Annotated in this window: 200 protein-coding genes, 4 pseudogenes and 3 riboswitches (1 of these 207 running past the window's edge); of the genes and pseudogenes, 126 read left to right on the plus strand and 78 right to left on the minus strand. The window is 71.5% G+C overall.

Translation table 11 applies throughout. The features are described 5' to 3' along the window. Positions 1–94 precede the first annotated feature (94 nt). Entirely contained in the window at positions 95–541 is a 447-nt protein-coding gene (locus ACMTAK_RS28935; protein ID WP_044573757.1) for an SCO4402 family protein, read from the plus strand. 51 nt (positions 542–592) lie between these two features. Then, the gene (gene purU / locus ACMTAK_RS28940) at positions 593–1,462 is read left to right on the plus strand and encodes a formyltetrahydrofolate deformylase (RefSeq protein ID WP_413808889.1); all 870 of its coding nucleotides are present in this window, start codon (positions 593–595) and stop codon (positions 1,460–1,462) included. A gap of 79 nt (positions 1,463–1,541) precedes the next feature. On the opposite strand, the gene ACMTAK_RS28945 is transcribed toward purU, so the two are convergent. Both ACMTAK_RS28945 and ACMTAK_RS28950 read right to left on the minus strand, forming a co-directional pair. Continuing rightward, entirely contained in the window at positions 1,542–3,266 is a 1,725-nt protein-coding gene (locus tag ACMTAK_RS28945; RefSeq protein ID WP_413808890.1) for a zf-HC2 domain-containing protein, read from the minus strand. Further along, entirely contained in the window at positions 3,263–3,841 is a 579-nt protein-coding gene (locus ACMTAK_RS28950; RefSeq protein ID WP_413808891.1) for a sigma-70 family RNA polymerase sigma factor, read from the minus strand. The genes ACMTAK_RS28945 and ACMTAK_RS28950 overlap by 4 nt, the downstream gene beginning before the upstream one ends. Positions 3,842–4,152: 311 nt before the next feature. Here ACMTAK_RS28950 and ACMTAK_RS28955 point away from each other — a divergent pair, with 311 nt between their 5' ends. Beyond that, positions 4,153–4,530, plus strand: a complete 378-nt coding sequence (locus ACMTAK_RS28955; protein ID WP_020870562.1) for an STAS domain-containing protein — start codon at positions 4,153–4,155, stop codon at positions 4,528–4,530. A gap of 86 nt (positions 4,531–4,616) precedes the next feature. Here ACMTAK_RS28955 and ACMTAK_RS28960 read toward each other — a convergent pair whose 3' ends face one another. The 3 genes from ACMTAK_RS28960 to ACMTAK_RS28970 form a co-directional block, all read right to left on the minus strand. After that, positions 4,617–6,065 (minus strand): sensor histidine kinase, encoded by a 1,449-nt coding sequence (locus ACMTAK_RS28960; protein WP_413808892.1) that lies wholly within the window; start codon positions 6,063–6,065, stop codon positions 4,617–4,619. Beyond that, positions 6,062–6,730: a response regulator gene (locus ACMTAK_RS28965; protein ID WP_413808893.1), complete on the minus strand. Its 669-nt coding sequence runs from the start codon at positions 6,728–6,730 to the stop codon at positions 6,062–6,064. Before ACMTAK_RS28965 ends, ACMTAK_RS28960 begins: the two co-directional genes overlap by 4 nt. Before the next feature lie 458 nt (positions 6,731–7,188). Continuing rightward, positions 7,189–8,619 carry a helix-turn-helix domain-containing protein gene (locus tag ACMTAK_RS28970; RefSeq protein WP_413813024.1) on the minus strand — a complete coding sequence of 477 codons (1,431 nt, stop codon included), beginning with the start codon at positions 8,617–8,619 and terminating at the stop codon, positions 7,189–7,191. A gap of 109 nt (positions 8,620–8,728) precedes the next feature. Here ACMTAK_RS28970 and ACMTAK_RS28975 point away from each other — a divergent pair, with 109 nt between their 5' ends. The 6 genes from ACMTAK_RS28975 (at position 8,729) to ACMTAK_RS29000 (ending at position 19,134) form a co-directional block, all read left to right on the plus strand. Then, entirely contained in the window at positions 8,729–10,087 is a 1,359-nt protein-coding gene (locus tag ACMTAK_RS28975; protein ID WP_413808894.1) for an alpha/beta fold hydrolase, read from the plus strand. A gap of 219 nt (positions 10,088–10,306) precedes the next feature. Continuing rightward, entirely contained in the window at positions 10,307–11,674 is a 1,368-nt protein-coding gene (locus ACMTAK_RS28980; protein ID WP_413808895.1) for a M64 family metallopeptidase, read from the plus strand. Positions 11,675–11,908: 234 nt separating this feature from the next. Further along, the gene (locus tag ACMTAK_RS28985) at positions 11,909–13,609 is read left to right on the plus strand and encodes a serine/threonine-protein kinase (RefSeq protein WP_413808896.1); all 1,701 of its coding nucleotides are present in this window, start codon (positions 11,909–11,911) and stop codon (positions 13,607–13,609) included. A 77-nt stretch (positions 13,610–13,686) separates the two neighbouring features. Continuing rightward, positions 13,687–15,528, plus strand: a complete 1,842-nt coding sequence (locus ACMTAK_RS28990; RefSeq protein WP_413808897.1) for a serine/threonine-protein kinase — start codon at positions 13,687–13,689, stop codon at positions 15,526–15,528. Between the two features lie 89 nt (positions 15,529–15,617). Next, entirely contained in the window at positions 15,618–17,228 is a 1,611-nt protein-coding gene (locus ACMTAK_RS28995) for a succinic semialdehyde dehydrogenase (protein ID WP_413808898.1), read from the plus strand. Positions 17,229–17,253: 25 nt separating this feature from the next. Next, a complete protein-coding gene (locus ACMTAK_RS29000) occupies positions 17,254–19,134 on the plus strand; it encodes a GMC oxidoreductase (protein ID WP_413808899.1) in 1,881 nt (626 codons plus the stop codon). Positions 19,135–19,271: 137 nt separating this feature from the next. Here ACMTAK_RS29000 and ACMTAK_RS29005 read toward each other — a convergent pair whose 3' ends face one another. Together ACMTAK_RS29005 and ACMTAK_RS29010 are read right to left on the minus strand one after the other, a co-directional pair. After that, complete coding sequence (locus ACMTAK_RS29005) at positions 19,272–20,282, minus strand: LAETG motif-containing sortase-dependent surface protein (RefSeq protein ID WP_413808900.1); 1,011 nt, start codon at positions 20,280–20,282, stop codon at positions 19,272–19,274. 728 nt (positions 20,283–21,010) lie between these two features. After that, complete coding sequence (locus tag ACMTAK_RS29010) at positions 21,011–21,280, minus strand: chorismate mutase (protein WP_413808901.1); 270 nt, start codon at positions 21,278–21,280, stop codon at positions 21,011–21,013. A 305-nt stretch (positions 21,281–21,585) separates the two neighbouring features. Here ACMTAK_RS29010 and guaA point away from each other — a divergent pair, with 305 nt between their 5' ends. From guaA to ACMTAK_RS29030, 4 genes are all read left to right on the plus strand, one after another. Continuing rightward, positions 21,586–23,172, plus strand: coding sequence for a glutamine-hydrolyzing GMP synthase (gene guaA / locus ACMTAK_RS29015; RefSeq protein WP_413808902.1), 1,587 nt, complete (start codon positions 21,586–21,588; stop codon positions 23,170–23,172). A gap of 101 nt (positions 23,173–23,273) precedes the next feature. Beyond that, a complete protein-coding gene (locus ACMTAK_RS29020) occupies positions 23,274–24,071 on the plus strand; it encodes a class II aldolase/adducin family protein (protein ID WP_413808903.1) in 798 nt (265 codons plus the stop codon). A gap of 105 nt (positions 24,072–24,176) precedes the next feature. Then, entirely contained in the window at positions 24,177–25,472 is a 1,296-nt protein-coding gene (locus ACMTAK_RS29025; RefSeq protein ID WP_413808904.1) for a hypothetical protein, read from the plus strand. Between the two features lie 140 nt (positions 25,473–25,612). Beyond that, positions 25,613–26,143 (plus strand): DoxX family protein, encoded by a 531-nt coding sequence (locus tag ACMTAK_RS29030; protein ID WP_413813025.1) that lies wholly within the window; start codon positions 25,613–25,615, stop codon positions 26,141–26,143. Between the two features lie 98 nt (positions 26,144–26,241). On the opposite strand, the gene ACMTAK_RS29035 is transcribed toward ACMTAK_RS29030, so the two are convergent. Continuing rightward, entirely contained in the window at positions 26,242–28,116 is a 1,875-nt protein-coding gene (locus ACMTAK_RS29035) for a serine/threonine-protein kinase (RefSeq protein ID WP_413808905.1), read from the minus strand. Between the two features lie 124 nt (positions 28,117–28,240). On the opposite strand from ACMTAK_RS29035, the gene ACMTAK_RS29040 reads away from it, so the two are divergent. The 4 genes from ACMTAK_RS29040 (at position 28,241) to ACMTAK_RS29055 (ending at position 32,123) form a co-directional block, all read left to right on the plus strand. Further along, positions 28,241–29,551, plus strand: a complete 1,311-nt coding sequence (locus ACMTAK_RS29040; RefSeq protein ID WP_413808906.1) for a PspC domain-containing protein — start codon at positions 28,241–28,243, stop codon at positions 29,549–29,551. 248 nt (positions 29,552–29,799) lie between these two features. Continuing rightward, positions 29,800–30,027, plus strand: a complete 228-nt coding sequence (locus ACMTAK_RS29045; protein ID WP_413808907.1) for a hypothetical protein — start codon at positions 29,800–29,802, stop codon at positions 30,025–30,027. 90 nt (positions 30,028–30,117) lie between these two features. Continuing rightward, complete coding sequence (locus ACMTAK_RS29050; protein ID WP_413808908.1) at positions 30,118–31,392, plus strand: PspC domain-containing protein; 1,275 nt, start codon at positions 30,118–30,120, stop codon at positions 31,390–31,392. Further along, positions 31,389–32,123: a LuxR C-terminal-related transcriptional regulator gene (locus ACMTAK_RS29055; protein ID WP_413808909.1), complete on the plus strand. Its 735-nt coding sequence runs from the start codon at positions 31,389–31,391 to the stop codon at positions 32,121–32,123. The genes ACMTAK_RS29050 and ACMTAK_RS29055 overlap by 4 nt, the downstream gene beginning before the upstream one ends. Positions 32,124–32,195: 72 nt before the next feature. Here the strand turns inward: ACMTAK_RS29055 and ACMTAK_RS29060 are convergent, their stop codons facing one another. Then, positions 32,196–33,047, minus strand: a complete 852-nt coding sequence (locus tag ACMTAK_RS29060) for a helix-turn-helix transcriptional regulator (RefSeq protein ID WP_413808910.1) — start codon at positions 33,045–33,047, stop codon at positions 32,196–32,198. Between the two features lie 87 nt (positions 33,048–33,134). Here ACMTAK_RS29060 and ACMTAK_RS29065 point away from each other — a divergent pair, with 87 nt between their 5' ends. Together ACMTAK_RS29065 and ACMTAK_RS29070 are read left to right on the plus strand one after the other, a co-directional pair. After that, positions 33,135–33,947, plus strand: coding sequence for an SDR family NAD(P)-dependent oxidoreductase (locus tag ACMTAK_RS29065; protein WP_413808911.1), 813 nt, complete (start codon positions 33,135–33,137; stop codon positions 33,945–33,947). 114 nt (positions 33,948–34,061) lie between these two features. Continuing rightward, a complete protein-coding gene (locus tag ACMTAK_RS29070; protein ID WP_413808912.1) occupies positions 34,062–34,640 on the plus strand; it encodes a Uma2 family endonuclease in 579 nt (192 codons plus the stop codon). 70 nt (positions 34,641–34,710) lie between these two features. Here the strand turns inward: ACMTAK_RS29070 and ACMTAK_RS29075 are convergent, their stop codons facing one another. The 3 genes from ACMTAK_RS29075 to ACMTAK_RS29085 form a co-directional block, all read right to left on the minus strand. After that, a complete protein-coding gene (locus ACMTAK_RS29075) occupies positions 34,711–35,673 on the minus strand; it encodes an SDR family NAD(P)-dependent oxidoreductase (protein WP_413808913.1) in 963 nt (320 codons plus the stop codon). A gap of 170 nt (positions 35,674–35,843) precedes the next feature. Next, positions 35,844–36,830, minus strand: a complete 987-nt coding sequence (locus ACMTAK_RS29080; protein WP_413808914.1) for a homoserine dehydrogenase — start codon at positions 36,828–36,830, stop codon at positions 35,844–35,846. A gap of 103 nt (positions 36,831–36,933) precedes the next feature. Further along, entirely contained in the window at positions 36,934–37,956 is a 1,023-nt protein-coding gene (locus ACMTAK_RS29085; RefSeq protein WP_413808915.1) for a C40 family peptidase, read from the minus strand. A 347-nt stretch (positions 37,957–38,303) separates the two neighbouring features. Between ACMTAK_RS29085 and ACMTAK_RS29090 the strand changes: the two genes are divergently transcribed. Together ACMTAK_RS29090 and ACMTAK_RS29095 are read left to right on the plus strand one after the other, a co-directional pair. Beyond that, on the plus strand, positions 38,304–38,657 hold the full coding sequence (locus tag ACMTAK_RS29090; protein WP_413808916.1) for a hypothetical protein: 354 nt from the start codon (positions 38,304–38,306) through the stop codon (positions 38,655–38,657). A gap of 111 nt (positions 38,658–38,768) precedes the next feature. Beyond that, positions 38,769–39,536, plus strand: a complete 768-nt coding sequence (locus tag ACMTAK_RS29095; protein ID WP_413808917.1) for a L,D-transpeptidase — start codon at positions 38,769–38,771, stop codon at positions 39,534–39,536. A 103-nt stretch (positions 39,537–39,639) separates the two neighbouring features. Here ACMTAK_RS29095 and ACMTAK_RS29100 read toward each other — a convergent pair whose 3' ends face one another. Beyond that, the gene (locus tag ACMTAK_RS29100) at positions 39,640–40,803 is read right to left on the minus strand and encodes a C40 family peptidase (RefSeq protein ID WP_413808918.1); all 1,164 of its coding nucleotides are present in this window, start codon (positions 40,801–40,803) and stop codon (positions 39,640–39,642) included. An 8-nt stretch (positions 40,804–40,811) separates the two neighbouring features. Beyond that, positions 40,812–40,998: riboswitch (cyclic di-AMP (ydaO/yuaA leader) on the minus strand. Positions 40,999–41,155: 157 nt separating this feature from the next. On the opposite strand from ACMTAK_RS29100, the gene pcrA reads away from it, so the two are divergent. Then, positions 41,156–43,657, plus strand: coding sequence for a DNA helicase PcrA (gene pcrA / locus ACMTAK_RS29105; protein WP_413808919.1), 2,502 nt, complete (start codon positions 41,156–41,158; stop codon positions 43,655–43,657). Between the two features lie 64 nt (positions 43,658–43,721). Here the strand turns inward: pcrA and ACMTAK_RS29110 are convergent, their stop codons facing one another. Together ACMTAK_RS29110 and ACMTAK_RS29115 are read right to left on the minus strand one after the other, a co-directional pair. Beyond that, complete coding sequence (locus ACMTAK_RS29110) at positions 43,722–45,476, minus strand: M23 family metallopeptidase (RefSeq protein ID WP_413808920.1); 1,755 nt, start codon at positions 45,474–45,476, stop codon at positions 43,722–43,724. A gap of 33 nt (positions 45,477–45,509) precedes the next feature. Beyond that, positions 45,510–46,424, minus strand: a complete 915-nt coding sequence (locus ACMTAK_RS29115) for a lipase family alpha/beta hydrolase (protein ID WP_413808921.1) — start codon at positions 46,422–46,424, stop codon at positions 45,510–45,512. A 304-nt stretch (positions 46,425–46,728) separates the two neighbouring features. On the opposite strand from ACMTAK_RS29115, the gene ACMTAK_RS29120 reads away from it, so the two are divergent. After that, the gene (locus ACMTAK_RS29120) at positions 46,729–47,139 is read left to right on the plus strand and encodes a cobalamin B12-binding domain-containing protein (RefSeq protein WP_413808922.1); all 411 of its coding nucleotides are present in this window, start codon (positions 46,729–46,731) and stop codon (positions 47,137–47,139) included. Positions 47,140–47,409: 270 nt separating this feature from the next. Here the strand turns inward: ACMTAK_RS29120 and ACMTAK_RS29125 are convergent, their stop codons facing one another. After that, complete coding sequence (locus ACMTAK_RS29125; protein ID WP_413808923.1) at positions 47,410–49,206, minus strand: DUF5691 domain-containing protein; 1,797 nt, start codon at positions 49,204–49,206, stop codon at positions 47,410–47,412. Continuing rightward, entirely contained in the window at positions 49,203–50,669 is a 1,467-nt protein-coding gene (locus ACMTAK_RS29130; protein ID WP_413808924.1) for an SWIM zinc finger family protein, read from the minus strand. Before ACMTAK_RS29130 ends, ACMTAK_RS29125 begins: the two co-directional genes overlap by 4 nt. 137 nt (positions 50,670–50,806) lie before the next feature. Between ACMTAK_RS29130 and ACMTAK_RS29135 the strand changes: the two genes are divergently transcribed. From ACMTAK_RS29135 to ACMTAK_RS29170, 8 genes are all read left to right on the plus strand, one after another. Continuing rightward, positions 50,807–51,952 (plus strand): ATP-binding protein, encoded by a 1,146-nt coding sequence (locus ACMTAK_RS29135; RefSeq protein ID WP_413808925.1) that lies wholly within the window; start codon positions 50,807–50,809, stop codon positions 51,950–51,952. Continuing rightward, positions 51,949–54,573, plus strand: coding sequence for a DUF5682 family protein (locus ACMTAK_RS29140; protein WP_413808926.1), 2,625 nt, complete (start codon positions 51,949–51,951; stop codon positions 54,571–54,573). The genes ACMTAK_RS29135 and ACMTAK_RS29140 overlap by 4 nt, the downstream gene beginning before the upstream one ends. Beyond that, positions 54,570–55,874 carry a VWA domain-containing protein gene (locus ACMTAK_RS29145; RefSeq protein ID WP_413808927.1) on the plus strand — a complete coding sequence of 435 codons (1,305 nt, stop codon included), beginning with the start codon at positions 54,570–54,572 and terminating at the stop codon, positions 55,872–55,874. The genes ACMTAK_RS29140 and ACMTAK_RS29145 overlap by 4 nt, the downstream gene beginning before the upstream one ends. A gap of 168 nt (positions 55,875–56,042) precedes the next feature. Continuing rightward, a complete protein-coding gene (locus tag ACMTAK_RS29150) occupies positions 56,043–56,918 on the plus strand; it encodes a hypothetical protein (protein WP_413808928.1) in 876 nt (291 codons plus the stop codon). 99 nt (positions 56,919–57,017) lie between these two features. Further along, positions 57,018–58,550, plus strand: a complete 1,533-nt coding sequence (locus ACMTAK_RS29155; protein ID WP_413808929.1) for a hypothetical protein — start codon at positions 57,018–57,020, stop codon at positions 58,548–58,550. Positions 58,551–58,897: 347 nt separating this feature from the next. Beyond that, complete coding sequence (gene sucC / locus ACMTAK_RS29160) at positions 58,898–60,070, plus strand: ADP-forming succinate--CoA ligase subunit beta (RefSeq protein ID WP_413808930.1); 1,173 nt, start codon at positions 58,898–58,900, stop codon at positions 60,068–60,070. Between the two features lie 21 nt (positions 60,071–60,091). Continuing rightward, complete coding sequence (gene sucD, locus ACMTAK_RS29165; RefSeq protein WP_210950376.1) at positions 60,092–60,976, plus strand: succinate--CoA ligase subunit alpha; 885 nt, start codon at positions 60,092–60,094, stop codon at positions 60,974–60,976. A gap of 207 nt (positions 60,977–61,183) precedes the next feature. Beyond that, positions 61,184–63,055 carry a cell division protein PerM gene (locus ACMTAK_RS29170; protein ID WP_413808931.1) on the plus strand — a complete coding sequence of 624 codons (1,872 nt, stop codon included), beginning with the start codon at positions 61,184–61,186 and terminating at the stop codon, positions 63,053–63,055. Positions 63,056–63,116: 61 nt separating this feature from the next. On the opposite strand, the gene ACMTAK_RS29175 is transcribed toward ACMTAK_RS29170, so the two are convergent. Then, positions 63,117–63,980: a hypothetical protein gene (locus tag ACMTAK_RS29175; RefSeq protein WP_413808932.1), complete on the minus strand. Its 864-nt coding sequence runs from the start codon at positions 63,978–63,980 to the stop codon at positions 63,117–63,119. Between the two features lie 401 nt (positions 63,981–64,381). On the opposite strand from ACMTAK_RS29175, the gene purN reads away from it, so the two are divergent. From purN to ACMTAK_RS29255, 16 genes are all read left to right on the plus strand, one after another. Continuing rightward, positions 64,382–65,038 carry a phosphoribosylglycinamide formyltransferase gene (purN, locus tag ACMTAK_RS29180; RefSeq protein WP_413808933.1) on the plus strand — a complete coding sequence of 219 codons (657 nt, stop codon included), beginning with the start codon at positions 64,382–64,384 and terminating at the stop codon, positions 65,036–65,038. After that, a complete protein-coding gene (purH, locus tag ACMTAK_RS29185; protein ID WP_413808934.1) occupies positions 65,035–66,600 on the plus strand; it encodes a bifunctional phosphoribosylaminoimidazolecarboxamide formyltransferase/IMP cyclohydrolase in 1,566 nt (521 codons plus the stop codon). The genes purN and purH overlap by 4 nt, the downstream gene beginning before the upstream one ends. 177 nt (positions 66,601–66,777) lie before the next feature. Continuing rightward, positions 66,778–67,665, plus strand: coding sequence for a bifunctional methylenetetrahydrofolate dehydrogenase/methenyltetrahydrofolate cyclohydrolase (locus ACMTAK_RS29190; RefSeq protein WP_413808935.1), 888 nt, complete (start codon positions 66,778–66,780; stop codon positions 67,663–67,665). Next, positions 67,655–68,125, plus strand: a complete 471-nt coding sequence (locus ACMTAK_RS29195) for a DUF3017 domain-containing protein (protein WP_413808936.1) — start codon at positions 67,655–67,657, stop codon at positions 68,123–68,125. Before ACMTAK_RS29190 ends, ACMTAK_RS29195 begins: the two co-directional genes overlap by 11 nt. A 396-nt stretch (positions 68,126–68,521) precedes the next feature. Then, a complete protein-coding gene (locus ACMTAK_RS29200) occupies positions 68,522–68,992 on the plus strand; it encodes a helix-turn-helix domain-containing protein (RefSeq protein WP_413808937.1) in 471 nt (156 codons plus the stop codon). Positions 68,993–69,122: 130 nt separating this feature from the next. Then, on the plus strand, positions 69,123–69,344 hold the full coding sequence (locus ACMTAK_RS29205; protein ID WP_413808938.1) for a DUF2690 domain-containing protein: 222 nt from the start codon (positions 69,123–69,125) through the stop codon (positions 69,342–69,344). Positions 69,345–69,612: 268 nt separating this feature from the next. Then, complete coding sequence (locus ACMTAK_RS29210; protein WP_413808939.1) at positions 69,613–70,602, plus strand: malate dehydrogenase; 990 nt, start codon at positions 69,613–69,615, stop codon at positions 70,600–70,602. A 408-nt stretch (positions 70,603–71,010) separates the two neighbouring features. Further along, a complete protein-coding gene (locus tag ACMTAK_RS29215; RefSeq protein ID WP_413808940.1) occupies positions 71,011–72,705 on the plus strand; it encodes a hypothetical protein in 1,695 nt (564 codons plus the stop codon). Next, positions 72,692–73,153, plus strand: coding sequence for a hypothetical protein (locus ACMTAK_RS29220; RefSeq protein ID WP_413808941.1), 462 nt, complete (start codon positions 72,692–72,694; stop codon positions 73,151–73,153). Before ACMTAK_RS29215 ends, ACMTAK_RS29220 begins: the two co-directional genes overlap by 14 nt. A gap of 1 nt (position 73,154) precedes the next feature. Then, the gene (locus ACMTAK_RS29225; RefSeq protein ID WP_413808942.1) at positions 73,155–73,949 is read left to right on the plus strand and encodes a hypothetical protein; all 795 of its coding nucleotides are present in this window, start codon (positions 73,155–73,157) and stop codon (positions 73,947–73,949) included. Positions 73,950–74,082: 133 nt separating this feature from the next. Next, the gene (locus ACMTAK_RS29230) at positions 74,083–74,901 is read left to right on the plus strand and encodes a serine/arginine repetitive matrix protein 2 (RefSeq protein ID WP_413808943.1); all 819 of its coding nucleotides are present in this window, start codon (positions 74,083–74,085) and stop codon (positions 74,899–74,901) included. Between the two features lie 264 nt (positions 74,902–75,165). After that, on the plus strand, positions 75,166–76,668 hold the full coding sequence (locus ACMTAK_RS29235; RefSeq protein WP_413808944.1) for an aldehyde dehydrogenase family protein: 1,503 nt from the start codon (positions 75,166–75,168) through the stop codon (positions 76,666–76,668). A gap of 207 nt (positions 76,669–76,875) precedes the next feature. Beyond that, complete coding sequence (locus ACMTAK_RS29240; protein WP_413808945.1) at positions 76,876–78,462, plus strand: GMC family oxidoreductase; 1,587 nt, start codon at positions 76,876–76,878, stop codon at positions 78,460–78,462. Positions 78,463–78,473: 11 nt separating this feature from the next. Then, a complete protein-coding gene (locus tag ACMTAK_RS29245) occupies positions 78,474–79,562 on the plus strand; it encodes a quaternary amine ABC transporter ATP-binding protein (RefSeq protein WP_413813026.1) in 1,089 nt (362 codons plus the stop codon). Between the two features lie 46 nt (positions 79,563–79,608). Next, a complete protein-coding gene (locus tag ACMTAK_RS29250; RefSeq protein ID WP_413808946.1) occupies positions 79,609–81,630 on the plus strand; it encodes an ABC transporter permease in 2,022 nt (673 codons plus the stop codon). A 1-nt stretch (position 81,631) separates the two neighbouring features. Beyond that, positions 81,632–82,609 carry an ABC transporter substrate-binding protein gene (locus ACMTAK_RS29255; RefSeq protein ID WP_413808947.1) on the plus strand — a complete coding sequence of 326 codons (978 nt, stop codon included), beginning with the start codon at positions 81,632–81,634 and terminating at the stop codon, positions 82,607–82,609. Positions 82,610–82,645: 36 nt separating this feature from the next. Here ACMTAK_RS29255 and ACMTAK_RS29260 read toward each other — a convergent pair whose 3' ends face one another. Together ACMTAK_RS29260 and ACMTAK_RS29265 are read right to left on the minus strand one after the other, a co-directional pair. Further along, positions 82,646–83,233 carry a Uma2 family endonuclease gene (locus tag ACMTAK_RS29260; RefSeq protein ID WP_413808948.1) on the minus strand — a complete coding sequence of 196 codons (588 nt, stop codon included), beginning with the start codon at positions 83,231–83,233 and terminating at the stop codon, positions 82,646–82,648. Positions 83,234–83,369: 136 nt separating this feature from the next. Then, positions 83,370–83,849 (minus strand): carboxymuconolactone decarboxylase family protein, encoded by a 480-nt coding sequence (locus ACMTAK_RS29265; protein WP_413808949.1) that lies wholly within the window; start codon positions 83,847–83,849, stop codon positions 83,370–83,372. A 46-nt stretch (positions 83,850–83,895) separates the two neighbouring features. Between ACMTAK_RS29265 and pdxR the strand changes: the two genes are divergently transcribed. From pdxR to ACMTAK_RS29280, 3 genes are all read left to right on the plus strand, one after another. Continuing rightward, entirely contained in the window at positions 83,896–85,455 is a 1,560-nt protein-coding gene (pdxR, locus tag ACMTAK_RS29270; protein WP_413808950.1) for a MocR-like pyridoxine biosynthesis transcription factor PdxR, read from the plus strand. A 127-nt stretch (positions 85,456–85,582) separates the two neighbouring features. Beyond that, positions 85,583–85,933, plus strand: a complete 351-nt coding sequence (locus tag ACMTAK_RS29275; RefSeq protein ID WP_413808951.1) for a hypothetical protein — start codon at positions 85,583–85,585, stop codon at positions 85,931–85,933. A gap of 15 nt (positions 85,934–85,948) precedes the next feature. Next, the gene (locus ACMTAK_RS29280) at positions 85,949–87,136 is read left to right on the plus strand and encodes a glutathionylspermidine synthase family protein (RefSeq protein WP_413808952.1); all 1,188 of its coding nucleotides are present in this window, start codon (positions 85,949–85,951) and stop codon (positions 87,134–87,136) included. Positions 87,137–87,147: 11 nt separating this feature from the next. Here ACMTAK_RS29280 and rocD read toward each other — a convergent pair whose 3' ends face one another. Further along, on the minus strand, positions 87,148–88,368 hold the full coding sequence (gene rocD / locus ACMTAK_RS29285) for an ornithine--oxo-acid transaminase (protein WP_413808953.1): 1,221 nt from the start codon (positions 88,366–88,368) through the stop codon (positions 87,148–87,150). A 32-nt stretch (positions 88,369–88,400) separates the two neighbouring features. Next, a riboswitch (ZMP/ZTP riboswitch) is annotated at positions 88,401–88,498 on the plus strand. Between the two features lie 39 nt (positions 88,499–88,537). Between rocD and ACMTAK_RS29290 the strand changes: the two genes are divergently transcribed. Continuing rightward, positions 88,538–89,809, plus strand: a complete 1,272-nt coding sequence (locus tag ACMTAK_RS29290; RefSeq protein ID WP_413808954.1) for a serine hydroxymethyltransferase — start codon at positions 88,538–88,540, stop codon at positions 89,807–89,809. 326 nt (positions 89,810–90,135) lie between these two features. On the opposite strand, the pseudogene ACMTAK_RS29295 reads toward ACMTAK_RS29290, so the two are convergent. Then, a pseudogene (locus ACMTAK_RS29295) lies at positions 90,136–90,702 on the minus strand (RNA polymerase sigma factor); the annotation flags it as partial. A 76-nt stretch (positions 90,703–90,778) separates the two neighbouring features. Between ACMTAK_RS29295 and trpS the strand changes: the two are divergent. Together trpS and ACMTAK_RS29305 are read left to right on the plus strand one after the other, a co-directional pair. Continuing rightward, on the plus strand, positions 90,779–91,792 hold the full coding sequence (trpS, locus tag ACMTAK_RS29300) for a tryptophan--tRNA ligase (protein ID WP_413808955.1): 1,014 nt from the start codon (positions 90,779–90,781) through the stop codon (positions 91,790–91,792). 235 nt (positions 91,793–92,027) lie between these two features. Continuing rightward, positions 92,028–92,627 carry a 2'-5' RNA ligase family protein gene (locus ACMTAK_RS29305; protein WP_413808956.1) on the plus strand — a complete coding sequence of 200 codons (600 nt, stop codon included), beginning with the start codon at positions 92,028–92,030 and terminating at the stop codon, positions 92,625–92,627. A 128-nt stretch (positions 92,628–92,755) separates the two neighbouring features. On the opposite strand, the pseudogene ACMTAK_RS29310 reads toward ACMTAK_RS29305, so the two are convergent. After that, a pseudogene (locus tag ACMTAK_RS29310) lies at positions 92,756–93,496 on the minus strand (SDR family NAD(P)-dependent oxidoreductase); the annotation flags it as partial. 170 nt (positions 93,497–93,666) lie between these two features. On the opposite strand from ACMTAK_RS29310, the gene ACMTAK_RS29315 reads away from it, so the two are divergent. Beyond that, positions 93,667–94,755 (plus strand): YihY/virulence factor BrkB family protein, encoded by a 1,089-nt coding sequence (locus ACMTAK_RS29315; protein ID WP_413808957.1) that lies wholly within the window; start codon positions 93,667–93,669, stop codon positions 94,753–94,755. Positions 94,756–94,856: 101 nt separating this feature from the next. Here the strand turns inward: ACMTAK_RS29315 and ACMTAK_RS29320 are convergent, their stop codons facing one another. Continuing rightward, positions 94,857–96,293 carry a D-alanyl-D-alanine carboxypeptidase family protein gene (locus ACMTAK_RS29320; RefSeq protein WP_461773823.1) on the minus strand — a complete coding sequence of 479 codons (1,437 nt, stop codon included), beginning with the start codon at positions 96,291–96,293 and terminating at the stop codon, positions 94,857–94,859. Positions 96,294–96,303: 10 nt separating this feature from the next. On the opposite strand from ACMTAK_RS29320, the gene ACMTAK_RS29325 reads away from it, so the two are divergent. Both ACMTAK_RS29325 and ACMTAK_RS29330 read left to right on the plus strand, forming a co-directional pair. Then, the gene (locus tag ACMTAK_RS29325) at positions 96,304–96,555 is read left to right on the plus strand and encodes an SCO4848 family membrane protein (RefSeq protein WP_069870392.1); all 252 of its coding nucleotides are present in this window, start codon (positions 96,304–96,306) and stop codon (positions 96,553–96,555) included. Positions 96,556–96,632: 77 nt separating this feature from the next. Then, entirely contained in the window at positions 96,633–98,009 is a 1,377-nt protein-coding gene (locus ACMTAK_RS29330; protein WP_413808959.1) for a metallophosphoesterase, read from the plus strand. A gap of 12 nt (positions 98,010–98,021) precedes the next feature. Here the strand turns inward: ACMTAK_RS29330 and ACMTAK_RS29335 are convergent, their stop codons facing one another. The 6 genes from ACMTAK_RS29335 to ACMTAK_RS29360 form a co-directional block, all read right to left on the minus strand. Then, positions 98,022–99,293 carry a VanZ family protein gene (locus ACMTAK_RS29335; RefSeq protein WP_413808960.1) on the minus strand — a complete coding sequence of 424 codons (1,272 nt, stop codon included), beginning with the start codon at positions 99,291–99,293 and terminating at the stop codon, positions 98,022–98,024. Positions 99,294–99,465: 172 nt separating this feature from the next. After that, on the minus strand, positions 99,466–100,239 hold the full coding sequence (locus ACMTAK_RS29340; protein ID WP_262699088.1) for a succinate dehydrogenase iron-sulfur subunit: 774 nt from the start codon (positions 100,237–100,239) through the stop codon (positions 99,466–99,468). Continuing rightward, positions 100,239–101,993, minus strand: coding sequence for a succinate dehydrogenase flavoprotein subunit (gene sdhA, locus ACMTAK_RS29345; RefSeq protein WP_413808961.1), 1,755 nt, complete (start codon positions 101,991–101,993; stop codon positions 100,239–100,241). The genes ACMTAK_RS29340 and sdhA overlap by 1 nt, the downstream gene beginning before the upstream one ends. Positions 101,994–102,017: 24 nt before the next feature. After that, the gene (locus ACMTAK_RS29350) at positions 102,018–102,488 is read right to left on the minus strand and encodes a succinate dehydrogenase hydrophobic membrane anchor subunit (RefSeq protein ID WP_037953443.1); all 471 of its coding nucleotides are present in this window, start codon (positions 102,486–102,488) and stop codon (positions 102,018–102,020) included. Between the two features lie 5 nt (positions 102,489–102,493). Continuing rightward, entirely contained in the window at positions 102,494–102,874 is a 381-nt protein-coding gene (sdhC, locus tag ACMTAK_RS29355; RefSeq protein ID WP_037953444.1) for a succinate dehydrogenase, cytochrome b556 subunit, read from the minus strand. 155 nt (positions 102,875–103,029) lie between these two features. Continuing rightward, positions 103,030–103,602: a 2-oxo-4-hydroxy-4-carboxy-5-ureidoimidazoline decarboxylase gene (locus ACMTAK_RS29360; RefSeq protein WP_413808962.1), complete on the minus strand. Its 573-nt coding sequence runs from the start codon at positions 103,600–103,602 to the stop codon at positions 103,030–103,032. 269 nt (positions 103,603–103,871) lie between these two features. Between ACMTAK_RS29360 and ACMTAK_RS29365 the strand changes: the two genes are divergently transcribed. The 4 genes from ACMTAK_RS29365 (at position 103,872) to ACMTAK_RS29380 (ending at position 108,833) form a co-directional block, all read left to right on the plus strand. Beyond that, positions 103,872–105,533, plus strand: a complete 1,662-nt coding sequence (locus ACMTAK_RS29365) for a beta-N-acetylhexosaminidase (protein ID WP_413808963.1) — start codon at positions 103,872–103,874, stop codon at positions 105,531–105,533. 330 nt (positions 105,534–105,863) lie between these two features. Continuing rightward, positions 105,864–106,901 carry a DUF4328 domain-containing protein gene (locus ACMTAK_RS29370; RefSeq protein WP_413808964.1) on the plus strand — a complete coding sequence of 346 codons (1,038 nt, stop codon included), beginning with the start codon at positions 105,864–105,866 and terminating at the stop codon, positions 106,899–106,901. A gap of 61 nt (positions 106,902–106,962) precedes the next feature. Next, positions 106,963–107,643: an RNA polymerase sigma factor gene (locus ACMTAK_RS29375; protein ID WP_413813027.1), complete on the plus strand. Its 681-nt coding sequence runs from the start codon at positions 106,963–106,965 to the stop codon at positions 107,641–107,643. Then, positions 107,643–108,833: a hypothetical protein gene (locus tag ACMTAK_RS29380; protein WP_413808965.1), complete on the plus strand. Its 1,191-nt coding sequence runs from the start codon at positions 107,643–107,645 to the stop codon at positions 108,831–108,833. Before ACMTAK_RS29375 ends, ACMTAK_RS29380 begins: the two co-directional genes overlap by 1 nt. Positions 108,834–109,072: 239 nt before the next feature. On the opposite strand, the gene ACMTAK_RS29385 is transcribed toward ACMTAK_RS29380, so the two are convergent. Further along, positions 109,073–109,969, minus strand: coding sequence for a L,D-transpeptidase family protein (locus ACMTAK_RS29385; RefSeq protein ID WP_413808966.1), 897 nt, complete (start codon positions 109,967–109,969; stop codon positions 109,073–109,075). A gap of 130 nt (positions 109,970–110,099) precedes the next feature. Between ACMTAK_RS29385 and ACMTAK_RS29390 the strand changes: the two genes are divergently transcribed. Together ACMTAK_RS29390 and ACMTAK_RS29395 are read left to right on the plus strand one after the other, a co-directional pair. Next, a complete protein-coding gene (locus ACMTAK_RS29390) occupies positions 110,100–111,689 on the plus strand; it encodes an acyl-CoA mutase large subunit family protein (RefSeq protein WP_413808967.1) in 1,590 nt (529 codons plus the stop codon). Between the two features lie 57 nt (positions 111,690–111,746). Next, positions 111,747–111,962 (plus strand): hypothetical protein, encoded by a 216-nt coding sequence (locus ACMTAK_RS29395; protein ID WP_037953453.1) that lies wholly within the window; start codon positions 111,747–111,749, stop codon positions 111,960–111,962. A gap of 710 nt (positions 111,963–112,672) precedes the next feature. Here ACMTAK_RS29395 and ACMTAK_RS29400 read toward each other — a convergent pair. Both ACMTAK_RS29400 and ACMTAK_RS29405 read right to left on the minus strand, forming a co-directional pair. Continuing rightward, positions 112,673–113,386, minus strand: coding sequence for a B3/B4 domain-containing protein (locus ACMTAK_RS29400; protein WP_413808968.1), 714 nt, complete (start codon positions 113,384–113,386; stop codon positions 112,673–112,675). Between the two features lie 55 nt (positions 113,387–113,441). Further along, positions 113,442–113,588: an SCO1431 family membrane protein gene (locus ACMTAK_RS29405; protein ID WP_413808969.1), complete on the minus strand. Its 147-nt coding sequence runs from the start codon at positions 113,586–113,588 to the stop codon at positions 113,442–113,444. Between the two features lie 167 nt (positions 113,589–113,755). On the opposite strand from ACMTAK_RS29405, the gene ACMTAK_RS29410 reads away from it, so the two are divergent. The 3 genes from ACMTAK_RS29410 (at position 113,756) to ACMTAK_RS29420 (ending at position 117,583) form a co-directional block, all read left to right on the plus strand. Further along, positions 113,756–115,180, plus strand: coding sequence for an amidase (locus ACMTAK_RS29410; protein ID WP_413808970.1), 1,425 nt, complete (start codon positions 113,756–113,758; stop codon positions 115,178–115,180). Positions 115,181–115,322: 142 nt separating this feature from the next. Continuing rightward, positions 115,323–115,631, plus strand: coding sequence for a hypothetical protein (locus ACMTAK_RS29415; RefSeq protein WP_413808971.1), 309 nt, complete (start codon positions 115,323–115,325; stop codon positions 115,629–115,631). Continuing rightward, entirely contained in the window at positions 115,625–117,583 is a 1,959-nt protein-coding gene (locus tag ACMTAK_RS29420) for a bifunctional polysaccharide deacetylase/glycosyltransferase family 2 protein (protein WP_413813028.1), read from the plus strand. The genes ACMTAK_RS29415 and ACMTAK_RS29420 overlap by 7 nt, the downstream gene beginning before the upstream one ends. Positions 117,584–117,778: 195 nt before the next feature. Here ACMTAK_RS29420 and ACMTAK_RS29425 read toward each other — a convergent pair. From ACMTAK_RS29425 to ACMTAK_RS29435, 3 genes and pseudogenes are all read right to left on the minus strand, one after another. Continuing rightward, positions 117,779–117,907: pseudogene (locus ACMTAK_RS29425) on the minus strand (transposase); the annotation flags it as partial. A gap of 121 nt (positions 117,908–118,028) precedes the next feature. Continuing rightward, on the minus strand, positions 118,029–118,454 hold the full coding sequence (locus ACMTAK_RS29430; protein ID WP_413808972.1) for a DUF4267 domain-containing protein: 426 nt from the start codon (positions 118,452–118,454) through the stop codon (positions 118,029–118,031). 352 nt (positions 118,455–118,806) lie between these two features. Further along, positions 118,807–119,253, minus strand: a complete 447-nt coding sequence (locus tag ACMTAK_RS29435; protein ID WP_413808973.1) for an anthrone oxygenase family protein — start codon at positions 119,251–119,253, stop codon at positions 118,807–118,809. Between the two features lie 91 nt (positions 119,254–119,344). Here ACMTAK_RS29435 and ACMTAK_RS29440 point away from each other — a divergent pair, with 91 nt between their 5' ends. From ACMTAK_RS29440 to ACMTAK_RS29450, 3 genes and pseudogenes are all read left to right on the plus strand, one after another. Next, positions 119,345–119,923 (plus strand): TetR/AcrR family transcriptional regulator, encoded by a 579-nt coding sequence (locus ACMTAK_RS29440; protein ID WP_413808974.1) that lies wholly within the window; start codon positions 119,345–119,347, stop codon positions 119,921–119,923. A gap of 248 nt (positions 119,924–120,171) precedes the next feature. Then, entirely contained in the window at positions 120,172–120,999 is an 828-nt protein-coding gene (locus ACMTAK_RS29445; RefSeq protein WP_413808975.1) for a DUF1963 domain-containing protein, read from the plus strand. Between the two features lie 89 nt (positions 121,000–121,088). Continuing rightward, positions 121,089–121,223, plus strand: a pseudogene (locus ACMTAK_RS29450) (TetR/AcrR family transcriptional regulator); the annotation flags it as partial. Positions 121,224–121,248: 25 nt separating this feature from the next. Here ACMTAK_RS29450 and ACMTAK_RS29455 read toward each other — a convergent pair. After that, entirely contained in the window at positions 121,249–121,965 is a 717-nt protein-coding gene (locus ACMTAK_RS29455; RefSeq protein ID WP_413808976.1) for an SDR family oxidoreductase, read from the minus strand. 186 nt (positions 121,966–122,151) lie between these two features. On the opposite strand from ACMTAK_RS29455, the gene ACMTAK_RS29460 reads away from it, so the two are divergent. From ACMTAK_RS29460 to ACMTAK_RS29470, 3 genes are all read left to right on the plus strand, one after another. Next, positions 122,152–123,189, plus strand: a complete 1,038-nt coding sequence (locus ACMTAK_RS29460; RefSeq protein ID WP_413808977.1) for an Lrp/AsnC family transcriptional regulator — start codon at positions 122,152–122,154, stop codon at positions 123,187–123,189. 118 nt (positions 123,190–123,307) lie between these two features. Next, positions 123,308–123,550, plus strand: a complete 243-nt coding sequence (locus ACMTAK_RS29465) for a type II toxin-antitoxin system VapB family antitoxin (protein WP_413808978.1) — start codon at positions 123,308–123,310, stop codon at positions 123,548–123,550. A gap of 2 nt (positions 123,551–123,552) precedes the next feature. After that, positions 123,553–123,969 (plus strand): PIN domain-containing protein, encoded by a 417-nt coding sequence (locus ACMTAK_RS29470; RefSeq protein WP_413808979.1) that lies wholly within the window; start codon positions 123,553–123,555, stop codon positions 123,967–123,969. Positions 123,970–123,992: 23 nt separating this feature from the next. Here the strand turns inward: ACMTAK_RS29470 and ACMTAK_RS29475 are convergent, their stop codons facing one another. Beyond that, entirely contained in the window at positions 123,993–124,604 is a 612-nt protein-coding gene (locus ACMTAK_RS29475; protein WP_413808980.1) for a TetR/AcrR family transcriptional regulator, read from the minus strand. Positions 124,605–124,700: 96 nt separating this feature from the next. Between ACMTAK_RS29475 and ACMTAK_RS29480 the strand changes: the two genes are divergently transcribed. Continuing rightward, positions 124,701–125,450 carry an SDR family NAD(P)-dependent oxidoreductase gene (locus tag ACMTAK_RS29480; protein ID WP_413808981.1) on the plus strand — a complete coding sequence of 250 codons (750 nt, stop codon included), beginning with the start codon at positions 124,701–124,703 and terminating at the stop codon, positions 125,448–125,450. Between the two features lie 30 nt (positions 125,451–125,480). Here the strand turns inward: ACMTAK_RS29480 and ACMTAK_RS29485 are convergent, their stop codons facing one another. After that, positions 125,481–126,212 (minus strand): FadR/GntR family transcriptional regulator, encoded by a 732-nt coding sequence (locus ACMTAK_RS29485; RefSeq protein WP_413808982.1) that lies wholly within the window; start codon positions 126,210–126,212, stop codon positions 125,481–125,483. A gap of 133 nt (positions 126,213–126,345) precedes the next feature. Between ACMTAK_RS29485 and ACMTAK_RS29490 the strand changes: the two genes are divergently transcribed. From ACMTAK_RS29490 to ACMTAK_RS29505, 4 genes are read left to right on the plus strand one after another with little or no spacing between them, the layout of a single operon-like run. Continuing rightward, positions 126,346–126,858 carry a gluconokinase gene (locus ACMTAK_RS29490; RefSeq protein ID WP_413808983.1) on the plus strand — a complete coding sequence of 171 codons (513 nt, stop codon included), beginning with the start codon at positions 126,346–126,348 and terminating at the stop codon, positions 126,856–126,858. A gap of 20 nt (positions 126,859–126,878) precedes the next feature. Beyond that, entirely contained in the window at positions 126,879–128,276 is a 1,398-nt protein-coding gene (locus ACMTAK_RS29495; protein WP_413808984.1) for a GntT/GntP/DsdX family permease, read from the plus strand. Positions 128,277–128,325: 49 nt separating this feature from the next. Then, positions 128,326–129,123 (plus strand): SDR family oxidoreductase, encoded by a 798-nt coding sequence (locus ACMTAK_RS29500; RefSeq protein WP_413808985.1) that lies wholly within the window; start codon positions 128,326–128,328, stop codon positions 129,121–129,123. A gap of 55 nt (positions 129,124–129,178) precedes the next feature. Beyond that, positions 129,179–130,210, plus strand: coding sequence for an L-idonate 5-dehydrogenase (locus ACMTAK_RS29505; protein WP_413808986.1), 1,032 nt, complete (start codon positions 129,179–129,181; stop codon positions 130,208–130,210). 168 nt (positions 130,211–130,378) lie between these two features. Here ACMTAK_RS29505 and ACMTAK_RS29510 read toward each other — a convergent pair whose 3' ends face one another. Continuing rightward, positions 130,379–131,248 (minus strand): MIP/aquaporin family protein, encoded by an 870-nt coding sequence (locus ACMTAK_RS29510; RefSeq protein ID WP_413808987.1) that lies wholly within the window; start codon positions 131,246–131,248, stop codon positions 130,379–130,381. A 204-nt stretch (positions 131,249–131,452) separates the two neighbouring features. Between ACMTAK_RS29510 and ACMTAK_RS29515 the strand changes: the two genes are divergently transcribed. Together ACMTAK_RS29515 and ACMTAK_RS29520 are read left to right on the plus strand one after the other, a co-directional pair. Next, positions 131,453–132,460, plus strand: coding sequence for a hypothetical protein (locus ACMTAK_RS29515; protein ID WP_413808988.1), 1,008 nt, complete (start codon positions 131,453–131,455; stop codon positions 132,458–132,460). 185 nt (positions 132,461–132,645) lie between these two features. Further along, positions 132,646–134,085: a CoA transferase gene (locus ACMTAK_RS29520; RefSeq protein WP_413808989.1), complete on the plus strand. Its 1,440-nt coding sequence runs from the start codon at positions 132,646–132,648 to the stop codon at positions 134,083–134,085. Between the two features lie 567 nt (positions 134,086–134,652). Here ACMTAK_RS29520 and ACMTAK_RS29525 read toward each other — a convergent pair. Genes ACMTAK_RS29525 through ACMTAK_RS29535 form a run of 3 tightly spaced genes read right to left on the minus strand, consistent with a single transcriptional unit; the run spans position 134,653 to position 138,262 of the window. Then, positions 134,653–135,879, minus strand: coding sequence for an acyltransferase family protein (locus ACMTAK_RS29525; protein WP_413808990.1), 1,227 nt, complete (start codon positions 135,877–135,879; stop codon positions 134,653–134,655). Beyond that, complete coding sequence (locus ACMTAK_RS29530) at positions 135,876–137,285, minus strand: polysialyltransferase family glycosyltransferase (protein ID WP_413808991.1); 1,410 nt, start codon at positions 137,283–137,285, stop codon at positions 135,876–135,878. Before ACMTAK_RS29530 ends, ACMTAK_RS29525 begins: the two co-directional genes overlap by 4 nt. Beyond that, the gene (locus ACMTAK_RS29535) at positions 137,285–138,262 is read right to left on the minus strand and encodes a glycosyltransferase family 2 protein (protein ID WP_138915224.1); all 978 of its coding nucleotides are present in this window, start codon (positions 138,260–138,262) and stop codon (positions 137,285–137,287) included. The genes ACMTAK_RS29530 and ACMTAK_RS29535 overlap by 1 nt, the downstream gene beginning before the upstream one ends. A 223-nt stretch (positions 138,263–138,485) precedes the next feature. On the opposite strand from ACMTAK_RS29535, the gene ACMTAK_RS29540 reads away from it, so the two are divergent. The 5 genes from ACMTAK_RS29540 (at position 138,486) to ACMTAK_RS29560 (ending at position 144,841) form a co-directional block, all read left to right on the plus strand. Beyond that, positions 138,486–139,811, plus strand: a complete 1,326-nt coding sequence (locus ACMTAK_RS29540) for a DUF6716 putative glycosyltransferase (RefSeq protein ID WP_413813029.1) — start codon at positions 138,486–138,488, stop codon at positions 139,809–139,811. A gap of 74 nt (positions 139,812–139,885) precedes the next feature. Beyond that, positions 139,886–141,085, plus strand: coding sequence for a cytidylyltransferase domain-containing protein (locus tag ACMTAK_RS29545; protein WP_413808992.1), 1,200 nt, complete (start codon positions 139,886–139,888; stop codon positions 141,083–141,085). Further along, positions 141,086–142,018 carry an N-acetylneuraminate synthase family protein gene (locus tag ACMTAK_RS29550; RefSeq protein ID WP_262699056.1) on the plus strand — a complete coding sequence of 311 codons (933 nt, stop codon included), beginning with the start codon at positions 141,086–141,088 and terminating at the stop codon, positions 142,016–142,018. Between the two features lie 116 nt (positions 142,019–142,134). Further along, positions 142,135–143,379 (plus strand): hypothetical protein, encoded by a 1,245-nt coding sequence (locus ACMTAK_RS29555; protein ID WP_413808993.1) that lies wholly within the window; start codon positions 142,135–142,137, stop codon positions 143,377–143,379. Positions 143,380–143,629: 250 nt separating this feature from the next. Further along, complete coding sequence (locus tag ACMTAK_RS29560) at positions 143,630–144,841, plus strand: amidohydrolase (protein ID WP_413813030.1); 1,212 nt, start codon at positions 143,630–143,632, stop codon at positions 144,839–144,841. A 164-nt stretch (positions 144,842–145,005) separates the two neighbouring features. Here ACMTAK_RS29560 and ACMTAK_RS29565 read toward each other — a convergent pair whose 3' ends face one another. The 7 genes from ACMTAK_RS29565 to ACMTAK_RS29595 all read right to left on the minus strand — a co-directional run bounded on the left by ACMTAK_RS29565 (position 145,006) and on the right by ACMTAK_RS29595 (position 148,436). Further along, the gene (locus ACMTAK_RS29565) at positions 145,006–145,494 is read right to left on the minus strand and encodes a hypothetical protein (protein ID WP_413808994.1); all 489 of its coding nucleotides are present in this window, start codon (positions 145,492–145,494) and stop codon (positions 145,006–145,008) included. A 79-nt stretch (positions 145,495–145,573) separates the two neighbouring features. Beyond that, positions 145,574–145,705 carry a hypothetical protein gene (locus ACMTAK_RS29570; RefSeq protein ID WP_413808995.1) on the minus strand — a complete coding sequence of 44 codons (132 nt, stop codon included), beginning with the start codon at positions 145,703–145,705 and terminating at the stop codon, positions 145,574–145,576. A 409-nt stretch (positions 145,706–146,114) separates the two neighbouring features. Further along, entirely contained in the window at positions 146,115–146,324 is a 210-nt protein-coding gene (locus tag ACMTAK_RS29575; RefSeq protein WP_413808996.1) for a hypothetical protein, read from the minus strand. A gap of 2 nt (positions 146,325–146,326) precedes the next feature. Next, on the minus strand, positions 146,327–146,704 hold the full coding sequence (locus ACMTAK_RS29580; RefSeq protein WP_413808997.1) for a DUF6415 family natural product biosynthesis protein: 378 nt from the start codon (positions 146,702–146,704) through the stop codon (positions 146,327–146,329). 123 nt (positions 146,705–146,827) lie between these two features. Next, on the minus strand, positions 146,828–147,679 hold the full coding sequence (locus ACMTAK_RS29585) for a helix-turn-helix domain-containing protein (protein WP_413808998.1): 852 nt from the start codon (positions 147,677–147,679) through the stop codon (positions 146,828–146,830). 15 nt (positions 147,680–147,694) lie between these two features. Further along, positions 147,695–148,192, minus strand: a complete 498-nt coding sequence (locus ACMTAK_RS29590) for a DUF6879 family protein (protein ID WP_413808999.1) — start codon at positions 148,190–148,192, stop codon at positions 147,695–147,697. Next, entirely contained in the window at positions 148,176–148,436 is a 261-nt protein-coding gene (locus ACMTAK_RS29595; protein WP_413809000.1) for a hypothetical protein, read from the minus strand. Before ACMTAK_RS29595 ends, ACMTAK_RS29590 begins: the two co-directional genes overlap by 17 nt. A 136-nt stretch (positions 148,437–148,572) precedes the next feature. Here ACMTAK_RS29595 and ACMTAK_RS29600 point away from each other — a divergent pair, with 136 nt between their 5' ends. From ACMTAK_RS29600 to ACMTAK_RS29650, 11 genes are all read left to right on the plus strand, one after another. Continuing rightward, the gene (locus tag ACMTAK_RS29600) at positions 148,573–149,178 is read left to right on the plus strand and encodes a DUF5753 domain-containing protein (protein WP_413809001.1); all 606 of its coding nucleotides are present in this window, start codon (positions 148,573–148,575) and stop codon (positions 149,176–149,178) included. A gap of 110 nt (positions 149,179–149,288) precedes the next feature. Then, the gene (locus ACMTAK_RS29605; protein WP_413809002.1) at positions 149,289–150,485 is read left to right on the plus strand and encodes a helix-turn-helix domain-containing protein; all 1,197 of its coding nucleotides are present in this window, start codon (positions 149,289–149,291) and stop codon (positions 150,483–150,485) included. Between the two features lie 102 nt (positions 150,486–150,587). Next, positions 150,588–151,181, plus strand: coding sequence for a hypothetical protein (locus ACMTAK_RS29610; protein WP_413809003.1), 594 nt, complete (start codon positions 150,588–150,590; stop codon positions 151,179–151,181). Further along, entirely contained in the window at positions 151,178–151,369 is a 192-nt protein-coding gene (locus ACMTAK_RS29615; protein WP_413809004.1) for a hypothetical protein, read from the plus strand. The genes ACMTAK_RS29610 and ACMTAK_RS29615 overlap by 4 nt, the downstream gene beginning before the upstream one ends. Before the next feature lie 227 nt (positions 151,370–151,596). After that, positions 151,597–152,688, plus strand: coding sequence for a methyltransferase domain-containing protein (locus ACMTAK_RS29620; RefSeq protein ID WP_413809005.1), 1,092 nt, complete (start codon positions 151,597–151,599; stop codon positions 152,686–152,688). Positions 152,689–153,023: 335 nt separating this feature from the next. Beyond that, entirely contained in the window at positions 153,024–154,058 is a 1,035-nt protein-coding gene (locus tag ACMTAK_RS29625) for a BMP family lipoprotein (protein WP_413809006.1), read from the plus strand. A 63-nt stretch (positions 154,059–154,121) separates the two neighbouring features. Further along, the gene (locus ACMTAK_RS29630) at positions 154,122–155,852 is read left to right on the plus strand and encodes an ABC transporter ATP-binding protein (RefSeq protein WP_413809007.1); all 1,731 of its coding nucleotides are present in this window, start codon (positions 154,122–154,124) and stop codon (positions 155,850–155,852) included. After that, positions 155,849–156,976, plus strand: a complete 1,128-nt coding sequence (locus tag ACMTAK_RS29635; protein ID WP_413799731.1) for an ABC transporter permease — start codon at positions 155,849–155,851, stop codon at positions 156,974–156,976. Before ACMTAK_RS29630 ends, ACMTAK_RS29635 begins: the two co-directional genes overlap by 4 nt. Continuing rightward, positions 156,973–158,268: an ABC transporter permease gene (locus ACMTAK_RS29640; protein ID WP_413809008.1), complete on the plus strand. Its 1,296-nt coding sequence runs from the start codon at positions 156,973–156,975 to the stop codon at positions 158,266–158,268. Before ACMTAK_RS29635 ends, ACMTAK_RS29640 begins: the two co-directional genes overlap by 4 nt. Next, the gene (locus tag ACMTAK_RS29645) at positions 158,265–158,687 is read left to right on the plus strand and encodes a cytidine deaminase (RefSeq protein ID WP_413809009.1); all 423 of its coding nucleotides are present in this window, start codon (positions 158,265–158,267) and stop codon (positions 158,685–158,687) included. Before ACMTAK_RS29640 ends, ACMTAK_RS29645 begins: the two co-directional genes overlap by 4 nt. Positions 158,688–158,765: 78 nt before the next feature. Then, positions 158,766–160,043 carry a thymidine phosphorylase gene (locus ACMTAK_RS29650; RefSeq protein ID WP_413809010.1) on the plus strand — a complete coding sequence of 426 codons (1,278 nt, stop codon included), beginning with the start codon at positions 158,766–158,768 and terminating at the stop codon, positions 160,041–160,043. Between the two features lie 187 nt (positions 160,044–160,230). Here ACMTAK_RS29650 and ACMTAK_RS29655 read toward each other — a convergent pair whose 3' ends face one another. Beyond that, entirely contained in the window at positions 160,231–161,184 is a 954-nt protein-coding gene (locus ACMTAK_RS29655) for a LysR family transcriptional regulator (RefSeq protein WP_413809011.1), read from the minus strand. 92 nt (positions 161,185–161,276) lie between these two features. Between ACMTAK_RS29655 and ACMTAK_RS29660 the strand changes: the two genes are divergently transcribed. Then, on the plus strand, positions 161,277–162,614 hold the full coding sequence (locus ACMTAK_RS29660) for an MFS transporter (RefSeq protein ID WP_413809012.1): 1,338 nt from the start codon (positions 161,277–161,279) through the stop codon (positions 162,612–162,614). Positions 162,615–163,503: 889 nt separating this feature from the next. Here the strand turns inward: ACMTAK_RS29660 and ACMTAK_RS29665 are convergent. Beyond that, the gene (locus tag ACMTAK_RS29665; protein WP_413809013.1) at positions 163,504–164,268 is read right to left on the minus strand and encodes an alpha/beta hydrolase; all 765 of its coding nucleotides are present in this window, start codon (positions 164,266–164,268) and stop codon (positions 163,504–163,506) included. A gap of 103 nt (positions 164,269–164,371) precedes the next feature. On the opposite strand from ACMTAK_RS29665, the gene ACMTAK_RS29670 reads away from it, so the two are divergent. Further along, complete coding sequence (locus ACMTAK_RS29670; protein ID WP_413809014.1) at positions 164,372–165,538, plus strand: adenosine deaminase; 1,167 nt, start codon at positions 164,372–164,374, stop codon at positions 165,536–165,538. A gap of 124 nt (positions 165,539–165,662) precedes the next feature. Next, a complete protein-coding gene (locus ACMTAK_RS29675) occupies positions 165,663–165,914 on the plus strand; it encodes an ATP-binding protein (RefSeq protein WP_413809015.1) in 252 nt (83 codons plus the stop codon). A 305-nt stretch (positions 165,915–166,219) separates the two neighbouring features. Here the strand turns inward: ACMTAK_RS29675 and ACMTAK_RS29680 are convergent, their stop codons facing one another. From ACMTAK_RS29680 to afsQ1, 4 genes are all read right to left on the minus strand, one after another. Beyond that, positions 166,220–166,801, minus strand: a complete 582-nt coding sequence (locus ACMTAK_RS29680; RefSeq protein WP_413809016.1) for a VanZ family protein — start codon at positions 166,799–166,801, stop codon at positions 166,220–166,222. Positions 166,802–166,927: 126 nt separating this feature from the next. Next, positions 166,928–167,542: a hypothetical protein gene (locus ACMTAK_RS29685; protein WP_413809017.1), complete on the minus strand. Its 615-nt coding sequence runs from the start codon at positions 167,540–167,542 to the stop codon at positions 166,928–166,930. Beyond that, complete coding sequence (locus ACMTAK_RS29690; RefSeq protein WP_413813031.1) at positions 167,539–169,122, minus strand: ATP-binding protein; 1,584 nt, start codon at positions 169,120–169,122, stop codon at positions 167,539–167,541. Before ACMTAK_RS29690 ends, ACMTAK_RS29685 begins: the two co-directional genes overlap by 4 nt. Positions 169,123–169,246: 124 nt before the next feature. Beyond that, complete coding sequence (gene afsQ1 / locus ACMTAK_RS29695; protein ID WP_413809018.1) at positions 169,247–169,924, minus strand: two-component system response regulator AfsQ1; 678 nt, start codon at positions 169,922–169,924, stop codon at positions 169,247–169,249. Between the two features lie 200 nt (positions 169,925–170,124). Between afsQ1 and ACMTAK_RS29700 the strand changes: the two genes are divergently transcribed. Continuing rightward, positions 170,125–170,907, plus strand: coding sequence for a SigE family RNA polymerase sigma factor (locus ACMTAK_RS29700; RefSeq protein ID WP_413809019.1), 783 nt, complete (start codon positions 170,125–170,127; stop codon positions 170,905–170,907). A gap of 180 nt (positions 170,908–171,087) precedes the next feature. On the opposite strand, the gene ACMTAK_RS29705 is transcribed toward ACMTAK_RS29700, so the two are convergent. Beyond that, a complete protein-coding gene (locus tag ACMTAK_RS29705; protein WP_413809020.1) occupies positions 171,088–171,723 on the minus strand; it encodes a nucleoside/nucleotide kinase family protein in 636 nt (211 codons plus the stop codon). Positions 171,724–171,766: 43 nt separating this feature from the next. On the opposite strand from ACMTAK_RS29705, the gene ACMTAK_RS29710 reads away from it, so the two are divergent. After that, complete coding sequence (locus tag ACMTAK_RS29710) at positions 171,767–171,943, plus strand: hypothetical protein (RefSeq protein ID WP_413809021.1); 177 nt, start codon at positions 171,767–171,769, stop codon at positions 171,941–171,943. 114 nt (positions 171,944–172,057) lie between these two features. Here ACMTAK_RS29710 and ACMTAK_RS29715 read toward each other — a convergent pair whose 3' ends face one another. The 3 genes from ACMTAK_RS29715 to deoC are packed head-to-tail and all read right to left on the minus strand — an operon-like array spanning position 172,058 to position 175,355. Next, positions 172,058–172,921: an aldehyde dehydrogenase family protein gene (locus tag ACMTAK_RS29715; RefSeq protein WP_413809022.1), complete on the minus strand. Its 864-nt coding sequence runs from the start codon at positions 172,919–172,921 to the stop codon at positions 172,058–172,060. Further along, entirely contained in the window at positions 172,914–174,347 is a 1,434-nt protein-coding gene (locus ACMTAK_RS29720) for an aldehyde dehydrogenase family protein (protein ID WP_413809023.1), read from the minus strand. Before ACMTAK_RS29720 ends, ACMTAK_RS29715 begins: the two co-directional genes overlap by 8 nt. 6 nt (positions 174,348–174,353) lie before the next feature. Next, positions 174,354–175,355 carry a deoxyribose-phosphate aldolase gene (deoC, locus tag ACMTAK_RS29725; RefSeq protein ID WP_413813032.1) on the minus strand — a complete coding sequence of 334 codons (1,002 nt, stop codon included), beginning with the start codon at positions 175,353–175,355 and terminating at the stop codon, positions 174,354–174,356. Between the two features lie 136 nt (positions 175,356–175,491). Between deoC and ACMTAK_RS29730 the strand changes: the two genes are divergently transcribed. Then, positions 175,492–176,166 carry a PH domain-containing protein gene (locus tag ACMTAK_RS29730; protein WP_413809024.1) on the plus strand — a complete coding sequence of 225 codons (675 nt, stop codon included), beginning with the start codon at positions 175,492–175,494 and terminating at the stop codon, positions 176,164–176,166. Between the two features lie 36 nt (positions 176,167–176,202). Here the strand turns inward: ACMTAK_RS29730 and ACMTAK_RS29735 are convergent, their stop codons facing one another. From ACMTAK_RS29735 to ACMTAK_RS29745, 3 genes are all read right to left on the minus strand, one after another. Next, a complete protein-coding gene (locus ACMTAK_RS29735; protein ID WP_413809025.1) occupies positions 176,203–177,975 on the minus strand; it encodes a phospho-sugar mutase in 1,773 nt (590 codons plus the stop codon). Between the two features lie 385 nt (positions 177,976–178,360). After that, a complete protein-coding gene (locus ACMTAK_RS29740) occupies positions 178,361–179,188 on the minus strand; it encodes a purine-nucleoside phosphorylase (protein WP_373920666.1) in 828 nt (275 codons plus the stop codon). Between the two features lie 238 nt (positions 179,189–179,426). Further along, positions 179,427–179,864 carry a gamma-glutamylcyclotransferase gene (locus tag ACMTAK_RS29745; RefSeq protein ID WP_020870716.1) on the minus strand — a complete coding sequence of 146 codons (438 nt, stop codon included), beginning with the start codon at positions 179,862–179,864 and terminating at the stop codon, positions 179,427–179,429. Between the two features lie 136 nt (positions 179,865–180,000). On the opposite strand from ACMTAK_RS29745, the gene ACMTAK_RS29750 reads away from it, so the two are divergent. Next, on the plus strand, positions 180,001–181,449 hold the full coding sequence (locus ACMTAK_RS29750) for an NAD(P)H-quinone dehydrogenase (RefSeq protein WP_413809026.1): 1,449 nt from the start codon (positions 180,001–180,003) through the stop codon (positions 181,447–181,449). 137 nt (positions 181,450–181,586) lie between these two features. Beyond that, complete coding sequence (locus ACMTAK_RS29755) at positions 181,587–182,573, plus strand: DeoR/GlpR family DNA-binding transcription regulator (protein WP_413813033.1); 987 nt, start codon at positions 181,587–181,589, stop codon at positions 182,571–182,573. Positions 182,574–182,824: 251 nt separating this feature from the next. Here ACMTAK_RS29755 and ACMTAK_RS29760 read toward each other — a convergent pair whose 3' ends face one another. Beyond that, complete coding sequence (locus tag ACMTAK_RS29760) at positions 182,825–183,418, minus strand: TetR/AcrR family transcriptional regulator (protein WP_121824371.1); 594 nt, start codon at positions 183,416–183,418, stop codon at positions 182,825–182,827. A gap of 147 nt (positions 183,419–183,565) precedes the next feature. Between ACMTAK_RS29760 and ACMTAK_RS29765 the strand changes: the two genes are divergently transcribed. Further along, positions 183,566–184,744 (plus strand): alpha/beta hydrolase, encoded by a 1,179-nt coding sequence (locus ACMTAK_RS29765; RefSeq protein WP_413809027.1) that lies wholly within the window; start codon positions 183,566–183,568, stop codon positions 184,742–184,744. A gap of 99 nt (positions 184,745–184,843) precedes the next feature. Here ACMTAK_RS29765 and ACMTAK_RS29770 read toward each other — a convergent pair whose 3' ends face one another. Continuing rightward, complete coding sequence (locus ACMTAK_RS29770) at positions 184,844–186,592, minus strand: acetyl/propionyl/methylcrotonyl-CoA carboxylase subunit alpha (protein ID WP_413809028.1); 1,749 nt, start codon at positions 186,590–186,592, stop codon at positions 184,844–184,846. Positions 186,593–186,936: 344 nt separating this feature from the next. Here ACMTAK_RS29770 and ACMTAK_RS29775 point away from each other — a divergent pair, with 344 nt between their 5' ends. Continuing rightward, positions 186,937–187,389 carry a hypothetical protein gene (locus tag ACMTAK_RS29775; RefSeq protein WP_413809029.1) on the plus strand — a complete coding sequence of 151 codons (453 nt, stop codon included), beginning with the start codon at positions 186,937–186,939 and terminating at the stop codon, positions 187,387–187,389. A 62-nt stretch (positions 187,390–187,451) separates the two neighbouring features. On the opposite strand, the gene ACMTAK_RS29780 is transcribed toward ACMTAK_RS29775, so the two are convergent. From ACMTAK_RS29780 to ACMTAK_RS29795, 4 genes are all read right to left on the minus strand, one after another. Continuing rightward, positions 187,452–188,057, minus strand: coding sequence for a Maf family protein (locus ACMTAK_RS29780; protein ID WP_413809030.1), 606 nt, complete (start codon positions 188,055–188,057; stop codon positions 187,452–187,454). A 181-nt stretch (positions 188,058–188,238) separates the two neighbouring features. Continuing rightward, complete coding sequence (mmpB, locus tag ACMTAK_RS29785) at positions 188,239–188,370, minus strand: morphogenic membrane protein MmpB (protein ID WP_020870724.1); 132 nt, start codon at positions 188,368–188,370, stop codon at positions 188,239–188,241. Positions 188,371–188,464: 94 nt separating this feature from the next. Then, entirely contained in the window at positions 188,465–188,671 is a 207-nt protein-coding gene (locus ACMTAK_RS29790; RefSeq protein ID WP_413809031.1) for an acyl-CoA carboxylase epsilon subunit, read from the minus strand. Between the two features lie 31 nt (positions 188,672–188,702). Further along, positions 188,703–190,301 carry an acyl-CoA carboxylase subunit beta gene (locus ACMTAK_RS29795; protein ID WP_121824369.1) on the minus strand — a complete coding sequence of 533 codons (1,599 nt, stop codon included), beginning with the start codon at positions 190,299–190,301 and terminating at the stop codon, positions 188,703–188,705. A 238-nt stretch (positions 190,302–190,539) separates the two neighbouring features. Here ACMTAK_RS29795 and ACMTAK_RS29800 point away from each other — a divergent pair, with 238 nt between their 5' ends. From ACMTAK_RS29800 to hutH, 7 genes are all read left to right on the plus strand, one after another. After that, positions 190,540–191,427 (plus strand): biotin--[acetyl-CoA-carboxylase] ligase, encoded by an 888-nt coding sequence (locus ACMTAK_RS29800; protein ID WP_413809032.1) that lies wholly within the window; start codon positions 190,540–190,542, stop codon positions 191,425–191,427. Positions 191,428–191,573: 146 nt separating this feature from the next. Further along, on the plus strand, positions 191,574–192,752 hold the full coding sequence (locus ACMTAK_RS29805) for an adenylate/guanylate cyclase domain-containing protein (RefSeq protein ID WP_413809033.1): 1,179 nt from the start codon (positions 191,574–191,576) through the stop codon (positions 192,750–192,752). 246 nt (positions 192,753–192,998) lie between these two features. After that, positions 192,999–194,555, plus strand: coding sequence for a cytochrome P450 family protein (locus ACMTAK_RS29810; protein WP_413809034.1), 1,557 nt, complete (start codon positions 192,999–193,001; stop codon positions 194,553–194,555). Between the two features lie 248 nt (positions 194,556–194,803). Continuing rightward, on the plus strand, positions 194,804–195,757 hold the full coding sequence (locus tag ACMTAK_RS29815) for an IS481 family transposase (protein WP_413809035.1): 954 nt from the start codon (positions 194,804–194,806) through the stop codon (positions 195,755–195,757). A 94-nt stretch (positions 195,758–195,851) separates the two neighbouring features. Beyond that, complete coding sequence (locus ACMTAK_RS29820) at positions 195,852–196,646, plus strand: enoyl-CoA hydratase/isomerase family protein (protein WP_413809036.1); 795 nt, start codon at positions 195,852–195,854, stop codon at positions 196,644–196,646. A gap of 322 nt (positions 196,647–196,968) precedes the next feature. Beyond that, entirely contained in the window at positions 196,969–198,075 is a 1,107-nt protein-coding gene (locus ACMTAK_RS29825) for a GGDEF domain-containing protein (RefSeq protein ID WP_413813034.1), read from the plus strand. Positions 198,076–198,648: 573 nt separating this feature from the next. After that, complete coding sequence (gene hutH, locus ACMTAK_RS29830) at positions 198,649–200,193, plus strand: histidine ammonia-lyase (protein WP_262699012.1); 1,545 nt, start codon at positions 198,649–198,651, stop codon at positions 200,191–200,193. A gap of 53 nt (positions 200,194–200,246) precedes the next feature. On the opposite strand, the gene ACMTAK_RS29835 is transcribed toward hutH, so the two are convergent. Further along, positions 200,247–200,552, minus strand: coding sequence for a hypothetical protein (locus tag ACMTAK_RS29835; protein ID WP_413809037.1), 306 nt, complete (start codon positions 200,550–200,552; stop codon positions 200,247–200,249). Between the two features lie 99 nt (positions 200,553–200,651). On the opposite strand from ACMTAK_RS29835, the gene ACMTAK_RS29840 reads away from it, so the two are divergent. The 3 genes from ACMTAK_RS29840 (at position 200,652) to ACMTAK_RS29850 (ending at position 203,535) form a co-directional block, all read left to right on the plus strand. Further along, positions 200,652–200,978 carry a hypothetical protein gene (locus ACMTAK_RS29840; RefSeq protein WP_413809038.1) on the plus strand — a complete coding sequence of 109 codons (327 nt, stop codon included), beginning with the start codon at positions 200,652–200,654 and terminating at the stop codon, positions 200,976–200,978. Between the two features lie 199 nt (positions 200,979–201,177). After that, positions 201,178–202,455, plus strand: a complete 1,278-nt coding sequence (locus tag ACMTAK_RS29845; RefSeq protein ID WP_413809039.1) for a L,D-transpeptidase — start codon at positions 201,178–201,180, stop codon at positions 202,453–202,455. 261 nt (positions 202,456–202,716) lie between these two features. Beyond that, complete coding sequence (locus ACMTAK_RS29850; RefSeq protein ID WP_413809040.1) at positions 202,717–203,535, plus strand: VOC family protein; 819 nt, start codon at positions 202,717–202,719, stop codon at positions 203,533–203,535. Between the two features lie 306 nt (positions 203,536–203,841). Here ACMTAK_RS29850 and ACMTAK_RS29855 read toward each other — a convergent pair whose 3' ends face one another. Then, a complete protein-coding gene (locus tag ACMTAK_RS29855; protein WP_413809041.1) occupies positions 203,842–205,305 on the minus strand; it encodes a DUF2079 domain-containing protein in 1,464 nt (487 codons plus the stop codon). An 83-nt stretch (positions 205,306–205,388) separates the two neighbouring features. On the opposite strand from ACMTAK_RS29855, the gene ACMTAK_RS29860 reads away from it, so the two are divergent. The 4 genes from ACMTAK_RS29860 (at position 205,389) to ACMTAK_RS29875 (ending at position 208,337) form a co-directional block, all read left to right on the plus strand. Continuing rightward, the gene (locus ACMTAK_RS29860) at positions 205,389–206,072 is read left to right on the plus strand and encodes an HNH endonuclease family protein (RefSeq protein ID WP_413809042.1); all 684 of its coding nucleotides are present in this window, start codon (positions 205,389–205,391) and stop codon (positions 206,070–206,072) included. 144 nt (positions 206,073–206,216) lie between these two features. Continuing rightward, positions 206,217–206,834, plus strand: coding sequence for a SurA N-terminal domain-containing protein (locus tag ACMTAK_RS29865; protein WP_413809043.1), 618 nt, complete (start codon positions 206,217–206,219; stop codon positions 206,832–206,834). A gap of 14 nt (positions 206,835–206,848) precedes the next feature. Then, complete coding sequence (locus ACMTAK_RS29870; RefSeq protein ID WP_413809044.1) at positions 206,849–207,850, plus strand: nucleoside triphosphate pyrophosphohydrolase; 1,002 nt, start codon at positions 206,849–206,851, stop codon at positions 207,848–207,850. Positions 207,851–207,917: 67 nt separating this feature from the next. Continuing rightward, complete coding sequence (locus tag ACMTAK_RS29875) at positions 207,918–208,337, plus strand: DUF6479 family protein (RefSeq protein ID WP_413809045.1); 420 nt, start codon at positions 207,918–207,920, stop codon at positions 208,335–208,337. A 130-nt stretch (positions 208,338–208,467) separates the two neighbouring features. Here ACMTAK_RS29875 and ACMTAK_RS29880 read toward each other — a convergent pair whose 3' ends face one another. The 7 genes from ACMTAK_RS29880 to ACMTAK_RS29910 all read right to left on the minus strand — a co-directional run bounded on the left by ACMTAK_RS29880 (position 208,468) and on the right by ACMTAK_RS29910 (position 215,229). Further along, positions 208,468–209,841: a tryptophanase gene (locus tag ACMTAK_RS29880; protein WP_413809046.1), complete on the minus strand. Its 1,374-nt coding sequence runs from the start codon at positions 209,839–209,841 to the stop codon at positions 208,468–208,470. 70 nt (positions 209,842–209,911) lie between these two features. Next, on the minus strand, positions 209,912–211,054 hold the full coding sequence (locus ACMTAK_RS29885) for a tryptophan dimethylallyltransferase family protein (protein ID WP_413809047.1): 1,143 nt from the start codon (positions 211,052–211,054) through the stop codon (positions 209,912–209,914). A 345-nt stretch (positions 211,055–211,399) separates the two neighbouring features. Further along, positions 211,400–212,746, minus strand: coding sequence for a cytochrome P450 (locus ACMTAK_RS29890; RefSeq protein ID WP_413809048.1), 1,347 nt, complete (start codon positions 212,744–212,746; stop codon positions 211,400–211,402). Positions 212,747–212,755: 9 nt separating this feature from the next. Continuing rightward, the gene (locus ACMTAK_RS29895) at positions 212,756–213,346 is read right to left on the minus strand and encodes a GTP-binding protein (protein ID WP_020870744.1); all 591 of its coding nucleotides are present in this window, start codon (positions 213,344–213,346) and stop codon (positions 212,756–212,758) included. Next, the gene (locus ACMTAK_RS29900) at positions 213,321–213,692 is read right to left on the minus strand and encodes a DUF742 domain-containing protein (protein WP_044574205.1); all 372 of its coding nucleotides are present in this window, start codon (positions 213,690–213,692) and stop codon (positions 213,321–213,323) included. The genes ACMTAK_RS29895 and ACMTAK_RS29900 overlap by 26 nt, the downstream gene beginning before the upstream one ends. Then, positions 213,689–214,090 (minus strand): roadblock/LC7 domain-containing protein, encoded by a 402-nt coding sequence (locus ACMTAK_RS29905; RefSeq protein WP_037954446.1) that lies wholly within the window; start codon positions 214,088–214,090, stop codon positions 213,689–213,691. The genes ACMTAK_RS29900 and ACMTAK_RS29905 overlap by 4 nt, the downstream gene beginning before the upstream one ends. Next, on the minus strand, positions 214,087–215,229 hold the full coding sequence (locus ACMTAK_RS29910; protein ID WP_413809049.1) for a sensor histidine kinase: 1,143 nt from the start codon (positions 215,227–215,229) through the stop codon (positions 214,087–214,089). Before ACMTAK_RS29910 ends, ACMTAK_RS29905 begins: the two co-directional genes overlap by 4 nt. A 652-nt stretch (positions 215,230–215,881) precedes the next feature. On the opposite strand from ACMTAK_RS29910, the gene ACMTAK_RS29915 reads away from it, so the two are divergent. The 8 genes from ACMTAK_RS29915 to ACMTAK_RS29950 form a co-directional block, all read left to right on the plus strand. Further along, complete coding sequence (locus ACMTAK_RS29915) at positions 215,882–217,159, plus strand: cytochrome P450 family protein (RefSeq protein WP_413809050.1); 1,278 nt, start codon at positions 215,882–215,884, stop codon at positions 217,157–217,159. A gap of 185 nt (positions 217,160–217,344) precedes the next feature. Then, on the plus strand, positions 217,345–218,361 hold the full coding sequence (locus tag ACMTAK_RS29920) for a transglycosylase family protein (protein WP_413809051.1): 1,017 nt from the start codon (positions 217,345–217,347) through the stop codon (positions 218,359–218,361). Positions 218,362–218,616: 255 nt separating this feature from the next. After that, a riboswitch (cyclic di-AMP (ydaO/yuaA leader) is annotated at positions 218,617–218,784 on the plus strand. Between the two features lie 6 nt (positions 218,785–218,790). Beyond that, on the plus strand, positions 218,791–219,480 hold the full coding sequence (locus ACMTAK_RS29925; protein ID WP_413809052.1) for a transglycosylase family protein: 690 nt from the start codon (positions 218,791–218,793) through the stop codon (positions 219,478–219,480). 245 nt (positions 219,481–219,725) lie between these two features. Further along, on the plus strand, positions 219,726–221,006 hold the full coding sequence (gene eno / locus ACMTAK_RS29930) for a phosphopyruvate hydratase (RefSeq protein ID WP_256653267.1): 1,281 nt from the start codon (positions 219,726–219,728) through the stop codon (positions 221,004–221,006). Positions 221,007–221,110: 104 nt separating this feature from the next. Next, positions 221,111–221,593 (plus strand): FtsB family cell division protein, encoded by a 483-nt coding sequence (locus tag ACMTAK_RS29935; RefSeq protein ID WP_413809053.1) that lies wholly within the window; start codon positions 221,111–221,113, stop codon positions 221,591–221,593. A gap of 69 nt (positions 221,594–221,662) precedes the next feature. Beyond that, on the plus strand, positions 221,663–222,211 hold the full coding sequence (locus ACMTAK_RS29940) for a DUF501 domain-containing protein (RefSeq protein ID WP_413809054.1): 549 nt from the start codon (positions 221,663–221,665) through the stop codon (positions 222,209–222,211). Next, the gene (locus tag ACMTAK_RS29945; RefSeq protein ID WP_413809055.1) at positions 222,208–223,167 is read left to right on the plus strand and encodes a Ppx/GppA phosphatase family protein; all 960 of its coding nucleotides are present in this window, start codon (positions 222,208–222,210) and stop codon (positions 223,165–223,167) included. Before ACMTAK_RS29940 ends, ACMTAK_RS29945 begins: the two co-directional genes overlap by 4 nt. A 394-nt stretch (positions 223,168–223,561) precedes the next feature. Beyond that, a protein-coding gene (locus ACMTAK_RS29950; RefSeq protein ID WP_413809056.1) for an NAD(P)/FAD-dependent oxidoreductase crosses the window boundary here: on the plus strand, positions 223,562–224,385 show its 5' portion. 556 nt of this gene lie beyond the right edge of the window; the window shows 824 of its 1,380 coding nt (coding positions 1–824); the start codon lies at positions 223,562–223,564; its stop codon lies beyond the right edge, outside the window.

The raw sequence follows: 224,385 nt of genomic DNA on the forward strand, positions 1-224,385 counted from the left end.
GGGGGCTGATCCGTCTCTATGTGTGAAGAACGTACGATCGGTGACTGTGCAAGGTTCGGAGAAGTCTTCCCGTCGCGCCCGCCGCTCGACCACCATGGGGGTCATGCCTGTCAACGACATGCCCTGGTGGCGCTGGCGCACCAATGTGCGCTCGGCGCTGCATATGCTTTCGGATCCCGTCTTCCAGCAGGAGTGCTGGCTGGCCGGCCAGCCTGGGTACGGCGATGTGACGGACGCCGTCTACCGGCTGGTCGAGGACACCTGGCTGGACAACTGGTCCGCCGAGAAGTACGTCGGCACGATCTTCCGTGACTCGCAGGAGGCGGCGCTGGTCGATGTCGCCGTGCTGCGGGTGCTGAGGATCATGCACCAGGCGGGCGCGGACGCCCCCGTCTCGGCGTACCTCGAGCACCATGGCTGGCCGGAGGCCGTACGGGCGGCCCGCGAGGCCCATGTGCGGCTGGCGACCAACGACGGCGAGGATCCGGACATCCCGCCGCGCACCCTCGAAGTGCTGGCGATCATGACGCAGGCGGTCTGAACGACGTCGCGGGTGTGGGGCGCTGTCGCGGGTGTGGGACGCTATGGAGTCATGAGCGAGTCGCATCCGGTCCCCGACCAGTACATCCTCACGCTGTCCTGCCCGGACAAGCAGGGCATCGTGCACGCCGTGTCGAGCTATCTGTTCATGACCGGCTGCAACATCGAGGACAGCCAGCAGTTCGGGGACCGTGACACCGGGCTCTTCTTCATGCGGGTGGCCTTCCGCGCCGTCTCGCCGGTGAAGGTGAAGGATCTGCGGGCCAGCTTCGCGGCGGTCGGCGAGTCCTTCCAGATGGACTGGGAGATCCATCGCGCCGACGAGAAGATGCGCATCCTGCTCATGGTCAGCAAGTTCGGGCACTGCCTGAACGACCTTCTCTTCCGGTCGCGGATCGGCGCGCTGCCGGTCGAGATCGCCGCAGTGGTCTCCAACCACACGGACTTCCAGGCGCTGGTCGGCTCCTACGGGATCCCGTTCCACCACATCCCCGTGACGAAGGACACCAAGCGGGAGGCCGAGGCCCGGCTGCTGGACCTGGTCCGCGCGGAGCATGTGGAACTGGTGGTGCTGGCCCGCTATATGCAGGTCCTCTCCGACGACCTGTGCAAGGAGCTGTCGGGCAAGATCATCAACATCCACCACAGCTTCCTGCCGAGCTTCAAGGGCGCCAAGCCGTACCACCAGGCGCATGCGCGCGGGGTCAAGCTGATCGGGGCCACCGCCCACTATGTGACCGCCGATCTGGACGAGGGCCCGATCATCGAGCAGGAGGTCGAGCGCGTCGGCCATGGGCTCACCCCGGACCAGCTGGTGGCGGTCGGCCGCGATGTGGAGTGCCAGGCGCTGGCCCGCGCGGTGAAGTGGCACAGCGAGCGCCGGGTGCTGCTCAACGGGCACCGTACGGTCGTCTTCGACTAGGGCCGATCGGCGCGTTCCTCGGGGACGCCGCGCTCCTCGGGGACGCCGCGCTCCTCAGAGGCGGGACAGGGACGCTGTCTCAGAGGCGGGACAGGGACGCTGTGGCGAAGAGCACATCCCGGATCGCCTCGGTGTCCCCGGACAGGCCCGCCGCCGCCTCCTGCGGCGGCACATGCCCGGACGCCAGCAGATAGAACGCCTCCTGGTCCAGCGCGATCGTCGCCACCGCCTCCTCCGGCGCGGCCATCGCCGCCGGGGAGTCCAGCGGGATGTACCAGTCGCCGCCACCCGTGCCCTCCACCTGGAGGTGGAGCGTACGGCCCGGGGTGCCCGCCTCGACCAGCCGGCGGGGCGGGGACGCGAGCCCGGCCCGGCGCCGCTCGGCCAGCGTCCCCGGAAGCAGCCGGGCACACAGGTCGATCATGGCCTTGAGGTGGGCGGAGGCCGGCGGTTCATAGGGGTAGTCGATGGCCTCGGCGATGTCCCCGGCGTGCACCCAGCACTCCAGGGCGCGGTCGAGGAACGCGTCGCGGATCGGCAGCGCGAAGTCCCCGTACGGCACATCGAGCTCCGCGACCCCGCGCCCGGCGAAGGACACCGTACGGACCAGGGCATGGCCCTGCTCGCGCCACAACTCCCGTACCGCACCGGGCGGACCGGCCCCGTACGCGGCGCCGGGCTCGTGGTGCCAGTACGCCTCCGTACGGGCCAGGGGTGAGCCGGGGGCGGCGGGGCCCATCGCGGCGCCCATCGGGTCGGGGAGGCCCAGGGAGGCGGCGACGATGCCGTCGACGACCATCAGATGGCCGATCACCCCGGCGACCGTGGTGTCCCGGCCGGTGAGCCGCCGCCCGTCGAACCACTTGAGCCGCACCGGCGCACGCCACTCGGCCTCGCCCATGTCGCGCAGCAGCGCGTCCAGCCGAGCGGCCTCGGCGTCGTAGGCACTGGCCCAGCCGGGCATGGGTATCCGGGCCGGGCGGCGGCCCAGACAGCCCGCGAGCACCCGGGAGCGCAGCATCGGATCCAGGTCCAGGCTGTGCTCGGTGTGCAGCAGTCCGACGGCGTCGCGCAGCCGCAGCGCCTCCTCGGCGCAGGCGGGGCAGTGGTTGAGATGCGCCTCGACGGCGGAGGTCTCCTCCTGCGAGCACGCGGTCAGCGCCCAGGCGCCGAGCAGCGAGCGGAGCAGGTCGTGCGAGAGCGGATGGGCCGCGGAGGGCGTGGGCGCCGCCAGGGGCGGGGCCGGTGCGATGGGCGCGGCCGCGGGCGCGGGCAGCGCCGCGGAGGCGGGGGGTTCCGGGGCCGGACGTGGCTCGGGTTCTGGTTCCGGGCGCGGATCCGATTTGGGTTCCGGTTCCGGATTCGCTTCCGGGGCGGGGCCCGGGGCCGGTTCCGGTTCGGAGCCCGCGGCGGGTTCCGGGTTGGGTGCCGTATCGGGCTCCGGTCCGGGCTCAGGTCCGGGCACCGGTCCCGAGTCCGGTGTCCAATCCGCCGATGCCTCGTTCGCCCGTGTCTCGTTCGCTAGGGCCTCGTCCGCTCGGGCCTCGTCCGCCCGTGTCTCGTCCGCCCGTGTCTCGTCCGCCGTGGGCGGGCGCGGGGCGGGGATGCCGCCGTCCAGGGCGCCCGGCCAGTGGCCGCTGTCCTCGGCGGCCGGCCGCGGCGGCGGTATGCGTGGTGGCCCGGCGGGGTGGGGCGGCGGAGCCGCGTCGCTGCCCCGTCCGGGCCCGTCTCTTCCGTCCCCGGAGCCGCCGGAGCTCTCGCCGTAGGCGTCGTCGTACGGGTCCGGCCCGCCGCGCCCGGTCACAGCGCCCGTCCGTAGCCGGGAGGCGAGACCGCGCGGGGCGGCTGGACATGGGCCGTGGACAGCAGCTGGAGGCCCAGCCGGAGGCGGCGTCTGGCCTCGTCCTCGGTCACCCCGAGGGCGGCCGCGGCCTGGCGGTAGTCGCGGCGGTCGAAGTAGGCGAGCTCCAGGGCGGCGCGCAGCGGGGCGGGCATGGAGGTGACGATGTAGTCGGCGCGGGCGGCCACGGACGCCTCGCGGATCCGCTCCTCCAGGGCCTCGCTCGTGAGGGTGTCACCGCGGGCCGAGGCGGTCTGCGACGCGCGCAGCCGGTGCACCGCCTGGCGCTGGGTGAGCATGGCGATCCAGGCGCGCAGCGAGCCCTGCTGGGGGTCGTACGCGTCCGGGTTCTCCCAGACATAGCCGAAGACTTCCCGGGTGACGCGGTCGGCGCCGGTGTCGTCCTCGAGGACCCGATACGCCAAAGCGTGGACAAGTGAGGCAAATCGGTCATAGAGCTCGGCGAGCGCGGCCGCTTCGCCGCGCGCCAGGCGCTGTTGCATCCTGCGGTCCCAGCGGGGCGGTGCGTCATTCGCCATGCGGCCCCCAATCCCGAGTTGTCCGGCCGACCCTCCAGGCACTATGCCCACGTTCATATCGAATGTAATGCCGGTGGCTCTCACAACACGCGTCCATCAGGCAAAGTGCGTGAGAACGAGGCCGCGCATGGTATTGGGACGGTCACTTTGCGCAGGATCGGGGAGACGAAACGCTTCGGCGCGGCATAGGGTCGTCCCTCAAGGCGTATGCCTGGGGGAGTTTCATGCGCCGACGGGCGGGCAGCCGCCCGGGAACAGCGAATTCCGGTTAGCGGCGAGCGAAGGGCTTCGGGCGCGTGACGTTGAAGGTGATGGAGGACCGGCGGGGGGAGTGGGTGGTTCTCCAGGTCTCGGGAGAGATGGACCTGGTGACCTCGCCCGCAGTCCGGCAGCACGTCCACGACGCGGTCGCCGAGGGCCGCCATTGGCTGGTTCTGGACCTCTCGGAGGTCCGGTTCTGCGACTCCAGCGGGGTCGGCGTACTGATCGCGGCGCGTCGGCTGATGCGGTCGTGCTCGGGTCGGCTGCGGCTGATCCTGCCGCCGCAGGACGCCGCGCACGGTTCGCATGTGCACCGGGTGCTGGCGGCCCTGGGGGTGCGGCGGCTGTTCGACGTCTACCCCGACCTGGGGGCGGCCACGGAGCTGGACGAGGACGACGAGGACGCGGTCGACCCCTTGTCGGCCTAGGGTGCCCGGAGCCGTCCTTCCGCCCAAGGGCGTCCGTACGCCTACGGGTGCGCCCGGGGCGGTGTGCGGGGCGATACGCGGCCCGCTCATGCCGGACCCGTGACGCGCGGGGTCTTGGGGAAGTCGGCCCGTACGACGAAGCCGCCCTCCTCCGTGGGCCCGGCCTCCAGCGTGCCGCCCAGCAACTGGGCACGCTCCCGCAGCCCGACCAGACCGTGACCGCCGCCCGGCAGCCCCGGGGCCACGGCGGAGGCGTCGGGTGGGCCGTTGCGCACCTCGACCCGCAGGCCCCGCGTCTCCTCCGCCGCTTGAGCCGCCCCGGACGCCGTCCCGGACGCCGTCGCAGGCGCCGTCCCGGACGCCGCTCCTTGAGCCGTCCCGGACGCCGCTTCCTGAGCCGTTCCCCGAACCGCCTCGCGATCCCCTCCCGGCCCGTCCGCCGCCCTCGCCCCCTCCGGCGGCGCGTCGTTGACCCGTACGGTCACCCGCGCCCCCGGCGCGTGCTTGCGGACGTTGGTCAGCGCCTCTTGGACGATGCGGAAGGCGGCCCGTTCCACCGCCTCCGAGTGGCCCGGCCGCTGGGTCGCGCTGTCCGTCTCGAAGCTGACGTCCAGTGCGCTGAGTTCGATCAGCCGGGGCAGGTCGGCCAGCCGGGGCTGCGGGGTCAGCTCCTCGTGGTCGCCGCCCGCCGCGCGCAGGATGCCGACCATATGGCGGAGTTCGTCCAGGGTCCGCACGGACAGCTCGCGGATGGTCCGCGCGCCCTCCCGCGCCTTCGCGTCCTCCGCGCTGATCTGCACCGCACCGGCCTGGAGGCTGATGAGGCTGACCTGATGGGCGACCACGTCGTGCATCTCACGGGCGAGCCGGGCGCGTTCGGTGGACAGCACCTGCTCGGCGATCAGCTCGTCGGCGCGGCGGCGGCTGCGGGTCAGGTCCTCGATCCGGGCGGCGAGCTCCCCGCGCGTACGCACCAGGAGGCCCAGCGCGATGGGCCCCACGGAGGTCACACACGCGTCGATCAGCGTGAGGGTGTTCTCCCGGTACGCGGTCGGCTCGAAGTCGGAGACCGGCCAGGGGATGAAGTGCGCGGCGGCCAGCAGCAGCGCGGAGATGCCCAGCAGCCGCCGGTCGGGGCGGAGTCGGGCCACCGTGTAGAGGGCGATCATCGGTGCGAACCAGACGTAGCCGATGAGGATTCCCGGCAGCGTGACCAGGAAGACCAGCGCGGGCAGCTTCCGGCGCACCAGCAGTGCGGCCGCCGCCGCCAGTGAGACGTTGAGCTCCAGGCCGAAGGTGACGCCGTTGACGAGCAGCGCGTCGGCGACCGCCAGGAGGACGGGGACGATCAGCGAGCCCCAGCGCATGACTCGCTGCGGCGGCCGCCGCCGGGAGACCGGGGCGGGCGGCGGCGAGGAGGAGGGTGCGGGCGCGGGCGACGGGGCCGGGGACGCGCCGGGCGTACCGGACGCGCCGGGCGTGCCCGGCGTGCCGGGGGACGAGTTCCGGGGCGGGGGCAGCGGGGAGACGGTCATCGGGGGCCACCTATCGGCGGACGGCTGGTGACGAGCCCGGCGCGGTCGGCGACGATCGCCGCCTGGACGCGGTTGAGCCCGCCCAACTTGCCGAGCACCGCCCGTACATGGTCCTTGACGGTGCTGGGCGCCAGCCCCATCCGCTCGGCGATCTGCGGATTGGCGAGCCCTTCGCCCAGCAGCGTCAGCACTTCGCGTTCGCGCGGGGTGAGCGCCTCGACGGCCTCGGCGGCCGTCGCCTCCGCCTCGGCTGCGAGATAGCCGCCGATCACGGCGCGGGTGACGGCCGGGTCGAGGACGCTGCCGCCCTCGGCGAGCGTGCGCACGGCCCGTACGAGCTGCTCCGGATCGGTGTCCTTGAGGAGGAAGCCCGCGGCCCCGGCGCGCAGCGCGGCCGCCAGGTACTCCTGGACGTCGAAGGTCGTCAGCATCGCCACGGCGGGGGAGGCGGGCGCGGCCCGCAACTGTCTGAGGACGCTGAGCCCGTCGGCGTCCGGCATCCGGATGTCGAGCAGCACCACATCGGCCTTGCTGCCCAGCACCGTGTCCACCGCGGTGGCTCCGGAACATTCGGCGACCACTTCGATATCCGGGGCCGTGCCCAGGATCAGTCGCAGACCGGATCGTACGAGCGCCTCGTCGTCCACTACAGCCACACGGATCACCGGCCGCTCCCTGTCCTCAGCTGTCATGCCCATTGCCCGGACAGCCTGCCTCATCGGAGAGCGAATATGGAGTGGTTGGCTCCGTCAGTGGGCGGGAACACCCCCGCCGGTCGGAGGGGGTGACGGCAGACCAATGGTGGATTTCCACGGCGGCTCCCAGCAGGCAGAGTGGATCGCAAGCCGCATCACCCCGTGGGGTCGTCCCGAACCCCAGCCCCGTGACCGCGCCGGAGTGCCTCCCGATGCGCGATCGGCGGACACGGCAGCGGGGCGTTGCCGCGGTCAGGCCGCCGCGACCCCCACACGCGGCGGCCTGTTCGTCTCTCCGACCGCCCGCCGTGCGGTGCGCCCCGACCAGGCGCTCGGCCCGGCGACCCAGGCGCCGGCCGGCCCCCGAAAAGCTACGGGGAGGGGCCGGGCGGGCGGTCGGTGGGGGCGGGGAGGGGCCGATGGACGCCTCACATGGGGGGTTCGGCGGGGGCCGGGCCCAGGGTGGTGGTGCCGGGCGCGGCGCGGTGGCCGAGCCCGGTGCGGTAGGCGTCCATCGCGGCCTCCTGACGGCCCTCCCGGCGCAGCAGATCGCCCAGCAGCCGGCACAGGTCGGCCAGGTCACCGGCCGCGCCGGTGCGTTCGAGCAGGGACAGCGCCGCGCAGTAGTGCTCCTCCGCGGCCTCGGCGTCGCCCCGTTCGTCCGCGATCAGGCCCAGCAGCCGGTGGGCGCCGCCCGCGTGGACCGCGCCGCGGTCGGCGGTCAGCCCGGCCTCGCCCGGCCCGGACTCGCCCGGCGCCGCCTCCGGGTCTCCGGCGGTGTTCGCGGCCCCCGCGGCGGGGGAGGTCGCCAGCAGCGGCAGCAGCAGGGCCTCCGCCTCCGCCGTACAGCCGCGACGGCGCAGTACATCCGCCAGCTCGACCTCGACCTGCACGGTGAACAGAGCGGCCCGCTTGGAGGCCAGCATGTCGCGGGCGGTGCGCAGTTCGCGTTCGGCGCGCTCCAGATTGCCGTCCTGGGCGTGCACATAGCCGCGCATCCAGTGGCAGTGCGCCAGGTCGGTGTGGATGCGCAGCTGCTCGTACAGCTCCTGCGCCTTGGCCAGGGAGGCGTCGGCCTCGGCCGTCCGCCCCTCGGCGATCAGGGTGCGGGCCACCCCGCGGTGCATCCGGGCGATCAGCCCGGGGTCGTCCACGCTCGGCGCCAGCGCGAGCGCCAACTCCGCGGCGCGTACGGCACGGGCGTGTGCCCCCATGTCCATATAGGGCGCGATGGCCGCCGTATAGAGCAGCAGCAGCGCGTACGGGTCGTGCAGCCCCGAGGCGTTGAGCTCGTCGATGGAACTCTCCAGCAGATAGCAGGAGTAGCGCAGTTCGCCCGCGAGGAGATGGGCCACGGCCCGGCCGCGGATCGCCGGGATCCGGCGGGGCAGCGGTTCCCCGGCGAGCAGCCGCTCCACGGCCTCGAAGTGGTCCCGGGCGACGGTGAGGTCACCGGTCTCCAGCGCGCAGTCGCCGAGCCCCAGCAGGGCCGCCGAGCGCTCCTCGGCGAACCCGAGCCGCTCCGCCTCGTCGCGCACCTCCGCGAAGAGCACGGCGGCGTCCTCGGCGGCGCCGGTCGCCAGCGCCCGCCGGGCGTCGGTGACGGCGGCGCGCAGCCGGGTGGCGTCGCGCGGTGAGCGGCCGGTGGTCAGCTCCTCGTAGCTGACGCCGAGCCGGTCCGCGAGATGGCGCAGCGCGGCCTCTGAGGGGCGCACCTTCCCGGCCTCGAGGGTGGAGACATAGGCGGCGGTGTACGCGGGCTCGGCCAGCTGCCGCTGGGTGAAGCCGCGTTCGGTACGCAGTCTGAGCACCCGGCGTCCTATCGCGGCGGTCGACTCCGCCCCGGCCGCCCCCGTCACCGTTCCCGCCGCCCGTCCGTCACCGGCGCTTCTGTCGGCCACCGTGCCCTCTTCTCCCCGGCGGTAACTTAATCGCCGGGCTAAGTCCATTTAACGTAAGGATTGAAGGATGCAGCAGGCAAGTACAGCGGTACCGGCCGGGCCGGGCGCCGTGACGACCGTCCGTCAGCCGGAACTGCTCCTCGCCGACTATCACTTCGACGTACCGCTCGACCATAAGGCTCCCGAGGGCGAGCTGATCCGGCTTTACGCACGAGAGGTCGTCGCCGCGGGCAAATCCGCCGCCGAGCGCGAGCGGCTCCCCTGGCTGGTCTACCTCCAGGGCGGGCCCGGCTGTGGCGCGGACCGCCCGGTGGGCCGCTCCGGCTGGCTGGACCGCGCGCTGGACGAATACCGCGTGCTCCTGCTCGACCAGCGCGGCACCGGCCGCTCCACCCCGGCCAACCGCCAGACCCTGCCGCTGCGCGGCGGACCCGGGGAACAGGCCGAGTACCTCTCCCACTTCCGCGCCGACGCGATCGTCCGCGACTGCGAGCTGATCCGGCACCGCCTCATGGGGGACCGCCCATGGACCGTGCTCGGGCAGAGCTTCGGCGGCTTCTGCGCGGTGAGCTATCTGTCCCACGCGCCCGAGGGGCTGGACGCGGTGCTGCTGGCCGGCGGACTGCCCGCGATCGACCCCGGCACCGACGCGGACGCCGTCTACCGGACCGCCTATCCGCGGATGGAGCGCAAGACCCTCGCCCACTACGCCCGCTATCCGCGGGACGCGGACACCGTACGGGCCCTGGTGCGGCATCTGACCGACCACGAGGAGGTCCTGACGGACGGGACCCGGCTCACCGTCCCCGCCCTCCAGCAGCTCGGCTTCCTGCTCGGCACCGGCGACGGCTCGCACCGGCTGCACTACCTGCTGGAGGACGCGTTCGTGCCCACCGCCGACGGGCCGCGGCTGAGCGACGCCTTCCGCGAGCAGGTGGCGGCCGTGCTCTCCCGCGCCGCCACCCCGCTCTTCAGCCTCCTGCTGGAGTCCACCTACGCCCAGGACGGCCGGGCCACCGACTGGGCCGCGGAGCGGATCCGCGCCGAATTCCCCGCGTTCGACGCCGGTAAGGCGGTCGCGGAGGACCGTCCTGTGCTCCTTACGGGCGAGACGGTGCACCCCTGGATGCTGGACACCCACGTGGCGCTGCGCCCACTCGCCCGCACCGCCGAGCTGCTCGCCGCGCGCACCGGCTGGGGCCCGCTGTACGACACCGAGCGGCTGGCCCGTAACACCGTGCCGGTGGCCGCCGTGATCTACCACGACGACCTGTACGTGGACACGGAGCACTCCCTGGCCACCGCGCGGGCGATCCGGGGCGTGCGCACCTGGGTGACGGACGAGTTCGAGCACGACGGGATCCGGGCGGGCGGCCGCCGGGTGCTGGACCGGCTGCTGCGGCTGGCGCGCGACGGGAGGGAGTGAGCGGGGAGGGGCTGAGCGGCAGGTCGGGAGGGGCTGGGCGGGTGCGGGATGGGGTGCGCGGGAGGAGTTGAGCGACGAGCGCGCCGCATGGTTGTGCGGTGCCCGATTTCCTAGCCACTTCCCTAATTCCCATTGCCCCCGACACCCGGACCCCTTAGGTTGAGCGGCGAATTAATCCTGCTTAACTGGCCGCTTATCGCGAGGACTTCGGGAGCCACCGTGCGCAGACGCATACGGAGCCGCATACGCGGCCGCATCCCCCTGCGCACCGCGGCCGTCGCCGGAGGCATCGCCCTGGCGGCGGCCGCGGCCATGACCGCGCCGGCCACGGCGTCGCCGGGAGCGTCCGGCTCGGCCGCCGCCGCTGACGCCGCCTCGTCGCAGCGCGCCCTGGACGTGGAGTACTTCACCGGACCGGGCGGCCACCCGCGCCACACCGAGGTCCCGGCCGCCACTCCCGAGCGGCTGGCCCGCGCCGCCCGCTCCCTGTCCGCCAAGGAGGCCGCCGCCGACGGCCAGGTCGGCTCGGTCGTCGACAACGGCACCACGGCCGACAAGCTGGACGTCGTCTTCATCGGCGACGGATACACCGCGGGCCAGCAGGAGGACTTCCACGCCGACGCGCGCTCCAAGTGGGAGCAGATGTCCGCCGTGCAGCCCTACGCCTCGTACAAGGACCTCTTCAACGTCTGGACGGTGGACGCCGTCTCCAACCAGTCCGGCGTCTCCGGCGACCCGTCCAAGGACGTCGTCAAGGACACCGCCCTCGGCTCGTACTTCTGGTGCGACGGCACCGAGCGGCTGCTGTGCGTCGACACTGCGAAGGTCGAGTCGTACGCGGCCAAGGCGCCGCAGGCCGATCTGGTGGTCGTGCTGTCCAACTCCACCAAGTACGGCGGCGCGGGCTACACCCTCACCTCGCAGGTCGGCTATGACGGCATCGCCACCGCCGCCTCCGACCACGCCGACTCCGACCAGATCGCGGTCCACGAGACCGGCCACTCGCTCGGCAAGCTGGCCGACGAGTACTTCTACCCGGAGTACGGCACCTACACGGGCGCCGAGCCCGACGAGTCCAACGCCACCAAGCTGAGCGCGGCGCAGCTGACCGCCCAGCAGAAGAAGTGGTACCGCTGGATCGGCCAGACCTCGCCCGACGGCGGCACGGTCGGCGCCTACGAGGGCGGCCGCTACTACCCCAAGGGCATCAACCGCCCCACGGACAACTCGATCATGCGCACCCTGGGGCGGGAGTTCAGCCTCCCCGGCCGCGAGGCGATGATCGCGGGCTTCTACCGCCACGCCGGCGCCCTCAGCAGCCGTACGGCCACCGCGACGGCCGTAAAGCGGTCGGCGGGCATCGAGGTGGACGTGCCCGAGGGCGCGTCGCTGAAGTGGTACGTGGACGGGGCGGAGGTCACCGCCGCGAACGGTAGGACGAGCGTGACACCGGCGTCGCTGGGCGTCCCGAGCGACGGAACGACCCACAAGGTCACCGCGAAGGCGACGGACGCCACGAGTGCGGTGAAGGACCCGGCCCTGCGGAAGCTGCTCAGCGGCTCCCGGACGTGGAAGGTCACTGGCTGACCCTTCCCGTCCCCCTCTGACTGGCCGCCCCGTGGACCCCCGCTGCGGGGCGGCCCATTTTCGTACCCGATAAGGGGCGGCCGCTTTGTACCCGATAAGGGGCGGCCGCGGTCCGCCCCTCTAACATCGGCAGGCCCTACGTTCCCGTATGGCGCGCCCGGGCTCAATCGCCCATGAGGGCGGGTCGGTGGTCCGGTGTTCGAGGGCCCCGGTGGGGTGAGGCAAGATGAGCCCATGGGTACCGGGGGAGAAGGCCGTCTGATCGCCAACCGCTACCGGTTGGCCACACGGCTCGGACGCGGCGGGATGGGCACGGTCTGGCGGGCCGTCGACGAGTTGCTGGGCCGCGATGTCGCGGTCAAGGAACTCCATGTGGACGAGGGGCTCACGGCCTTCGACTCGCAGTTGCGCGGCGAGCGCACCCTGCGCGAGGCCCGGACCGTCGCACAGATCAAGCATCCGAACGTGATCGTCCTCCACGATGTGATCGAGGAGGACGACTGCGCCTGGATCGTCATGGAGCTGGTCGACGGGTTCTCGCTCGCCGACCGGCTGGGCGCGGACGGCCCCGTCGGGGCGCGAGAGGCGGGGCGGATCGCGGCCGCGCTGCTGGGCGCGTTGCGCGCCGCGCATGTGCGCGGGGTGCTGCACCGCGATATCAAGCCCGCCAACGTGCTGGTGGAGTCGGGCACCGGCCGGGTCGTACTGACGGACTTCGGGATCGCGCAGGTCACCGGGTCCACCACGATCACCGAGACCGGTTCGTTCGTGGGCTCGCCCGAATACACCGCGCCGGAGCGGATGTCGGGACGGCGGACCGGGCCGGAGTCGGACCTGTGGTCGCTCGGGGTGCTGCTCTGCACGCTGGTGGGCGGCGAATCCCCGTTCCACCGCGAGTCGCTGGCCGGGGTGCTGCACGCCGTCGTCTTCGACGAGATCCCCGTGCCGGAGGCGGCAGGGCCCCTGACGCCGGTCATCGAGGGGCTGTTGCGGCGGGCTCCTGAGGAGCGGCTGAGCGCCGACGAGGTCGAGCGGATGCTGCTGATGGCCCAGGAGGTGGGCGACACTCCGGAGATCCCGCTGGAGTACACCCCGACGCAGCCCAGCGTGCCGTTCGGGCCGGACGGCCGCGGTTCGTCGGCGTCCGTACCCGTGCCGCCCCCGGTGTCTCCGGTGTCCTCCCCCGCGCCGTTCCCCGCTTCCGCGCACCCGGCCGCCCCCGCCGCCGGTTCCCGTTCCGGGGGTCGTGGCGGGCGCCGCCGTACGGTCCTTATGGCGGCCGCGGCGGTGGTCGCGCTCGCCGGTGTGGCCGCGGGTGTCGTGGCGCTGCTGGACGACGGGGGCGGTGACGGCGACGCGGCGCTGGGCGGGCGTACGAGCCAGAGCGCCGACAAGGGGAGTTCGCGGAGCCCGGGCGCCCCCGAGAAGGCGCCGCAGCGGCCCGTGAAGGACTCCGAGCCCACGGCGAGCCCGTCGGACCGGATCCCCGAGGGCTATGAGCTGGTCAAGGACCCGGTCGGCTTCTCGCTCGCCGTGCCCGAGGGGTTCGCCCGCGAGTACAAGGCGCCCCGGGTCTACTACAACTCGCCCGGTATGGAGTTCCGGATCGGGATCCACGTTCAGGAGCAGAGCCCCGAGGGCCCGCTCGGGCTCAGCCGTAAGGCGGACGCCAAGGGCCCGCAGGACTATCCGGGCTACCGCAGCGGCCAGGTCATCGAGACCGAGCACAACGACCGCCCCGCCGCCCTGTGGGCGTTCATCTGGAACGGCTCGGCCGACGACGGCGGCTCACGGCAGACATACGACCTGAGCTGGAATGAAAACGGCAAAATGTACGACCTGTGGCTATCTGCCCCCGTGGGTGAGAAATCCCTGGGCAAGCGGCATTTCGACACCGCCGCCGCCACGTTCGCACGCCCCGGCGCGGGGAACTGAGCGACGTCGCAACGGCTTTGTCACGAGCGCCCACGGCGTCTCCACAGCGGTGCCGCCGACTGGGTAATGATGGGCGCATGACGAACGACGGGGGACGGGTGAACGAGCCCACCAGCTACAGCCTGCCGCCACCGCACGCTCCGGCGGCCCCGGTGCCGGCGCCGCAGCCGCCACCCGAGGCGCCCGGGGCACATGAGGCGCATCAGGGATCCCAGGGGGCCAGGCAGCCGGGCCAGGAGGCCGGGGGCGGGGCGGCGGGGCCGTCGCGGGGCGCGTACGAGCCGACGCAGCTCGCCGATCCGCGCGGCGGCGCCCAGCCGCCCGCCGGACAGCGGCCTGGCGAAGCGGTTCCCGCCGGACAGCGATCTGGCGAAGCGGCGCCCGCCGGAGACCGGCCCGCCGCGCAGGATCCGAGCAGCGGGCGGCTCATCGGCGGCCGCTATCAGCTCGTCTCCCGCCTGGGCCACGGCGGTATGGGCACCGTCTGGCGGGCGCACGACCAGATCGTGGACCGCGATGTCGCGGTCAAGGAGCCGCGCGTTCCCGACCATCTCCCCGAGCGCGAGCGGCAGACGGTCTATCAGCGGATGGAGCGCGAGGCGCGCGCCGCGGCGCGGATCGACCACCCCGCAGTCGTCACCGTCCACGACGTGGTGGTGGAGAACGGCCGCCCGTGGATCGTGATGGAGCTGGTGCGCGGCCAGTCGCTGGGCGACCGGCTGACGGAGGGCACGCTGGATCCGCGCGAGGCGGCCCGGATCGGCCTCGCCGTGCTCGGCGCGCTGGCGGCGGCCCATGAGGCGGGCGTGCTGCACCGGGATGTGAAGCCGGACAATGTGCTGCTCGGCCGGAGCGACCGGGTGGTGCTCACCGACTTCGGCATCGCGCAGATCGAGGGCGAGCAGAGGCTCACCGAGACGGGTGGCTTCGTCGGCTCGCCCGAGTTCATCGCGCCCGAGCGGGTGCTGGGCCAGCGGCCGGGGCCGGAGTCCGACCTGTGGTCGCTCGGTGTCGTGCTGTACGCGGCCGTCGAGGGCATGTCGCCGTTCCGCCGCTCCCACGCCCCCGCGACCCTCCAGGCCGTGCTCGGCTCCGAACCGCAGGTCCCCGCGCGGGCCACCGGCCCGCTCGCCACGCTGATCATGCAACTGCTGCGCAAGGACCCGGCGATGCGCCCGGCGGTGCCCGAGGTGCGGCAGGCCCTGGCGGCGGCGCGGGAGCCGCAGTCGGTGCCCACCATGCTCGCCACGGCCGGATACCCGCCGGGCGGCGGGCAGTCCACGGGCAGCCGCTTCGTGCCGCCGATCCTGCACAAGAACCGTAAGGCGCAGCTCGGGCTGGGCGGTCTGGTGCTGGTGGTGGCGGCCGCCCTGGTGCTCACGATCATGAAGCCGTTCTCCGGTGAGGGGCTGCCACCGGGCTGGACGGTCCGGGAGGAGCGCGATGTCGTGGGCGCGTCCCTGGCCGTGCCGGGCGAGTACCGGCGGGTCCAGGACGACAGCGACTCGGACAACCCGGTGGTCACGTACTACGACCCCAGCGGTGTCTTCAGCGTCTCCCTGCGGCGGTCCACCCCCGACGGCGAGAACGACCCCGCGGACCTCGACGCGGCGGCGGACCAGATCGTGGCCTTCTACAAGGACGGCGGCGGGGCGACGGTCGAGGAGGCCAAGAGCGAGAAGGCCGGATCGAAGCAGCAGGGGAAGGAGGCGCGGGACGTCACCACCTCCTATCTGCCGTACGGCACCAGCAGCAACAAGAACCCCATCCGGTACGTGAAGCGCGATCACCTCTACGTCAACAAGGCCAAGGTCGCCTGGGATCTGACGGTCTCCATGCCCGCCAACGGCGACGCCCAGAGGGACGGCCAGGAGCTCTACGAGCGGATCGTGCGGAATCTGAAGATCGACAAGCTCTGAGGGAGTCGGCCGGGTCCGCCCGGGGCCACGGGACGAAAGTTGTTACCGCCGGGTACCCAAAGCCGCCGGGCGGGCCTACTCTCGCCCCCATGACGGACTCGCACATCACACAGGGCGGCGCCGGCAATCCGGTCGCCCCAGAAGGCACCCGCACCGCCGCCGACGTCGTCACTCCCGAGCTGGTCACCCGGCTCACCCGGGGCGTCGGCGGCAGCGGCACCACCGTCAGCCACACCCCGTTCACGGGGGAAGTCCTCGCCGCCGCCCTGCCCGAGTCCACTCCCGAGGACGTCGCCACCGCCTTTGAGAACGCCCGTGCCGCCCAGCGGGCCTGGGCCGCGACGCCCGTCCGCCGGCGCGCCGCCGTCCTCCTCCGCTTCCACGATCTGCTGCTGCGCCGCCAGCCGGAGATCCTGGACCTGATCCAGCTGGAGACCGGCAAGACCCGGCTGCACGCCCAGGAGGAGATCCAGGGCGTCGCCATCGTGGCCCGCCATTACGGCCGTAAGGCGCCCGCGTATCTGCGCCCCAAGGGGCATCTGGGCGCGGTGCCCACCCTGACCAAGGTCACCGAACTGCGCCAGCCGCGCGGGGTCGTGGGCCTCATAGCCCCCTGGAACTACCCCCTCCAGCTCTCCGTGGGCGATGCGATCCCCGCCTTCGTGGCGGGCAACGCCGTGGTGATGAAGCCCGACACCGAGACCGCGCTGTCCGCCCTGTGGGCGCGCGAGCTCATGGTCGAGGCCGGACTTCCGGCCGGGGTGTGGCAGATCGTGATCGGGGACGGCCCGGTGGTGGGCCCCGCCGTGGTCGAGCGCGCCGACTACGTCGCGTTCACCGGCTCCACCCGCACCGGCCGCGAGGTGGCCCAGGCCGCCGCCGCCCGCCTGGTGGGCTGCTCCCTCGAACTCGGCGGTAAGAACGCCATGCTGGTGCTGCGTGACGCCGACCTCGCCCGCGCGGTCGACGGCGCGGTGCGCGGAAGCTTCGCCTCCGCCGGACAGCTGTGCATCTCCATGGAGCGGCTGTACGTCCACGAGTCGATCGCGGACGACTTCCTGGAGCGCTTCGCTGCCCGTACGAAGGCCATGCGGCTCGGCACCGCCCTCGCGTACGGGGCGGAGATGGGCTCGCTCGTCTCGGAGCGCCAGTTGGAGACCGTCACCCGCCATGTGGACGAGGCCGTCTCCAAGGGCGCCACGGTGCTCGCCGGTGGCCGCGCCCGCCCCGACATCGGCCCGTACTTCTACGAGCCGACGATCCTGGACGGCGTGGAGTCCCCGATGGCCGTCTGTACCGAGGAGACCTTCGGCCCGGTCGTCTCCGTCTACCGCTTCCGCGACGAGGACGAGGCCGTCGAGCGCGCCAACGCGACGTCCTACGGTCTGAACGCCAGCGTCTGGACCAAGGACTCCCGGCGCGGCCGCGCGATCGCCACCCGGCTGCGCGCGGGCACCGTCAACCTCAACGAGAGCTACGCCGCCGCCTTCGGCAGTGTCGCGTCTCCCATGGGCGGCATGGGCGACTCCGGACTCGGCCGCCGCCATGGCTCCGAGGGCATCCTCAGGTTCACCGAACCGCAGACGGTCGCCCAGCAGCGGCTGATGCCGCTCGGCCCGGCCTTCGGGATGACGGACGAGAAATACGCGGACTTCATGACCCGCAGCCTGCGTGCGCTCAAGGCACTGCGCCTGCGCTGATCAGCACATTTCAATGGAGGTACCAGTGTCAGGGGAGAGGTCTGCCCAAAAGCGGGCACAAAAGCCCGGCCACGAAGAGGACTTCGGCACCGTGGACGCCCTCGACGTCGACATTTTCGACGACAGCGCCGACGGTGACTTCGACTACGACGTGATCGTGATCGGCTCGGGATTCGGCGGATCGGTATCGGCCCTGCGCCTGACCGAGAAGGGCTATCGGGTCGGCGTCCTCGAGGCGGGCCGCCGGTTCACCCCCGAAACCCTGCCCAAGAGCTCCTGGGACCTCCGCAACTACCTCTGGGCCCCGGCCCTCGGCTGCTTCGGCATCCAGCGCGTCCATGTCCTGGGCAAGGTCATGGTGCTGGCGGGCGCCGGGGTCGGGGGCGGCTCGCTCAACTACGCCAACACGCTCTACGTACCGCCCGAGCCGTTCTTCCGGGACCGCCAGTGGGGGCACATCACCGACTGGCGGGAGGAGCTGAGCCCGTACTACGACCAGGCGCGGCGGATGCTCGGGGCACGTCTCAACCACACCCTCACCCCTTCCGATGTCCACCTCAAGGCGGCCGCCGAGAAGATGGGCGTGGGCGACACTTTCCATATGGCGCCCGTGGGGGTCTTCTTCGGGGACGGCCACGACGCCGACGGCACCACCAAGGCCGCGCCGGGCGGGGCCGTTCCCGATCCGTACTTCGGCGGCGCGGGCCCGTCCCGTAAGGCGTGCACGGAGTGCGGTGAGTGCATGACCGGCTGCCGCCACGGCGCCAAGAACACCCTCAATGAGAACTATCTCCACCTCGCCGAGCGGGCCGGAGCCGTGGTCCACCCGATGACCACCGTCGTCGCCCTGTGCGACGACCCGCACGGCGGCTATACGGTCACCACCGTCCCGACCGACAACCGCCGTAAGGGCAAGCCGAAGGCGCTGCGCTCCCGGTACGTCGTCCTCGCCGCCGGTACCTACGGCACCCAGACGCTGCTGCACACGATGCGGGACAAGGGGCTGCTGCCGCGCGTCTCGGAGCGGCTCGGCATCCTCACCCGCACCAACTCCGAGGCCCTGGTGGGCGCGCAGACCACCGACCGCCGCTACCGCCGCGCGCGGGGCGGGGAGGGGCGGGCGGACTTCACCCGGGGCGTCGCGATCACCTCGTCCATCCACCCGGACGAGAACACCCATATCGAGCCCGTCCGCTACGGCAAGGGCTCCAACGCGATGGGGATGCTCTCCATCCTGCAGATCCCGCACGGCGGGCGTGTTCCGCGCTGGCTGCGCTTCCTGGGCGCCAACCTCCGGCATCCCACCCTGGCCGTGCGCTCGCTGTCCAACCGCCGCTGGTCGGAGCGGACCATCATCGGCCTGGTCATGCAGACGCACGACAACTCGCTGACCACCTACCGAAAGCCGAAGGGGCCGGGGAAGGGGCTGCTCACCGCCCGCCAGGGCCACGGCGAGCCCAACCCCGACCACATCCCCGAGGGCGCCGAGGCGGCCCGCCACATCGCCGACTCGATCAACGGCTTCGCGGGCAGCAATGTCGGCGAGCTCATGGGCACCCCGCTGACCGCCCACTTCCTCGGCGGCTGCCCGATCGGGGCGTCCCCGGAAGAGGGCGTCATCGATCCGTACCACCGGCTCTACGGCCATCCGGGCATCCATGTGGTCGACGGCGCCGCCGTCTCGGCCAACCTGGGCGTCAACCCGTCCCTGACCATCACGGCACAGGCCGAGCGGGCGATGTCCCTGTGGCCCAACAAGGGCGAGTCCGACCCGCGCCCGGCCCCGGAGGCGCCGTACGAGCGCCTGCGGCCCGTCCCGCCGCGCAGCCCCGCCGTACCGGCGGACGCCTTCGGGGCGTTGAGGCTCCCGCTGCTGCCGGTGCCGAAGGTCCCGCCGCGCGCCTGAGCGCCGCGTGCCCGAGCGCCGGGCAACTGGGCGTTGGGACGGCCGTACGGGCCTCCGCCGCGCGCCTGGGCGTTGGGACGGCCGTACGGGCCGGAGAACAGCCCGTACGGCGCCCCTCAGAGCCGTCGCGAGGACCGTCAGACCGTGGCGCGACGGCGACGGACCACGAAGACCGCGCCTCCGCCCGCGGCCATCGCCACTCCGCCGATCACGGCGATCATCGGCAGCGCGGAGGAGGAACCCGTTTCGGCCAGGCTGCCCTTCGGGCTGATCTCCGTGTCGCCCTCCGGCTTGTGCGGCAGCGGCTTCTTGCCACCCTGCGGCTTCGGGTCGGCCGGCGGCACATGGCCCGGCTCCGAACCCGCCTTCAACACGTCGAACTCGTAGTACTCACCGGTCGAGTAGACGCAGTTGCCCTCGTCGTCGGCGTACACCCCGACGCTGATGGCGTAGCCGAAGCCCTCGGGCGCGCTGTTGGCGACGCTCAGCCGGAGGTCGACCGTAAGGGTCTCGTGGGGGCGCACATCGGTGTAGCCGATGTAGCCGGAGCCCGGGTCGCTCTCGTCGGTGGAGATCGCCTTCCAGGCGCCGGACTCGGGGTCCTTGTACTGCAGGGTCAGGTACTTGCCCGTCCCGTCCGGGGCGGACTCGTGCACCGTGCCCGCGAAGAGCCCGAAGTCGACCCGCTGGTAGGCGCGGTCCGACTCGTTCTTCACCTGGAACCTGAAGCCGTGGAAGCCGCTGCCCGCCACGACCTTGGACGGCAGGCCGACCAGGGTCGTGCTGAGCTCCGGGTCCTCGTTGTAGTCCCCGTCGTCCGCGCATTCGCCGTCGCCCGGCTCCTCGGTCGAGGTCGGCGTCGGGGTCGGGGTGGCGGTCTCGGTCGGGGTGGACGAGGGAGAGGGGTCGCCGGGGGTCGGAGCCTGGGTGGCGCTCGTGGACGGCGCCGGGGTGGTCGGCGTGGCCTGGTCGGTCGGGGTCTCCGACGGCGCCGGGTCCTCCGGGGGCGGCGTCACGGTCTCGGAGGCGGACGGCGCCGGGCTCTCGCTCGGCGGCGTCTCCGCGAAGGCGGCGGGGGCCGCGAGAAGCGCGGCGGGGGCTATGGCGGCCGTCGCGGCGGCGGCCGCCAGGGCGCGGCGAAGCTTCATGAAGACCTCTCTGGGTCCGTACGTATCCCCTGGGGGCGATACGCGTGTGGAAGGCCGTCGCGGTGGGGCGCGGGATGGCCGTGCGTTTGCACGTACATGACCAGGCGAATGGCCGAAAGGTTGCCTTCACAGTTGCTCACAGAATGGTCACAGAATCCGCGACAGGCGCCCTGCCTCGCACGTCATCACCCGTACGGCGCGTGACCGGCCCGCGCGCGGGCTCGTTGTGCCCGGTGCCGCGCCAGCCAGGGGCGGCCCGGAAAATCCACGCGTGGCTCAGATCCGCCGCAGCGATGAGACGCGGCCCCTGTGGTGATTCAGGCGGCCCGTCGTGGGACCTCGCTTCGGCGAGGTGACCGGTCGGCAGGGGACAGCAGCCCGGTCACCACCTAAGGGCGGTCGGCCCCGGGGACGCCTGGGGCCGACCGTATCCGGTCGAAACGGTTGCGCCCGGCGCTCCGCATCCACCACGATGCTGAGAGGGAAAACGCCCCCGGTCACACCCCGACATTGGTCCGACCACGCGGGCGTACGCCGTTCAGACACCCCTGACATACGGGCCCCGTAAGCCAGCGGCGCAACCCCCCGGCGCCGCCTCTCAGCACCGGCGCTGCCCTGACGCCGGTGCTGACCGCCTAGGGCCCCGGGGGCGCCCGCCCCGCTCGGGCGCTCCCGGGGCCCTTCGCCTGCCCGTGGCCGCGAGGGCGGAGGGATCAGACGCGGAGGGATCAGACCCGGCCCCGGCACAGCTCCAGCAGTGTCATGGCGAGTGTCGTACCGGGCTTGCCCAGCCGCTGCCGGTAGCGGTCGAGGATCTCCATCTCGCGGGAGAGGTGCACCCGCCGCCCGCCCGCCGCGATCCGTGCCTCCTGGACGGTGGCCGAGACGGCCATCCGCTCCCGGACGAGATCGAGGATCTGCCCGTCGAGGGCGTCGATCCGCTCCCGCGCGGTACCGATCACATCGGCGGCCTCCGTGGCCGAAACGCTGCTGCTCATGTCCGTATCTCCTGGTCCATGTCGCGGAGCCCTGGAGTCCGGTCGAGACCCGGAGACAAGACAGAACGCCCCGGGCCTTTGCCGGCCCGGGGCGCCTGGGAAGTCGCTGTCAGTGTTTACGCAGCACGACCATGGCAGCCGGACGGGCCGGTGCCATAGGTAAAGACGAAGGTCATGCGCGTGGACATGGCGTCGATTATGGGCCCGTTAGAATCGAAAGTCCAAACCTGCGGTCCCGCCCCGAAGCCGTGGCCCCGCCGCAGTCCTGTTCCACCGCACGCCACCACCGCCGGAAGGCCGCCGAAGTGCCATCAGCGTCCCCTGCTGCCGCCCCCGACACCGTCCTGGTCGTCGACTTCGGCGCGCAGTACGCCCAGCTCATCGCCCGCAGGGTCCGTGAGGCCCGGGTCTACAGCGAGATCGTTCCGTCCACCATGCCGGTGGCCGAGATGCTCGCCAAGAACCCCAAGGCGATCATCCTCTCCGGCGGCCCCTCGTCGGTCTACACCGAGGGCGCGCCCACGCTCGACCGCGCGCTCTTCGAGGCGGGCGTCCCCGTCTTCGGCATGTGCTACGGCTTCCAGCTGATGGCCAAGGCGCTCGGCGGCACCGTGGACAACACCGGGGCGCGGGAGTACGGCCGTACGGCGCTCACCGTCACCAAGCAGGGCTCGACGCTCTTCGCGGGCACCCCCGAGGAGCAGCAGGTGTGGATGTCGCACGGCGACGCCTGCTCCCAGGCCCCCGAGGGCTTCACCGTCACCGCGTCCACCGATGTGGTGCCGGTCGCGGCGTTCGAATGCGATGAGCGCAGGCTGTACGGCGTGCAGCACCACCCCGAGGTGATGCACTCCACCCACGGCCAGCAGGTGCTGGAGCACTTCCTCTACCGGGGCGCCGGCCTGGAGCCCACCTGGACCACCACCAATGTGGTCGAGGAGTCCGTGGCCGCGATCCGGGAGCAGGTCGGCACCAGGCGCGCGATCTGCGGGCTGTCCGGCGGTGTGGACTCCGCCGTGGCCGCCGCCCTCGTCCAGAAGGCCATCGGCGACCAGCTGACCTGCGTCTACGTGGACCACGGGCTGATGCGCAAGGGCGAGTCCGAGCAGGTCGAGAAGGACTTCGTGGCGGCCACCGGGGTGCAGCTGAAGGTCGTCGAGGCCGAGGAGCGCTTCCTTACCGCGCTCGCCGGGGTGTCCGACCCCGAGGAGAAGCGGAAGATCATCGGCCGGGAGTTCATCCGGGTCTTCGAGCAGGCGCAGGCCGAGCTGGTGGCCGAGGCGGGCGCGGCCGGTGAGGACGTGGAGTTCCTGGTCCAGGGCACCCTCTACCCCGATGTCGTGGAGTCCGGCGGCGGCACCGGCACCGCCAACATCAAGTCCCACCACAATGTGGGAGGGCTGCCCGATGACATCGAGTTCCAGCTGGTCGAGCCGCTGCGCCGGCTGTTCAAGGACGAGGTGCGGATGGTCGGCCAGGAGCTCGGCCTGCCGGACGAGATCGTCCACCGCCAGCCCTTCCCGGGCCCGGGTCTGGGCATCCGCATCGTCGGCGAGGTCACCAAGGAGCGCCTGGACCTGCTGCGCGAGGCCGACGCCATCGCCCGCGAGGAGCTGACCGCCGCCGGTCTGGACCGCGACATCTGGCAGTGCCCGGTGGTCCTGCTCGCCGACGTCCGCTCGGTCGGCGTCCAGGGCGACGGCCGCACCTACGGCCACCCGATCGTGCTGCGCCCGGTCTCCTCCGAGGACGCGATGACGGCGGACTGGTCGCGGCTGCCGTACGACGTGCTGTCGCGGATCTCCACCCGCATCACCAACGAGGTGGACCAGGTGAACCGGGTGGTGCTGGACATCACCAGCAAGCCGCCCGGCACCATCGAGTGGGAGTGACCGGCCCGCGCCGCGGCCCGCCCCGGACCGTCCTGACTCTGGCCTCCTGCGATACCCAGAGGTAGCTTCCGCTCCAGCACACCAGAGGAGCGGAGCTGCCGATGACGAACCAGCCGCAGACCCCCACCCCGATACCGACCGACCAGCTGCGGTTCACCATGCCCCCGCAGCACGCCTCGCCCCATGACGAGCGCCGCTACCGCAAGGAGCGGCTGGCGGCGGCGCTGCGTCTGTTCGGGCGGTTCGGATACGAGGAGGGGGTCGCGGGCCACATCACCGTGCGGGACCCGGAGTTCACCGACTGCTACTGGGTGAATCCGTTCGGCATGCCCTTCGGCCACATCACCGTGAGCGATCTGCTCCTCGTCAATCAGGCGGGCCAGGTGGTCGAGGGGCGCGCCCACGTCAATCAGGCGGCCTTCGTCGTTCACTCTTCCGTGCATCAGGCGCGGCCGGACGTCGTGGCCGTCGCGCACAGCCGCTCGGTGCACGGCCGCGCGCTGGCCGCGCTCGGCGAGCCGCTGGAACCGATCACCCAGGAGGTCTGCGCGTTCTTCGAGGACCACGCGGTCTACGGGGGCACCACGGGGGTCGTCGTGGACGAGGACGAGGGGCGCGCGATCGCCGCCGCGCTCGGCGGCCACAAGGCCCTCATCCTGCGCAATCGCGGTCTGCTGACGGTCGGGGACTCGGTCGACGCGGCCGCGTGGTGGTTCATCACGATGGAGCGGGCCGCCCAGGTGCAGCTGACCGCGAAGGCGTCCGGCAAGCCGGTCCCCATCGACTATGCCGACGCGATGCGGACGCGTGAGCAGCTGGGAAACGATCTTGTGGCGTGGATCAACTATCAACCTCTGTATCTGCAGATCACCCGCGATGAGCCGGACCTGCTGAGCTGACACCCTCCGCGGTGCGGCACAATCCCCTCTCAACACATGACAGTTGGGCGGTGCCGTGCGAACCCGCGGTCCCGTACGGAACGAGTGAACGACGGAGCGACCCGCGTGGCGGTGGAGCAGGCGGAGAACGCCACGACGGCAGAAAAGCAGCACCCTCATGGGCACCCGCACGGCCACAAGGGCTGTGAATGCCCTCAGGGGGCCCGTGAGGGCCACCGGAGGGCCGTGGCCACGTTCGTGGCCCTACGGGAGCGTTTCGCGGCCGGAGAGGGCCTTCCCAAGGCTCTCGCCCACTCGGCCGGGGCGTCCCGGCAGTGGGTCTCGGACGAGCTGGCCCACGCGGCCCGCTCGGTGGCCGACAGCGGCCGCGCCGAGACCTCGGCCTGGCGCCACCGGGTGTGGCTGCGCACGGTGTGCGTGGTGTGGGGCGCGGCCGGGGCGCTGCTGATCGGCCAGTTGGCCACGGCGATCGGCGCGGGCTGGTCGGTGGCGCGGACGGCCGGGCTCACCGCCGCCGTGATCACCGCCGCGCTGCTCACCCTCACCGCCCGGCTGCACCGCGCGGACGGCGGCCCGCTCGCCCCGCTCGTCGGCGAGGACAACCGCCTCTCCACCTCCCGTACCGTCGCCGCCGCCTGGCTGCTGATCGCGGTCTTCGCGGTGCTGGTGCTCGGCGTCGAGCTGGCCGTGGCCCCCGGCGACCGGCAGCGGCTGACCGACGGGCTCGCCCTCGGCCACACCGCCGGGCTCCTTACGGTCGCCGCGCTGACGTGTGCGGCCGCGGTGCTTGCACGGCTCGTCGTGGCGGCCCGGGTGCGGGCGCAGCGGCTCCAGAAGGTGCGGGCCGTGCGCCCGCGCGCCGCCGATCTGCTGACCGACGACGCGGGCCGCGGCAGCTTCGCCGATGTCCAGTACATCGTCGTCCACACCGTGGCCCTCGCCTTCACCGCGGTCCGCCTCGCCCGCGAGCCGTGGCGGCTGCCCGATGTGCCGTGGGGCCTGGCGCTGCTGGCGGCCGTGTCGGTGGTGATGTACCTGACCGGGAAGTACGCGGAGGGCGGCCGCCCGACCGTGCTGTCCGTCGTAAGGGCCCTCCCCGAGGAGGGCGCCATCGACCGCGACGCCCCGATCCGCACCGGCGACGACATCGAGATCCGCGGCAGCGGCTTCGTCCCTCCGGGCGCCCAGGACCCGGACCGGCTGGCCAAGCTGGTCGTCCGCATCGGCGCGGTGCACGTCCATGTCCCGCTGGTCCCGGTGGCCGGGGGCTTCAGCAGCCCCACGGACACCGCGCTCACCGTGCCGGTCCCGGTGGACGTGGAACCGGGCCGGGTGGATGTGCAGGTCGTGACGGCCTCGGGGGCGGAGACCAACCGCTATCCCATCGATGTTATGGACTGAGTCGTTCCGGCCGGCCGCTTCGTATGGTTTCGTCGAACCCGCAACCAAACGGCGGTGCGACGGGAGAGGCGGGCGGCATGAGACACGCGGATCGTATGGCCGGTTCGGGGACAGCGGGCAGTGGCGGGAGCGTGCACGGTATGGGCGGGATGGGTGGCGTGAGCGGCATAGGCGGGCAGCCGCAGCCCGTGGGGATCAGGGCCACCGCCGCCCGTTACGCCCTGCTGCCGCTGCGGATCTTCCTCGGCGTCACCTTCGTCTACGCCGGAATCGACAAGCTCACCGACTCGGCCTTCCTGTCCGACTCGGGATCGGGCTCGATCGGCGAGCTGATGCGCCAGGTGCGGGACAGCTCGGCCGTGCCGTGGCTGGTCGACCAGGCCCTCAAGGACCCCACCGCCTTCGGGTACGCGATGGCCTACGGCGAACTGGCCGTCGGCCTCGGCGTCCTGGTGGGCCTCCTCTCCCGCCTGGCCGCCTTCGGCGGCGCGCTGATCTCGCTGAGCCTGTGGCTCACCGTCAGCTGGCAGTCGGACCCGTACTACTACGGCAACGACCTGGCCTATCTGATGGCGTGGCTGCCGCTGGTGCTGGCCGGGGCGCCGTATCTCTCCCTGGACGTCGTCATCTCCCGGCGCCGGCGCCGACAGGGCTCGCAGCTCTTCACATAGCCCGCGGCTCTCACGGGAGGCGCGTCTCTTCCCGGGGCGCGCCTCTTCACGTGGGGCGTGCATCTTCACCGCAGGGCGTGCCCCCGGCCCTTGCCCCGTCATTTGATGATGCGGAAGCCGTCCCGTACCTCGTCGAAGATCGGCCGGTAGATGCTCCAGTCCGCGTCCGGGGCGCTCAGGTAGATCGCGTATTCCTTGTCGCCCTCATTGCCGAAGCCGAGGTCGATCGCGCGGAACATCCGGACCTCGCCGCGGAATTTGAACTCCCAGATCGCGGCGGGCATGCCCTGGTACTTCGTCTCCTGGAGCCGCAACCGCTCGTAGATCGGGTATTCCTTCTTGTCCTTGAACGCGACCTCGAGGTCCTTGAAGTGCTGGACCTGGTTGCCGGAGGCGAAGTCCAGGACGTTGATCCTGAAACCGGCCAGCCCGTTGGGGTGGAGGTAGCGGACCTCCTGGGTGCGGTCGACCGTGTTGCCGTCGGGGTCGTTCTGCTCCTGGCGGGTCCAGCCGTCGGGGATGGGGAGGGAGAAGCCGAACTTCTTCTCGGTGACGATGTGGTAGCCGGACGGCGGGTTGTACGGCTTGGCCGGGGAGGCGGACGGGTTGCCCGTGGCGGAGGACTTCCCGCCGTTCCCCCCGCCGTTGTCGTGGTCGAGGCCGAACACATAGATGCCGCCCGCCACGGCCACGACCGCAAGGGAGGTCGCCGCTGCGGTCCACACCGCCTTACGGCTCTTGCGCGCCGGAGCGGGGGCCGACGGGGGCATCGGCGTCTGGGTGGTCATGGACGGCGTCGACGCGGTGAACGGCGTGGCGGTGGGCGGGGTGTGCTGAGAGCCGGGTGTGTTCCCGGTGCCTGGCGGGTGCGAGGGAAGCCGTGGGTCCGACGCGTGCGGTGTGCTCGGAGTGTGGGAAGTGCTCAGCGGGTTGTGCGGTGCGCTCGTCGCGTTGTGCGGAGTGCTCGGTGTGTGGGTCGTGTGTTGATACGGGGTCGGTGTCGTGGGCGCGTTCGGCGCGGCGTGCGCGTCCGTGCCCGTGGCCCGGTCCGTGCCCGTACCGGGCTCCCGTCGCCTCGAGAGGTTCATGGTCGCGTCGAGCGGCGGATTCTTGGTGGTCGTATCGAGCGGCGGGGTCTGCAGCGATGTCGTCTCGGGCTCCGACGCCGGGAGCCGCAGCGCCCGTTCGGTCTCCTCGGCCGTGGGCCGCAGCTCCGGCTCCTTGGCCAGCAAGCTCTCGATCAACGGGGTCAGCGCGCCCGCCCGTTTGGGCGGGTCCAGCGGATCGACGGCGATCGCGTAACCCGTCTCGATCGCCGTGGCCTTGCGGAACGGCGGCCGCCCCTCGACCGCCTGATAGAGCGTCGCCCCCAGCGCCCAGAGGTCCGACGCGGGGCCGGGCTTGCGGCCCCTGACCCGCTCGGGCGCGATGTAGTCGATGGAGCCGACGACCTCGCCGGTCTTGGTCAGCGTCGAGGTGCCGGTGGCCATGGCGATGCCGAAGTCCGTGAGCACGACCCGGCCTTCGGGGCCGAGCAGCACATTGCCGGGCTTGACGTCCCGGTGCAGCACCCCGGCCGCGTGCGCGGCGCGCAGCGCGGCGATCATGCCGCGGCCGATGCGGGCGGCCTCGTCGGGCGAGACGCGTCCGCCGTCCTTCAGCAGGTCGGCGAGGGTCGTGGAGGGCACGTACTCCATGACGATGCACGGCAGTCCGTGGTGGTCCACCACGTCATGGACCACGACCACGTTGGGGTGGGTGATGCGGGCCGCGCTGCGCGCCTCGCGGCGGGTGCGTTCGTGCAGGGTCGTCAGCTCGTCATCGGCTAGGTGCGGAGAGACATAGAGCTGCTTGACCGCGACCTGGCGGCCCAGCAGTTCGTCCTCCGCGCGCCACACCTCGCCCATGCCACCACGGCCGATCTTCTCGACCAGGCGGTAACGTCCGGCTATCAGGTGGCCTTCGTCCGACACCGCTTTCCCCTCCCGCACACGTTCGATGCGACACGATAGCCGCCGTGACCCCCGGGGAGATCTCAGGGAAGACCTAGGGGCATGCCGGATGTCGCGAGTACAGCCCTGTTGTCACCATGGACGCATGACCGAAGCACCCACCGTGGCGGACGAGGCCGAGGCCGCGTCCGGTTCCCGCCTGTCACAGACGCCCCTTCGGCGCAGTCGTGACCATAAGGTGATCTCGGGGGTCTGCGGAGGGCTCGGCCGCTACTGCGATCTGGACCCGGTGATCTTCCGGGTGGTGCTGTCGGTGCTGGCCGTCGCGGGCGGCCTCGGTCTGATCGTGTACGGGTTCTGCTGGCTGCTGACCCCGTTCCACGGCGAGGACGAGAACGAGGGGCGCAGACTGCTCTCGGGCCGGGTCGAGGGCCCTGGGCTGACGGCGGTGCTGGTGGCGCTGGTGGGCTGTGGGCTCTTCCTGTCGATGCTCAACAACGGCGGCGTCATGTACTTCTCGTTCATGCTCGCCCTCGCGGCGGCCGGTGCCGGCTATTGGTCGCACCACCGGCGGCAGGCGGAGAGCGTGGGCGCGGTGGACGCGGCCACGGCCCAGGCCGTCGCCGACGCGCCGCCCGAGACCAAGGCGCCGCCCACGCGCGGCGGTCCCGGCCCCTCCTGGTGGCGCGACCCGATCGTCAAGGACGGTACGACCGGGCCGCTCGGCGCCGGGGCCGGGTCGCGGACCGGCTATCTGTGGGGGCCGGACGACGGCCCGTACGACAAGCGGGAGGCGAAGGCGGAGCGGGCCCGCCGGGTGCCGGACCGGGCCTCGATCGGCGGCTGGGCCTTCCTGGTGGCGGTCGCCGCCGCCGTGGTGGGGGCGCGGGCGGGGTGGTCCTCGCAGCCGCTGGGCACCAGCCTCGAGATCGGGTTCGCCTGCGCGCTGGGGGTCTTCGGGCTCGCCCTCGTCATCAGCTCCCGCTGGGGGCGGGCCGGCGGCGGCACGGTGTTCCTCGCGCTGCTGACGAGCGCGCTGCTGGCGGGCGCGGCCGCCCTTCCCGATGCCGTCACCCCCGACTGGGCCCGCCGCACCTGGGCCCCGACCTCGGTGGCGTCGCTGCGCGACGGCTATGAGCTGGGCGGCGGCGTCGCCGAGTTGAAGCTGGACCGGCTGCCCCTGGATGCGGGCAGCTCCGTCTCCAGCCGGGTCGAGATGGGCGCGGGCAAACTGGCCGTGACGGTTCCGCGCGATGCCCGGGTGAGGCTCGACATCGAGGTCGGGATCGGCGACATCTGGCTGCCGGGCCAGAAGCGGGACAAGCACAACGTCGACATCGGCCCGGGCCGGGAGCGCAAGCTCACCCTGGAGCCGGTGGGCGGCGGCAAGGCCGAGGGCACGGTCTCGCTCAAGCTGGAGATGGGGCTGGGTGCGGTGGAGGTGAAGCGCTCATGAGGCGCCGTTCGTTCGGGCATCGGTTCGACCATGGGGCCGACCATGGGGCCAACCATGAGTTCGGGCATGAGGCCGACCATGGGGTCGAGCATGGGGCCGACCACGGGGTCGAGCATGGGGCCGGTCATGGGGTCGGGCATCGGTTCGGGCACCGGGTCGGCGATCGGTTCGGGCATCGGGCCGATGATTCGTTCGGGCGCCGGTTCGGTCATCGGTCCGATCACACGCGTGGTCACTCGCTGGGGCACGTGGCCCCCGACCGGTCCCGCCATCCGTTCGAGCCGGGCAAGCTGGTGGCCGGGCTGGTGATCCTTGGCGTGGCCGCCGCGTACGGGATGGACGCGGCCGGGGAGTGGGACGTCCGCCCGGAGATCGCCCTCCCGGCCCTCCTGTGCGGCCTCTGCGTCGCGGCCCTGACCTCGGCCCTCACATACGCGTTCCGCCGCCGGTCGGGCAGGGCGACGCCGGACGACTGAGGGACCCCGGGCCCCGCCGGGCCCCAGGTCGGGGAACGATCAGGGGCGACCCTGATGCCCGTTGTCGGCCGGGCGTGTGACGATCGAGCCATGACCGCCGCAGTGCCCCCCACGGCCCCCGAGCCACCCCCGCGCAAGCTCTACCGCAGTGCCGAAGGCCGCCTCCTCGGCGGTGTGGCGCGCGGGCTCGCGGGCCATCTCGGGCTGCCGGTCGCCTGGGTGCGGATCGTCTTCATCGCGCTGTTCATGGCGGAGGGGTTCGGCGCGCTCGTCTACGCGCTCTTCTGGTTCATCGTCCCGCTCGGCGTCGGCGGCGTGGAGACGACCGCCGGGCGCCCGCTCACCGCCGTGGGCCCCGACGGCCGCCGCCGGATCCTGGTCCGCAGGCCGGAGCGGGGCCAGATCATCGCCCTGGTCGCCCTCTGCGTCGGCATGGGGATCTTCGTCCAGGGCTTCCAGCTGGGCCGCGCCAACACCTACATCTGGCCACTCCTCCTCATCGGCGCGGGCGTCGCCCTCTTCTGGCGCCAGGTGGACAACGCCCGCCGCGCCCAGTGGGTCGAGCTCAGCCGCAGCAAGCGGGTCCTGCCGCTGGCCCGTGGCGCCACGGGGGTGGTGCTGGTGGCCGCCGGGGTGTCCGGGATCGTCGTCCTCCAGGGCTCGGCCAAGCATCTGGGGGCCGTGCTCCAGGCGGCCCTGGCCGTCCTTGTCGGCATCGCGCTGCTGGTGGGCCCGTATGTGGTGCGGATGACGCAGGATCTCTCCGAGGAACGGCTGATGCGCATCCGCGCGCAGGAGCGGGCGGAGGTGGCGGCCCACGTCCATGACTCCGTGCTGCACACCCTCACCCTGATCCAGCGCAACGCGGAGGACCCCCGCGAGGTGGCCCGCCTCGCCCGCGCCCAGGAGCGGGAGCTGCGCGCGTGGCTCTATCGGCCGGAGGGCACGGGCAAGGACGAGGCCGAGGAGCCGGACACTCTCGCGGAGGCGGTGAGGAAGACGGCGGCGGAGGTCGAGGACCACCACGGCGTCCCGATCGAGGTGGTGGTGGTCGGCGACTGCCCCCTGGACGAGAAACTGGGCGCACAGATACAGGCGGCGCGCGAGGCGATGGTCAACGCGGCCAAGTACGGTGGCGGCGGAGCCGTCCAGGTCTTCGCCGAGGTCGAGGGGACCACGGTGTTCATCTCCGTGCGCGACCGCGGCCCCGGCTTCGACGTGGACGCGGTGCCGGAGGACCGGATGGGCGTACGCGAGTCGATCATCGGCCGGATGCAGCGGAACGGCGGCACGGCGCGGCTGAGATCCGCGCCGGACGGGGGCACGGAAGTGGAGCTGGAGATGGAGAGGGCGGCGACGACATGACCGACGCTACGGGCGGTACGAACGCGACGAGCGGCCCCGGGGGTTCCGGGGCGGACGACGCCGAGGTGGCGCGGCGGGTGCGCGTGGTGCTCGTGGACGACCACCGTATGTTCCGCACCGGGGTGCAGGCCGAGATCGGGGAGACGGCCCGGACCGGTGTCGAGGTGGTCGGCGAGGCGGCCGACGTCGACCAGGCCGTGACCGTGATCACCGCGACCCGCCCCGAGGTGGTCCTGCTCGACGTCCACCTCCCCGGCGGGGGCGGCGTCGAGGTGCTGCGCCGCAGCGCCTCGCTGATGGCCGATCCGGACCGCCCGGTGCGCTTCCTGGCGCTGTCCGTTTCGGACGCCGCCGAGGACGTCATCGGCGTCATCCGCGGCGGCGCCCGCGGCTATGTCACCAAGACCATCACCGGCACCGACCTCGTGGACGCGATCTTCCGGGTCTCCGAGGGCGACGCGGTCTTCTCCCCGCGCCTCGCCGGTTTCGTCCTCGACGCCTTCGCCTCCACCGACGCACCGCCCGTGGACGAGGACCTGGACCGGCTCACCCAGCGCGAGCGCGAGGTGCTGCGCCTGATCGCGCGCGGTTACGCGTACAAGGAGATCGCCAAGCAGCTGTTCATCTCGGTGAAGACGGTCGAGAGCCATGTCTCGGCGGTGCTCCGCAAGCTCCAGCTCTCCAACCGGCATGAGCTGACCCGCTGGGCGACGGCCCGCCGCCTGGTCTGAGCCTGGGAAGCGGGAAGCGGGAAGCGGGAAGCGGGAAGCGGGAAGCGGGAACGGGACGGACGGCGCGGCGGCTCAGCCCGGAACCCCCATCCGCTGCGTGCCGACGACCGACAGCAACCGCAGCGCCTCCTCGGCGGGTGAGCCGGGGTCGGCGGTGTAGATGATCACCCGCTGGTCCCGGTCGGCGATGTCCAGCACATCGCAGTTGACGGTGATGGGACCGACGAGCGGATGGTGCAGCGTCTTGCACAGGGTGGGCTTGGCGGACACATCGTGGGAGTCCCACAGCCGGGCGAACTCCTCGCTGCCCGAGCGCAGCTCGGCCACCAGCTCGGTCACCTCGGGGTCGTCCGGGTAGCGGGCGGCCGCGGCGCGCAGCCCCTGGGCCGAGGTCTGGGCGAACTCGTCCGCGTCCGACACCCCGTACAGCCGCCGCCCGTCCCGGTGCGGCCCGAGGAAGGCGCGGCGGACGAAGTTGCGGTCGCGGCGCGGGAGGGCGGAGAAGTCCTCCATGAGGGCGGCGGCCAGATCGTTCCAGGCGATCACCTCGTATGTCGCGGAGAGCACGATCGCCGCCGCGTTCGGCAGGCGCCGCAGCAGGTTCGCGATGCTCGGCCGCACCTCGCGGGAGGGCCCGGCCGACGGGCCCGGCGGGGCGCCCGCGAGATGGTGCAGATGATCGCGCTCGATATCGCCCAGCCGCAGGGCGCGGGCCAGCCCGGCCAGCACCTCGCGGGACGGGCGCGGGGCGCGGGCCTGCTCCAGCCGCGTGTAGTACTCGGTCGAGATGAACGCCAGCTGCGCCACCTCCTCGCGCCGCAGCCCCGGCGTCCGGCGCCGCGTCCCGGCGGGCAGCCCCACATCGGCGGGCGTGATCCGCTCACGTCGGCTGCGCAGGAACGCCGCCAGCTCTCGTCTGTCCACGCCTTCAGTGTGCGCGGACGGCCGGAGGCTCAGCCAGGTACAGCCGGTGCCTGGTTGGGCCCCGGCGCCCGCAGCAGCCTCGGGGACATGAACGACACACCGAACACCACCTCCCTGGACACCTCATCCCTCACCCCGGCCGCCGGTCTCCTGGCCGGCAAGGTCGCCTTCATCACCGGCGCCGGGCGCGGCATCGGCGCCGCCGCGGCCCGCCTCTTCGCCCGGGAGGGCGCCCGGGTGCTGCTGGCGGCCCGTACGGAGGCCCAGCTCAAGACGGTCACCGAGGAGATCCGCGCGGCCGGCGGCACCGCCGATCACGTGGTGTGCGACCTGGCCGACGCGACGAGCGTCCGCGCCGCCGTCGACCGGACCGTGGAGCTGTACGGCAGGCTCGACGTGGCCTTCAACAACGGCGCGACGATCCAGCAGCCGGGCCCGATGGACCAGCTGCCGCAGGCCGACTTCGACCACGTCTACGCCGTCAACCTCCGCGGCCCCTGGCTGGCCATGAACGCCGAGGTCGCCGCCATCCGCGCCACCGCCGGAACCGGCGCCATCGTCAACAACTCCAGCGTCGGCAGCCTCATGGGCAACCCCGAACTCCCCGCCTACGGCGCCATGAAGCGCGCGGTCAACAGCCTCACCGAGTCCGCCGCCGTCACGTACGGCCCTGAGGGCATCCGCGTCAACGCCGTCGCGCCCGGCGCCACCCTCACCGAGATGATCCGCGAATGGGAGGAGGAGTCCCCCGGCATCGTCGACCGCATCACCACCCACGCCCCGCTGCGTCGCGCCGCCGACCCGGATGAGATCGCCCAAGCCGCGGCCTGGCTCCTCAGCGACCGCGCCTCCTATGTGACCGGCGTGGTCCTCCGGGTGGACGGCGGCACCCAGGCCTGAGGTCGCCGGTAACACCGGTTGGGAGACGACCCGCTCCGGCGAATAAAAGAGCGAATGATTGTTCAAGACGCACCGCCCGATGTCGGGGCACTATGGGGGCGAGGAGGCGAAGCCATGACCCCCAGCACCGCTGACCGGCCGGAGATGGGCATCGAGGAATTCGAGGAGCTTGCCCGCACGGCGCCGGAAACCGTGAGGCTCGAATTCATCGATGGGAAGCTAGAGGTCAAGCCCGTGCCGGACGGGGATCACGACGAGATCATCATGTGGGTCCAAGAGCAGTGCATGCAGCACCGTCCGGATCTGCGGCTGTACCGGGAGCGGGGCCTGAAGACAGAGGGGTACCGGCAAGGGCGCGCTCGTCCGGACGGCACTCTCGCGCCGCGCAGGCACTTCGCCGGGCATGGAGAGTGGTCCGACCCGAAGGGTGTCGTGATGACCGTGGAGGTCACCTCGCGCGACGGGGACACGAACCGGCGGGATCGCCTGGACAAGCGGGACGGCTACGCAAGCGCGGGCATCCCGGTCTACCTCCTCATCGACCGGGACGACTGCACGGTCAACGTCTTCAGCGAGCCGGAGGACGGCAAGTACCGGAGCCTGACCTCGCGGCCCTACGGGGCCGTCATCGAGATCCCGGATCCCGTCGGGATCACCCTCGACACCGGGGAACTCAAGGACTACGCGTCCTGATCGCCCAGCCGCAGGCCCAGCCTCACGCCCAGCCGCAGGCCCAGCCTCACGCCGGGCCGCACGCCCAGCCTCACGCCGGGCCGAACCGCGGTTCGAGTCCCGTCAGGTCGCGGCTTGCCGACCACAGGTGGGCCGCGACTTCCGCGTTCGCGAGATGACCTCGGACGGGGCGGCGGCGGGGGGTGCCGCGGAGGGCGAAGTGGCGGGGGGTCCATAGTTCGCCGCCGGTGATGGATGGGTCGAGGACCGCTTGTACGGCGGGCCAGGCGGCCGCGTCCTTGCCCTGGACGAGGATTCCGGCGGGCAGACCCCGCAGCCGTTCGGCGGGTGTGCGGACGTGCAGGGGCGGGCGGGAGGGGGTGAGGGAGTCGAGCGCGCCGCCGGGGTGGGTGACCACGCTCCGTACCGTGCTGCCGACCGCCCGCAGCCGTCGGTCGAGTTCGAAACCGAAGAGCATCTGGGCCAGTTTCGAGCGCCCATAGGTGCGCTCGGGCTCGTAGTCGCGGGTGCTCTCGAGGTCGTCCAGGTCCAGCCGTTCGGACATGGCCGCGAAGCTGCCCGTGGTGATGACGCGGCCCTCGGGGGCGGCCGTGAGCAGTGGTGCCAGCCAGTGGGTCAGCGCGAAGTGCCCGAGGTGGTTGATGCCGAACATCGCCTCATGGCCGTCCCCGGTCTCCCGGCGCGGCGGCTGGTCGAACTTCACCCCGGCGTTGTGGACGACCGCGTCCAGACGGTCCGACCCCAGCGCTTCCACGGAGGCTTCGAGCGACGGGAGATCGGCGAGGTCCAGCCGGATATGACGCACCCGGGCGTCGGGGACCAGGGAACGGATCGAGGCCACGGCGGCGTCCGCCCTGCCCGGGTCCCGGCTGCCGAGGACGACGGTGGCTCCCGTACCGGCGAGCTGTTCGGCGACGAAGTAGCCGATCCCCGCGTTGCCTCCGGTCACCAGAAAGGTCTTTCCGTCGGCCCGGGGGAGGCTGTGGACATCCCACCGCTCGGTCGAGGATTCGGTCGGGGCCGCGGAAGGCATGCGGGGGCTCCTTGCGTTCGTGAGGGCGGGGACGGTGCCCAATGGGGCTCAGGCTGAACGCGTGTCAGCCTTACGGTCGCCACCGACGCCCCGCCGACAGAGCGTCGTCACACCGCGCACCCCGCCGACAGAGCGCCGTCACACCCCGCACCCCGCCGACAGATCGCCGCTCAGGCGAACCCGTGACCCACCGGCCCCGCCACGTCCAGCGTGTCCTTCACCATGGCGAGCGCCGCGCCCAGGGGGCTGGAGCGGCCGCCGCTCACCGTGATGTCGCCCGCGTCGGGGCAGCCGTAGACGGCGGCCTTCTCGGGGCCCCTGAGGGCGTACAGAGGGTCGCCCGGTTCCGTCTCCTCCAACGCGACGCGGACGACGAGCGGTTCATCGGCGGTCGCGGTCGCGACCGACCGCAGACGGCGGCCCCGCGCGGCGGCCGTACGGGCCGCTTCCGCCGTCCCGAGGTCGATCCCCGGGCCCGCCTCCGTCCTTACGGCCGTCGCGTCCCACCCCCACAGCAGCGCGGCCAACAGCCGTACCTTCACGGCCGCGTCGGCGCCGGAGAGGTCGGCCGTCGGGTCGGCCTCGGCGATACCGCGCCGCTGGGCCTCCGCGACCGCGTCGTCCAGCGCGTCGCCGTCCGCCAGCCGGTCCAGGACGAAGGTGGCGGTGCCGTTGGGGCAGGCGCGCAGCGTACGGCAGCCGAGGCCGCGTACCCCGATCCGCGCGAGGTCGGCGGTGGGGAGGGCGGCTCCGGTGGCGCCCGAGATCCGGACGCGGCTGCCGCCCTCGGCCGCCGCCCGGCCCAGCTCGCCCCAGTGGCTGAGCAGATGGCTCTTGGTGGCGGTCACCACATGGACGCCTCGGCGCAGGGCCGACAGCGCGTCCGCGGCGGCCTGTTCGCGCACCGCCGGGGACGACGGCACGGCCTGGGCCAGTACCGCCGCCCCCGTACGCTCCAGGGTCTCGGCGAGCGGCGGCAGCGGGCCCCAGCCGGTGCGCGGCTCCGTCGGCGGCCCCTCGGCCGCGCTGGTGCGCACGGCGGCGAGCCGCAGCGGCAGCGCGCCGCCGATCAGCCGCTCGGCGTAGGCCCGGCCCACCGGGCCGTACCCCGACAGCACGACGGAGGGTTCGGGCCCGGTTTCGGCTTCGCGTGGCATGCGGCCAGTCTGCCTTGTGTCACCAGGCCGGGACCGGGGACGGCTATGCGGGGCGGGTCGTCGTCGGGGACTGCTGTACGGGCCGGGCCGGGACCGGGGACCGCTACGCCGGGCGGGCCGCCCCCGCGAAGGGCATGTCCGCCACGGAGGCCAACCGGACCGGGGCCCCGGGGCGCGGGGCGTGGATCATGCGGCCGCCGCCGATGTAGAGGCCGACATGGCTGACACCGGAGTAGAAGAAGACCAGGTCGCCGGGGGCCAGTTGATCGCGGGTGACGCGCTGACCGGCGTTGATCTGGGTGTACGTGGTGCGGGGCAGGGCCACCCCGGCGGCGCGCCAGGCGGCCTGGGTGAGCCCCGAGCAGTCATAGCCGTGGGGACCGGTGGCGCCCCACACATACGGCTTGCCGAGGGCCGCGTACGCGTAGGAGACGGCGCGGGCGGCGCGGCCCGTGGCGGGGGCGAGGGAGTCGGCGGCCTTGTCGCCGCCCCGCGCCGCCAGCAGGCGCTGCCGCTGCTCGAGGGTCAGCCGGCCGAGGAGGCGATCGGCGGCGGCGAGCTTCTCCTGGACGGTCCGCTTGTGGTGGGCGGCGGCCGTCCGGGAGGCGCGCAGAGCGGCGAGGCGGTCGGCCGCCTCGCCGCGGACCTGGCGTAATTTCCGCTCCTGACGGCCGATCGTGGCGATCAGGGCGGCCTGGCGGCTCCCCGCGCGCTCGGCGAGCGAGGCGCGCTGAAGGTACTGGTCGGGGGAGGAGGACAGGGCGAGCTGGAGGGCCGGGGCGATCGTCCCCGAGCGGTACTGGGCGGTGGCGAAGGCGCCGAGGGCGTTGCGCGCGGTGTTGAGCCGGGTGGTGCGGCGGGCGGCCTGGTCGCGCAGCGCCTCCAGCGTCCGGCGGGCCTTGTCGGCCTTCTCCCTCGCGCCGTTGTACTTCTCGGTGGCCTCCTCGGCCTCTCGCTGGTACTCATCGACCTTCGCCTTCACCTGAGCGGGGGTGAGGCGGTTCTCGGCGTGTCCGGTGCCGTCGAGGAGGGTGGCGGACGCGGCGCCGGTGAGGGCGAGGAGCGCGGCCGCGCGGGCGGTGCTGCTGGTGAGCGAGCGCTGCTTGGGCTTCCTGTGCGACGCCACTGCGGCGGTTCACCTGGTCTTTCTTGGGCAGTCCAGTTCGGGCGATCCAGGACATTCCGCAGATCCTGGACCCTTGTGGGGAGCGGACGGGCAGGTGGCAGTCCGCCATGAGGCGGGGACCCTCGGTTGACGGGAAGCGGACTGCCACCTGGAGGAGGAAGCTAGGCCGGAAAGCGGGGGCGTGCGGGGGATTGAACGGGAGTGCACGGATTTCGTCGATCCGGTGACGACTGATGATCGCCCGGCGAGTGGGGCGGTCGGGAGTGTGGGGCGGCCGTGATCGAAGCGGCGATAGGCCCCCACCCGAGTGCCGGACGATGATATGCGCGCGGCTAGTCTCCGGAGCCATGGACGTACTCATTCACGTGTTCGTCGGCCTCCACATCGTCGGCATCGGCGCGCTGCTCGGTGGCTTCTTCTCGCAGCTCAAAGCCGCGCGCGCGGGCGAGGCCCGGATGATCCCGGCGATGCTGCACGGCGCGCTGACCATGCTGGTGACCGGCGTGGCGCTGGTCGGGCTCAACCAGGCGGACGACAACAGCGTCAATACCGTCAAAATCGGTATCAAGCTGGCGCTATTGGTCGTCATCCTCGGCCTGGTCTATGTGAAGCGCGACGAGGAGAAGGTAGAGTCGGCCGCCTTCGGCGCGGTGGGCGCCTTGACAACGGCAAACATCTTCATCGCCGTGCTGTGGACCTGACGAACGAATGTTCTGGGGGTAACCCAAGGCAATTGCGACACGATCCCGAGGCAACCGTTTGCACTCGCGAGCTGTCTTAGTAAAGAACGAGGCAGTCGAGAGGAGTGGCCAATGGGGGTAGTGGGGGCAGTCAGAAGTCATAGGCGGCGCGTGGGCGTCGCGCTGGGGCTGGCGGGGATGGCGGTGCCGCTCGCGGTGGCCGTCGCCGGTCCGGCGCAGGCTCAGGCGCGGCCGCTGGGCCGGTCGGCCGGCACGGTGACACCGGTGAGCATGGCCGCGTCGTCGTGCACGACCACCGCCGGGCCGTACCAGAGGCAGGCCGAGCGGTTCCTGGGCCGTCCCGTGGACGGACGGCAGTCGCGGGCGGACTGTCTCGCGATCCAGAAGTTCCAGATCGACCACGGCGTCAGCCCGACGATCGGCTACGCGGGCCCGATCACCTCGGGCGTGATGAGCCTCATCAGCGCCCAGAAAGCCGCCGGGCACAATCCGAACGCGGCGAGGAAGTGCCCCACCAACAGGGGCCGTATCGCCTGTGTGGACCTCACCCGCCAGCTGAGCTGGGTCCAGGACGGCTCCCGGCTGGTCTACGGACCGGTGCCGGTGCGGTCCGGGCGGGACGGCTTCGAGACCCGCACCGGGCTGAAGAAGGTCTACTGGCGGAACATCGACCACTGGTCGACGCTCTACAAGGTCGCCATGCCCTACAGCCAGTTCTTCGACGGCGGCCAGGCGTTTCACTCGATCGCCGGCAGCGTATGGTCCCCGCCCGGCTCCCATGGCTGCGTCAACATGCGTAAGGGCGACGCCAAGAAGTACTGGAGCCTGCTGAAGAACGGCGACGACGTGTACGTCTACGGGCGCAAGCCCGGCACCTGAGCCACTGACGGCGCCGAGAGGCGCTGACGGCGCCGCTGAGCCGATGACGATGCCGCTGCCCGGGGTCCGCCCCCGGGCAGCGGCATCGTCGGGATCAGGGGCCCTACGAGGGCCGCACGCTCCCGTAGATCGGCATCTCCGTGATCGGCGCCTTCTTCACCACATCGCCCGGCTTCGGCGCGTGGATCATCATCCCGTCGCCGATGTAGAGGCCGACATGGCTGATGTCGTCGTAGAAGAAGACGAGATCGCCCGGCTGGAGTTGGGACGTCGAGACGCGCGTACCGGCCTTCACCTGGTCCCAGGTGGTGCGCGGCAGCGAGATCCCGGCGGACTTCCAGGCCGCCTGCGTCAGCCCGGAGCAGTCGAAGGAGCTGGGCCCGGTGGCGCCCCAGACGTACGGCTTGCCGAGCTGCGCCTTGGCGAAGGCGATGGCCTGGGCCGCCTTGGAGCTGTTGGCCGGGACAGAGGGCGTGGAGGGCGCCGTCGAACCGGAGCCACCCGCGTTCTGCTCCTGCTGCTTCTTGCGCGCGGCCGCCTCCTGCCGCTGCTTCTCGGCCAGCTCGGCGGCCTTACGGCGGGCCTCTTCCGCCTTCTTCTTCTCGATCGCCGCCAGTCGCGCCTTCTCCTTGGCGGTCAGATTCGCCAGCAGCCGCCGGGCCTCGGTCAGCTTGTCCTGGACGGTCTTCTTCTGGACCTTCAGCTGCTTCTGGGACGCGGTCAGCGAGGCAAGGCTCTCGGCGGCCTTACCGCGCTCCTTGGCGGCCTTCACCCGCTGCTTCTGGAAGTCGTCGACGGCCTGCTTCTGCCGACCGGTCATCCGGTCGATCAGATGCGACTGGTCGAAGACGTCCTGCGGATCGTTGGAGAACAGCAGGGTCGCGGCGGAGCGGGCCATTCCGCCGTCCCGGTACTGGGCGGTGGCGTAGGTGCCGAGCATGCGCCGCGCCTCGTTGAGCTTCTCGGTGCGCTGGGCGACGGAGTCCAGCAGCTTGTCGACCTTGGCCCGCTGCTGGTCGGTGCGCTCCTTGGCGGCGTTGTAGCGCTGGGTGGCGGTCTCCGCCTGGTGGTAGAGGGTGTCGACCTTCTCCTTCACCTTCTCGATCGACTGGGCGGCCGGCTTGGGATCGGTGGGCGCGGCGTTGGCCGACTGGGAGAGGAGGGTGACGGATGCGAGGGCGGCGGTGGTGAACCCGACGGCCGTACGGCGGCTGTGACCCGTGAGCGGGGCGGGTATTCGGCTCCGCGGCTTGCGGTGCGACGCCAAGGGAGGCGACTCCTTCCGTGGACCGCCTACCGGGTTAGCTGACGGGTTCGGGCGGTACGGAAGGTTGCCCTACGGCCGTGTCCGGACGGCACCGTGTGCGCCGTACCGTTTCGGGCCGATTCACCCCGGTCTTGCGTTGTTGGGTCCCCGGCTCCGGGCGCCTCACGGCGTAACCGGACTCGGCGGAGGCGCCCGTGCCGACGTGGTTCGCCGACGGATCTTCCGGGCCGCCTGACGCAGGACGGTAGCCAACACGTGGGGCTCCTGTGAAGACTGGTGGCCGTTTTGCCCGAAACCGTTTCGTGATGTTCGTACGTCGGCTGTCAGTGGGGCGGCCTAGACTCGGGGAGCGATGAGCAGCCTCTTTGACGACAGCTTCCTGGCGGACCTCGGGCCTTCTCAGGACGAGGAGCGGCCACCGCCGCCCGAGGATTCGGCACACCCTGGCCACGGTGGCGCCGAGGACGTGCCGCATCACCTCTTCAGCGGCGATTTCGACGCGCCCGTGCCCCGGGAGGCCCACTACCGGGACGGCGCGCCCCGGCCCGCCGTGGACCCGTCCGCGCTGCTCGAGGGGTTGAACGAGCAGCAGAGGGCCGCCGTGGAGCACACCGGCTCGCCGCTGCTGATCGTCGCGGGCGCCGGCTCCGGCAAGACCCGGGTGCTCACCCATCGCATCGCCTATCTGCTCGGCGCCCGCTCCACCCACCCCGGCCAGATCCTCGCCATCACCTTCACCAACAAGGCGGCGGGCGAGATGAAGGAGCGCGTCGAGGAGCTCGTCGGCCCGCGGGCCAACGCCATGTGGGTGTCCACCTTCCACAGCGCCTGCGTCCGCATCCTGCGCCGGGAGTCGAAGAAGCTGGGCTTCACCTCGTCGTTCTCGATCTACGACGCGGCCGACTCCAAGCGGCTGATGTCGCTGGTCTGCCGGGATCTGGACCTCGACCCCAAGCGGTTCCCGCCGAAGTCCTTCAGCGCCAAGATCTCCAACCTCAAGAACGAGCTGATTGACGAGGAGACCTTCGCCGAGCAGGCGGCAGGGGGCACCTCCCGGACGGAGTCCGGGGGAAGTTTTGAGAAATCGCTGGCCGAGGCGTATGCGATGTACCAGGCGCGGCTTCGCGAGGCCAACGCGCTGGACTTCGACGACATCATCATGACCACGGTCAATCTGCTCCAGGCGTTCCCGGACGTCGCCGAGCACTACCGCCGCCGCTTCCGGCACGTCCTGGTGGACGAGTACCAGGACACCAACCACGCGCAGTACACACTCGTGCGCGAGCTGGTGGGCACCGACACCGAGGAGACCACGGCCGCCGAGCTGTGCGTCGTGGGCGACGCCGACCAGTCGATCTACGCCTTCCGGGGCGCCACGATCCGTAACATCCTCCAGTTCGAGGAGGACTACCCCACCGCGCGGACGATCCTCCTCGAGCAGAACTACCGCTCGACCCAGACCATCCTGAGCGCGGCCAACGCGGTCATCGAGCGCAATGAGAACCGCCGCCCGAAGAACCTGTGGACGGACGCCGGCGCCGGGGCCGAGATCACCGGCTATGTGGCCGACACCGAGCACGACGAGGCCCAGTTCGTCGCCGACGAGATCGACCGGCTGACGGACGCGGGCGACGCCAAGGCCGGGGACGTGGCGGTCTTCTACCGCACCAATGCCCAGTCCCGTGTCTTCGAAGAGGTCTTCATCCGCGTCGGGCTGCCGTACAAGGTCGTCGGCGGGGTGCGCTTCTATGAGCGCAAGGAGGTCCGGGACGTCCTCGCGTATCTGCGGGTGCTGGCCAACCCCGAGGACTCCGTCCCGCTCCGCCGCATCCTGAACGTGCCCAAGCGCGGCATCGGCGAGCGCGCGGAGGCCATGATCGACGCGCTGTCGCTGCGCGAGAAGATCACCTTCCCGCAGGCGCTGCGCCGGGTTGACGAGGCGTACGGCATGGCGGCCCGCTCGGCCAACGCCGTCAAGCGGTTCAACACGCTCATGGAGGAGCTCCACACCATCGTGGAGTCCGGGGCGGGCCCGGCCACCGTCCTGGAGGCGGTGCTGGAGCGCACCGGCTATCTGGCCGAGCTCCAGGCGTCCACCGATCCGCAGGACGAGACCCGGATCGAGAACCTCCAGGAGCTCGCCGCCGTGGCCCTGGAGTTCGAGCAGGACCGCGGCGAGGAGAACCCCGGCACCCTCGCGGACTTCCTGGAGCAGGTCGCGCTCGTCGCCGACTCCGACCAGATCCCCGACGAGGACACCGAGGGCTCCGGCGTGATCACGCTGATGACCCTGCACACGGCGAAGGGCCTGGAGTTCCCGGTCGTCTTCCTCAGCGGCATGGAGGACGGCGTCTTCCCGCATATGCGGGCGCTCGGCCAGACCAAGGAGCTGGAGGAGGAGCGGCGGCTGGCCTATGTCGGGATCACCCGGGCCCGCGAGCGGCTCTATCTGACCCGCTCGACGATGCGCAGCGCCTGGGGACAGCCCGCGTACAACCCGCCGTCCCGCTTCCTGGAGGAGATCCCGGACCAGTATGTGCGCTGGCGGCGCACCGGGCCCGCCACCCCGTCCGCGTCCATGGGCGGCATCGCCTCGACCCCGCCGTCGGGGCTGTCGTCCGGTCTGTCGACGTCGCGTTCGCGCACCGGGGGCGGCGGGTTCGCCACCCGGCGGGCCAAGGAGCGCCCGGTGGTCGCCCTGGCCATCGGGGACCGGGTCACCCATGACTCGTTCGGGCTCGGCACGGTGGTGGCGGTCAAGGGCAGCGGGGACAACGCGGAGGCGACGATCGATTTCGGCGACGAGAAGCCGAAGCGGCTGCTGCTGCGGTACGCACCGGTGGAGAAGCTGTAGGGGGGCGCAGGCCGTGCGAGCGTCGCGCGGCGCGGCGGTGGCGCGCCACGGCGGTGGCCCCGGATCAGGTCGGGTCGAGGCCCTTGCCGCGCAGCCAGGGCAGCGGGTCAATGGCCGCGCCACCGCCGGGGTGGACCTCGAAGTGCAGATGCGGGCCGGTGGAGTTACCGGAGTTCCCGGAGTACGCGATGGTCTCCCCGGCCTTGACGGTTCCTGAGCGGATCTTGGCGCTGCTGAGGTGGCAGTACCAGGTCTCCGTGCCGTCCGGGCTGGTCAGAACGACCATATTGCCGTAGGCGTCGTTCCACTGCGCCTTTACGGTGCCGTCGGTGGCGGCCATCACGGGCGTCCCGTAGCTCACCGGGAAGTCGATGCCGGTGTGCACCGACATCCAGTTGATACCGGCCTGGCCGAACTGGGCGCTCAGGCCGTGCTGGGCGACGGGCAGCGCGAACTTCGGGCGCAGCGCTTCCTTGCGCGCCGCCTCGGCGGCCTTGCGCTTCTTCTCGGCGGCCTGGCGCGCCTGGAGGTCGATCCGTTCCTGGGCGCGGCTGGTGCGGTCGCGGAAGTCGTCGGCGTCCTCGCGGACCCCGGCGAGCTGGGAGTCCAGCTTGCTGTTGGCGACGGAGGGCTTCACGGGGGGCGCGGTGTCGGCGGCGGCCTGAGTGGTGGACTCGTCCTTCTTGTCGCTTCCCACGCCGCTGACCGAGGCGGCGGCCACGGCGGTGACGCCCAGGGCGCAGACGGAGGGGACGGCGACGGTGAGGAGCGCGGAGCGCTTGGGGCGGGACGACGGGGTACGGCGGCGGCCGCGGCTCACCTCCCGGCGAGAGGAGGGGGCGGATTCCCGCATGACCGCCGCCTCGGGTTCAGGTTCCGCTTCGGGACCGGGGTCGTACGGCTGGTCGGGCTCGTCGACCGACTCGAAGACGGCGGTGTGCTCGAACGCGCCGGGCTGCTCGGGGATGACGGCCTGCTCGAACGCGGCGGTCTGGTCGAACGCGGCGGCGTTCGGCTCGAAGACGGTCGTCTGGTCGTAGGCGTTGGACTCGTGCTCGGGCTGGTCGAGCCCTGTCTGATCGAGCCCTGTCTGATCGAGTCCTGTCTGATCGAAGCCGGGGTGGTGGTCGAGCCCCTGCTGGTCGAACCCCGGCTGGTTCAGCCCCGAGTGGTCGTACCGCGCCTCGTCCACGGTCCCGTAGACGGAGGTGTCCCAGACCTGGGTCTGACCGGTGTCCACGCCCGAGGTGTACGCCTCGGCCTCGTACCCCGCGCCGTGGTCCCACTGATCCGGCAGCTCGGTGTGGCCGGTGGCGCCCGTGTCCCAGGCGCCGATATCCCACTGGGCGCCGGTGTCGGCGTCCTGCTGGGCGGGGATTCCGGTCGGCAGGTGATAGCCGGAGGCGGCCCACATCGCGGTGGTGTCGTAGGCGCCGGAGTCGTAATGGGCGGCCGTGTCGTGGTGGCCGGTGTCGTGGCCCAGGTCGTAGTGGCCGGTGGCGTACGACCCGGTCGGGTGGTGCTGGTCGACCGTGGTCCACTGCGAGGCGTCGTACTGACCGCTGTGGGCGCCCTGCCCGGCGTCGTACGCGCCCGGAAGCGCGCCGAAGAGCGGATCGCTGTCGCCGTAGAGCGGGTCACTGTCCCCGTAGGCGGTGGCCAGATGGGCGAAGTTGCCGGTGGAGTACCCGTCGTACCCGTCGTACCCGACGACGCCGTGCGCTGTGTCCTGCCGCTGACCGTAAGCCTCGTCGTACGGATACGAGGCGTCGGGAGCGGGGACGGTCGGAGAGGCCCCCGACGGGTGACGGTCGTTCACCACCACTTCTCTTTCGCCTCGGCTGCAGGAGAATTAGCGGCGACTGTACCCGGCAGTACGCGGCAGCGACAATCTTCCGTGAGTTTTGAGCATCTCGGCAAAGGGCATTTGGTCGTCTTTCGGCTGACTGTACGTGCTTCCTTGGCCGGATGTTCGATTGGCGTTCGGCAATTCCGAGGCTTCTGAACCCTCGGGAACCGCGCTGGAGGCGTCCGCCGGCGCCTCGTCGGCGGCGTTCAGGGCCTCGCGGATGCGGGCGGCCATGGAGAAATGCACCGCCAGGGCGAGATGTCCGATTCCGTTGACGCGGATGTTCTGGGAGATCACATCCAGATGGTCTATCCGGGCCGTCTCCTTCGGGATCATCAACTGATCCACATCGCTCCAGAAAGCGATGAATCGCGTACGGCAATCGGGGGCAGGCTGCCGCAACTCCGTTATCACCGGGGAGTCCGGGCACATCTGACGCACGAGTGGATGTACGGACAACAGGGGCGCGATACGTGTGCCGCCGTGCGGGGTGCCGAGCGTCACCAGGGTATGGACGCGGGCGTCACCGCCGAGACGCTGGACGTAGTAACGGGCGATCAGGCCGCCCGGGCTGTGCCCGATGGTCTCCACCTGGCCGTGGCCGGTGCGGACGCAGACCTCCTCGATATGGCGGCCGAGCAGCGCGGCGGCGGTGCGGAGGTCGCACAGCAGCGGCGAGTAGTTGAGCGCCTCGATGTGCTGACGACCGTGGCGGCCGACCTCCCGCGATGCGGCGCACGAGAGACGGCTGGAAACTCCCCCCCCGAACGCCCTCGTGGGCAGCCGTTTGCTTCGCTCGTGCCGGTCGGGGTCATGGGTCCCGGTCAGGGCGACGACTTCGGCCGCACGGTGGCCCGATGCCCGGCGCCGCGCGGTGAATGGCGCTGTGACCGCATGACGCGGGACCGCCCGTCGCACCGCGGCGCCCTGCGGCTCGTGGCGGCGCTGCGCGGTGCGACGGTCCCCGCTGCGGCTCCCCTGATGTGGCCGGCCCGAGCGTATGCGGCGCCCGCGCGGCGGATGCGCGGTGTGCGGTGTGCGATGCGCGCGGATGCGGATGCGGATGCGGATGCAGGTACGGGTACGGGTACGGCCTTCAGTGAACGTGTCCCACGTGTGATTTCCCCCTCGCGGCGCGCCGCGAAACTGCCGGGTAGGGGATGCTGGGGATAACGTTCGTTCACGTCGAGGTGGGCAAGGGCGCGACGGTTTGGAGGCTGCGATGGGTGTGACCGGTCCGATCCGTGTGGTGGTGGCCAAGCCGGGGCTGGACGGCCATGACCGTGGGGCGAAGGTGATCGCGCGGGCACTGCGCGACGCGGGCATGGAGGTCATCTACACCGGGCTCCACCAGACCCCCGAGCAGATCGTCGACACCGCGATCCAGGAGGACGCCGACGCGATCGGGCTGTCCATCCTGTCCGGTGCCCATATGACCCTGTTCGCCAAGGTGCTGGAGCTGCTGCGGGAGCACGACGCGGAGGACATCAAGGTCTTCGGCGGCGGAATCATCCCCGATGCGGATATCCCCCCGCTCAAGGAGCAGGGCGTCGCCGAGATCTTCACTCCGGGCGCGACCACGACAGCCATCGTCGACTGGGTCCGCAAAAACGTTCGCCCGGTAGCCGCCTGACCCGCCGCACTGCCGTTCCCGCCCCGGGGCCTGTCGCACCGCTCCCGACCCGGGCCTTGAGACCAGGGCTCTGAGCCAAGCCTTGGTGCCGGGGCACGGCCGGAGCCCGGGGCAGCCACGGCCCCGGAGCGCGGGGCAGCCACGGCCCCGGAGCGCGTCGCTCCGTCAGTGCCGTGGGGGCGGGCGTCCGGACGCCGGACCAACCGGCCTCGAGTACGTCCCGAGTACGCCCCGAGCCCAGGGCGTCCCCCGAGCCGGAGCCGGTCCGGGTCAGCTCGGGTCCAGCTCTGCTCGCATCGCTTCTCTCAGCCGGAGCGTGCCGACCAGGCGTTGGAACGCTTCCGCCCAGTAGCCCCCGGCTCCCGGGGCCGCTCCCTCTCTCTCGTCCGGTATCGCCGTCAGCACTTCGAGGCGGTCCGCCTGGGTCGGGTCCAGGCAGCGCTCGGCCAGGCCCATGACGCCGCTGAAGCTCCAGGGGTAGCTGCCCGCGTCGCGGGCGATGTCCAGGGCGTCGACGACGGCCCGGCCCAGCGGCTCGGCCCAGGGCACCGCGCACACCCCGAGCAGCCGGAAGGCGTCGGACAGCCCGTGGGACGCGATGAACTCGGCCACCCACTCCGCCCGTTCCCGGGCGGGCAGCGCGGAGAGCAGCTTCGCCGGATCCCGCCAGGCGGCGGGGGCCGCTTCCCCGGCGGTGACCGGCGCGACCGCCGGGGTGCCGAGCAGCGCACGGCACCACTCGGCGCTGCGCTGCCGCACCGCCGCCCGGCACCAGGCCGCGTGCAGATCCGCCTGCCATCCGTCCGCGACGGGCAGCGCCACGATCTCGGCCGGACCCCGTCCGCCGAACCACTCGGTCCAGCGGTCCAGCGGGGTCGCCTCCACCAACTGGCCCAGCCACCAGGACCGTTCCCCCCGGCCGGAGGGCGGCTTGGGCACGACGCCGTCGCGCTGCATTCCGCTGTCGCACTCGTCCGGCGGGCGGACGGTTATCCGGGGTGTCCGTTCAGCGGCGGTCAGCTCGTCGGCGGTCAGTCCGTCGTCGGTCGCCCCGTCGTCGGTCGCTCCCTTGGCGGCAAGCCCCTTGGCGGTCGGCTCATCCGCGATCAACGACACACAGCCCCGCGACCGCTCGGCCATGCGCGCGGCGAGCGCCGAGTCGGGGAGTGCGGAGAGCAGCTCGGCGGCGGTCGCCCGGACGTTCCGGCTGCGGTCGGACAGCGCCTGTTCGAGGAACGGCTCATCGGACGGGGAGAGATCGTCGCGCAGCGAGTCCAGGAACATCAGCCGGTCCTCGGCCCGCTCGGTCGACCAGGTGCCGCTGAGCAGCGCCAGCCCCGCCGCCGGGTCGCGGTGGCGAGCCGCCGCCAGCAGCGACACCCGCTCGGCGAACAGCCCCTCCTCCCACAACCGCTGTTCCTCGTCCGGTGCGGCGGCCGCGCCGGACGGCTCCGGGAGCGATGCGGACGCCCGGCCCGCCGCGCCCCGCAGCGCGAACTTCCAGTCCGGGTTGAGCCGGGCCAGCCACAGTGCACGCGGCCCGCCCAGAGTCAGCGCCTCGGCCCGCAGATCGGTGCGGGCGCGGGCCGCGTCGAGCAGCGCCGGAAGCAGTGCGTCCGGCACGCGATAGCTGTGGTGATTGGCGAGCGCGAGCCACTGCGGCAGCATCTCGGCGAGGTCGGGCGCGGAGCGCGAACCGCCGCGCCCCGGCGCCGAACGGTCGGCCAGCAGCAGCGCCAGCCTGCTGCGGGCGGCCGCGGGCAGCGCCGGCCGCGGATCCTCGGGCGCCCGGCCCGGCCCCGGCCGGGCGGGCGCGGGCCGCAGTCCGGCCCGCCGCCGCACCGTGCTGAGCGCGGCCGCGTCCAGCAGGGCGGACGGCGTGTCCTGCCCGGGGCGCGGCGCGACGGGCGGGGTGCGCCGCTCGGTGCCGAGCAGCGCGGCCGCGACGAGATCGTCCCAGGGCGCGGTGGGCGCGGTGGGCGCGGTGGGCGCGGTGGGCGCGGTGGATGCGACGGATGCGACGGATGTGCTGGACGTGCTGGACGCGACGGGCGTCGTACTGGTCAACGAATGCCTCCCTGCGCTGCCGTGCCGATGAGCGAGACGGGGGTCGGGTCCCAGGTGGTGATGGGGGAGAAGCCGCGATGGCCGCACTCACCGAAGACGGTGACCGGGCCACCGCCGGATATCGCCATCAGCTGCCACAGATCGGTGCGCCCCGCGCAGCGCGGATCGACGGGCAGCGCCGAGCCGCTCCGCTCGTCCGCCAGCTGCCATCCGTCGTCCCCCGGCACCGGGACCACGTCGGCGAGCACCACCGGCCAGCCGTCCAGCCACGGATCCTCCCCGAGCGCCGCCCCATAGGCCGCGAGCGCGGTCTCGACATCGCACCCCTCGGGGGCCCCAGCCACCTCGCTCCCCTCAGCAGCCGGAGGTGCCACAGGAGGCGCCGCCTCCGCCCCCTCCTCGTGCCGGGGGCCGATCGCCGCCCGCAGCGGCCGCGCCGCCGGGTAGTACGCGAGGTCCGCGTCGAGGACCAGGCCGGTGGGCAGCGCGAGCTCGGGGGACTGGCCGGGGGCGCTGAACGAGAGCAGCAGCGCCATACGGTGCGTACGCTCGCCCCGCAGCCAGATCCGGCGCGTGGTCAGCCTGCCGTCCGTGCCGTCCTGGCGGCCCAGGACCAGCCAGGCGTCCCGGATCGCCTCCTTCGTCGCCAGCAGCTCGGCCACCGGTGTCGTGAGGCCCACGCGGGTGCGCGTGGTGGCGGCCAGCTTTTCCGGGAGGCTGTCCAGATGGAGAAATCCCTGGTTGAGCAGGTGGGCCAGCGCGCACTCCTCCAGCAACCGGGCGGGCCACCCAGGACCGGACGACGGAATCGCCGCCAGCTCCCGCACCCGCGCCTCAAGGCCCGGTGCCTGGGCGTCGATCATCCGCGCGGCCGTCTCGTCCCACGCCCCGTACCCGGCGCGGTCGGCGGAGGCCAGACCGTCGCGGAGCAGATCGGCGAGCCGCCGCTCCAACTCCGTGGCGCCCGAGGCGATGCGCTGGACCCGCCGCTCGGCGCGGCGGCGCGCCGCCTCGGGATCGGCCGCGCCTCCGCTCCCCCCTTTCCCTGCGCTGTCCCCCATCGCGCCGCCAGGGCCCGGGCCCCCATCCCGGGCCCCGGCGGCGAGCTTTTCGGCCCGCTCCCGGCGGTCGCCGAGCCACTGCCCGGCCCACTCCGGCGGCTCCCCGCCCGCGGGCACGCCCCCCTCGCCGGACGTCCACAACAGCAGCAGACCCAGCGCGTGCTTGCACGGGAACTTACGGCTCGGGCAACTGCACCGATATCCGGGCCCGTTCAGATCGACCACTGTCTGGTACGGCTTGCTGCCGCTGCCCGAGCACAGCCCCCACACCGCCCGCCCGTGCGCGCCCGCGCCCGACCACTTGTCGGCCGCGGCGAGCTTGCCGCCCGCCGTGCGCGACGCGGTGTCAGGAGCCAGGGCCAGCACCTGCTCCGCCGTCCAGCGTTCCCCCTGCGGATTCATGTCTGCGACGGTACGGGCACCCACTGACAATCGCTTTGACCTGCGCGTTCGCTGACGGGCAGCCGGTTGTCAGTGGGGTGGTGCAGTGTGGTTCACGCGTCCGGAAACGGAACGAGGAAACGAGTCGTGGGGGAGCTGTGACCGTCACTGTGCCCGGAACCGAATCCACCGATACGAGCGGGGCGGCAGAGGCCGCCGGAGCCGCGGAAGCGCTGCGTCCACATGCGGAGGACGCCTTCGCCGCCGAACTGAGCGCGCTGGCCGCCGCCGACGACCGCCCGCGTCCCGCACGATGGCGGCTGTCGCCGTGGGCGGTCGCCACCTATCTGCTCGGCGGCACGCTGCCCGACGGCACCGTGATCACACCCAAGTACGTGGGCCCGCGACGCATCGTCGAGGTCGCCGTCACCACCCTCGCGACCGACCGCGCCCTGCTGTTGCTGGGCGTGCCCGGCACCGCCAAGACATGGGTCTCGGAGCATCTGGCGGCGGCGGTCAGCGGTGACTCGACCCTGCTGGTCCAGGGCACCGCCGGGACGCCCGAGGAGGCCATCCGGTACGGGTGGAACTACGCCCAGCTCCTCGCCCACGGCCCGAGCCGGGACGCGCTCGTGCCGAGCCCGGTGATGCGCGCGATGGCGGACGGCATGACCGCGCGCGTGGAGGAGCTGACGCGCGTCCCGGCCGATGTGCAGGACACGCTGATCACCATCCTGTCCGAGAAGACGCTGCCGATCCCGGAGCTGGGGGAGGAGGTCCAGGCGGTCCGCGGCTTCAATCTGATCGCGACCGCCAACGATCGCGACCGCGGGGTCAACGAACTCTCCAGCGCCCTGCGCCGCCGCTTCAACACGGTCGTGCTGCCGCTGCCCGCGACCCCGGAGGACGAGGTCGACATCGTCTCCCGCCGCGTCGCCCAGATCGGCCGCTCGCTGGAGCTCCCGGAGCTCCCGGAGGGCGTCGAGGAGATCCGCCGGGTGGTCACGGTCTTCCGTGAGCTGCGCGACGGAGTGACCGGTGACGGCCGTACGAAGCTGAAGTCGCCCTCGGGCACGCTGTCCACGGCCGAGGCCATCTCCGTGGTGACCGGCGGCCTCGCGCTCGCCGCCCACTTCGGCGACGGCGTGCTGAGGTCGGGCGATGTGGCCGCGGGCATCCTGGGCGCGGTCGTCCGCGACCCGGCGGCCGACCGCGTGATCTGGCAGGAGTACCTGGAGACGGTGGTCCGCGAGCGCGACGGCTGGAAGGACTTCTACCGCGCGTGCCGAGAGGTGACCGCATGACGGGCGCCCCACGGGCGCGGGCCGCCGGCCCGCTGCTGTTGGGCGTGCGGCACCACGGGCCTGGGTCGGCGCGTGCGGTGCGGGCCGCACTGGAGGCGTGCCCACCGCGCGTGGTGCTGATCGAGGGGCCGCCGGAGGCGGACGCGATCGTGGGGCTCGCCGCCGAGAAGGACATGCGTCCGCCGGTCGCGCTGCTCGCCCACGCCGCGGACGATCCGGGGCGCGCCGGGTTCTGGCCGCTGGCCGGGTTCTCCCCGGAGTGGGCGGCCATCCAGTGGGCGCTGGCACATGAGGTTCCGGTGCGGTTCATCGATCTCCCGGCGGCCAACTCGCTGGCCATGTCGGCGAAGAAGCCCCCGACGGCCCCGCCCGCCCCGGTGGCTGAGCCCGCCCCGGCCGGTCCGGCGAACCCGCCCGCTCCGGCCGATCCGCCCGCCCCGGCCCCTCCGTCCGATCCGGCCGGCCAAGTCGACCCGGGCGGCCAAGCGGCTCCGGTCGCCGACCGGGCCGCGCGGCTGCGGGTCGATCCGCTGGCCGTGCTCTCCGAGGCGGCCGGATACGACGACCCGGAGCGCTGGTGGGAGGACGTCATCGAGCACCGCGGCACCGGCGGCGCCGAGGCGTTTACGGCCGTGGCGGAGGCCATGGAGGCGCTGCGCGCCGAGTACGGGCACGGCGGGCACGAGGACGACGCGGTGCGCGAGGCCCATATGCGGCTGCGGCTGCGCGAGGCGCGGCGGGAGTTCGGGGACGAGGTAGCGGTCGTCTGCGGGGCCTGGCACGTACCGGCGCTGGGGGAGCGGACCACCGCGACCGCCGACCGGAAGCTCCTCAAGGGGCTGCCCAAGGTCAAGACCGAGATCAGCTGGGTGCCATGGACCCACCGGCGGCTGGCCCGGCACAGCGGATACGGGGCGGGCATCACCTCGCCCGGCTGGTACGACCATCTCTTCCACGCCCCGGACCGACCCGTCGCGCGCTGGCTCACCAAGGTCGCCGGGCTGCTGCGGGACGAGGACTTCGCGGTCTCCTCGGCCCATGTCATCGAGGCCGTAAGGCTCGCCGAAACCCTGGCCGCCATGCGCGGGCGCCCGCTCGCCGGACTCGCCGAGACCCTCGACGCCGTGAGGGCGGTGATGTGCGACGGCTCCGATGTGCCGATCGCGCTCGTCCGGGACCGGCTCGTGGTCGGCGACATCCTGGGCGAAGTGCCCGAGTCGGCTCCGGCGGTGCCGCTCCAGCGCGATCTGACACGCACCCAGCGTTCACTGCGGCTCAAGCCCGAGGCGCTGGAGCGCGAGCTGGAGCTGGACCTGCGCAAGGAGACCGACGCCGGGCGGAGCCGTCTGCTGCACCGGCTGCGGCTCCTCGGGGTCGACTGGGGCACCCCGGCCGTCTCGCGTGGCAGCACCGGCACCTTCAGGGAGACCTGGCGGCTGCGGTGGGAGCCGGAGCTGGCCGTGCGGGTCGCCGAGGCGGGGGTATGGGGCACCACGGTGCTGTCGGCGGCCACCGCCAAGGCGGAGACCGAGGCCCGGAGCGCCAAGGGGCTCGCCGGGGTGACCGAGCTGGCCGAGCGCTGTCTGCTCGCCGGGCTCTCCGGGGCCCTCCCCATCGTGATGCGCTCGCTCGCCGACCGGGCCGCGCTCGACGCGGACGTCGGCCATCTCGCCCAGGCCCTGCCCGCCCTGGTGCGCTCGGTGCGCTACGGGGACGTACGGGGCACCGGCACGGCCGCGCTCGGCGAGGTCGCGGTCGGGCTGGCCGAGCGGATCCTGGTCGGGCTGCCGCCCGCCTGCGTCGGCCTCGACGCCGACGGTGCCGCCGAGATGCGCCGCCATATGGAGGCCGTGCACCGGGCGATCGCCCTGCTGTCGGAGACGGAGACAGCCGGGACAGAGACGGCTGGGACAGAGACGGCCGGGACAGCGACGGGGGCCGGGACAGCGACGGGGACAGAGACGGGGGCCGGGACGCAGCCACACACGTGGACCGATATGTCGACAACGGACCTGTCGACAACGGAGACGCGGGCGGCCGAACCCCGTCCCGCCGACGGCCTACGGGCCCGCTGGGCGGCCATGCTGCGCAATCTCGCCAGGCGGGACGGCACCCCCGCCACCCCCGGGCTGATCCGGGGCCGCGCCGCACGGCTGCTGCTGGACGACGGCCGGCTCGCCGAGGACGAGGCGGCCCGGCTGATGGGGCTCGCGCTCTCGCCCGGCACCCAGCCGCCCGAAGCGGCCTCCTGGATCGAGGGGTTCATCGGCGGCGGTGCCGGCGGCGGCATGCTGCTCGTCCACGACGAGCGGCTGCTCGGCCTGGTCGACCGCTGGCTGACCTCCGTTTCCGCCGAGGCGTTCACCGACGTCCTGCCGCTGTTGCGGCGCACCTTCTCCGCGTACGACACCGGCGTGCGCCGCACCCTGGGCGAGCTGGTCCGCCGGGGCCCCGCGGCCGACGGGCCCACCGGCGTTGGCGGCCAAGGCGCCCCCGCCGCACCCGGCTTCGGCCCCGGGCTGGACCCGGACCGCGCGGCGGCCGTCGTACCGACGGTGCGGCTGCTGCTGGGCCTCGATCCCGCCCCGCACGCCAACGACTCCATGGAGGCAGCCCGATGACGCACGGCGCCCCTCACGATGCCGACCCCCACGTCGATGCCGACCCCCACGGCGACCCCACCCCCGACGACGCCCACCCCCCGGGCGACCACCCCCGGACCGACCAGGAACGGCTGCGGCGCTGGCGGCTGGTGCTCGGCGGCCAGGGCGCCGACGGCACCGGCTGTTCGCTCAGCGGGGCCGACGCCGCCATGGATCGCACGCTCGAGGCCCTCTACGGCTCCGGAGGCGGCGACGGCGCGGGCGGCAGCGGTACGGCCGTCGGGCGCAGCGGCGGCTCCCAGGGCGCCGGGAGCGGCGCGCGCTCCGGCGGGCTCGGCGGCTCCGCGCCCCAAGTGGCCCGCTGGCTCGGCGACATCCGTACGTACTTCCCCACCTCCGTCGTCCAGGTCATGCAGCGCGACGCCATCGACCGGCTGGGGCTGTCCGCCCTGCTGTTGGAGCCGGAGATGCTGGAGGCCGTGGAGGCGGACGTCCATCTCGTGGGCACCCTGCTGTCCCTCAACAAGGCGATGCCGGAGACGACCAAGAACACCGCGCGGGCCGTCGTACGTAAGGTCGTCGAGGATCTGGAGAAGCGGCTGGCGACCCGCACCCGCGCCACCCTCGCCGGAGCGCTCGACCGCTCCGCCCGGATCAGCCGCCCGCGCCACCGGGACATCGACTGGGACCGCACCATCCGGGCCAACCTGAAGAACTACCTGCCCGACCACCGGACGGTCGTCCACGAGCGGCTCATCGGATACGGCCGGGCGGCCCGCGGGGTGAAGAAGGACGTGGTGCTGTGCGTCGACCAGTCGGGGTCGATGGCAGCGTCCGTGGTCTATGCCTCGGTCTTCGGCGCCGTACTCGCCTCGATGCGCTCCCTCGCCACCCGGCTGGTCGTCTTCGACACCTCCGTGGTCGACCTGACCGAGGAGCTCGACGATCCGGTGGACGTCCTCTTCGGCACCCAACTCGGCGGTGGCACCGACATCAACCGCGCGCTGGCCTACTGCCAGTCGCAGATCACCCGCCCTGCCGACACCGTCGTCGTCCTCATCAGCGACCTCTACGAGGGCGGCATACGCGAGGAGATGCTGGGCCGGGTCGCCGCGATGAAGGCGTCCGGGGTGCAGTTCGTGACGCTGCTCGCGCTGTCCGACGAGGGGGCGCCGAGCTACGACCGCGAGCACGCGGCGGCGCTCGCCGCGCTGGGCGCGCCCGCCTTCGCCTGCACGCCCGATCTCTTCCCGGACGTGATGGCCGCGGCCATCGAACGACGCCAACTGCCTATACCGGACATGGCGATGCATCAGTGATCCGGAGCTTGCGCCGACCCCTGTGGGTCGTGCAAGGATCATCCTCGTCGCCCAGGACATGAATCCAGCCATCCGGTTGGCGATGTCGTCCTGTTCTGGCGGCCCACAAGCCATATCGCCACGCTTACATGCCCGTTGTACGCCTCGTACTCAGGGAAGGCCCCGCTCGTGTCTGTCACGTCCGCCATGCCTGTCGCCGTGCGCCTGCCGCGCACGGTGGCCGCGCGGCGGGCGCTGCTGGCGGCGCTCTTCCTCGGTGGGTTCCTGGCCCTGGCGTTCCTCTTCGGTGGCAGTGCTCACGCCGCCGAGCGGAGTGACCAGGGCGAGGCCACCGGCATGTCGGTCGACCGCTCCGGCGCCTCCCGGCTGCTCGACCCCTCGGGTGCCGAGCGGGCGCGGCAGCAGGTGGAGCGGCACGCACCGCCCGTGGTGGCGCGTACCACTGACACGGCGGAGGAGGTCGTACGGGAGACCGTGCGGCCCATCCAGGAGCCGGTCGAGCGGCAGGCGCAGAAGATCACCGAGCCGATAGACGACCTGGTCGGCGGCGCCACCAGCGGCGAGCTGCCGGTGCGCCTTCCCGAGGTCGGCATCGGTGACGCGATCGGCCTGGGCCCCCAGGAGTCCGGGGCGCACCACGGCCCGGCCGCCGAGCACCACGCGGCCAAGGCCGAGCCGGCGACCGTGCACAGGTCGGCGCCCGCGGCGTCGGAGCCGATGGGGCCCGGGGCACACGCCCAGGCCGTCATCGCGCACCTTGACGCGGCCGTCTCCCATGGCGGGCACGGGCCCGTCGTCCGGGCGGCCGTCTCCGGCACCGGTCCGGACGGTGGCGCCCCGGCGCCGCTGCCCCTTCCGCGGTCCCCGCTCGGGGCCACCTCCCAGTACACCGGCGACAGCGGCGCTTCCCGTGGTGGGAACACCCAGGCCGCTCTTCCGCCGTCCGGCGTGCCGTCCTTCGGGCTGAAGCCCGGTACGGTCCGCGCGGAGAGCTCGGCGCCGACACGCGAGCGGTTCAACGAAGTCCTCGAATTCCCCGGCTAGGGCAGACCTCACCCCCGTCTGTATGAGACCTGCCGCGCGGGGGCGGGTCAGGTCTGCCCGTCCGAAACCCCCCTTGACTTTCGAAGGACTTCCTCCATCATGCGCAACAACCTTCGCCGCTCCATCCTCGTAGCCGCTGCCGCCACGGGTATCTGGGCCCTCGGCTCGGCCGCCGCCTCCGCCGCCGAGAACCCGGCCGTTCCCTCCACCGACGGTGTCACCAGCACCGTGGACGGCGTGACCAAGACGGTGAACAAGACCGTGTCGACCGACAAGGTGACCGAGACGGTCGACGGTGTGACCGGCGGCGTGGCCGACACCTCCAAGGTGACCGACACCGCGAAGAAGACCGTGGACGGCGCCGCATCCACCGTCGACGGCGTCACCGCCCCGGTGCGGGACCGCGTCCCCGGTGCCGAGAACCTGCCGCGGGTCTCGGATGTCACCAAGACCGTCGAGCACACCACAGACGGCCTGACCGGCGACGTCGCCGGCAAGCCGGGCAAGGTCGTCAAGAAGGCCCACAAGGCCGTCAAGGGCGTCGAGAAGACCGTCAAGAAGACCACCGACCTCGACCTGCCCACCGGCGAGGTCCCCGGTGTCGTGCCCAGCCTGCCCGGCCTCGGCTCGCTGCCGACCCTGCCCGACACCTCCACGCTGCCGAACGTCGACGGCGTCACGGGCCAGCTGCCCACCGAGCTCCCCGCCACCCCGAAGCTGCCCACCGCCCCGGGTTCGGCCAATGACCTGCTCGCCTCCCTCTCCGGCGCCGGCATCCGCCCGGAGGAGCTGACCGGCAAGGTGCAGGGTGTCGTCGGCACCACCAAGCCGACCGTGGACGGTGTGGCCTCGGACGTGCTGCCGCCCGCCGTGTACCGCCTTGTGGTCAAGGTCGTCCCGGTCGCCGAGCGGACCGTGGGTGACACCGGTGCGCTGGCCGACGACGCCGTGGCCCGCACCACCCCGTACGTGGACGTCGTGACCGGCAGCGCCGAGGGCTTCGCGCTGGGCACCGCCTCCAACGCGGTTCCGGCCGCCCAGGACACCGTCGACCGCCTGGTGCCGGTCGTGGTGAGCGTGCCGTCCACCGCCGTTCCGTTCGCGCAGGACGTGGCGGGCACCACCGTGCCGTTCGCCCACGGGCTGGCCACCGGCGTGGTCGCGAACGCCCAGACCACCGTGGGGAACGCCAAGGACGGTGCGCTGAGCCTGCTCCCGGCCGTGCCCACCGACCTGACCGACGTCGCCAACATCCCGGCTCTCCCGGTGCTGCCGGCCGACCTGCCGCAGCTCCCCGCGGACCTGCCGACCGTCCCGGCCGACCTGCCGCAGCTGCCCACCGACCTGCCGCAGCTGCCGGCGGACCTGCCGACCGTTCCGGCCGACCTGCCGCAGCTGCCCACCGACCTGCCGCAGCTGCCGGCGGACCTGCCGACCGTTCCGGCCGACCTGCCGCAGCTGCCCACCGAGCTCCCGCAGCTGCCCACCGACCTGCCGCAGCTGCCGGCGGACCTGCCGACCGTTCCGGCCGACCTGCCGCAGCTCCCCGCCGACCTCCCGCAGGTTCCGGCGGACCTGCCCTCCGTCCCGGTCCAGCTGCCGACCGTTCCGGGCACGCTCCCGACCGTCTGATCGCTCCGGCGGGCGTCAGGCAGTCAGGCCGTGAAGGCCATGCAGGCTGCAAAACCGTAAAACCGTAAGGCAAGCGTCATCGACCGGGCAGCCCTCGTTGGGGAGGGGGCTGCCCGGTTGTCGTACGGAGATAGATGGAAACGGTCGCGATCTGTGACCGTAATCACCGCTCCAGTGTGATCTGCGATTTAGGGCCGCACGGCCCACGGAGATAACCTGCGAGACGGACATGCCGCGTACCCGGCGAACGTGTGCCGCCCTCGTTATAGATCGCGTCCTCACGCTGCCCCCGCGGCACGCCCGCGCTGATAACGACCGCGATATCCATGGAAAAGGGACGGACGCGCGTGGACCTGTTCGAATACCAGGCGAGGGACCTCTTCGCCAAGCACGGTGTACCGGTGCTGGCCGGTGAAGTCATCGACACGCCTGAGGCGGCGCGCGCGGTGGCCGAGCGCCTGGGCGGCCGCGCGGTCGTCAAGGCGCAGGTCAAGGTGGGCGGCCGCGGTAAGGCGGGCGGCGTCAAGCTGGCCTCCGACCCGGCCGACGCCGTGGAGAAGGCGACCCAGATCCTGGGCATGGACATCAAGGGCCACACGGTCCACAAGGTGATGCTCGCCCAGACCGCGGACATCAAGGAGGAGTACTACGTCTCCTTCCTGCTGGACCGCACCAACCGCACCTTCCTCGCCATGGCCTCCGTCGAGGGCGGCGTGGAGATCGAGGTCGTCGCGGAGCAGAACCCCGAGGCGCTCGCCAAGATCCCGGTGGACGCCATCGAGGGCGTGACCCAGGAGAAGGCCGCCGAGATCGTCGCCGCCGCGAAGTTCCCGGCCGAGATCGCGGACCAGGTCGTCGCGGTCCTGCAGCAGCTGTGGACCGTCTTCATCAAGGAAGACGCCCTGCTCGTCGAGGTCAACCCGCTGGTCAAGACCGAAGACGGCAAGATCATCGCGCTGGACGGCAAGGTCTCCCTGGACGAGAACGCCGCCTTCCGGCAGCCGGAGCACGAGGCGCTCGAGGACAAGGCCGCGGCCAACCCGCTCGAGGCGGCCGCCAAGGCCAAGGGCCTCAATTACGTCAAGCTCGACGGCGAGGTCGGCATCATCGGCAACGGCGCGGGTCTGGTCATGTCCACCCTCGACGTCGTCGCCTACGCGGGCGAGACCCACGGCAACGTCAAGCCCGCCAACTTCCTCGACATCGGTGGTGGCGCCTCCGCCGAGGTGATGGCCAACGGTCTCGAGATCATTCTCGGCGACCCGGACGTCAAGTCGGTCTTCGTCAACGTCTTCGGCGGCATCACCGCCTGTGACGCGGTCGCCAACGGCATCGTCCAGGCCCTGGAGCTGCTGAAGTCCAAGGGCGAGGACGTCAGCAAGCCGCTGGTCGTGCGCCTCGACGGCAACAACGCGGAGCTGGGTCGCAAGATCCTCACCGACGCCAACCACCCGCTTGTTCAGCAGGTGGACACCATGGACGGCGCGGCCGAGCGTGCCGCCGAGCTGGCTGCGAAGTAAGGGACGAGGTCACCAGAAACCATGGCTATCTTTCTCACCAAGGAAAGCAAGGTCATCGTCCAGGGGATGACCGGGTCCGAGGGGCAGAAGCACACCCGTCGGATGCTTGCCTCGGGCACCAACATCGTCGGCGGCGTGAACCCGCGCAAGGCCGGCACCACCGTGGACTTCGACGGCGCCGAGATCCCGGTCTTCGGCTCCGTCAAGGAGGCCATCGACGCCACCGGCGCCGACGTCACGGTCATCTTCGTCCCGGAGAAGTTCACCAAGAGCGCGGTCATCGAGGCGATCGACGCCGAGATTCCGCTCGCCGTCGTGATCACCGAGGGCATCGCGGTCCACGACTCCGCCAACTTCTGGGCCTACGCGGGCAAGAAGGGCAACAAGACGCGCATCATCGGCCCGAACTGCCCGGGTCTGATCACGCCGGGTCAGTCGAACGCGGGCATCATCCCGGCCGACATCACCAAGCCCGGCCGGATCGGTCTGGTGTCGAAGTCCGGCACGCTGACCTACCAGATGATGTACGAGCTGCGGGACATCGGCTTCTCGTCCTGTGTGGGTATCGGCGGTGACCCGATCATCGGCACCACCCACATCGACGCCCTCGCCGCCTTCGAAGCCGACCCCGACACCGACCTGATCGTGATGATCGGCGAGATCGGTGGCGACGCCGAGGAACGGGCCGCGGACTTCATCAAGGCCAACGTCACCAAGCCGGTCGTCGGCTATGTGGCGGGCTTCACCGCCCCCGAGGGCAAGACGATGGGCCACGCGGGTGCCATCGTCTCCGGCTCCTCCGGCACCGCCCAGGCGAAGAAGGAGGCCCTTGAGGCCGCGGGCGTGAAGGTCGGCAAGACCCCGTCCGAGACCGCGCGCCTGGCGCGCGCCGCGCTGGCCGGCTGACGCCGCCACGGTTCGATGCCGCGGGCCCGTACCACCCCAGGGTGGTGCGGGCCCGCGGCGTTCCCGGGCGACGGATACCCGGCGGAACGCGGCAAGCCACCCATCCATCCCATCACGCCATAAAAGACGCATAAGAGGACTAGACACGACACGGCGACCAAACCCTTGATGTAGGGATGAAACGGCTGTTATTGGCAGCATGGTCATGTGACGCAAACGACCGATCGCAGCCAGTCGGTGTCCGCACGCGACCGCTCAGCGCCCCGGCGCTCCTCTGCCATCAGGGAGGCGTTCCTCGGCGGCGTGGTCGCCGCGGGGCTCGGCCTCGGCACGCTCGCCGTGGTCGTACTGCTGCTGTGGATCACTTCCTCGTCCCCCGAGAGCAGCCCGGACGGGGCCTTGCACGTCGCTGCCGACCTGTGGCTGCTCGGCCATGGCGCCGACCTCGTGCGCACCGAGACGCTCTCCGGCCACACAGCGCCCGTCGGGCTGACCCCGCTGCTGCTCAGCGTGGTGCCGTGCTGGCTGCTCTACCGGGCCGCCCAGCACGCCGTCTACCAGGCGGAGCCCGACGAGGGCGACGGGCAGTGGGTGCCCGAGGAGTCCGTCGTCGATCCGCGCATTGCCTTCTCCTGGGTGACCGGCGGCTATCTGCTGGTGGGCACCGCCGCCGCGGTCTACGCCTCGACCGGGCCGCTGCGTGTCGACCCGCTCAGCGCGCTGCTGCATCTGCCGGTCGTCGCCGGGGCCATCGCCGCCGTCGGCGTCTGGACGGCCGACGGACGGTTCCCGCTCCGGCTGCCGGGACGGGTGAGCGAGAGACTGCGGCGGCTCCCCGGCGCCGAACGGACCGTAAGGACGGCGGCGTCCGTTGCCGCGCGCAGCTGGTGCCGGCGCCGTCGGCTGACCGCCGCGCTACGGGCCGGGACCAGCGGCCTCGTCGTCCTGCTGGGCAGCGGTGCGCTCCTTACGGCGACGTCGATGCTGAGCCACGCGGGCGCCGTGCAGGTGACGTTCCTCAACCTCAGCGATGTGTGGTCGGGGCGGTTCGCGGTGCTCCTGGTGAGCCTGGCGCTGCTGCCGAACGCGATCGTCTGGGGCGCCGCGTACGGGGTCGGGGCGGGGTTCACGGTGGGCGGCGGCAGTGTGGTCGCGCCGCTGGGCATCACCTCCTACCCCCAGCTGCCGCACTTCCCCCTGGTCGCCGCGCTGCCCACGGACGGCTCCGGCGGTCCGCTGGTCTGGCTCACGGGGATCGCGGCCGGGGCGTCGGTGGCCTGGTTCATCGGAATCGCGGCGGTGCGGCGGCCCGGCAAGGGCGAGCCCAGGCCGCCCTGGGGCTGTGCCGAGACGCTTGTGCTCGCCGCGCTGGCGGCGGTCGGCTGCGCGGCCGCGATGGCGCTGCTGGCCGGGGTCTCGGGCGGACCGCTGGGCATCGGCATCCTCGCCGGCCTCGGCCCGAGCTGGTGGCGCACGGGCATGATCACGCTGGCCTGGACGGGAGTGATCGGGGTGCCCGGCGCGATGGTGCTGCGCTGGTACCGGCTCTGCGTCCCCACCAGGGCCTCCTGGCCGGAGTGGAAGGCGGCGCGGGTGGAGCGCCGTACGGCCCGCGCGCAGGCCCGTACGGCGGCCAGTCAGGCCCGTATGGAGGCCAAGGCCGCCCGTGCGGCGCGGGCCGCGGCCGAGGCGGAGGCGCGGGCGGCGGTGCTGCCCACGGTCTCGCCCATGGAGTCCGCCGAGGTACGGGAGGCGATGGCCGAGCCGTGGTGGCAGTGGCTGCGCCCCGGGGCGCCGGGCGCCGACCGCAAGCGGAACCGTAAGGCGGTCACCGGCGCCGGTGCGGAGACGGGACGGGAGGCCGGACGCGAAACCGGTGTGGGCACGATGGCCGGGCTCGCGACACCCGCGGGCACCCCGGACGCCGCCGGGGCGGCCCGCCCGCGCCGCTGGGCGCTGACCCGGAAGCGCGCTCCCGGGCCGCAGGCGCCCACCGAGTCCCAGCACGCCCCGAACCCCCTCCGCACGGAGCCCTCGCCGCAGCCGTCCCCGCCGGACGACGCCCGCCGCGAACCGTAAGGCGGACGGCGCGGCGGACGGCAGGCGGGAGCGAGCCGTCCGCCGTGCGGGCCCGGCGCCGTCAGTCCTGCGTGCTCAGCAGGGGGCGGAGCTGCTCGGGGAGCAAGGTTTCGCAGTCGTGGCGCGAGGTCTGCGTAAGGGCGTCGTCCACGCAGGTGTAGTAGTCGCTGTAGACGACCTGGAAGCTGAACGTCGCCGCGACGATGGCGAGCGCGAGCCCGCCCGTCACCAGACCGCTGATCGCCGCCGTCGACTGCGGTTTCGACGGGCCGCTGCCGGGCGCGGGCAGCGACGCCCGGGGGGCGCCCGGAGGCGGGGGCGGGGCGTTCAGGGGCGCGGCCGCGGCCGCGGACGGTGCCGTACGGCGCGGCTTGGCCCGCAGTGAGCTGATGCCCCAGTACAGGGCCAGCACCCCGAGCAGCAGCGCGATCTGCGGCAGGCTGAAGAGCGCGAAGAAGAACGCCCACATGCCCGACAGCAGCGCGTACCGGGCGCGCCGCTGGGCCGGGTCGTTGGGGTCCCAGCGCGGGCCGCCGGGACCGCCGGGGCCTGCGGGGCGGTTGGAGCCCGGGGCGCCGCCGAAGCCGCCGCTCTGGCGGCCGGGCTGGCGGCTGCTCCACTGGCTGCCCCAGGCCTGGGGCTGCTGCGGCTGCTGACCGCTCTTCTGGTCGCCGTCCTGTCCGTCCGGCCCGTCCTGTCCATCGGGCCCGTCCTGGCCGCCCTGGGCCCCTGGGCGGCCCTCGCCGCTCTCGCCGCCGGGGCCGTCCGGCCGGTGGCGGGGCCGCCAGGGCTGGTCCGGCCTGCCCTCGGGCGGCGGGGCGAACGGATTGTCCTCGTGCTGGTCCCCGTTCGGTCCGCCGGGGGCGGACGAGGACGAGGAGGACGACGACTGCTGCTCCCGGAGCAGCGGCGTCGTACGCGACATGCGGGCGCGCCTCATCGCCGCCCCCGGTCCTGGACGGGGGGCGGAGTGAGGCGATGAGCCGCGCGGCGGCGTCGGTCCGGCATGTGGAGTGTGTCTTCCCCTTGTGTCGTCGTCCTGCACGCCGGGGCGGGTACGGCCTGGTGCCGTACGGCGCGGGTACGGCCGGTGCCGTACGGCTCGGGGCGCGGGCGCGGCGGTCGTTCCCACGGCGTCAGTGGCGTCAGTTGCATTCGCAGTCCAGACGCTACCTCCCGTGCCCGCCCCCGTCCCCTGGGGGCCGCTTCGTGTGCCGGTATCGTTGCTGACGGTCGGCGGCTTCGTAGAGTTCCCCGGAATTGATGAGTCCGCGACCTTGTACGACCACACAAACGGCAGCACCGCCCGCGAGAAAGAGCCCCGCCGTGGCCTCCCCGCCTCCCTCCGCCAGTCCTGCGCGCCCCGGGCGCCCGGTCCGCCTCGTCGTCCTCGTCTCCGGTTCCGGCACGAATCTCCAGGCGCTGCTCGACGTCATCGCCGCCGAGGGGGTGGCCCGCTACGGCGCCGAGGTGGTGGCCGTGGGCGCCGACCGCGACGGCATCGAGGGCCTGGCGCGCGCCGAGCGCGCCGGGATCCCCACGTTCGTGTGCCGGGTCAGGGACCACGCCGGCCGTGCCGAGTGGGACGCGGCCCTGGCGGAGGCCACCGCCGTCCACGAGCCGGACCTGGTGGTCTCGGCCGGGTTCATGAAGATCCTGGGCCAGGAGTTCCTCGCCCGGTTCGGCGGCCGCTGCGTCAACACCCATCCCGCGCTGCTCCCCAGCTTTCCCGGCGCCCATGGCGTGCGCGACGCGCTCGCGCACGGTGTGAAGGTGACCGGATGCACCGTCCACTTCGTCGACGACGGCGTCGACACCGGCCCGATCATCGCCCAGGGCGTGGTCGAGGTCCGGGACGAGGACGACGAGTCCGCTCTCCATGAGCGGATCAAGGAAGTCGAGCGCTCGCTGCTCATCGAGGTCGTGGGGCGTCTGGCCCGTCACGGCTACCGCATAGAGGGACGAAAGGTAAGGATCCCGTGACCGCCGAAGGTACCAAGCGGCCCATCCGCCGCGCGCTGGTCAGCGTCTACGACAAGACGGGGCTCGAGGAACTGGCCCGAGGGCTGCACGCGGCGGGTGTCCAGCTCGTCTCGACCGGCTCGACGGCCGCGAAGATCGCCGCCGCCGGGGTCCCGGTCACCAAGGTCGAGGAGCTGACCGGCTTCCCCGAGTGTCTCGACGGGCGCGTCAAGACGCTGCACCCGCGCGTCCACGCGGGCATCCTGGCCGACCAGCGGCTGGACTCCCACCGTGAGCAGCTGCGGGAGCTGGGCGTGGAGCCCTTCGAACTGGTCGTGGTCAACCTCTATCCGTTCCGCGAGACGGTCGCCTCGGGCGCCGCGCCGGACGAATGCGTCGAGCAGATCGACATCGGCGGCCCCTCCATGGTCCGGGCCGCCGCCAAGAATCACCCGTCCGTGGCCGTGGTCGTCAACCCCGAGCGGTACGGCGACGTCCTCGAGGCCGCCGCGGAGGGCGGTTTCGACCTGGAGCGCCGCAAGCGGCTGGCGGCCGAGGCGTTCCAGCACACCGCCGCCTACGACGTGGCGGTGGCCAACTGGTTCGCGGCCGGCTACGCGGCGGCGGACGACTCCTCCTTCCCGGACTTCGTGGGCGCCACCATCACCCGTAAGAACGTGCTGCGCTACGGCGAGAACCCGCATCAGCCCGCCGCGCTCTACACCGATGGCAGCGGTAAGGGGCTCGCGGAGGCCGAGCAGCTGCACGGCAAGGAGATGTCGTTCAACAACTACACGGACACCGAGGCCGCCCGCCGCGCCGCGTACGACCACACCGAGCCCTGTGTCGCGATCATCAAGCACGCCAACCCGTGCGGGATCGCGGTCGGGTCGGACGTCGCCGAGGCGCACCGTAAGGCGCACGCCTGCGACCCGCTGTCGGCCTTCGGCGGGGTGATCGCCGTCAACCGCCCGGTGTCGGTCGCCATGGCCGAGCAGGTCGCCGAGATCTTCACCGAGGTGATCGTCGCCCCGGCGTACGAGGACGGCGCGGTCGAGGTGCTCGCCCGTAAGAAGAACATCCGGGTGCTGCGCTGCGCGGAGTCGCCGGTGGCGGCCGCCGAGCAGCGCCCCATCGAGGGCGGCACGCTCGTCCAGGTCAAGGACCGCCTCCAGGCGGAGGGCGACGACCCGGCCAACTGGACCCTCGCCACGGGCGAGGCCCTGGACGCCGACGGCCTCGCCGAGCTGGCCTTCGCCTGGCGCTCCTGCCGCGCGGTGAAGTCCAACGCGATCCTGCTCGCCAAGGGCGGCGCCACGGTCGGCGTCGGCATGGGCCAGGTCAACCGCGTGGACTCGGCGAGGCTGGCCGTCGAGCGGGCCGGTGCCGAGCGGGCCGCCGGTTCGTACGCCGCCTCCGACGCCTTCTTCCCGTTCCCGGACGGCTTCGAGGTGCTGGCCGAGGCGGGCGTGAAGGCCGTGGTGCAGCCGGGCGGTTCGGTCCGTGACGAGGCGGTGGTGGAGGCCGCCCAGAAGGCGGGTGTGACCATGTACTTCACGGGCACGCGCCACTTCTTCCACTGAGCGAGTACCGAGCGAGCACTGAGCGAGTACCGAGCGACGGCGAGCGAGCACCGGGCGATCGCTGAGCGAGCACAGGAGGCCGCGCCCCGACCGGATCACGGGGTGCGGCCTTCGCCGGTCCGTCCCCGACCGGCCCCTGATTGGATCCGACGTCCCCGCATCCGGGAGGATGAAGTCATGACCGCCCAGATTCTCGATGGCAAGGCAACCGCAGCCGCGATCAAGTCCGATCTCGTCAGCCGCGTGGAGGCGCTGAAGGCCAAGGGCATCCATCCCGGCCTCGGGACCGTGCTGGTGGGCGAGGACCCCGGCAGCAAGTGGTACGTGGCGGGCAAGCACCGCGACTGCGCCGAGGTCGGCATCGCCTCCATCCGGCGCGACCTGCCCGAGACCGCGACCCAGGAGGAGATCGAGGCGGCGGTCCGGGAGCTCAACGAGGACCCGTCCTGCACGGGCTACATCGTCCAGCTGCCGCTCCCCAAGGGCATCGACGCCAACCGGGTGCTTGAGCTGATCGACCCGACCAAGGACGCCGACGGGCTGCACCCGACGAACCTCGGCCGCCTCGTGCTCAACGAGAGCGGCCCGCTGCCGTGCACGCCCCAGGGCGTCATCCAGCTGCTGCGCCACCACGGTGTGGAGATCAACGGCGCGCATGTGGTGGTCGTCGGCCGTGGCATCACCGTCGGCCGGTCGATCGGGCTGCTGCTGACCCGCCGCTCGGAGAACGCGACGGTCACCCTCTGCCACACCGGCACCCGTGACCTGCCCGGGATCCTGCGCCAGGCCGACATCATCGTGGCGGCGGCCGGGGTGCGGCACCTGGTCAAGCCGGAGGACGTCAAGCCGGGCGCGGCGGTGCTCGACGTGGGCGTCAGCCGGGACGAGCACGGCAAGATCGCCGGCGATGTGCACCCCGGTGTGACCGAGGTCGCGGGCTGGCTCTCGCCGAACCCGGGCGGGGTCGGCCCGATGACCCGCGCCCAGCTGCTGGTCAACGTGGTGGAGGCCGCGGAGCGGGACGCGAAGGCGGCCGCCGACGCCGGTGCCGGCCATGACGGCTGAGGCGAGCGAACCAGCGGCCGGGGAGCAGCGGCAGGAGCCGCCCGCGTCGCCCGCGGGGCCCGGCCGGTTCATCCGCAGGTCGCGCCGCTTCCCGCTGATCACCCGGGACACCGCGCGTCCGGAGGGCGGCGGCCGGGCCGCGCCCGGCGCCGCTCCGGCGCCCGCCCGGCAGTGGCCGCTGCTCGCGGTGATGGGCGGGGTGGGTCTGGGGCTGCTGATCGTCGCCCTGGACGCGTTCCGTGCGGGCACGGTGCTGATCGGGCTGTCCCTGCTGGCGGGCGCGTTCTTCCGGTGGGCGCTGCCCGAGGTGGGGATGCTCGCGGTGCGGTCGCGCTTCACCGACATGCTGACCTACGGGCTGCTGGGCGCGGCGATCGTGCTGCTGTCCCTGATGGCCCAGCCGGATCCGTGGGTGTCGATCCCGTTCCTTGACGACGTGGTGCATTTCACGGTGCGCTAGCCAACGACGTGAAACGGCGGCCCGTCCTCTCCCCCGTGGAAGGACGGGCCGCCGTCGTTGTGGCCGGATCCGAACGGTCCGGCGGCGGTCCGCCCTCTCCCCCGAAGAAGGACGGACCGCCTGGTAATCAGGGTTGTGCGTGAGCTGTGCCGGATCAATGAGCGTTGGAATCCTGTGGCGCGGAAGTGACCGTTCCAGCACGAGGTCTCCGCCGTGCAACGACGAGCCGGGTGTGAGGGAGTGCGTACCGGTGCTCGAAATGCTTCGATGCGCCCCGGCTCGAAGAGCTGACATCCTGGGGCGAAGCATCCCTTTGGTAGTCAGTTCGAGCTCGGAGACGCCAACAGCAGCCGCAGCGCGGGAGATTGACAGGTACGTGCTGGGGCAGAGGGGGCAATGCCTCGTTGGAGGGACTTACCGGAGGAACTCGATCCACAGGTCCGGGTGTTCACCGGCCAGCTGTGTACGCTCGTCGAGCGCAGCGGGCTGAGCGTCGTCGCCGTCGCCGACCGCACCGGCTACAGCAAGAGTTCCTGGCGGCGCTGCCTCAACGGGCGGCCGCTCCCCGGGGAAGGACCGGCCGAGGGTCGAACCGCCCGATCCGGAGCAGCCGTTCGTCTCGACGGCTCCGGTGTTCCCGTCTCGCGCGGCGTCGGCCGGGCGGGGGACCGGACTCCGCCGAGCCGCCGTCGCCCGCGTCGTCCCCTCCGTCGTCGTCCCTTTCGTCATCGTCCGCTCTGCCATCGTCCCCTCCGTCGTCGTCGCCACTGCCGTCGTCGTCGCCGAGGAGGCGCAAGCGTGTCGCCGCGCTGTTCGCCGGGGGGCTCGTCGGCGCGCTCCTGCTCGTCGCCGGTGCCGTCCTTCTGATCGACACAGGCGGCGACGGCGAGAAGCGGGGGAGCGGCCGACCACCGCACCGGCCACCAGCGCGCGTCAGCAGCTCACGGAGGGCGTGAAATGCGCCGGGCAGGCCTGCACCGGCCAGGATCCGCAGGCCATGGGGTGCGGCACCGCCGCGGTGCCGACGGCGGACGTCACCGTCGGCACCGCCTATGTCGAGGTCCGCTACAGCAAGACCTGCGAGGCGGCATGGGCCGCGCGGGCCACCGCGTGCGCCACCCTCGGCGGCGGTGCGCGCGCCCGCACGACCCCGGGCGCCCGGAGCTGGGCGCGGGGGAGTGAGGCCCGTCCGGAGGAATTCGTAAAACCGGGGGAATGAGCCGGGGGAATCGGGGCAGGCGCTGCCCGAGCCCCCCACGGGTGCGGCACTGGGCGGCCGCCTGCACTCCCCCTCCTGGCAGGCGGCCGCCAAAGTGCGCGGTGGTGCCATGTGCGCGGGTGGTGCCACGTGCTCGGTGGTCCGGAACGCACGGTGAGCGGTTACACAATGGCCCGAGAGAACGTGGGTCAGGTGCCGTCGGATAGCCTGACGCAAGTATCTCGACACCAAGAGATCTTGGACTGACAACACAGCGCAGGAGACCGCCATGACCCGCACTCCCGTCACCGTCACCGTCACCGGCGCGGCCGGCCAGATCGGCTACGCGCTGCTCTTCCGCATCGCCTCCGGTCAGCTCCTCGGCGCGGACGTGCCGGTCAAACTGCGTCTCCTGGAGATCCCGCAGGGACTGAAGGCCGCCGAGGGCACCGCGATGGAGCTCGACGACTGCGCCTTCCCGCTGCTCCAGGGCATCGACATCTCCGATGACCCGAACGTGGGCTTCGACGGTGCGAACGTCGCGCTGCTGGTCGGCGCCCGCCCGCGCACCAAGGGCATGGAGCGCGGCGATCTGCTGGAGGCCAACGGCGGCATCTTCAAGCCGCAGGGCAAGGCCATCAACGACCACGCCGCGGACGACATCAAGATCCTGGTCGTGGGCAACCCGGCCAACACCAACGCGCTCATCGCGCAGGCCGCCGCTCCGGACGTACCGGCCGAGCGCTTCACCGCGATGACCCGGCTGGACCACAACCGCGCGCTGTCGCAGCTGGCGAAGAAGACCGGCGCCCCGGTCAGCGAGATCAAGAAGCTGACGATCTGGGGCAACCACTCCGCCACCCAGTACCCGGACGTCTTCCACGCCGAGGTCGCGGGCAAGAACGCCGCCGAGGTCGTCAGCGACGAGCAGTGGCTGGCCGACACCTTCATCCCGACCGTCGCCAAGCGCGGTGCCGCGATCATCGAGGCGCGCGGCGCCTCCTCGGCCGCCTCCGCCGCCAACGCCGCCATCGACCACGTCCACACCTGGGTCAACGGCACCGACGCCGACGACTGGACCTCCGCCGGTGTGGTCTCCGACGGTTCGTACGGGGTGCCGGAGGGCCTGATCTCCTCGTTCCCGGTCACCGCCAAGAACGGGAAGTTCGAGATCGTCCAGGGCCTGGACATCAACGAGTTCTCGCGGGCCCGCATCGACGCGTCGGTGAAGGAGCTCGAGGACGAGCGCGAGGCCGTGCGGAACCTCGGCCTGATCTGACGCACCTCAGCCCGCCCCGACGCGCCGTTTCCGAAGGGTCACATTCCGGTATTCACTCCGGAGTGTGACCCTTCGGCCATGCACTGTAATCGCGGGTCATCTTCCCCTACCGTGGAGGCAGTTGCTACGGCCTCGGGGGGGAACATGGCCAATACGCGCGATGATCATTTTTCAGGCGGTGCTGATTCTTCCGGCGGCGCTCACTCTTCTGGCGGCGCTCGCCCTTCTGGCAGTGCTCATCCTTCTGTAGGGGATCACTCCGCTCGTCTGCCGCGGTCTCGGTCGGATCCGTCACCGGCGGTCCCTTCTCCTCGTACTGCGGCTGATGGGTCTCCCTACGCCACCAGCGAGGCCACCCGGCTGTTATGCGCGGGCGCCTATCTGGACGACGACTTCCGGGACGCGGTCGTGGACGAGTTGTATGTCCACGAGGAGCGCGCCGTGGCGCCCTCGCTGGGCATCGACGCGGTCCGGGTGCTCGCGCACGCGCTGCGCGCGCGCCGTCTGGAGGCGGGCTGGACCGCGTTGCTGGTGTCCTTATGGGTGCTGGACTTCCTGCTGGCCCAGGGCTTCTTCTATCTCTTCGTGCTCTCTTGCGCGCTGCTACTGCTGGCGGCCTGGGCCAGGGGCGGCGCCATGGGCGCCTTCCGCGCCGACTATCCCGGGGCCGACGGGGTCACCGTCACCCGGCGGCGGGCGGCCGCGGTGCTGCGAGTGCTCGGCTGTCTGACCCTGCTGTCCTATGTGGTCTCCGCCCTGACGCAGGCGCTCACGGACGGGCAGTCCGATCCGGGCGGGCTGCGGGACTTCGCACCGGTCCTGGCCACCGGGTCGGACACCACCGCCGCCTGGTTGGCGCTGGTGATCCCGGCCGCGATGGCCGCCGCGGTCGCCCTGCACCGTGAGCATGTGGCCCGGGTGCTCGCCACCGATCTGGAGCCGGAGACCTTCGCCGACCCCGCAGCGGACCCCGCGGAGCGGTTCGAGGGCGGGCGGTTCCAGCGGGTGCGGGCCCTGATCCGCCGTGAGCAGCACTCACCGGTGATCCTCTACCACGATCGGCACCCCTTCCTCGGCGCGGGCACCGCGCATGACACCTGGACCCTCGCCGTGGAGCTGCGGCCGCGCGAGGGCGGCGATCCGGTGCCGCTGGACAACCGGGTGATCCTGGAGCGGATCCGGCCGCTGGTCGAGAAGTTGCGCACCCCGTCCGCCCAGGGCGCCGCCTCCGTCCAGGGCACCGACTCCGCGCAGGGCGCCGCCTCCGTCCAGGGCGCCGCCTCCGTCCAGGGAACCGCCTCCGCGCAGGGCGCCATCCCTGCCCAAGGCGCCGCTCGTGCCGCCGAGAGCCGTGACCGGCTGCGCGGCCTGGAGCTCGACGAATGCGTCTTCCTCAAGGTCACCGGATTACGGAGCCGCTCCTTCGTGCCGTACGGAGAGGCGGACTTCGCACGGGAGCGGGCGGAGGCCGTCGAGGAAGGCGGCGAGATCCGCCGGCACTTTCTGCGCATCCGCGTCGGCGCATGGCGGGAAGAGGTCGTCACCACGGTCTTCGTGCGGGTGCATACGCAGGGCGGCATGCTGATGCTGGAGTTCGCCCCGCATGTGCTGCGCCCGATCCGCCCGGACTTCCGGGCGGTCGACCGGCTCTCCGACTCCCACCGCCGCGGCGGGCTGCCGGGCAAGGTGATCTGGGCGCTGGGGCGGACGCCCACGGCGGCGGGCCGGGCGGTCATCCACGCCTTCCGCTCGGCCGCCTTCCTCTGGCGGATGTACGCGGGGGGCTATGAGGCGGCCATTCCCGACGGGCCCTGGGCCTCGGTGCGGGAGCTGGGCAGCGACGCCGGCGCATCGCTCTTCCAGGAGATGGATGTCAGCCGCTATCTGAAGAGCGTCGAGGACCGGGTGGCCAACGGCGTGCGAAGGGCGCTCGACGAAGCCGGATGGGAGACCGGTGAGTTCGAGCAGAAGGTCATCAATGTGAGCGGCGGCGGAGTCTTCATCGAGTCCGCGGAGCACAGCGCCTTCGGCTTCGGTGACCACAACACCATCAGCAACACCACCGGAAGCAATGGAGCGGGAGGCGGCCATGGAGATGGCTGACACGGAGGACGGTAGCGACATGGGCGGCGGCGCGGACCACGCGGCGGGCGCGAGCGGTGGCGGCGCGACCCCGGCGGCGGGCGGCGGGAGCACGTTCGGAAACATCCGGTTCGGCAAGGTGCAGGGCAGCGCCATCGGCTTCGGCGACCACAACCACATCGTGAACGGGCGTCAGGCGGAGGCCCCCTGCGACCCCGCCTATCAGGAGCTGCTGGAGGCCGTTCGGCAGCTTGCCGAGGATCTGCGGCGGGTGGTCCCGAGCCCGGAGGTCGGCGCGCTCTCCGACGAGCTGGACCGGACCGAGGACGAGATCCAGCGCACCGGCCGGGCGGGGGCCGGCCGACTGGCCCGGGTCCGGGTGATGTTGCAGGACGCGAGCGCCAGCGTCGGCATGCTCGCTTCGGGTGTCGCCGTCGGACAGGCGGTCGGCGCGCTGTTGGGCGGGTGAGATGAGCACCCCGGGCGGCGAGGGGGGCCGTCGATGGGACGAGGAGGCCCAGCGCTGGGTGGGAGCGGGCGCGGAGCCACCGGCCCCGGGCCGAAGACCACCCAATCCGCATCTGGGCACGGTGCTGCTGGCGGTGCTCGCCGTGGTGCTGGTCGGCGGGATCGGGTTCGGCGCCTGGAAGCTGGTGTCGGACGGCGGGGACGACAAGCCCCGGGGGGACGGCGGTTCGCCCTCGGCCTCGTCCTGGTCGCCGTCGGCCGAGCAGCCCTCGGCATCGTCGTCGGGGCCGTACGCGGAGCCAACCTCGGCGCCGCCGTCGGTGTCCGAGGACAGCACCCAGGGGCCGCCGGCGGACTATGTGCGCACCACCGACCCGGAGGGTTTCCGACTGGATGTGCCCACGGGCTGGCAGCGGGTCAAGCGCGACACCGGGGTGTTCTACGAGTCGTCCGACGGGGGCGGTCTGATCCAGGTCTTCGCGCTGACCGAGCCCGACATCACACCGTACGAGGCGCTGCGCCAGGCGGAGACGGGGCTCAAGAAGAACCCCGACTACAAGCGGTATGAGCTCAAGCGGCTCGGGCCCGGCGATGACGCGGACGCGGAGCTGGAGTACGGCTACCGCAGCGCCAAGTACGGCCCGCGCCGGATACTCGACCGGGCCTTCACCGGCCCGGACGGGGTGCAGTACGCGGTGCTGGTCGCGGGCCCGGCCGGCGACTGGCCGCAGCAGCGGGAGCGGCAGGGCATCGTGCTGGCGTCCTTCTGCCCCACGGCCTACTGCCCGGCCACCTGACCGGCGGCCGGGCGACGGATGAGTATCGGTGCGGTGACAGGGGGTGGGGCGGCCCCCGAACCGGGGTACACCGATGTGAGCCGATACGGCTTATCCGCATATGGGGCCAGAGATCCATCATCGGGGGGCATAGATGAGCATGCACAACGGGGGAGCGCCGGGGCAGGACTCCAGGCGGGCGCTACGGGCGCTGGCGGTGACGATCTTCCTGGTCGCGGGGGTCGCGTTCTCCGGATGGGTGGCCTTCGGGGGCGATGACACCTCCCGGAATCAGGCGGGTCCGCTGCCCTGGGACCGTGAGAGCCCCACGGCCACGCCGAGCGAGGGCGCCTCCCAGCCGAGCGATCTCTACCCCTCGCCCGGCCCCGAGACCAGCGGGCCGACCGATCTCCCGACCGATCTCCCCACGGACTTTCCGACCGGGGCGCCCTCCGGGTCCCCGTCCGCGACGCCGTTCGGCACCCCGTCCTCACCCTCCCTGACGGGCGCGGCCCCGCCCGCGGGCTACAGCACCCAGGCCGACCCCGCCGGATACCACCTCGCGGTCCCGGACGGATGGCGACGAACGACCCAGGGCCCCAGCGTCTACTACACCTCGCCCGACGACAGCACCGTGATCCAGATCTTTGAGCTGCACGGTCCCGAGTCGACGCCGTACGAGTCCGCCCAGGAGGCCGAGCGGATCGCCTCCACCCACCGCGACTACGAACAGATCGCCCTCACCCGGCTGGGCTCGGCCGCCATGGACCCGGTCCAGCTGGAGTACACATACGAGTCCAAGAGCGACGGCCACCGCCGGATGCTCGACCGCCGCTTCGCCGCCCCCGGCGGCACCATGTACGCGGTGCTGGTGAGCGGCCCCTCCGGGGCCGGGGACCGGGTGGAGGAGCGGGAGGTCCACCAGGCGGCGGTGGACACCTTCTGCCCGACCGCCTACTGCACCGCGTCCTGACCGCGCCGCGTCGTGATCCCACCGCCTCCTGATCAAACCCCGGCCACTCGACCGCACCTCTCTGTGACCGAACCACTTCTTGACCGCACGGTCCCTTGACATACAGGCCGATCATGGGGCGAGGGGCCGGTTCCGCCTTCGGATCACGTGAGCCGTCCCACTTTCTCTTGCGAATCGCGCATAGGTTCCCGCCTTCCGGTTAGGGGTCCAAGTTGCTGGCTTGGACCAGTGGCACAGCACGCGGAACCGGAAGGCAGAAATCACGTGGCGGCAGTCGAGACCATTCATGTGGACGGGGTGTGGCAGGCAGCCGCATCCGGGGCGCAGCGGGAGGTCCTCGACCCCGCGGACGCCAAGACCCTCGCCGTCGTCGCGGAGGGTGGTGTCGAGGACACCGACGCGGCGGTCGCGGCCGCGCGTCGCGCCTTCGACCAGGGACCCTGGCCCGGGACGCCGGTGGCCGAGCGGGCGGCGCTGCTGCGCCGCGTCGCCGAGCTGCTCCAGCGCGACCGCGAGACGATCGCGCTCATCGAGAGCCGTGACACCGGCAAGACCCTGGAGGAGGGCCGGGTCGACGTCGACGACGTGACCAACGCCTTCCGCTACTTCGCCGACCTGGTCGCGGGCGAGTCGGCCGGGCGCGTGGTCGACGCGGGCACCCCCGATGTGCACAGCGTCGTGGTCCATGAGCCGGTCGGCGTCTGCGCGATGATCACCCCCTGGAACTATCCGCTGCTCCAGGCCAGCTGGAAGGTCGCCCCGGCGCTGGCCGCCGGGAACACCTTTGTGATCAAGCCCAGCGAAGTGACCCCGCTGTCCACCGTCCATCTGGTGAAGCTACTGGTCGAGGCCGGACTGCCGACCGGGGTGGCCAATGTGGTCACCGGCGCGGGCGACCCCGTGGGCGCCCGGCTGTCCGAGCACCCCGATGTGGATCTGGTCTCCTTCACCGGTGGCCTGATCAGCGGCACCAAGGTCGCGCAGGCCGCCGCGCCGACGGTCAAGAAGGTCGCGCTGGAGCTCGGCGGCAAGAACCCCAATGTGGTCTTCGCCGATGCCTGCGCCACCGCCGAGGGCTTTGACACCGCCGTCGACCAGGCCCTGAACGCCGCCTTCATCCACAGCGGCCAGGTCTGCTCGGCCGGTGCCCGGCTGATCATCGAGGAATCGGTGCGCGAGCGGTTCGTGGCCGAGCTCGCCCGCCGGGCGGAGAAGATCAAGCTGGGCCGCGGCACCGAGGACGGTGTCGAGTGCGGTCCGCTGGTCTCGGCCCAGCAGCTGGACAAGACCGAGGCGTATGTGGCGTCCGCCCTCGAGGAGGGCGCGTTGCTGCGTTGCGGCGGCAAGCAGCCGGAGCCCAACGAGGTCCGCCCGGCCACCGGCTACTTCTACCTCCCGACCGTGCTCGACCAGTGCCACCGCGAGATGCGGGTGGTGCGGGAGGAGACGTTTGGGCCGATTCTGACGGTCGAGTCCTTCCAAACCGAGGACGAGGCAGTCACACTCGCCAATGACACGGAGTACGGACTGGCCGGCGCCGTCTGGTCCGCCGACACCGCCCGGGCGCGGCGCGTCGCCGCCCAGCTGCGGCACGGCACCGTGTGGATCAACGACTACCACCCCTACCTTCCGCAGGCCGAATGGGGCGGTTTCGGCAAGTCCGGGGTCGGGCGCGAGCTCGGTCCCGCGGGCCTTGACGAATACCGCGAGACCAAGCACGTCTACGAGAACCTGCGACCGAGCCCGGTGCGCTGGTTCGCCGGCTGACACCCCGCCGCCGGCCCCGCCCGGGGCACGGCCGGGCCAGGACTCGTCCCCGGGGCCCGGACCCGGCCGCGCCCGATCGCGGCGACCGGCGGCGAGAAGCCGTAGGCACTTGAGGCACCCAGCAACACCCCACCCCCAGGGGCGGCAGCAGCCCCCGGCCCGCACCGGCGCGAGCCGTTTGGGTAAGACCGCGAGGAGTAACCCCACATGTCCGTACCTGTCGCATACGACTACGTCGTGATCGGCGGCGGCACCGCAGGCTCGGTGATCGCTTCCCGGCTCACCGAGGACCCGGACATCCGTGTCGCCGTCATCGAGGGCGGACCGTCGGATGTCGACCGGCCCGATGTGCTCACCCTGCGCCGCTGGCTCGGCCTGCTCGGCGGCGACTTGGACTACGACTACCCCACCACCGAGCAGCCGCGCGGAAATTCGCATATCCGGCACAGCCGGGCGCGGGTGCTCGGAGGGTGCTCCTCGCACAACACCCTGATCTCCTTCAAACCGCTGCCCGGTGACTGGGACGAGTGGGCCGAGGCCGGCGCCGAGGGCTGGGACGCGGAGTCCATGGACCCGTACTTCCAGCGGCTGCGCAACAACATCGTCCCGGTGGACGAGAAGGACCGGAACGCGATCGCGCGGGACTTCGTCGACGCCGCCCAGGCCGCCGCCGGGGTGGAGCGGGTCGAGGGGTTCAACAAGAAGCCGTTCCACGAGGGAGTCGGCTTCTTCGACCTCGCGTACCACCCGGAGAACAACAAGCGCTCCTCGGCGTCGGTCGCGTATCTGCACCCGTTCCTGGACCGGCCCAACCTCCATCTGATGCTGGAGACCTGGGCGTGCAAGCTGGAGCTGGACGACACCGGCCGGGTCACCGGAGTGCACGTCCGCACCAAGGACGGCGAGGAGATCCTGGTCCGGGCCGAGACCGAGGTCCTGGTCTGCGCGGGCGCCGTGGACACCCCACGGCTGCTGATGCACTCCGGTATCGGGCCCAAGGGCGATCTCGAGGCGCTGGGCATTCCCTCCGTCCACGATCTGCCGGGCGTCGGTGAGAATCTGCTCGACCACCCCGAGTCGGTCATCGTGTGGGAGACGGACGGCCCGATTCCGGACAACTCCGCGATGGACTCCGACGCGGGGCTGTTCATCCGGCGGGACCCCGAATCCCGGGGCCCCGACCTGATGTTCCACTTCTACCAAATTCCGTTCACCGACAATCCGGAGCGGCTGGGCTACGAAAAGCCCGAGCACGGTGTGTCGATGACCCCCAACATCCCCAAGCCGCGCAGCCGCGGTCGGCTCTACCTCACCAGCGCCGACCCGTCCGTCAAGCCCGCCCTCGACTTCCGGTACTTCACGGACGAGGAGGACTACGACGGCCGCACGCTGGTCGACGGCATCCGTGTCGCGCGCGAGATCGCCAAGACCGAACCGCTGGCGAGCTGGCTCAAGCGCGAGGTGTGCCCGGGCCCGGAGATCACCTCGGATGAGGAGATCAGCGAGTACGCCCGCAAGGTCGCGCACACCGTGTACCACCCGGCGGGCACCTGTCGTATGGGTGCCACGTCGGACGAACTCGCCGTGGTCGGCCCCGATCTGCGGATCCGGGGCCTGAACGGCGTCCGTATCGCCGACGCGTCCGTCTTCCCGACGATGCCGGCCGTGAACCCGATGATCGGAGTCCTGATGGTGGGCGAGAAGTGCGCTGAGCTGCTGTTCGAGGAGCGCGATCGGGAACGGCACCGGCCCGATGACCGAGCCGCCATACTGGCGCCGGGAGGTGAGGCGTGATGGCTACGACCATGGTCCCCGAGACGCCCGACACCCCCAAGACCCCAGAGAGCGGCGAGCGCACCCCGGTGTTCTCGGTCCGCGACCTGTGGAAGGTCTTCGGCCCCAGGGCCGACCGGATCCCCGGCTCCGCCGAGGCCGAGCTGTCCGCCGCTGAGCTGCGTGCCCGCACCGGCTGCACCGCCGCCGTCCGCGAGGTCTCCTTCGACGTCCAGCCGGGCGAGGTGTTCGTGGTCATGGGGCTCTCCGGCTCCGGCAAGTCCACCCTCGTCCGCTGCCTCACCCGGCTGATAGAGCCCACCTCCGGCACTCTGAAGATCGACGGCGAGGACGTCCTGGCCATGGACAAGGCCCGGCTGCGCGATCTGCGCCGGCACCGCGCCGCCATGGTCTTCCAGCACTTCGGGCTGTTGCCGCACCGCTCCGTCCTCGACAACGTCGCCTACGGGCTGGAGATCCAGGGCGTGGGCAAGGCCGAGCGCCGGGCCAGGGCCGCCGAGGTGGTGGAGAAGGTCGGCCTCACCGGCCTCGAGCGCCGCCGCCCCGGCCAGCTCTCCGGCGGTCAGCAGCAGCGCGTGGGCCTGGCCCGGGCGCTCGCCGTCGACCCCGAGGTGCTGCTCTTCGACGAGCCGTTCAGCGCGCTCGACCCGCTGATCCGCCGCGATATGCAGGAGGAGGTCATCCGGCTGCACCACGAGGAGGGCCGGACGATGGTCTTCATCACCCATGACCTCAGCGAGGCGCTGCGCCTCGGTGACCGCATCATGCTGATGCGCGACGGCGGGATCGTGCAGCTGGGCACTCCGGAGGAGATCGTCGGCTCCCCGGCCGACGACTACGTACGGGACTTCGTCCGCGATGTGCCGCGCGAGCAGGTGTTGACCGTGCGCCGCGCCATGCGCCCCGCGACGTCCGACGAGCAGGACGGCGGGCCCGCGCTGACCCCGAGCACCACGGTCGCCGACGCGATCGAGGCCGTGGCGCGCACCGGCGGCCCCGCGCGCGTCGTGGACGGCGGCCGCTGCCTGGGCGTCGTCGACCACGCCTGTCTGCTGAGCGTCGTCGCGGGCCTGGACGGCAAGGAGGTGGCCGCGGCATGAGCCCCACCTCAACCCTCTCTCCGCCGGGCCGCACCGGGGGGCGCGTATGAGTGCCACCGCCACCCGCCCCTCCACCGACCCCGCCACCGAACCGGCGGCCACCGGGACGGCGGCGGACGAGACGCGCCCGTCCCTGCTGAGCGCCGTCGTGCACAGCCCCGCCGCGCGCAAGCTGGCGGTGCTCGTGGTGATCGCCGCCGTGCTCGTGCCGATCGCCCACGCCAAGTGGGCGAGCGGCAGCTGGCCGGACGCGCTGACCGTCGATGTCTCCGAACCGCTCGGCAAGGCCAGCGACTGGATCATCGACAACCGCGACAGCCACTGGATCTTCCTCTACTTCTTCGGCCACATCAGCAACGCGGTCATCATCTGCGTGCGCGCCGTCTACGTCGTCCTGCTCACCCTCGGCTGGGCCGGGGTGACCGCCGCCTCGACCCTGGTGGCCTGGCGGGTCGCCGGGGTGCGGGTCGCGGTGACGACGCTGGTGTCCTTCGCCGTGTGCGGGCTGCTTGGCATGTGGGTGCCGACGATGCAGACGCTCGCGCTGATGGCCGTCGCCGTCACCGCGTCCGTCGTCATCGGCGGGCTGCTGGGCCTGGCCGGCGGGCTCTCGGAACGGGCGTTCCGGGCGCTGCGCCCGATTCTCGACACCATGCAGGTGCTGCCCGCGTTCGCCTATCTGCTGCCCGTCGTGCTGATCTTCGGCATCGGCGTACCGGGCGCGGTGCTGGCCACCGTGATCTACGCGGCCCCGCCGATGGCCCGGCTCACCGCCCTCGGCCTGCGCGGCGCGGACGCCGGGGTACTGGAGGCGGTGGCCTCGCTCGGCGCCACCTGGCGGCAGCGGCTGCTGTCCGCCCGGCTGCCGCTGGCCCGTAAGGAACTGCTGCTGGGCGTCAACCAGGCGATCATGATGGCGCTGTCCATGGCCGTCATCGCCTCCGTGATCGGCGGCGGCGGTCTCGGTGACCGCGTCTACCAGGCGCTGTCCAGCGTGGACGTCGGCAAGGCGCTGGCCGCCGGCCTCCCGATCGTGCTGCTCGCCGTCGTGATGGACCGCACCACCGCGTCGGCGGGCGAGCGCCTCGGCGAGCCCCCGGCCGAGGGCGGACCCCGGCTGCTGCGCGGCTGGCCCGCCTGGGCGGGCGTCGGGGTGATCACCGTGGTGGTGACCCTCGTCGGACGGCTGGCCGGGTCCCAGACCTGGCCGACCGGCTGGACCGTCCCCATCGAGGAGCCCGTCAACCAGTTCAAGGACTGGATGGTCGACCACCTCTACACGGGTGTGCCGGTCGTCGGCGGCACCGCCGATTGGGCCTCGGACTACGTCAAGTGGATCCTGGACCCGCTGCGCGAGGGGCTCCAGGGCCTCCCGTGGTACGCGGCGCTGCTGATCGTCGCGACGCTGGCCTGGCTGATCGGCACCTGGGGCACCGCCCTGACCGCCACCGCCGCCATGGCCGCGATCGGGGTGCTCGGGGTGTGGGAGCCGTCCATGGACACCCTCTCCCAGGTGCTGGCGGCCGTCTTCGTCACGCTGGTGCTCGGCTTCGCGATCGGCATCGCGGCCGCGCGGTCCACCCGGCTGGAGCGGCTGCTGCGGCCGGTGCTGGATGTGTGCCAGACCATGCCGCAGTTCGTGTATCTGATCCCGGTGGTCGCGCTGTTCGGTGTCGGCCGCGCCCCGGCGGCGGCCGCGGCCATCGTCTACGCGCTGCCCGCCGTCATCCGCATCACCACCCAGGGGCTGCGGAACGTGGATCCGGCGGCGCTGGAGTCGGCGCGTTCGCTCGGCGCCACCCAGGGCCAGCAACTGCGCCAGGTCCAGCTCCCGCTGGCCCGCCCGGCGCTGCTGCTGGCCGTCAACCAGGGCGTGGTGCTGGTGCTCGCCGTGGTGATCATCGGCGGTCTGGTGGGCTCGGGCGCGCTCGGCTACGACGTGGTGTTCGGCCTGGCCCAGGGCGATCTGGCCACCGGTCTGGTCGCCGGCGCGGCCATCGTCTGCCTGGGTCTGATGCTGGACCGGGTCACCCAGCCGACGTCGCGCCGCGACAGGAAGGGAGCCTGAGATGGCTCGCACCCGCACTCAGCTGCTGATGGCCGCCGCCGGTGTCGCGGCCGTGTTCACCGCGACCGGCTGCGGCGCGGCGGACATGACCAAGCAGTCCTCGCCGTACGCCAATGTGGGCGGGGCGAAGAGCGTCACGCTCTCCGTCCAGTCGTGGGTCGGCGCCCAGTCCAATGTCGCGGTCGCCCAGTATCTGCTGGAGCACGAGCTGGGCTACCGCGTCGACACCGTCCAGGTGGACGAGGTGCCGGCGTGGGACGCGCTCAGCCAGGACCGGGTGGACGCGATCCTGGAGGACTGGGGCCACCCGGACCAGGAGCAGCGCTACGTCAAGGACAAGAAGACGATCGTGCCGGGCGGCGGGCTCGGCGTCACCGGCCATATCGGCTGGTGGGTGCCGAAGTACTTCGCCGACGCCCATCCGGACGTCCTGGACTGGAAGAACCTCAACAAATACGCGAAGACCTTCAAGTCCGCGGAGAGCGGCGGCAAGGGCCAGCTGCTGGACGGTTCACCGTCGTATGTCACCAATGACAAGGCGCTGGTGAAGAATCTGAAGCTGAACTACGAGATCGTCTTCGCGGGTTCGGAGGCGGCGCAGATCACCCAGATGAAGCAGTTCGCCAAGGCGAAGAAGCCGTTCCTGTCGTACTGGTACGAGCCGCAGTGGCTGTTCAACCAGGTGCCGATGGTCGAGGTCAAGCTGCCCAAGTACACGGACAAGTGCGCTGCTGAGGGCGCCAAGGACCCCGACTCCTTCGACTGCGCCTATCCGACCACACCGCTGCAGAAGTATCTGAACGCGGATTTCGCGAAGAAGGGCGGCAAGGCGGCGGCGTTCCTGAAGAAGTTCCACTGGACCAAGAAGGACCAGAACGAGGTGTCCGAGTTGATCGCCTCGCAGGGGATGGCACCAGAGGACGCCGCGAAGAAGTGGGTCGAGGCGCATCCGGACGTCTGGAAGAAGTGGCTGCCCTGAGTCCGGATCACGCTCAGGGCAGCATGGGCGACCGGATTACTTGAGGAAGCCCGCGGTGTCGAGTGTGAGGCCCAGCGGTTCGGGGAGCGTCACCGGCTCCCCGAACGCCGCTCGGTGCTTATCCCGGTAGCGGCCCTTCCCGTCCGGTACGGAGTACACGGTCGTGGAGCCCTCGTCGTCGTGCGGGTCGATCAGCAAATAGATCGGCACATTGGAGTGGGCGTAGCCCTTGACCTTGGCCTGGAGATCGCGCGCTCGTGTGAAGGGCGATGTGATCTCGGCGACGAGCAGGACGTCATCCGCCTGGACCTGCCACTCCTCCATACTCTTCAGCGCTTCCGACTCGCAGATGAGCAGGTCCGGAATGAACCTCTCCTCCGTCGCGGGGAGGAAGACCGTTGTGGTGTTGGTAATGCGCCATTGAGTCGGTACCTCGCGGACGAGCTGGAGGTTCAGCTCGCTGAAGATCCAGTTGTGGAAATTCGCAGGCGTCGGTGAGATGACGATCTCCCCCCCGATGAGTTCTGCCCGCATTCCATCCGGCAGCTCCAGCCGGGCATGGATGTCGAGCAGATTTTCGAACTCTTGGTCGGGCAGTGGCGCCGTCATCACGAGACCTCCCATGGGTGGGTCCCCCTTCTGGCTGTGTTGCCTTCGTGCCGTACTGCCATGCGGGGGCCTGTCACCATCATGCGTTAGGTGATGGCTCCGACGTCGGACAACTGCCCCCGTCGTCATCAACGACGACGGGGGCAGATGGTCACACGGTCGGCTTGTAGGCGCCGGGGGCCATGCGGGTGGTCACACCGATCCGGTTCCAGGCGTTGATGGTCAAGATCAGCGCGATGAGCTGGGCCAGCTCCCGCTCCTCGAAGTGCTTGGCGGCCCGCTCGTAGACCTCGTCCTGGACGAAGCCGTCGGTCAGGACGGTGACGGCCTCGGTCAGGGCGAGGGCGGCCTGCTCCTTCTCGGTGTAGAGGTCGCCGGTCTCCTCCCAGGCGTTGAGGAGGTACAGGCGGTCCTCGGTCTCGCCCGCCGCGCGGGCGTCCTTGGTGTGCATGTCGATACAGAAGGCGCAGTGGTTGAGCTGTGAGGCACGGACTTTGACCAGCTCGGCCAGTGTCGGGTCGACGCCCCTTCTGGCGGCCGCGTCCAGGGTGACCATGGCCTTGTAGACCTCGGGGACGGCCTTGGCGAACTGCATCCGGGGGCCGTGTGCGTGAGAAGTTCCGGTCGTCATGCCTCCACGCTAGGGGCCGGGCGGCCCAGGGGTATGGTCCATTTCCATGGTGGATTCATGGGCCACTCCGAGGGATGAACCCGGACAGCGGACAGGCGGCCCCGGACGGCGGGCGGACGGCTCCGGACACAGGACCGGTTCCGGGCAGCGGGCGGGCGGCTCTGCCGGGCCGGGGGCGGATCTCCATCTGGATCTGCCGCGGGGCGGCGGGACCGGGGTGCGGGGCGCGCTCGTCCACGCCCTCCGTGACGCCGTCCGTGGCGGGCGGCTCGCCCCGGGCACCCGGCTGCCCTCCTCCCGCTCCCTCGCCGCCGACCTCGGCATCGCCCGGAACACCGTGGCCGACGCCTACGGGGAGCTGGTGGCCGAGGGCTGGCTGACGGCCCGGCAGGGCTCGGGCACCCGGGTCGCCCGGCGCGTCGTTCCGCCGGAGCCCGCGCCGCCGCGCACGCCCTCGCCCGCCGCGGTGGCCGCCACCCGGCCGACTTACGATCTGCGGGCCGGTCAGCCCGATGTCTCGGCCTTCCCCCGGTCCGCCTGGCTCTCCGCGGCCCGGCGCGCCCTGACCGCCGCGCCGAACGACGCCTTCGGCTACGGCGACCCCGCCGGACGGCCCGAGCTGCGGCGAGTCCTGGCCGACTATCTGGCGCGCGCCCGCGGGGTGCGGGCGGCGCCCGAACGGATCGTGGTCTGCGCGGGGTTCGTCCAGGGGCTGGCCCTGCTCAGCAGGGTGCGGGCGAAGGCCGGTCATCGTGAGGTGGGCGTGGAGTCCTACGGGCTCGACGTCCACTGGAACGTGATGCGCGGGGCCGGGCTGCGCACGGTGCCGCTGCCGGTCGACCGGCAGGGCGCGCGGACTGCTGAGCTGGACCGGTCCGCCGGGCTGCGGACCGTTCTGCTCACCCCGGCGCATCAGTTCCTCACCGGGGTTTCGCTGCACCCCGACCGGCGCGCCGCCGCGGTCGACTGGGCGTCGAGGGTGGGCGGGCTGGTCCTGGAGGACGACTACGACGGGGAGTTCCGCTATGACCGTCACCCGGTCGGGGCGCTCCAGGGGCTCGACCCCGAGCATGTGGTGTATCTGGGCACCGCCAGCAAGAGCCTGGCGCCCGCGCTGCGGTTGGCGTGGATGGTGGTGCCGGACCATCTGCTGGACGACGTCCTGGCGGTCAAGGGAACGGGGGAGTGGCAGTCGGGCGCGCTGGACCAGCTGACGCTCGCGGAGTTCATCGACTCCGGTGCGTACGACCGCCATGTGCGTGGCATGCGGATGCGCTATCGGCGGCGCCGCGACCAACTGGTGGCGGCGCTCGCCGAACGCGCCCCGCGGGTGCGGGTCACGGGCATCGCGGCGGGGCTGCACGCGGTGCTCCAACTGCCGCCCGGTACCGAGCGGTCCGTGGTCCAGGGCGCGGCCTGGCAGAGCCTCGCCCTGGAGGGGCTGTCCCGCTACCGCTACCGCGAGCAGCGGAGGCCGGACGAGCCCGGACCGGGTCCGGACGGGCAGCCGGACGGGCAGCCGGACGCACTGGTCTTCGCCTATGGCGCCCCGCCCGACCACGCCTTCACGGGCGCCCTGGAGGCGTTGTGCCGGGTGCTGCCATGAAGGCCACGCTGTCATTGCCCTAAGGTGAGCGGTCGTGGTCCCGGGGCCCGGGGAGAGGACGGCCTCGGGCGGTACGACTGCCTCGGCGGAGATGACGGCCTCGGGGGAGAGGAACGGGGAGACGGGGATGGAACGGAAGACGACGCGGCGGCTGCGGTCGAGCACGGTGATCCTGGGCGGTATGGGCGCGCTGGCGGCGGCGCTCACCTCCTGTGGTTCGGAACCGGACAAGCGCTGTGTGGACCGGGACAGCTATGACGCGGTGAACGGCTATCGGGTCGTCGACTCCAGCGCCTGCAAGGGCTCTTCGTCCACCACGAGCGGCAAGGGCAAGAAGAGCCGGGGCACATCGGGCGTGGACGGCGAGTGGTACTACGACTCCGACGTCAGCGGCCGCTGGGCGGACTACGGCACCTTCGACAAGAGCAAGGCGGCCGACCGGGGCGGCTTCGGCTGCTCGGGCTCCGGCGGCGGCTGAGCGGGCCGCCCCACGATGAAGCGCCACACCATCGACCCCCGCCCCGACTGGCAGTCCTCGGTGGAGGAGCAGGGGGTCATCTATCCGCTGACCCGCTACCCGGACGGCTCGCTGCGCCCCTACTGGGACGAGAGCGCCTACTACGCGTTCTCGCTGCCCGAGGTCGAGGGGCTGGAGGAGGTCGTCGAGGAGCTGCACCGGATGTCGCTGGCGGCGGCCGCCCATATCGTCGAGACCGGCCGCTTCGCCGACCTCGGCATCGACGATCCGCGGCTGGCCGGGCTGATCGCCGAGTCCTGGCACCGCCGGGCCGAACAGCCCAGCGTCTACGGCCGGTTCGATCTGCGCCACGACGGTGAGTCGGGCCCGGCGAAGCTGTTGGAGTACAACGCCGACACACCCACCTCGCTGGTGGAGGCGGCCAGTGCCCAGTGGTTCTGGATGGAGGACCGCTTCCCGGGCGCCGACCAGTGGAACTCCCTCCATGAACGGCTGGTGGACGCCTGGCGCACCCAGGCGGCGCTGCTGCCGCCGGGGACGCCCCTGTACTTCGCCCATTCGGCCGGGGACGAGCTGGGCGAGGACCTGATGACGGTGGCCTACCTCCGCGAGACGGCCGAGCAGGCCGGGCTGAGGACCGAGGCGATCTCCATGGAGGACATCGGCTGGGAACGGCTGTCGGGCCGCTTCGTGGACAAGCGGTTCCGCTTCATCCGGAGCTGCTTCAAGCTCTACCCCTGGGAGTGGCTGGCCACCGACCGGTTCGGTCCGCATGTGCTGGACACGCTGGACAACGGGGGCGGCACCGGATCCACCCTGTGGATCGAACCGGCCTGGAAGATGCTGCTGTCCAACAAGGCGCTGCTGGCCGTGTTGTGGGAGCTCTTCCCGGGCCACCCCCATCTGCTGCCCGCCTACCTCGACGGCCCCCGGGAACTGGCCCGCACCACCGGCTATGTGGCCAAACCGCTGCTGGGCCGCGAGGGCGCGGGGGTCACCGTGCATCCGCCGGGCGAGGAGGCCGTCGTGCGCGACGAGCCGTGCTGCTACCAGGAACTGGCGCCGCTGCCCGACTTCGACGGCAACCGCGTGGTGCTCGGCACCTGGGTGGTCGAGGGCGAGTCGGCGGGGCTCGGCATCCGCGAGTCGGCGGGGCTGGTGACGGATGAGTACGCGCGCTTCATCCCGCACGTCATCCTCTGAGCGATACCGGATCATTCGGCCAGCACCGCCCTCAGCTGATCCAGCCCCCACTCCAGATCCTCCTCGCTGATCACCAGGGGCGGGGCGATCCGGACCGTGGTGCCATGGGTGTCCTTGACCAGCACTCCGCGGTCCATCAGCCGCTCGGAGATCTGCCGCCCGGTGCCTCGCGACGGATCGATGTCCACCCCCGCCCACAGCCCCCGGCCGCGCACCTCCTGGACGCCCCTTCCCAGCAGCCGCCCCAGCTCCCGGTGGAGCAGCTCGCCCAGCGTGGCCGAGTGCCGCTGGAACTCCCCGGTCCGCACCATGGCGATGACCTCCAGGGCGACCGCGCAGGCGAGCGGGGAGCCGCCGAAGGTGGAGCCGTGCTCCCCGGGGCGGTGCACCCCGAGGACCTCGCGGGAGGACACCACCGCCGACACCGGCACCACCCCGCCGCCCAGCGCCTTGCCCAGCACATAGACATCGGGGACCACGCCCTCGTGCTCACAGGCGAAGGTGGTGCCGGTGCGGCCGAGGCCCGACTGGATCTCATCGGCGATGAACAGCACATTCCGCTCCCGGGTCAGCTCGCGGACCCCGGCCAGATAGCCGGGCGGCGGCACCACCACCCCCGCCTCGCCCTGGATCGGCTCCAGCAGCACGGCGACCGTCTCCTCGGGCGCGGCGTCGAGCGTCGCCGCCATCGCCGCCAGATCCCCGTACGGCACGATCGAGAACCCCGGGGTGAAGGGGCCGTGGTCGGCACGGGCCTCGGGATCGGTGGAGAAGCTGATGAGGGTGGTCGTCCGGCCGTGGAAGTTGTTCCCGGCGGCGATGATCCTGGCCCGGCCGTCCGGGACGCCCTTGATCCGGTAGCCCCATTTGCGGGCGGTCTTGACGGCCGTCTCCATAGCCTCCGCGCCCGTGTTCATGGGCAGCACCATCTCCATGCCGCACAGCTCGGCCAGCTCGGAGCAGAAGGCGCCGAAGCGGTCGTGGTGGAAGGCGCGGGAGGTGAGGGTGACCCGGTCCAGCTGGGCCTTGGCGGCCTCGATCAGCCGGCGGTTGCGATGCCCGAAGTTGAGCGCCGAGTATCCGGCGAGCAGATCGAGATAGCGGCGGCCCTCGACATCGGTCATCCAGGCGCCTTCGGCGGACGCGACGACGACCGGCAGCGGATGGTAGTTGTGCGCGCCATGGGCCTCGGCGGCGGCGATGGCCCGCTCCGCGGAGCGTCCCGGTCCCATCTTGTCCTCCTTGTCTCACTAGCTAGAGTGGGGGTGCGCATCGTGACTGGCGAGCCGAGCGTGGAACCGACCACGAGGAAGCGATGCGCGGCCACAGCGCCACGAGGTGCCGCCCGCCTGGGCACCCCGGGACACGACCGGACCGTCACCGATCGCCCCGGAGGACTCGATGAGCCTGCCCCTGTCCCATCCCGCTCTTCTCGCCGCCGACCCCGAACTCGCCTCCCTCGTCGGCTCCGAGGAACTGCTGCAGTCCGAGACCCTGCGCCTGATCCCGAGCGAGAACTATGTCTCCGCCGCCGTCCTGGAGGCCTCCGGGACGGTGCTGCAGAACAAGTACAGCGAGGGCTACGCGGGCCGCCGCTACTACGAGGGCCAGCAGGTCATCGACCAGGTGGAGACCCTGGCGATCAACCGGGCCAGGGCCGTCTTCGGCGCCGAGCACGCCAATGTCCAGCCCTACTCCGGCTCGCCCGCCAACCTCGCGGTCTATCTGGCCTTCGCCCGGCCCGGTGACACCGTGATGGGCATGTCACTGCCCATGGGCGGTCATCTCACCCACGGCTGGGGCGTCTCCGCCACCGGCACCTGGTTCCGCGGTGTCCAGTACGGGGTGCGGCAGGACACCGGCGTGATCGACTTCGACCAGGTGCGCGGGCTGGCCCGCAAGGAGCGGCCCAAGCTGATCTTCTGCGGTGGCACGGCGGTGCCCCGCACGATCGACTTCGCCGCCTTCGCGGAGATCGCCCGTGAGGTGGACGCGGTGCTCGTGGCCGATATCGCGCATATCGCCGGTCTGATCGCGGGTGGCGCCCATCCCTCGCCCGTCCCGTACGCCGATGTCATCTCCACCACCACTCATAAGACGCTCCGGGGTCCGCGCGGCGCGATGCTGATGTCGCGCGAGACCCATGCCAAGGCCATCGACAAGGCCGTCTTCCCCGGGCTCCAGGGCGGTCCGCACAACCAGACCACCGCCGCCATCGCGGTGGCCCTGCACGAGGCCGCCCAGCCCGCCTTCCGTGACTACGCCCGGGCCGTGGTCGCCAACGCCAAGGCACTCGCCGGGGAACTGCTCGCCCGCGGCTTCGACCTGGTCTCCGGCGGCACCGACAACCATCTGATCCTGATGGACCTGACGCCCAAGGAGGTGCCGGGCAAGGTCGCGGCCAAGGCCTTGGACCAGGCCGGGATCGTGGTTAACTACAACACCGTCCCGTACGACCCGCGCAAGCCCTTCGACCCCTCCGGTATCCGGATCGGCACCCCCTCCCTGACCTCGCGAGGTCTGACCACCGAGCACATGCCCGCGGTGGCCGACTGGATCGACCGCGGGGTGACCGCAGCGAAGAGCGGTGACGAGGGCGCCCTCACCAAGATCAGGGCCGAGGTGTCCGAGCTGATGGCGGCCTACCCGGCGCCGGGTCTGCCGACCGGCTGACCCGCGGCGCGGGGCCCTGCCCGGCCTCCAGGCCGGGCAGGGGCCGCCACCACTGCTCCTCCAGGATCCGGTCGTCGTCGGCCACCGGCACCGGCAGGCCCACGATCCGGGCGAGCACCCGCTCGACCAGCGTCTCCCCGCCCGCCGGCGGGACGCCGTCCTCCGCTGCCCCCGGGGGCGCGCCGCCCTCCGGCTCCGCGCCGCCCGCCTGGGACACGCCGGGCCGCGACGGTCCGCCGGACGGCGGTATCCCCGGCCCCCGTCCAAGTGCCCGCAGCTCTCCGGGCAGCCCTTCCTCGGCCATCTCCTTCGCCTCCCCACTCCATCTCATCGGCCGTCTCCCTCTCGGTCTCCGACGTCTCCGACGGCCCCAGCAGCCGCTCCAGCCGTCTCAGGGCGCGGCTCAGCCGCGATTTCACCGTGCCGCGCGGCCAGCCCAGCGCCTCCGCGGTCTCCGCCTCGTCCAGATCCAGCAGATAGCGGTAGATCACCACCCGCCGCTGCGGCTCGCTCAGCTTCTCCAGCGCGGCCAGCAGCCGCGCCCGCCGCTCGCCCGCCAGCGCCACGGCCGCCGGATCCACCGACTCCGGTATCACCGGCTCGGCTCCGGCCAGCAGCGCCCCCTCCCGGTCCGCCGCCGTGCGCCTCCGGCGCGCCGAGCGCACCGCGTTACTCGTCTCATGGGCGACGATCCGCAGCAGCCAGGGGCGGAACGCCGCCTCGCTCTGGAACCGCCCGAGCGCGAGATACGCCTTCACAAAGGCGTCCTGCACCACATCCTCGGCATCCGCGCCCGCCCCGAGCAGCCGGGCGGTGCGGTGCGCGATCGGCGCATGGGCCCGCACCAGCTCGGCATACGCCTCGGCGTCGCCGGCCCGCACCCGCGCGATGATCTGTGCTTCACCAGTCCTCACACATCTCATACACCGGCGGACGGAGTCTGGTTCCACACCTGAGAGAATGGGTGCCATGGCCCTCGATCGTCCCCGTGCGCTCTCCGGTATCCAGCCCACCGCAGGTTCCTTCCACCTCGGCAACTACCTCGGCGCGATCCGGCAGTACGTCGCGCTGCAGGAGACCCACGACGCGTTCTACACCGTGGTCGACCTGCACGCGATCACCGTGCCGCAGGATCCGGCGGAGCTGCGCGCCAACAGCCGGCTCGCCGCCGCCCAGCTGCTCGCCTCCGGCCTGGACCCGGACCGCTGCACACTCTTCATCCAGAGCCATGTGCCCGAGCACGCCCAGCTCGGCTGGGTGATGAACTGTCTCACCGGCTTCGGCGAGGCGTCCCGGATGACGCAGTTCAAGGACAAGTCGGCCAAGCACGGCGCCGACCGGGCCACCGTCGGCCTCTTCACCTACCCGATCCTCCAGGTCGCGGACATCCTGCTCTACCAGGCCAACCACGTCCCCGTCGGCGAGGACCAGCGCCAGCACATCGAGCTCACCCGCGATCTGGCCGACCGCTTCAACGGCCGCTTCGGCGAGATCTTCACCGTGCCCGAGCCGTACATCGTCAAGGAGACGGGGAAGATCTACGACCTCCAGGACCCGACGATCAAGATGAGCAAGTCGGCGTCCACGCCGAAGGGCATCGTCAGCCTCCTCGACGAGCCCAGGGTCTCCGCGAAGAAGATCAAGAGCGCGGTGACCGACCTCGAGACGGAGATCCGCTTCGACGAGGAGAAGAAGCCGGGCGTCAGCAATCTGCTGACCATCTACTCCACCCTGACCGGCACCGCCATCGCGGAGTTGGAGCGCCGTTACGAGGGCAAGGGCTACGGCGCGCTCAAGACCGACCTCTCCGAGGTGCTGGTCGAGTGGGTCACCCCGTTCCGCGAGCGGACCCAGGAATACCTGGGCGACCCCGCGACGTTGGACGGAATCCTGGCCAAGGGTGCGGACAAGGCCCGAGCCGTCGCCGCCGACACGCTGGCCGCCACCTACGACAAGGTGGGCTTCCTGCCCGCGGGTCGCTGAGCGCACACCGAGCGCCGTGCGCACCGCCCGGTGAGCACAGCGCGCCCCGCGCACGTATGAATACGGACCCGCGCGGACAGCGGAACACACCGGTCCGGCCCCCTGACCAGGGGGCCTTTGGACGGGTGTGCCAAAGGACCGAGGAATCTAGCCGCGAGGGCGGCGCAGCCGCCACACTGACACCGGTGCAGCGGCCAGAACCCAGCAGCCCGGGAGGGCCAGGAGGGAGAACGCAGTGGGGACCGTAACGCTCGGCGTTTCGATCGCGGTCCCGGAGCCGTACGGCAGCTTCCTCCAGGAGCGGCGCGCGGGCTTCGGGGACCCGGCCGCCCATGGCATCCCCACGCATGTGACCCTCCTGCCGCCGACCGAGGTCGACGTCTCGGCGCTGCCCGCCGTGGAGGACCATCTGGCGCGGGTCGCGGCCGAGGGGCGGCCGTTCCCGATGCGGCTGGAGGGCACCGGCACCTTCCGGCCGCTCTCGCCGGTGGTCTTCGTCCGGATCGTCGAGGGCGCGGAGGAGTGCGCGGCGCTCCAGGAGCGGATCCGCGCGGAGTCCGGGCCGTGCGCGCGTGAGCTGCAGTTTCCGTACCACCCGCATGTCACGGTCGCGCACGGCATCGACGAGGAGGCGATGGACCGGGCGTTCGTGGAGCTCAAGGAGTACGAGGCCGCCTGGACGATCACCGGCTTCGCACTGTACGAGCAGGGGGCGGACGGGGTCTGGCAGCTGGACCGCGAATATCCCTTCGGGGCGGATGAACAGCCGGGCGGTGCGCCGCCCGTGGTGCCCCGTCAGGTGGATCTCTCGCGCCCGGCGGCACCCTCTCACTGAGCGCTCCGCCGGAACGCTCCGCCGGGGCTCCGGTGCGTCAGTCGTCCGCGGGCCCGTCATGGCTGGTCGCGCCCACGCGGCGGAGCCGCACGTCGACCCAGCCCCGCGCCCTTACGGGGCCCGCTCAGGCGGGAGACGGCGCGGGGCAGCAGGCGCTGTGCCGCCGTCGTCAGCCGCAGCGCGCCCGGCGTCCAGACGACCGGGGCGCGCCGCCGCAGCCCCTCCTCGATGGCCTTGGCGACCGCCTGGGGCGTGGTGGCCAGCGGCGCGGGCCGCAGCCCGGCCGTGAGCTTCGTACGGACGAAGCCGGGGCGTACGACCATCACATGGACGCCCGTGCCGCGCAGCGCGTCCCCCAGCCCTTGGGCGAACACGTCGAGTCCGGCCTTGGCGGAGGCGTGGATGAAGTCGGTGCGGCGGACCCGTCCGGCGGCGGCCGAGGAGAGCACCACCAGTGAGCCATGGCCCTGGCGGCGCATGGCGTTGGCGCAGATCAGGGCCGCGGAGACGGCGCCGGTGTAGTTGGTCTGGGCGACCCGGACCGCCGCCGGGAGATCGGTCTCGTCCCGCGCCTGGACGCCCAGGATCCCGAAGGCCAGCAGCACCAGGTCGATGTCGCCCTCGGCGAAGACCTTGCCCAGGGCCACCTCGTGGGCCTCGGGGGCGAGCGCGTCGAAGGGCACCGTAAGGGTGTCGGCACCGAGGTCCCGCAACTGTCGCGCGGTCGACTCCAGGGCGGGTGAGGGACGGCCGGCCAGCCAGACGGTACGGGCCCGCCGGGTGATCAGGCGGCGGACGGTCGCCAGGGCGATCTCGGAGGTGCCGCCCAGGACGAGCAGCGACTGCGGGGAACCGACGACGTCCTTCATGGAGGGAACTTATCTCCATGATCCGGGGCATATGGAGTGATCGTGCGTCCGTATGCACACCCTCACCGAAAAGAGTGATGAGGGGAGCGCCGGTCCGGGGAACCCGGATATCCATACCGGGCGCCCGGTGCGCCGAGGAGTGACAACGCGCAGAGGGGTAGTTGCTGATCATGGAATCGTTGACCCGGCTGCCTGTCGTCGGCCCCGCCCTGGCCCGGCTGATGCGCACCCACGCCTGGCGTACGTACGAACGGCTCGACCGCGTCCACTGGACCCGGCTCGCCGCCGCGATCACGTTCACCAGCTTCATCGCCTTCTTCCCGCTCATCGCCGTCGGGGCGGCGATCGGCGCGGCGACGCTCACCCGGTCGCAGATGGCGCAGCTCCAGAAGAAGCTCGCCCAGCAGATCCCCGGTATCTCCGGCCAGCTCGACCTGGGCGCACTCGTCCAGAACGCCGGCACGATCGGGGTCGTCGCGGGCGCCCTGCTGCTGTTCACCGGCATCAGCTGGGTGGGCTCGCTGCGCGAGTGCCTGCGGGCGGTATGGGAGCTGGAGGAGGACCCCGGCAATCCGCTGGTGCGCAAGGTCAAGGACGCGTACGTGCTGATCGGGCTGGGCGGGGTGGCGCTCGTCTCGTTCGCCGTGTCCGCCCTGGCCGCCACCGCCGTGGGCCGGGTCGCCCGGCTGATCGGCATCCCCGAGAACGGGGTCGGCGGCTGGCTGTTGCGGATCGCCGCGTTCCTCATCGCCGTCGGCGCCGACTTCCTGCTGCTGTGCTACGTGCTGACCTGGCTCCCGGGCGTGGAGCCGCCCCGCCGTACGGTCGCGGTCGCCGCGCTCATCGGGGCGATCGGCTTCGAACTGCTCAAGCTGCTCCTCAGCAGCTATCTGAAGGACGTGGCGGCCAAGAGCATGTACGGGGCGTTCGGGGTGCCCATCGCGCTGCTGCTGTGGATCAACTTCACCGCGAAACTCACGCTGTACTGCGCCTCCTGGACCGCCACCCCGCCCGCCGCCCAGGCCGAGCACGAGGCGGAATGGGCGGCCGAGGCGGACAAGGCCCGGCCGTCCGAACCGGAGGAGCCGTCCGAACCGGAGGAGTCGTCCGGGCCGTCGGAGCCGCCCGGACCGCCCGGACCGCCCGGACCGCCCGGGCCGCCCGAGCCGTCCGGGCCGCCCGAGCCGTCCGGGCCGCCCACGCCGGAGGTCGAAAAGCACCGCGCCGGCGGACCGGAGGGCCCGCCGGCGGCGGCGTGACAACGGATGGCGGCGACCGTAAGGCGGCCACGGCGACCGCGCAAGGCGCTACGGCAACCGTAAGGCGGCCACGGCGACCGTTAAAGGCTTAAGGGCTTCGCTCAGTCGCGTGGGCGGCGGCGCACCAGCTCGGGGAGCGGCCAGCGGCGGTGCACCCCGAAGGCCACCGCGCCCAGCAGCGCCAGGGAGCCGCCCGTGATGCCCATAGCGGTCCACATACCGCCCGAGCTTCCGTTGTCCGCCGAGACGGACGCCTGGGCGTGCTTGTGGCCGTCCTCGCCACCGGCCGAGGGGTGGTTCGCGCCCGCCGCGCCCGGCCGGACGAGGGTGCCGACCGGGTTCACCGAGCCCGACGCCTTGAACCCCCAGTCGAAGAGCCTCGCGGTCTCCTTGTAGACCTCGTTCGCCTCCTTCTGCTGCGGACTCATGACGGTGACCAGCAGTACCCGGTTGCCGCGCTGGGCGACCCCGGTGAAGGTGGCGCCCGCGTTCGTGGTGTTGCCGTTCTTCACCCCGGCGATGCCCTTGTAGGGGGCGACGCCGAGGCCGGTCAGCAGCCGGTTGGTGTTCTGGATGCCGAAGCTGGTGCGGGCCTTCTTGCCCTTCTTGTCCTTCTCGAACACACCGGGGAATTGCGCGGTCGCCGTCGAGCAGTACTCCCGGAAATCCGCCTTCTGCAGCCCCGAGCGGGCGAAGAGGGTCAGGTCGTACGCGCTGCTGACCTGGCCCTTCTCGTCGTAGCCGTCCGGGGTGACCACATGGGTGTCCCGGGCGTTCAGGTACTTCGCGTGTGCCTGCATCTCCTTCACGGTCGCCGGGACTCCGCCGTTCATGGCCGCCAGCACGTGCACCGCGTCGTTGCCGGAGCGCAGGAAGACGCCGAGCCACAGGTCGTGGACCGAGTAGGTGTAGTTCTCCTTGACCCCGACCAGGCTGCTGCCCTCACCCATCCCCTCCAGGTCGGACAGCCGCACCTTGTGGGTCTTCGTCTTCGGCATCTTCGGCAGCAGCGTGTCCGCGAACAGCATCTTCAGCGTGGACGCGGGCGGCAGCTGCCAGTGGGCGTTGTGCGAGGCGAGCACATCGCCCGACTCGGCGTCGGCCACCAGCCACGACTTCCCGCTGAGCCCCTTGGGCAGCGCGGGCGCGCCCGGCTTCGGATCCACCTGGGTGTCGGGGCGGCCGAGCCGCTTCCCGCCCACCGTGGACATGTGCGCGGGCGGCTTGACCGCGTCGGTGGAGCCGCCCGGCTGGTCGGCGGCGTGCGCCGGGGCGACGGCGAGCGGACCGCACAGCAGGAGGGCGGTGGCGGTGGCGGCCAGCGGGGCCACGGCTCGGCGGGCGGGGGTGCGGCCCTTGCCGGAGATCTTGTCGGTGCTCTTGTCGGTGCTCTTACGGGTGCTGTGTCGGACGTGAGTGCTGGTGAAGGAAGGTGTGGGCACGGAGGTGAACGTACCTGGCGTCGCTGAGGAGAGCGACAGCAGCGCCGACGTATTGACGGCAGACCCCCGCGTGGAGGTATGGGAGGTCGTGCCCATACTGGAGACCATGAAGCTCAGCCGCCCCGTGTCCTGGTTCCTGCTCGCCTTCGGGGTCTGGAGCTGGGTCATCTGGTTCACCTTTGTCAAAAATTTGTGGAAGGACGCCAGCGGACTCGCCTTCGACGACTCCGGTGACCCCACCGCGTACTTTTGGGTGCATCTGCTGCTCGCGATCACCTCGTTTCTCTTGGGGACGGCGATCGGGTTGATCGGGTTGCGTGGTGTGCGCGCCCTGCGCCGGAACGACGCCTCCGAGTAGCCGTTCCAGGCAGCTGTGGCAGGCAGCCGCAGCCCCATGGCTGGTAGTCGCGTAGTCGCTAGGGGAGGGGACCGGGGATGGTCGTGCTCTACGTCCTGATCGCACTGGTCGCCGTCGGTTTGCTGACCGGCGTCCACTGGTACGTGTGGCGGCGGCTCGTCCGCGATACGACGGCGCGCGGGGGGTGGGCGCGCCGTACGGGCACGGCGGCGGCCTTCGCGCTGCCGCTAATCAGCGTCGGCGCGCTGATCGCGGGCCGCGCGGGCGCGCCCTTCCCCCTCCAGCGCGCCCTCGCCTGGCCGGGCTACCTCTGGCTCGCCCTCCTCCTCTACCTGACCCTGGCCCTCCTTGCGGGCGAGGCGGTACGCCCCCTGCTGCGCGCCTGGCTCAGCCGTGGCCGACCCGTTGATGTGCGGTCGCCCGACGCTCCGGCCGCGGCCGTGGGCGGCTTGGTCGGCGCTGCGGCGGTGCCCGAGGGCGCGGTGGTGTCCGACGGCGCGGGAGCCGCTGTCGTGAGCGAGGCCAAGGCCGTCGTCGACGGGGCAGCCAACATCGCCACGGAGGCCGACGAGGCCGCTGCGGAGGCCGCCGAGGACGGCGCGGCGGACCCCGGGGACGCGGCCCCCGCGCCCTCTCGCCGTCTCTTCGTCGCGCGGGCCGTCGCCGTCGGGGCCACCGCCGTGGCGGCCGGGACGGTGGGGTACGGGAAGTACACCGTGTTGCGTGGGCCGAGGGTCAAGCGGATCACCGTGCCGCTCGCCAAGCTGCCGCGCCGGGCGCACGGCTTCCGGATCGCCGTCGTCAGCGATATCCACCTCGGGCCGATCCTGGGCCGCGATCACACCCGGCGGGTCGTCGAGGCGGTCAATCGCACCAACCCCGACCTCGTCGCCGTCGTCGGCGACCTCGTGGACGGCAGCGTGGCCGACCTCGGCCCTGCCGCCGAGCCGCTACGCGCGCTGACCGCCCGCCACGGAAGCTACTTCGTCACCGGCAACCACGAGTACTACTCGGGCGCCGCCGAGTGGGTGGACCACGTCCGCGAACTGGGCCTGCGGCCCCTGGAGAACGAGCGCACCGAGCTTCCCGGCTTCGATCTCGCCGGGGTGAACGACGTCGCGGGCGAGAGCGAGGGCCACGGTCCCGACTTCGGCAAGGCGCTCGGCGACCGCGACCGCTCGCGCGCCTCCGTGCTGCTCGCCCATCAGCCGGTGGTGATCCACGACGCGGTGAAGGCGGGCGTGGATCTCCAGCTCTCCGGCCACACTCACGGCGGTCAGCTGTGGCCCGGCACCTATGTGGCCGAGCTCGCCAACCCGACCGCCGCCGGGCTCGACCGGTACGGCGACACCCAGCTCTATGTGACCCGTGGCGCGGGCGCCTGGGGCCCGCCGGTACGGGTCGGGGCGCCCCCGGACGTCACCGTCGTGGAGCTCGCCTCGACCCGCGTCTGAACGCCCGCCACCTCAGCCCCGGCCCGCGCCTACAGCGACCGAAACGGGCCGGTCAGCAGGCTGGCCAGCGGGCCGGTCAGCCGTCGCCGTCGCTACGGCGGCCCGCACCGCCCGCCGGTGCGGCAGCGTCGCGTTGCGGATGCCCGAGACGCGATCGTGCGGGGCCAGCCGGTCCGGGTGGCGCAGCGTCTTCCGTACGCACACCGCCGTCAGCGTGAACCCGACCATCACCGCCAGCAGCTGAGCGGGGCTCAGCGCCATGAGGACCGCCTCCGCGCCCTGCGTGCCCGAGTCGCGGACGGTGGCGAACAGGCGGGCGGGATACGGCTCGTTCAGCAGGGTCAGCACCGCCAGGAACTGCCCGGCCAGGAACGGCATCAGCAGCGCCCCGATCAGCAGCGCGCGCAGGGTCAGCCGCCAGACCATCAGCGGGCCGCCGTCGTCCGCCACGAGCTTCAGCAGCAACAGCCGCTTTCCGGGGGTCGCCCCGGTCGCCAGCGGCAGCAGCACGAACCAGGCCACGAAGATTCCCACCAGCGTCCAGGTCGGGGCCGACCCGCCCCGGTAGACCACGGCGGTGATGAACAGCGAGGCGACGACATATCCGGCCACATCCACGACCAGTGCCGTCAGCCGCCGCCCGAACGGAACCGGACGTGCCGCCAGCGCCCGCCCGTCCAGCGTCTCCAGCGTCGGCAGCGTCCGCCCGACCGGTCCGGCCAGCAGCCAACCGGCCATCGCCCCGGCCGTGTTGACGATCAGGTCGTCCACGTCGAACAGCCGGTACGGGCAGTTGTAGAGGCCCCAGACCCCGGTCCACTGCGTCAGCTCGAAGGACAGCGAGACCGCGAAGCCGATCGCGGCGGTGGCGGGCAGCGAGCGCCGGAAGTGGTAGCGCAGGAAGACGCCGAGCGGCAGGAGCAGCAGCAGGTTGAAGGCGGTTCCGGCGACGGCGGGGTTCTGGAGGACCAGCGCGTTGAGCCCGATCTTGTGGTCGGCTTCCTTCCAGATGTCTCTGAAGGTGTTCCCGGGCATCCACTGCGGATGGGCCACCATCGCGAACCGCTGGCACATATCGGCGGTCTGCTTCGGCAGCGGCACGATCGTCATGCAGAGGGCCGTGAGCGAGTAGTAGAGGAAGCCGTACAGCGACAGCGTCCGCCCCCGGGACATCACGCCGTGACGGCGGTACAGGGCGACGGCTGTCGGCAGCAACAGTAAGAGCGCCAGCAGAGGGAAGAGCGCGGCAGCGGTCTTGATCGGGAGAACGTAGGCGGTGGCCATGGGCACGACTATACGCGGTGTGTATACCCACTGTGCATAGTTCCCGGCACGCGCCGGAACGACCAAGGCCCGCCGGAACGACCAAGGCCCGCCGGAACGACCAAGGCGCGCCGGAACGACGAAGGCCCCGCCCCCGGAAACCCGGGAAGCGGGGCCCTCGCCCGTAGCTCTCCTAGAAGCGCCGCGTGATCAGCGCGCGCTTCACCTCCTGGATGGCCTTCGTGACCTCGATCCCTCGCGGGCACGCCTCCGTGCAGTTGAAGGTCGTACGGCAGCGCCAGACGCCGTCCTTGTCGTTCAGGATCTCCAACCGCTGCTCACCACCCTCGTCACGCGAGTCGAAGATGAAGCGGTGCGCGTTGACGATCGCCGCCGGGCCGAAGTACTGGCCGTCGTTCCAGAACACCGGGCACGACGAGGTGCACGCGGCGCACAGGATGCACTTGGTGGTGTCGTCGAACCGCTCACGGTCCGCCGCGGACTGGAGCCGCTCACGTGTCGGCTCGTTGCCCGTCGTGATCAGGAAGGGCATCACATCGCGGTACGCCTGGAAGAACGGCTCCATGTCCACGATCAGGTCCTTGAGGACCGCGAGCCCCTTGATCGGCTCGACCGTGATGGGCTTCTCCGGGCTGATGTCCTTGATCAGCGTCTTGCAGGCCAGCCGGTTGCGTCCGTTGATCCGCATCGCGTCGGATCCGCAGATGCCGTGGGCGCAGGAGCGGCGGAAGGTCAGGGTGCCGTCCAGCTCCCACTTGATCTTGTGGAGACCGTCGAGGACGCGCTCCTTCGGATCCAGGTCGATCTGGAAATCCTCCCAGACCGCCTGGTCCGAGACCTCCGGGTTGAAGCGCCGGATCCGGAAGGTGACGGTGATCAGGTGCGAGGCGGTGGCGTCGGCTGCCTCGGGGGCCTGGTCGGATTTCTCAAGAGTGGGGGTGCTCATCAGTACTTACGCTCCATCGGCTGGTAGCGGGTCTGCACGACCGGCTTGTAGTCGAGGCGGATGGACTCGGAGCCGTCCGCGCCCACCTCTCGGTACGCCATGGTGTGCCGCATGAAGTTGACGTCGTCGCGGTTCGGGTAGTCCTCGCGGTAGTGACCGCCGCGCGACTCCTTGCGGGCCAGGGCGGAGATGGCCATGACCTCGGCGAGGTCGAGCAGGTTGCCCAGCTCGATGGCCTCCAGCAGATCGGTGTTGAACCGCTTGCCCTTGTCCTGGACGCTCACGTGTCGGAAGCGCTCGCGCAGGTGGCCGATCTCCTCGACGGCCTCCTTGAGCGTCTGCTCGGTGCGGAAGACCATGACGTTCTTGTCCATGGTCTCCTGGAGCGCCTTGCGGACCTCGGTGACCCGCTCGGTGCCGGTGGCGTCCCGCAGGTTCTCGACCTGTGCCTGGACGAACCCGGCCGGGTCCTCCGGGAGCTCGACGAAGTCGGCCGTGGCGGAGTACTCCGCGGCGGCGATGCCCGCCCGGCGGCCGAAGACGTTGATGTCGAGCAGCGAGTTGGTGCCCAGGCGGTTGGCGCCGTGCACCGAGACGCAGGCGACCTCGCCGGCCGCGTACAGGCCGGGCACGACGGTGTCGTTGTCCGCCAGCACCTCGCCCTGGACGTTGGTCGGGATGCCGCCCATCGTGTAGTGCGCGGTCGGCTGGATCGGGATCGGGTCCGTGTACGGCTCGATGCCGAGGTAGGTCCGCGCGAACTCGGTGATGTCGGGCAGCTTGGCGTCCAGCTGCTCCGGCGGCAGGTGGGTGAGGTCCAGGTAGACGTGGTCGCCCTCGGGACCGCAGCCGCGGCCCTCGCGGATCTCGGTGTAGATCGACCGCGAGACCACGTCGCGCGAGGCGAGGTCCTTCATGACCGGCGCGTACTTCTCCATGAAGCGCTCGCCGTCCTTGTTGCGGAGGATTCCGCCTTCACCGCGGGCGCCCTCCGTCAGCAGGATGCCCATGCGCCAGATGCCGGTCGGGTGGAACTGGAAGAACTCCATGTCCTCCAGCGGCAGCCCGCGCCGGTAGGCGACCGCCTGGCCGTCACCGGTGAGGGTGTGGGCGTTGGAGGTCACCTTGAAGAACTTGCCGCAGCCGCCCGAGGCGAAGACGACGGCCTTCGCCTGGAAGACGTGCAGTTCACCGGTGGCCAGCTCGTACGCCACCACACCGGCGGTGCGCTTGACCCCGTCGACCTCGGTCATCAGGAGGTCCAGGACGTAGAACTCGTTGTAGAACTCCACGCCCTCCTTGACGCAGTTCTGGTACAGCGTCTGGAGGATCATGTGACCGGTGCGGTCCGAGGCGTAGCAGGACCGGCGGACCGGGGCCTCGCCGTGGTTGCGGCTGTGGCCGCCGAAGCGGCGCTGGTCGATGGTGCCGTTCGGGGTCCGGTTGAACGGCAGGCCCATCTTCTCGAGGTCCAGGACCGAGTCGATGGCCTCCTTCGCCAGGATCTCGGCGGCGTCCTGGTCGACCAGGTAGTCACCGCCCTTGATCGTGTCGAAGGTGTGCCACTCCCAGTTGTCCTCCTCGACGTTGGCGAGGGCGGCGGCCATGCCGCCCTGCGCGGCGCCGGTGTGGGACCGGGTCGGGTAGAGCTTGGTGAGCACCGCGGTGCGGCTGCGCTTGGTCGACTCGATGGCCGCGCGCATTCCGGCCCCGCCGGCGCCGACGATGACGGTGTCGTACTTGTGGATCTTCATGAGTGGATACCTCAGCCCCGGGGCCTAGCGGATGTTCGGGTCGAAGGTGAAGATCACCAGAGTGCCGAGCACGATGGTGAATCCCGCCGCCGTGTAGAGCAGCGCCTTCAGCCACAGGCGGGTGTTGTCCCGCTCCGCGTAGTCGTTGATGATCGTGCGCAGGCCGTTCGCGCCGTGCAGCGTGGCGAGCCAGAGCATGATCAGATCCCATGCCTGCCAGAACGGCGAGGCCCAGCGGCCGGCCACGAAGGCGAAGCCGATCTTGGTGACACCGCCGTCCAGCACCAGCTGGATCAGCAGATGGCCCAGGACCAGGACGACCAGCAGGACGCCGGACAGGCGCATGAAGAGCCAGCCGTACATCTCGAAGTTCGTCCGGGTCGCCCTGGGCGTCTTACGGGTGCGGGCCCGCGGCGGCTCGATGACCGGGGCCGGGTGATCCACGTCGTACGCGCTGACCGCGTCGCTCGCGGGGGTGGTGGTCTCGGCGGACATGTGCGTCAGCTCCCGAACAGTTCGCGCAGCGTGTGCTGGAGGACCGGGTAGAAGGCACCGGCCATCAGCACGACCCAGATACCGACGACGCCCCAGAGCATCTGACGCTGGTACCTCGCGCCCTTGGACCAGAAGTCGACGGCGATGACGCGAAGGCCGTTGAGGGCGTGAAACAGGATGGCGGCCACCAGGCCGTACTCCATCAGGTTCACGACGGGATTCTTGTACGTGGCGACCACGTCGTCGTACGCCTCGGGCGAGACGCGGACCAGCGAGGTGTCCAGCACATGTACGAACAGGAAGAAGAAGATGAGGACGCCGGTGACTCGGTGAGCCACCCAGGACCACATACCTTCCCGGCCGCGGTACAGCGTTCCAGCCGGCACGGAAAAACCCTCCGGAAGCGGGATTGGGGCCTGCCGGTTTCACGGTCGGTCGGGCCCGGCCGGGTACGGTCCACCGGCCCTGGCCATCGTACCGACGTGTTGTCGGAGGGTTCCTCCGGGGGCTCAAGTGTGATCGATCAAGCACGGACGGGCGATCATGCGATACGGAACTCGGGCACTTCCGGCGAACGGGACCGATTCTCGGTCAGCCGGACCAGTCTGCCGCGGGCGATGCGCCGCAGCTCCTCGGCGGTGTTGTCCCGCTCCCGCTCCCACTCGTTGCCCAGTCGGTCCCGGATCCCGGTCAGCAGCCGGTCCAGCCGCTCCCCGGGCGGCAGACCATCCAGACAGATGACGAAAACGTGACCGAATCGACGCTCGTACGCGTCGTGGGCGGCCTGGAGCGCGGTGTGCGCGGCCAGCGACCCCAGGCTGTCCGCGGGCGGCAGCTCATGGCCGACGACCGACTCGTCCGCGAGCGCCTCGTCCAGATCGGCGAGAGTGAGGTCATAGCTGGCCTCGTCCCCGGCGGCCAGCAGCGCCTCCAGATCCGGGTACGGGCGGTGGGCCGCGATCAGCCGGGCCCAGCGGCGGCTGCCGCAACAGGCGAGGAGCGCGGCCTCGGCCGCGTCGGCGGGGGCGGTGTTGAGCCGGTCGAGGCGGGAGGCGGTGGCGCGGGACCTGGACCTGGACAGCGTGGACTCCTCGGACACGCATGAGGCGCGCATGGGAACGGACACCCGGGAGAAACGGACCCGGGGGAGGCGTGGGACACATGGGCTGGGCGCGTGAGCAGTACACGCTAACGACGCGGGGAGGTGGGTGTGCCGGAGGGAACGCGATATCACCCGAACGGGGAGGTTTTACTGCATGCGGTGGACGGCATTCGGGGCGCAGGGCTTTTTTCGGCCACAAGCGGCCGAGCCCGCTTCACGCGTTCGGCCACAAGCGGCCGAACGCGTGAAGCGGGGAGGGGCCGAGGAGGAGGTACACCGCCATGGGATTGCCGCTCAGAGCAACCAAGGCGTCCTGCGTCCGCGGTCTCATCGCGGGAGCCGTCGCCACGCTCGTCCTGACGGCCGTCGGCTGTCAGCAGACGGACGGCGGACAGCGCCCGCCGGGCACCCGCTCCACGCCCGCGCAGTCCTCGGCGCACACGACCGCCACCTCGGCGCGGTCCCCCTCGGCGCGGTCCCCCTCGGCCGTCCCGCCGCACGCCACGGCGGCCTCCGCGCCGCCCCGCACCATCCCCTCCGTCCGCGACTTCACCCCGGCCTCGGGCCCCGGCTGGCGGCCCGGCGACAACAGCCGGGTGGTGACCGACCTCAAGGGCCCGCTCGCCGACGAGGCCCGCATGATCGCCGCGGAGCTGGGGCTGCGCACCACCTCCGGCCCCGCCCGCCGCGGTGACCTCTCCCTGGCCCTCGCCCCGAAGGAGAGCGGCGGCGCCGAGGCGTACACCCTCAAGGTCGCCGGCGGCCGCACCCGGATCACCGGCCCGGCCGACGCGGGCGTCTTCTACGGCACCCGCACCGTGAAACAGGCCCTGCGCTCCGGCGGCCGGCTCCCCGAGGGTGTGATCCACGACCGGCCCGGCCGCGCCCAGCGCGGCCTCAACCTGGACATCGCCCGCAAATTCTTCTCGGTCGGGTGGATCGAGGCCCGGATGCGCGAGATGGCCGACCTCAAGCTCAACCAGCTGGCCCTGCACTTCTCGGACGATCAGGGCTTCCGCATCCAGAACACCAGCCACCCCGAGATCGTCTCGTCCCAGCACCTCACCAAGGACCAGGTCCGGCAGATCGTCGCGCTCGGGCGGCGGCTGCACATCACCGTCATCCCCGAGATCGACTCGCCGGGCCACCTCGGCGCCGTCATCCGGGCCCATCCGCAGCTCCAGCTGCGCAACGCGGGCGGGACCACGTTCCAGGGCTCGGTGGACATCTCCAATCCGGCCGCGGCCCGCATCGTCGATGACCTGATGCGCGAGTACGCCCCGCTCTTCCCCGGCCGCTGGTGGCACCTGGGCGCCGATGAGTACCTCGCGCTGACCGTCAAGGACCCCCAGGCGTCGTTCCCCAAGCTGGTGGCCGCCGCCAAGCGGAAATACGGCCCAAGCGCCCGGGTGCAGGATCTGGTCACCGGCTGGCTGAACGACCGGGCCCGGCTCGCGCGGCAGCTCGGCAAGCGGCCCAAGGCGTGGAACGACGGCTTCTTCGCGGGCGGCGTCGTCCAGCCCGCCAAGGACATCGAGGTCGAGTACTGGACGGGACGGCTGAAGGAGACGGCACGCCCGCCGCTGGAGTATCTGAAGGAGGGCCGCAAGGTGGTCAACCTCAACGACTCCTTCCTCTATTACGTGCTCGGCGAGCCCGGCGGGTTCACCTATCCGACCGGCCAACGCATATATGAGGACTGGTCCCCGACGGCACTGCGCGGCTCCACGCCCGTCGCCGACAAGAGCCTGACCGGACCCGACCGGATCCTCGGCGCCCGCTTCGCGATCTGGGGCGACCAGCCCGAGGCCCAGACCCCCGTCCAGGTGGCCCAGGGCATCCGGCTGCCGCTCGCGGCGCTGGCGCAGCGGGTGTGGGACCCAGGGAAACCGCCGCTGAGCTGGTCCGGCTTCACCCGGCTCGCGGAGCGGCTGGGCGTCTGAGCGCGGGGGGCCACCGGGGGCCGGGCGTGCGTTCCGGGAGGGGAGACAGAAGGACGGTCGGGGCCGCCACCCCCCACAGGAGAGGCCCCGACCGTCGATCAGGAGAGCCCGCAAGAGGCTCGTACCCCTTACAGCGTCGCACGCCTCGATTGCGTCACACCTCCCCTTGGACGAAACCGGGGACTTCACCCCGCTGTCCGGGGCTCGTTCCACTCTGGACGGGACCGGTCGGATGCCCGTAACGTGCAGGTCCGCGCTCTGGGCGCGGTCAGAGGCTTACTTTCTCGCGTGGCCCGGAGCGGTCACGTTCCCAGGGGGACTCAAAAGACCATGTATCCGTGTGGGAACTGCCGCGCTGTCGCCGTCGGCCCCGACGGGCGCTGTGCCGCATGCGGGACCTACCAGCAGCAGCTCCAGCAGCCGCCCGGACCCCCGCAGCAGCCGTCCGTCCCGCCGCAGCAGCCGATGCCCGGCGGCTACGGCTACCCGGCCGCTCCACCGATGGGCATGCCGACCGGTGGGGTCGATCTGCGGCGCGGGCTTTCCACCACGCTCGTCGCGCTGTTCGGGCTGGCGCTGCCCGCGCTCATCTTCCTCCTGGTGGCGCGATCCGGCCAGTACAGCGTGATCGGGGACATGCTGGACGCGGTCGAGGGCAAGTCGGTCTCCATCACCGAGGACGACCTCAACGACGCCGACGACATGTTCACGGCGGCCCAGGTCATCTACTCGCTGCTCACGGTCGCGATCGCCGTGGTCTGGGCGATCTGGTTCCGGCGGCTGCGGCTGAACGCCGAGGTCTTCGCCCCCGGCCAGCACCGCTTCAGCAGCGGCTGGGCGGCCGGTTCCTGGTTCACCCCGGTGGTCAACCTCTGGTTCCCCAAGCAGATCGCCAACGACATCTGGCGCGCCAGCTCCCCGCAGGGGCCGCAGGCCGTCAGCCGCGGTGTGCTCAATGGCTGGTGGGTCACCTGGATCGTGGCGCTGGTCACCAACGCCGTCGGCGGGATCCGGTACAACCTGCTGCGGGGCAAGGTGGAGGGCGACGACTACTCCCCTTCTCCCTCGGAGGCGAAGAGCGACATCGAGAGCCTGCACTCCATCCTGGCCTTCGACATGTTCGCCATCGTGATCTTCATGGCCGCGGCGGTCCTGGCGCTGCTGCTGGTCCGGCAGATCACCGCGATGCAGGAGCAGCGGGCCTCGCTGCCCCCGCAGATGGCCGGTCCGGCCCCGTACGGAATGCCTTCTCCGAACCCGTACGGCTCCCCGGCCCCCGGCTCCGCGCCGTATGGTGCCCCTCAGATGCCGCCGACCCCGCCGCCGGGCCAGCCCGGTCAGCAGTACCCGCCCTACGGGCAGGGCTAGCCCGCGGGTTACGCCGGAATCGACTGGACCACGGATTCTCCGAGTGGGGCAGGAAGAGAGCGTGCAGGGCGACGACGCGGAACTGACCGCCGCGGTGCTCGCGGCGCAGGAAGGTGACGAGACCGCCTTCCGGACCGTCTACCGGTCCGTGCACCCTCGCCTCCTCGGCTATGTACGCACGCTGGTCGGTGAGAGCGACGCGGAGGACATCACCTCGGAAGCATGGCTGCAGATCGCCCGTGACCTGCAACGGTTCAGCGGAGACGCGGATCGTTTCCGGGGCTGGGCGGCCCGGATAGCCCGCAATCGCGCGCTGGACCACATACGGATGCGCGGCCGCCGCCCGGCCATCGGCGGCGATGAGTCGGAGCTGGAGTTCCGGCCGTCCGACGCGGACACGGCCGGTGAGGCGATGGAGGCCATCGGCACCGGCAAGGCGCTCGGGCTGATCTCCCAGCTGCCGCAGGACCAGGCCGAGGCGGTGGTGCTCCGGGTGGTCCTCGGCCTCGACGCCAAGAGCGCGGCCGCGGTGCTGGGCAAGCGGCCCGGGGCGGTGCGCACCGCCGCCCACCGGGGGCTGCGGCGGCTCGCCGATCTGATCGGCCCCGCGGCCGGAGGCGATTCGGTGCTCGACGGGGTTCCAGGGCAACGCGAGTCACACGGCGGCGGCGCAACCAAGCCGGGTGTGGCGAAGTCTGCTGGTGTGACGGATTCACGCGCGCCAACGCAGAAGGACATGTGATGGCCGAAGACCACCGCTACAGCTGGCTGGATGACAGTGCCGCGGAGCGGTTGCTTCGCGGCGAACCGGTCGAGGGGCAGCCCGCAGCTCCCGACGGCCGGGGTGACCAGTCATATGCCGATGCGGAACGGTTGGCGGCCGTGCTCAGCGCCGCCGCCGGCGCGGGCCGTACGGCGGCCCCTTCCGACGCGTCCGCGCTTCCCGGTGAGGAGGCGGCCGTGGCCGCCTTCCGGGCGGCCCGCGGCGAGGCCAGTGCCGAGGCGGGGGCGGGGTCCGTGGCCGAGGTGGCCGAGATGGACATGGCCTGGCGGCCGCACCGGATCCGGCGGTTCAGAGAGAGACAGCCGCGGCTGCGGCGCCCGCTGCGCGCGGGCATGGTCGCGGTCGTGGCCGGATGTGCGCTCAGCGGATTCGCGGTGGCGGCAGCCGCGGGGGTACTGCCGACACCGTTCGGGCGGAGCGACCACACTCCGGGCCCCTCGGTGAGCATGTCGAACGGCGGTTCCGGCGGGGACTCCGCCCATCCGGAGATCTCCCAGGACGGCGGTACGACGACGCCTGATCCCGGTGGTTCGGGCGACAACGATGCCAGCGACGTGGGCTCGAACGGCGCCCAGGGCGGAACGGTTCCCTCCGACCCGGACGGCGACGGCAAGGGCAAGAACGGAAAGTCGAAGGACGCCTCGAAGGGGGAGCCCGGCGTCCCGGAGTGGGCCCTCGCCATCTGCCCGCGCTATCTGGACTCGGAAACGGGTGTGGGCGCGGACCTCGACAAGAAGTCGCTGAAGAAGCTGACGAAGGCGGCGGGCGGCGCGTCCGCCATCCACGGCTACTGCACGCAGATCCTCGCCGACGACGGTACGGGCAGCACCCCGCGCAGCGACGAGAGCACCGGCAGCGGCGGCGACAGTGGTGGCACGGACAGCGGCAACGGCGGCTCCGACGGCTCCGGTTCCGGTTCCGGGTCCGGCTCCGGTGACAGCGCCGGTTCGGACAGCGGTGGCGACTCCGGTGGCGATCCGGGAAAAGGTGGCGGGGACGGCGACCCGGCCCCGCCGCCCCCTCCGCCGGACACCACCGACACGCCGACTGACGTCACCACCCCCACGACCGCCGCTGACCCCTTGAAGTCCACGGAGCCACCCGCTTCGGAGCACCCCACGACCACCGCGGAAACGGGTGCCGACTGAGACTCCGGCACCCAGGTGTGACGTTTTTTTCAGCGGTGACGCTGAAAGAAACGGGCCGACTGGTCATCGGCCGCGCGGGAGCCGAGGTTCCCCCCGTACCGACGGCTCCGCGCATTCGGCGCGGGCAGAGCACGTTCCCCCGGCTCTGCCCGCGCCGCCCTCTTTTTTGCTTCTGCACCGGCGCCGCTCTCGCGGACCGGGTCCTCGCCGTCGGGGTTCCTCAATTGATGGTCGCGGCCCTACTTGTAGACAACGACCTTGTCGCCCGCCTTAACCCGGTCGAAGAGGGCTGCGATCTTCTTCTTGTCCCGGACGTTCACACAGCCGTGTGAGGCGCCGCTGTAGCCGCGCGCGGCGAAGTCCGAGGAGTAGTGCACCGCCTGGCCGCCGCTGAAGAACATCGCGTAGGGCATCGGCGTGTGATAGATCGTCGAGACATGGTCCCGGCTCTTGAAGTTGACCTGGAACAGACCCTCCCGGGTCGGGGTGTACTCCGAGCCGAAGCGCACATCCATCGCCGACACCACCCGGCCGTTCACCATCCAGGCCAGGGTGCGGCTGGTCTTGCTGATGCACAGCACCCGGCCGGTCAGGCAGCGCGGGTCCGGCTTGGCCAGTGGAAGGGTGGTCGGTGGGTAGAGCTGGTCGCGCGTGGGCGCCTTCGTGGCCGAGCGCAGTGAGGTCCAGGTGCCCCGGCTCACCGAGCCGGTGACCGCCAGGCCGTGGCCCCGCTGGTACGCGCTGACCGACGCCTGCGTGATCGTGCCGAAGTACCCGGTCGGGTTCCGGTGGAAGAGGCCGAGCGCGCGCAGCCGGGCCTGGAGCTCGCGCACCCGGTCCCCGCTGCTGCCGAAGGGGATCACCGGCGGGGCCACCCTCGGCGCGGTGCGCCGCGGCACGGCAGGGGCCGTGGTGCGCGGTGGGCGCGCCGCCACCCGCTTGGGCTTGGCCTTGTGGGTGTAGGTGCGATGCGGCCGGGGCGACGTCTCGCGCGCGGGCGCGCTCGTACTCGCCCGGGCCTGGGGTCGCTCCTGCCCCCGGCCGTTCACGGTCGCCTCCCCCGGCCGGCACCCGGCGACCAGTGCCGCCGCCGTGGCCGTGGCCAGCGCGGTGCCGACCACCGCTGTCCGGTGCATCCGAACCCCTCCCCTGATCTTTTTGCTCTGAATGCTTCCCGGGGCTGCCATGGGGCGAACATCGACGCATGCTGTGAACAAGGCCCCGTACCGGAGAACGCCCGGTATCAGCCATCAGGAGGCGTGACCCATGGCGCGCGAGTCGGAGTCGGGATTCCCCGTCGAGCCGGTGTACGGACCCGGGGCGCTCAGCGGCTGGGACCCGGCCGGGCGGCTGGGCGAGCCGGGGGAGTACCCCTTCACCCGCGGGGTGTATCCGACGATGTACACCGGCCGCCCCTGGACGATGCGGCAGTACGCGGGGTTCGGCACCGCCGCCGAGTCCAACGCCCGCTACCGGCAGTTGATCGAGCACGGCACCACCGGGCTGTCGGTGGCCTTCGACCTGCCGACCCAGATGGGCTACGACTCCGACGCGCCCCTCGCGCACGGCGAGGTCGGCAGGGTGGGCGTGGCCATCGACTCGGTCGAGGACATGCGGGTGCTGCTGGGCGGCATTCCGCTGGACCGGGGCTCGACCTCCATGACCATCAACGCGCCCGCGGCCCTGCTGCTGCTTCTCTACCAACTCGTGGCCGAGGAGCAGGGCGTGTCCGGGGCCCGGCTGACCGGCACCATCCAGAACGACATCCTCAAGGAGTACATCGCCCGCGGCACCTACATCTTTCCGCCCGTCCCCTCGCTGCGGCTGGTCGCGGACATCTTCAAGTACTGCAAGGCCGAGCTGCCCAAGTGGAACACCATCTCGATCTCCGGCTACCACATGGCGGAGGCCGGGGCCTCGCCCGCGCAGGAGATCGCCTTCACCCTCGCCGACGGCATCGAGTACGTCCGTACGGCCGTCGCGGCGGGGATGGACATCGACGACTTCGCGCCCCGGCTCTCCTTCTTCTTCGTCTCCCGCACCACGCTGCTGGAGGAGGTCGCCAAGTTCCGGGCCGCGCGGCGGATCTGGGCGCGGGTGATGCGGGAGGAGTTCGGCGCCCGCGATCCGAAGTCCCAGATGCTGCGCTTCCACACCCAGACCGCGGGCGTCCAACTCACCGCCCAGCAGCCCGAGGTGAACCTCGTACGGGTGGCCGTCCAGGGCCTCGCCGCCGTGTTCGGCGGCACCCAGTCGCTGCACACCAACGCCTTCGACGAGGCGATCGCGCTCCCGACCGATGTCTCTGCCCGGCTGGCGCTGCGCACCCAGCAGGTGCTGGCGCACGAAACCGATGTGACGGCCACCGTGGATCCCTTCGCGGGCTCCTACGCCGTCGAGTCGCTGACCGACGCCGTCGAGGAGGCGGCCGTCGACCTGATGCGGCGGGTCGAGGACCTGGGCGGCGCCGTGGCCGCCATCGAGCGGAACTTCCAGAAGGAGGAGATCGAGCGCAACGCCTACCGGATCGCCCGGGAGACGGACGCGGGGACACGGGTGGTGGTCGGCGTCAACCGCTTCCAGCTGGCGGAGGAGGCGCCGTACGAGCCGCTGCGGGTGGACCCGGAGATCGAGGCCCGGCAGCGCGCCCGGCTCGCCCGGCTGCGCGCCGGACGCGACCGGTCGGCGGTGAGCGCGGCACTGTCCTCCCTGCGGAAGGCGGCCGAGAGCGGGCCGGGCACGGCCAATGTGCTGTACCCGATGAAGGACGCGCTGGCGGCGCGGGCCACGGTTGGCGAGGTCTGTGACGCGCTGCGGGAGGTGTGGGGGGCGTACAAGCCGGTGGACGCGTTGTGAATGCTCCCCGGGCGTCGGTCTGGGGCCGTTGTCGGGGGGAGGGGCGACACTGGAGCCATGTCGTCGTCACCCCGCCGCACCTGCCCGGTCTGCACCCGAGAGATCGCGGTCGTCGGCGGGCGCTTCGCCCGCCATGATCCGCCGGGGCGGCGCTCCGCGTACGAGCTGATCTCCTGCCCCGGCTCGCGGCGGATCGCGCCGCTGCTCACCACTCCGCCGAAGCTGTTCGGCGAGGAGGAACCCCCGACCCCGGGCCAGCAGGCCCTGTTCTAGCCCGCGTCGGATCGTGCCGCCCGCGCCGCCCGCGGCGGGCTGTTCCCCTCCCCGCCCCTTCCCTCAACTGGGGCTCCGCCCCAGACCCCGGGCCGGACGGTCTGGATGTGCGTGGGCGTTCACTGTGTCGGGGTGCCGACCGCGTTCACGGCGGCGACGCTCAGCGCGTGGCCCCTCTGGAGCGAAACTGGGGCTCCGCGCCAGAACCCGGGGCGGACGGTTCGGATGTGCGTGGGCGTTCACTGTGTCGGGGTGCCGACCGCGTTCACGGCGGCGACGCTCAGCGCGTGGCCCCTCTGGAGCGAAACTGGGGCTCCGCGCCAGAACCCGGGGCGGACGGTTCGGATGTGCGTGGGCGTCCGCCCGGCGATCAGTCCGCCGGTGCAGGTGCTCGCGGCGGCGCCACCTGCCGCGGACAGCGCCCGTCCCGCGGACGTCACGCCCTGGCCCACGGCTCACCGGCCAGCTGCTCGACCACCGCGTCGCGGGTGGCACGGTCGGCGCTGAGCGCGGCGACGGTCGGCTCGTCGACCCCGGGGTCCAGGGGCGGAGCCCCTGGTTGCGGGAAGGGGCGGGGCGGGGAAAGATCCGCCGCCCCGCCGCCCGAGCGCGCGACGGCCGCTGGCCCCAGTCGCCAGGCCCTGCCGTCTTGGCGTGCCAGCGGGCCAGGGGGGTGTCCGGGACTCCGCCCAGGACCCCGGCGGCCCCGCCTACGCCCCGCCCACCAGCCGGGAGGCGATCGTCACTCCCGCATTCGCCTCCGTCAGCGCCTCCACCAACTGGTCACCGGCCGCCTTCAGCGCCGTATCGTCCATCGGCCCCAGCGCGTCCAGCACGAACATCGCCCGGGTGGTGTCATGCGTGAGCCGGGTGCGGGTGCACTGGCGCCAGTTCCAGCGGCGGCAGGTGGCGCCCGCGTCGTCCCGCCACACCACCTCGCCGGGCGCCGGGTGCTCGACCACGGGCTCGCCCCCGGCCGTCGTCTCGAAGGTTTCGTCGCCCTCGGCGCGCACCAGCCGGGCCGCGCCCACGTAGTGGTCGAGGTCCTCGCCGCCGAGCGGGATCACATGTCCGACCGAGACCGCGTTGTAGATGTCGGTCAGCCGGTCCACCCGGGGCAGCCCGGCGGAGACCCGCCGCAGCAGCGCCTCCGCGCTGGGCCGGGTGCGCTGTGGCTTCGCGCCGAAGGCGCGGAACGCCTCGCGCCAGGCGGCCAGATGTGGATGCTCCTCCACCGGGCCGTCCCCGAACCGCTTCCGCGCCGCCGACTCGGCGTCGGCCAGGAGTCGCTCGCTCAGCTCGTCGCTGGGCCCGGGAAGCAGTCCCTCGGCGGTGATGAGGAGCGCCCGGTAGTCGGGGCGCAGGGCGAGTACGGCGGGGTCGATGGTGGCGGATTCCAGCCAGGCTGCGGCGTCGAACATCATGTGGTCCACTATGGCATACGGTGCGGTGCAGTGTGCTGGACCGTGGCGGACAGCCTCAGAGCAGCCCTAGCCGCGTAATGAGCAATGCGAGGACTACGACGAGCGACCAGCCCAGCAGATGCTCCAACAGGTTGTCCTCGCCGTCGGAGGGGCCTCCGGTGCGGGCGTGGAGGTCGGTGCGGCGCGCCGCGATGTCGGTCATGCGGGTGTCCTCTGTGCTCAGCGATGATCGTGATGTAAGTGATGAATGCGATGCAAGTGATGCAAGTGATGCACATGATGAAAAGGGTCATCACCGTTGCCCAGGGTGCGCCGAGCGGCCACCTGGGGTAAAGGGGGAGTGGCCGAACTCACCCGAGGAGGTCCACGGTGACCAGCGTCATTCCCAAGGGTCTGGGCGAGCAGATCCGCGCCCTGGCCGGGGGCGAGGTGACCTCCCGTGCGCTGGTCGAGCAGTCGCTCCAGCACATCGCCGAGACCCAGCCCACGCTCAACGCGTTCCGCCGTGTCCGCGCCGAGGCCGCCCTGCGCGAGGCCGCCGAGGCGGACCGGCGGCTGGCGGCGGGGGAGCGGCTGCCGCTGCTCGGCGTCCCGCTCGCGGTCAAGGACGATACGGACGTGGCGGGCGAGCCCACCGCTTTCGGCTGCTGCGGCGACTTCCCCGCCAAGGCCGAGGACGGCGAGGCGGTACGGCGGCTGAAGGCGGCCGGGGCCGTGATCGTCGGCAAGACCAACACCCCCGAGCTGGGCCAGTGGCCGTTCACCGAGGGCCCCGCCTTCGGCGACACCCGCAACCCCTGGAGCCCGGAGCACACCCCCGGCGGCTCCTCCGGCGGCGGCGCGGCCGCCGTCGCCGCCGGTATCGTCCCCGCCGCGCTGGGCTCGGACGGCGCGGGCTCGGTCCGCATCCCCGCCGCCTGGACGCATCTCATCGGCATCAAACCCCAGCGCGGCCGGATCTCCACCTGGCCGGACGCCGAGGCCTTCAACGGCATCACCTGCAATGGCCCGCTGGCCCGTACGGTCGCCGACGCGGCGCTGCTGCTGCATGTCGCGACCGGCAACTGCGAGGGGGATCTGCACTGCCCCGAGCCGGTGGACGTGCTGTCCGCGGTGGGCCGCGACCCGGGGCGGCTGCGGATCGCCCTGTCGTTCAAGACGGCCTTCACCGGCACGCCGAAGAGGCTGGACCCGGTGGTGCGGGCCGCTGTCGTCCGGCTCGCCGAGCGGCTGGCGGCCCTCGGCCACGAGGTGGTGGAGGCCGAGCCGCGCTACGGGCTCGTGGGCTTCTCCTTCCTGCCGCGCGCCACGGCCGGGCTCGCCGAATGGTCCGGCCGGGTCCCCGATCCGCTGCTGCTGGACATCCGCACCCGCGGCGCCGTCCGCAACGGCCGCCTGCTGGGCGGCGCCGCGCTGCGGTGGGCGCGGACGTACGAGGAGCCGCTGCGGCGCCAGGTCGGGGCGATCTTCGACCGCTTCGACGTCGTCCTCTCCCCGACGACGGCCACGCCCCCGCTGCGGATCGGTGCCATGGCCGGTCTGTCCGGGTGGCGTACGGATCGGGCCATGATCGCGGCGTGCCCGTACGCCTGGCCGTGGAACGTGCTGGGCTGGCCCGCGATGAACGTGCCCGCCGGGTTCGCCGACCCCGAGCACCGCACGCTGCCGCTCGGTGCCCAGTTCCTCGGCCCGGCCAACAGCGAGCCCGTGCTCATCTCGCTGGCGGCCCAGCTGGAGGCCGACCAGCGGTGGTACGAGCGCTGGCCCCAGGTGTTCCGCCCCGGCCCGCAGTGAGCCTTCTCTCACGCTTTTCAGACATCCCCGCTTGAGAGAGAAAGACCAGGTCGCGGCTACCTTCGGTAACGAGGAGGGCGCCATCTCGCGTGGTCACGAGCGTGTGAACGCGTCGCTACACTTCCGCCACAAGGTGAAGAGGGTGACCGAAAAGCGTCGGCGAAGAAAACAAACCGGTCAGATATTCGTCAATGCCTCTGGCGGCCGGAGACAGCTCCTGGCGCTCGCGGCGCTGGCTGTCGGCTGTGCCTGCGTCGGTTATCTGCTGCTGCTCGTGGCCGCCCTGTCCGGTGTGCTGTGGCAGGACGACCAGGAGCCGCCCAGGACCGCCGAGCGGTCCGGCACCGGCACCGCCCCGGCCACACGGCCCTGGCCCAGCTCATACACCTACGGCACCACGGTGACCGATCCCCTTGCCGCCGACTCGCCGTCCGGGGGCGGCCCCTGGTGAGCCGGCACGCACACCGCCCCGAGCCGCGCGGCCACTGGCTATTGCTGATCGTCGTCGTCTCCGCCGTCGCCGCCGCGCTGGTCTCCGAGGGCTGGACCACCCACGAGGTCGCCTCCCAGTCCACGCGCAGCCCCTGTACGAGCCCGATCCCGAAGGCCGCCGACACCGGGAAGCCGGTGGTGCGCCTCGACGGTTCCACGGCGCAGACGGCCGGGATGCCGGCCCGCACCGTCGCCCTCACCTTCGACGGCGGACCCGACCCCGTCTGGATCCCACGCCTGCTGCACCTGCTGCGCGCGCACCACGCGCACGCCACCTTCTTCCTCTCCGGCGTGCAGGCGGCCCGCCACCCCGAGCTGGTGCGGCGGATCCGCGACGCGGGCCATGAGATCGGCTCGTTCACCTACACCGGCTCCGACCTGGGCTCGGCCTCCGCCGCGCGCACCCGGCTGGAGCTGTCCCTCACCCGGACCGCGCTCGCGGGCAGCGCGGGGATCAACACCCAGCTGCTGCGGCTGCCGCTCACCACCCAGGCCGACACGATGTGCGGCGGTGAGTGGACGGCCGCCCGGCGCGCCGCCGAGCAGGGCCATCTGCTGGTCGCGGCCGACCGGCCGACGCGGAAGCCGGAGCGGGGCGTCGTCCAGCAGTACAGCCAGACCGACAGCGCCTACAGCGAGGTGAAGAAGCTCTTCCGGAACCGGAAGGTCGAGAAGTACACGACGGTGTCCGAGGGGCTCGGCCGCTCCCCGGCCGACACCCCGGCCTCCACCGTCGGCCAGGTGCAGGGCAAGGCGCTGCTCCAGGTCCAGTCCATCGGGCACGGCTTCGTCCAGGCCATGACCTGGGTGCTCGGCGTCGCGGGCACCCTGGCCCTGCTGCGGCTGCTGCTGCTCGTCTTCTTCGCGCGGTCCCACGTCCGGCGCCTGCACCGCTTCCGGCCCGGCTCCCCCTGGCTGCGCGAGGTCAATGAGCCGGTGACGGTCCTCATCCCCGCCAACAACGAGGAGGCGGGCATCGAGTCCACCGTGCGGTCACTGCTCGCCTCCACCCACCGGTGGCTTCAGATCATCGTGATCGACGACGGCTCGACCGACCGGACCGCCGACCTCGCCACCTGGATCGACGACCCCCGCGTCGCGGTGATCCGCCAGCCCAACGCGGGCAAGGCGGCCGCCCTCAACCCCGGCCTCGCCCACGCCGACCACGACATCGTGGTCATGGTCGACGCCGACACCGTCTTCGAACCGGAGGCCATCCACCAGCTCATCCAGCCGCTCGCCCACCCGGCCATCGGCGCGGTCAGCGGCAACACCAAGGTCGCCAACCACCGTCGGCTGCTCGGCAGATGGCAGCACCTGGAGTACGTCTTCGGCTTCAACCTCGACCGCCGGATGTACGAGGTGCTGGAGTGCATGCCGACCGTGCCCGGCGCGATCGGCGCCTTCCGGCGGGACGCGCTGCTGGGCGTCGGCGGCGTCAGCCACGCCACCCTGGCCGAGGACACCGACCTCACGATGGCCCTGTGGCGGGCCGGCTGGCGGGTGGTCTACCAGGAGTCCGCCATCGCCTGGACCGAGGTCCCCACCTCGCTGCGCCAGCTGTGGCGGCAGCGGTACCGCTGGTGCTACGGCACGCTCCAGGCCATGTGGAAGCACCGCCGCGCCCTCCGTGAGGTCGGCCCGGCCGGGCGCTTCGCCCGCCGAGCACTGCCCTACCTCTTCCTCTTCCAGGTGGTGCTGCCGCTGCTCGCCCCCATCGTGGACGTCTTCGCCCTGTACGGCGTGGCGTTCGCCGATCCCGTGGGGTCGATCGGGGTGTGGGTCGCCTTCCTCGTGGCGCAGATGCTCGGCGCCGGATACGCGCTGCGGCTGGACAGGGAACTGCTGCGGGCGCTGTGGGCGATGCCCTTCCAGCTGGCTCGTGGCCGGGCGGCGGGGCCCAGCATATGACGCCGCGCCACCGGATACCGCCGGACCCGTACCGGCCGCGTGACGGGGGCGACGGCGCCGACGAGCCCGTCCCCCCCGCCGCCGGTGGCCCCGGCGGCTGCGGCGCACGGTGGTCGTCGTGCTCGCGGTGGTCCTGGTCGGGGGCGCCTCCACGTACGGCTGGGCCTGGTCCCAGCTGAACAAGAAGCGGTTGGAGACGGTTGACCAGGCACCGAACTCGCTCGGCATCTCCCGCCACTGCCCGCCGGTCCGGAACCGCCAGATCACGCCCTCGAACTGCTGCCGCGGGGTCTTGGGGTACGGGCCGTACTCGCCGATCGGCAGCTACGGCTCGATGAACTCCCGCTCTTCGTCCGTCAGTTGCGCGCGCGTCACGCATGACGGTCTACCGGGCCAGGGCCTGGAGCGGGCGAAACCACGGATTGATCACGACCCGGTCCGCGTCCTAGGCGGGCTGCGGGGCGGGCGTTTCCGGGGCGGCCGCGACCTTGCGGGTCTCGCGCATGATCAGCAGGCCGTTGGCCACCATCAGTGTCGCGGTCAGGCCGTGGACGCCGAGCGCGGTGGCCACGGACCCGTGGTGGGCCAGCACGTTGGTCATGTCGCCGTACGCGGCGAGGGCCTCCACCAGCAGCGCCCAGCCCAGCGCCCGGCGGTGGCCCGTCACCAGCAGGATGCCCAGGACCAGGGCCAGGACGACGTCGCGGATTCCCTTGATGATCAGGAAGCCGTCGCCGTCGCCGGACGGCCAGCTCGGCAGGCCGAAGCTCGGCGCCGTCGTCTCCGGGCTCAGGATGTACTCCGTCCCGAACCAGAGGATGAAGAGGATGAACGCGGTGGCCAGGACGGTGTTGATGGTCTTCAGCGACATTGGTCTTCTCCTTGCGCGTCTTCGTCGGCTTGGTGAGCTTCGTGGAGCCCGGTGAGTGGTGTGGGGCCTGATCAGGCCGCGGGGACGCGGCTGATCGAGGGCGTAGCTTGCCGGGATCGCAGTCGTGGGATGTGAGTGGCAGCTGTCTTCCCGAATGTCGGGATTTCGGTGGTCAGTCGTCCCCGAGGAGTGGGGATTGTGCGCCACGGGCGCGGCGTCGGCCGCGGGGTCGGAACACGGGCGCGGCGTCGGCCGCGGGGCGGAAATCCGAAGCCCTCTCGGACTCACCCCGACGGGGCGCAAGCCGTCGATATACAGGGGCGAACCAGTGCATGTCGGGGCAGCGGTGGTATCAGGTGAGGGCGGCGACCAGCAGGGTGAACGCGGCGATGATGACGGCGACGCGGACGTAGTGGTAGCGGCCCCAGCGGTGCAGCTGCTGCTGCCAGTCGGCGGGCCGATTGTCGGGCGTCCAGGTCTTGTTTCGGTTGTTGATCGGGACGAGCAGCAGTATCGACATGACCACGCTGACGATCAGCAGGCCGGCGGCGGTGACGACGAGTCCGGTGCCGTGGTGGTGCCATCCGGCGACGGCCCAGATCACGCTGAGGACGAGCGAGCCCATGTACCAGAACGGCATGAGGGTGCCGAGCATCCGGCCGCTGTGGGCGTGGCCGAGCTGGCCGCTGTCGTCGGGAAGCGCGTCCAGGACCCGGTTCATGATGAAGGCGACGGAGAACTCCACCCCCACCATCAGGCCGACGACGACAGTGGTGACGACTTCGAGCGTGCTGAGCATGACGATCCCTCCGTTGATCTAGCGCTGCTAGATATCGAGGCCACGCTAGTACTGCTACCGCTCGCTTGTCTAGCGATGCTAGAGTCGATTCATGTCGGTAAAGGAACGCAAGGAGCGCGAACGGGCGGAGCGCGAGCGCCTCATCGTGACGACGGCCCGCGAACTCGCCGAACAGCAGGGCTGGGACGCAGTCACCACCCGCCGGCTCGCCGAGCGCATCGAATACAGTCAGCCCGTTCTCTACAGCCACTTCCGCGGCAAGCGGGAGATCATCGGCGCCGTCGCCCTGGAGGGCGCCACCGAGCTGGCCGTGGCGGTGCGGGCCGCGACCTCCGCCGAGGACAACCCGCGCGCCCGGGTCGCCGCCCTGGCCCGCGCCTACCTCGACTTCGCCGTACGCAACCCGGCGGTCTACGACGCCTTGTTCCAGCTCGATGGCGGCTTGGCGTACGCGCGGGAGGACACCCCGGAGCCTCTGAAGGACGCCTTCGCCGCGCTGATGGAGAGCCTGGGCGAGGTCGCCGGGGACGGCGTCGACCCGGGGCTGTTCACCGAGGTGTTCTGGGCGTCCCTGCACGGCCTGGCGACACTGGCCCGCGCGGGCCGCCTGCGGCCCGAGTTCGCCGAGCCGAGGGTGGAGCTGCTGGTGGACCGCCTCGCCATGGTCTGACACACCGTCCCGGCGGGCACGCGGCCGGGGCTCTCGGGCCCCGGCGGCGCTGATCATCGCCGGGCCGGCCGCGAACGCCGCGCTGCACGGCCGCGTGCCGGGGCGGAACTTCCGGCTGACACTCACCGTCACCGGGCCCGCGCTCCGTATCGAGGTGCGGGACGCCCGCGTCGAACGCCTGCCGACCGTGCGCCCGGCTCCCGAGCCTTGTCGTCCCGCCTGTCACAGGTGGGTGTTTGACTTACCGGATGGATCCTGAGGCCACGTTTTCCGCCCTGCATGACTTCTGCGCCGAGCGACTCGGCGCCCCCTTGGCCGCGCGCCTCGTACGTCTCGCCCGGCCCGGCTTCGAGCTCACCGAAGCCGGGCCGGGCGAGGCGGCCGGGCACAGTCGATTCGGCGGCCGGGCGATGCTCGAACCGGGCACGCCGTGGCCCGACTGTGAGGGCGTACCGCTGAGCCTGCTCGCCGTCCTCGACACCGACGCCCTGGCACCCTGGCTCGGTGGCCTTCTCCCCGCCGGGACGGGCCTGCTGAACTTCTTCTCCCTCGACTCCGAATCGGAGCGGTGCGATCCCGCCGCCCTTGAACTCTCGCTCAAGCTGGACCTCATGGACCCGCGGCTGGGGGCGGTCGTCCCGGCCCGTTCCGCCCACGCCGTGGAGACGGACGCACCGGCCCGGTCGAGCGTCTTCGAGCCGGTCGCGTGGACGGCGTCACCCGGGTTCGCCTTCCCCGACACATTCGACCCGGCCTGGGACACGGTCGACTTGGGGTCCGTGGTCGACGACATGCCCGTTTTCGACATCACCGATCTGCTCCCCGGCTGGTCGGAGCAGCCATACGCGCTCCACGCCGACGACATGGCCTTCGGCTGGCCGCTGTTCCCCACGGGATCCTCGCCGACGCTGCCGGACGGCGAGGATTCGAGCCATTACCAGCACTTGCTTCAGTTGTCCGGGCAGGACGAGTGGTGGATCGGCGGCGACGGCGGCTGGATGCACTGGTCGATCCCCACCGACGCACTGCCTGGTGGCGACTTCAGCCGGGCGATCCCGACACCGGACATCTGGTGACGCCTTGGCCCACGAGGAGGATCGGACCGGATGCCGGGGTGCGTATCGCGGACGGTGGTCGTGCCGGGAGGGACGAGGCCCACGCCGCCGCGATCAGGCGCGAGATCGCGAACCCGCGGGCCGAGCGCGCCACGGGCCTGTCCAAGCGCGACTGGCAGCGCGCCTCCGGCCCGCAGGTGACGGGAATGTTGGCCACGGGCCGCTTTCCGGCGCTGGCCCGAGCCGGAGCGCCGGGGTGGGCCGCGGGATTCACCAAGGGACGGTCTGGCCGAAGCGGTCCAGATACGCCAGGCCGGGTGTGCCCAGTCGGGAGAGCAGGGTATCCACCAGCAAGGGGACGGTCTCCTCGATGGTGAACGGCGCGTCCGGACCACCCAGGGCGGTGCGTATCCAGCCCGGCGCCATGAGCACGAAGGCGCGCCGCGTCTCGCCTTGCCGGGCCGCGAAGCTCCGCAGGAACATGTTCAGGGCTGCTTTGCTCCCTCGGTAGATCTCGCGGCCTCCGGTCGTGTTGTTCGTGATGCTGCCCTGTCCGGAGGACATCGCCCCGATGAGCCCCGCCGGGGACACCAGGTCTTCGAGGGCCTCGATGACGCGCATGGGGCTGAGCGCGTTGGTGACCATCACGTCGATGAAGTCGGCTGTCGCGACCGAGCCGACGGGCGTCTGCTCATTGTTGGTGGTGCCCGCATTGACGAAGAGCACGTCGAGTCGACGGTGCGCCAGACGTTCGTGCAGCGGGGGCAGTTGGCCGGGATCGTTGATGTCGAGATGTTCGATGGCCATCCGCCCGTCGGCGTGGTCCGCGAGATCGTGCAGCGGCGTTCGGGCAGTGGTGTCGCGAACGGTGCCGACGACGTTCCAGCCCCTGTCGAGGAACTCCGCCGCCATCGCGTGGCCGAGGCCGCGCGAGGCCCCGATGATGAGAGCCGTCGGGGGGTGTTGTTCGGCGCCAGTCGATGACATCCAGCGTCAACTCCGTTCTTCGAGCGTTGTGCTTCGTTCGGGCGTCGTCGAGGCCCGCGGCGGGCACCGGGCGGTGCCCGCCGCGGTGGCCCCTCGACCCGTGCGCTCCCAGTGTTTCGCCCGCGCTGCGTCGCGGACGAGTCACGAGCGCTCGTATGTACGATTGCCGATATGGTGAGGGCGCTCATGACGGAATCCGCATCGATAGATCCTGATGATGTGCGAATCATTCGAGCGCTGCAGATCGCTCCGCGGGCCTCGTTCGCCTCGATCGCGTCCGCCCTCGGCCTGACCGAGGGTGCCGTCAACCGCCGGTATCGCCGTCTGCGTGCCAACGGCGTCATCCGCGTGGCCGGTGTGGTCAACCCGGGCGCCCTGGGTCAGAGCAGGTGGCTGGTGAGACTGCGCTGCCGCCCTGGCAGTGTCGGGGCGATCGCCGACGCGCTCGCCGAGCGTGACGACGTCAACTGGGTGGCCCTGAGCGCGGCGGGTTGTGAGATCACCTGCGCGACGCAATCCAGGACGCGGGAACAGCGCGAGGACCTCCTGGGGCAGCGGCTTCCCCGCACCGCAGCGGTGATCGACATCAACGCCTTCGCCATGCTCCGCCAATTCCTCGGAGGCCGCGCCCACTACTGGTCCGCCCTGCGGGGCACACTGTCCCCGAGGGAGGAGGCCGCGTTGGGGAGCGGCGGGCCTCCCTTCACCGAGCTTCCGGTTGTCGCTCGCGAGCCCCTGCGCCTCAGCCCCGAGGACGAGAAGATGCTCGATGCGCTCGCCGCAGACGGCCGCGCCAGCCTCGTCGATCTCGCCGCAGCCGCCGACCTGACTCCGGGACGCGTCTCGCGACGCCTTGACGCTCTGCTTCAGCACCGCGTCGTCCACATCGACGTCGAGATCGCCGCAGCGGCCTTGGGCTATCACGCTCGCGCGAACCTCTGGCTTCGTGTGCACCCGTCAGCGGTGAAGAGCGCGGGCCGCACACTCGCGCAGGAACCCGAAATCGCCTTCGCCGCGGCCATCTCCGGGCCCTGGAACATTCACGCCGTCGCACACTGCCGGGACCTCGATGAACTGTTCGAGTTCACTTCGGATCGCATCGGGTCCCTGACCGGACTGCAGAGCATGGAGGTCTCACCTGTGCTGAGACACGTCAAGCAGGCCGGCACTCGGCTCTCCGGCGATCGTCTCGTCGAGCCGTCCAGCGCTCGCGCGCGACGCTGAGAGGCAAAGTCGCGACCAGCCACTCGGCGGCCCACTCGGCGGCGAACTCCCCGCATACCCTGCGCTTTGTATGTGGCGTGGGCTACCTTTGTATGTAGCCCATCCCTTGGAGGTTCCGATGTCCGCCACCCAGATCGACATCGACGACGACGCCCTCGCGGAGGCCATGCGGCTGTCCGGCGCCAAGACCAAGAAGGAGATGGTCAACATCGCCCTCCGCGAGTACGCCGAGCGCCGGGCGCGCACCGAGGCGCGCCTGCGCCACCTGGAGCAGGCGCAGCAGTGGGACGAGGAAGGTTTCTGGCAGCGTCACGCGGCCGAGAAGGGCGGCTCTGAGCATACGGCGAAGGGCGCGGCCTGACCGTGATCCGCTACCTTGCCGACTCCACGGCCGTCTGGCGTCTGCAGCGTGACCGCAAGCTCAACGATCTATGGGGTCATGAGCTGGACGAGGGGGCCATCGGCTCGTGCGCTCCGCAGCGCACCGAGTTCCGGCAGTCGGCGCGTGGTCTGGATGAGTACGACGGGATGACAGAGATGTTCGCGGACCTGTTCCCGGACGTCTCCGTCCCGAAGAACGCCTGGAAGTGGATCGAGACCGGCCAGTACCGGCTGGCCCAACGGGGGCAGCATCAGAGTCTGTCCGTCGTCGACTGGCTGATCTGCGCGACGGCCGCACACCACGGGCTCGTCGTGTTGCACGACGACGCCGACTTCCGGGCGGCCGCGCGGCTTCTCTCGGACCTCGCGGAGCGCGATGTCTTCGCGACTCCCCGCTGAGGTCGGAACCCCCTCGGGCGGACTCAGGGCGCGGGTGGCCAGTTGCGCAGCGCCACGTCGGCCACCTGCCGCAACTCGTCCCGCGTGGCGCCGCTGGCCGCTTGGACGGCCATGCCGTTCGCCACGGTCATGAGGTAGCGGGCGAGCACTCCGGGGTCGATGTCCGGTGGCAGGTCGCCTTCGTCGACGGCCCGCCGGAACCGGTCCCGGAGCCGGGCCGTGCCCTCGTTGCGCCAGGCGATGAGGGCGTCGCGGGCGCCGCGTCCGGGGTCGCCGGCGGCGAGGGAGCCCTGGACGCCCAGGCATCCGGCGGGGCAGCCGGGGCGGGTGTTGGCCCGGACGGAGCCGTGCAGGAACGCGGTGGCCACCTGCCGGGCGGTCGGTTCCCGCATGGCCCGGTCCGCGTACGCCGCGGGGCCCTCGGAGTAGCGCTCCAGGGCCTTGCGGAACAGGTCCTCCTTGTTGCCGAAGGCCGCGTACATGCTGGTGCGGGTGATGCCCATGGCGCTGGTCAGATCGGTGAGGCTGGCGCCCTCGTAGCCCTGCTCCCAGAAGACCCGCATGGCGCGCTCGAGGGCCTCGTCGGCGTCGAACCCCCTCGGTCGGCCGATCGGTGCCTGCTGCCGCGTCTTCATGCCGTCGAGCATACCTCTTCAGTACCGGTCGGTGCAGAAGTGCGCTACGCTCGCGTTCAGTACCGAACGGTACCGAAATTTGGGGAGGTCATTGACATGGGACAGCTTGAGGGCAAGACCGCCGTCATCACTGGCGGCGGCACCGGGATCGGCCTGGCCACCGCCGTACGGCTGGCGGCCGAGGGCGCCCACGTGTTCATCACCGGCCGGCGGAAGGCCGAGCTGGACGCGGCCGTCGAGGCCATCGGCCCGGCGGGGGCCACCGCGGTGGCGGGTGACGTCACGAACCTGGCCGACCTGGACCGGCTCTACGACGCGGTCCGCGCCCGGGGCCGGGGCCTTGACGTGGTCTTCGCGAACGCGGCGACCGCCGCCTTCGCGACGCTGGAGGAGGTCACCGAGGAGCACCTCGACCGGATCTTCGCCGTCAATGTGCGGGGCAAGCTGTTCACCGTGCAGAAGGCGTTGCCGCTGCTCAACGACGGTGCCTCGGTGATCCTGAACGCCTCCACCGCCGCCGACAACGGCACGCAGGCGTTCGGCGCGTACGCGGCGTCCAAGGCCGCGATCCGGTCCTTCGCGCGGACCTGGGCCAACGAGCTCAAGGGCCGTGGCATCCGGGTCAACGCGATCTCGCCGGGCCCGATCGACACTCCGGCGATCACGGCCCTCGCCGGCGAGGACAAGGCGGCCGAGTTCAAGGCACACCTCGCCACGACCGCCGCGATCGGCCGGATGGGACGCCCGGAGGAGGTCGCCGGGCTCGTGGCGTTCCTCGCCTCCGAGCAGAGCAGCTTCGTCCTCGGCGCCAACTTCTACGTCGACGGGGGTGAGAACCAGATCTGACCCGGGCGCACCGGCCGCCCTCGGGCGCGCTCAGGGCGCCAGGATGTCCAGCTCCCGCAGCGCGCCCACGGTGATCTCCTTCGTATAGCGCTCCGCCGCCTCCGCGTCGCCCGCGCGGACCGCCTCGGCCACGCGGACGTGGAGGGTGACCGCCTCCGGATCGGGGTCGCTGAACATGACGCGGTGCTGGGTGCGGCCGGTGAGGACCTCCGCGACGACGTCGCCGAGGCGGGCGAACATCTCATTGCCCGAGGCGCGCAGGATCACCCGGTGGAAGGCCACGTCGTGGACCAGGTACACGGGGAGCTGCTGGCCGCGCGAGGTGGCCACCATGTTGAGCGCGTGCCCGGTGAGTTCGGCGCACTGCTCCGGGGTGGCGTGCTCGGCGGCCAGCCCGGCGGCGGCGGGCTCGATGGCCGAGCGCAGGGCGGTGAGGGAGCGGAGCTGGCGGGGGCGGTCGGGGCCGGCCAGGCGCCAGCGGATGACCTGGGGGTCGAAGACGTCCCACTCCTCGGTGGGGCGCACCGTCACCCCGACCCGGCGGCGGGACTCCACCAGGTGCATGGACTCCAGGACCCGCACCGCCTCCCGGACGACCGTGCGGGAGACGTCGTAGCGCCGCTCCAGTTCGTCCGTGCGTAGCACCGTGCCGGGCGGGTAGTCGCCCGCCGTGATCGCGGGGCCGAGGGATTCCAGGACGCGGTCGTGCAGCCCCCGGCCCCTGGGCCTCTGACCACGGCCCTCGGGCCCCTGTTCGTCCATGGGCTCAGCCTACGCGGCCACCCGTCCATCAAATAAGTATGACTTTTAAGTCACGGACTCTTGAATACGTCGTATCTGTGCGGTTGAGTGTCCGGCGGCGCCGAGGTCGAAGAAGACAGCGAGGTTTCACACAATGCACGCCCCCCAGGTAGTCGTGGTCATGGGAGTGTCCGGAACGGGCAAGACCACGATCGGCCCTCTGCTGGCGGAGGAGCTCGGCGTCCCGTACGCCGAGGCGGACGACTTCCACCCGCCGGCCAACATCGCCAAGATGTCGGCCGGGACCCCGCTGGACGACGACGACCGACGCCCCTGGCTCGACGCCATCGGTGCCTGGGCCCATGAACACGCCGAGGGCGGGGGAGTGGTGAGCTGCTCCGCGCTCAAGCGGATGTACCGCGACCGGCTGCGGTCCGCCGCCCCCGGCATCGTCTTCCTCCATCTGACCGGCGACCGCGAGCGGATCGCCGAGCGGATGAAGGAGCGCAAGGGCCACTTCTTCTCCGGGGACCTGCTCGACTCCCAGCTCGCCACGCTCGAACCGCTTCAGCCGGACGAGTACGGCGTCGCCGTCGACATCTCCCCCGAACCCGAGGTCATCACCGAGCGGGCCGCCGCCGAACTGCGGCGGCTCGAACATCAGTAACGCACGTTAGGAAACCCGCCGTGACCAGACTCAGCGCCGAGATGCTGGCAGCGGACACCGTCGACCCGATCACGTCGGCCGGTCACGCACAGCTCGGCATAGCCGTCCTCGTCGGCATAGCCGTTCTCGTCCTGCTCATCACCCAGACCAAGCTGCACGCGTTTCTGTCGCTGACGATCGGCTCACTGGCGCTCGGCGCCGTCGCGGGAGCCCCGCTCGACAAGGTCATCACCAGCTTCTCGGCCGGTCTCGGATCGACCGTCGCGGGCGTCGGCGTGCTGATCGCCCTCGGCGCGATCCTCGGCAAGCTGCTCGCCGACTCCGGCGGCGCGGACCAGATCGTCGACACGATCCTCGCCAGGGCCAACAACCGGACGATGCCCTGGGCCATGGTGCTGATCGCGGGGATCATCGGGCTGCCGCTCTTCTTCGAGGTCGGCATGGTGCTGATGATCCCGGTGGTGCTGCTGGTCGCCAAGCGCGGCAACTTCTCCCTGATGCGGATCGGCATCCCGGCGCTCGCGGGCCTCTCCGTGATGCACGGCCTGGTGCCGCCGCACCCCGGCCCGCTCGCCGCGATCGACGCGGTCCACGCCGACCTGGGGATCACCCTGGCGCTCGGCGTCCTCATCGCCATCCCCACCGCGATCATCGCGGGCCCGGTCTTCTCGCGCGTCGCCGCCCGCTGGGTCGACGTCACCCCGCCCGACCGGCTGATGCCCACGCGCCCGTCGGAGGAGCTGGAACGGCGCCCCGGGTTCGGCGTCACCGTGTTCACCGTGCTGCTGCCGGTCGTGCTGATGCTGATCAAGGCACTGGTCGACATCGTCGTGGACGACCCGGAGGACGGGGTCCAGCGGGTCGCCGACGTCATCGGCAACCCCCTGATCGCGCTGCTGGCGGCGGTGCTCGTGGGCATGTTCACGCTGGGCCGGCCGGCGGGCTTCACCCGGGACCGGCTCTCCTCCACCGTCGAGCACTCGCTCGCCCCGATCGCGGGCATGCTGCTGATCGTCGCCGCGGGCGGCGGCTTCAAGCAGACGCTGATCGACATCGGCGTCGGCAAGATGATCATGGACATCTCGGAGGACTGGAACGTCTCCGCGCTGCTCCTCGCCTGGCTGATCGCGGTCGCCATCCGGCTGGCCACGGGCTCGGCCACGGTGGCCACGATCTCGGCCGCCGGGCTGATGACACCGCTGGCCGCCGATATGTCCAGCACGCATGTGGCGCTGCTGGTGCTGTCCATCGGCGCCGGGTCGCTCTTCTTCAGCCATGTCAACGACGCGGGATTCTGGCTGGTCAAGGAGTACTTCGGGATGAGCGTCGGGCAGACGGTGCGGACCTGGTCGGTGATGGAGACGATCATCTCCGTCGTCGGGCTCGTCTTCGTCCTGCTGCTGTCACTGGTGATCTAGCGCCGAGTAGAGGCCGAGTAGAGGTAGCAGAGGTAGGGGTACGTACGCCATGACGACACATCCGCTCTTCGACATCGCGGGCCGCACCGCGCTGATCACCGGCTCCAGCCGGGGCATCGGCCACGCCCTCGCGCGGGGGCTCGTGGAGGCCGGTTGCACGGTGGTGCTCAACGGGCGTGATCCGCGGGCCCTGGAGAAGGCCGCCGCCGACCTTGGCGGGGCCGGGGGCGTTGGCGGCGCTGACGCGGGGGGCGCGGAGGTGCACACCGCCGCGTTCGACGTCACCGACGGCCCGGCCGTCGCCGCCGGTATCGCCGATGTCGAGGAGCGGGTGGGCCCGCTCGACATCCTGGTCAACAACGCCGGGATGCAGAACCGGGCGCCGTTGCTGGAGTTCACCGACGACGCCTGGCGGCAGATCCTGGACACCAACCTCACCAGCGCCTTCCTGGTGGGCCGGGAGGCCGCCCGGCGGATGACCGCACGCGGCCACGGCAAGATCGTCAACATCTGCTCCCTCCAGAGCGAAGTGGTCCGCCCCGGCATCGCGCCCTACGCGGCGACCAAGGGCGCGCTGAAGATGCTCACCAAGGGCATGTGCGCGGACTGGGGCCGGTACGGAATCCAGGTCAACGGGCTCGGCCCCGGCTACATCGAGACCGAGCTGACCCGGCCGCTGGTCGAGGACGAGGAGTTCAGCGCCTGGGTGCGCGGCCGGACCCCGGCCGGGCGCTGGGGCCGCACCGAGGACCTGATCGGGGCGCTGCTGTATCTCGCGTCCCCGGCCGCGGACTTCGTGAGCGGACAGGTGCTGTACGTAGACGGCGGCATGACGAGCGTGCTGTGAGCCCTGACGGGCTGTGAACGCTGGGATACCAGGTGAGCTTGAGGAGGCTGGCCGGATGGTGCTGGGCTGTGTGATCCACGGACAGGGTGATCTACGCGTCGAGGAACTCCCGGAGCCGGAACCGGCGCCCGGGCAGGCGCTCGTGGCGATCCGCTACGGCGGGATCTGCGGATCGGATCTCCACTACCACCGGCACGGTGGGGTGGGCGACTTCCGGCTCCAGGAGCCGATGGTGCTGGGACACGAGGTCGTGGGCACGGTGGTGGCGTACGGCGCGGGCGCGACCGGGCCCTCGGCCGGCACCCCCGTCGCCGTACACCCGGCCACGCCGTGCGAGGTGTGCCCCGAGTGCGCCGACGGCCGCGCCAACGTCTGCCGCGACACCCGCTACCTGGGCAGCGCCGCCCGCTTCCCCCACGTCCAGGGCGGCTTCGCCTCCCGCATCACCGTCCCGGCGGCGCAACTGCGCGCCCTGCCCGACGGGCTGGACCCGCGCCGGGCGGCGCTCGCCGAACCGCTGTCCGTCGCGCTGCACGCGGTGCGGCGGGCGGGTGCGGTGAAGGGCCGTCATGTGCTGGTCACCGGCGCCGGTCCGATCGGCTGCCTCACCATCGCGGCGGCCCGCGCGGCGGGCGCGGCGACCATCACGGCGACCGATCTGCTGCCCCGTGCCCTGGAGTTCGCGGCGGCGGCCGGAGCGACCGCGTGCGTACGGGCCGACGACCCGGACGACCCCAACTGGCCCTCGGACGAGGCCGACATCGCCATCGAGGCATCCGGTGTGGCCGCCGGACTCGACACCTGCCTGCGGAGGGTGCGGCGCGGCGGCGTCGTCGTCCAGCTCGGCATGCTGCCGCCCGGACAGAGCCCGTTCGCCGGGAACGTACTGGTCAGCCGCGAGATCGAACTGCGGGGCGCGTTGCGCTTCCACGCCGAATTCGACGACGCGCTGCGGCTGCTGGCGGCTGAGCCGTCGTTCGACGCGCTGATCAGCGGGGTGCGGCCGGTGGGGGAGGCGGCGGAGGCGTTCGCCTTGGCCGCGGACCGCAGCCAGTCCTGCAAGGTCCTGCTGGACTTCGCCCAGTGAGTTGTGGGCGGCGAGGTTGTCACCGATGACGTGGACCGCCAGACCAGGTGTGGTCTGGCGGTCGATCTCATCGAGGAAGTCCTGGGGGTCCACTGCCCGGTGCTGAGCGGACAGCTTGCCGATCACCTTGCCGGTGGCGGTGTTCAGCGCGGCGAACGGATCCAGGGGTCATGGGGAGGCCAGGTGTGAAGCCGGCGCTTCCGCACCCGGCGTGACGTCGGGCCCCGCGCCGGGCTCGATCACCTGTACCCCGCGTTCGTGGGGGTTGAGCGCGAGGAAGGCAACGGCCGCGAGCGCGCCCCCGACGATCTGCGAGAGCAGGTAGATCCACAGCGAGGACCAGGAGAACAGTCCGGCGATGGAGCCGCCCACGGCGACGGCTGGGTTGAACGCTCCTCCGGAGATGCCGCCCACCGCTATGGCGCCTGCGAGCACGGTGAATCCGATGGCCAGACCGTAGAAGGAATTGTCCGGGTGGCCGCTGCTCGTGGCCACGTTCAGCACGACGTAGGCCAGGGCAAAGGTGAACAGCGCCTCCACCAGCAGCGCCGCGCCGAGCTGCCGTCCCGACAAGGAGAGCGCCGTCACCTTGCCCGGGTCGACGGCCCAGCGGGCGATCAGTGCTCCGACGGCGCCTCCCGCCAACTGTGCCCCCACGTAGGCCGCCGCGTCTGTCGCGGTGATCCGTCCCCGCAGGAGGACGGCGAGGGTGACAGCGGGGTTGTAGTGGGCGCCCGAGACATGACCCCCGGCGTACACCATCACCATCAGGACCCCGCCGATCGCCAGCGGAGCCTGAGGGGCCTTGGTGAGCACCGCCGCTGCGACGGTGAGGACGAGGAATAACGTGCCGATGAATTCAGCGACGCACTTGCGCAAGATTCTCTCCTTCGAAGACTCGGGTCGCGCAGGGGACCGGGAGTGGTGCCTTGCTGTTGCGATACGCGGGACCTCAGAGTCCGATGTCACGTCGGGGCGTGCAGAACGAAGCGCTTGCCCGGTGCATACACCGTAGGGACCGACCGGAGGGCTGCCCACCGGTCGAGCCCTTACGAAACGCTGACGTACGCCGGGCGACGGCCGTCACCGACGTCCCCGGACAGCACAGCTAGGGGGATCCCTAATTGTGATGTCCGGCCTCATGGCAGGTCTGGACCAGTCGTGGCACCCTACCGGCGACAAAGCGTCAGACAACGTTGTCCGGCGCTCTCGGGCACCTCCAACGGACTTGGAGCCGACCGCATGAGACGTGTCGCCACCTTATTCAGCGCCCTCACCCTCGCCACCCTCAGCTGGACCGCCGGAACCGCCGCCCACGCCGCCACCCCCGCCCCGGCCCCGGCCCACCCTGCTCCCTCCGCTCAGGGAACCTCCGTCTCCACCGAGGGGCAGCGCGCCGCAGTCCGCTTCTGGACGGCGGAACGGCTGCGCACCGCCAAGGACGTCACCACCCTGCCCGCCGCCCGCACCGCGAAGCTCGCGGACCCGGCGACCACCACGGGTGAGCGGGTGAGCGTGCCCCCGCTCCCGGGCCCCACCGCGCCCGTCTCCGCGCCCTCGACCCGGGCCACGTCCCCCACCGCCTGGACCGGCGGCGGCCTGATCAGCACCACGGCGGGCAAGGTCTTCTTCCAGAACGCATCCGGAGGCACCTTCGCCTGCTCCGCCACTGTCGCCAACAGCGACAACAAGTCCGTCGTGCTCACCGCCGGCCACTGCACCGTGGACGCGGCCACCGGCACCGGCTACCGCAACTGGGTCTTCATCCCGGGCTACAACAATGGCAACCGCCCCTACGGCACCTTCGCCGCCCGCCGCCTCTTCTGGGACGCCCAGTACGTCTCCACTCGGGGTAACGCCAACTGGGACTACGCCTTCGCCGTGATGAACACGCTGAACGGCCGCACCCTGGCCGACACCGTGGGCGCCCAGGGCATCGCCTTCAACTCGCAGACCGGCCGCCATGTCCACTCCTTCGGCTACGGAGGCTCCGCCGCCGAGGGCAACGGCGAGCGGCTGAACCACTGCGAGGGCAATGAGTTCGCCGACGCGGGCCGCCCCGGCTCCACGATGTGGGGCATCGACTGCGTCCAGACCGGAGGGTCGAGCGGTGGCGGCTTCCTCGCCGACTTCTCGGGCGGCGCGGGCTATCTGATCGGCAACATCAGCGTCAGCGCGGGTACGAACGAATACCACCCGACTCTGGGCAACGAGGCCCTCGGCCTCTACCAGCGGGCGGGCGCCGCGTAGGCCCGTCACCCACCTCGCACGGCCCGCCCTCTCCGTCCCCGACCAGGAGGAGGGGGCGGGGCACTCGCCGTAGGGCGCCCAGGTGCTCCGGCACTCCGGCGCTCCGGCACTCCGGCGCTCCGGCGCTCCGGCACTCCGGCACTCCGGCACTCCGGCGCTCAGGTGCCCAGGCGCACAATGAGCGCATGACGAGGAGCGATGGACCACCACGGGAGGCGCGGGACGCGGCCACCGCCCACGCCTGGGCCGCCCTCGGCGGCGATCCGGCGCTGCTGGAGCAGGTGACGTACCGCCCGGTGGGCGGCGGACTGCCCGCCCGGCTGCCCGTGGCCGAGCTGGCCCGCGCCACCGTGGGCGTATGTTCGCTGGCCGCCGCCGAACTGGGCGCGCGGCGCTCCGGCGGGGCCGTTCCGGCGGTACGGGTCGACGAGGGCGCCGTCGCCACCGCGTTCGTCAGCGAACGGCACCTGCGGATCGACGGCCGGAAGCCCACCAACTTCGCCCCGCTGTCCGGCTTCTGGCGCGCGGCCGACGGCTGGGTCCGTACGCACGCCAACTACCCGCACCACCGCGCCCGGCTGCTTACCGCCCTCGGCCTGCCCGGCGACAGCGGGCCGGACGAACTCGCGGCGGCGCTCGCGGCCCGCCCCGCCCGCGCGATCCAGGAGACCGTCTACGCGGCGGGCGGTTTGGCCGTGGCCGTGGCGGAGCCGGATGAGAGCGAGATCCCGCTGGACGCGCTGCCGTTGATCGAGTCCCGGCGGATCGGGGAGGGCACCCCGCGCCGCCTCCGGGAAGCGCGCCCGTCCGCAAGCGGTGCGTTGTCCGCAAGCGGTGCGTTGTCCGCGAGCGGTGCGTTGCCCGCGAGCGGCGTGCGGGTACTCGATCTGACCCGGGTCATCGCCGGGCCGGTGGCCACCCGCACGCTGGCCCTGCTCGGCGCCGACGTGCTGCGTATCGACTCCCCCCGGCTGCCCGAGGACCCGGACGCCCACGCCGACACCGGCTTCGGCAAGCGCTCCGCCGCACTCGACCTCGCCGCGCCCGAGCACCGGCGTACCTTCGAGGCGCTGCTCGCCGACGCCGACGTGGTGGTCACCGGCTACCGCCCCGGTGCGCTCGGCCGCTTCGGGCTCGCCCCGGACGCCCTGCTGGAGCGCCACCCCGGGCTGGTCGTGGCCCAGCTGTGCGCATGGGGCTGGTCCGGGCCCTGGGCCGGGCGGCGCGGTTTCGACAGCCTGGTCCAGGCGGCCACCGGCATCGCCGCGATCGAGGCGAACGCCGACGGTCCCCCCGGTGCGCTGCCCGCCCAGGCGCTCGACCACGGCACCGGCTATCTGCTGGCGGCGGCCGTGCTGCGGGCGCTGACCGAGCGCCAGGGCTCCGGCGGCGGACGCCATCTGCGGCTCTCCCTCGCGGGCACCGCGTCCTGGCTGACCCGTGGCATCGCCCCCGCCGCCCTGACGGGCGGCCCCGCCCATGACCCGGCGCCCTGGCTCGCCGAGACCGCCTCCGACCTGGGCACGCTGCACCATGCCCGCTCGCCGATCGCCACCCCGGGCGGCCCACTCGCCTGGGCCCGCCCACCCGGCCACCTGGGCACCGACGCCCCGCGCTGGCTCTGAGCCCGGACAGGGCCTACGTGGTGTCCGGGGGACCACGCGGCGGAGCCGCACATCGATGCTTTCCCCTACCCGCCCCTTCCCGTAACCAGGGGCGCCGCCCCTGGGCCCCGGGGGTGACGGGCCGACTGTGACACCGTGAGCACCTGCGCCGGTGGGCTGGTCGTGGTCGGCACGCCGGTGCGGTGGATGGCCGCGCGCTTCCCGGTCGCCCGGCCGGGGTCCGGGGGAGGGAGCCCCGGGCTCGCCCGCCCCCGAACCCCCGGGGGTTGACGAGGCGACCGCCGGCCGTGATCGGTTTACCGGCCAGGGCGCCGGGGTCCGGTGCGGAGCCCCAGTCGAGGGAAGGGGCGGGAAGGGGAACAGCCCGCCGCAGGCGTCACGACCGTCGGACACCCCCAACGCCCACTGGGGCAAATTCGGTTGCCGCCAAGCCCTCCCCTGACGCCTAGTGGTGTTCGACACGACTCAGGAGGCTCAGGAGGGTGCCGATGAGTAGCGAGAGGGCTCCCCTCGCCGCGGAAACGGGCGAGGGGAGCCCCTGAGAGAGCGCGAAGCCCTTACCGAGCCTTACAGCCGCGCCGTGCTCAGCGAGCGTTTGATCATCGGCGTGAACCGCTGCTCGATGAAGCGGTAGAGCAACCAGGCGAGGCCCAGCATCACCAGTACGGTCAGGGCGAACGTCCCGTAGGAGGGGATGCCCAGCTTCTGGTGGAGCACCCAGACGACCACCCAGCCCAGATGCTCATGGATCAGATAGAACGGGTAGGTCAGGGCGCCCGCCACGGTCAGCCAGCGCCAGTCGGCCCAGTTCAGCTTGCCGAGCGCGATCAGCGTGACCGCCACATAGCCGAAGGCGACCACGGCGATGATGCCGGTGGCCGACCGGTAGGAGAAGGCGTCGACGTTGGCCGGGTGCCACAGCTCACGGATCGCGTAGTGCTGGCCGATCAGGAAGCTGATCCCGATGATGCCCCAGGCCAGGGCGTCATGGCCGAAGCGGTGGAGCAGATAGATGCCCATGCCGCCGATGAAGTACGAGGAGTACTCCGGCATCAGGACCACGTCCAGCAGCGGCAGGTCCGACGCCTCGGCGAACGCCGAGCCCAGCGTCCAGACGGCGCAGAAGAGCACCACGCGGTGCCGTGTCGCGCCCGGAAGCACCACGAACAGCGCGAAGAGGGCGTAGAAGCGCAGCTCCGCCCACAGCGTCCAGCACACGCCCAGCACCCGGTCCACGCCGAGCGGCTGCTGGAGCATGGTGAGGTTGACCAGCGCGTCGCTGGGCGACACCGCCTTGTAGGCGACCCAGGGCAGTGCGAAGACGCCGGTCACCAGGATGATCGCGACCCAGTAGGCGGGGTAGAGGCGGGAGACGCGGGAGGCGAAGAACGAGCGCAGCGGCCGTCCCCATCCGCTCATGCAGATGACGAAGCCGCTGATGACGAAGAAGATCTGGACGCCGAGACAGCCGTAGGCGAAGTAGCTGGAGAGGGTGGGGAACTGGGCGCGGGGCGAGGAGCCCCACGCCTCGGTTATCTCACCGTCGCGGCCGCCGTAGTGGTACGCGGCCACCATGAGCGCGGCGAGCAGGCGCAGCCCGTCCAGCGCCCGCAGCCGCACCGGATGGCCTCCGCCGCGCGCTGCCGCCTTGGCGGTGCGCTCGGCGGATCGCTCCAGGGCCATGTCGGGGGCGCGCGGCGGCGCCGGCGTGGGAGCCGTCGCCGCCGCGTTGGATATCGGTCCGGCGTCCGAGTCGGATATCGGCCCGGCGTCGGGGGCCGGCGGCGCGCTCATCCGGTGACCGTCCGCTTGAGAGCGGCGCGCTTCAGGGCCCGGGCCCGGCGCGCCACCTTGCGCACCGTCTCATTGCGCGGGATGAACGCCAGCTGCGAGGGCACCGCCCCGGGCAGGGCGAGCGCGGTCAGTCGGCGCTTCTTGAAGTAGCGCCAGGTGTTGTCGTCCAGGTGGGCGGACAGATAGCGCTCGGTCGCGGGGCGCAGATCCGGGTAGATCTTGGCCTGCATGCAGAAGCCGACCGCGGAGACCAGCCCGGTCAGCCGCTTGCCCGCCCGCTCGTCCACCGGCTGGGCGGCGGCCACCGCCTTGTGGTCCTCGAGGTCGGGCAGCAGCGCGTCCACGATCGTCACCGGCACGCGGTTGCTGTTCTGGTACGGGGTGAGCCGCTCCAGCAGCGTATCGGTGCCGATCCGGGCCACCGGCAGCCCGTAGAAGACGTCGGCGGTGAGCAGCGCGGTGGAGAAGCAGCCGATGACCAGGGCCGGGCTCATCCGCTGGTACAGCACCTCGGCGAGGACCGGGGTGTCCATGACGGTCAGCTCCGCGCCCAGCTCGGCGGCCTTCTTCTCCAGCAACCGCGACCAGCGGGCCGGGGCGGTGGGGTGCGGCTTGAAGACGACGGTGCGGTGGCCCAGCGCCACGGCACCGCGCAGCATCCGCAGATGCAGCTCTTCCTCCTCCTGCGGGGAGAGGATGTCCAGCGCGGACAGGTACTGGCCGAGCATCAGCGCCGGGCCGCCTCCGACCGCGATCCGCTCGCTGGCGGAGGCGACGCCGCGCGGGGCGGCCTCGGCCACCTCGGTGAGCACCTTGGTGAACACCCCGGTCGGCAGGATCTCCGGCTCGACGCCGAACTCGGTCAGCAGCAGCGGCCGCAGCCCGGGCACCAGGTCGAGGTGGAGCAGCCGGCGGATGCGGGTGCCGATCAGCGGGTCCAGCTTGTTGCGGGTCGGGCCGTAGCTCATCAGCCCGTCCGCGTAGACGTCGATGGGGGCGCCCTGGAACACATTGGCGACCGCCATCGCCGGGTTGACCTGGATGGACTCCAGGATCAGCTCGACCTTGTCGTCGCCGAGGTTCCACAGCAGCCGCAGATGGCGCTCCCACAGCGGGGCGTCGTCGATGCGCGGGGCCCAGCCGCCGGGGTGGAACGGCGAGATCGTCTCGTTCCAGGACAGCACCCGGTCGAAGCGGCCGCGCAGCCGATCGAAGCCGGGCATCTCGTCCACCGGCGGGGTGGTCTCAGGCGTCGCGGCGTTGTTGCTGATCAGCAGCAGCCGGCGGTCGGCCGGGCCGACGCTGCCCGCGTCGATCGCCGCCGCGAGGGTCGCCGCCCCGTAGAGGGTCGAGGCGAGGAAGATCTGGGTGCGCTTGCGCTCCGCCAGGGGCTTGTAGGCGGACATCAGGCCGCCACCTCCGCCCCCGCGGACCGGCGCTTGACTCGCCGCAGTCGCGCGGCGCGCTCGTAGTCCATGGAATCCAGTGCGTCCTTCAATACGTCCTGGGGCATGCGTTTCATCGCCGCCGCCGACATGGAACGGAGTTTGCGTGCCACTTGTGGTTCGAATCTCTCGATGTTGCCGAGGTGGTGGGAAATGATCGCGCAATAGGTGCGGACGGCCTTCGGCAGCAGGGCGTCGGCGTCGCGGTCCCGCGCGGTTTCCTCGATCACCTGGTCGAACGCGCGAATGAAGTCGAGCTGCCGCACATCGCCGATCTGGGTGAGCGAGGAGGAGACCCCGCGCCGGTAGAACACCCCGGCCAGGCCGAGGACGGCGAAGCTGCGGGCCTCGCGGTGCAGCCGCCAGATCCAGGGTCGGTCCTCGGCGGTGCGCAGCCCGTGGGTGAAGTGCAGCAGCCCCTCGTCGACCAGGCGGCGGTGGTACATGCCCGCCCAGGCGTAGGGGTAGTCGACCGAGGTGGAGCGGTCGGCCGGGAGGATCACGTCCCGAGGGTTCATCACCTCATTGCGGCGGCCGTGCGGCACCCGGGTGATGGAGCGCGCCCGGGCGGTGCACTGGACATGGTCGGTGCGGACGAAGTCGCACCCCAAGTCCTCGATCGCCGCGAGCAGTTGGGCGTAGTAGCCGGGGGCCAGCCAGTCGTCGCCGTCGAGGAAGGCGAGGTACTCCCCCGTGGCGTTGTCCAGGCCGGTGTTCCGCGCGGTGGCCAGCCCACCGTTCTTCTCATGCCGTACGTAGACGGCCCCCGGAAGGTCGCGTTCTGCGCGCTCCAGGATCTCCGGGGTCCCGTCGGTGGCACAGTCGTCGACGAGAATGAATTCGAAGTCCTCGCGCGCGTTCGCGCGCAGACTTCTGAGCGTGTCGGGGGCATAGGTCTGCACGTTGTAGAACGGCACGATGACGGAGAGCTTAACCACGCGGGTGACGCTAGGTCGCCGGTCGGCATTCGTCTTGACCTAGGGTGTACGTAAAGGTGAACGAAGGACGTCGGAACGGTTAACCCGCCGCTCCGGCCAGCCGATTCTCCAATCGTCGACGTTCTGTTAACCCTTTGTTGCTCTTGCGTTGGGCCGTGAATCGACAACGCTTCCTAGCGTCTCCGACGTGTCCTCACGTACCAAATCCCCTGTGCGAGTCGCCGTGCTCGCCGACTCCGACACCCGGTGGAAATGGGGCGCGCTCACCGCGCATCGCCTCGTACCGGATGGGTCGGGTTCTGCCTCGGAGCGCCGCCTCGACGGCTTCCTGCTGCGCGGCCGCGCCACGCCGACCGCCCGGCAGCTCACCGAGGTCGGGGTGCGCGCCGACGCGATGCGCGAGGTCACGGGCGTGGAATTCGTACGGGCGGTGGACCGTGAGCGCTATGACGTGATCGTCCTCTCCCTGGTGGGCGGCGCCGTCCAGGCCATGCTGCACGGACTGCGCCACGCCTGGGAGGGCGCCGACCGCCGCCCCGTGGTCGTCACCGGCTACGTCGGTGTCGTCTACGAGAAGCTGGCCGACGGGCTGCTGCTGCGCCACGGCGCCGATGTGGTGCTGGCCAACTCGCGCCATGACGCCGAGCGCTTCCGCGACGTCTACAAGGGCGTCGGCGCCGACGCGGAGAGCGTCGTGGAGTGCGCGCTGCCCTTCCTCGGCGGCGACCGCTACGACGAGAAGGCGCGGCTGGGCCGGAAGTACCCCGGCGGCACGGTGGTCTTCGCCGTCCAGCCGTCCGTCCCGGACAACCGCGCCGACCGCACCTATCTGCTGCGCCGCGCGGTGGAGCACGCGCGCCGCCACCCGGACCGCGAGGTCGTGGTCAAGCTGCGCTCCAAGCCGGGCGAGCACACCACCCACATCGAGGAGCTTCCCTACCAGAAGCTGATCGCGAAGTTCGGCGACAACCTGCCCGCCAACTTCCGGCTCGCCTACGGGAACATGGGCGAGGTCCTGGACACCGCCGACCTGCTGGTCACGGTCAGCTCCACGGCCGCCCTGGAGTCGCTGCACCGCTCCGTACCGACCGCCGTGCTCACCGACCTCGGGGTGCGCGAGACGCTCGGCAACCACCACTTCCTCGGCTCCGGCTGCCTCGCCTCCTGGGACCAGCTGGACGCCGGGCACCTGCCCGAACCGGACGCCGAGTGGCTCAGCCGTCAGGGCGTGGCCGCCGACGGGCCGTACGAGACCTGGTTCGACGCCGCGCGGGAGCGGGTGGCCGAGCTGGCCGCCGCACCGGCCCTGCCGCCGCTCGCCCCCTTCTACACCCCCGTCACCGCACCCGGCTATCTGCCCGGCCGGCTCGCCCGGTACGGCTTCGAGCCGGACGGCTCACCCCGTCCCGGGGCCTCCGCCGAGGACGAGGCGCAGGTCTCCGCGTTGCGGCGGGTGGTGCGCAACACGATGCGGGAAGCGGCCCGCGGCGCCTACCGCCATGGCGTCCAGCGCGTGGCTCCCGTCATCCGGCGGATGGGGGAGCTGTGAGCAGCGACGTGTGCGCGAACCAAGAGGAGGCCGGGACGGCCTCGATCACCTCTGCAACCCCCGAAGGAGCCGCCATGACCGCCTCGAGCCCGTGTGTGCTCGCCGTGATCCCCGCCCGTGGCGGATCGAAGGGCGTCCCCGCGAAGAACCTCGCCGCCGTCGGCGGCGTGCCGCTGGTCGCCCGCGCGGTCATGGAGTGCCGGGCGAGCCGCCTGGTGACGGACGTGGTCGTCTCCACCGACGACACCGGCATCGCGGCCGCGGCGCGCGGTGCGGGAGCGGTGGTCGTCCAGCGGCCCACCGACATCGCGGGGGACACCGCCACCAGCGAGGCGGCGGTGATCCACGCGATGGACGCCTACGAGGCGTCGCACGGCACCACCGTGGACGTGGTGCTCCTGGTGCAGTGCACCAGCCCCTTCATCATCAGCGAGGACATCGACGGGGTGGCCGCGGCGGTCGCCGAGAAGGGCGCCGACACCGCCCTGACCGTCGCCCCCTTCCACGGCTTCGTCTGGCGCGAGGGCGAGGACCCCGAGGGGGACGGCGGCGACGGGGTCAACCACGACAAGTCGTACCGCCCGCGCCGCCAGGACCGCCCCCAGGACTTCCTGGAGACCGGCGCCGCCTACGCGATGGACGCGCGCGGCTTCCGCAAGGCCGGGCACCGCTTCTTCGGCCGCACCGACCTGGTGCGCACCGACCCCGCCCGGGTGCTGGAGATCGACGATCCGCACGATCTGGCCCGCGCCCGCGCGCTCGCCCCGCTGTTCGACGCCGAGCGGCCGGGCGCCCTCCCCACCCGCGACGACATCGACGCGGTGGTACTCGACTTCGACGGCACCCAGACCGACGACAGGGTGCTCGTCGACTCCGATGGACGCGAACTCGTGGCCGTGCACCGCGGCGACGGGCTCGGGATCGCCGCCCTGCGCCGCGCTGAGCTGGCGCTGCTGATCCTGTCCACGGAAAAGAACCCGGTCGTCGCCGCACGGGCCCGCAAGCTCCAGGTCCCCGTGCTCCACGGCATCGACCGAAAGGATCTCGCACTGAAGCAGTGGTGCGAGGAGCAGGGCATCGCGCCGGAGCGCGTGCTCTACGTCGGCAACGACGTCAACGACCTCCCGTGCTTCGGCCTCGTCGGCTGGCCCGTGGCGGTCGCAGGTGCGCACGACGTCGTGCGCGGCGCCGCACGTGCGGTCACCTCCACCCCCGGAGGGGACGGCGCGATCCGCGAGATCGCCTCGTGGATTCTCGGAAAGGAACTGTCTTAAGTGAGCTCCAACTCTCGCCTCCGCACCCTCGGCGCGAAGACCGCCGGACCCGGCCACCCGGTCTATGTCACCGGTGAGATCGGCATCAACCACAACGGCGACCTGGAGAACGCGTTCAAGTTGATCGACGCCGCCGCCGAGGCCGGCTGTGACGCGGTCAAGTTCCAGAAGCGAACCCCGGAGATCTGCACCCCCCGCGACCAGTGGGACATCGAGCGTGACACCCCCTGGGGCCGGATGACCTACATCGACTACCGCCACCGCGTGGAGTTCGGCGAGGACGAGTACCGCGCCATCTCCGAGCACTGCGCGAAGCGCGGCATCGACTGGTTCGCCTCCCCGTGGGACACCGAGGCCGTCGCCTTCCTGGAGAAGTTCGACGTCCCGGCGCACAAGGTGGCCTCCGCCTCGCTGACCGACGACGAGCTGCTGCGCGCCCTGCGGGCGACCGGTCGCACGATCATCCTGTCGACGGGCATGTCCACCCCCAAGCAGATCCGCCACGCGGTGGAGGTGCTCGGCAGCGACAACATCCTGCTGTGCCACGCCACGTCCACGTACCCGGCCAAGGCCGAGGAGCTCAACCTGCGCGTGATCAACACGCTCCAGGCCGAGTACCCCAACGTGCCGATCGGCTACTCCGGCCACGAGACCGGTCTGCAGACCACCCTGGCCGCCGTGGCGCTCGGTGCCGCGTTCGTCGAGCGCCACATCACCCTCGACCGCGCCATGTGGGGCTCGGACCAGGCCGCCTCGGTCGAGCCGCAGGGCCTCACGCGGCTGGTGCGGGACATCCGCACCATCGAGGAGTCCCTCGGTGACGGCGTCAAGAAGGTCTACGAGAGCGAGCTCGGCCCGATGAAGAAGCTCCGCCGTGTCGCGGGCGTCGTCGCCGAGTCCGAGTCCGCCGACCGCGAGCCCGCCGCGGTCTGAGGCACTCTGCCGTGAATCCACCGGCCGGTGAGCCCGGCCCTCGCCCGGAAGCGGCGGGCACCCCTGACTCGTCGGGGGCTGCCCGCCGCTTCCGGGCCCTGCCTTTGGACGGTGCGATGGTCTCCGCTGCTCCCCTTGCCTCTCCGGCCCCTGCCTCTCCGGCCACGCTTGCCTTCGTCGAGAGCCCGGTTCAGCTGCTGAACGTGCTGGAGTGGGCGTACGCCGACGCCCAGCGCGCCACGGGACCCGGGGCCACGGCGCCCCAGGACCTCACCGTGGTGGTGCTCTCCCCGCACGATCCGATGACCCGCGGCCAGCTGCGCCGGATGGCCGAGCTGGCGCGGGACGAGGGCTTCGCCGTGCGCTGGGAGGACGCGCGCGGCGGGGCAGGTGCGCCGATCAAGACCATCGGCGGGCTGCGCGGACCGCTGCGCCGGGCCTGGCGGATCGTCATAGGCGATCCGTTCTCCCGCTACGTCCAGCTGCTGCTGACCCTCACCCGGGCCAAGGACCTGGTCGTGGTGGACGACGGCACGGCCACCATGGAGTTCATCTCCCAGCTGGCCAAGGGGGAGCCCCTGGTGCGCTGGCACCGGCGCGGCAGCAAGGGGCCGCGCGACATGGTCTTCGCGCCGGTCTCCGCCACCGCGCGCCGTCGGCTCACCCCGGGCGCCAAGCGCCGGGTCGAGGTCTTCAGCTCGATGCCGGTGGAGCCGCCCGCCGGGGTCACCATCACCGCCAACGACTTCGCCTGGACCCGCGCCCGGTTCGGCCCGCCCCGGCTCACCGGGGGCACCGACCTGGTGGGCACGTCCCTGGTCGAGACGGGCGTGGTGGACCTGGAGCGCTATCTGGAGGCGGTCGGCTCGCTGGCCCGTGCCCACGGCGCCACCCGCTACTTCGCCCACCGCCGGGAGAGCGCCGAGAAGCTGCACCGGGTCTCGGCCGAGGTGGGTCTTGAGATCGTACGGCCCGATCTGCCGCTCGAGCTGATAGCCCGCCGCGGCCCCATCGGCCACACGATCGTGAGCTTCCCGTCGACCGTGGTGCACACCCTGCCGCTCGCGCTCGTGGGCACCGGCGTCCAGGTCGCGGTCTGCGATGTGGACCCCGCCTGGCTGACCAGCGACGCCTCCCCGCGCGCCCAGGGCTTCCTGTCCGGGGTCACCGGGACGGCGCGCGATGTGCGCCGGCTGGGCTCGGGGCCGCAGGCGGGGCCGCCCCCGCCGAGGGACGCGGCCCCGCCCAGGGACGCGGTCCCGCAGCGGGATGCCGCCCCGAAGCGGGACGCGGCTCCGAAGCGGGACGCGGCCCCGCCGGCGAACCCAGGACCGCCCGCGGCACCGGTCGCGGCGTCCTGAGACCGGTCGCGCGGCGTCCTGAAACCGGTCGCGGCGTCCCGAGGCGGCTCAGGTTCTGAGCTCGTCGCCCGTACGGCCGTGTGGCACATCTCACCCGCGGCCGACCGGGAAAAACCGCTGTTATACCCCCTGACTAGGAGGATCATGCAGCGGGGCGGGTACTTTTGTGTACCCGAACAGATTGAAATTTTGTTGATCGACATTCGGTGGACCCACCTGGCGTTCTACGCTTCTTCAGGTGAAGCAATTGATGTCCCTCGATGCGACCGATGTCACACCCGCCGACGCGCCCGCGCTGCCCGGCACGCTCCCTGACGAGCTGCGTGCCGAACTCATCGCCTTCCGGCGCGACTTGCATATGCACCCCGAGCTCGGCAACTGCGAGTTCCGCACCACCGCCGCGATCAAGTCGCGGCTGGAGCAGGCCGGACTCGAGCCGCGGGTGCTGCCCTCCGGCACCGGTCTCATCTGTGACATCGGCCCGCGCGACGGCGTAGCGCCCCTGCTGGCGCTGCGCGCGGACATCGACGGACTGCCCATCCCCGACACCAAGACGGTGGACTACCGCTCGACCGTCGCCGACCGCGCCCACGCCTGCGGCCACGATGTGCACACCACCGTGGTGCTCGGCGCCGGTCTGGTCCTGGCCGAGCTGGCCCGCGAGGGGCGGCTGGCGCGTCCGGTGCGGCTGCTGTTCCAGCCCGCCGAGGAGGTGCTGCCCGGCGGCGCGGCCGACGCGATCGAGGCGGGCGTGCTGGACGGCGTCGGCCGGATCCTGGCCCTGCACTGCGACCCGAAGGTGGAGGTCGGCCGGATCGGGCTGCGGGTCGGGCCGATCACCTCGGCCTGCGACCGGCTGGAGGTCTCGCTGGACGGGCCGGGCGGCCACACCGCGCGCCCCCATCTGACCACCGACCTGGTGACCGCGGTCGCCAAGGTGATCACCGAGGTGCCCGCGCTGCTGGCCCGCCGGGTGGACGCCCGCTCGGGTCTGGCCGTCACCTGGGGCCGGGTGGAGTCGGGCCACGCCTGCAATGTGATCCCGCAGCACGCCGAGCTGTCCGCCACCGTCCGCTGTCTGGACCTGCCCTCCTGGCGGGAGGCGCCCGACCTGGTCCATGCCGCGGTGGACGAGATCGCCACCCTGCACCGCGCCAAGTCGGAGATCAACTACATCCGCGGGGTCCCGCCGGTGGTCAACGAGGCGAGCTCCGCCGAGCTGCTGCGGGACGCGATGATCGCCCGCCGGGGCGCGGACGCGGTCGAGGGCACCGAGCAGTCCCTCGGCGGCGAGGACTTCTCCTGGTACCTGGAGCGGGTGCCCGGCGCGATGGCCCGCCTCGGCGTCCGCAAGGTCGGCGACACCACCCGGCGCGACCTCCACGCGGGCGACTTCGACGTGGACGAGGGCGCGATCGCGGTGGGCGTGGAGCTCTTCACCGCGGCGGCCCTGCTCGCCTGAACCACACGCGAACGGCCGGGTGGCGCGCGCCGCCCGGCCGTCGGCACCGACCCGAAGAGGACTCGACGGGATCGACGGAACTGGTCGTTGCCGTTGCCGAGGTTGACGCACTCGTCTGGCGTGCGCCACCGGGGCGACACACGGATGGGGCCAAGGGGAAGGCGTCAGCCCATCGGGCACGGGATCGTCGGGCGGATGCGGTTCACGCTGCAGGCGACGACCTGGACCGAAGCGAACCCGGTGCCTCGGAGGTACCAGCCGCCGACGACGTCCCCGCCCCAGCTGAGCCGGTCGTCCGCTGCCGCTGACCGCTCGGCCTGCCGGGAGGAGTCCTTGTCGTGGTCGGTCAGGAATGACGGGCTCAACTCGCTGATCTGGTCCCTGTACCAGGCGGAGGCTTTGTCCGGTGCCTCGAAGGTGGCCTTGATCATTCTGGCCGGGCGGAGCAGCCAGTGCGGTACCTCCAGCGGCGGCACGTCGCTCGCCATGAAGGCGGGGCTGGCCGCCGCGATCCGCTTCCACTCCTGGGGCGGGATGTCCCGGACGACGAGGTGCGGCGGTCGTCTGGCGGATTCGTCGTCGTAGGTGCGGCGTTCTCCGGTCCAGCGGTAGCAGTGCCAGTGGCTCGGCATGGGCGGGAGTGGTGCGGTCATCCGGGGGACCTCCTGCGTGGTGGGAGCGGCCCGCGCTTCCGGGCGCGGGCCGCCGTTTACCCAGGGCGCTTGACGTCGGCTACTTGGCGTACTGGCGTCCGTCGTCGGAGTCGCCGGGTGTCCGGCCGCTCGGGGACGGGGCATCCGTGTCCGGCATGGTGTCGCCGTCCTCGGGGTCCTGGCGGACGACGACGGCGTGCTGTAATCGCATGGGGCCTCCGTGAGTTCACTCGCGCGGGGGTGCCCCGCGCGATGGCGCGGTGCTCGTCCCGGCCCCTGGCCTCCAAGCGGGAGGTCGGGGCGAGCCTTGCTGGACGGGACTCCGGCCCGTGGCGCAGGCCGGTACCGGAGTCCCTTCGTCCCCGCCTGCCTTGTCGGCGGCCGTGCCTGGCCGTATCGACCGGCAGGGGGCTTGGAGGGCGGGCCGTCGGCGCCGTCGTCCGGTACGGGGGCCCGGAACACCAGCGACCCACCCGGCTTATAGGGCCGGGGTGCTCACGAAGCAGAGCCAATCCGCGAGCGCCAGCAGCGCGGGGACCACGCAGACCCAGCAGGCCCATCCGGGCGGCACGGAAGACGAACAGCGCGGCCCCGCGCGGGAGAAGGCCGACGGCGGTGCCTCATTCGCCCCCACCCGTCCGAGCCTGGCGCCTGGCCTCCTCGTAGCCGCGTAGCAGCTGCCCGCCCTCCGAACAGACGGCGCCGGGCGTCCGACAGGCCAGGCAACCCGCGGAGTGCTCCAGCGCCGCGCGCCACTCTTCGCGGAGCTTCTGCCGGTGGGCGCAGCCGCTGCCCTCGTCCCGCGACTGCCACCCGATGCGGGGTGACACGATCAGCTCCCGCCGAGGCTCTCGTAGTGGTCACACAGGGCGTTGACGGAGCGAGCGAGCCGCTGGGCGTGTGCGATCCGGGCGGGCGGCGTGGTGCCGGGTTCCAGGCGCATCCGCATGCGGGCCTCGACAATGCAGGCGCGTGCGCAGGCGCGCCGAGTGTCGTCGTCGGCGAGCCTGCCGGCCATCTGCTCGACTTCGGGGACGGCGACCATGATGTGCCCGCGCAGCCGGAGCGTGAGCGTCTCCACCTCCTCCAGGGAGAGGAGTTCGGCGCCTTCGGCGAGCAGATGGCGCGTGCTGGCGCGCATCGTCCGGATATCGAGGGGGCGTTGATCCCGCTCTTCGCCGGTCGGCGGACGGGTCGTGGATGTGGCCATGCTGGCGCTCCTTGTGGCGTTGGCCGCGCCCCGGGAGGTTCCACCGCCTCGCCGGGGTCCTGTTACGGACCGTACGGAGAGGGCGACTTAAGGTTCTAGCTTGGTGCACGATGGTGCACATTTTCATCCCAAGACTGCGATGGCCTCGTGGATGAGAGTTCGGGCCTTCTCTCCGTACACTGCGAGATTGCCCAGTTCGCGGAAGACTCGGACGTACATCTCGATCTCCTGCGGCTGGCTGATCGTCAGGTAGCCGGAGACCAGCTCGACAGCCACCTGCGCATTGTCGAAGATCCAGAAGCCTTCCACGGGGCGCATCGCCTCGCGCGAGGGTTGCATCGGCACGATGCCGAGGCTCACCTTGGGCAGGAACCCGACCGTCAGCAGGTGCCGCAGTTGCTCGCGCATCACCTCCCGGCCTCCGATTCCTGCCCGCAGGACGGCCTCCTCGAGGATGAAAGCGAACGTGTGGCGACCTTCGTACAGCACATGCTGGCGGTCCATGCGCTCAGCCACGGCGGCATCGACGTCATCGACCAGTCCACGGCGCTTCCGGGTGGCGTGCAGGATCGCCGCGGTGTAGCTCATCGTCTGCAACAGGCCCGGTACCAGCCACGAGTCATATGCACGGAACGCACGCGTGCGCTCGTACAGCGGCCGCACAGACTCCTGCGCCTTCCGTAGACCGCTGCGCTCCATACGGCGCCACTCGATCCACATGCCTTCCACCGTGCGCAGCGCGGCGACAAGGTCCTCGGCCTGGCCGTCCGCCCCGCACGCGCGCGCCCATGCGCGGATGTCCTCGGGAGAAGGAGCCGTTCGGACGTTCTCGATCCGGGACACCTTGGAGTGGCTCCAGCCGGCGCGGTCGGCGAGTTCGCGCACCGTCAACTCAGCGTCCAGGCGCAGGTCTCGCAAGCGGGCAGCGAGTGCCTTCCGTGCGGCCTCGGCGCTGGATGAGGGTGACGCGGGCATGCCTGTTCTGCTTGATCAGATCTTGTAGTCCTCGTGCGGGATGGCTCGCTCCCACACGGTGTCGAACGCTGTAGCGCACAGGTGCGCAACCGCGGGATCCTCTGTCCATTCCTCGCCGAGAATTTCCCCGTCGCCGGAGAAGTGCCCAAAGCGCACCAGCGTGTCGTCGAGGATCCAGAAGTCATTGCCGGGCAGCGCAATGTCCGAGGCCTGGCGGCGTGGTAGCCAGCGCACCTCCTCGCCGGCAGCGATGTTCATGGAGGTCACCGCATGCTCAAACCGAATGTAGTCGGTGACCGGCTCTGACACGATGCGGGCCCGGCGCACGAGGACGCCGCGCGCTACGGCCTCGCCCACCATGTCGACCCACGGTCGGTAGACCTCCATTGCATCGAGCTGGTCGCCGCGTTTCCAGCTCAGATAGGTCGGGTCGTCCGGGGTGTAGCTGTCGCGCATTTCCAGGTGGAACGCGGTCCGTTGGGTGGTGCGCAGGCGTTCAGGAAAGCTGGCCACGGTCGTCCTCGTCGTCGCGGGGCAGGAACTTCCGCATCACCTTAGGGAGCCTGATGATCGTCTCGTGATCTGGGACGTCCGTGGAGTGCCCGGGGATCGACCCGACCTCCTGGCATGCCTTCACTTCTTCCGCTGTGGCCTTGTAGGACTGGATGAGCAGGTCTCCAGTCTCTTCGTCGAGCCAGATGGTCGGTGAGTCCGTGTTCGGGGTGTTTGGAATGATGCCCAGGAACTTTAGACGCATGGCGATCCCCTCCGCGAAGGCGTTGCACCTTGGTGCACAGCTACCTTCGCTGTGATGCGAACGGTGGGTCAAGGGTGTATGACCCTGAGTATCCGGAAGCTGAAGGCTTCCGACGCCAACAGGGAGGGGATTGGCGATGACCACCCACACCGAGTGGAGCGAGCGGGTCTGCGGCGGCATGAAGGCGTTGCAGGAGGGATCCGTGCCGCGCTACCAGGCAACCCGGTTATTCCGGTGGTACTCCTCCACCTTGGTCCCCGGACTGCTGCAAACACAGGACTACGCGGCAGCCGTCCTGCGCACGGCCCGCCGCTTCCATGACCTTCCCACCGACGACAGCGCCGAAGCCGCCCGGGCCCGGGTGGGGCGCTCGCAGGTCATCTTGGAGCCAGGCCACCAGTTCGAGCTGGTCGTCGAAGAATGGGTGCTGCGCAGCCGTATCGCGGACACCAGCGCACTGTCCGGACAGCTGCAGTACCTGCTCACCGCCGCGGAACTGCCCAGGGTCTCCTTGGGAATCATTCCGCAGGCGACGGACGAGCGGATCCAATGGCCCCGGGAGACGTTCCATGTCTTCGACGACAGCCTTGTGACCGTGGAGTTGGTCTCCGCCGAGGTAGAGATCACCCAGCCCTCCGAGATCGCTCGGTATGCAAAGGCGTTCGAGCAGCTGCGCGGCATGGCCGTGTACGGGGCCGAGGCGCGGGCGTTGATCCTGAAGGCCATCGAGGCCCTGCACTGACTCCGGGCGCGACAGGCCCCCGAATCCGCCAATCAGGGGATGGATCACCCGTACCGGCGGAGCCGACCGCGGGTACCGTTCTGAGTGTCGAGGTCAGAACGGAGTTCGGCATGCCACAGAGCATTGAAGAACACACCGGCGCACGAATCGCTCGCACCCGCCGCGAACGCGACCTGACCCAGCAAGGTCTGGCCATGCGCGCCAACGTCTCGAAGTCCCTGCTGTCCAAGGTCGAGTGCGGGCAGCGGCCCGCCTCGCCGTCGCTCGTCGCGGCCTGCGCACGCGCGCTCAGTGTGACCACCTCGGACCTCCTCGGCCAGCCCTACACTCAGGAGCTTCGGCGCGAGCGGCTCGACGAGGTGATACAGCCCATCCGAGTCAGCATGGAGAACTGGGACATCCCCCTCGATTGGCAGGTGCCGACCCGCCCGGTCGCGCTTATCCGTGCCGATATGGAGAAGGTGTTGGTGCAGCGGCGGCAGGCCGAGTACCTGCCGATGGCCGTCGACCTCCCAGCACTCATCGACGAATGCGTGCAGGCCATACACACCACCAGCGGCGAGGAGCAGCGGCAGGCACACGAATGCCTGGCATGGGCGTTCCGGTGCGTCTTCACGCTGGCCTGGTCCTTCGGATACGTGGATCTGGCCACCGTCGCCCTGCAACGCCTGGACTGGGCGGCACCTCGCGCCGACGAACCGGGCCTTGCCGCCATGTACGGCTACCTGCGTGCCCAGACCACTCTCTCCTCCAGCCGGTACGACCTGGGCATGCGCATCGTGGACGGCACGCTCCGGGATCTGGAAGGGCAGGATGCGCGGAGTATGGACGGTCTCGCCGCGATGGCCGGTGTCCTTCAGCTGCGGGCAGCCGTGATCGCGGGCCGAATGAAGGATCCCCATCAAGTGGAGGCCCGCGTAGCCGAGGCCCGCGAACTGGCGGAGCGAACCGGCGAGACCGCCGCCTACGGCGTGGGGTGGGGGCCGGCGAACGTCGGCGTTCACGCCGTCGCGATCGCCTGCGACCTGGAGGAGTACGACCGGGCTGTCCAACTGGCGGACGATGTGCGGTTCCCCAAGCGCTGGGACCGGTCTCGGGCAGGGCACCACTGGCTGGACCTGAGCAGGGCCAACGTATGGACCGGGGATTCGGCGCAGGCACTCAATTGCCTGCAGAAGGCGCGCCGGACAGCGCCGCAGCAGACGCGGTACCACCCCACCACCCGCGAGGCGGTCATCGCCCTGCGGTCGCGTGAGCGGTCGCGCAGTAGCGAGCTTGTCGAATTCGCGAACTGGATCGGCCTGTAGCACGGGCAGTTGCCGTCAAATTGCACAGTTCGATGCAACTTGGCGCCCTGCCAGGTCGGCACGATGTGACGGTCAGATCACATACCGTGCACGGAGCCGACCATGACGACCAGACCCCTGCCGTGGACACCGCCGAACACCGAGGACGTCGAGGCGTTACCGGTGGGCACATGGTGGGATGCCGTCAGAGCCGCCCCGACCGTCGGCGAACGTGCCCTCGAACTGCTCGGCGACGCGACCGGCGCCGTCATCCAGGACAAGCACGGCCCCTTTTACTGGCTCGTCGCCGTGGGCTCCGCCGCGAGCTGGCACCTGAGGCAAGTCCGCGTCCTCACCGAACTGACGGATGAGCGCACCTATCTCGGCGTGCCGCCCATCTCCAGGAGGGAGGGCCCCGGCACTCACTGGCGTGTGCCGCTCTCGGCCGAGCACTACCTCACCGACGCCGTCAAGCTATGGGGAGCGCTGGCCGAGGCCGACCGCGCCGAACTGGGCCCGGTTCCGCAGGGTCGCCGGACCTGCTATCGCTGCCAATTGCCCACCGACGAGCCGGTCATCATCGCCATCGAGCACAGCGGCAGTGTGGCCAGCACGACCGTCTACGCCTGCCCCGCCCACGCCCGGGACTACCCGCGCGATGCCGTCGCCCAGGCCGCCGCCAGGCGCCGTGCCCTTGAGCGGGGCAGGACCCGATGACGGCCGCCGAGCAGACCGCCGAGCAGACCAAGGACCCGTTCGCCGACGAGGCGTGGCGCGCCGCCATCGAGCACGCTGCGGGCTGCCTGGCCTGCCGGAGGCCCGGTGTCGGGTGCGAGACGGGGGAGCGGCTGCTCCGCGCCTATGAGGGGGCCATGCGGCGGGCGCGGTCAGGAACTGACGGATGAGGTACCGACCCCCACAGAAAAGCCCCTGCCCCGGCCGCCCCTTGCCGGTGAGGGCGGACCGGCCGGAGCGGGCCTTCACACAGACGCCCAAGCACCCGCACTCAGGAGATGGAACCGTGACCGCCGAGAACAAGCACAAGGGCGATCCCGCCCCGATCAAGCCGTGGACGCCCCCGCCGCCGCCCCCGCCGGACGGCACTCCGCCCCCGAGGGAGAGGTGAGGGCCCATGACCGAGGAGGACTGGCGACCGCGTCACGCCGCACTGGTGGAAGCCCTCACCGCGTCCGGTGAACTGCCTGACGCATGGCGCCCGGCCTTCGACGCCGTTCCACGCCACCATTTCATCCCCGATGACATCTGGGAGCAGCGGGCCACATGCGTTCCCGTGACGGCGGACGCGGCCTGGTGGGGCCTGGTCTACCGGGATGTGCCGATCGTGACGCAGGTGGACGACGGGCTGAGGGACGGCCCGGGAATCGCGACCTCGTCCAACTCCATGCCCACGATGGTGGCGCGCATGCTCACCGCGCTGGAGGTCGCCGACGGGCAGCGCGTGTTGGAGATCGGCACCGGCAGCGGCTGGAACGCGGCGCTGCTCGCCGCGCGTCTGGGGAGCGAGAACGTCACCACCGTCGAGGTCGATCCCGTGCTGGCGGAGAAGGCCGCGAAGGTCATCAAGGAGGCCGGATACAGCCCTGACGTCGTGTGGGGCGACGGCGCACGGGGGTGGGAGTCCGGGGTGCCGTACGACCGGATCATCGCGACCTGTTCGGTGCGCCGCATCCCCTACGCCTGGGTACGGCAGACCAAACCGGGCGGGCGCATCCTTGCCCCGCTGGCGGGAGACTTCTGGTCCGGGGCTCTGGTACGGCTCGACGTGGGCGGTGATGGGGTGGCCTCCGGCCGGTTCATCGGCGGTGCCCGGTTCATGCCGATGCGCTCGGAGCGCCCTGGCCCGGACCTCCCGGTGGACAGCGGAACCGGGCGGCACGGCGGCACCGGCACGCTTCCCGCCGACACCATGGCGGGCCTCGGCTTCGCCCTCTACGCGGGCGCGAAACTGCCGGGCGTGGTCATGGCCGACGGAGCACCGGACGGCAGGTACCAGATCTGGCTCCACGATCGAAAGGGGTCGGCGGCCACGGTCACCCAGGAGGAGGTGTGGCAGTACGGCCCACGGCGGCTGTGGGAGGAGGCCACCGCCGTGCACAACGCGTACGTGAACGACGGCAGCCCGGACTCCGGCGACTTCGGGCTGACCGTGTTCCCCGGCGGGCAGCGACTCTGGCTCCGCTCACCTGACACGCCCCTCACCTGACACACCCCTCGGCTGACGCCTGACACATCCCCCCGGCTGACAGGCGAAGCCCACCCCGGCCCCACCCGTCCGGTGGTCGGGGCAGGAGGGCCGGAGACCCCGGCCCTCCTGCCCGATCCCGGAGCCTCGCCCGGCGCGGCTCATATGGGGACATACCAGGCGCAATCACATCCGGTTTGCCCGCCCGAAACGTTGTGTAGACCTCGCGGACACAAGAGGTTCGCGACGATCCGATAACGGCTTCCTAAGGGGCCTTTATCTGGCATCTACGCGCGTTACGATGCGCCGGAGCCAGCGCCGCAAGGGGCGCTTCGAGATCATCAGAGGGGACCCTCGTGCGCCGGGTATCCACGATAGCTGTCGCGGGCATTGCCACCGCGGCTCTCGCATTCTCCGTCACCGCGTGTGGCAGCAGTTCCGAAGAGGGAAGCAAGGACGCCGGCGTCGGTCTGGCCTACGACGTGGGCGGCCGCGGTGACCACTCCTTCAACGACTCCGCCGCCAAGGGCTATGACAAGGCCCTGAAGGACTTCGACGTCAAGGGCAAGGAGCTGACGGCGAAGGACGGCGACACCGACGCCGACCGCTACGACAAGCTGGCGAGCCTCGCCGAGGCGGGCTACAACCCCGTCGTGGGCGTCGGCTACGCGTGGACCCCCTCGCTCACCAAGGCCGCCAAGAAGTACAAGGACACCGACTTCGCCATCGTCGATTCGGTCGTCGACGCCAAGAACGTGGCCAGCCTGGTCTCCGCCGAGCACGAGGGCTCCTACCTCGCCGGCGTGGCGGCGGGGCTGAAGACCAAGTCCAACAAGGTCGGCTTCATCGGCGGCACCGACAGCGCGCTGATCAAGAAGTTCGCGGGCGGCTTCCAGCAGGGCCTGAAGGACACCAACCCCAAGGCGTCCCTGGACGTCCAGTGGGTGCAGGTCGGTTCGCCCAAGGGCTTCGGCATGCCGGACCGCGGCAAGGACATCGCCGAGGGCATGCTCTCCAACAAGGTCGACGTGATCTTCTCCGCGGCCGGCGGCTCCGGCGCGGGCGCCATCGAGGCGACCGCCGGTAAGAAGGGCACCTGGTCGATCGGCGTCGACGGCGACCAGTACTACGACAAGGGCCTGGCCCAGTACAAGAAGGCGATCCTGACCTCCATGGTCAAGACCGTGGACGGTTCGGTCTACGACTTCATCAAGAGCGTCGTGAAGGACAAGAAGCCCGAGAGCGGCGTCCAGACCTACGACCTCAAGCGCGGCGGCGTCTCCCTCTCCTACTCCGGCGGCTTCATCAACGACATCAAGCCGAAGATCGAGGCGGCCAAGAAGAAGATCATCGACGGTCAGATCAAGGTGCAGGACACCTACAAGGACTGACCCCTCGCGCCACGGACCCGCGACGAGACCCCCGGGCATCAGCCCCCGGGTCCGCCCGGGTCCGTGGCGCACCCCGGCCGGTCCGGCCCCCGGCCAGCCCCACCCCCCTCCGCCCCTCAGGAGTGCGCCATCAAAGCCGCCAGCCCACCCAAGGGCGCTCCCGCCGGTGCCGTCACCGACGTCGCCGTAGAACTCCACGGAATCACCAAGCGGTTCCCCGGAGTCGTCGCCAACCACGACATCGACATCACCGTGCGCCGCGGCACCGTGCACGCCCTCGTGGGCGAGAACGGCGCGGGCAAGTCGACCCTGATGAAGATCCTCTACGGGATGCAGCGCCCGGACGAGGGCACCATCGCGATCGACGGCGAGACGGTGGAACTGCACTCCCCGGCGGACGCCATATCCCGCGGCGTGGGCATGGTGCACCAGCACTTCATGCTCGCCGACAACTTCACCGTGCTGGAGAACGTGGTCCTCGGCGCCGAGAAGCTGCACGGCATCGCGGGCAAGGCGCGCGCCCGGATCAAGGAGATCTCCGACGCCTACGGGCTGGGCGTCCGCCCCGATGTCCTCGTCGAGGACCTGGGCGTGGCCGACCGTCAGCGCGTGGAGATCCTCAAGGTCCTCTACCGGGGCGCCCGGACGCTGATCCTCGACGAGCCGACCGCCGTGCTCGTCCCGCAGGAGGTCGACGCGCTCTTCGACAACCTCCGCGAGCTCAAGTCCGAGGGTCTGACGGTGCTGTTCATCTCGCACAAGCTGGGCGAGGTGCTGTCCGTGGCGGACGACATCACCGTCATCCGGCGCGGCACCACGGTCGCCTCCGTCGTGCCGTCCGAGACCAACCCCCGGCAGCTGGCCGAGCTGATGGTCGGCAGCGAGCTGCCCTCGCCCGAGACCCGCGAATCCACCGTCACCGACACCGACATGCTCGTCGTGGACGCGCTCCGGCTGACCGCCACCGATGTGGACGGGGTCGAGCGGGCCGTGCTCGACGACATCGACTTCGCCATCCGCAAGGGCGAAGTCCTCGGCATCGCCGGTGTGGAGGGCAACGGCCAGGCCGAACTGGTCGAGGCCATCATGGGCATGCGCGACCCCGACGCCGGCACCATCACCCTCGACGGCGCCGACATCTCCCACGCGCCCACCCGCAAGCGGCGCGAGGACGGCATCGGCTACATCCCCGAGGACCGCCACCGGCACGGACTGCTGCTGGAAGCGCCGCTGTGGGAGAACCGCATCCTCGGCCATGTCACCGAGGAGCCCAACAGCAAGGCCGGGCTGCTCAACCCGGCCGCCGCCCGGCACGACACCGAGCGGATCGTCGCCGAGTACGACGTGCGTACGCCGGGGATCGAGGTCACCGCGGCCTCGCTGTCCGGCGGCAACCAGCAGAAGCTGATCGTCGGCCGGGAGATGAGCCACCACCCCAAGCTACTGATCGCCGCGCACCCCACCCGGGGTGTGGACGTGGGCGCCCAGGCGCAGATCTGGGACCAGATCCGCGCCGCGCGCCGGGACGGCCTGGCCGTGCTGCTGATCTCGGCCGACCTGGACGAGCTGATCGGCCTGTCCGACACCCTGCGGGTGATGTACCGCGGCCGGCTGGTCGCCGACGCCGACCCCGCCACGATCACCCCGGAGGAGCTGGGCTCGGCCATGACCGGCGCCGCCTCCGGCCATCTGGAGGGCCCGGCGGACGACGGGACCGAAGCCGCGACCGGGACCGGGGCCGCGACCGAGGCCGGTGCCGGAACCGAGGCCGCGACCGGGGGAGAGGACCGATGAAGAAGCTGGACAAGGAGCGGGTGCTGCTCGCGGTCGCCGCCCCGGTGCTGGCGCTCGCCGCCGCGTTCGTGGTGACCGCGCTGGTGCTGCTGGCGACCGGCAAGGAGCCGTTCAACGCCTTCGGCATCATGTTCGACTACGGCGTGAAGGCCGACAGCCAGGTCTACATCCTCAACAAGGCGACCACGTACTACCTGGCCGGGCTCGCGGTGGCCATCGGCTTCCGGATGAACCTCTTCAACATCGGCGTCGACGGCCAGTACCGGCTCGCCGCCTTCTTCGCCGCCGTCGTCGGCGGGGCGCTGAAGCTCCCCGGGCTGGTGCAGATCCCGCTGATCCTGCTGGTCGGCATGCTCGTCGGCGCCATGTGGGCGTCCATCGCCGGTCTGCTGAAGGTCTACCGGGGCGTCAGCGAGGTGATCAGCACCATCATGCTGAACTCCCTCTCGGGCATCGTCATCAGCTATCTGCTGGTGGACGGGCGGCTGGCCGACCTCGACAAGCAGACCAACATCGTGGCCACCGACCCGCTGCCGTCCTCCAGCCACTTCTTCACCATCCCGGCGGGCGGCGACCTCGACCCCATCTGGGGCTTCATCGTCGTCGCGGCGCTCGCGGGCGTCGGCTTCTGGTTCCTACTCGGGCGCACCCGGTTCGGCTTCGACCTGCGCGCGGTGGGCCGCTCCGAGTCCGCCGCCCAGGCCAGCGGCGTCAACGTCAAGCGCATGGTGCTCACCAGCATGCTGCTCTCGGGCGCGATGGCCGGTCTGATCGGCATGCCGACCCTGCTCAACGACACCCACCAGTTCACCTCCGACTTCCCCACCGGTATCGGATTCACCGGTATCGCCATCGCGCTGCTCGGCCGCAACAACCCGGTCGGCATCGGCCTGGCCGCCGTGCTGTGGGGCTTCCTCGAGCGCGGCGCCAACCGCCTGGAGTTCGAGGGCTACGACAAGGAGATCGTCGGTGTGATGCAGGGCGTGATCGTCCTGTGTGTCGTCATCGCGTACGAACTGGTGCGGCGCTACGGGCTGGGGCGCCAGCAGCAGAGGGTGGGCGCGGAGCTCGCCGCCCAGGCCAAGGCCGACAAGGGTACGGACAAGCAGGAGGTGCCGGCATGAGTGCCACGGTGACCACCACCAAGAGCACGAGCACGCCGGGCAAGGGGAACGGGCCCGCCTCCCGGATGTCCCTGGGCAAGGTGCTGCTGATCGTCGCCGGGGCGCTGATCGCGCTGTCGGTGCTGCGGACGCTCGTCGACGCCGCCCAGCAGGCGGACTTCGACCGCGTCACCTCCGCCGGGCAGATCGGGGCCGCGCTCTCCATGGCCGTGCCCATCGGCCTCGCGGGCCTCGGCGGGCTGTGGTCCGAGCGGGCCGGTGTGGTCAACATCGGCCTCGAGGGCATGATGATCCTCGGCACCTTCTTCGGCGCCTGGGCCGGCTACCAGACCAACCCCTGGGTGGGGGTGCTCGCGGGCGTCCTCGGCGGCGCGCTCGGCGGGCTGGTGCACGCGGTGGCCACCGTCACCTTCGGGGTGGACCACATCATCTCCGGTGTGGCGATGAACATCCTCGCCCTCGGCGCCACCACCTATCTGGCCAAGCGCTGGTTCGAGCCGCTGGCCGACATCGGCGGCTCCCCGAAGAACTCCCCGCAGGTCGACCCCATCCAGTCGTTCACCGTCCCCGGACTGTCCGACTGGCTCGCCGACCTGGAGAACCACCACTGGTTCCTGGTCTCGGACGTCGCGGGCATCCTCGGCGGCCTGGTCACCGACATCTCGGCGCTGACCGTCGTCTCCGTCCTGCTGGTCGTGGGCAGCTTCTTCGCCCTGTGGCGTACCTCGTTCGGACTGCGGCTGCGGTCCTGCGGTGAGAACCCGACGGCGGCCGAGTCCCTCGGCGTCAACGTCTACCTCTACAAGTACGCGGCCGTGGTGATCTCCGGCGGCCTCGCCGGGCTCGGCGGCGTCTTCCTCGCCCTCGTCCGCTCGCACATCTACAACGAGGGCCAGACCGGCGGGCGCGGCTACATCGGCCTCGCCGCCATGCTCTTCGGCAACTGGCGGCCGGGCGGGCTCGCGATGGGCGCCGGTCTCTTCGGCTACTCCGACGCGCTCCAGCTGCGCAACGGCGGGGCGACCGTGCACGCCCTGCTGCTCCTGGTCGCGCTCGGCCTCGCCGCGCTGGCGGCCTGGCGGATTGTCCGCAAGAGTTATGTCGCGGGCGCGGTGTCCGGCGCCGCGGCCGTCGCGCTGCTGCTGTGGTACGCCCTGACCGACACGGTCCCCAACGACTTGGTCAGTGCCACGCCGTACATCGTGACCCTGCTGGTCATGGGGCTCGCCTCACAGCGGCTGCGGATGCCCAAGGCGAACAACAGGCCCTACCGGAAGGGACAGGGCACATGACCACTTCCGCCGCCGCGGCCCCCGACTGGGACGCCCTGCGCGTACAGGCCCGGGACGCCATGTCCCGGGCCTACGCCCCCTACTCCGGCTTCCCGGTGGGCGCCGCCGCGCTCGTCGACGACGGCCGCACCGTCAGCGGCTGCAATGTGGAGAACGCGGCGTACGGCGTCGCGCTGTGCGCCGAATGCGGTCTGGTCTCCTCCCTCGTCGCCTCGGGCGGCGGCCGCCTCACCGCCTTCACCTGCTGCGACCGCGAGGGCACCGTGCTGATGCCCTGCGGCCGCTGCCGTCAGCTGCTGTGGGAGCACGGCGGCCCGGAGCTCCAGATGGACACCGCCACGGGCATCCGCCCGCTCGCCGAACTCCTCCCGGACGCCTTCGGCCCCGCCGACCTGCGCCGCGCCGCCGCCCACGGCTGACGCCCCGCGCCGCCTCGGCCCGCGCCGTCTCGGCCCGCCCGGTCGGCCCCTGAACACGAAAGGCCCCGTACAGCCCTCATGGACGCCATCTCCGTCATCCGCGCCAAGCGCGACGGCACCCGCCTCACCGACGCCCAGATCGACTGGATCATCGACGCCTACACGCGCGGCGAGGTGGCGGACGAGCAGATGTCCGCGCTCGCGATGGCGATCTTCCTCAACGGCATGGACCGGGCCGAGATCGCCCGCTGGACCGCCGCGATGATCGCGTCCGGTGAGCGGATGGATTTCTCCTCGCTGCCGCGCCCGACCTCCGACAAGCACTCCACCGGCGGCGTCGGCGACAAGATCACCCTGCCGCTCGCCCCCCTCGTGGCCGGCTGCGGAGCCGCCGTACCGCAGCTCTCCGGCCGGGGTCTGGGCCACACCGGCGGCACCCTGGACAAGCTGGAGTCCATCCCCGGCTGGCGCGCCCAGCTGACCAATGGCGACATGCTGGCCGTCCTCCGCGACGTCGGCTCGGTGATCTGCGCGGCGGGCGAGGGGCTGGCCCGGGCCGACAAGAAGCTGTACGCGCTGCGCGATGTCACCGGTACGGTCGAGTCGATCCCGCTCATCGCCTCCTCGATCATGTCCAAGAAGATCGCCGAGGGCACCGGCTCCCTGGTCCTGGACGTCAAGGTGGGCTCCGGCGCCTTCATGAAGGACATCGACTCCGCGCGCGAGCTGGCCGCCACGATGGTCGGCCTCGGCAACGACCACGGCGTCCGTACGACCGCCCTGCTCACCGACATGTCCACCCCGCTCGGCCTGACGGCGGGCAACGCCCTCGAGGTCCGCGAGTCCGTGGAGGTCCTGGCGGGCGGCGGCCCGGCCGACGTCGTCGAGCTCACCCTCGCCCTGGCCCGCGAGATGCTGGACGCGGCGGGCCTGAAGGACGCCGACCCCACCAAGGCCCTCGCCGACGGCACCGCGATGGACCACTGGCGCCGCATGATCGCCGCCCAGGGCGGCGACCCGGACGCCCCGCTCCCGGTGGCCCGCGAACACCACGTCCTCCACGCCGAGTCGACCGGCGTCCTCACCCGCCTGGACGCCTACGCGGTGGGCCTCGCCGCCTGGCGCCTGGGCGCGGGCCGCGCCCGCAAGGAGGACCCGGTACAGGCGGGCGCGGGCATAGAACTCCACGCGAAACCAGGCGACCACATCACCGCCGGCCAGCCCCTCCTCACCCTCCACACCGACACCCCGTCGGCCTTCCCCTACGCCCTGGAGGCACTGGCCGACGCGATCGGCTACGCCCCCGCGAACACGGAATTCACCACCACCCCGATCGTTCTGGAACGCATCGCCTGACCCGGCGGCCCATCACCCACGCGCCCGCGGCCGCTACCGGGTGTCCGGCGGGGGCTTCGTCCCTGGACCCCGGGGTATGGGGCGGAGCCCCAGTTGAGGGAAGGGGCGGGGAGGGGACCAGCCCGCCGCAGGCGTCACCATCCGTCGGACGCCCCCGGTCGCGGTCGCAAAGCCACCGGTATCGGGCCTAGTCCAGCAGCTGGCCCCGGCGGCTCAGCAGGAACTTCTTGAAGGCCGCCACCGGGGGTGTGTCCGGGTGGCCGTCCAGCCAGGCGACGCCGATCTCGCGGACGGCGCGTGGGGCGGTGACGGTCAGTTCGGCCACTCCGGGGCGGGGGACCGCCGGGGGCGGGAGGAGGGCCACGCCCAGGCCTGCGGCGACCAGGCCGCGGAGGGTCTCCGCCTCCTCGCCCTCGAAGGCGATCCTCGGGGTGAAGCCCGCCTCGGCGCACAGCGCGTCCGTGATGCGCCGCAGTCCGTAGCCCGGTTCCAGGGTGACGAACAGCTCCGAGGCGGCCTCGGCGAGGCGGACCCGGCGGCGTCCGGCCAGCCGGTGGTCGTCGGGGACCACCAGCCGCAGCCGCTGTTCGTCCAGGCGGCGGGCGACCAGGTCGGGGGCGTCCGGCACCGGGGAGGTCAGACAGAGGTCGAGGCCGCCCGCGCGCATCCGTTCGATCATCGCCTCGCCGTAGTTCTGGACCAGCTGGAAGCGCACCCGCGGATGGTCCACCCGGAAGCTCCGGATCAGGCCGGGCACGGTCTCGGTCCCCAGCGTGTGCAGAAAGCCGAACGAGACCCGGCCCGCCGCGGGGTCGGCGTCGGCCCGTACGGACTCGGCGGCGCGGTCGACCTCGGCGAGGGCCCGTTCGACCGAGCGCAGGAAGGTCCGTCCGGCCGGGGTGAGCGCCACCGTACGGCCCCGGCGGGCGAAGAGCGACACGCCCAGGTCCTCCTCCAGCCGGACCATCGCCCGGCTGAGCGTGGACTGGGGAACCCCCAACTCCTGTGCGGCGCGCGTCACATGCTCATGGCGGGCGACGGCGGCGAACTGGGCGAGACGCGGGGTGAGCGCGGCGGCCCAGGACTCCGCCTCGACATCCGCTGTCACCGGAATGTCGTTTTCGTAACTGATGCGTGACACGGGCGGCCCTGACCTTTACTCATGCGGCAGTGGATTGATTATCGCCATTCCGTGCATTGGACGCATCAACCGTGGTTACGTACGGTCGAACCATGCCTCCTGCTGATACCAGGGCGTCCACCGGGAACCACCGCGTGGACGCCTCCGCTTCGCCGTCCTCGAACCAGAACCAGAACACGAATCCGAATTCCTCCGAGTCCGAGCGGATGAGCCCGGGTCACCCCGGCTACCTCCGGATGCGGCTCGCCCTCTTCACCGCGGGACTCGCCACCTTCGCCCTGCTCTACTCGACCCAGGCGCTGCTGCCCGCGATCTCCGACGATCTGCGGGTCCAGGCGGACCAGGCCAGCTGGAGCGTCTCCGCGGCCACCTTCGGCCTGGCGCTCGCGGTGGTGCCGCTGAGCGCCCTGTCCGAGCGGTTCGGCCGGCGCGCCATGATGACGGTCTCGCTCACGGTCGCTGTCGTCCTCGCCCTGCTGGTGCCCTTCGCACCGGACCTGGGCTGGCTGATCGGACTGCGCGCGGTGCAGGGCGCGGCGCTGGCCGGGATCCCGGCCTCCGCGATGGCGTACCTCTCGGAGGAAGTCCACCCGAAGGCGCTGATCGGCGCGATCGGGCTGTTCGTGGCAGGTAACAGCGTCGGTGGAATGAGCGGCCGGATCGTCACCGGCTGGGTGGCGGACGCCTGGGGCTGGCGGGTCGCGCTCGCCGCGGTCGGCGTGATGGCGCTGCTGTGCGCGGCGTCCTTCCGGATGCTGCTGCCCAAGGCCCGGCACTTCACCCCGGCCGAGGTGAGCCCGCGGGCGCTGGCCCGCACCCTCGCCGGGCATCTCTCCGATCCGCTGCTGTGCCGGCTGTACGCGATCGGCGCGCTGTTCATGACGGTTTTCGGCGGGGTCTACACGGTCATCGGCTACCGCCTGGTGGCCGAGCCCTTCGGGCTCTCGCAGAGCCTGATCGGCTCGATCTTCCTGATCTACCTGGTCGGCACGGTCTCCTCGGCGGCCACCGGCAAGCTCGTCGGCCGGCTCGGGCGGCGCGGCGCGCTGTACGTGGCGGTGTCCACGACCGCGGCCGGGCTGCTGCTGTCCCTGCTGAACTCGATCCCGGCGGTGCTGGCCGGTCTGGTGCTGATCACCGCGGGCTTCTTCGCGGGCCACGCGGCGGCGTCCTCGGCGGTGAGCCGTACGGCCAAGACCGGGCGCGCCCAGGCCGCGGCGCTCTACCAGGCGTCGTACTACATCGGCAGCAGCGTGGGCGGTGCGCTGGGCGCGCTCGCCTTCCACGCGGCCGGGTGGGGCGGCACGGTCGCCATGGGCCTGGTGGCGGTCGGCGGCGCGGCGGCGATCACGGTGTACGCGACGCGGAAGGCGCGGGCCGAACGGCGCGCGGAGGCCGCGCGGCGCGAGCTAGTCGGTGTCCCCGCCTAGGGGTGTCCGACGGACCGTGACGCCTGCGGCGAGCTGCTCCCCGCCCCGCCCTTTCCCGACGCCTGACGATATGCGGCTCCGCCGCGTGGGGGACTCCGCCCCGGACCCCGGGGCGGTTCTGAGGCTCGGTCCCGGACGCTGGGGCGGTTCTGGGGCCGCTCCTGGACCCCGGAGCAGATCCGGGGCTCGGGTCCGGATGCCGGGGCGGAGTTGGGGCTCGGGTCCGGACCCCGGGGCGGTTCTGGGGCTCGGGTCCGGACTCCGACGCGGACTTGGGGCTCGGTCCCGGACGCCGGGGCGGGTCCGGGGCTCGGTCCCGGACCCGGAGCAGATCCGGGGCTCGGGTCCGGATGCCGGGGCGGAGTTGGGGCTCGGGTCCGGACGCCGGGGCGGACTTGGGGCTCGGTCCCGGACGCCGGGGCGGGTCCGGGGCTCGGTCCCGGACCCGGAGCAGATCCGGGGCTCCGCTCCAGACGCCGGGGCGGAACTGGGGCTCCGCCCCAGACCCTGGAGCCGATCCGGGGCTCCGTCCCGGACGCCGGGCGGGTCCGGGGCTCGGTCCCGGACTCCGGGGTCCAGGGGCGTAGCCCCTGGTATCGGGAAGGGGCGGGGAGGGGAAAGATCCGCCGGACCCCCGTAAGCGCTCTGCCAGGACCGACCCCCTGAAGCGCGAAGGGGCCGCCCCGCCACTGTCCGGCGGGACGGCCCCTTCGTCCGTATGGGCGGCCCCTTCGCCCGGCGGCGCGGGCCCGGCCCGGCACCCCGCCGCCCCATGCACGCAGGCGCCGAAGGCGCGAGACGGCGCCGCACCCGGCAACGAACACGGCAACGAACGCGGCCCCCGACACCCCAGGCGCCCGCGCACAACCAACCGCGCACAACCAACCGCTCAACGCCCCAGATTCGCCCCGAAGCCCGCCGCCAGCGGCATCCGCAGTCCCAGCGGCGGCGGAGCCGCCAGCGCGTCGGCCACCGGGCGGGAGAAGCCGGAGTGGAAGAGGGAGCCGAGGAGGAAGTCCGCGGCCAGCGCCTGCACCTCGGAGCGGTGCTGATGCAGCCCGTGCCCGTCGGTGTGCACCTCGAAGCGGCACACATCGCGGTTGGCCTTCTTCGCCCGCTCCGCCAGCCGGTAGGACAGCTCGGGGTCGGTGCGCTCGTCGTTCGTGCCGTGGGCGATCAGTACCTGCCGTCCGACCAGCTGCTTCACCGGCTCGGGTTCGAACACCTCGTCCGGCGCCGGAAGCCAGGGCGCCAGCGCCACCACCGAGGAGACGGCTTCGTGCCCGGCGGCGCGGAGGGCGGCGCGCCCGCCCATGCCGTGGCCCACGAGGCAGACCGGTACGTCGCCGTAGCGCCGCACCACCTCGTCCACGGCCCACGCGGTATCCGACGCGGCGTCGGCGGCCGCCCCGTTCCAGCCCCGGCGCCGGTAGTGGACGACGTGGGCGGCCAGCCCCTCCTCCCGGCCCACCCGGACCAGCCGCCGGGCCAGCGGCAGCGTGGCGGCCACCGAGAGTCTGGACGGCCGTCTGGTCCCGCTGGGCTCCCCCTCGGGGAGCAGGAGGACCACACCATGTACGGTCGTTCGCGCGGCGGCCGCGCCCATCGGCCGCCCCAGCCGTGCGCCCCGCTCGGGCAACGCTTGCTGAGCCATGGCGACACGATCGCAGAAGGATTGGTGTACTCCACTACCCGTGCGGGTCACTGTTGCGTATCTATCCCGCACGTTCTACGCGCGTAGGGGCTACGCTGCCCAGATGACGAGCGAGCACACCCATGAGCCCACCCCCGAACAGATCCGCCGTGCCCCCAAGGTGCTGCTGCACGACCACCTCGACGGTGGGCTGCGCCCGGGCACCATCGTCGACCTCGCGCGGGAGACCGGGTACGACGCGCTCCCGGAGACCGAGCCCGACAAGCTGGGCATCTGGTTCCGCGAGGCGGCGGACTCCGGGTCGCTGGAGCGCTATCTGGAGACGTTCTCCCACACCGTCGGCGTGATGCAGACCCGCGACGCGCTCGTCAGGGTCGCCGCCGAATGCGCCGAGGACCTCGCCGAGGACGGCGTCGTCTACGCCGAGATCCGCTACGCCCCCGAGCAGCACCTGGAGGGCGGGCTGACCCTGGAGCAGGTCGTCGAGGCGGTCAACGAGGGTTTCCGCGAGGGTGAGCGACGGGCCTGGCAGAACGGCCACCGCATCCGTGTCGGCGCGCTGCTGACCGCGATGCGCCACGCGGCCCGCGCCCTGGAGATCGCCGAACTCGCCAACCGCTACCGCGACCTGGGCGTGGTCGGCTTCGACATCGCCGGCGCCGAGGCCGGTTTCCCGCCCACCCGCCACCTGGACGCCTTCGAGTATCTGAAGCGGGAGAACAACCACTTCACGATCCACGCGGGCGAGGCGTTCGGGCTGCCCTCCATCTGGCAGGCGCTCCAGTGGTGCGGCGCCGACCGGCTGGGCCACGGCGTCCGCATCATCGACGACATCGAGGTCGGAGACGACGGCTCCCTCACCCTCGGCCGCCTCGCCTCGTACGTCCGCGACAAGCGCATCCCGCTGGAGCTGTGCCCGACCTCCAACCTCCAGACCGGCGCGGCCAGTTCCTACGCGGAGCACCCCATCGGGCTGCTCCGCCGGCTGCATTTCCGGGCCACCGTGAATACGGATAATCGTCTGATGAGCGGGACGAGCATGAGCGGGGAATTCCAGCATCTTGTATCAACGTTCCATTACACGCTCGACGACATGCAATGGTTCACGGTCAATGCGATGAAATCAGCCTTCATTCCTTTTGACGAACGTCTGGCGATGATCAATGACGTCATCAAGCCCGGATACGCCGAGTTGAAATCCGAATGGCTGTTCCACAATGTGGCCTCCGCATCGGCTGTGACCAGGGGATCCGCGCCCGAGAGCGACTGAGCGGGCGCATCCGGCACACGACCTGGGCGGGGCGACGGAGGCCGTTTTCGGTGTTTGCGGGCGGCCGAAATCCATGGCTACGTTTCCGTATCGGTCAAGCCCCCGTCTCAAGGACAGATTTCTGATGAAGCAGGGAACCCTCAAGACTCTCGGTGTCATTGCCCTCGGTGCCGCCGCCGTCGTCGCCGGAGGCAGCGCCGCGTCCGCGACGCCGGTCCCCGGTGGCTCCGCGGGCCGTGTCGCCGCCCCGGGGCAGCCCACCGCCGGCCAGCCCGCGGCGAAGCCCGCCGCCCCCCAGGCCAAGCCCGCTCAGGGCATGCTGGGGCAGCTCCCGCTGGGGAATCTGCCGACCGGCGGCCTCTTCAAGCTGGGCTGAATCCCACCTGGGCACACGGCCGGGCCGCACATCCCGAAGGGGGTGTGCGGCCCGGTCATTTCCGTATGGGTACCTGTGCGGGGTCACGCCGTGGCGTCAGCGCGCCCGGTCACCACGCCTCGCGGTAGGCGTCCTCCGCCGGAAGCAGGACCCACAGCGCGAGACAGAGCAGAAACCGCGGCCCCGGCAGCGGACACGAGACCACGAAGAGCACCCGCATCTCCTCGTCGTCGGGTGGCTCGGGAAGAGCTGGTTCCCGATGTCCTCAACGCTACGTCCGCGAGAACGCTACGTCCGCGAGAACGCTACGTCCGCGAGCTGGAGGAGACGTCGCTCCACGGTGCGATCCCGACCCTGGGAATCGTCGGGGTCGTGGCCTGGGCGCCGCCCTTCCGGGGGAGGCGGGCCGGGCGGCCCCGGTCGGCCCGGCGGCGGAGCCACGCCCGTGCGGCGGGGACCACCAGCACATGCGCGAGGGCGACGCCGACGGTGTTCAGCAGCACCGTGTCCACGTTCATGATCTGCCCGGTCACCTCGCTGCGCAGCAGCGCGAACCCCATGGCCACCATCGCCCCGGTGAAGGCCGTACGGACCAGCGAGGCCAGCGGATACGCCTCCACCCGGCCCGCGGCCAGCGGTAGCAGCACTCCGAGCGGCGCGAGCAGCAACAGCCCGCCCCCGATGGAACGGGCGGCCGACCAGGGGCTGAGCGCCAGATCGGCGCGGATGGTGGCCAGCGGTTCGAGGGTCGCCGCGGACACCCAGGGGACGTTCACCGGTCGCAGGGTCAGCCAGCAGACGAACGAGAGGTGTGCCACGAGGAGCACGAAGCCCGCGACGCGGTAGCGGAAGGCGGCCCTGCGGCCGAAAGGACCCTGCACGAACATCAGGACGCCGCACGCGGGGGTCGCGGTTCCGCCCCCGCCCCGCTGGTCAGCACCTTGTTACCGACAAGTCGCCGACCTGGGACGGGGCGGTACCGACAGGTAACGAATCGACACCAGGACCGGAATTCAGGACACCAGCACCCCGGAGTTGACCGCGATCATCGGATTGCGGCGCATCTCCTCGGTGCACTGGTACGCCTTGAGCGGATCCCGCTGGCTGTCCGGGCCGCCGAGCACCACCTTGCCGTCGTCGCCGGCCACCGTGGTGTCCGCGAAGGTGCAGACGATCTGGGCGAGCGCCAGGGACTGGATCTCCTCCGGCGGCCGGTTCAGCCGCAGTGCGCTGTCCGGGTCGCCCTTGGCCGGGCCGGAGATCTCCACCCAGTCCTCGACCGCCGTGGAGAACCCGGCCGACGCCTCGGCCGCCGTCGGCGGCAGCCGCAGTTGCTCCAGCAGCGCCTGGGCGACCCGCACCGGCTCCCGGGACGTCTTCTCGTCGTCCTGCCGGGTGGTCCGGCTCACCGACAGGATCCGCGAGGAGCACAGCAGATAGATCCGTACCGAGACCCGGTCCATCCCCTCGGCGGCCCGCTCCGACTCCGGCGTCCGGCAGGACGCCCGCGAGGGCGCGGCCCCGGCGTCCACCGGCACCGAGGTGCCCCGTATCCCGCACCCGGCCGCCAGCAGCGCGACCGCGCCGGTCAGCAGGAGGGCGGCCGACCGGGTCCAGCGCGCGCTCATGGCCTGCCCTCCTCGTCCCGGCCCCTGCCGGTGCCCTTGCCCTTGTCCTTGCCGGTGCCCTTGGCCTTGCCCTTGGCCTTGCCCTTGGCCCCGCCGTCGTCGCGCCCGCCCCCGGAGGAGCCGTCCCGGTCGTCATCGCGGTCGCGCTCGTCCTCGGCCTCGTCGGAGGCGATCCGGGAGGCGTCCATCGGCAGCCGCAGGGTAAAGACCGCGCCGCCCTCCGGCGAGTTCGCGGCGCCGATGTCGCCGCCGTGGATATGCGCGTTCTCCATCGCGATCGACAGCCCGAGCCCGCTGCCCTCCGAGCGCGGGCGGGACGCGCTCGCCTTGTAGAAGCGGTCGAAGACATGCGGCAGCACATCCTGGGGGATGCCAGGACCGTGGTCCCGGACCTTGATCAGCAGCTCATCGCCGTCGGTGCGCACCGAGACCCGCACCGGCGAGCCGCCGTGCTTGAGCGCGTTCCCGATCAGATTCGCCAGGATCACATCCAGGCGCCGTGGATCCAGCCGGGCCACGATCCCGCGCGCCGCGTCCAGCTCCACCGCGTCCAGCCAGGCGCGGGCGTCGATGCACGCCGTCACCTGGTCGGCGACATCGACATCGTCGAGCACCAGCCGGGCCGTGCCCGCGTCGAAGCGGGTCACCTCCATCAGGTTCTCCACCAGGTCGTTCAGCCGCCGGGTCTCGCTCACCACCAGCTGCACCGCCGGAGCGATCATCGGGTCGAGCGAATCGGCCTCCTCCTCCAGCACCTCCGTGACGGCCGTGATCGCGGTGAGCGGGGTCCGCAGCTCATGCGACATGTCCGCGACGAAGCGCCGGCTGGACGCCTCCCGTCCCGACAGCTCCGCCACCCGCTTCTGCAGCCGCTCCGCGGCCCGGTTGAAGGTGTGGGAGAGATTGGCCAGCTCATCGGAGCCGGAGACCTGGAGCCGGGTGTCGAGATGCCCCTCGCCCAGCCGGTGCGCCGCCTCCCCGAGCCGCTGCACCGGCCGCAGCACCGTGGCCGCGGCGGCCTGCGCCAGCAGTGCGGCGCCGATCAGCGCGAGACCGGTGGCGATCCCCAGCGACCAGGCCAGGGAGTTGAGATCCTGGCGCTCGGTGTCCAGGGACTTGAGCATGTAGCCGGTCGGCCCGCCGCCGTTCACCTTGGCCCCGCCGACCAGGTACGGGGTGCCGCCCAGCGTGATCCGCTGCCAGTAGAGGTGGTACGGGGAGGTGTTCCCCTTGCCCACCGGGCGCTTCTGGTCCACCGCGCGCCGCAGCGAGGAGGGCACCACATCGAGGGTGAACAGATCCTTGTCCGAGGCCGCCGGGCAGCTTCCGGCGTCCTTCGTCCGGGTGATCAGCAGCACCTCGTACTTCTGGGTGTTGTCCGCCATACGACCCGCCGCCTCGCGCAATTCGGAACAGGTGGGGACGGAGGGCAACGGATCGGTGTCGTCCTTCAGGGCCTTGCGGAACTCGTCCAGCGCCGCGTCCTGGGTACGGGTGAGCACCGCGTCCCGGTTCAGCCAGTACGCGATGGCGGACGCGGACACGGCGGCGGTCAGCGCCACCAGGCCGAAGACCAGCATCAGCCGCAGCCGGAGGCTGAACCACCGCAAGAGCCCCGCGGCCCAGCCCCGGGCCCGACCGGGCTCGTCGCTCACTGCGCTCAATTCCGTACTTCTCCGCCCCCGTGCGCGACGCACATATTGCTCACTGTGGCGCGTCCAGCCGGTACCCGACCCCGCGCACCGTACGGATCAGCGTCGGCGACGACGGCACGTCCTCCACCTTCGCGCGCAGCCGCTGTACGCATGCGTCGACCAGCCGCGAGTCCCCGAGGTAGTCGTGCTCCCACACCAGCCGCAGCAGCTGCTGCCGGGACAGCGCCTGCCCCGGGCGGCGGCTGAGCTCCAGCAGAAGCCGCAGCTCAGTGGGGGTGAGCTGGAGATCGTCGCCGTTCTTGGTGACCGTCATGGCCGCGCGGTCGATCAGCAGATTGCCGAAGGCCGCGGAGTCGTTGGCCTCCCGCTCGCCACGCCGCAGCACCGCACGGATCCGGGCGTCCAGCACCCGGCCCTGGACGGGTTTGACCACATAGTCGTCGGCACCGGACTCCAGGCCGACCACGACGTCGATGTCATCGCTGCGCGCGGTCAGCAGGATGATCGGCAACTGGTCGGTACGGCGGATCCGGCGGCAGACCTCGAAGCCGTCGATCCCGGGCAGCATCACATCGAGCACGATCAGATCCGGCCGCTGCTCACGCAGCAGTTTCAGGCCGTCCTCGCCCGTCGCCGCGGTCGCCACACGGTGGCCCTGGCGAGACAGCGAGAGTTCGAGGGCCGTGCGGATGGCGTCGTCGTCCTCGATCAGCAACAGGAAAGGCACGTTGGTCATTCTGGCCTACAAGGGGCCTGTAGTTCGACCGTCGGGGGTTTATCGGCTCGATCGCCTGTGACGAGCCTGTGACAGTCGACAGACACCCCCATGAAACTGGCCCGGCAAAGTCTTCTGTGCACCGGGCGGAACACCACCGGCCGGGGCAGCCAGAAGCCAGATCGACCGGCTCCATCGACGGGGGGCGCGAAATGAGCACACTGCACTTCTCCACCACCAGCGCAGTTCGCACGCGCCTCCACGACGCCGGGCGGGGCAATGAGAAGTCCGGTGCCGTGAGCGGGCGGGGGTGCGCTCGCGGCGCCGGGCGTCAGCGGCCTCCTTACATGGTGGCCATTGACGCGATCACGGGGGACAAGGAGGCCGGTCACGGCCTCGGGGGGGACAACGGGGGACCGGGGGGCCACGGGGGAGGCTCGTACGGGGAGGCAGAGGGGGAGCGGCGCACCACGTCGGAGGCGGAGTTCACCGCCTATGTCCAGGAGCGCCGCGCCTCCCTGTACGCAACCGCCTACCACCTGACCGGGGACCGCTTCGAGGCCGAGGACCTGCTGCAGAGCGCGCTGTTCTCGACCTACCGGGCCTGGGACCGGATCAGCGACAAGGCGGCGGTCGGCGGCTATCTGCGCCGCACCATGACCAATCTGCACATCAGCGCCTGGCGTCGGCGGAAGCTCAACGAGTACCCGACGGAGGAGCTGCCGGAGACGGTCGGCGACCACGACGCGATGCGCGGCACCGAGCTGCGCACCGTGCTGTGGCAGGCCCTGTCCCGGCTCCCCGAGCTGCAGCGCACGATGCTGGTGCTGCGCTACTACGAGGGCCGGACGGACCCGGAAATCGCGGACATCCTGAACATCAGCGTCGGAACGGTCAAGAGCAGCATCTGGCGCTCGCTGCGCCGGCTGCGCGAGGACGAGGCCCTCAGCTTCGGCCGTGACGAGGAGGAGTCCTTCGGCGAACTGGTCGCCTGACGGCGGCGGGGACGATCGAAGGCGGGGGAAAATCGGGGGATACGGGGGAAATGGGAGGGAGAAATCGGGGGAGCACGGGGGAAACAGGTGCGAGGCCGGACAGCCGAGGGGGGATGTCCGGCCTCGCACCTGTTTGGCCGTGTTGTCGCGTGGCTGCGTCGGCTGCGTTGGCTGCGTCGGCTATACGGACGTCTTCTGGCCGGAAGCGGGGATCCGCTCCCCCGCCGCCGCTATCCGGCCCAGCGCCACGTCCTTGCCGCACGCGTACGCTCCCAGCGCCGTCTGCCGGGCCACGATCCCGCGCTCCGCGCGCATCAGCCGCCAGCCGCGCCGCAGCAGATAGAGCGCGGGCTTACGGCCCTCCCGTAGATCGCGCAGCAGTCTGCGCCGGAACGTGGTGGAAGGGCGGCCGCGCAGACAGATCGCGTCCGCGAGCAGCCCGAGGTCGGCACACCGCCCGACGATGTCGGCGGCGAAGATCCCCTCGGCGATGAACACCGGCGCCCGCCCGATGTCCAGCGCCTCCTCGCCGACGCGGGCGCTGGTGGCGATGTCGTACAGCGGCACGGTCGTACCGGACGTACGGCACAGCTCCTCGATGGCCGCGACCGCCGCGTCCGCGTCCCAGGACAGCGGCGAGTCCCAGTCGGCGCCCCCGTTGTCGGGGAGTTGGGGGAGCGTCGGGTCGCCGCCCTCCTTGTAGAAGTCGTCGAGGTTGAGCACGGGCAGCCCGGTGCGGGCCGCGAGGGAGGACTTGCCCGAACCCGAGGGGCCGGAGAGCAGGACGACACGGGCGGAAGGCGGTTGGCTGGTCACGGAACACCAGTGTGACGCATCCTTTCGTCCGCGTGTCCCCCGCGTGACCGTCGATCTGACCGCCCATGTGGCCCGGCCCCGCCGTCGGACGACCGCGCGTGGCCGTTCCGCCGCCGCCGTACGGACCGGGCGGGCCCGGGGGCCGAAGACCGCCGGGCAGCCGTTCGGCCACCGCGTCGCAGGTGGCGTGGTCGGGGCCCCGGCCGGTGAGCTGACCTGATGACGGTCGGCGCGCCGAGCTGCCGGGGTCCAGAAGCGGAGTCCCCGCCATGCGGCGGAGCCGCGTATCGATGCTGCGGGAAGGGGTGGGGAGGGGGAAGACCCGGCCGTCGGGCTAGGCGCCCATTGGGTGCCAGACGGTCTTGGTCTCCAGGAAGGTGAGGAGGCGGCCGGTGCCGGGGTCGGTGGTCCAATCCACAGGCTGTGGACGCAGAACGCGCTTGAGGTTCTCCGCGGCGGCCTGCTCCAGCTCGGTCGCGAGCTCCGCGTCCGCGCCGGCGAGGTCGATCGCGTTGACGTCCTGGTGCGCGGCCAGCGGCGCGGCGATCTCCGCCGTGCGGCCGGACAGGACGTTGACCACGCCGCCCGGGAGGTCGGAGGTGGCCAGAACCTCGGCGAGGGAGAGGGCGGGGAGCGGGGCGCCCTCGGCGGCGACGACCACGGTCGTGTTCCCGGTGACGATCGCCGGGGCGATCACCGACACCAGGCCCAGGAACGACGAGTCCTGGGGCGCGAGGAGCGCGACCACGCCGGTGGGCTCGGGGGAGGAGAGGTTGAAGTACGGCCCGGCCACGGGGTTGGCGGACCCGGCGATCTGGGCCGTCTTGTCGGACCAGCCCGCGTACCAGACCCAGCGGTCGATCGCCGCGTCCACCTGCGCGGTGGCCTTGGACTTCGAAAGGCCCTCGGCGTCGGCGACCTCGCGGATGAACTGGCCGCGGCGCCCCTCCAGCATCTCGGCGACGCGGTAGAGGATCTGGCCCCGGTTGTAGGCGGTGGCCCCCGACCAGCCGCCGAACGCCTTGCGCGCCGCGACGACCGCGTCCCGGGCGTCCTTGCGGGAGGCCAGCGGGGCGTTGGCCAGCCACTTGCCCTTCGCGTCGGTCACCTCGTACACCCGCCCGCTCTCCGAGCGTGGGAACTTGCCGCCCACGAACAGCTTGTAGGTCTTCAGGACCGAGAGTCGGTTATCAGACATCGAGGTACGCCTCCAGGCCGTGGCGACCGCCTTCACGGCCGTATCCGGACTCCTTGTAGCCGCCGAACGGGGAGGCCGGGTCGAACTTGTTGAAGGTGTTGGACCACACCACGCCCGCTCGGAGCTCGTTCGCCATCCACAGGATGCGCGAGCCCTTCTCCGTCCAGATGCCCGCCGACAGCCCGTACGGCGTGTTGTTGGCCTTGGCCACGGCCTCTTCGGGGGTGCGGAAGGTGAGCACCGAGAGCACCGGGCCGAAGATCTCCTCGCGGGCGATCCGGTGGGCCTGGGTGACGCCGGTGAAGAGGGTGGGCGCGAACCAGTAGCCGGAGCTGGGCAGTTCGCACCGCGGGGCCCAGCGCTCGGCGCCCTCGGCCTCGCCCGCGTCGGCCAGGGCGCGGATCCGGGCCAGCTGCTCGGCGGAGTTGATGGCGCCGATGTCGGTGTTCTTGTCCAGCGGGTCGCCGACGCGCAGGGTGCTCATCCGGCGCTTGAGCGCGTCGAGCAGCTCGTCCTGGAGGGACTCCTGGACCAGGAGGCGGGAGCCCGCGCAGCAGACATGGCCCTGGTTGAAGAAGATGCCGCCGATGATGCCCTCGACCGCCTGGTCGATGGGGGCGTCGTCGAAGACGATGTTCGCGGCCTTGCCCCCGAGTTCGAGGGTGACCTTCTTCCTCGTACCGGCCACCGTACGGGCGATGGCCTTGCCGACCTCGGTGGAGCCGGTGAAGGCCACCTTGTCGATGCCGGGGTGCGCGACCAGCTCGGCGCCGGTCGAGCCGTCACCGGTGACGATGTTCACCACGCCCTTGGGCAGGCCCGCCTGGCGGCAGATGTCCGCGAAGAACAGGGCGCTCAGGGGCGTGGTCTCGGCGGGCTTGAGGACGACCGTATTGCCGGTGGCGAGCGCCGGGGCGATCTTCCAGGCGAGCATCAGGAGGGGGAAGTTCCAGGGGATGATCTGGCCCGCCACGCCCAGCGGCCGCGGATCGGCGCCGTAGCCCGCGTACGCCAGCTTGTCGGCCCAGCCCGCGTAGTAGAAGAAGTGGGCCGCGACCAGGGGGAGATCGGCGTCGCGCGACTCGCGGATCGGCTTCCCGTTGTCCAGCGACTCCAGGACGGCCAGTTCGCGGGAGCGCTCCTGGATGATCCGCGCGATGCGGAAGAGGTACTTGGCGCGCTCGGAGCCGGGCAGCGCGGACCAGGTCTCGAACGCCTTACGGGCGGCCTTGACGGCGCGGTCCACGTCCTCGGCATTGGCCTGGGCGACCTCGGAGAGTACCTCCTCGGAGGAGGGGGAGAGGGTCTTGAAGACCTTGCCGTCGCCCGCCTCTGCGAACTCCCCGTCGATGAACAGGCCGTAGGACGGAGCGATGTCGACGACCGCGCGGGACTCGGGCGCGGGCGCGTACTCGAAAACTGGCATGGCGTATCAGTCCACCGTCACGTAGTCGGGACCGGAGTACCGGCCGGTGCTCAGCTTCTGGCGCTGCATGAGCAGATCGTTGAGCAGGCTGGAGGCGCCGAAGCGGAACCACTCCGGGGAGAGCCACTCGTCGCCCAGCGTCTCGTTGACCATCACCAGGTACTTGATCGCGTCCTTGGAGGTGCGGATGCCGCCCGCTGGCTTCACGCCCACCTGGACACCGACCGCGGCGCGGAAGTCGCGGACCGCCTCCAGCAGGACGAGGGTGACGGGCGGGGTCGCGTTGACGGCCACCTTGCCGGTGGAGGTCTTGATGAAGTCCGCGCCCGCGAGCATCGCCAGCCAGGAGGCGCGGCGGACGTTGTCGTACGTCTGGAGCTCACCGGTCTCGAAGATGACCTTGAGGTGGGCCGCGGTGCCACTGCCGTCCTCACGGACGCACGCCTCCTTCACCTGCCGGATCTCCTCGAAGACCTCCAGGTAGCGGCCGGAGAGGAAGGCACCGCGGTCGATCACCATGTCGATCTCGTCCGCCCCGGCGGCCACCGCGTCCCGGGTGTCGGCCAGCTTGACCGGCAGCGAGGCCCGGCCGGAGGGGAAGGCGGTGGCGACGGCGGCCACATGGATGCCGCTGCCGGTCAGGGCCTCCTTGGCGGTGGCCACCATGTCGCCGTAGACGCAGATCGCCGCGACCTTCGGGGCGGTGCGGTCGGTGGGGTCGGGGTTGATCCCCTTGGCGCAGAGCGCCCGGACCTTGCCCGGGGTATCGGCACCCTCGAGGGTCGTCAGGTCGATCATCGAGATCGCCAGATCGATGGCGTACGCCTTCGCCGTGGTCTTGATCGAGCGGGTGCCGAGGGTCGCGGCACGGGCCCGCAGGCCGACCGCGTCGACGCCCGGCAGGCCGTGCAGGAAGCGGCGCAGTGCGCCGTCGCCGGCGGTCACGTCCGCCATCGACGCGAGTCGCTCCGCGGCCTCCTTGCCGTATGCGGGAACTGTGGTGGGCATGGTCACCAGATGAGCATATCTACGCGCGTAGTCGGATGTCACCCCCGGGCCCGGAATCGATCGGGGGCCGGGGCGAGCGATCCCGCGTCCGCCCTGGGCGCCCCCCGCCCCGTGAGTGTGGTGCACAATCGGGCGCATGACGAGCCCGGACGACGACTCCACCCCCGCTGCCTCCAGCTCCGCTTCCTCCGATGCCGAGACCGAGACCTTCTCGGACCGGATCTACCGCTCCCCGAGCGGTATCGCGGGCGGAGTGCTGCTGCTCGGGCTCAGCGGCTGGCTGGGCGTCGACGCGATGATCCGGGGCGAGGGACGGACGCCGTGGCTGGCGCTGGCCGGGCTGTTCTTCGCGGTACCGGTGGTGATCGCCTTCACGGTGCGCCCGGCGGTGTACGCGGGGCAGGACCGGCTGCTCATCCGCAACCCGTTCCGTACGATCACGCTGCCCTGGGCCTCGGTCGAGGGGCTGCGCGCCGGGTACACCAGCGAGGTGCTCGCGGGCGGGGCCACCTACCAGCTGTGGGCGATCCCGGTCTCGCTGCGCCAGCGCAAGCGGGCCGCCCGGCAGCAGGCCAGGGCGGCCTCCGAGGACCCCTTCGGCGCCACGTCCGCCCATGTCGCGGCCGGCAAGCCCGACGAGGACCGCCGGGCCCCCTCCGACGCGGCGATCGGCGACCTGCGCGAGATGGCCGAACTCAACGCCCAGCGCGAGGGCGCCCAGGGGGCGCCGGAGGTGCGCTGGGCCTTCGAGGTCATCGCGCCGACGCTGGCGGGCGCGGTGCTGTTGGGCGTCATGCTGGCGATCGGCTGAGAGCTGGGTCCCCTGGGTTTCCCCGCTCCGGCGCCGTCACTGATCGCCGTGGGCGACGGTGACGGGCCCGGCGGCTGATACGCCCGCGTCCGCGGTGGCGGCTTCCGGGGGCTGGATTCCCGCCGCCACCGAAAGGTCCGTCTTGAGCGCGGCCAGCACGGTGTCCGCCGTGGCGCGGGCCGGAGTGAGGGCGTGGGCGGCGGGCACGTCGACGACCACCTCCAGGTAGCACTTCAGCTTCGGCTCGGTGCCGCTGGGCCGGACGACCACACGGGCGCCGCGGACGTTCCCCTTCCCGGCGAGCTGATAACGCAGGCCGTCCGTCGGGGGCAGGGTGTCCGTACCCCGCGTCAGATCCTCCGCCGAGGTCACCGCGAGCCCCGCGAGCTCGGTGGGCGGCTGTTCGCGCAGCCGCTTCATCGCGGTGCCGATCACGGAGAGGTCGGTGACCCGGACGGACAGCTGGTCGGTGGCGTGCAGCCCGTGGGCCACCGCGATGTCGTCCAAAAGATCTGCCAGGGTGCGGCCCTGCTCCTTGAGCTCCGACGTCAGCTCGGCCACGAGCAGCGCGGCCGTGACGCCGTCCTTGTCGCGTACGCCCTCCGGATCCACGCAGTAGCCGAGCGCCTCCTCGTACGCGTAGCGCAGCCCGTCCACCCGGGCCAGCCACTTGAAGCCGGTCAGCGTCTCGGCGTACGGCAGCCCGGCGTCCTCCGCGATCCGGGACAGGAGCGACGAGGAGACGATCGTGGTCGCGAACGCGCCACGGGCGCGCTTGTGGACGAGGTGGGTGGCGAGGAGCGCGCCGACCTCGTCCCCGCGCAGCATCCGCCAGCTCGCGGCGTCCGTGGGGGCCGTGGGGTTCGTGATCGTGGGGATGGCGACGGCGCAGCGGTCGGCGTCCGGGTCGTTGGCGATGATGATGTCCGGCGCGACCCTGCGGGCCGTGGCGAAGGCCAGGTCCATCGCCCCCGGCTCCTCCGGGTTGGGGAACGCGACGGTCGGGAACGCCGGGTCGGGCTCCGCCTGCTCGGGCACGACCGCGGGCTCGGGGAACCCGGCGCGATGGAACGCCGCGGTGAGGGTCTCGCGGCCGACGCCGTGCAGCGGGGTGTAGACGACGCGGGCGTTCCGGGGCGAACCCGGGGTGAGAACGGCGTCGGTCCGCGCGAGGTACGCCTCCAGGACGTCGTCGTTCAGCGTCTCCCAGCCGGTCTCGGGCCGGGGCACGTCGTCCAGGCTGCGGATCGCCTCGATCTCGGCCGCGATCTCGGCGTCGGCGGGCGGCACGATCTGGGAGCCGTCGCCGAGGTAGACCTTGTAACCGTTGTCGCGCGGCGGGTTGTGGCTCGCCGTGACCTCGACTCCGGCGATCGCGCCGAGGTGGCGGATGGCGAACGCGAGGACGGGCGTGGGGAGGGGGCGGGGCAGAACCGCGGCGCGGAAGCCGGCGCCGGTCATGACGGCGGCGGTGTCGCGGGCGAACTCGGCGCTCTTGTAGCGGGCGTCGTACCCGACGACGACGAGCCCTTGACCGTTCTGGTCGTCCCGGTCGTGATACCTGCGCAGATACGCGGCGAGCCCGGCGGCGGCGCGGATGACGACGGCGCGGTTCATCCGCATGGGCCCGGCCCCGAGCTCACCCCGGAGACCGGCGGTACCGAACTGCAACGTGCCGGAGAACCGCTCGGCGATCGCGTCGAGGGCATCGTCCTCGAGCAGTTTCCCGAGCTCGTCCCGCGTCTCGGGATCGGGATCCTCGGCAAGCCATGCGCGAGCCTGGGCGATGAGATCGGGCTCCGTGGCCATGGGGGCCTCCTGGGGGGTGGTCGTATGCGGGGTGCGGGGTGCGGGTTGCCGCTGCGGTGGTGTGGGTGCGGGTGCGTTGATGGTTGCTGGGGTGCGCGGTGGGTCCGTGGTCGGGTGCGGGGGCGGGGCCTCCGGGGCGGGGCTCTGGAGGCCCCGCCCCCGGCACCCACCGCACGACCGACCGCGCACCCCGGCCCGCCCGCCCTGCGCCCACGCCTGGCTCGCGCTCTCCGCGCACCCCGGTCCGCCCCGCGCACCCCGGCCCGCGCGCCTCGCGCCCCGCACCGCCCGCCCCGCGCCGTGCCCCGCGTATCTCGCGCATCGCTGTTCAGTTAGCCAAGGGGTGAGTACCCGCGCAGGGCGCCGTGACGCCGCGCCCCGGAGATCAGAGGCGGTCGAGGACCTGGGACAGCAGGCTGCCCATGCGGGAGGCGGAGTCGCGGCCCGCCTGGAGGACCTCCTCGTGGTTGAGGGGCTCGCCCGTCATCCCGGCCGCGAGGTTCGTCACCAGGGAGATCCCGAGAACCTCCGCGCCCGCCTCGCGCGCCGCGATGGCCTCCAGGGTGGTGGACATGCCCACCAGGTCGGCCCCTATCGTGCGGGCCATGTTGATCTCCGCCGGGGTCTCGTAGTGCGGCCCGGGGAACTGGGCGTAGACGCCCTCCTCCAGGGTCGGGTCGACCTGCTGGCACAGGGCGCGCAGCCGCGGCGAGTACAGGTCGGTGAGGTCGACGAAGTTGGCGCCCACGATCGGTGAGGTGGCCGTGAGGTTGATGTGGTCGCTGATCAGTACCGGCTGGCCGGGGCGCATGCCTTCGCGGAGGCCGCCGCAGCCGTTGGTGAGGATGATGGTCTTGCAGCCCGCGGCGACGGCGGTGCGTACGCCGTGTGCGACGGCGGCGACCCCACGCCCCTCGTAGTAGTGCGTACGGCCGAGGAAGACCAGCGCCCGCTTGTCGTTGATCCGGTACGACCGGATCCGGCCCGCGTGGCCCGCGACGGCGGGCGGCGGGAAGCCGGGCAGCTCGGTGACGGGGAACTCGTGCTCGGGCGCCCCGAGGGCGTCGGTGGCGGGGACCCAGCCGGAGCCCAGGACCAGCGCGACGTCGTGGGTTTCCGCGCCGGTCAGCTCGCGCAGGCGGGTGGCGGCGGCGTCGGCGGCGGCGTGCGGGTCGCTCTGATTGTCCCAAGAAACTGATGCGTTCACGCGCACGAGGGTAGCCGGTAACTGCCTACGCGCGTAGACGGAGTCCGCCGAGGTGTTCGGATCGTTGCATTGCCGCAAGGCCCACGGTGGGACCCAGCAGGGTCACATTGCCCCGGACCCACCGGATCAACCGGGCCACCGGGTCAACCGGGCCACCGGTCGGACCACCGGGTCAACCGGACCCACCGGGGCAACTGGATCAAGGGGTCAACCGGAATCAAGGGGTCAACCGGACACACCGGACTCAGCAGGGACGCTTCCGCAGCTCCATCACATAGTCGTGCGGCGCCCCCGCCGACTCCGCCGCGTCGGCGATCTCGCCCAGGTAGCGGGCCGAGGGCAGCCCGCCCTCGTAGCCGTTGAGGACGTAGAGCCAGGCGGCCTCGTCGCCGTCCAGTGTGTGGACGCGGATCCGCATCCGGCGGTAGATGTCGAGGCCGACGCCCTCCCAGCGGTCCATGGAGTCCTCGTCCATGGGGGCGATGTCGTAGAGGGCGACGAAGACCTGGGAGCGCGGGGCCTCCACGATCGTGGGGAGAGCGCCTTCCCAGCCCATCTGCTCACCGCCGAAGGTGAGGCGCCAGCCGTTCAGCCAGCCCGTTCCGCGCAGCGGGGAGTGTGGTGCGCGGCGGGACATCAGCCGCGCGTCGAGGTTGCCGGCGTACGCGGCGTAGAGCGACATGGGTCTGAGGGTACGGGAGTGGGGTGGAACGGCCCTCGGGGTGGGACGTTTGACGGGAGGTTCCGTGAGAGGTTTTGAACGGCGGTCGCCCCCGCGAAACCCCCCGGGCTGAAGGCATTCGAACCGGTGCGGGACAATGGAGCATGTGACTCGGATCGTGATCATTGGTGGCGGACCCGGCGGCTATGAGGCGGCGCTGGTCGCCGCGCAGCTCGGCGCGGAGGTGACCGTCGTCGACTGCGACGGTCTGGGCGGGGCGTCGGTGCTCACCGACTGTGTGCCGTCGAAGACGTTGATCGCCACCGCTGAGGTGATGACGACCTTCGACTCCTCCTACGAGGAGCTGGGGATCATCGTCGCCGACGACACCCCGCCGCTGGAGCAGGCGGCCCGGGTGGTCGGCGTGGATCTGGGCAAGGTCAACCGTCGGGTGAAGCGGCTCGCGCTCGCCCAGTCGCACGACATCACGGCCTCGGTCACCCGGGCCGGTGGCCGGGTCATGCGCGGCCGCGCCCGGGTGGAGCCGCAGCAGTCGCTGGACGGCGCGCGGCGGGTGATCGTACGGGCCGCGGACGGCAGCGAGCAGACGCTGGTGGCGGACGCGGTGCTGCTGGCGACGGGCGCCCACCCGAGGGAGATCCCGGACGCGAAGCCGGACGGCGAGCGGATCCTGAACTGGACGCAGGTGTACGACCTTGACGAGCTCCCCCAGGAGCTGATCGTGGTCGGCTCCGGTGTCACGGGCGCGGAGTTCGCGGGTGCGTACCAGGCGCTGGGGTCGAAGGTCACGCTGGTCTCCAGCCGGGACCGGGTGCTGCCGGGCGAGGACCCGGACGCGGCCGCGGTGCTGGAGGACGTCTTCCGGCGCCGGGGGATGAACGTGATGTCCCGGTCCCGGGCGCAGGCCGCCAAGCGGGTCGGGGACCGGGTGGAGGTCACGCTCTCGGACGGGCGGGTCATCTCCGGCACCCACTGTCTGATGGCGGTCGGCTCGATCCCGAACACGGCGGACATCGGCCTGGAGGAGGCCGGGGTCAAGCTGGCGGAGTCGGGGCACATCCTGACCGACAAGGTGTCCCGGACCAGCGCGCCGGGGATCTACGCGGCCGGTGACTGCACCGGAGTGCTGGCGCTGGCGTCGGTGGCGGCGATGCAGGGCCGGATCGCGATGTACCACTTCCTCGGGGACGCGGTGACCCCGCTGAACCTGAAGACCGTCTCGGCGAACGTCTTCACCGACCCCGAGATCGCCACGGTCGGCTACTCGCAGGCGGACGTGGACGGCGGGAAGATCGACGCCCGGGTGGTGAAGCTGCCGCTGCTGCGCAATCCGCGGGCGAAGATGCAGGGCATCCGGGACGGCTTCGTGAAGATCTTCTGCCGTCCGGGCACCGGCATCGTGGTCGGCGGTGTGGTGGTCGCGCCGCGGGCGAGCGAGCTGATCCACCCCATCTCGCTGGCGGTGGACAACAATCTGACGGTGGAGCAGATCGCCAAAGCCTTCACGGTCTACCCCTCGCTGTCCGGTTCGATCGCCGAGGTGGCCCGGCAGTTGCACACCCGGAAGACTCAGGAAGAGTCATAGACCCGGTCCTTATAGCACTTCGTGCCCTCACAGATGTACAACTTCTGCTAATTGGTGCAAGCTGCTGAAAACAGACGGTCGTTGGCGTTACTGTCAGTTTCGTGTTCGCTGCAGAACGTCGCCAATTGATCCTTGAAATGGTGCGTGCGAACGGAGCGGTGTCGCTCCGGGAGCTCGCCCGCGTCGTCCAGACCTCCGAAGTGACCGTCCGGCGTGATGTGCGGGCACTGGAGGCAGAAGGACTGCTCGACCGCCGGCACGGCGGTGCGGTGCTGCCGGGCGGATTCACCAGGGAGTCCGGCTTCCCGCAGAAATCCCATCTAGCGACCGCGGAGAAGACGGCCATCGCCGATCTCGCGGCCGGTCTCGTCGAGGAGGGCGAGGCCGTCGTCGTCGGCGCCGGGACCACTACGCAGGAGCTGGCCCGCCGGCTCGCGCGGGTTCCCGGGCTGACCGTGGTCACCAATTCCCTGCTGGTCGCACAGGCGTTGGCGCATGCCAACCGGGTCGAGGTCGTGATGACCGGCGGCACCCTGCGCGGCTCCAACTACGCCCTGGTCGGCAGCGGCGCCGAGCAGTCCTTGCACGGGCTGCGGGTCTCGCGCGCCTTTCTGTCCGGCAGCGGGCTGACCGCCGAGCGCGGCCTGTCCACCTCCAACATGCTCTCGGCCAGCGTCGACCGGGCGCTGGTCCAGGCGGCGGCGGAGGTGGTCGTGCTCGCCGACCATACGAAGCTGGGCACCGACACCATGTTCCAGACGGTGCCCACCGATGTGATCACACGGCTGGTGACCGATGAGCCGCCCGGCCATGACGACCGTGCCCTGACCGAGCTCCAGGCCCTCGCGGACCAGGGGGTTCAGATCGCCGTGGCCGGGCCGGGCGCGGGGTCCGGTCCGGCCGGGAGCGGTGAGGGCGGCGGCTCGGCGGGTCGGCAGTCGGGACGGCCGGGTCCGTCGCAGGGCCGTGGCGGTGGCGAGGAGGGCCTGCCGCTGCCGGGGCCGCGCCGTAACCACCCCCACCCGCCGGGCGGGCCCGGCTCCGCCCAGCTGCGCACCGCGGCGGTGCCGCTGGCCGAACAGCAGCCGGGGCGGGTGGCGGACCTGGCGCCGCGCCGCCGCTAGCGACTGGCTGCCGGATCGTGACGCCTGCGGCGTGGTGTTCCCCTCCCCGCCCCTTCCCGCGGCATCGATATGCGGCTCCGCCGCGTGGTGGGGCTCCGCCCCAGGCCCGGGAGGCCCAGGGGCGGAGCTCCGCCGCGAAGCCCGCCGGACACCCCGTAGCGAGTGGTCGCCGAGGGGTGTCAGTGGGCCTGGCGACCAGGGTGTCAATGGGCCTGGCGACCAGGGTGTCAATGGGGCTGGAGACCAGGGTGTCAGCGGGCCTTGAGACCCGTGAAGGCCAGCGCCAGCAGCCGGTCGGCCAACTCCGGGTCGTCCGGCGACTGCTCCACGGCCAGCGCGATCGCGTTCGTGAGCTGCATCAGATCGGCGATGACCACATCGGACCGTACGGCACCGCTCTGCTGGGCGCGGGCGAGCAGTTCGCTGCCCGCCTCGCGCAGCGGCAGACCGCAGCCGCGGGACAGCTCCGAGGTCTCGTCGCCCGAGCACGCCATCAGGGCCTGGGAGAGCCCGCGGTAGGTGCTGGCGTGGTCCACGATGGCGCGCAGCCAGTCGATCAGCGCCTGACACGGCCGCGGCGCCTGGGCCAGCTCCCGCGACCGCTCCAGCAGGGCACATATCTCGCCCTGGAAGACCGCGCCCATCAGCGCGGTGCGGTTCGGGAAGTGGCGGTAGAGCGTGCCGATGCCGACGCCCGCGCGGCGTGCGATGTCCTCCAGCGAAGCGTCGGTACCGTGCTGGGTGAAGGCCGTGCGCGCCTCGGCCAGCAGCCGCTCGTAGTTGCGGCGCGCGTCGGCGCGCATGGGGCGCGGTGGCGTCTGCGCCGTGGCTGTCTCCATCGCCATCGCGGTCCTCCCTGCCGTGCCTGCCCGTGAGTCAAGCATGCCATTTCGTGACCGGAGGCACGCCCTGGCCAGGCAACGCGGGTGCCGGAGGCGGCATCAAACAGGGCGGCGGCACCGTGCGTTGCGGCGCGCCGGAGTGGAAGAACAATGGGACTGACCAGTCGATCACTCGAGTATGTGATGATCTCCCTCGCCGTGGCGTGCGCGGGGCTGACGCTCTGGCTGTGGCCGCGCTTCGCGGGCCGGGGCGTACGGGCCTGGGCGGGCCGGCTGGCCGCCCTCGCCGTGACCCAGTGCGCGATCGTGGCCGCCCTGGCCCTCGCGGTGAACAGCACCTTCCAGTTCTACGGCTCCTGGGACGAACTGCTGGGCGAGGACGATGCGGCACCGGCGGCCCTGTCCCATGTGCAGGGCGGCGCCGCGGGGCCGGTCGGGGAGTCGGGCGGTCTGGTGCGGCCCGCCCCGCCGCAGGGGCTGGACACGGTGCACGGACTGCCGAGCGGGCCGCCCGCCAGGGCGGGCGAGGTCGAGTCGGTGCGGATCCTGGGCCGCCGCAGCCAGGTGGCCAACCCGGCGTATGTCTATCTGCCGCCGCAGTACTTCCAGCGCCAGTACGCCCGGCAGCGCTTCCCCGTGATCGTGGCGATCAGCGGTTACCCCGGCGGATCCTTCCTGCTGGCCCAGCATCTGCGGCTGCCCCAGACCGCGGGCGGGCTGATCCGCACCGGGGCGCTGCAACCGGCCGTCATCGTGATGGTGCGGCCCACCATCGCCCCGCCCCGCGACACCGAGTGCGTGGACGTCCCCGGCGGTCCGCAGGCCGAGACGTACTTCGCCCGGGACCTGCCGGAGGCGCTGCGGGCGCACTACCGGATCGGCCATGACCCCAGCGCCTGGGGCGTGCTGGGCTACTCGTCGGGCGGCACCTGCGCCCTTCAGCTGACCCTGCGTCATCCCCGTGTCTACGGCGCGGCCGCGGCCCTGTCGCCCGACTACCGCCTGGTCAACGACCCCACCACCGGCGATCTCTTCGGCCGGGGCCCGGCGGGCGAGCGCAGGAAGCGGGAGCACGATGTGCTGTGGCGGCTGCGCCATCTGCCCCAGCCGCAGGTGTCGGTGCTGGTGGCCTCCAGCCGCCGGGGCGAGCCCGACTACGGCGCCACTCGCGACTTCCTGGCCGCGGCCCGGCCGCCGATGAGCGCGCAGTCGATCATCCTGGACCGGGGCAGCCACAACTTCCGCACCTGGCGCCGCGAACTGCCCACCGCCCTGCGGTGGATGAACGGTCAGCTGACCTTCCCGCAGGACGTGGTGCACGGCCGCTGAGCGGGGCGTACGCGACGACGGCGGGCCCCGGCCGGAGATTCCGGCCGGGGCCCGCCGTCATGGGGCATGGGGTGGGGCGGTCGGCCCTCGGCCTTCGCGTCAGTCCTTGATTTCGCAGATGACCGCGCCCGAGGTGAGGGACGCGCCGACCTCGGCGGCCAGGCCCTTGACGGTGCCCGCGCGGTGGGCGTTGATGGGCTGCTCCATTTTCATGGCCTCCAGGACCACGACGAGGTCGCCCTCGGCCACGGTGTCACCCTCGCCCACGGCCACCTTGACGATGGTGCCCTGCATGGGCGAGGCCAGGGCGTCGCCGGAGGCGGCGGAGCCGGACTTCTTGACCGCCTTGCGCTTCGGCTTCTTCGAGCCGCCCGCCGGGGCGGTGGCCACGCCCAGGGAGGCGGGCAGCGAGACCTCAAGCCGCTTGCCGCCGACCTCGACGACGACCGTCTCACGGCCGGTTGACTCCTCGGTCTCGTCCGCCCCGGTCGGGGTGAACGGGGCGATGGTGTTGTTGAACTCGGTCTCGATCCAGCGGGTGTGGATGGTGAAGGGCTCGCTGGTGAACGCCGGGTCCTTCACCACCGCCTGGTGGAACGGGATCGCGGTCGCCATGCCCTCGACCTGGAACTCGGCCAGGGCGCGGGCCGCGCGCTGGAGGGCTTGTGTGCGGGTGGCGCCGGTGACGATCAGCTTGGCCAGCAGGGAGTCCCACGCCGGGCCGATGACGCTGCCGGACTCCACGCCCGCGTCCAGCCGCACACCCGGCCCGGCGGGCGGCACGAAGGAGGTCACGGTGCCCGGGGCGGGCAGGAAGTTGCGGCCCGGGTCCTCGCCGTTGATGCGGAACTCGAAGGAGTGGCCGCGCACCTGCGGGTCGTCGTAGCCGATGGCCTCGCCGTCGGCGATGCGGAACATCTCGCGGACCAGGTCGATGCCGGTGACCTCTTCGGTGACCGGGTGTTCCACCTGGAGCCGGGTGTTGACCTCGAGGAAGGAGATGGTGCCGTCGTTGCCGACCAGGAACTCCACCGTGCCCGCGCCGACGTAGCCGGCCTCTTTGAGGATGGCCTTGGAGGCGGCGTAGAGCTGGGCGTTCTGGTCTTCGGTGAGGAAGGGGGCGGGGGCTTCTTCGACGAGTTTCTGGTGGCGGCGCTGGAGGGAGCAGTCGCGGGTGGAGACCACGACGACGTTGCCGTGGGTGTCGGCCAGGCACTGGGTCTCGACGTGGCGGGGCTTGTCCAGGTAGCGCTCGACGAAGCATTCGCCGCGGCCGAAGGCGGCCACGGCCTCGCGGACGGCGGAGTCGTAGAGCTCGGGCACTTCCTCCATGGTGCGGGCGACCTTCAGGCCGCGGCCGCCGCCGCCGAAGGCGGCCTTGATGGCGATGGGCAGGCCGTGCTGTTCGGCGAAGGCCACGACTTCCTCGGCCCCGGAGACGGGGTCGGGGGTGCCGGCGACCAGGGGGGCGCCGGCGCGCTGGGCGATGTGGCGGGCGGCGACCTTGTCGCCCAGGTCGCGGATGGCGTGCGGCGGGGGGCCGATCCAGGTCAGGCCGGCGTCGAGGACGGCCTGGGCGAACTCGGCGTTCTCGGAGAGGAATCCGTAGCCGGGGTGGACGGCGTCGGCGCCGGATTCGGCGGCCGCGGCCAGGACCTTGGCCTGGTCGAGATAGCTGGCCGCCGGGGTGTCACCGCCCAGCGCATAGGCTTCGTCGGCCGCGCGCACATGACATGCGTCCCGGTCCGGATCGGCGTAGACGGCTACGCTCGCGATCCCGGCATCCCGGCAGGCACGGGCAACACGGACAGCGATCTCGCCACGGTTGGCGATGAGCACCTTGCGCACGATGGCTCCCTCCTTGAAACAAGCCGAGTTTAGGTACAGGCGACACCTCGCGCCGAGAAGACCCCGGGCGTGAGCTTGACCACACGGAGCGTGAACCTCGCGTTGGACGAACGTCCGGATCCCCCGTCGCTCCACGGTACGCCCGGTTTTCGGGGCGGTGGCGCGGTCCGCGATGTGGGCAAGGTCTCCGGCACGCCGTGCTGCGGCGCTTCACGTTTCTTTGTGGAGACCCTACGAATGCCGGGCGGAAACTTTGCCACGGCGTTCAGCTCGTCCGCACCTCTTGTGGCGACGCTTACCCGTTAGTAGCGTGCTTCGGCACTGACAGAGTGGAGGGGATCGCGGTGGCGCGCAGACCAGTGGCCGCGGTGGCGGCAGTGACGCTGATGGTCGAGGCGGTCGGCATAGCGCTGCTGAACTGGATCCTCGGCCTGGTCGTGGACCGTCAGCAGATGTCCTTGGGCGGCATGGACACCGACGCGATGTCGATCGGGACCTGGGTCGCGGGCGGCCTCTTCGGCCTCTATCTGCTGGTGTGCGGGGTGGTGCTGCTGCGCACCGCCGTGCGCGACCGCGCCCCCGGCCGCCTGGCCCGCATCCTGCTCATCACCTGCGCGGTGGTGCACGGGCTGTTGGGCGCGTTCTCGGTCGGCCTGGTGGGCTGGGCGGCGTTCGCGTTCATGATGGTGGTGCTGGGGCTGATCGTGCTGAGCCTGCTGGGGTACGAGGCGGAGCCGCCCGCCGAGCCCTCCGCCGAGGCCGCGGGCGGCGGACAGGACGCCCCCAGCCCGGCCTGAGCCGGGGGAAGATCCAGGGAAAGACCTAAGACAAGTCCAGGGAAACGCCCAGCCGGAATTCCCTAGTCGTTCCAGAGGTCCGTGATCCGCACGTCCAGTTCGGCGAGCAGCCGGCGGAACAGCGGCAGGGACAGCCCGATCACGTTTCCGGCGTCGCCCTCGATCCCGTCGATGAACGGCGCCGAACGGCCGTCGAGCGTGAACGCGCCCGCCACGTGCAGCGGTTCGCCGCTGGCGACGTACGCCGCGATCTCCTCGTCCGTCGGCTCGCCGAAGCGGACGGTGGTGGACGCGGTGGCCGAGGTGCGGCGGCCGCTGGCCGTGTCGATCACGCAGTGCCCGGTGCGCAGCACCCCGGCCCGGCCGCGCATCGACTTCCAGCGGGCGGTGGCCTCCTCGGCGTCCACCGGTTTGCCGAGCGCCTGACCGTCGAGCTCCAGCACCGAGTCGCAGCCGACGACGAGGGAGTCGGCCGTCTCCGGAAGCCCGGCCACGGCGGTGGCCTTCGCCTCGGCCAGCACCCGGGCCAGCTCGGCGGGGGTCTCGGCGCCGATCGCGTCCTCGTCCACCCCGCTGACGATCACCTTCGGCGCCAGTCCGGCCTGCCGCAGCAGCCCGAGCCGGGCGGGCGAGGCGGACGCGAGGACGAGAGTGCGCTGCGCAGTCATGCGCACCAGGGTAAGCCGCTCCCGGAGAGGGCCCGCGGGCCAGGGCCGCCTGCCACGGGTGCCCGGCACGTGGCAGGGGCTTCGCCCTGCCCTCCGGGTCGGGGCGGAGCCCCAGTTGGGGGAAGGGGCGGGGAGGGGAGCGGCCCGCCGCAGGCGTGCGCGTACCGCCGGACACCGCCTGCTAGGGCCACATCCCCAGGATGCACATCGCCAGCAGCACGGAGACGGTCAGAACGGTGCGGGCGCGGCGGAGCATGGCCTCGGCGCGCCGCAGTTCCTCGGGCGGCTCATCGGGCGGCTCGGACCACAGCATGAATCCGATCCTGAGGCCGGAGACGCCGGGGCGCCTGAGTACGCGTACTCAGGCGCCCCGGCACGAAGCTGCCATCCGGCCCGCCGCGGGCCGCTCAGGCGGGCCAGTAGGTGGTGCGCCAGGCCTTGGGGCCCGGGTGCGGCACCCGGTGGCTGGGGACGGTGCGGGCCGGGTCGGACCACTCCTCCGGATCGTCCTCGGTCTGCGCAGCGGCCATGGCGGCCGCCGCGCGTGCTTGCACCACCGCCAGAGCGGCGGCCAACTCCTCGGGGGTCGGGTTGCCCCGGACAATGCGGATCATGGAAACAGCCCTTCGCTAGGGGGCTAGGGGGCTAGAGGGGGATGTTGCCGTGCTTCTTCGGGGGCAGTGCTTCGCGCTTGTTCCGCAGGGTCCGCAGTCCGCGGACGATGTGGCGACGGGTCTCGGAGGGCATGATCACAGCATCCACATACCCCCGCTCGGCCGCGATATACGGATTCAGCAGGGTGTCCTCGTAGTCCGCGATCAGCTCGGTGCGGGTGGTCTCCGGGTCGTCGGAGGAGGCGATGGTGCGCCGGTGGAGGATGTTGACCGCGCCCTGGGCGCCCATGACCGCGATCTGGGCGGTCGGCCAGGCCAGGTTGAGGTCCGCGCCCAGGTGCTTGGATCCCATCACGTCGTAGGCGCCGCCGAACGCCTTGCGGGTGATGACCGTGATCAGCGGGACCGTGGCCTCCGCGTAGGCGAAGATCAGCTTGGCGCCGCGCCGGATGATGCCGTTGTACTCCTGGTCGGTGCCGGGCAGGAAGCCGGGCACGTCCACGAAGGTCAGGACGGGCACGTTGAACGCGTCGCAGGTGCGCACGAAGCGTGCGGCCTTCTCGGAGGCGTCGATGTCCAGGCAGCCGGCGAACTGCATCGGCTGGTTGGCCACGATGCCCACCGGGTGGCCCTCGACCCGGCCGAAGCCGGTGATGATGTTGGGCGCGAAGAGCGCCTGCGTCTCCATGAACTCGTTGTCGTCCAGCACGTGCTCGATGGCCTTGCGCACGTCGTACGGCTGGTTCGCCGAGTCCGGGATGAGGGTGTCCATCTCCCGGTCCTCGTCCGAGACCTCCAGATCGGCCTCGTCGGGGAAGGCCGGGGGCTCGGAGAGGTTGTTGGAGGGGAGGTAGGACAGCAGCGCCTTGACGTACTCGATGCCGTCCTTCTCGTCCCCGGCCATGTAGTGCGCGACACCGGAGGTGGTGTTGTGGGTCCGGGCGCCGCCCAGCGCCTCGAAGCCGACGTCCTCACCCGTGACCGTCTTGATCACATCCGGCCCGGTGATGAACATGTGCGATGTCTGGTCGACCATCACCGTGAAGTCGGTGATCGCCGGGGAGTAGACCGCCCCGCCCGCGCACGGGCCCACGACCAGGCTGATCTGCGGGATCACCCCGGAGGCATGGGTGTTGCGGCGGAAGATCTCGCCGTACATGCCGAGGGAGACCACACCCTCCTGGATGCGGGCGCCACCGGAGTCGTTGATGCCGACGACCGGGCAGCCGGTCTTCAGCGCGAAGTCCATGACCTTGACGATCTTCTCGCCGAACACTTCCCCGAGCGCCCCGCCGAAGACCGTGAAGTCCTGGGAGAACACGGCCACCGGGCGGCCGTCGACCGTGCCGTAGCCGGTCACGACCCCGTCCCCGTAGGGCCGGTTCTGGTCGATGCCGAAGTTGGTCGACCGGTGCCGGGCGAACTCGTCGAGCTCGGTGAAGGACCCCTCGTCCAGGAGGAGGTCGATGCGTTCGCGCGCGGTCAGCTTGCCCTTGGCGTGCTGCTTCTCCACCGCGCGCGCGGACCCGGCGTGGGTCGCTTCTTCGATGCGGCGCTGCAGGTCCGCGAGCTTCCCCGCGGTGGTGTGGCGGTCTGGAATCTCGGGGGCGGTCTCCGGCTCGGTGGACATCGGGATGCGGCTCCTGCTCGTCCTGGGGGTGGATACGGCGGGTCTTCAGGATCGGGGGAAGGCGGGGGACGGGGTCGTACGGGTCGTGATGGTGATCAGAGGGGGCCTGTCGGGTTTCGGGGGGTCCGGACCGTTCGGCGGCTTTGCGCTGGCTGGGCTACCGGCACGTAGCGTATCGGCGGCACCGCTTGGTGGCACTGCGTCGTTGGCCACACCTCCTGACCCTAGGCTGGCGCCCATGACGCCTTCTGACACCCCAGGAAGCCCAGGTGACGCGCGCGGACGCTGGTCCGACCTGGAGCGGCCACCGCTGAACGCCGCCGCGCTGCGCCGGGGGCTGGTGCGCCCCGGCGGGCTGTGGACCGAGCTCGAGGTGGTGCGGGCGACCGGCTCGACCAATACGGATCTGGTCACCCGGGCCCGGGCCGGAGCCCCCGAGGGCGCGGTGCTCATCGCCGAGGAGCAGACCGCGGGGCGCGGTCGGCTCGACCGCGCCTGGACGGCCCCGGCCCGGTCCGGGCTCTTCTTCTCCATCCTGCTACGGCCCGGCGACGCCGGCGTGCCCACCGAGCGCTGGGGCTGGCTGCCGCTGCTGGCCGGGGTCGCGGCCGCCGGGGCGCTCAGCCGTACGGCGGGCGTGGACACCGCGCTGAAGTGGCCGAACGACCTGCTGGTGACGGTCGCGGGCGAGGAGCGGAAGTTCGGCGGGATCCTCGCCGAGCGGGCCGGGGACGCGGTGGTGATCGGCATGGGGCTGAACGTCTCGCTGCGCGCCGGTGAACTTCCCGTTCCCACCGCAGGGTCGCTGGCCCTGGCGGACGCCATCTCCACCGACCGCGATCCGCTGCTGCGGGCCGTGCTGCGCTCGATCGCCGAGTGGTACGGGGAGTGGCGCCGCTTCGGGGGCGACCCCGGGGCGAGCGGCCTCCAGGAGGCGTACGCGGCGGGCTGTGCGACCCTCGGGCGCCAGGTGCGGGCCGAGCTTCCGGGCGGCCCGGAGCGCGTCGGCGAGGCGGTCGCGATCGACGGCGACGGGCGTCTGGTTCTGGCCACAGAAGGCGGGGTTCAGGAGCCGGTCTCCGCCGGGGACATCGTGCATCTACGCTCCGTACCGAGGGAGGATTGACCCTCCCGCGCAAGAGTGAGCTACGGCACACCTGACGTATCGTGGTCGCGGTCGGTCCAGCTCGGGGCGGCTGTGGGCGAGCTCGGGACCGGGCCGGGAAGAGGGAACGGAAGGGCAGTGCGCAGGGATCGGACAGGGGGCGGGCGGTGACCGCCGACGACGCGGGTTCCGGCACGGCCGAGGAGCGCGAGGTGCTGGACGCCGCCGCGCCCGACGGGGCCGTACGGGACACCGGGGCGCGGGAGGGCGCCGACGCGGAGACCCCCGACGACGAGGACCAGCCGGACCCCATCGCGCTCCGGCTGGAGCAGCTGATCCTCGGCGCCGAGCGGCGCTACACCCCCTTCCAGGCCGCCCGCAGCGCGGGCGTCTCGGTCGAGCTGGCCACCCGCTTCTGGCGGGCCATGGGCTTCGCCGACATCGGTCAGGCCAAGGCGCTGACCGAGGCCGACGTACTGGCGCTGCGCCGGCTGTCCGGTCTGGTCGAGGCCGGGCTGCTGAGCGAGCCGATGGCCATCCAGGTGGCCCGCTCCACCGGCCAGACCACCGCCCGGCTCGCCGACTGGCAGATCGACTCCTTCCTGGAGGGGCTCACCGACCCCCAGGAGACCGGGATGACCCGGACCGAGATCGCGTATCCGCTGGTCGAGCTGTTGCTGCCGGAGCTGGAGGAGTTCCTGGTCTACGTCTACCGGCGCCAGCTCGCGGCCGCGACCGGCCGGGTGGTGCAGGCGGCGGACGACGTCGAGATGGTGGACCGGCGGCTGGCGGTCGGCTTCGCGGACCTGGTGAGCTTCACCCGGCTGACCCGGCGGCTGGAGGAGGAGGAGCTCGGCGAGCTGGTCGAGGCGTTCGAGACCACGGCCGCCGACCTGGTGGCGGCGCACGGCGGACGGCTGATCAAGACGCTGGGCGACGAGGTGCTCTACGCGGCCGACGACGCGGGCATCGCCGCCGAGATCGCGCTGCGCCTGATCGAGACGCTGACGCATGACGAGACGATGCCCGAGCTGCGGGTCGGGATCGCGTTCGGCACGGTCACGACGCGGATGGGCGATGTCTTCGGCACGACGGTGAACCTGGCCAGCCGGCTGACGTCCATAGCCCCCAAGAACGCGGTCCTGGTGGACGGCGCGTTCGCCGAGGAGCTGAGCCGCACCGGGGAGGCCCCGGTGTCGGAGGCGGAGGCCGCGGAGGCGGCCGCCGCGGCGGAGAAGGAGGGCGAGGAGCCGCCCTCGTACCGCTTCGCGCTCCAGCCGATGTGGCAGCGGCCGGTGCGTGGCCTCGGGGTCGTGGAACCGTGGCTGCTGAGCCGTCGCGCGTGAGCCCGTGCGGGGCGGGCGGTGCGGGTGCGTCCGGATTCCTTCCGGGCGGGTGCGTCCGGATCGTCCTCGCGGCTCCGGCCGGATCATTCCGGTGACGCTGACCGGATCACTGAACTGAGCGCGGCACGGGGCCTGTTGGGCTAGCCTACGTCCGCAAGATCCACTCGGTGGATCCAGGTCCTGTCGTCGAAGTAGCACCGTCCGCGTCCGCCCGCGGGGTGGGCCCGGCGGTGTCCAGGAGCACGTGTGACCCAGCTTTACGATTCGAGTGCTCAGCGTCCGGGCGCCTTACCTCCGCCGGGCTGTCCCGCCCACGGGGAGACCGGTGCCGAACCGCTCCACGCGCCCGAGTTCGGCGCGGACCCCTTCGCGGTCTACCGGCGGCTGCGCGAGGCCCACGGCCCGCTCGCGCCGGTGGAGCTGGACAGAGGCGTACCGGCCATGTTGTGCCTGGGGTACGACACGGCGCTGGAGGTCATGCGGCGCCCGGAGACCTTCTCCAAGGACCCCCGCCACTGGCGGGACAGGAACGAGGGCCTGCTGCCGGAGTCCAGCTACGCCCCGCAGGTCATCAGGCCCCGGCCGCAGGTCGACTTCGTGGACGGCGAGGAGCACCGGCGGCTGCGCGGCGCCATCGAGGACACCACCGGCCGGATCGAACCCAGCGCCCTGCGGAACTATGTCGAGCGCATCGCCGACTCGCTGATCGACCAGTTCTGCGAGGCGGGCGAGGCCGAGCTGATCGGGACGTACTGCGCACTGGTCCCGATCATGGTGACGAGCCAGCTCTTCGGCTGCCCGCAGGAGATCATGGACCGGCTGCTGCGGGGCGTCGCGTCGTTCATCGACGGCTCGGACCCCTCGGGCGGGGACCGGACCTCGGGCGCGGCGCTGCGCGAGCTGATCGACCTCAAGCGGCGCGAGCCGGGCGCCGACATCACCTCCTGGCTGATCGCCCATCCGGCGCGGCTGAGCGATGAGGAGCTGGTCGAACAGCTGCTGCTGCTGATCGGGATGGTGACCGGGGTGGTGCCCGGTCTGATCGGCAACGCCCTGCGGGTGCTGCTCACCGACGAGCGGTTCTCGGGCGAGCTGATGGGCGGCAGCATGCTCGTCGAGGACGCCCTGGACGAGGTGCTGTGGACGGACCCGCCGCTGGCCAACATGGGGCTCTACTTCCCGGTCCACGACACCAATCTCGCCGGGAAGCGGTTGCGCGCGGGCGACGCCGTGATGATCAGCTTCGCGGCGACCAACCGGGATGCCCTGCTGCGATCCCCGCACAAGCAGGGCAACCGGGCCCATCTGGCGTTCGGCGCGGGCGCCCACGCGTGCCCCGGCCGGTCCTCGGCCCGGCTGATCGCCTCCGTCGCGCTGGAGAAGCTGCTGGACCGGATCCCCGATCTGGCGCTCGCCGGGGAGATCGAGGAGCTGAAGTGGCTGTCCGGGATCTTCGTACGGGGGGTGATCACGCTGCCGGTGCGGTTCGCTCCCGTTCCCAGGCCGGGGAGTCGGCGCGGTGCGCCGCCCGCCGCCCGCCCGGGGGAGCCGGGACCGCAGGGACCGCCGGGACCGCAGGGTCAGCCGGGCCAGCCGGGCCAGCGGCAGGAGATGCCGCCGGGGATGCCTCCGCCGCCGCCCATCCCGCCGATCTCGCTGCCGTTCGCCACCGACGCGGCGTCCGCGGCCGAGGCCCCGACCGGGCCGGGGTCGGGTCCGGAGTCGGAGCAGCAGGCGGAGGACGGGCAGAAGCAGCAGTCGATCCTGCTGGGCTTCCTGAACCGGTGGCGGCGGGCCCGCTGAGCGCTCCGCGGGACGTGGCGGAAGGTGCGGTCGTTCATCCGCGGAGCCGCGCATCGACACAGCCCCGCGCCCCTGCGGGGCGCAACCGAACCGCACCGGATTTCAGCGAGGGCGCTTAGGGCAGGCCTAGGTGTGCTGTCCGGGGACGTTGGTGACGGGCGACGCGCCGTGAGGGGTGCTTGAACGGGGCGAGGGCCTCTGGTTTCGGTGTGGATTGCGAGTCTGCACCGATGCCCAGGAGGCCCTCGTTGATCCACCGTAACGCCCCGCTGACCCCCACTGGCAGGCTGCGTCTGGCCCGGTGTGTCGTCGAGGACGGATGGCCGCTGCGGCGAGCGGCCGAACGCTTCCAGGTCAGCCACACCACCGCGGCCCGCTGGGCCCACCGCTACCGCCACCACGGGACAGCGGGCCTGCACGACCGCTCCAGCCGCCCCCACCACTCACCACGCCGGACACCCGCCACCGTGGAGGAACAGGTGCTGCGGATGCGCCGCGAACACCACATCGGCCCACTGCGGCTGGCTGCCCGCACCACCGTCGCCTCCTCCACCGCACACCGCATCCTCCAACGCCACGGCCAGCCGCCTCTGTCCGCCTGCGACCGGGCCACCGGCGAACCCATCCGCCGCTACGAACGCTCCCGGCCAGGCGAACTGGTCCACATCGACGTCAAGAAGCTCGGCCGTATCCCCGACGGCGGCGGCCACAAGACGCTCGGCCGGGCAGCCGGCCGCAAGAACCGCACCGGCACCGGCTACGCCTACCTGCACACCGCCCTGGACGACCATTCCCGCCTGGCCTACACCGAGAACCTGACCGACGAGACCGCCGCCACCTGCGCGGCCTTCCTGGCCCGCGCCACCACCTGGTTTGCCGCCCAAGGCATCACCATCGAGCGCGTGCTGACCGACAACGCCTGGGCCTACAGCAAGCACACCTGGCGCGACACCTGCCGTGACCTGGGCATCAGCCCACGCTGGACCCGCCCCTGGCGGCCGCAGACCAACGGCAAAGTCGAACGCTTCCACCGCACCCTGTTGGACGAGTGGGCCTACCAGCGGCCCTACACCTCAGAAGCCGAACGGCAGGCAGCGTTTCCCGGCTGGCTGGACTGGTACAACTACCACCGACCCCACACCGGAATCAGAGGCCACACCCCAGCCAGCCGCGTCACCAACCTGTCCGGACAGCACACCTAGGGCCTGTCCGGGCGCTCACCGGTTCCGCACGCCCCCGGGAGCTGGAATGATCGCGGGCAGTGCGTTCACGGTCGTTAACCGGGAGGGTGGCGTGATGAGTGAGCAGCGGTACGGGGAGTGGGTCGCGGTCCGCAGGGACGGCTTCGTGGCCGAGCTGGTGCTGGACCGGCCCAAGGCCATGAACGCCGTCTCGTCGGAGATGGCGCGCTCCATCGCGGCGGCCTGCGCGGCGCTGTCCGAGGACCGTGACGTCCGGGCCGTGGTGCTGACCTCGACCCATGAGCGGGCCTTCTGCGTGGGCGCCGACCTCAAGGAGCGCAACTCGCTCACCGACGCCGACATGATGCGGCACCGGCCGGTCTCCCGCGCCGCCTACACCGGGGTGCTGGAGCTGCCGATGCCCGCCATCGCCGCCGTGCACGGCTATGCGCTGGGCGGCGGCTTCGAGCTGGCCCTGTCGTGCGACGTGATCGTCGCCGACCCCACCGCCGTGGTGGGGCTGCCCGAGGTGTCGGTCGGCGTGATCCCGGGCGGCGGCGGCACCCAGCTGCTGCCGCGCCGGGTGGGCGCCGCGCGCGCCGCCGAGCTGATCTTCTCCGCGCGCCGGGTGGCCGCCGCGGAGGCCCATGCGCTGGGCCTGGTGGACCGGCTGACGGCGGAGGGCGAGGACCGGACCGAGGCGCTGGAGCTGGCCCGGGGCATCGCCGCCAACTCCCCGGTCGGCGTGCGGGCCGCCAAGAGGGCGCTGCGGCTGGGGCAGGGACTGGATCTGCGGGCCGGTCTGGAGGTCGAGGACGCGGCATGGCGGACGGTGGCCTTCTCCGGGGACCGCGCGGAGGGTGTGGCCGCGTTCAACGAGAAGCGTCCGGCGAACTGGCCGGGGGAGTGACGGGCCCGGACCGGGAGGCAGCGGCTGGTCAGTGATCCCGGACGGCAGGAGTACCGGGCCCGGACCGGGGAAGTTGACCGGATCCGGGGAGTGGCCCCGGCCCGGGGGGAGTGAAGCGGCCACCGGGGGTGACCGTTCGCTCGGATACCCGGGGTGAACGGCCCGCAGCGGATTGTTCTCGACGTTCTTACGCTGGAGAGCAGAGCGAACGATGCATGGCCGTGAGGAATGCGAGGCCGTCGTGACGGACAACGGGGAGATCGGCGGACGGCCCGGTGGGGTCGACGGACGATTGCGGGCCGTCGTGCGGCTCGCTCAGGAGATGGCGGCGGCGCACACCCCGCAGGAGTCGATGGGCGCGGCGGCCGAGGCGGCCCGCCGCGCCCTCGACGGCAGCTTCGCGGCGATCTCGACGTGGGAGCGCGAGCGGGGACGGCTACGGGTCCTGGTGAACGTGGGCGAGCTGATGGCGGGCGAGGAGCGGCTGCCGGAGGACGAGTCGTACCCGGTGCACGACTTCCCGGAGATCGCCGAATTCGTGCATGAGCACTGGGCCGCGGGCGGGGAGCCGCACGCCTGGGTCGAGACGGCAGAGGGGGTGGGCAGGGGCATCGGCTCGGCCCCGCCCAGCGGCAGCTGGGGAAGGGTCGCCGCGCTGCGGCGGCGAGGGCGCGGCAGCTGTGTGGTGGCCCCGATCGTGCTGCACGGGCGGGCGTGGGGCGAGCTGTACGTGGCCCGGCCGGCCGGGCGCCCCGTCTTCGACCGCGACGACGCCGACTTCGCGACCGTGCTGGCCTCGGTGACCGCCGCCGGGCTGGCCCAGACCGAGCGCCTGGAGGAGGCCCGCCGCCTCGCCTTCACCGATCCGCTGACGGGCCTCGGTAACCGGCGGGCGGTGGACATACGGCTGGACGAGGCGCTGGAGGCGCATCACGCGGACGGCACGGTCGTGAGCCTGGTCGTTTGCGACCTCAACGGCCTCAAGCGGGTGAACGACACGCTCGGCCATGCGGTCGGCGATCGCTTGCTGGAACGGTTCGGCTCACTGCTGTCCATATGCGGCGCGATGCTGCCCGGGGCGCTGGTGGCCCGGCTGGGCGGCGATGAGTTCTGCCTGCTGGGGGTCGGGCCCCCGGCGGACGAGGTGGTCCGGGTGGCCGACGAGCTGTGCCGGCGGGCGGCGGAGCTGGAGCTGGGCGAGGGGGTGGCCTGCGGGATCGCCTCCACGGGCGATCCGATCGGCCCCGTGCCGTCGGCCCGCCGCCTCTTCCGCCTGGCGGACGCGGCCCAGTACCGGGCGAAGGCGGCGCGCTCGCTGAAGCCGGTTGTGGCGGGCCGGGATGGCGGTGCGGAGGACGCGGTGATCCGCCTCGCCGATACGTCCCCCGCCCACCCCCCGGAACGCCGCCGCTTCCGAGGCCGCCGCTAACCCCCACCGCGGGTTCCGCCCCCACCCCGCCCTTCCCCGATCCCGGGGGCAGGCCCCCGGCCCCCACCGGTGCTCCGCCCCGGGGCCGAACGGGTCCGGGACCCGGCCCCGCCGGGCTCGGCCCCTGAGCCCCGCGGGACTGCGGCGCGGCAAGTTCCCCCACCCCGCCCCTTCCCGAACCCGGGGGCAAGCCCCCGGCCCCCCTCGGGGCTCCGCCCCGAATCCCGCTTCTCAATCGTCGGAGGGGCTTGAAGGTGGGGTTCCGTCCCGAATCCCGCTTCTCAATCGTCGGAGGGGCTTGAAGGTGGGGTTCCGTCCCGAATCCCGCTTCTCAATCGTCGGAGGGGCTTGAAGGTGGGGTTCCGTCCCGAATCCCGCTTCTCAATCGTCGGAGGGGCTTGAAGGTGGGGCTCCGTCCCGAATCCCGTTCCTCAATCGCCGGAGGGGCTTGAACGTGGGGCTCCGTCCCGAGGGGGCCGGGGGGTCGCCCCCGTTCGGGAAGGGGCGGGGTGGGGATGGAGGCAGCGGGCAACAGGGTGACAGGCGGGGATTCACTCTCTAGGGTGCCTGAATATGGATATGCACACTGTGGTGGTGGGAACGTCCGGAACGACCGCCGACGATGTCATCGCCGTAGCCCGCGGCACCGCGCGGATCGAGATCTCCGAGGCGGCGCTCGACGCCATCTCCGCGGCGCGGCAGGTGATCGACGACCTCGCGGCCAAGCCCGAGCCCGTCTACGGCGTCTCCACCGGCTTCGGCGCGCTGGCCGTGCGCCACATCAGCCCCGAGCTGCGCGCCCAGCTCCAGCGCAACATCGTGCGCTCGCACGCCGCCGGCATGGGCGCGCGGGTCGAGCGCGAGGTGGTGCGGGCGCTGATGTTCCTGCGGCTCAAGACGCTCGCGTCCGGCCGGACCGGCGTCCGGCCCGTCGTGGTCGAGACGATGGCCGCGCTGCTCAACGCGGGGATCACCCCCGTCGTGCACGAATACGGCTCGCTGGGCTGCTCCGGCGACCTGGCGCCGCTGTCCCACTGCGCCCTGGCGCTGATGGGCGAGGGCGAGGCCGAGGGGCCCGACAAGACCGTGCGGCCCGCCGCCGAACTGCTGGCCGAGCACGGCATCGAGCCGGTCGAGCTCCGCGAGAAGGAGGGCCTGGCGCTCCTCAACGGCACGGACGGCATGCTCGGCATGCTGATCATGGCCTGCGCCGACCTCGCCCGGCTCTTCACCGTCGCCGATGTGACCGCCGCCCTCTCGCTTGAGGCGCTGCTCGGCACGGACCGCGTCCTCGCGCCCGAGCTGCACGCCATCCGCCCCCACCCGGGGCAGGCGGCCAGCGCCGCCAACATGCTGCGGGTACTGGCGGGTTCGGGGCTCACCGGGCACCACCAGGACGATGCGCCGCGCGTCCAGGACGCGTACTCGATCCGCTGCGCCCCGCAGGTCGCCGGCGCCGGCCGGGACACCCTCGCACACGCCCGGCTGGTCGCCGAGCGCGAGCTGGCCTCCGCCGTGGACAACCCCGTGGTGCTGCCCGACGGGCGGGTGGAGTCCAACGGCAACTTCCACGGCGCGCCCGTCGCGTACGTCCTGGACTTCCTGGCCGTCGCGGCCGCCGACCTCGCCTCGATCGCCGAGCGCCGCACCGACCGGCTGCTGGACAAGAACCGCTCCCACGGCCTGCCGCCCTTCCTGGCCGGTGACCCGGGCGTGGACTCGGGGCTGATGATCGCTCAGTACACCCAGGCCGCGCTGGTGAGCGAGATGAAGCGGCTCGCGGTGCCCGCCTCGGTCGACTCCATCCCGTCCTCCGCGATGCAGGAGGACCATGTCTCGATGGGCTGGTCGGCGGCGCGCAAGCTGCGTACGGCGGTCGACAGCCTGGCCCGCGTCCTGGCCGTCGAGCTGGTCGCCGCCACCCGGGGCATCGAGCTGCGCCAGGGTCTGGAGCCCGCGCCCGCGAGCCGGGCGGTGCTGACGGCCGTGCGCCGGGCGGGCGTCGAGGGGCCGGGCGAGGACCGGTATCTGGCGCCCGACTTGGCGGCGGCGGACGCGTTCGTACGATCCGGTGAGCTGATCGAGGCCGTGGAGTCGGTGACCGGCCCCCTGGACTGAACCGGGTGGACTGAACCGGGCCGGGGGCCCGCCTGTGCCCCCGGGCCAAGGGGCTAGTACGCCTCCGGGCGGGTGCGCCGCACGGAGGCGGTCACCATCGCCACGCCCAGCCCCAGGAAGGCCGTGCCGCCGAAGAGGTACGGGGTGACGTCCACACTGCCGGTGTCGGCCAGATCCCCGTCGGGTACGGCCTCGGTCCTGGGCCCGGACCCGGGCGAGCCCTCGGAGGTCCGCGAGGGCGCCGATGACGATCCCGGGTCCTCCACGGTGGCGTTGGCGGACGGGACGAACCACAGGGCGCACAGCAGCGAACCGGCAGCGGCGGCGGTCAGCAGCGGTCGGCGTGCGTTCAACGGCATCCTCCTTGAGGCTGCGGCAAATTGACCCCGTGCGCCGATCGTAGTGACAACTGCGGGTCGTGCGGAAGCGAGACGGGTCGGCCCCCTAACCTCCGTCGCATGACGAGTACCGAGACATCACGCTTTGTCCGGCTTCGGGTGGAGCTCGTAGTCGAGATCGCCGATGCGGACCGGCTACGGCGTGCGGCGTACGAGCGGATCGACGTTGACGAGTCCATGGCCGCCGAGGAGCGGGGCCGCGCGCACCGCATGGTGGAGTCGGACGAGGCCGAGGCGCTGGCCTATCTGATCGAGCCGTTCGAGCTGGTGGAGGAGGTGCCGGGGGTCGAACTGGCCCAGGCGTCCTGGAGCAGCGAGCACGTCGACTACGATCCTCGCTCCGCCGAGTGGTCCGGGTCCTTCGCCGACCTGGACGAGGACGACTGAGCCCGGAGGGCCGGATTCCGGGCGACGAAGACGGCTGAGCCGTGCGGGTCCGGGTGCCGGAGGGTCTTACGCTTGACTGGCGCCTTTGCTAAGTGGTCTTGCCCACAGTTTTACTCTTCCGTGGAACCGGCCAAAAGGTACAGGCGTTCTTATCGGGCAGGTCCGGGGTTTCTGGGGTCCAGATCAAGATCCAGGTCAAATGGAGAAGCGTGTGATGACGGACGGCAAGCGCCGTAAGGGGCTGGTGGCCGTGGCCGCCGTGCTCGGCGGCGTACTCACTCTCGCCGCGTGCGGCGGGGATGGCGGCGGCGACGACGCCAAGAACGACGGGCACAAGTCGCAGTCGCAGGTCGACGAGGCGGCGGCCAAGGACGCGTCGGACGCCCACATCAAGATCACGCCGAAGGCCGGTGCGACGAACGCGGGCATCAACAGTGACACCAAGGTCACGGTGAGCGAGGGCAAGCTCACCTCCGTCACGATGACGTCCGCGGCGACCGGCAACACCGTGGCCGGGACCATATCGCCCGACAAGACGTCCTGGAAGCCGAGTGGGCAGCTGGAGCGGGCCACTCAGTACAAGATCAGGGCGTCCGCCGAGGACTCCAAGGGCCGTAAGGCGACCGAGAACTCGTCCTTCACCACCGTCTCGCCCTCCAACAGCTTCATCGGCAACTTCACGCCGGAGGACGGCTCCACGGTCGGCGTGGGCATGCCGGTGTCCATCCGGTTCGACAAGGCGGTGACCAACAAGAAGGACATCGAGTCCCACATCAAGGTCACCTCCAGCAGCGGCCAGCAGGTGGTCGGCCACTGGTTCGGCGGCAACCGGCTCGACCTGCGCCCCAAGGACTACTGGAAGGCGGGCTCGAACGTCTCCCTGAAGCTGGACCTGGACGGCGTCGAGGCGTCGCCCGGTGTCAAGGGCGTCCAGGAGAAGACGGTCAACTTCAAGATCGGCCGCTCCCAGGTCTCCACGGTGGACGCCGAGTCCAAGGAGATGAAGGTCGTCCGCGACGGCAAGCTGCTCAAGACCATCAAGATCTCGGCCGGCAGCCCCGAGAACACGACCTACAACGGTCAGATGGTGATCTCCGAGAAGTTCAAGGAGACCCGGATGAACGGTGCGACGGTCGGCTTCACGGACGACGACGGCAAGGGCGAGTACGACATCAAGGACGTGCCCCACGCGATGCGGCTGTCCACCTCGGGCACCTTCATCCACGGCAACTACTGGGGCGCCAAGTCCATCTTCGGCAACGTCAACACCAGCCACGGCTGTGTCGGTCTGTCGGACACCAAGGGCGCGGGCGACCCCAACACGGACGGCGCCTGGTTCTACGACAACTCCCAGGTCGGTGACGTCGTCATCGTGAAGAACTCCAAGGACAAGACCGTCCAGCCGGACAACGGCCTCAATGGATGGAACATGGACTGGAGCCAGTGGGTGGCCGGAAGCGCCGTCGACGGCGCCTGACACACCCTCTTCTCACCACCGCCGGGCGGCGGTCGGCCTTCGGGCCGGCCGCCGCCCGGCTTTGTATCGGCTGCTTTGCCAACGGCTGCTTTGTGCCGCGGCCGGGAAGCCGTGTGCCGCGTTCACCGCCCGTCGGCGAACCGGTGCGCGCGGTAGCGGCCCGCGCCGAGTGGCGTGACGCCCGGGCCGGAGGAGAATGGGCCATGGGGGCATCCCGTACCGGCCGCCCACGGCCGGAAGTGGCGATACGGAGGCGGCCCCATGCCCGAAGTCATGTCCTATCAGCCCGGAACGCCCTGCTGGATCGATCTGATGGTCCCCGACCAACAGGCTGCCCTCGACTTCTACTCCGGGCTGTTCGGCTGGGAGGGAGAGGTCGGCCCTCCGGAGACCGGCGGCTATGCGACCTGGACCCTGAGGGGCAAGCCCGTCGCGGGGGTGATGTCCGCGCGGTCGGTGGGCGAGGAAGCCCCGCCGCCGACCGTCTGGACCACCTACTTCTGCTCCGCCGACGCCCAGGCCACCTCGGAGTCCATCAGCCGGGCCGGCGGCACCGTGCTGATGCCGGTCATGGATGTGATGGACCTCGGGCGGATGCTGGTGGCGGCCGACCCGCTGGGGGCCGTCTTCGGCGTCTGGCAGCCACTCGGCTTCACCGGCGCGGGCCTCGTCAACGAGCCGGGGACGCTGATCTGGAACGAGCTCAACACCACCGACCGGGAGGCGGCTTCGGCCTTCTACGCGGAGGCGCTGGGCGTGGAGTCGACCCCCATGGAGGACGAGGGCGCCGAGGGCTATTTCGCGCTCTCCGTCGACGGCCGCACGGTCGGCGGGCTCCAGCCGCTGCGGGAGGGGATGCCACCGGAGGTGCCCCCGCACTGGCTGGTCTACTTCGCCGTCGAGGACACCGACCGTATTTCGGCCAAAGTATCCGCCGAGGGCGGCACGGTCCTCCGCCCGCCGTACGACATGGTCGCGGGCCGGATGTCGCTGGTGAAGGATCCCCAGGGGGCGCCGTTCGCCCTGATCTCCCCGAAGCCCATGCCTTCCAGCCCCTCAGGGGGCACCTCCCAGCGGTAGCTGGGGGAGATTGAGGAGCGGGGCTGGGGCGGAACCCCACCTTCCAGTCCCTCCGGCGATTGAGGAGGGGGGCTGGGGCGGAACCCCACCTTCCAGTCCCTCCGGCGATTGAGGAGCGGGGCTGGGGCGGAACCCCACCTTCCAGTCCCTCCGGCGATTGAGGAGCGGGGCTGGGGCGGAACCCCACCTTCCAGCCCCTCCGGCGATTGAGGAGCGGGGTCTGGGGCGGAGCCCCAGTTGAGGGAAGGGGCGGGGAGGGGAACCAGCCCGCCGCAGGCGCCGAGATCCGCCGGACCCCCTAGCCCCCTAGCCCCGCTTGAGGACGAAGTAGCCGGAGGTGGAGCCCACGGGCGTGTACGAGCTGCCCGGATGGAGCTGCCCGGCGTACTCGATCACCTCGCGCTCGGTGCGCTCCGGCGGCTCCTGGAGGGCTATGTAGTCCGGCCGTATGTCCTGGGTGGCGCCGACCCACAGCACCCGGCAGCGGCTGGTGAGCCGGCTTATCGGCCCGACGTTGGCCTCCACCGTCGCCCCGTCCGGGATCCGGTCCAGCAGCCGCTCCACCGCCCGCGTCTGCGGGGACTTGTCGTATGTGGCGCCCTGGGTGAGGCCGTACAGCGGCATGGAGGACGACAGCGCCAGGGCCGCGCCGCACACCGCGGCGGGCAGCTGACGGGCGTACGAGGCGAGCCAGGGCCGGTGGGTGTCGCGGACCCGGTCCAGGGCGTCCACCAGGGCCAGCAGGACGACCGGCATCAGCACCGCGCTGTAGTGCCAGTCCGTGCCCCAGTAGTGGTCGTCATGGGAGAGGAAGCGCCAGCCGAGGGTGGGCACGGCGGCCAGCAGCAGCGGGGAGCGCAGCGCCAGCAGCCCGGTGGTCGGCAGCAGGATCCACAGCAGGGTGCGCAGCGCGGTGCCGAACGGGATCGTGCCGGTCTGGTCACCGCCGCTGCCGACCTTGTCCCAATAGTCGTACGAGCCGGCGCCGTTGAAGCCGGGGATGACGACGCCGAGCGCGAGCGCCGAGACCGCGATGCCGAAGCCCATCAGCGCGACGGCGAGCGGGACGGCGCGGGGGCCGCGCTCCGGGTCGCGCCGGGCGCGGATCCAGACGACCGCGCCGATCGCGGCCACCGTGGCGCCCATGTCCTCCTTGACGAACACCAGCGGGGCGGCCCACAGGAGCGCCGCGTACCAGCGCCTGCGGATCACCGCCTCCAGGGAGAAGGCGATGAGCGGGATGGCGAAGCAGATCTCGTGGAAGTCGAAGTCCACGGCGCGCTGGAGGCCCCAGGACACCCCGTAGGCGATGCCGATCGCGAGCCCCCGGCCGCGCCCCAGCAGCCGGGCGGCGACGCGGGTGACGGGGACGGCGGAGACGGCGAACAGCGCCGCCTGCGCGACCAGCAGGGTGACCGGGCCGGGGAAGACCCGGTAGACGGGGCCGAGCAGGGCCGTTATGGGGCTGAAGTGGTCGCCGAGGATATTGGCGCCGGGGCCCTTGAGATCGGCTATGGGGGCCTGGAAGTGCGCGTACGCCCGTATCGCCTGCTCGAAGATGCCCAGGTCCCAGGACATGGTGGCCATGCGGCGGTAGCGGCAGACCGACAGCGCCGTGAAGGCGGCGAAGAGGGCGAGGGCCAGCCAGTACGGATCGGCCCGCGGCCGCCGCAGTACGCCTGCCCTCGCGAGAAGCCGGGTACGCCCCCTGAGGACGGCGGTCGCCCCCTCGGCGCCGGTGCCGGGCGGAGCGGTTGCGGCCGTGTCCATCCAGGGTCCTTATCGTGTGGGCGGTCTGTGCGAAAAGATACGCGAAGGGGGCGGGAAGGTTGCGGGGACGGTTTCGCATACCGATGCGAAGTTCCGCGGCGGTGCTGGCCGCGCTGTTGGCGGTCGGCGGCTGCGAGGCCGGTGACCAGGACGGCAAGGGCGCTGACGAGGGCGGAGGCGGTCCGAGCCGGCCCGCGGCGTCCGGCTCGGCCCTGGCGGCTGTGTCCTCGCTCACAGTCAAAGGCCGTGCGCCGAAGACGGGTTACGAGCGGAGCGAGTTCGGCAGCTCGTGGGTGGACACCGATGACAACGGCTGCGGGACCCGTGATGACATCCTCAAGCGGGACCTGGAGGACGTGAGGTTCCGCGACGGCCACTGCCTGGTCGCCTCGGGCACGCTCACCGACGATCCGTACACCGGCCGCGATGTCCGGTTCGTCCGGGGCCACAGCAAGGTGGACATCGACCATGTGGTCGCGCTGTCGGACGCCTGGCAGAAGGGCGCCCAGAAGTGGGACCGGGACAAGCGCCTGCGGTTCGCCAACGATCCGCTCAATCTGATCGCCGTGGACGCCTCCGCCAACCGCCGTAAGGGCGACGGCGACGCGGCGACCTGGCTGCCGCCCAACAAGGCGTACCGCTGTGACTATGTGGCGCACCAGGTGGCGGTGAAGAAGAGGTACGGGCTGTGGGTGACCGGGGCCGAGAAGGGCGCGATGCGGCGGGTATTGGGCGGCTGTCCCGGCACGAAGTTGCCCGCGCGCTAGCTCGCGGAGGGCAGCGTCGGCCAGGAGGCTGACCAAGACCGTGGTGAATCGTTGTCCAATCAGTGGCCTAGGCCGCGCCGACTCCATACCATCGATCAACGCCAGATCGTTTGTCGCGCCGCACGATCTCTGCCGGGAGGCTCAATGATCCGCCGCCGTACTGCGCTCACCGTCTCCGCCGCGTCCGCGCTGCTGCTCTCCGCACCGCTGATCACCGCGTGCGGCGACGCCCCGCGGCCCGGTGCCGCGGCGGTCCTGGACGGTGGCCGGATCACCGTGTCCCAGCTCCAGACGCAGGTCAAGGCCGTCCGGCAGGCTCAGAGCAGCGACCCGAGGGCGGCCCAGATGGTCGCGGGCAGCGGCCGGCTGAGCCAGGACACCCTGATCCGGATGATCCAGTTCCGGGTGATCGAGCGGGCCGGTAAGGACAACGGGATCAGCCCCAGCCGCCGCGAGGTCCAGCGCGCCCGTTCCGCCGCCGAGAAGCAGAGCGGCGGCGCCACCGCCCTGCGCGCCCTGTATCTCCAGCAGGGCATCGCGCCCGGTGGGATCGACGAGGCGGTCCGGATGGACCTCACGCGCAACGCGCTCCTGCGCAAGCTGGGCACCTCCAAGGTCAATGAGGTGTTCACCCAGACCTCCAAGGCGCTCGACATCCGGGTGAACCCCCGCTACGGAAAGTGGGACAACACCCAGGGCACCGCCGTCCTGGCCAAGGAGGCCTGGCTGCGCACCTCCGGCGGTACCCCCGAGCAGGCGTAAGTTACGTTGCAAGGGTGACCGCACCTGACTCGCCCGCCCCCGCCGACGCCGCTCCCACCGGGCGCATCGTCCTTCTCACCACCAGTCACCGGGTGGCACCCGGGCTGCTGTCCTGGCCCGCCTGGCAGGCGCTGCGCGGTGCCGACCGGGTGCTCTCCGGCGACCCGGACCATCCGCAGCTGCCCTATCTGCGGGACGCGGGCGTCGAGGTGGAGCCGGGCGCGCCGGGCGCGCGCGAACTGGTCGACTACTGCGTGGCGGACGGCGGCCGCACGGCCGTCGTGATCACCTCCGCCGAGGGCGAGTCGGAGCTGACCGACGGGCTGGCGCGGCTGGCCGGATCCGGCCGCGAGGCGATGCCGGACCTGGAGCTGCTGCCCGGTTCCTACGATCTGCCGGGCGCGCGGCTGCTCGATCTGGTGCAGGTCATGGACCGGATCCGCGCCGAGTGCCCGTGGAGCGGCACCCGGACCAACGAGGAGCTGGTGAAGTACGGCATCGAGGAGGCGTACGAACTCGTCGAGGCCATCGAGGAGGGCGACCGCGAGGCGCTGCTCGAGGAGCTCGGCGATGTGCTGCTCCAGGTCGTCTTCCACGCCCGGATCGCCCAGGACGACCCCGAGCACCCGTTCTCGATCGACGATGTGGCGGGCGGCATCGTGGACAAGCTGATCCACCGCCATCCGCATGTCTTCGGCGACGAGGCCGCCGAGACCCCGGAGGACGTCCAGCGCCACTGGCTGCGGACCAAGGCGGCCGAGAAGCGGCGCGATTCGGTCACCGAAGGGGTGCCGCTCGGCCAGCCGTCGCTCGCGCTGACCGCCAAGCTGGCCTCCCGCGCCCGGACCGCCGGGCTCGACGTGGCCCTGCCGGACGGGGCGGGCATCGGCTATGAGCTGCTGGCGCTCGCGGTGCGGGCCGAGGCGGAGGGCGTGGACCCGGAGGCGGCGCTGCGCGCGGCGGCCCGCGCCTACCGTGACGCGATCCGGGCGGCGGAGGGGCTCGCGGCGCGGTGACGCGGAGCCGGGTGTGATGCCGAGGGGGGCGGAGTGATATCCGGACGGGTCCGGGTACCCGGCCGGCATGGATACGTACACCGAGGATCTCGCCGTGACCCGGGACCTGTTGGTCGGGACGGGGCCGTTCATCGTCGGGCTGGTGGTCGTGATCCTGTGCTTCGGGGCCGTGTGGTGGGGGATACGGCTACGGGCCCGTGAGCCGGCCCCGCCCCAGCAGCCGCAACGCCGCGCCGGTTCCTGGCAGAAGGCCCAGGAGACCGACCACGAGGCGCGGGCGGCGGGCCATGGCCCGGGGCATCAGGACGACGAGGACAGCGTCGGCTATGTCACCCAGCACCGCGAGCCCGATGAGCTGCGGCGGGACGGCAGCCGCCGGTTCCCGTCCGAGCTGGGCGGCCCCGGGACCCGCGACTCCGGCAAGCGCGGCACCGAGGACCGGCCCAACTGGCGCGAGGGCAGGAGCGGCTCGTTCGGTAACGGCTGAGGCGCACGAGGCGAGACGCGCGAGACGTACGTACGGCGCGGGCCCGGCATCAGTGGTGTCCGGTGCCGGGCCCGCGCGTGCGGTCGTGCGTGTGGTGGTGCCCGTGGCCGTGCGTGCGGCCGTGCGGAGGTCAGCCCCTGACGGGCACCGGCTCCAGCGTGGCGCGGAAGTGGCGCAGGATCGGGGACTGGTCGGTGATCCGGAAGCCGTAGACCTGGTCCGCGTTCTTGGCGATCTTCGCGAGCGTCTCGCCCACGTGGTCGTAGTGGCTGCGGGTGTAGACCCGGCGCGGCAGGGCGAGCCTGACCAGCTCGTACGGCGCGCTCTTGATCGGGTTGCCGTGCTCGTCCTCCTCACCGAGATAGAGCGACCCCAGCTCGGCCGAGCGGATGCCGCCCTCCAGATAGAGCTGGCAGGCCAGGGCGTGGCCGGGGTAGTGGTGCGGCGGGATGTGCGGCAGCAACCGCCCGGCGTTGAGGTAGAGCGCGTGCATGCCCGGCGGTTCGACGATGTCCACGCCCGCGGCGCGGACCCGGTGGGCGAGGTGGGAGGCGATCTCGGCGCGCTCGGCGAGATAGCTCGGCTCGGTCACCTCGGTCAGCCCCTGCGCCATCATGTCGAGGTCGCGTCCGGCCAGACCGCCGTAGGTCGCGAACCCCTCGGTGGCGATGAGGAGCAGCTCGCACTTCTGGGCGAGCTCCGGGTCGTTGGTACCGATGAAGCCGCCGATGTGGACGATGCCGTCCTTCTTGGCGCTCATCATGCAGCCGTCCGCCAGGCGGAACGCCTCCTCCGCGACCTGCCGCGGGGTGCGGTCGCGGTAGCCCAGCTCATGGCGGGTGACCAGCCAGGCGTTCTCGGCGAACCGGGCGGCGTCCAGGAAGAGCGGAACCCCGTGCTGACGGCACAGGGCGGCCGTCCGCTTGAGGTTCTCCATGGACACGGGCTGGCCGCCGCCGCCGTTGTTGGTGATGGTCATGACGACCACGGCGACTCGGGAGCCATCGGGTCCGGACAGCGTCCGGGCGAGCGCGTCCAGGTCGATGTTGCCCTTGAACGGGTCGGTGCTGTCGAGGTTCTTGGCCTCGGGGCACGGCAGGTCGCGCGCCTCGGCGTCGTTCAGCTCGACATTGGCCCGGGTGGTGTCGAAGTGGGTGTTCGACAGCACGAGGTCGCCGCGCTCCAGCAGGGTGGTGAACAGCACGCGCTCGGCGGCGCGCCCCTGGTGGGCGGGGAGGATGTGGGCGTAACCGGTGAGCTCGGTGACCGTCTCGTGGAAGCGGTAGAACGAGCGGGAGCCCGAGTAGGACTCGTCGCCCGCCATCCCCGCGGCGAGCTGGGCGGCGGACAGCGCCCCGGTGCCCGAGTCGGTGAGCAGGTCGATGGTCACCTCTTCGGCGCGCAGGTCGAAGAGGTTGTAGTTGACGCGCTTCAGCGCCGCTTCGCGCTGCTGCCTTGTGGTGACGGGTATCGGTTCGACAACCTTGATCCTGTACGGCTCCACGCTGCCCCTGCTCCTGTCTGTTCGTCGTTCGGTGTTTCGGCGTGCTCGGCGTGCGGTGTCCCGGCGGAGTTCAGAGCCGAGCCCGCACCCGGTCACGGGTGGGGACCGTCTCGCGGGGCGGCCGGGTCTCGTACGCCTCGGAGGAGACGTAGACGGTCACCCGCCGCGGCCGGCCGCGCTGGTGGACCAGTGCCAGATAGGCGATCAGGCCCACGCCTTCGCCGAGGGGACGCGGGCTCACGGCGGCCAGCGCCCGGTCGAGGGCCGCGCTGTCCATGCCATTGCTGCGCAGTACGGCCATGGCCCGCTCCCGCGCCTCGCCGTCGTGCCGGACATAGCCGCGGACGGGCACGTGGAGCGTGTATCCGCTGGGCAGCCCGGTCGCCGTCTCCGTGAAAGAGTGGCAGGTGAGGGCGGGGCGCCCGGTGAGCCGGTCGGCGCCCTCGTCGTCGGCGAGGTCCCCGGCGGGGAAGTCACCGACGGTGCGGAAGAACTCCTCCAGCCCCTCCCGGCCCGGTGCGGGGGTCATCCGTGGCAGGGAACCCGCCTCGGCGGGGGACATCCCCGGGTGCCTGAGGTAGACCTTCACCCGCGGGGCGTCCCAGTCGCCGAGGTCCAGGGCGAAGAACGGGAAGCCCTCCGCCCTGGGCAGCGAGTCGAACGCCTGCCGATGGCCCAGCCTCGCCAGCGCCTCGCGGACCGTCTCGGCGGCCCGGTCGGCGCCGTTCGCCGAGGGGTTGAGGTAGACCTTGACCCCGGGGACGCCGCCGGGGCGGAGCTCCAGGGCGCACCACAGGGCCATCGGGCCCTCAAGGGACGAGGGGAGGAACAGGTCCTCGATCCGGTCGAGCTGGTCGGTCGAGAACCCCCAGCGGTCCGCCATGGCGTGAATCGACCGCAGACCGGCCCGGCCGTTCTCCGCCAGGTCGTCCCCGCTGGAGCAGCCCGGCTCCACCAGCACCCGGAGGTCCGGGGTCTGGCCCGGCAGGAAGGCCAGGGAGAACTCGACGGGGCTGTGGTCGTCGGAGAGAAAGGTGTGCGACGGGGGCGGCAGCGCCAGCGGCCGTCCGGCCGTGGCCCCCAGGCTCTCGATCAGCACCCCTGTGTACGCGGCCGTATCGGCCTCGCTCAGCCCCGCCACGTGGCACAGCCGGGTCAGCTGGCCCGTGACGAGGTCGCCGAGCAGTGCCTCACCCGAATGGAAACCGTTCATCGGACCTCCCGCTGAATCGAGAGGAACGGCTGTTTTGGTTTAGGCGGTGGGGATACCCGGTGCCTCCGTACCACGAGAAGATACCCGCCCCGGGGGGCGGGTATCTGGGTTCCCATCGCGTGTGCTTCCGCGAAATTAGGGTAGGTGTTCGATTGGCCGCGGGGGTGGGGGTGCGGTCGGGATATGAGTGAAACCGCTGATCGTCGACCGACAGTGATGTCGTCGGCGGCGGGAGACCTCACGACAGCTCCTCTTAGATTTTGGCCAACATAAATTGCGCAACACTGCCTACCCGTTCATTTGAACATTCATGCGGTATGAAATGGGTTCCCGATGTGACCTAGATCACGCCCTCCACCACGAGAGGAACGAACTCCACAAGCCGCCCTTCTCCTGCTTATTCTGGGCGTGGGCGCGATGCTCGCCCGTGGGGATCTGTTGCTGTGTAACGGGCTGTTTATCCGTACGTATCGGAGTGAATCGGGCAGGGAGTGCGGTCAGCCCTCGGTTGAATGGGCCGGGGCGCCACGTCAGGCTCGACTCGGGCACCGCGAGTTCGATGTCCGGCAGCCTGTTGAGCAGTTTTTCGATGGCCACCACACCGATGAGCTGAGAGGTGTCCTTGGCCGGGCAGGCGTGCGGACCTGCGCTCCATGCCAGGTGAGCGCGCTTGCTGAGCTGCTGCCGGGAGGCGGACAGCGCGGGGTCGCTGTTCGCGGCCGCGATGGACACCAGTACCAGATCGCCCGCCCGCAGCCGCGTCCCGGCGAAGTCCACATCGGTAACCGGGTAATGCGGAGCGTAATTGGCCATCGGCGGGCTGTTCCACAGCACATCGTCGAGGGCGTCCTCGACCAGCAGCCCGGCACCCGCGTACCGCTCGTCCGAGAGCAGGAGCAGCAGCGCGTTGGCAATGAGATTCCGCTGCGGCTCGGCACCGGAACCCAGCAGCAGCACCAGCTGATGAGCCATTTCCTCATCATTGAGCTGGGCATGGTGCTGCATAAGCCAGGACGTGACATCGTCACCGGGCTGCTTGCGCTTCAATGCGACGAGTTCGCCGACGCTCTGGCCGAGTACCTCGTTCGCCTTCTCCGCATTGATTCCGTCGAATATCCCGGAAATGCCGAAGATGACCCGGTCACCAATTTCCGCCGGGCATCCGAAAAGCTCATTGAAAACAAACAGCGGCAGCAGTTTGGCATAATCGTTGAGCAGATCGGCCGAGCCGCGGGAGATGAACTGGTCCATCAGATATTCCGCGACGCGTTCGACATGGCGGCTCAGCCGATGCGTGTCCACCCGGGCCAGGCTGTCGGTCACCGCCTGACGCAGCCGCATATGCTCGGCGCCGTCGGTGAACATGCAGTTCGGCCGGTACTCCAGCAACGGGACGACCGGATTGTCCCGGGAGACCTTGCCCTCGTTGTATTCACGCCAGCGGCGCGAGTCCTTCCGGAAGGTGTCCGGGTTCTGCAGCAGCTGGAGCGCCGCCGAGTAGTCCGTGACCAGCGTGGCCTCGACGCCGGGGGAGAGTTCCACCGGCGCGGTCGGGCCGTACGAGCGCATATAGGTGTAGTAGGCACCCGGATCGGCGGCGAACTCCGTCCCGTACAGCGGCACCCGCTTGCCACTGCCATGGGCGGGGCAGCCGGGTGGTGGCGCCGCCGGAAAATCCGATTGCATGTTCATCAGGTGCTCCTAGCGGGTACGTTCCTGTAGGTAACGGACAAGCGTTATCAGCGCGTTGGCCGATGACTTCTCGTCACGTGCGTCACAGGTGACGATCGGGGTCTCGGGCAGCAGGTCGAGCGCCTCGCGCAATTCGTCGTCGGGGCGGTCCGGCGTGCCGTCGAAGTGGTTGACGGAAATCGCATAGGGCAGTCCGTAGTGCTCCACCAGGTCGATCACCGGGAAGGATTCCTTGAGCCGTTCGGGATCGACGAGGATCAGTGCCCCGAGAGCGCCTCGGGTCATGTCCTCCCACACCTGGACGAAGCGCTCCTGTCCGGGTGTGCCGAAGAGATACAGGACAAGTCTGTCGCTGAGCGTGAGTCGGCCGAAGTCCATGGCCACGGTGGTCGTGGTCTTGCCCCGGGTGCCCATGAGGTCGTCGACATGGGCTCCGGCCTGAGTCATCCGCTCCTCGGTGCGCAGCGGAGGAATCTCGGACATGGTGCCGATGAACGTCGTCTTTCCGACCGCGAAATGCCCCACGACCAGGATCTTGGCCGCGATCTGCACCGCTTCGTTCAGATAGACGTCATCATCCGAAACGGGCCTGGAGCCCATCCAGCACCTCCTGAAGGAGCGAAACGTCGACAAGCTGCGCGGGAGGCGCGGGTGCGCGGGTGACGAGGTATCCGTCCGAGGAGAGATCGGACAGCAGAACCTTCACGATGCCGATCGGAAGTCCCATGTGTCCGGCTATCTCCGCGACCGAGAGATAACCACCCGAGCACAGCTCCAGGAGCCCGCGCTTCTCCGGGTCGAGATGGCTGGGGGGTCTCTCTTCGGAGGCGGTGACCAGCGTGATCAGGTTGAACTGGTCGTTCTCCGGAAGCCCTCGACCGTTGGTGATGACGTACGGTCGCACTAACTGAGCGGATTCGGGCTCCTGCTCGCCTGGCGCCGTCATGCCTGAATTCCGGTGTTTTCGCGAGGTGGTGTGGTCAGCGCCTTGCCGAGCTGCCCGACGAGCTGCTGCATCCGGAAGGTGATGTCGGCCATGTCGACATCCGGCGCCGAGGAGACCGCCAGATACGCGCCCTCACCCGCGGAGATGAGGAAAACCCAGCCACCGTCGAACTCGACCAGGGTCTGGCGCCACGTCATATGGGGGCCACCGCAGAAGCCGGCCATGGTGCGGCTCAGCGACTGGATGCCGCTCATCGCCGCCGCGACGGTGTCGGCCTCGTCCTTTTTGACCTCTTGAGAACGGGCCATCAGCAGACCGTCGGCGGAAACCAGGATCGCATGACGAGCCCCTGGTACTTCCAGGGCGCTCTCAAGCATCCATGACAGGTCGTTGTTCACTGAGGATCATGCCCTTCCCTGTTCGGGTTTGCTGCTGAGCGGCCGGACTGAGTGCCGCGCTGGAACGCGCCCATGATCGATGCGGTTTCCTCGCTCGTCCGGGCCGCGGCAGTGGCGTCCGCTCTCGGGACGATGGAAATCGCGCCCTTACGGCGGCGCTTGGGCAGGCCCCCGGCGGTGGAACCGCCCACGGTGGAACTGGTCATGGTGGAACCGCTCGGCTCCGGCTGCTCGGCCGCTGCGGGAGCTTGGGTCGTCGGCTGCTCTTCCGGCTCGGGCATATTGGTCAGAAGGTCCTCGGGGAGAAGCACGACCGCGCGAACACCACCGTACGGAGAGGCCGAATCGACGGACACCGTGAAGCCATAGCGCGCGGCGAGCACACCGATCACCGCGAAACCGAACTGCGGCGGATTGCCCAGTCCCGTTACACCGGTGGCGTGCGTGGCCGAGAGCAGCTTGTCCGCCCGGTTCTTCTCCTCTTCGTTCATACCGACGCCGGCGTCGTCGATGATGACGCAGACGCCCTTGGGGACGGTGCGAATGGTGATGTCGATGGGCGAGTCGGGCGCGGAGTAACTGGTCGCGTTGTCCAAAAGCTCGGCCAGCGCCAGCGCGACCGGTTCCACGGCCCGGCTGACCAGGGCGAAATTGCTCTGCGAGCGGATTTCCACCCGGGTGTAGTGACGGATCCGGCCCTTGGCGCTGCGCACCACGTCGTAGACCGAGGCGACGGCTCGCTGCCGGCCCAGCCAGCCGTCACAGAGCACCGCGATGGACTGCGCACGCCGACCGAACTGCGAGTTCATGTGGTCGATCTCCAGGAGGTCCTGGAGGAGCTGGTGCTCGCCGTACTTGTCCTGCGTCTTGGAGATGGCCAGCTGCTGCTCGTTGGCGAGGCCCTGAAGGGTACGCATGGCGGACTTCAGCGCGCTCTTGGTGGCCTCTTCGGCGCGATTGTGGGCCTCCTGTACCGCCTCGGCGTAATTGTTCTCGAGGTCGGCCGCGCGTTTCTCTAGCTCCGCCTTCTCCTGGCGCAGATTCGCTCGCGCCTTTCGCCCGCGGATAATGGCGGTTGCGGCGAGAGGCGTGCCAGCGATCAGGGCCCAGAGCGCTGGATCCTGTAGATATTGCGTCATTGAGACTCTCTTTAAACGACTAGACCGCCAGGGACTTTAGGGAGGTGTGCTGCGTTATGCGTCTGGAATGGTCGGGGCGGCGGTAAGTCAGCGCCCGTACGGCGCCCGCGGGTTCCGGGGACATCGCACTCGTCTTGCCGACGGCAGCGCACAGGCGTCGGTGCGCCGGAACGGCTCCGTATGCCCGACTGGCGGCATAATGCTCCTCAGAGTGGGGATCCTCTCGGCGTGATGCGCCGGATCGCCGTGTGTCTTACGCGCCCTTGGCTCGCCTGGCAAGCGCGGTGATCGTATCACCGGTATCACTGGGCCCCGTGCATGTGCCCCAGTCCCATTCGTTCACCTGACGTCGTTTCAGCCACACCGTCAGTTCACCGCGTTGACCGACGTCAGGGCATGTCCCGGGGGCTCGTAACGGGGCGGCGCGGGCATCCGCCGAACGGCGGCCCCAGCCATCAGATATCCGGGCATTCGACCCCGGCTGTGCGTGGGCGGTGAAGGGTATGTGGAGATGAATTGGGAATTCCGCTAGACATTCATCCCGCTCATGACTCTCTTATTCTCTTTGTTCTGCTTATTCCCTTATTTCTCTTGTTTGTCGTTACTTCCGGCGGGCCGGGAGAGAGCGGTCCCGCGCCGGTATCGTCGGGGGGTGTCGGAACAGCCCCGTGACAGCTCCGCTCCCACCCTCTTCACCTGGGAGTTCGCCAGCGATCCTTACCCCGCGTACGCCTGGCTACGCGACCACGCCCCGGTGCACCGGACCACGCTGCCCAGCGGTGTGGACGCCTGGCTGGTGACGCGTTACGCCGATGCCCGGAGGGCGCTGGCCGATCCCCGGCTCTCGAAGAACCCCCAGCGGCACAGTGCCGCGGCCCATGCCAAGGGCAAGGTGGGCATCCCGGGCGAACGGCGCGCCGAGCTGATGACACATCTGCTCAATATCGACCCTCCCGACCACACCCGGCTGCGGCGGCTGGTGTCGAAGGCGTTCACCCCGCGGCGGGTGGCCGCGTTCGCCCCCCGGGTACGGACCCTCACCGATCAGCTCATCGACGCCTTCGAAGGGAGGGGAGAAGCGGATCTCATTCATGAGTTCGCCTTCCCCCTCCCTATTTACGCCATCTGCGATCTGCTCGGGGTGCCGCGCGAGGACCAGGACGACTTCCGTGACTGGGCCGGCGCGATGATCCGGCACGGCGGCGGCCCGCGCGGCGGAGTGGCCCGCGCCGTGAAGAGGATCCGGGCGTATCTGGGCGAGCTGATCCACCGCAAGCGCCTGGAGCTCGCGGAGCGCGGGGAAGAAGGGGACGGGGAGGATCTGATCTCGGGGCTGATCCGGGCCGGCGACCACGGTGAGCACCTCACCGAGAACGAGGCCGCGGCCATGGCCTTCATCCTTCTCTTCGCCGGCTTCGAGACGACCGTCAATCTCATCGGCAACGGCGTCTACGCGTTGCTGCGCCATCCGGAGCAGCGCGCCCTCATGCAGCGGGCCCTGGAAGAAGGGGACGAGCGGCTGCTCGCCGCCGGGGTCGAGGAACTGCTCCGCTACGACGGACCCGTGGAGATCGCCACCTGGCGGTTCGCCACCGAGCCGCTCACCCTCGCCGGGCAGCGCATCGCCGAGGGAGAGCCGGTGCTGGTGGTGCTCGCCGCGGCCGACCGGGACCCCGAGCGGTTCGCGGAGCCGGACGTCCTCGATCTCACCCGCCGGGACAACCAGCACCTCGGCTACGGCCATGGCATCCATTACTGTCTGGGTGCCCCGCTGGCCCGGCTGGAGGCCCAGACCGCGATCGCCACCCTGCTGCGGCGGCTGCCCGGGCTGCGGCTCGCGGAGGATCCGGACGATCTGCGGTGGCGTGGCGGGCTCATCATGCGCGGGCTGCGCGCGCTCCCGGTGACCTGGAATTCCGCGGACGGCTGAGACCTGCGAAACGGGCGGCCGGGGCCCCCAAGGCCCTTACGGGCGGACATACGTGACGAATGATCAACCGTGTGACCTTGGCGTGACCTCGGATACATCGCCTTGTGATGATCGAGTGCCCTCGCTATGTTCACCGGCAAACCTTGTCGCCATAGGGCCATAGCGCCATAGGAGAGGTCAATCGCATGCGTTCCGGTAATGGTCGACACCGTCGCCCCCGTCAGGCTCCGGCCATCATCGTCGCGGCGGGGGTCACGGGAGCGGGCCTCGCCATGCCCCTCTTCGGGGCGACCGGCGCACAGGCCGCCCAGACCGCCACATGGGATCACGTCGCCGAGTGCGAGAGCGGCGGTATGTGGAGCGCCAACGAGGGCAACGGTTTCTACGGCGGGCTCCAGCTGACCCTCGACATGTGGAAGAAGTACGGCGGCACGGAGTACGCCCCGCGCCCCGACCTCGCCAGCCGCTCCCAGCAGATATCCGTCGCTGAGGCGATCCTCGGCGACCGCGGCCCCGACGCCTGGCCGAGCTGTGCGCTGGGCGCCGGGCTCACCGACGGCGGCGGCGCCCCCGACGTGGACCCCGGCAGCACGGCCACCCCGAACCCGGGGACGGGCCGAGACGGGGACGGCCAGGGGGACCGGGAGCGGGACGGCTCCTCCTCGGACGCGGACCGTTCGGGGACGTCCGACAGCGCCGACAAGCCGGACGCGCCGGACGCCTCCGGGTCGGCCGAGGAGCCGGAGGCGCCGCACACCTCCCAATCCCCGGATGGCCTTGACGGCTCCGCGTCGGACGACCCGGCGTCGGACGACCCGGACTCGGACGGCCCCTCACGCTCGGACAGCCCCTCACGCTCGGACGGACCCTCGGCGTCGGACGGCTCCAAGAGCCCCTCGGCGGACCCCTCGGGCCGCCACCGCGGCTCCCCGGACGCCGGGGAGCGGGCCGACGACGGCGGCGCGGGGAGCGCGCGGCCCTCCGGGCGCCATGCCTCGCGCGGCGCTTCGGACCGGGACGAGGACTCCACGGACGATGATTACACCGTTCGCCCCGGTGACAACCTGTCAGGGATCGCCGAGCACCAGAATGTGTCCCGCGGTTGGGAAGGGCTCTACGAAACCAACGAGGACCTCATCGGGGTCGACCCCGATCTGATCATTCCTGGTCAGCGACTTGACCTCACCATCAGGGAGCAGTGATTCGGGGGGAATTGCCCGATCTGGACCCGGTGAGACATACATCTCGTCACATTTTCCGGGGCGCACCTCGTGTCCGATCCCTCCTCACCCGGCCCCACCTGCGTCGATGTGGGCCGGGTGAGATCAATTACAGCCCCAATCACTGCCCTTGGGGTGTTTGAACCTTCTTGGAAGGTGTGTTTAACGTCTTTTCGCTCGCCACCGCGGGCACCGTCGATCGTCACGCCGAATCCTGCCGGCGGTCGGGGGGAAACCGACGCGTCAGCGCCGAAGGCAGGAGCGGGGGACCCAAGGTAGGTGCCGAATGGCCTGTGGATACGGGCTTGTCGGCTAGGGGTGAAGCCGGGAGCGACCATCGCGACCGGCCGGGCAACTCACGTCCGAACCCGACAGCTCACCTCGTAGGCGTCGGTGAGGAAACGAACCAAAATGCTCAAGTCCAACGGGAAGCACCGCCGCCCCTCCAAGGCCACCCGTATCGCCGCACTCACCGGTCTCGCCGGTGCCGCCGTGGCGGCACCGCTCATCGGGGCGACCTCCGCCTCCGCGGCCACCACCTCGCAGTGGGACCAGGTCGCGCAGTGCGAGTCCGGTGGCAACTGGTCGATCAACACCGGCAACGGCTACTTCGGCGGCCTGCAGTTCTCGAGCTCCACCTGGGCCGCCTACGGCGGCACGGCCTACGCCTCCACCGCGGACAAGGCCAGCAAGGCCCAGCAGATCCAGATCGCCGAGAAGGTCCTGGGCAGCCAGGGCAAGGGCGCCTGGCCGGTCTGCGGCAAGGGTCTGACCTCCGGCGGCAGCCCGTCCGCCCCGTCCGCGCCCTCCGGCTCGCAGGACCAGTCCTCGGCGACCACCAAGTCGGCCCCGGCCGCCCAGCCGAAGGCCCAGCCGAAGGCGCAGCCGCACACCGCGCCGGAGCGCGCCGCGCGGCACCAGACCCGTGGCCCGATCAAGAAGGGTGACGGCGAGTACAAGGTCAAGTCCGGCGACACCCTCGGCAAGATCGCCAAGGCCCACGACGTCAAGGGCGGCTGGAAGAAGCTCTTCGAGCTGAACAAGGACATCGTGGAGCAGGCCGACCTGATCTTCCCGGGCCAGCAGCTGCACCTCCGCTGAGGCCGGCGGCCAGCAGCTGCACCTCCGCTGAGGCCGGCCCCCGAGAACGAGCCCCGGCCGGGCGTGCCACTCCTATGGCGCGCCCCGCCGGGGCTTTCCCCATGCATGCGAAATCTGGATTTCTGATCCAGAATCTGGCTTTTTGTGCCACGCCCCTGTCTCGTGGGGCGGGCGAACGCGGGGCGCAGCCCTCCCGGGCCGTTAGGCTCGTGCTGCTACCGCAGACCCATACGAAGGAGAACCTCGTGCCGTCCATCGACGTCGTCGTAGCTCGCGAGATCCTCGACTCGCGAGGCAACCCCACGGTCGAGGTCGAGGTTGGCCTCGACGACGGCAGCACCGGCCGTGCCGCCGTGCCGTCCGGCGCCTCCACCGGCGCCTTCGAGGCCCTCGAGCTCCGTGACGGCGACAAGAACCGCTACAACGGCAAGGGCGTGGAGAAGGCCGTCCTCGCCGTGATCGAGCAGATCGGCCCGGAGCTGGTCGGCTATGACGCCACCGAGCAGCGGCTGATCGACCAGGCGATGTTCGACCTGGACGCCACCCCGGACAAGTCCTCGCTCGGTGCCAACGCGATCCTGGGTGTCTCCCTCGCCGTCGCGCACGCCGCCTCCGAGGCGTCCGACCTCCCCCTCTTCCGTTACCTCGGCGGCCCGAACGCCCATCTGCTGCCGGTGCCGATGATGAACATCCTCAACGGCGGGTCGCACGCCGACTCCAATGTGGACATCCAGGAGTTCATGATCGCCCCCGTGGGCGCGGAGTCCTTCTCCGAGGCCCTGCGCTGGGGCGCCGAGGTGTACCACACCCTGAAGTCCGTGCTGAAGGAGCGCGGCCTGTCCACCGGCCTCGGCGACGAGGGCGGCTTCGCGCCGAACCTCGGTTCCAACCGCGAGGCCCTCGACCTGATCCTCGAGGCGGTCAAGAAGGCGGGCTACCAGCCGGGCCAGGACATCGCGCTCGCGCTGGACGTCGCCGCCTCCGAGTTCTACAAGGACGGCACGTACCAGTTCGAGGGCCAGTCCCGCTCCGCCGCCGAGATGACCTCGTATTACGCCGAGCTGGTCGCCGCGTACCCGCTGGTCTCCATCGAGGACCCGCTGAACGAGGAGGACTGGGACGGCTGGAAGACCATCACCGAGCAGCTCGGCGACAAGGTCCAGCTGGTCGGCGACGACCTCTTCGTCACCAACCCCGAGCGGCTGTCCCGCGGCATCGACAGCGACACCGCGAACGCCCTGCTGGTCAAGGTCAACCAGATCGGCTCGCTGACCGAGACCCTCGACGCTGTCGAGCTGGCCCAGCGCAGCGGCTACAAGTGCATGATGTCGCACCGCTCCGGTGAGACCGAGGACGTCACCATCGCCGACCTGGCCGTCGCCACCAACTGCGGCCAGATCAAGACCGGCGCCCCGGCCCGCTCCGAGCGGGTGGCCAAGTACAACCAGCTGCTGCGCATCGAGGAGATCCTCGACGACGCCGCGGTGTACGCGGGCCGTTCCGCCTTCCCGCGCTTCAAGGGCTGAGCGGACACGTCTGACCCCTGTCCCCGGCCGCGGTCCCGTACCGTGGCCGGGGACGGCGTCGCTCGACGGCGCCGCCCAAGCGAAGTCATCACCGGGGAGGCGACGTGCCGGCGGATCGGGAACGGTTCTCCACCGCGACCAGGCTCAAGGCGCTCGGCGAGCACGCCGCCGCCCGGGTCTACCGCGTGCGCACCAAGCGCCGCCGCGGCCGGCTGACCGGCCGGGCCGCCCTGCTCGCGCTGGTCGTCTGCTCCCTCGTCGTGGCGCTCGCCTATCCGATGCGGCAGTACATCTCCCAGCGCTCCGACATCGCCGAGCAGCGGCACGAGGCCCAGCGGGCCCGCGAGGACGTGAAGAAGCTGCGGGAGCGGAAGGCCCGGCTGCGCGACCCCGCCTACACCGAGCAGCAGGCCCGGGAGCGGCTGCACTTCCTGATGCCGGGGGAGACCGGCTACAGCATGGTGGACGGCGGCGGCTCCACCGAGCGCTCCACCGACCAGGGCGCGGCCGGCCGCCCCTGGTACACCAACCTCTGGGACGCCGTGGACACGGCGGACGCGGCGGGGGCGGGCAGCGCGCGCCGCTGAGGCGCCGCGCTCCGGCCGCCGGCCGCACCCGGTGACGAACCGAAACGAAGAAGAAGAAGTTTCCCACTGATGGATACGCCCCCGCCCCAGACGGAGCCCACCGCGCCCACCGACGCGGACATTCACGCCGTACGGGAGCAGCTGAACCGCGTGCCCCGGGGTTTGCGCGCGATCGCGCACCGCTGCCCCTGCGGCAATCCGGACGTCGTGGAGACCGCGCCGCGACTCGAGGACGGTACGCCCTTCCCCACCCTCTACTACCTGACCTGTCCGCGCGCCGCGTCCGCGATCGGCACGCTGGAGGCCGAGGGCGTGATGAAGGAGATGACGGCCCGGCTGGGCACCGACCCCGAGCTGGCCGCCGCCTACCGCGCGGCCCACGAGGACTACATCGCGCGCCGCGACGCCGTCGAGGTGCTCCAGGGCTTCCCCAGCGCGGGCGGGATGCCGGACCGGGTGAAGTGCCTGCATGTGCTGGTGGCCCACTCCCTCGCGGCCGGCCCCGGGGTCAATCCGCTGGGGGACGAGGCGATCGCGATGCTGCCGGAGTGGTGGCGCAAGGGCCCGTGTGTGAGCCCCTGCCAGGCCGGGGCCCCGAGCCGGGAGGAGAGCGCATGACCCGCGTCGCCGCCGTGGACTGCGGCACCAACTCGATCCGGCTGCTGGTGGCGGACGCCGATCCGGCCACCGGGGAGCTGACCGAGCTCGACCGCCGGATGAGGATCGTCCGGCTGGGCCAGGGCGTGGACCGCACCGGCCGGCTCGCCCCCGAGGCGCTGGAGCGCACCTTCGCCGCCTGCCGCGAGTACGCGGAGGTCGTGCGTGAGCTGGGCGCCGAGCGCGTCCGCTTCGTGGCCACCTCCGCCTCCCGGGACGCCGAGAACCGCGCGGAGTTCGTGCGCGGGGTCGTGGAGATCCTGGGCGTGGAGCCCGAGGTGATCACCGGGGACCAGGAGGCGGAGTTCTCCTTCACCGGGGCCACCAAGGAGCTCACCGGCCATGACCGTATGGCCGGGCCGTATCTGGTGGTGGACATCGGCGGCGGTTCGACGGAGTTCGTCGAGGGCGGTGAGGGAGTGCGGGCGGCCCGCAGCGTGGACATCGGCTGCGTCCGGCTGACCGAGCGCCATCTGGTGGTGGACGGCCGGATCACCGATCCCCCGACGGAGGATCAGATCGCCGCCATAAGGACCGATGTGGAGCAGGCGCTGGACCTGGCCGAGCGCACCGTGCCGCTCGGCCGCGCCTGCCGTCCCGCGGACGGCCACGCGCTGGTCGGTCTTGCCGGTTCGGTCACCACCGTGGCCGGGATCGCGCTGGGTCTGAAGGAGTACGACTCCTCCGCGATCCACCACTCCCGGATCACCCTCGGCCAGGTCCGCGAGATCACGGGCATGCTGCTCAGCTCCAGCCACGCCGAGCGGGCGGAGATCCCGGTGATGCATCCGGGGCGGATCGATGTGATCGGGGCGGGGGCACTCATCCTGCTTTCGATCATGGAAAGGTCCGGCGCCGAGGAGGTCGTGGTGAGTGAACATGACATCCTCGACGGGCTCGCCTGGAGCATCGCCTGAGCGGCCGGGACAACGTATGAGCGGCCGCGGAACCCCCTTCGGGGGCCTTCCGTGAGCCGCCTCCGAGAAAGTTCGTGAAACTCTTCACATGAAAAAGGCGCCTGGTGGCCGCCCGATGCGGCGCTCTGAGGCGGTTTCGGGGGCCGGGCCCCGCAACTGACCGGATCGTGAGGTGTCAGGGCGGTGTTCGGTGGCTCCGCGGGGACCGTCTGGTCTACTCCCGCGTTCAGGCACAAGCCCTGCTCAGAGGGGTGGGAACGTACCGTTCCAGTCAGTGGTTCCGCTCTGCCGGTATGGCGTCCATCACGGGGGCGGCGGAGTGTAGCAGATGCTCCCACTATGCTTGTGAAGGGGCTCACGAGGTCCCCCCCAAGGGGTGCTGGATACTCGAATCATGAGCACCACGGAGCGTCCCAGGATCCTCGTTGTAGGCGGTGGGTACGTTGGCTTGTACGCGGCGCGCCGCATTCTGAAGAAGATGCGGTACGGCGAGGCGACCGTCACGGTCGTCGACCCTCGCTCGTACATGACGTACCAGCCCTTCCTCCCCGAAGCTGCGGCCGGCAGCATCTCCCCGCGCCACGTCGTGGTTCCGCTGCGGCGCGTGCTCCCCAAGGCGGAGGTCCTCACCGGCCGAGTGTCGACCATCGACCAGGACCGCAAGGTCGCCGTCATCCAGCCGCTCGTCGGCGAGACGTACGAGCTGCCCTTCGACTACCTGGTCGTCGCCCTCGGCGCGGTCTCCCGCACCTTCCCGATCCCCGGTCTCGCGGAGAACGGCATCGGTATGAAGGGCGTAGAGGAGGCCATCGGCCTGCGCAACCACGTCCTCGAGCAGCTCGACAAGGCCGACTCCACCACGGACGAGGAGATCCGCCGCAAGGCGCTCACCTTCGTCTTCGTCGGCGGTGGCTTCGCCGGCGCGGAGACCATCGGCGAGGTCGAGGACATGGCCCGTGACGCGGCCAAGTACTACCCGAACGTCAAGCGCGAGGACATGCGCTTCGTTCTCGTCGACGCCGCCGACAAGATCCTCCCCGAGGTCGGCCCGAAGCTGGGCAAGTGGGGTCTGGAGCACCTGCAGAAGCGCGGTATCGAGGTCTACCTCGAGACCTCGATGAACTCCTGCGTCGACGGCCATGTCGTCCTCAAGAACGGCCTCGAGGTCGACTCCAACACCATCGTGTGGACCGCGGGCGTCAAGCCCAACCCGGCGCT

The organism is Streptomyces lacaronensis (genome assembly GCF_047337785.1).
GTDB classification, from domain to species: Bacteria; Actinomycetota; Actinomycetes; order Streptomycetales; family Streptomycetaceae; genus Streptomyces; species Streptomyces lycopersici.

What these genes read in the sequence shown, in the direction of transcription:
- ACMTAK_RS28935 (WP_044573757.1), top strand. Translation starts at nt 95, where the DNA reads ATGGGGGTCATGCCTGTCAACGACATGCCCTGGTGGCGCTGGCGCACC.
- purU (WP_413808889.1), top strand. Translation starts at nt 593, where the DNA reads ATGAGCGAGTCGCATCCGGTCCCCGACCAGTACATCCTCACGCTGTCC.
- ACMTAK_RS28950 (WP_413808891.1), bottom strand. Translation starts at nt 3,841, where the DNA reads ATGGCGAATGACGCACCGCCCCGCTGGGACCGCAGGATGCAACAGCGC.
- ACMTAK_RS28955 (WP_020870562.1), top strand. Translation starts at nt 4,153, where the DNA reads ATGGAGGACCGGCGGGGGGAGTGGGTGGTTCTCCAGGTCTCGGGAGAG.
- ACMTAK_RS28960 (WP_413808892.1), bottom strand. Translation starts at nt 6,065, where the DNA reads ATGACCGTCTCCCCGCTGCCCCCGCCCCGGAACTCGTCCCCCGGCACG.
- ACMTAK_RS28975 (WP_413808894.1), top strand. Translation starts at nt 8,729, where the DNA reads ATGCAGCAGGCAAGTACAGCGGTACCGGCCGGGCCGGGCGCCGTGACG.
- ACMTAK_RS28985 (WP_413808896.1), top strand. Translation starts at nt 11,909, where the DNA reads ATGGGTACCGGGGGAGAAGGCCGTCTGATCGCCAACCGCTACCGGTTG.
- ACMTAK_RS28990 (WP_413808897.1), top strand. Translation starts at nt 13,687, where the DNA reads ATGACGAACGACGGGGGACGGGTGAACGAGCCCACCAGCTACAGCCTG.
- ACMTAK_RS28995 (WP_413808898.1), top strand. Translation starts at nt 15,618, where the DNA reads ATGACGGACTCGCACATCACACAGGGCGGCGCCGGCAATCCGGTCGCC.
- ACMTAK_RS29005 (WP_413808900.1), bottom strand. Translation starts at nt 20,282, where the DNA reads ATGAAGCTTCGCCGCGCCCTGGCGGCCGCCGCCGCGACGGCCGCCATA.
- ACMTAK_RS29010 (WP_413808901.1), bottom strand. Translation starts at nt 21,280, where the DNA reads ATGAGCAGCAGCGTTTCGGCCACGGAGGCCGCCGATGTGATCGGTACC.
- ACMTAK_RS29020 (WP_413808903.1), top strand. Translation starts at nt 23,274, where the DNA reads ATGACGAACCAGCCGCAGACCCCCACCCCGATACCGACCGACCAGCTG.
- ACMTAK_RS29030 (WP_413813025.1), top strand. Translation starts at nt 25,613, where the DNA reads ATGGGCGGGATGGGTGGCGTGAGCGGCATAGGCGGGCAGCCGCAGCCC.
- ACMTAK_RS29040 (WP_413808906.1), top strand. Translation starts at nt 28,241, where the DNA reads ATGACCGAAGCACCCACCGTGGCGGACGAGGCCGAGGCCGCGTCCGGT.
- ACMTAK_RS29050 (WP_413808908.1), top strand. Translation starts at nt 30,118, where the DNA reads ATGACCGCCGCAGTGCCCCCCACGGCCCCCGAGCCACCCCCGCGCAAG.
- ACMTAK_RS29055 (WP_413808909.1), top strand. Translation starts at nt 31,389, where the DNA reads ATGACCGACGCTACGGGCGGTACGAACGCGACGAGCGGCCCCGGGGGT.
- ACMTAK_RS29065 (WP_413808911.1), top strand. Translation starts at nt 33,135, where the DNA reads ATGAACGACACACCGAACACCACCTCCCTGGACACCTCATCCCTCACC.
- ACMTAK_RS29070 (WP_413808912.1), top strand. Translation starts at nt 34,062, where the DNA reads ATGACCCCCAGCACCGCTGACCGGCCGGAGATGGGCATCGAGGAATTC.
- ACMTAK_RS29075 (WP_413808913.1), bottom strand. Translation starts at nt 35,673, where the DNA reads ATGCCTTCCGCGGCCCCGACCGAATCCTCGACCGAGCGGTGGGATGTC.
- ACMTAK_RS29080 (WP_413808914.1), bottom strand. Translation starts at nt 36,830, where the DNA reads ATGCCACGCGAAGCCGAAACCGGGCCCGAACCCTCCGTCGTGCTGTCG.
- ACMTAK_RS29090 (WP_413808916.1), top strand. Translation starts at nt 38,304, where the DNA reads ATGGACGTACTCATTCACGTGTTCGTCGGCCTCCACATCGTCGGCATC.
- ACMTAK_RS29095 (WP_413808917.1), top strand. Translation starts at nt 38,769, where the DNA reads ATGGGGGTAGTGGGGGCAGTCAGAAGTCATAGGCGGCGCGTGGGCGTC.
- pcrA (WP_413808919.1), top strand. Translation starts at nt 41,156, where the DNA reads ATGAGCAGCCTCTTTGACGACAGCTTCCTGGCGGACCTCGGGCCTTCT.
- ACMTAK_RS29120 (WP_413808922.1), top strand. Translation starts at nt 46,729, where the DNA reads ATGGGTGTGACCGGTCCGATCCGTGTGGTGGTGGCCAAGCCGGGGCTG.
- ACMTAK_RS29130 (WP_413808924.1), bottom strand. Translation starts at nt 50,669, where the DNA reads ATGAATCCGCAGGGGGAACGCTGGACGGCGGAGCAGGTGCTGGCCCTG.
- ACMTAK_RS29140 (WP_413808926.1), top strand. Translation starts at nt 51,949, where the DNA reads ATGACGGGCGCCCCACGGGCGCGGGCCGCCGGCCCGCTGCTGTTGGGC.
- ACMTAK_RS29145 (WP_413808927.1), top strand. Translation starts at nt 54,570, where the DNA reads ATGACGCACGGCGCCCCTCACGATGCCGACCCCCACGTCGATGCCGAC.
- ACMTAK_RS29155 (WP_413808929.1), top strand. Translation starts at nt 57,018, where the DNA reads ATGCGCAACAACCTTCGCCGCTCCATCCTCGTAGCCGCTGCCGCCACG.
- sucD (WP_210950376.1), top strand. Translation starts at nt 60,092, where the DNA reads ATGGCTATCTTTCTCACCAAGGAAAGCAAGGTCATCGTCCAGGGGATG.
- ACMTAK_RS29175 (WP_413808932.1), bottom strand. Translation starts at nt 63,980, where the DNA reads ATGTCGCGTACGACGCCGCTGCTCCGGGAGCAGCAGTCGTCGTCCTCC.
- ACMTAK_RS29190 (WP_413808935.1), top strand. Translation starts at nt 66,778, where the DNA reads ATGACCGCCCAGATTCTCGATGGCAAGGCAACCGCAGCCGCGATCAAG.
- ACMTAK_RS29195 (WP_413808936.1), top strand. Translation starts at nt 67,655, where the DNA reads ATGACGGCTGAGGCGAGCGAACCAGCGGCCGGGGAGCAGCGGCAGGAG.
- ACMTAK_RS29200 (WP_413808937.1), top strand. Translation starts at nt 68,522, where the DNA reads ATGCCTCGTTGGAGGGACTTACCGGAGGAACTCGATCCACAGGTCCGG.
- ACMTAK_RS29205 (WP_413808938.1), top strand. Translation starts at nt 69,123, where the DNA reads ATGGGGTGCGGCACCGCCGCGGTGCCGACGGCGGACGTCACCGTCGGC.
- ACMTAK_RS29210 (WP_413808939.1), top strand. Translation starts at nt 69,613, where the DNA reads ATGACCCGCACTCCCGTCACCGTCACCGTCACCGGCGCGGCCGGCCAG.
- ACMTAK_RS29220 (WP_413808941.1), top strand. Translation starts at nt 72,692, where the DNA reads ATGGAGATGGCTGACACGGAGGACGGTAGCGACATGGGCGGCGGCGCG.
- ACMTAK_RS29225 (WP_413808942.1), top strand. Translation starts at nt 73,155, where the DNA reads ATGAGCACCCCGGGCGGCGAGGGGGGCCGTCGATGGGACGAGGAGGCC.
- ACMTAK_RS29230 (WP_413808943.1), top strand. Translation starts at nt 74,083, where the DNA reads ATGAGCATGCACAACGGGGGAGCGCCGGGGCAGGACTCCAGGCGGGCG.
- ACMTAK_RS29240 (WP_413808945.1), top strand. Translation starts at nt 76,876, where the DNA reads ATGTCCGTACCTGTCGCATACGACTACGTCGTGATCGGCGGCGGCACC.
- ACMTAK_RS29245 (WP_413813026.1), top strand. Translation starts at nt 78,474, where the DNA reads ATGGTCCCCGAGACGCCCGACACCCCCAAGACCCCAGAGAGCGGCGAG.
- ACMTAK_RS29250 (WP_413808946.1), top strand. Translation starts at nt 79,609, where the DNA reads ATGAGTGCCACCGCCACCCGCCCCTCCACCGACCCCGCCACCGAACCG.
- ACMTAK_RS29255 (WP_413808947.1), top strand. Translation starts at nt 81,632, where the DNA reads ATGGCTCGCACCCGCACTCAGCTGCTGATGGCCGCCGCCGGTGTCGCG.
- ACMTAK_RS29260 (WP_413808948.1), bottom strand. Translation starts at nt 83,233, where the DNA reads ATGGGAGGTCTCGTGATGACGGCGCCACTGCCCGACCAAGAGTTCGAA.
- ACMTAK_RS29265 (WP_413808949.1), bottom strand. Translation starts at nt 83,849, where the DNA reads ATGACGACCGGAACTTCTCACGCACACGGCCCCCGGATGCAGTTCGCC.
- pdxR (WP_413808950.1), top strand. Translation starts at nt 83,896, where the DNA reads ATGGTGGATTCATGGGCCACTCCGAGGGATGAACCCGGACAGCGGACA.
- ACMTAK_RS29275 (WP_413808951.1), top strand. Translation starts at nt 85,583, where the DNA reads ATGGAACGGAAGACGACGCGGCGGCTGCGGTCGAGCACGGTGATCCTG.
- ACMTAK_RS29280 (WP_413808952.1), top strand. Translation starts at nt 85,949, where the DNA reads ATGAAGCGCCACACCATCGACCCCCGCCCCGACTGGCAGTCCTCGGTG.
- rocD (WP_413808953.1), bottom strand. Translation starts at nt 88,368, where the DNA reads ATGGGACCGGGACGCTCCGCGGAGCGGGCCATCGCCGCCGCCGAGGCC.
- ACMTAK_RS29290 (WP_413808954.1), top strand. Translation starts at nt 88,538, where the DNA reads ATGAGCCTGCCCCTGTCCCATCCCGCTCTTCTCGCCGCCGACCCCGAA.
- trpS (WP_413808955.1), top strand. Translation starts at nt 90,779, where the DNA reads ATGGCCCTCGATCGTCCCCGTGCGCTCTCCGGTATCCAGCCCACCGCA.
- ACMTAK_RS29315 (WP_413808957.1), top strand. Translation starts at nt 93,667, where the DNA reads ATGGAATCGTTGACCCGGCTGCCTGTCGTCGGCCCCGCCCTGGCCCGG.
- ACMTAK_RS29320 (WP_461773823.1), bottom strand. Translation starts at nt 96,293, where the DNA reads ATGGGCACGACCTCCCATACCTCCACGCGGGGGTCTGCCGTCAATACG.
- ACMTAK_RS29325 (WP_069870392.1), top strand. Translation starts at nt 96,304, where the DNA reads ATGAAGCTCAGCCGCCCCGTGTCCTGGTTCCTGCTCGCCTTCGGGGTC.
- ACMTAK_RS29330 (WP_413808959.1), top strand. Translation starts at nt 96,633, where the DNA reads ATGGTCGTGCTCTACGTCCTGATCGCACTGGTCGCCGTCGGTTTGCTG.
- ACMTAK_RS29335 (WP_413808960.1), bottom strand. Translation starts at nt 99,293, where the DNA reads ATGGCCACCGCCTACGTTCTCCCGATCAAGACCGCTGCCGCGCTCTTC.
- ACMTAK_RS29340 (WP_262699088.1), bottom strand. Translation starts at nt 100,239, where the DNA reads ATGAGCACCCCCACTCTTGAGAAATCCGACCAGGCCCCCGAGGCAGCC.
- sdhA (WP_413808961.1), bottom strand. Translation starts at nt 101,993, where the DNA reads ATGAAGATCCACAAGTACGACACCGTCATCGTCGGCGCCGGCGGGGCC.
- ACMTAK_RS29350 (WP_037953443.1), bottom strand. Translation starts at nt 102,488, where the DNA reads ATGTCCGCCGAGACCACCACCCCCGCGAGCGACGCGGTCAGCGCGTAC.
- ACMTAK_RS29360 (WP_413808962.1), bottom strand. Translation starts at nt 103,602, where the DNA reads ATGCGCGCCTCATGCGTGTCCGAGGAGTCCACGCTGTCCAGGTCCAGG.
- ACMTAK_RS29365 (WP_413808963.1), top strand. Translation starts at nt 103,872, where the DNA reads ATGGGATTGCCGCTCAGAGCAACCAAGGCGTCCTGCGTCCGCGGTCTC.
- ACMTAK_RS29370 (WP_413808964.1), top strand. Translation starts at nt 105,864, where the DNA reads ATGTATCCGTGTGGGAACTGCCGCGCTGTCGCCGTCGGCCCCGACGGG.
- ACMTAK_RS29380 (WP_413808965.1), top strand. Translation starts at nt 107,643, where the DNA reads ATGGCCGAAGACCACCGCTACAGCTGGCTGGATGACAGTGCCGCGGAG.
- ACMTAK_RS29385 (WP_413808966.1), bottom strand. Translation starts at nt 109,969, where the DNA reads ATGCACCGGACAGCGGTGGTCGGCACCGCGCTGGCCACGGCCACGGCG.
- ACMTAK_RS29390 (WP_413808967.1), top strand. Translation starts at nt 110,100, where the DNA reads ATGGCGCGCGAGTCGGAGTCGGGATTCCCCGTCGAGCCGGTGTACGGA.
- ACMTAK_RS29395 (WP_037953453.1), top strand. Translation starts at nt 111,747, where the DNA reads ATGTCGTCGTCACCCCGCCGCACCTGCCCGGTCTGCACCCGAGAGATC.
- ACMTAK_RS29400 (WP_413808968.1), bottom strand. Translation starts at nt 113,386, where the DNA reads ATGATGTTCGACGCCGCAGCCTGGCTGGAATCCGCCACCATCGACCCC.
- ACMTAK_RS29405 (WP_413808969.1), bottom strand. Translation starts at nt 113,588, where the DNA reads ATGACCGACATCGCGGCGCGCCGCACCGACCTCCACGCCCGCACCGGA.
- ACMTAK_RS29430 (WP_413808972.1), bottom strand. Translation starts at nt 118,454, where the DNA reads ATGTCGCTGAAGACCATCAACACCGTCCTGGCCACCGCGTTCATCCTC.
- ACMTAK_RS29435 (WP_413808973.1), bottom strand. Translation starts at nt 119,253, where the DNA reads ATGCTCAGCACGCTCGAAGTCGTCACCACTGTCGTCGTCGGCCTGATG.
- ACMTAK_RS29440 (WP_413808974.1), top strand. Translation starts at nt 119,345, where the DNA reads ATGTCGGTAAAGGAACGCAAGGAGCGCGAACGGGCGGAGCGCGAGCGC.
- ACMTAK_RS29445 (WP_413808975.1), top strand. Translation starts at nt 120,172, where the DNA reads ATGGATCCTGAGGCCACGTTTTCCGCCCTGCATGACTTCTGCGCCGAG.
- ACMTAK_RS29455 (WP_413808976.1), bottom strand. Translation starts at nt 121,965, where the DNA reads ATGTCATCGACTGGCGCCGAACAACACCCCCCGACGGCTCTCATCATC.
- ACMTAK_RS29460 (WP_413808977.1), top strand. Translation starts at nt 122,152, where the DNA reads ATGACGGAATCCGCATCGATAGATCCTGATGATGTGCGAATCATTCGA.
- ACMTAK_RS29465 (WP_413808978.1), top strand. Translation starts at nt 123,308, where the DNA reads ATGTCCGCCACCCAGATCGACATCGACGACGACGCCCTCGCGGAGGCC.
- ACMTAK_RS29475 (WP_413808980.1), bottom strand. Translation starts at nt 124,604, where the DNA reads ATGAAGACGCGGCAGCAGGCACCGATCGGCCGACCGAGGGGGTTCGAC.
- ACMTAK_RS29480 (WP_413808981.1), top strand. Translation starts at nt 124,701, where the DNA reads ATGGGACAGCTTGAGGGCAAGACCGCCGTCATCACTGGCGGCGGCACC.
- ACMTAK_RS29485 (WP_413808982.1), bottom strand. Translation starts at nt 126,212, where the DNA reads ATGGACGAACAGGGGCCCGAGGGCCGTGGTCAGAGGCCCAGGGGCCGG.
- ACMTAK_RS29490 (WP_413808983.1), top strand. Translation starts at nt 126,346, where the DNA reads ATGCACGCCCCCCAGGTAGTCGTGGTCATGGGAGTGTCCGGAACGGGC.
- ACMTAK_RS29500 (WP_413808985.1), top strand. Translation starts at nt 128,326, where the DNA reads ATGACGACACATCCGCTCTTCGACATCGCGGGCCGCACCGCGCTGATC.
- ACMTAK_RS29505 (WP_413808986.1), top strand. Translation starts at nt 129,179, where the DNA reads ATGGTGCTGGGCTGTGTGATCCACGGACAGGGTGATCTACGCGTCGAG.
- ACMTAK_RS29515 (WP_413808988.1), top strand. Translation starts at nt 131,453, where the DNA reads ATGAGACGTGTCGCCACCTTATTCAGCGCCCTCACCCTCGCCACCCTC.
- ACMTAK_RS29520 (WP_413808989.1), top strand. Translation starts at nt 132,646, where the DNA reads ATGACGAGGAGCGATGGACCACCACGGGAGGCGCGGGACGCGGCCACC.
- ACMTAK_RS29525 (WP_413808990.1), bottom strand. Translation starts at nt 135,879, where the DNA reads ATGAGCGCGCCGCCGGCCCCCGACGCCGGGCCGATATCCGACTCGGAC.
- ACMTAK_RS29530 (WP_413808991.1), bottom strand. Translation starts at nt 137,285, where the DNA reads ATGTCCGCCTACAAGCCCCTGGCGGAGCGCAAGCGCACCCAGATCTTC.
- ACMTAK_RS29545 (WP_413808992.1), top strand. Translation starts at nt 139,886, where the DNA reads ATGACCGCCTCGAGCCCGTGTGTGCTCGCCGTGATCCCCGCCCGTGGC.
- ACMTAK_RS29555 (WP_413808993.1), top strand. Translation starts at nt 142,135, where the DNA reads ATGGTCTCCGCTGCTCCCCTTGCCTCTCCGGCCCCTGCCTCTCCGGCC.
- ACMTAK_RS29560 (WP_413813030.1), top strand. Translation starts at nt 143,630, where the DNA reads ATGTCCCTCGATGCGACCGATGTCACACCCGCCGACGCGCCCGCGCTG.
- ACMTAK_RS29565 (WP_413808994.1), bottom strand. Translation starts at nt 145,494, where the DNA reads ATGACCGCACCACTCCCGCCCATGCCGAGCCACTGGCACTGCTACCGC.
- ACMTAK_RS29570 (WP_413808995.1), bottom strand. Translation starts at nt 145,705, where the DNA reads ATGCGATTACAGCACGCCGTCGTCGTCCGCCAGGACCCCGAGGACGGC.
- ACMTAK_RS29580 (WP_413808997.1), bottom strand. Translation starts at nt 146,704, where the DNA reads ATGGCCACATCCACGACCCGTCCGCCGACCGGCGAAGAGCGGGATCAA.
- ACMTAK_RS29585 (WP_413808998.1), bottom strand. Translation starts at nt 147,679, where the DNA reads ATGCCCGCGTCACCCTCATCCAGCGCCGAGGCCGCACGGAAGGCACTC.
- ACMTAK_RS29595 (WP_413809000.1), bottom strand. Translation starts at nt 148,436, where the DNA reads ATGCGTCTAAAGTTCCTGGGCATCATTCCAAACACCCCGAACACGGAC.
- ACMTAK_RS29600 (WP_413809001.1), top strand. Translation starts at nt 148,573, where the DNA reads ATGACCACCCACACCGAGTGGAGCGAGCGGGTCTGCGGCGGCATGAAG.
- ACMTAK_RS29605 (WP_413809002.1), top strand. Translation starts at nt 149,289, where the DNA reads ATGCCACAGAGCATTGAAGAACACACCGGCGCACGAATCGCTCGCACC.
- ACMTAK_RS29610 (WP_413809003.1), top strand. Translation starts at nt 150,588, where the DNA reads ATGACGACCAGACCCCTGCCGTGGACACCGCCGAACACCGAGGACGTC.
- ACMTAK_RS29615 (WP_413809004.1), top strand. Translation starts at nt 151,178, where the DNA reads ATGACGGCCGCCGAGCAGACCGCCGAGCAGACCAAGGACCCGTTCGCC.
- ACMTAK_RS29620 (WP_413809005.1), top strand. Translation starts at nt 151,597, where the DNA reads ATGACCGAGGAGGACTGGCGACCGCGTCACGCCGCACTGGTGGAAGCC.
- ACMTAK_RS29635 (WP_413799731.1), top strand. Translation starts at nt 155,849, where the DNA reads ATGAAGAAGCTGGACAAGGAGCGGGTGCTGCTCGCGGTCGCCGCCCCG.
- ACMTAK_RS29640 (WP_413809008.1), top strand. Translation starts at nt 156,973, where the DNA reads ATGAGTGCCACGGTGACCACCACCAAGAGCACGAGCACGCCGGGCAAG.
- ACMTAK_RS29645 (WP_413809009.1), top strand. Translation starts at nt 158,265, where the DNA reads ATGACCACTTCCGCCGCCGCGGCCCCCGACTGGGACGCCCTGCGCGTA.
- ACMTAK_RS29650 (WP_413809010.1), top strand. Translation starts at nt 158,766, where the DNA reads ATGGACGCCATCTCCGTCATCCGCGCCAAGCGCGACGGCACCCGCCTC.
- ACMTAK_RS29660 (WP_413809012.1), top strand. Translation starts at nt 161,277, where the DNA reads ATGCCTCCTGCTGATACCAGGGCGTCCACCGGGAACCACCGCGTGGAC.
- ACMTAK_RS29665 (WP_413809013.1), bottom strand. Translation starts at nt 164,268, where the DNA reads ATGGCTCAGCAAGCGTTGCCCGAGCGGGGCGCACGGCTGGGGCGGCCG.
- ACMTAK_RS29670 (WP_413809014.1), top strand. Translation starts at nt 164,372, where the DNA reads ATGACGAGCGAGCACACCCATGAGCCCACCCCCGAACAGATCCGCCGT.
- ACMTAK_RS29675 (WP_413809015.1), top strand. Translation starts at nt 165,663, where the DNA reads ATGAAGCAGGGAACCCTCAAGACTCTCGGTGTCATTGCCCTCGGTGCC.
- ACMTAK_RS29680 (WP_413809016.1), bottom strand. Translation starts at nt 166,801, where the DNA reads ATGTTCGTGCAGGGTCCTTTCGGCCGCAGGGCCGCCTTCCGCTACCGC.
- ACMTAK_RS29685 (WP_413809017.1), bottom strand. Translation starts at nt 167,542, where the DNA reads ATGAGCGCGCGCTGGACCCGGTCGGCCGCCCTCCTGCTGACCGGCGCG.
- ACMTAK_RS29690 (WP_413813031.1), bottom strand. Translation starts at nt 169,122, where the DNA reads ATGCTGGTCTTCGGCCTGGTGGCGCTGACCGCCGCCGTGTCCGCGTCC.
- ACMTAK_RS29700 (WP_413809019.1), top strand. Translation starts at nt 170,125, where the DNA reads ATGAGCACACTGCACTTCTCCACCACCAGCGCAGTTCGCACGCGCCTC.
- ACMTAK_RS29715 (WP_413809022.1), bottom strand. Translation starts at nt 172,921, where the DNA reads ATGTCTGATAACCGACTCTCGGTCCTGAAGACCTACAAGCTGTTCGTG.
- ACMTAK_RS29720 (WP_413809023.1), bottom strand. Translation starts at nt 174,347, where the DNA reads ATGCCAGTTTTCGAGTACGCGCCCGCGCCCGAGTCCCGCGCGGTCGTC.
- deoC (WP_413813032.1), bottom strand. Translation starts at nt 175,355, where the DNA reads ATGCCCACCACAGTTCCCGCATACGGCAAGGAGGCCGCGGAGCGACTC.
- ACMTAK_RS29730 (WP_413809024.1), top strand. Translation starts at nt 175,492, where the DNA reads ATGACGAGCCCGGACGACGACTCCACCCCCGCTGCCTCCAGCTCCGCT.
- ACMTAK_RS29735 (WP_413809025.1), bottom strand. Translation starts at nt 177,975, where the DNA reads ATGGCCACGGAGCCCGATCTCATCGCCCAGGCTCGCGCATGGCTTGCC.
- ACMTAK_RS29745 (WP_020870716.1), bottom strand. Translation starts at nt 179,864, where the DNA reads ATGTCGCTCTACGCCGCGTACGCCGGCAACCTCGACGCGCGGCTGATG.
- ACMTAK_RS29750 (WP_413809026.1), top strand. Translation starts at nt 180,001, where the DNA reads ATGGAGCATGTGACTCGGATCGTGATCATTGGTGGCGGACCCGGCGGC.
- ACMTAK_RS29755 (WP_413813033.1), top strand. Translation starts at nt 181,587, where the DNA reads ATGGTGCGTGCGAACGGAGCGGTGTCGCTCCGGGAGCTCGCCCGCGTC.
- ACMTAK_RS29760 (WP_121824371.1), bottom strand. Translation starts at nt 183,418, where the DNA reads ATGGCGATGGAGACAGCCACGGCGCAGACGCCACCGCGCCCCATGCGC.
- ACMTAK_RS29765 (WP_413809027.1), top strand. Translation starts at nt 183,566, where the DNA reads ATGGGACTGACCAGTCGATCACTCGAGTATGTGATGATCTCCCTCGCC.
- ACMTAK_RS29780 (WP_413809030.1), bottom strand. Translation starts at nt 188,057, where the DNA reads ATGACTGCGCAGCGCACTCTCGTCCTCGCGTCCGCCTCGCCCGCCCGG.
- mmpB (WP_020870724.1), bottom strand. Translation starts at nt 188,370, where the DNA reads ATGCTGTGGTCCGAGCCGCCCGATGAGCCGCCCGAGGAACTGCGGCGC.
- ACMTAK_RS29790 (WP_413809031.1), bottom strand. Translation starts at nt 188,671, where the DNA reads ATGATCCGCATTGTCCGGGGCAACCCGACCCCCGAGGAGTTGGCCGCC.
- ACMTAK_RS29795 (WP_121824369.1), bottom strand. Translation starts at nt 190,301, where the DNA reads ATGTCCACCGAGCCGGAGACCGCCCCCGAGATTCCAGACCGCCACACC.
- ACMTAK_RS29800 (WP_413809032.1), top strand. Translation starts at nt 190,540, where the DNA reads ATGACGCCTTCTGACACCCCAGGAAGCCCAGGTGACGCGCGCGGACGC.
- ACMTAK_RS29820 (WP_413809036.1), top strand. Translation starts at nt 195,852, where the DNA reads ATGAGTGAGCAGCGGTACGGGGAGTGGGTCGCGGTCCGCAGGGACGGC.
- ACMTAK_RS29825 (WP_413813034.1), top strand. Translation starts at nt 196,969, where the DNA reads ATGGCGGCGGCGCACACCCCGCAGGAGTCGATGGGCGCGGCGGCCGAG.
- hutH (WP_262699012.1), top strand. Translation starts at nt 198,649, where the DNA reads ATGGATATGCACACTGTGGTGGTGGGAACGTCCGGAACGACCGCCGAC.
- ACMTAK_RS29835 (WP_413809037.1), bottom strand. Translation starts at nt 200,552, where the DNA reads ATGCCGTTGAACGCACGCCGACCGCTGCTGACCGCCGCCGCTGCCGGT.
- ACMTAK_RS29840 (WP_413809038.1), top strand. Translation starts at nt 200,652, where the DNA reads ATGACGAGTACCGAGACATCACGCTTTGTCCGGCTTCGGGTGGAGCTC.
- ACMTAK_RS29845 (WP_413809039.1), top strand. Translation starts at nt 201,178, where the DNA reads ATGGAGAAGCGTGTGATGACGGACGGCAAGCGCCGTAAGGGGCTGGTG.
- ACMTAK_RS29850 (WP_413809040.1), top strand. Translation starts at nt 202,717, where the DNA reads ATGCCCGAAGTCATGTCCTATCAGCCCGGAACGCCCTGCTGGATCGAT.
- ACMTAK_RS29855 (WP_413809041.1), bottom strand. Translation starts at nt 205,305, where the DNA reads ATGGACACGGCCGCAACCGCTCCGCCCGGCACCGGCGCCGAGGGGGCG.
- ACMTAK_RS29860 (WP_413809042.1), top strand. Translation starts at nt 205,389, where the DNA reads ATGCGAAGTTCCGCGGCGGTGCTGGCCGCGCTGTTGGCGGTCGGCGGC.
- ACMTAK_RS29865 (WP_413809043.1), top strand. Translation starts at nt 206,217, where the DNA reads ATGATCCGCCGCCGTACTGCGCTCACCGTCTCCGCCGCGTCCGCGCTG.
- ACMTAK_RS29875 (WP_413809045.1), top strand. Translation starts at nt 207,918, where the DNA reads ATGGATACGTACACCGAGGATCTCGCCGTGACCCGGGACCTGTTGGTC.
- ACMTAK_RS29885 (WP_413809047.1), bottom strand. Translation starts at nt 211,054, where the DNA reads ATGAACGGTTTCCATTCGGGTGAGGCACTGCTCGGCGACCTCGTCACG.
- ACMTAK_RS29890 (WP_413809048.1), bottom strand. Translation starts at nt 212,746, where the DNA reads ATGAACATGCAATCGGATTTTCCGGCGGCGCCACCACCCGGCTGCCCC.
- ACMTAK_RS29895 (WP_020870744.1), bottom strand. Translation starts at nt 213,346, where the DNA reads ATGGGCTCCAGGCCCGTTTCGGATGATGACGTCTATCTGAACGAAGCG.
- ACMTAK_RS29900 (WP_044574205.1), bottom strand. Translation starts at nt 213,692, where the DNA reads ATGACGGCGCCAGGCGAGCAGGAGCCCGAATCCGCTCAGTTAGTGCGA.
- ACMTAK_RS29910 (WP_413809049.1), bottom strand. Translation starts at nt 215,229, where the DNA reads ATGACGCAATATCTACAGGATCCAGCGCTCTGGGCCCTGATCGCTGGC.
- ACMTAK_RS29920 (WP_413809051.1), top strand. Translation starts at nt 217,345, where the DNA reads ATGCGTTCCGGTAATGGTCGACACCGTCGCCCCCGTCAGGCTCCGGCC.
- ACMTAK_RS29925 (WP_413809052.1), top strand. Translation starts at nt 218,791, where the DNA reads ATGCTCAAGTCCAACGGGAAGCACCGCCGCCCCTCCAAGGCCACCCGT.
- ACMTAK_RS29940 (WP_413809054.1), top strand. Translation starts at nt 221,663, where the DNA reads ATGGATACGCCCCCGCCCCAGACGGAGCCCACCGCGCCCACCGACGCG.
- ACMTAK_RS29945 (WP_413809055.1), top strand. Translation starts at nt 222,208, where the DNA reads ATGACCCGCGTCGCCGCCGTGGACTGCGGCACCAACTCGATCCGGCTG.